At 54.8% G+C, this 230,686-nt stretch carries 222 protein-coding genes, 8 tRNA genes, 1 other RNA gene, 2 pseudogenes and 1 riboswitch (1 of these 234 cut by a window edge); of the genes and pseudogenes, 126 read left to right on the plus strand and 107 right to left on the minus strand.

What is annotated here, in order from left to right; translation table 11 throughout:
* Nucleotides 1-484, minus strand: partial view of a hypothetical protein gene (locus tag DEALK_RS07490; protein ID WP_058439617.1) — the 5' portion only. The gene continues 104 nt to the left of window position 1, outside the view; the window shows 484 of its 588 coding nt (coding positions 1-484); it begins with the start codon at nt 482-484; its stop codon lies beyond the left edge, outside the window.
* 126 nt (nt 485-610) lie between these two features.
* Here DEALK_RS07490 and DEALK_RS07495 point away from each other — a divergent pair, with 126 nt between their 5' ends.
* A complete protein-coding gene (locus DEALK_RS07495) occupies nt 611-1,264 on the plus strand; it encodes a SagB/ThcOx family dehydrogenase (protein WP_058439618.1) in 654 nt (217 codons plus the stop codon).
* Between the two features lie 10 nt (nt 1,265-1,274).
* Here DEALK_RS07495 and cimA read toward each other — a convergent pair whose 3' ends face one another.
* The 12 genes from cimA to DEALK_RS07555 form a co-directional block, all read right to left on the minus strand.
* Nucleotides 1,275-2,861: a citramalate synthase gene (gene cimA / locus DEALK_RS07500; protein ID WP_058439619.1), complete on the minus strand. Its 1,587-nt coding sequence runs from the start codon at nt 2,859-2,861 to the stop codon at nt 1,275-1,277.
* A gap of 3 nt (nt 2,862-2,864) precedes the next feature.
* On the minus strand, nt 2,865-3,953 hold the full coding sequence (gene leuB / locus DEALK_RS07505; RefSeq protein ID WP_058439620.1) for a 3-isopropylmalate dehydrogenase: 1,089 nt from the start codon (nt 3,951-3,953) through the stop codon (nt 2,865-2,867).
* 206 nt (nt 3,954-4,159) lie between these two features.
* Entirely contained in the window at nt 4,160-4,687 is a 528-nt protein-coding gene (leuD, locus tag DEALK_RS07510; protein ID WP_058439621.1) for a 3-isopropylmalate dehydratase small subunit, read from the minus strand.
* Between the two features lie 24 nt (nt 4,688-4,711).
* Nucleotides 4,712-5,968: a 3-isopropylmalate dehydratase large subunit gene (gene leuC / locus DEALK_RS07515; RefSeq protein ID WP_058439622.1), complete on the minus strand. Its 1,257-nt coding sequence runs from the start codon at nt 5,966-5,968 to the stop codon at nt 4,712-4,714.
* A complete protein-coding gene (locus DEALK_RS07520; protein WP_186007592.1) occupies nt 5,965-6,387 on the minus strand; it encodes an MgtC/SapB family protein in 423 nt (140 codons plus the stop codon). Before DEALK_RS07520 ends, leuC begins: the two co-directional genes overlap by 4 nt.
* Nucleotides 6,384-7,931 (minus strand): 2-isopropylmalate synthase, encoded by a 1,548-nt coding sequence (locus tag DEALK_RS07525; RefSeq protein ID WP_058439623.1) that lies wholly within the window; start codon nt 7,929-7,931, stop codon nt 6,384-6,386. The genes DEALK_RS07520 and DEALK_RS07525 overlap by 4 nt, the downstream gene beginning before the upstream one ends.
* A gap of 151 nt (nt 7,932-8,082) precedes the next feature.
* Nucleotides 8,083-9,084 (minus strand): ketol-acid reductoisomerase, encoded by a 1,002-nt coding sequence (ilvC, locus tag DEALK_RS07530; protein ID WP_058439624.1) that lies wholly within the window; start codon nt 9,082-9,084, stop codon nt 8,083-8,085.
* A 50-nt stretch (nt 9,085-9,134) separates the two neighbouring features.
* The gene (gene ilvN / locus DEALK_RS07535; protein ID WP_058439625.1) at nt 9,135-9,650 is read right to left on the minus strand and encodes an acetolactate synthase small subunit; all 516 of its coding nucleotides are present in this window, start codon (nt 9,648-9,650) and stop codon (nt 9,135-9,137) included.
* Entirely contained in the window at nt 9,650-11,338 is a 1,689-nt protein-coding gene (ilvB, locus tag DEALK_RS07540) for a biosynthetic-type acetolactate synthase large subunit (RefSeq protein WP_058439626.1), read from the minus strand. The genes ilvN and ilvB overlap by 1 nt, the downstream gene beginning before the upstream one ends.
* A 10-nt stretch (nt 11,339-11,348) precedes the next feature.
* Complete coding sequence (ilvD, locus tag DEALK_RS07545) at nt 11,349-13,016, minus strand: dihydroxy-acid dehydratase (protein WP_058439627.1); 1,668 nt, start codon at nt 13,014-13,016, stop codon at nt 11,349-11,351.
* 104 nt (nt 13,017-13,120) lie between these two features.
* Nucleotides 13,121-13,555, minus strand: a complete 435-nt coding sequence (rpiB, locus tag DEALK_RS07550; protein ID WP_058439628.1) for a ribose 5-phosphate isomerase B — start codon at nt 13,553-13,555, stop codon at nt 13,121-13,123.
* Between the two features lie 12 nt (nt 13,556-13,567).
* Complete coding sequence (locus DEALK_RS07555; RefSeq protein WP_058439629.1) at nt 13,568-14,191, minus strand: L-threonylcarbamoyladenylate synthase; 624 nt, start codon at nt 14,189-14,191, stop codon at nt 13,568-13,570.
* A 47-nt stretch (nt 14,192-14,238) separates the two neighbouring features.
* Here DEALK_RS07555 and guaA point away from each other — a divergent pair, with 47 nt between their 5' ends.
* The 6 genes from guaA (at nt 14,239) to DEALK_RS07585 (ending at nt 20,763) form a co-directional block, all read left to right on the plus strand.
* Nucleotides 14,239-15,942: a glutamine-hydrolyzing GMP synthase gene (gene guaA, locus DEALK_RS07560; RefSeq protein WP_186007593.1), complete on the plus strand. Its 1,704-nt coding sequence runs from the start codon at nt 14,239-14,241 to the stop codon at nt 15,940-15,942.
* Nucleotides 15,943-15,962: 20 nt separating this feature from the next.
* Complete coding sequence (locus DEALK_RS07565; protein WP_133240188.1) at nt 15,963-16,523, plus strand: hypothetical protein; 561 nt, start codon at nt 15,963-15,965, stop codon at nt 16,521-16,523.
* Nucleotides 16,524-16,571: 48 nt separating this feature from the next.
* Nucleotides 16,572-17,822, plus strand: coding sequence for a phosphoribosylamine--glycine ligase (gene purD, locus DEALK_RS07570; RefSeq protein WP_338032947.1), 1,251 nt, complete (start codon nt 16,572-16,574; stop codon nt 17,820-17,822).
* A 63-nt stretch (nt 17,823-17,885) separates the two neighbouring features.
* Nucleotides 17,886-18,344 (plus strand): 5-(carboxyamino)imidazole ribonucleotide mutase, encoded by a 459-nt coding sequence (gene purE, locus DEALK_RS07575; protein WP_058439633.1) that lies wholly within the window; start codon nt 17,886-17,888, stop codon nt 18,342-18,344.
* A gap of 72 nt (nt 18,345-18,416) precedes the next feature.
* Nucleotides 18,417-19,769, plus strand: a complete 1,353-nt coding sequence (purB, locus tag DEALK_RS07580) for an adenylosuccinate lyase (RefSeq protein ID WP_058439634.1) — start codon at nt 18,417-18,419, stop codon at nt 19,767-19,769.
* A 79-nt stretch (nt 19,770-19,848) separates the two neighbouring features.
* Nucleotides 19,849-20,763: a phosphoribosylaminoimidazolesuccinocarboxamide synthase gene (locus DEALK_RS07585; RefSeq protein WP_058439635.1), complete on the plus strand. Its 915-nt coding sequence runs from the start codon at nt 19,849-19,851 to the stop codon at nt 20,761-20,763.
* Nucleotides 20,764-20,835: 72 nt separating this feature from the next.
* On the opposite strand, the gene DEALK_RS07590 is transcribed toward DEALK_RS07585, so the two are convergent.
* From DEALK_RS07590 to DEALK_RS07615, 6 genes are all read right to left on the minus strand, one after another.
* Nucleotides 20,836-21,186: a DUF6717 family protein gene (locus DEALK_RS07590; RefSeq protein WP_058439636.1), complete on the minus strand. Its 351-nt coding sequence runs from the start codon at nt 21,184-21,186 to the stop codon at nt 20,836-20,838.
* Between the two features lie 2 nt (nt 21,187-21,188).
* Nucleotides 21,189-21,776, minus strand: coding sequence for an imidazoleglycerol-phosphate dehydratase HisB (gene hisB / locus DEALK_RS07595; RefSeq protein WP_058439637.1), 588 nt, complete (start codon nt 21,774-21,776; stop codon nt 21,189-21,191).
* A complete protein-coding gene (gene hisC / locus DEALK_RS07600; protein WP_058439638.1) occupies nt 21,773-22,858 on the minus strand; it encodes a histidinol-phosphate transaminase in 1,086 nt (361 codons plus the stop codon). Before hisC ends, hisB begins: the two co-directional genes overlap by 4 nt.
* Before the next feature lie 65 nt (nt 22,859-22,923).
* Nucleotides 22,924-24,240: a histidinol dehydrogenase gene (hisD, locus tag DEALK_RS07605; protein ID WP_058439639.1), complete on the minus strand. Its 1,317-nt coding sequence runs from the start codon at nt 24,238-24,240 to the stop codon at nt 22,924-22,926.
* Nucleotides 24,241-24,346: 106 nt separating this feature from the next.
* On the minus strand, nt 24,347-25,750 hold the full coding sequence (gene hisG, locus DEALK_RS07610; RefSeq protein ID WP_058439640.1) for an ATP phosphoribosyltransferase: 1,404 nt from the start codon (nt 25,748-25,750) through the stop codon (nt 24,347-24,349).
* Entirely contained in the window at nt 25,747-26,985 is a 1,239-nt protein-coding gene (locus DEALK_RS07615; protein ID WP_058439641.1) for an ATP phosphoribosyltransferase regulatory subunit, read from the minus strand. The genes hisG and DEALK_RS07615 overlap by 4 nt, the downstream gene beginning before the upstream one ends.
* A 675-nt stretch (nt 26,986-27,660) precedes the next feature.
* On the opposite strand from DEALK_RS07615, the gene DEALK_RS07620 reads away from it, so the two are divergent.
* Both DEALK_RS07620 and DEALK_RS07625 read left to right on the plus strand, forming a co-directional pair.
* The gene (locus DEALK_RS07620; protein WP_058439642.1) at nt 27,661-28,107 is read left to right on the plus strand and encodes an NfeD family protein; all 447 of its coding nucleotides are present in this window, start codon (nt 27,661-27,663) and stop codon (nt 28,105-28,107) included.
* A gap of 2 nt (nt 28,108-28,109) precedes the next feature.
* Nucleotides 28,110-28,883, plus strand: a complete 774-nt coding sequence (locus DEALK_RS07625; RefSeq protein ID WP_058439643.1) for a slipin family protein — start codon at nt 28,110-28,112, stop codon at nt 28,881-28,883.
* 168 nt (nt 28,884-29,051) lie between these two features.
* Here DEALK_RS07625 and DEALK_RS07630 read toward each other — a convergent pair whose 3' ends face one another.
* A complete protein-coding gene (locus tag DEALK_RS07630) occupies nt 29,052-29,819 on the minus strand; it encodes a biotin--[acetyl-CoA-carboxylase] ligase (protein ID WP_058439644.1) in 768 nt (255 codons plus the stop codon).
* An 81-nt stretch (nt 29,820-29,900) separates the two neighbouring features.
* Between DEALK_RS07630 and DEALK_RS07635 the strand changes: the two genes are divergently transcribed.
* The 9 genes from DEALK_RS07635 to DEALK_RS07675 all read left to right on the plus strand — a co-directional run bounded on the left by DEALK_RS07635 (nt 29,901) and on the right by DEALK_RS07675 (nt 38,379).
* Nucleotides 29,901-30,476 (plus strand): DNA polymerase ligase N-terminal domain-containing protein, encoded by a 576-nt coding sequence (locus DEALK_RS07635; RefSeq protein WP_058439645.1) that lies wholly within the window; start codon nt 29,901-29,903, stop codon nt 30,474-30,476.
* Between the two features lie 64 nt (nt 30,477-30,540).
* Nucleotides 30,541-32,064 (plus strand): R3H domain-containing nucleic acid-binding protein, encoded by a 1,524-nt coding sequence (locus DEALK_RS07640; RefSeq protein WP_058439646.1) that lies wholly within the window; start codon nt 30,541-30,543, stop codon nt 32,062-32,064.
* A 2-nt stretch (nt 32,065-32,066) separates the two neighbouring features.
* Complete coding sequence (gene tmk, locus DEALK_RS07645) at nt 32,067-32,693, plus strand: dTMP kinase (RefSeq protein ID WP_058439647.1); 627 nt, start codon at nt 32,067-32,069, stop codon at nt 32,691-32,693.
* Nucleotides 32,694-32,697: 4 nt separating this feature from the next.
* Nucleotides 32,698-33,732 carry a tRNA 2-thiouridine(34) synthase MnmA gene (gene mnmA / locus DEALK_RS07650; RefSeq protein WP_133240187.1) on the plus strand — a complete coding sequence of 345 codons (1,035 nt, stop codon included), beginning with the start codon at nt 32,698-32,700 and terminating at the stop codon, nt 33,730-33,732.
* Nucleotides 33,729-34,370 carry a ribonuclease HII gene (locus DEALK_RS07655; RefSeq protein ID WP_058439649.1) on the plus strand — a complete coding sequence of 214 codons (642 nt, stop codon included), beginning with the start codon at nt 33,729-33,731 and terminating at the stop codon, nt 34,368-34,370. The genes mnmA and DEALK_RS07655 overlap by 4 nt, the downstream gene beginning before the upstream one ends.
* Nucleotides 34,367-34,726 (plus strand): YraN family protein, encoded by a 360-nt coding sequence (locus DEALK_RS07660; protein WP_058439650.1) that lies wholly within the window; start codon nt 34,367-34,369, stop codon nt 34,724-34,726. The genes DEALK_RS07655 and DEALK_RS07660 overlap by 4 nt, the downstream gene beginning before the upstream one ends.
* An 80-nt stretch (nt 34,727-34,806) precedes the next feature.
* Entirely contained in the window at nt 34,807-35,655 is an 849-nt protein-coding gene (locus DEALK_RS07665) for a thiamine phosphate synthase (RefSeq protein ID WP_058439651.1), read from the plus strand.
* 12 nt (nt 35,656-35,667) lie between these two features.
* The gene (locus tag DEALK_RS07670) at nt 35,668-36,327 is read left to right on the plus strand and encodes a translin family protein (protein WP_058439652.1); all 660 of its coding nucleotides are present in this window, start codon (nt 35,668-35,670) and stop codon (nt 36,325-36,327) included.
* 6 nt (nt 36,328-36,333) lie between these two features.
* Nucleotides 36,334-38,379, plus strand: coding sequence for a sodium-translocating pyrophosphatase (locus DEALK_RS07675; protein WP_058439653.1), 2,046 nt, complete (start codon nt 36,334-36,336; stop codon nt 38,377-38,379).
* Here DEALK_RS07675 and DEALK_RS07680 read toward each other — a convergent pair.
* Nucleotides 38,376-39,017 (minus strand): MBL fold metallo-hydrolase, encoded by a 642-nt coding sequence (locus tag DEALK_RS07680; RefSeq protein WP_058439654.1) that lies wholly within the window; start codon nt 39,015-39,017, stop codon nt 38,376-38,378. The genes DEALK_RS07675 and DEALK_RS07680 overlap by 4 nt on opposite strands.
* 197 nt (nt 39,018-39,214) lie before the next feature.
* Here DEALK_RS07680 and DEALK_RS07685 point away from each other — a divergent pair, with 197 nt between their 5' ends.
* The 4 genes from DEALK_RS07685 to DEALK_RS07700 all read left to right on the plus strand — a co-directional run bounded on the left by DEALK_RS07685 (nt 39,215) and on the right by DEALK_RS07700 (nt 43,530).
* Complete coding sequence (locus DEALK_RS07685; protein WP_058439655.1) at nt 39,215-39,760, plus strand: RNA-binding protein; 546 nt, start codon at nt 39,215-39,217, stop codon at nt 39,758-39,760.
* Between the two features lie 89 nt (nt 39,761-39,849).
* Nucleotides 39,850-41,145: a glycine--tRNA ligase gene (locus DEALK_RS07690; protein WP_058440099.1), complete on the plus strand. Its 1,296-nt coding sequence runs from the start codon at nt 39,850-39,852 to the stop codon at nt 41,143-41,145.
* A gap of 172 nt (nt 41,146-41,317) precedes the next feature.
* Entirely contained in the window at nt 41,318-42,553 is a 1,236-nt protein-coding gene (locus DEALK_RS07695) for a metallophosphoesterase family protein (RefSeq protein WP_058439656.1), read from the plus strand.
* A gap of 179 nt (nt 42,554-42,732) precedes the next feature.
* On the plus strand, nt 42,733-43,530 hold the full coding sequence (locus DEALK_RS07700) for a pseudouridine synthase (protein ID WP_244881597.1): 798 nt from the start codon (nt 42,733-42,735) through the stop codon (nt 43,528-43,530).
* A gap of 7 nt (nt 43,531-43,537) precedes the next feature.
* On the opposite strand, the gene DEALK_RS07705 is transcribed toward DEALK_RS07700, so the two are convergent.
* The 3 genes from DEALK_RS07705 to hpt form a co-directional block, all read right to left on the minus strand.
* Nucleotides 43,538-44,224: a phosphoribosyltransferase gene (locus DEALK_RS07705; protein ID WP_058439657.1), complete on the minus strand. Its 687-nt coding sequence runs from the start codon at nt 44,222-44,224 to the stop codon at nt 43,538-43,540.
* A 70-nt stretch (nt 44,225-44,294) separates the two neighbouring features.
* On the minus strand, nt 44,295-45,983 hold the full coding sequence (ade, locus tag DEALK_RS07710; protein WP_058439658.1) for an adenine deaminase: 1,689 nt from the start codon (nt 45,981-45,983) through the stop codon (nt 44,295-44,297).
* Entirely contained in the window at nt 45,955-46,515 is a 561-nt protein-coding gene (hpt, locus tag DEALK_RS07715) for a hypoxanthine phosphoribosyltransferase (RefSeq protein ID WP_058439659.1), read from the minus strand. The genes ade and hpt overlap by 29 nt, the downstream gene beginning before the upstream one ends.
* Nucleotides 46,516-46,648: 133 nt before the next feature.
* Here hpt and DEALK_RS07720 point away from each other — a divergent pair, with 133 nt between their 5' ends.
* Nucleotides 46,649-47,566 carry an ABC transporter ATP-binding protein gene (locus tag DEALK_RS07720; RefSeq protein ID WP_058439660.1) on the plus strand — a complete coding sequence of 306 codons (918 nt, stop codon included), beginning with the start codon at nt 46,649-46,651 and terminating at the stop codon, nt 47,564-47,566.
* Nucleotides 47,563-48,645, plus strand: a complete 1,083-nt coding sequence (locus DEALK_RS07725; protein WP_058439661.1) for an ABC transporter permease — start codon at nt 47,563-47,565, stop codon at nt 48,643-48,645. Before DEALK_RS07720 ends, DEALK_RS07725 begins: the two co-directional genes overlap by 4 nt.
* Nucleotides 48,646-48,700: 55 nt before the next feature.
* Here the strand turns inward: DEALK_RS07725 and queA are convergent, their stop codons facing one another.
* The gene (gene queA, locus DEALK_RS07730; RefSeq protein ID WP_058440101.1) at nt 48,701-49,738 is read right to left on the minus strand and encodes a tRNA preQ1(34) S-adenosylmethionine ribosyltransferase-isomerase QueA; all 1,038 of its coding nucleotides are present in this window, start codon (nt 49,736-49,738) and stop codon (nt 48,701-48,703) included.
* Nucleotides 49,739-49,821: 83 nt separating this feature from the next.
* Here queA and surE point away from each other — a divergent pair, with 83 nt between their 5' ends.
* The 5 genes from surE to panC all read left to right on the plus strand — a co-directional run bounded on the left by surE (nt 49,822) and on the right by panC (nt 53,816).
* A complete protein-coding gene (gene surE / locus DEALK_RS07735; RefSeq protein ID WP_058439662.1) occupies nt 49,822-50,613 on the plus strand; it encodes a 5'/3'-nucleotidase SurE in 792 nt (263 codons plus the stop codon).
* 244 nt (nt 50,614-50,857) lie between these two features.
* Nucleotides 50,858-51,727: a Rossmann-like and DUF2520 domain-containing protein gene (locus DEALK_RS07740; protein ID WP_058439663.1), complete on the plus strand. Its 870-nt coding sequence runs from the start codon at nt 50,858-50,860 to the stop codon at nt 51,725-51,727.
* Nucleotides 51,724-52,101, plus strand: coding sequence for an aspartate 1-decarboxylase (gene panD, locus DEALK_RS07745; protein WP_058439664.1), 378 nt, complete (start codon nt 51,724-51,726; stop codon nt 52,099-52,101). The genes DEALK_RS07740 and panD overlap by 4 nt, the downstream gene beginning before the upstream one ends.
* A 49-nt stretch (nt 52,102-52,150) precedes the next feature.
* The gene (panB, locus tag DEALK_RS07750) at nt 52,151-52,996 is read left to right on the plus strand and encodes a 3-methyl-2-oxobutanoate hydroxymethyltransferase (protein ID WP_058439665.1); all 846 of its coding nucleotides are present in this window, start codon (nt 52,151-52,153) and stop codon (nt 52,994-52,996) included.
* On the plus strand, nt 52,983-53,816 hold the full coding sequence (panC, locus tag DEALK_RS07755) for a pantoate--beta-alanine ligase (RefSeq protein WP_058439666.1): 834 nt from the start codon (nt 52,983-52,985) through the stop codon (nt 53,814-53,816). Before panB ends, panC begins: the two co-directional genes overlap by 14 nt.
* Here the strand turns inward: panC and DEALK_RS07760 are convergent.
* From DEALK_RS07760 to DEALK_RS07785, 6 genes are all read right to left on the minus strand, one after another.
* Nucleotides 53,803-55,047, minus strand: coding sequence for an MFS transporter (locus DEALK_RS07760; protein WP_058440102.1), 1,245 nt, complete (start codon nt 55,045-55,047; stop codon nt 53,803-53,805). The two genes, panC and DEALK_RS07760, sit on opposite strands and share 14 nt — an antisense overlap.
* A gap of 48 nt (nt 55,048-55,095) precedes the next feature.
* Nucleotides 55,096-55,170, minus strand: a tRNA-Asn gene (locus DEALK_RS07765).
* A gap of 9 nt (nt 55,171-55,179) precedes the next feature.
* Nucleotides 55,180-55,253: transfer RNA gene (locus tag DEALK_RS07770), tRNA-Gln, on the minus strand.
* A gap of 22 nt (nt 55,254-55,275) precedes the next feature.
* Nucleotides 55,276-55,363 (minus strand) — tRNA-Leu (locus tag DEALK_RS07775).
* A 31-nt stretch (nt 55,364-55,394) separates the two neighbouring features.
* A tRNA-Phe gene (locus DEALK_RS07780) sits at nt 55,395-55,470 on the minus strand.
* Between the two features lie 61 nt (nt 55,471-55,531).
* The gene (locus DEALK_RS07785; RefSeq protein ID WP_058439667.1) at nt 55,532-56,119 is read right to left on the minus strand and encodes a hypothetical protein; all 588 of its coding nucleotides are present in this window, start codon (nt 56,117-56,119) and stop codon (nt 55,532-55,534) included.
* Nucleotides 56,120-56,237: 118 nt separating this feature from the next.
* On the opposite strand from DEALK_RS07785, the gene DEALK_RS07790 reads away from it, so the two are divergent.
* Complete coding sequence (locus DEALK_RS07790; protein WP_058439668.1) at nt 56,238-56,996, plus strand: ABC transporter ATP-binding protein; 759 nt, start codon at nt 56,238-56,240, stop codon at nt 56,994-56,996.
* Nucleotides 56,975-58,219: a SufB/SufD family protein gene (locus DEALK_RS07795; protein ID WP_058439669.1), complete on the plus strand. Its 1,245-nt coding sequence runs from the start codon at nt 56,975-56,977 to the stop codon at nt 58,217-58,219. The genes DEALK_RS07790 and DEALK_RS07795 overlap by 22 nt, the downstream gene beginning before the upstream one ends.
* A gap of 54 nt (nt 58,220-58,273) precedes the next feature.
* Here the strand turns inward: DEALK_RS07795 and DEALK_RS07800 are convergent, their stop codons facing one another.
* From DEALK_RS07800 to DEALK_RS07810, 3 genes are all read right to left on the minus strand, one after another.
* Nucleotides 58,274-58,462, minus strand: coding sequence for an FmdB family zinc ribbon protein (locus tag DEALK_RS07800; RefSeq protein WP_058439670.1), 189 nt, complete (start codon nt 58,460-58,462; stop codon nt 58,274-58,276).
* A gap of 57 nt (nt 58,463-58,519) precedes the next feature.
* Nucleotides 58,520-58,699 (minus strand): FmdB family zinc ribbon protein, encoded by a 180-nt coding sequence (locus DEALK_RS07805; protein WP_058439671.1) that lies wholly within the window; start codon nt 58,697-58,699, stop codon nt 58,520-58,522.
* A 110-nt stretch (nt 58,700-58,809) separates the two neighbouring features.
* Nucleotides 58,810-59,016: an FmdB family zinc ribbon protein gene (locus tag DEALK_RS07810; protein WP_058439672.1), complete on the minus strand. Its 207-nt coding sequence runs from the start codon at nt 59,014-59,016 to the stop codon at nt 58,810-58,812.
* A gap of 96 nt (nt 59,017-59,112) precedes the next feature.
* Between DEALK_RS07810 and DEALK_RS07815 the strand changes: the two genes are divergently transcribed.
* Together DEALK_RS07815 and DEALK_RS07820 are read left to right on the plus strand one after the other, a co-directional pair.
* Nucleotides 59,113-59,715 (plus strand): YkgJ family cysteine cluster protein, encoded by a 603-nt coding sequence (locus tag DEALK_RS07815; protein ID WP_058439673.1) that lies wholly within the window; start codon nt 59,113-59,115, stop codon nt 59,713-59,715.
* Nucleotides 59,716-59,728: 13 nt separating this feature from the next.
* Nucleotides 59,729-61,510: a YgiQ family radical SAM protein gene (locus tag DEALK_RS07820; RefSeq protein WP_058439674.1), complete on the plus strand. Its 1,782-nt coding sequence runs from the start codon at nt 59,729-59,731 to the stop codon at nt 61,508-61,510.
* 442 nt (nt 61,511-61,952) lie between these two features.
* Here the strand turns inward: DEALK_RS07820 and DEALK_RS10160 are convergent, their stop codons facing one another.
* Entirely contained in the window at nt 61,953-62,183 is a 231-nt protein-coding gene (locus tag DEALK_RS10160) for a hypothetical protein (RefSeq protein ID WP_058439676.1), read from the minus strand.
* 116 nt (nt 62,184-62,299) lie between these two features.
* Nucleotides 62,300-62,722: an REP-associated tyrosine transposase gene (locus DEALK_RS07835; RefSeq protein ID WP_058439677.1), complete on the minus strand. Its 423-nt coding sequence runs from the start codon at nt 62,720-62,722 to the stop codon at nt 62,300-62,302.
* On the opposite strand from DEALK_RS07835, the gene DEALK_RS07840 reads away from it, so the two are divergent.
* The 9 genes from DEALK_RS07840 to DEALK_RS07880 all read left to right on the plus strand — a co-directional run bounded on the left by DEALK_RS07840 (nt 62,721) and on the right by DEALK_RS07880 (nt 71,209).
* The gene (locus tag DEALK_RS07840; protein WP_058439678.1) at nt 62,721-63,902 is read left to right on the plus strand and encodes a M20 family metallopeptidase; all 1,182 of its coding nucleotides are present in this window, start codon (nt 62,721-62,723) and stop codon (nt 63,900-63,902) included. The genes DEALK_RS07835 and DEALK_RS07840 overlap by 2 nt on opposite strands.
* A gap of 23 nt (nt 63,903-63,925) precedes the next feature.
* Nucleotides 63,926-64,723 (plus strand): acyl-CoA dehydratase activase, encoded by a 798-nt coding sequence (locus DEALK_RS07845; RefSeq protein ID WP_058439679.1) that lies wholly within the window; start codon nt 63,926-63,928, stop codon nt 64,721-64,723.
* A gap of 45 nt (nt 64,724-64,768) precedes the next feature.
* Nucleotides 64,769-65,794 (plus strand): phosphate acyltransferase PlsX, encoded by a 1,026-nt coding sequence (gene plsX / locus DEALK_RS07850; protein ID WP_058439680.1) that lies wholly within the window; start codon nt 64,769-64,771, stop codon nt 65,792-65,794.
* Nucleotides 65,772-66,707 (plus strand): thioredoxin-disulfide reductase, encoded by a 936-nt coding sequence (gene trxB, locus DEALK_RS07855; protein WP_058439681.1) that lies wholly within the window; start codon nt 65,772-65,774, stop codon nt 66,705-66,707. The genes plsX and trxB overlap by 23 nt, the downstream gene beginning before the upstream one ends.
* A gap of 27 nt (nt 66,708-66,734) precedes the next feature.
* The gene (rplI, locus tag DEALK_RS07860) at nt 66,735-67,187 is read left to right on the plus strand and encodes a 50S ribosomal protein L9 (RefSeq protein WP_058439682.1); all 453 of its coding nucleotides are present in this window, start codon (nt 66,735-66,737) and stop codon (nt 67,185-67,187) included.
* A 5-nt stretch (nt 67,188-67,192) separates the two neighbouring features.
* A complete protein-coding gene (gene dnaB / locus DEALK_RS07865) occupies nt 67,193-68,554 on the plus strand; it encodes a replicative DNA helicase (RefSeq protein ID WP_058439683.1) in 1,362 nt (453 codons plus the stop codon).
* A 31-nt stretch (nt 68,555-68,585) separates the two neighbouring features.
* The gene (locus DEALK_RS07870) at nt 68,586-69,272 is read left to right on the plus strand and encodes a DnaD domain-containing protein (RefSeq protein ID WP_058439684.1); all 687 of its coding nucleotides are present in this window, start codon (nt 68,586-68,588) and stop codon (nt 69,270-69,272) included.
* Nucleotides 69,193-70,593 (plus strand): ATP-binding protein, encoded by a 1,401-nt coding sequence (locus DEALK_RS07875; RefSeq protein ID WP_058439685.1) that lies wholly within the window; start codon nt 69,193-69,195, stop codon nt 70,591-70,593. Before DEALK_RS07870 ends, DEALK_RS07875 begins: the two co-directional genes overlap by 80 nt.
* 109 nt (nt 70,594-70,702) lie before the next feature.
* A complete protein-coding gene (locus DEALK_RS07880; RefSeq protein WP_058439686.1) occupies nt 70,703-71,209 on the plus strand; it encodes an HNH endonuclease in 507 nt (168 codons plus the stop codon).
* Nucleotides 71,210-71,257: 48 nt separating this feature from the next.
* On the opposite strand, the gene DEALK_RS07885 is transcribed toward DEALK_RS07880, so the two are convergent.
* From DEALK_RS07885 to lysA, 3 genes are read right to left on the minus strand one after another with little or no spacing between them, the layout of a single operon-like run.
* Complete coding sequence (locus tag DEALK_RS07885; protein WP_083496413.1) at nt 71,258-72,103, minus strand: PSP1 domain-containing protein; 846 nt, start codon at nt 72,101-72,103, stop codon at nt 71,258-71,260.
* On the minus strand, nt 72,096-73,130 hold the full coding sequence (locus DEALK_RS07890; protein WP_065128858.1) for a DNA polymerase III subunit: 1,035 nt from the start codon (nt 73,128-73,130) through the stop codon (nt 72,096-72,098). The genes DEALK_RS07885 and DEALK_RS07890 overlap by 8 nt, the downstream gene beginning before the upstream one ends.
* 1 nt (nt 73,131) lies before the next feature.
* Nucleotides 73,132-74,439, minus strand: coding sequence for a diaminopimelate decarboxylase (gene lysA, locus DEALK_RS07895; protein WP_058440103.1), 1,308 nt, complete (start codon nt 74,437-74,439; stop codon nt 73,132-73,134).
* 120 nt (nt 74,440-74,559) lie between these two features.
* Here lysA and DEALK_RS07900 point away from each other — a divergent pair, with 120 nt between their 5' ends.
* Nucleotides 74,560-75,183 (plus strand): inorganic diphosphatase, encoded by a 624-nt coding sequence (locus tag DEALK_RS07900; RefSeq protein WP_058439689.1) that lies wholly within the window; start codon nt 74,560-74,562, stop codon nt 75,181-75,183.
* Here DEALK_RS07900 and DEALK_RS07905 read toward each other — a convergent pair.
* Nucleotides 75,180-75,770 (minus strand): glycosyltransferase, encoded by a 591-nt coding sequence (locus DEALK_RS07905; protein WP_083496414.1) that lies wholly within the window; start codon nt 75,768-75,770, stop codon nt 75,180-75,182. The genes DEALK_RS07900 and DEALK_RS07905 overlap by 4 nt on opposite strands.
* Before the next feature lie 75 nt (nt 75,771-75,845).
* Between DEALK_RS07905 and glmU the strand changes: the two genes are divergently transcribed.
* The 4 genes from glmU to DEALK_RS07925 are packed head-to-tail and all read left to right on the plus strand — an operon-like array spanning nt 75,846 to nt 80,522.
* On the plus strand, nt 75,846-77,063 hold the full coding sequence (glmU, locus tag DEALK_RS07910) for a bifunctional sugar-1-phosphate nucleotidylyltransferase/acetyltransferase (protein ID WP_065128859.1): 1,218 nt from the start codon (nt 75,846-75,848) through the stop codon (nt 77,061-77,063).
* Between the two features lie 16 nt (nt 77,064-77,079).
* Entirely contained in the window at nt 77,080-78,261 is a 1,182-nt protein-coding gene (locus tag DEALK_RS07915; RefSeq protein WP_058439691.1) for a sugar phosphate nucleotidyltransferase, read from the plus strand.
* A 1-nt stretch (nt 78,262) separates the two neighbouring features.
* Complete coding sequence (gene glmS, locus DEALK_RS07920) at nt 78,263-80,038, plus strand: glutamine--fructose-6-phosphate transaminase (isomerizing) (protein ID WP_058439692.1); 1,776 nt, start codon at nt 78,263-78,265, stop codon at nt 80,036-80,038.
* 34 nt (nt 80,039-80,072) lie between these two features.
* Nucleotides 80,073-80,522, plus strand: coding sequence for a universal stress protein (locus tag DEALK_RS07925; protein ID WP_058439693.1), 450 nt, complete (start codon nt 80,073-80,075; stop codon nt 80,520-80,522).
* Here DEALK_RS07925 and DEALK_RS07930 read toward each other — a convergent pair.
* Nucleotides 80,519-80,974, minus strand: coding sequence for a YbhB/YbcL family Raf kinase inhibitor-like protein (locus DEALK_RS07930; RefSeq protein WP_058439694.1), 456 nt, complete (start codon nt 80,972-80,974; stop codon nt 80,519-80,521). The genes DEALK_RS07925 and DEALK_RS07930 overlap by 4 nt on opposite strands.
* On the minus strand, nt 80,965-81,684 hold the full coding sequence (locus tag DEALK_RS07935) for an HAD family hydrolase (RefSeq protein ID WP_058439695.1): 720 nt from the start codon (nt 81,682-81,684) through the stop codon (nt 80,965-80,967). The genes DEALK_RS07930 and DEALK_RS07935 overlap by 10 nt, the downstream gene beginning before the upstream one ends.
* Nucleotides 81,685-81,895: 211 nt before the next feature.
* On the opposite strand from DEALK_RS07935, the gene ku reads away from it, so the two are divergent.
* Both ku and ligD read left to right on the plus strand, forming a co-directional pair.
* Nucleotides 81,896-82,687: a non-homologous end joining protein Ku gene (ku, locus tag DEALK_RS07940; protein WP_058439696.1), complete on the plus strand. Its 792-nt coding sequence runs from the start codon at nt 81,896-81,898 to the stop codon at nt 82,685-82,687.
* A 74-nt stretch (nt 82,688-82,761) separates the two neighbouring features.
* A complete protein-coding gene (gene ligD, locus DEALK_RS07945; protein ID WP_058439697.1) occupies nt 82,762-83,736 on the plus strand; it encodes a non-homologous end-joining DNA ligase in 975 nt (324 codons plus the stop codon).
* Between the two features lie 73 nt (nt 83,737-83,809).
* Here the strand turns inward: ligD and DEALK_RS07950 are convergent, their stop codons facing one another.
* Complete coding sequence (locus DEALK_RS07950) at nt 83,810-84,391, minus strand: cob(I)yrinic acid a,c-diamide adenosyltransferase (RefSeq protein WP_058439698.1); 582 nt, start codon at nt 84,389-84,391, stop codon at nt 83,810-83,812.
* A 115-nt stretch (nt 84,392-84,506) separates the two neighbouring features.
* Entirely contained in the window at nt 84,507-85,208 is a 702-nt protein-coding gene (locus tag DEALK_RS07955; RefSeq protein WP_058439699.1) for a cobalt-precorrin-7 (C(5))-methyltransferase, read from the minus strand.
* A 356-nt stretch (nt 85,209-85,564) separates the two neighbouring features.
* Here DEALK_RS07955 and DEALK_RS07960 point away from each other — a divergent pair, with 356 nt between their 5' ends.
* Nucleotides 85,565-86,929 carry a reductive dehalogenase gene (locus DEALK_RS07960; RefSeq protein WP_275477476.1) on the plus strand — a complete coding sequence of 455 codons (1,365 nt, stop codon included), beginning with the start codon at nt 85,565-85,567 and terminating at the stop codon, nt 86,927-86,929.
* 108 nt (nt 86,930-87,037) lie between these two features.
* On the opposite strand, the gene lepA is transcribed toward DEALK_RS07960, so the two are convergent.
* From lepA to DEALK_RS07995, 7 genes are all read right to left on the minus strand, one after another.
* Nucleotides 87,038-88,858 carry a translation elongation factor 4 gene (gene lepA, locus DEALK_RS07965; protein WP_058439701.1) on the minus strand — a complete coding sequence of 607 codons (1,821 nt, stop codon included), beginning with the start codon at nt 88,856-88,858 and terminating at the stop codon, nt 87,038-87,040.
* 104 nt (nt 88,859-88,962) lie between these two features.
* The gene (hemW, locus tag DEALK_RS07970; RefSeq protein ID WP_065128738.1) at nt 88,963-90,102 is read right to left on the minus strand and encodes a radical SAM family heme chaperone HemW; all 1,140 of its coding nucleotides are present in this window, start codon (nt 90,100-90,102) and stop codon (nt 88,963-88,965) included.
* A 127-nt stretch (nt 90,103-90,229) separates the two neighbouring features.
* Nucleotides 90,230-90,568, minus strand: coding sequence for a hypothetical protein (locus tag DEALK_RS07975; protein WP_133240185.1), 339 nt, complete (start codon nt 90,566-90,568; stop codon nt 90,230-90,232).
* Nucleotides 90,569-90,631: 63 nt separating this feature from the next.
* A complete protein-coding gene (ftsZ, locus tag DEALK_RS07980) occupies nt 90,632-91,756 on the minus strand; it encodes a cell division protein FtsZ (RefSeq protein ID WP_058439704.1) in 1,125 nt (374 codons plus the stop codon).
* Nucleotides 91,757-91,780: 24 nt separating this feature from the next.
* Nucleotides 91,781-92,980, minus strand: a complete 1,200-nt coding sequence (gene ftsA, locus DEALK_RS07985; protein WP_240608121.1) for a cell division protein FtsA — start codon at nt 92,978-92,980, stop codon at nt 91,781-91,783.
* A 22-nt stretch (nt 92,981-93,002) separates the two neighbouring features.
* Complete coding sequence (locus tag DEALK_RS07990) at nt 93,003-93,443, minus strand: cell division protein FtsA (RefSeq protein ID WP_133240184.1); 441 nt, start codon at nt 93,441-93,443, stop codon at nt 93,003-93,005.
* Nucleotides 93,444-93,470: 27 nt separating this feature from the next.
* The gene (locus tag DEALK_RS07995; protein WP_058439706.1) at nt 93,471-93,683 is read right to left on the minus strand and encodes a hypothetical protein; all 213 of its coding nucleotides are present in this window, start codon (nt 93,681-93,683) and stop codon (nt 93,471-93,473) included.
* Between the two features lie 188 nt (nt 93,684-93,871).
* Between DEALK_RS07995 and DEALK_RS08000 the strand changes: the two genes are divergently transcribed.
* The 4 genes from DEALK_RS08000 (at nt 93,872) to DEALK_RS08015 (ending at nt 98,346) form a co-directional block, all read left to right on the plus strand.
* Nucleotides 93,872-94,606, plus strand: coding sequence for a DUF5343 domain-containing protein (locus tag DEALK_RS08000; protein WP_058439707.1), 735 nt, complete (start codon nt 93,872-93,874; stop codon nt 94,604-94,606).
* A 184-nt stretch (nt 94,607-94,790) separates the two neighbouring features.
* Entirely contained in the window at nt 94,791-95,285 is a 495-nt protein-coding gene (locus DEALK_RS08005; RefSeq protein WP_058439708.1) for a ribonuclease H-like domain-containing protein, read from the plus strand.
* A gap of 71 nt (nt 95,286-95,356) precedes the next feature.
* Nucleotides 95,357-97,306 (plus strand): endonuclease/exonuclease/phosphatase family protein, encoded by a 1,950-nt coding sequence (locus DEALK_RS08010; RefSeq protein ID WP_058439709.1) that lies wholly within the window; start codon nt 95,357-95,359, stop codon nt 97,304-97,306.
* 161 nt (nt 97,307-97,467) lie between these two features.
* Nucleotides 97,468-98,346 carry a DMT family transporter gene (locus tag DEALK_RS08015; RefSeq protein WP_083496420.1) on the plus strand — a complete coding sequence of 293 codons (879 nt, stop codon included), beginning with the start codon at nt 97,468-97,470 and terminating at the stop codon, nt 98,344-98,346.
* Nucleotides 98,347-98,425: 79 nt separating this feature from the next.
* Here the strand turns inward: DEALK_RS08015 and DEALK_RS08020 are convergent, their stop codons facing one another.
* Nucleotides 98,426-99,232: a DOMON domain-containing protein gene (locus tag DEALK_RS08020; protein ID WP_058439710.1), complete on the minus strand. Its 807-nt coding sequence runs from the start codon at nt 99,230-99,232 to the stop codon at nt 98,426-98,428.
* Between the two features lie 238 nt (nt 99,233-99,470).
* On the opposite strand from DEALK_RS08020, the gene DEALK_RS08025 reads away from it, so the two are divergent.
* The gene (locus tag DEALK_RS08025; protein ID WP_058439711.1) at nt 99,471-100,427 is read left to right on the plus strand and encodes an ABC transporter ATP-binding protein; all 957 of its coding nucleotides are present in this window, start codon (nt 99,471-99,473) and stop codon (nt 100,425-100,427) included.
* Nucleotides 100,420-101,214, plus strand: coding sequence for an ABC transporter permease (locus DEALK_RS08030; protein ID WP_058439712.1), 795 nt, complete (start codon nt 100,420-100,422; stop codon nt 101,212-101,214). Before DEALK_RS08025 ends, DEALK_RS08030 begins: the two co-directional genes overlap by 8 nt.
* Before the next feature lie 127 nt (nt 101,215-101,341).
* Here DEALK_RS08030 and DEALK_RS08035 read toward each other — a convergent pair whose 3' ends face one another.
* The 3 genes from DEALK_RS08035 to DEALK_RS08045 all read right to left on the minus strand — a co-directional run bounded on the left by DEALK_RS08035 (nt 101,342) and on the right by DEALK_RS08045 (nt 104,037).
* Nucleotides 101,342-101,962: a hypothetical protein gene (locus tag DEALK_RS08035; protein ID WP_144437095.1), complete on the minus strand. Its 621-nt coding sequence runs from the start codon at nt 101,960-101,962 to the stop codon at nt 101,342-101,344.
* A gap of 147 nt (nt 101,963-102,109) precedes the next feature.
* Entirely contained in the window at nt 102,110-103,549 is a 1,440-nt protein-coding gene (locus tag DEALK_RS08040; protein WP_058439714.1) for an MFS transporter, read from the minus strand.
* Between the two features lie 50 nt (nt 103,550-103,599).
* Nucleotides 103,600-104,037, minus strand: coding sequence for a universal stress protein (locus tag DEALK_RS08045; protein WP_058439715.1), 438 nt, complete (start codon nt 104,035-104,037; stop codon nt 103,600-103,602).
* 459 nt (nt 104,038-104,496) lie between these two features.
* Here DEALK_RS08045 and DEALK_RS08050 point away from each other — a divergent pair, with 459 nt between their 5' ends.
* Complete coding sequence (locus DEALK_RS08050; protein ID WP_058439716.1) at nt 104,497-105,036, plus strand: hydrolase; 540 nt, start codon at nt 104,497-104,499, stop codon at nt 105,034-105,036.
* A gap of 30 nt (nt 105,037-105,066) precedes the next feature.
* Here the strand turns inward: DEALK_RS08050 and DEALK_RS08055 are convergent, their stop codons facing one another.
* The 7 genes from DEALK_RS08055 to DEALK_RS08085 all read right to left on the minus strand — a co-directional run bounded on the left by DEALK_RS08055 (nt 105,067) and on the right by DEALK_RS08085 (nt 113,063).
* Nucleotides 105,067-105,276 (minus strand): hypothetical protein, encoded by a 210-nt coding sequence (locus DEALK_RS08055; RefSeq protein WP_058439717.1) that lies wholly within the window; start codon nt 105,274-105,276, stop codon nt 105,067-105,069.
* Nucleotides 105,277-105,336: 60 nt separating this feature from the next.
* Entirely contained in the window at nt 105,337-106,692 is a 1,356-nt protein-coding gene (locus DEALK_RS08060) for a glycerate kinase type-2 family protein (RefSeq protein ID WP_058439718.1), read from the minus strand.
* Between the two features lie 71 nt (nt 106,693-106,763).
* Nucleotides 106,764-107,696: a substrate-binding domain-containing protein gene (locus DEALK_RS08065; RefSeq protein WP_058439719.1), complete on the minus strand. Its 933-nt coding sequence runs from the start codon at nt 107,694-107,696 to the stop codon at nt 106,764-106,766.
* The gene (locus DEALK_RS08070; RefSeq protein ID WP_058439720.1) at nt 107,696-109,096 is read right to left on the minus strand and encodes a reductive dehalogenase; all 1,401 of its coding nucleotides are present in this window, start codon (nt 109,094-109,096) and stop codon (nt 107,696-107,698) included. Before DEALK_RS08070 ends, DEALK_RS08065 begins: the two co-directional genes overlap by 1 nt.
* Before the next feature lie 212 nt (nt 109,097-109,308).
* Nucleotides 109,309-110,823: a reductive dehalogenase gene (locus DEALK_RS08075; RefSeq protein ID WP_058439721.1), complete on the minus strand. Its 1,515-nt coding sequence runs from the start codon at nt 110,821-110,823 to the stop codon at nt 109,309-109,311.
* Nucleotides 110,824-110,945: 122 nt separating this feature from the next.
* Nucleotides 110,946-111,524, minus strand: a complete 579-nt coding sequence (locus tag DEALK_RS08080; RefSeq protein WP_058439722.1) for a hypothetical protein — start codon at nt 111,522-111,524, stop codon at nt 110,946-110,948.
* A gap of 36 nt (nt 111,525-111,560) precedes the next feature.
* Nucleotides 111,561-113,063: a B12-binding domain-containing radical SAM protein gene (locus tag DEALK_RS08085; protein WP_058439723.1), complete on the minus strand. Its 1,503-nt coding sequence runs from the start codon at nt 113,061-113,063 to the stop codon at nt 111,561-111,563.
* A 257-nt stretch (nt 113,064-113,320) separates the two neighbouring features.
* Here DEALK_RS08085 and DEALK_RS08090 point away from each other — a divergent pair, with 257 nt between their 5' ends.
* Entirely contained in the window at nt 113,321-114,478 is a 1,158-nt protein-coding gene (locus DEALK_RS08090; protein ID WP_058439724.1) for a geranylgeranyl reductase family protein, read from the plus strand.
* A gap of 21 nt (nt 114,479-114,499) precedes the next feature.
* Here the strand turns inward: DEALK_RS08090 and tatA are convergent, their stop codons facing one another.
* Nucleotides 114,500-114,751 (minus strand): twin-arginine translocase TatA/TatE family subunit, encoded by a 252-nt coding sequence (tatA, locus tag DEALK_RS08095; protein ID WP_065128740.1) that lies wholly within the window; start codon nt 114,749-114,751, stop codon nt 114,500-114,502.
* A gap of 182 nt (nt 114,752-114,933) precedes the next feature.
* Between tatA and DEALK_RS08100 the strand changes: the two genes are divergently transcribed.
* Genes DEALK_RS08100 through DEALK_RS08110 form a run of 3 tightly spaced genes read left to right on the plus strand, consistent with a single transcriptional unit; the run spans nt 114,934 to nt 116,513 of the window.
* Nucleotides 114,934-115,311, plus strand: a complete 378-nt coding sequence (locus DEALK_RS08100) for a methionine-R-sulfoxide reductase (RefSeq protein WP_058439725.1) — start codon at nt 114,934-114,936, stop codon at nt 115,309-115,311.
* Nucleotides 115,311-115,823, plus strand: coding sequence for a peptide-methionine (S)-S-oxide reductase MsrA (gene msrA, locus DEALK_RS08105; RefSeq protein ID WP_058439726.1), 513 nt, complete (start codon nt 115,311-115,313; stop codon nt 115,821-115,823). The genes DEALK_RS08100 and msrA overlap by 1 nt, the downstream gene beginning before the upstream one ends.
* A 21-nt stretch (nt 115,824-115,844) precedes the next feature.
* Complete coding sequence (locus DEALK_RS08110) at nt 115,845-116,513, plus strand: phosphoribosyltransferase (RefSeq protein WP_244881598.1); 669 nt, start codon at nt 115,845-115,847, stop codon at nt 116,511-116,513.
* Between the two features lie 282 nt (nt 116,514-116,795).
* On the opposite strand, the gene DEALK_RS10165 is transcribed toward DEALK_RS08110, so the two are convergent.
* On the minus strand, nt 116,796-116,936 hold the full coding sequence (locus DEALK_RS10165; RefSeq protein ID WP_165802709.1) for a hypothetical protein: 141 nt from the start codon (nt 116,934-116,936) through the stop codon (nt 116,796-116,798).
* 206 nt (nt 116,937-117,142) lie between these two features.
* Here DEALK_RS10165 and DEALK_RS08115 point away from each other — a divergent pair, with 206 nt between their 5' ends.
* From DEALK_RS08115 to DEALK_RS08125, 3 genes are all read left to right on the plus strand, one after another.
* Nucleotides 117,143-117,829 carry a response regulator gene (locus tag DEALK_RS08115; protein ID WP_058439727.1) on the plus strand — a complete coding sequence of 229 codons (687 nt, stop codon included), beginning with the start codon at nt 117,143-117,145 and terminating at the stop codon, nt 117,827-117,829.
* Nucleotides 117,830-117,885: 56 nt separating this feature from the next.
* Entirely contained in the window at nt 117,886-119,079 is a 1,194-nt protein-coding gene (locus DEALK_RS08120; RefSeq protein ID WP_058439728.1) for a sensor histidine kinase, read from the plus strand.
* Between the two features lie 116 nt (nt 119,080-119,195).
* Nucleotides 119,196-119,618 (plus strand): response regulator, encoded by a 423-nt coding sequence (locus tag DEALK_RS08125; protein ID WP_058439729.1) that lies wholly within the window; start codon nt 119,196-119,198, stop codon nt 119,616-119,618.
* 7 nt (nt 119,619-119,625) lie between these two features.
* On the opposite strand, the gene DEALK_RS08130 is transcribed toward DEALK_RS08125, so the two are convergent.
* Nucleotides 119,626-120,294, minus strand: coding sequence for a dienelactone hydrolase family protein (locus DEALK_RS08130; protein ID WP_058440108.1), 669 nt, complete (start codon nt 120,292-120,294; stop codon nt 119,626-119,628).
* Between the two features lie 133 nt (nt 120,295-120,427).
* Between DEALK_RS08130 and DEALK_RS08135 the strand changes: the two genes are divergently transcribed.
* Nucleotides 120,428-121,312, plus strand: a complete 885-nt coding sequence (locus DEALK_RS08135) for a DMT family transporter (protein WP_058439730.1) — start codon at nt 120,428-120,430, stop codon at nt 121,310-121,312.
* 5 nt (nt 121,313-121,317) lie between these two features.
* Here the strand turns inward: DEALK_RS08135 and DEALK_RS08140 are convergent, their stop codons facing one another.
* Complete coding sequence (locus DEALK_RS08140) at nt 121,318-121,557, minus strand: hypothetical protein (protein WP_058439731.1); 240 nt, start codon at nt 121,555-121,557, stop codon at nt 121,318-121,320.
* A gap of 74 nt (nt 121,558-121,631) precedes the next feature.
* Nucleotides 121,632-122,282: a cyclase family protein gene (locus DEALK_RS08145; RefSeq protein ID WP_058439732.1), complete on the minus strand. Its 651-nt coding sequence runs from the start codon at nt 122,280-122,282 to the stop codon at nt 121,632-121,634.
* Nucleotides 122,283-122,392: 110 nt separating this feature from the next.
* Here DEALK_RS08145 and dnaX point away from each other — a divergent pair, with 110 nt between their 5' ends.
* The 11 genes and pseudogenes from dnaX (at nt 122,393) to serS (ending at nt 132,415) form a co-directional block, all read left to right on the plus strand.
* Nucleotides 122,393-124,147 carry a DNA polymerase III subunit gamma/tau gene (dnaX, locus tag DEALK_RS08150; RefSeq protein ID WP_058439733.1) on the plus strand — a complete coding sequence of 585 codons (1,755 nt, stop codon included), beginning with the start codon at nt 122,393-122,395 and terminating at the stop codon, nt 124,145-124,147.
* Nucleotides 124,129-124,428: a YbaB/EbfC family nucleoid-associated protein gene (locus DEALK_RS08155; protein WP_058439734.1), complete on the plus strand. Its 300-nt coding sequence runs from the start codon at nt 124,129-124,131 to the stop codon at nt 124,426-124,428. Before dnaX ends, DEALK_RS08155 begins: the two co-directional genes overlap by 19 nt.
* Before the next feature lie 66 nt (nt 124,429-124,494).
* Nucleotides 124,495-125,106: a recombination mediator RecR gene (gene recR, locus DEALK_RS08160; RefSeq protein ID WP_058439735.1), complete on the plus strand. Its 612-nt coding sequence runs from the start codon at nt 124,495-124,497 to the stop codon at nt 125,104-125,106.
* Between the two features lie 6 nt (nt 125,107-125,112).
* Nucleotides 125,113-126,171 carry a magnesium/cobalt transporter CorA gene (gene corA / locus DEALK_RS08165; RefSeq protein ID WP_058439736.1) on the plus strand — a complete coding sequence of 353 codons (1,059 nt, stop codon included), beginning with the start codon at nt 125,113-125,115 and terminating at the stop codon, nt 126,169-126,171.
* Between the two features lie 2 nt (nt 126,172-126,173).
* On the plus strand, nt 126,174-126,503 hold the full coding sequence (locus DEALK_RS08170) for a tRNA-binding protein (protein ID WP_083496468.1): 330 nt from the start codon (nt 126,174-126,176) through the stop codon (nt 126,501-126,503).
* A complete protein-coding gene (locus DEALK_RS08175) occupies nt 126,500-127,192 on the plus strand; it encodes a DNA alkylation repair protein (protein WP_083496423.1) in 693 nt (230 codons plus the stop codon). Before DEALK_RS08170 ends, DEALK_RS08175 begins: the two co-directional genes overlap by 4 nt.
* Nucleotides 127,192-127,980: a DNA repair protein RecO gene (gene recO / locus DEALK_RS08180; protein ID WP_058439738.1), complete on the plus strand. Its 789-nt coding sequence runs from the start codon at nt 127,192-127,194 to the stop codon at nt 127,978-127,980. Before DEALK_RS08175 ends, recO begins: the two co-directional genes overlap by 1 nt.
* 112 nt (nt 127,981-128,092) lie before the next feature.
* Entirely contained in the window at nt 128,093-129,286 is a 1,194-nt protein-coding gene (locus DEALK_RS08185) for a S1C family serine protease (protein WP_058439739.1), read from the plus strand.
* A gap of 108 nt (nt 129,287-129,394) precedes the next feature.
* A pseudogene (gene lysS / locus DEALK_RS08190) lies at nt 129,395-130,699 on the plus strand (lysine--tRNA ligase); the annotation flags it as partial.
* Nucleotides 130,700-130,741: 42 nt separating this feature from the next.
* The gene (locus DEALK_RS10450) at nt 130,742-131,164 is read left to right on the plus strand and encodes an amino acid--tRNA ligase-related protein (protein ID WP_425479163.1); all 423 of its coding nucleotides are present in this window, start codon (nt 130,742-130,744) and stop codon (nt 131,162-131,164) included.
* 3 nt (nt 131,165-131,167) lie between these two features.
* Entirely contained in the window at nt 131,168-132,415 is a 1,248-nt protein-coding gene (serS, locus tag DEALK_RS08195; protein WP_058439741.1) for a serine--tRNA ligase, read from the plus strand.
* A gap of 235 nt (nt 132,416-132,650) precedes the next feature.
* On the opposite strand, the gene DEALK_RS08200 is transcribed toward serS, so the two are convergent.
* The 4 genes from DEALK_RS08200 to rpsU form a co-directional block, all read right to left on the minus strand.
* Nucleotides 132,651-133,670, minus strand: coding sequence for an NAD(P)/FAD-dependent oxidoreductase (locus DEALK_RS08200; RefSeq protein ID WP_222101656.1), 1,020 nt, complete (start codon nt 133,668-133,670; stop codon nt 132,651-132,653).
* A 26-nt stretch (nt 133,671-133,696) separates the two neighbouring features.
* Complete coding sequence (locus tag DEALK_RS08205) at nt 133,697-134,305, minus strand: YkgJ family cysteine cluster protein (protein ID WP_222101657.1); 609 nt, start codon at nt 134,303-134,305, stop codon at nt 133,697-133,699.
* A 56-nt stretch (nt 134,306-134,361) separates the two neighbouring features.
* The gene (gene aroF / locus DEALK_RS08210) at nt 134,362-135,378 is read right to left on the minus strand and encodes a 3-deoxy-7-phosphoheptulonate synthase (RefSeq protein ID WP_058439744.1); all 1,017 of its coding nucleotides are present in this window, start codon (nt 135,376-135,378) and stop codon (nt 134,362-134,364) included.
* Nucleotides 135,379-135,503: 125 nt separating this feature from the next.
* On the minus strand, nt 135,504-135,707 hold the full coding sequence (gene rpsU, locus DEALK_RS08215) for a 30S ribosomal protein S21 (protein ID WP_058439745.1): 204 nt from the start codon (nt 135,705-135,707) through the stop codon (nt 135,504-135,506).
* Between the two features lie 237 nt (nt 135,708-135,944).
* On the opposite strand from rpsU, the gene DEALK_RS08220 reads away from it, so the two are divergent.
* From DEALK_RS08220 to ccsB, 4 genes are all read left to right on the plus strand, one after another.
* On the plus strand, nt 135,945-137,201 hold the full coding sequence (locus tag DEALK_RS08220; protein ID WP_058439746.1) for a M28 family metallopeptidase: 1,257 nt from the start codon (nt 135,945-135,947) through the stop codon (nt 137,199-137,201).
* Nucleotides 137,202-137,233: 32 nt separating this feature from the next.
* Nucleotides 137,234-137,869, plus strand: a complete 636-nt coding sequence (locus DEALK_RS08225) for a DUF4389 domain-containing protein (RefSeq protein ID WP_058439747.1) — start codon at nt 137,234-137,236, stop codon at nt 137,867-137,869.
* Nucleotides 137,870-138,029: 160 nt separating this feature from the next.
* Nucleotides 138,030-139,439 (plus strand): cytochrome c biogenesis ResB family protein, encoded by a 1,410-nt coding sequence (locus tag DEALK_RS08230; protein WP_058439748.1) that lies wholly within the window; start codon nt 138,030-138,032, stop codon nt 139,437-139,439.
* Nucleotides 139,439-140,281 (plus strand): c-type cytochrome biogenesis protein CcsB, encoded by an 843-nt coding sequence (gene ccsB, locus DEALK_RS08235; RefSeq protein ID WP_058439749.1) that lies wholly within the window; start codon nt 139,439-139,441, stop codon nt 140,279-140,281. The genes DEALK_RS08230 and ccsB overlap by 1 nt, the downstream gene beginning before the upstream one ends.
* Nucleotides 140,282-140,316: 35 nt before the next feature.
* Here the strand turns inward: ccsB and DEALK_RS08240 are convergent, their stop codons facing one another.
* The 4 genes from DEALK_RS08240 to rd all read right to left on the minus strand — a co-directional run bounded on the left by DEALK_RS08240 (nt 140,317) and on the right by rd (nt 143,621).
* A complete protein-coding gene (locus DEALK_RS08240) occupies nt 140,317-140,733 on the minus strand; it encodes a CoA-binding protein (RefSeq protein WP_058439750.1) in 417 nt (138 codons plus the stop codon).
* 57 nt (nt 140,734-140,790) lie between these two features.
* Complete coding sequence (locus tag DEALK_RS08245; RefSeq protein WP_058439751.1) at nt 140,791-141,663, minus strand: thiamine pyrophosphate-dependent enzyme; 873 nt, start codon at nt 141,661-141,663, stop codon at nt 140,791-140,793.
* Between the two features lies 1 nt (nt 141,664).
* Nucleotides 141,665-143,386: a 2-oxoacid:acceptor oxidoreductase subunit alpha gene (locus tag DEALK_RS08250; RefSeq protein ID WP_058439752.1), complete on the minus strand. Its 1,722-nt coding sequence runs from the start codon at nt 143,384-143,386 to the stop codon at nt 141,665-141,667.
* Between the two features lie 76 nt (nt 143,387-143,462).
* Entirely contained in the window at nt 143,463-143,621 is a 159-nt protein-coding gene (gene rd / locus DEALK_RS09645) for a rubredoxin (RefSeq protein ID WP_065128742.1), read from the minus strand.
* 285 nt (nt 143,622-143,906) lie between these two features.
* Here rd and DEALK_RS08255 point away from each other — a divergent pair, with 285 nt between their 5' ends.
* Nucleotides 143,907-144,302 (plus strand): hypothetical protein, encoded by a 396-nt coding sequence (locus DEALK_RS08255; protein ID WP_058439753.1) that lies wholly within the window; start codon nt 143,907-143,909, stop codon nt 144,300-144,302.
* A 70-nt stretch (nt 144,303-144,372) separates the two neighbouring features.
* On the opposite strand, the gene DEALK_RS08260 is transcribed toward DEALK_RS08255, so the two are convergent.
* Together DEALK_RS08260 and DEALK_RS08265 are read right to left on the minus strand one after the other, a co-directional pair.
* Nucleotides 144,373-146,442, minus strand: a complete 2,070-nt coding sequence (locus tag DEALK_RS08260; protein ID WP_058439754.1) for an acetate--CoA ligase family protein — start codon at nt 146,440-146,442, stop codon at nt 144,373-144,375.
* A 92-nt stretch (nt 146,443-146,534) separates the two neighbouring features.
* The gene (locus DEALK_RS08265) at nt 146,535-149,132 is read right to left on the minus strand and encodes an alpha-mannosidase (RefSeq protein WP_058439755.1); all 2,598 of its coding nucleotides are present in this window, start codon (nt 149,130-149,132) and stop codon (nt 146,535-146,537) included.
* A 149-nt stretch (nt 149,133-149,281) separates the two neighbouring features.
* On the opposite strand from DEALK_RS08265, the gene DEALK_RS08270 reads away from it, so the two are divergent.
* The 4 genes from DEALK_RS08270 (at nt 149,282) to DEALK_RS08285 (ending at nt 153,702) form a co-directional block, all read left to right on the plus strand.
* A complete protein-coding gene (locus DEALK_RS08270; RefSeq protein WP_165802708.1) occupies nt 149,282-151,765 on the plus strand; it encodes a PAS domain S-box protein in 2,484 nt (827 codons plus the stop codon).
* A 23-nt stretch (nt 151,766-151,788) separates the two neighbouring features.
* Nucleotides 151,789-152,463, plus strand: coding sequence for a response regulator transcription factor (locus DEALK_RS08275; RefSeq protein ID WP_058439757.1), 675 nt, complete (start codon nt 151,789-151,791; stop codon nt 152,461-152,463).
* Nucleotides 152,464-152,611: 148 nt separating this feature from the next.
* Nucleotides 152,612-153,190 carry a superoxide dismutase gene (locus DEALK_RS08280; protein ID WP_058439758.1) on the plus strand — a complete coding sequence of 193 codons (579 nt, stop codon included), beginning with the start codon at nt 152,612-152,614 and terminating at the stop codon, nt 153,188-153,190.
* 32 nt (nt 153,191-153,222) lie between these two features.
* Nucleotides 153,223-153,702, plus strand: a complete 480-nt coding sequence (locus tag DEALK_RS08285) for a ferritin-like domain-containing protein (RefSeq protein WP_058439759.1) — start codon at nt 153,223-153,225, stop codon at nt 153,700-153,702.
* A gap of 20 nt (nt 153,703-153,722) precedes the next feature.
* On the opposite strand, the gene DEALK_RS08290 is transcribed toward DEALK_RS08285, so the two are convergent.
* Entirely contained in the window at nt 153,723-154,739 is a 1,017-nt protein-coding gene (locus tag DEALK_RS08290) for a DUF128 domain-containing protein (RefSeq protein WP_058439760.1), read from the minus strand.
* Between the two features lie 117 nt (nt 154,740-154,856).
* Here DEALK_RS08290 and mtaB point away from each other — a divergent pair, with 117 nt between their 5' ends.
* Nucleotides 154,857-156,059, plus strand: coding sequence for a tRNA (N(6)-L-threonylcarbamoyladenosine(37)-C(2))-methylthiotransferase MtaB (gene mtaB, locus DEALK_RS08295; RefSeq protein ID WP_058439761.1), 1,203 nt, complete (start codon nt 154,857-154,859; stop codon nt 156,057-156,059).
* 61 nt (nt 156,060-156,120) lie between these two features.
* Here mtaB and DEALK_RS08300 read toward each other — a convergent pair whose 3' ends face one another.
* Nucleotides 156,121-156,438: a CxxC-x17-CxxC domain-containing protein gene (locus DEALK_RS08300; RefSeq protein ID WP_058439762.1), complete on the minus strand. Its 318-nt coding sequence runs from the start codon at nt 156,436-156,438 to the stop codon at nt 156,121-156,123.
* A gap of 257 nt (nt 156,439-156,695) precedes the next feature.
* The gene (locus tag DEALK_RS08305) at nt 156,696-157,490 is read right to left on the minus strand and encodes an SDR family NAD(P)-dependent oxidoreductase (RefSeq protein ID WP_058439763.1); all 795 of its coding nucleotides are present in this window, start codon (nt 157,488-157,490) and stop codon (nt 156,696-156,698) included.
* Between the two features lie 248 nt (nt 157,491-157,738).
* Here DEALK_RS08305 and DEALK_RS08310 point away from each other — a divergent pair, with 248 nt between their 5' ends.
* From DEALK_RS08310 to DEALK_RS08325, 4 genes are read left to right on the plus strand one after another with little or no spacing between them, the layout of a single operon-like run.
* On the plus strand, nt 157,739-159,442 hold the full coding sequence (locus DEALK_RS08310) for an ABC transporter substrate-binding protein (protein ID WP_058439764.1): 1,704 nt from the start codon (nt 157,739-157,741) through the stop codon (nt 159,440-159,442).
* A 1-nt stretch (nt 159,443) separates the two neighbouring features.
* On the plus strand, nt 159,444-160,424 hold the full coding sequence (locus DEALK_RS08315) for an ABC transporter permease (protein WP_058439765.1): 981 nt from the start codon (nt 159,444-159,446) through the stop codon (nt 160,422-160,424).
* Complete coding sequence (locus DEALK_RS08320) at nt 160,421-161,230, plus strand: ABC transporter permease (RefSeq protein WP_058439766.1); 810 nt, start codon at nt 160,421-160,423, stop codon at nt 161,228-161,230. Before DEALK_RS08315 ends, DEALK_RS08320 begins: the two co-directional genes overlap by 4 nt.
* Nucleotides 161,231-161,252: 22 nt before the next feature.
* Complete coding sequence (locus DEALK_RS08325; RefSeq protein WP_065128870.1) at nt 161,253-162,209, plus strand: ABC transporter ATP-binding protein; 957 nt, start codon at nt 161,253-161,255, stop codon at nt 162,207-162,209.
* Nucleotides 162,210-162,214: 5 nt separating this feature from the next.
* Here DEALK_RS08325 and DEALK_RS08330 read toward each other — a convergent pair.
* Nucleotides 162,215-162,290 (minus strand) — tRNA-Arg (locus DEALK_RS08330).
* A gap of 19 nt (nt 162,291-162,309) precedes the next feature.
* A tRNA-His gene (locus tag DEALK_RS08335) sits at nt 162,310-162,385 on the minus strand.
* A gap of 109 nt (nt 162,386-162,494) precedes the next feature.
* Here DEALK_RS08335 and prfA point away from each other — a divergent pair.
* The 7 genes from prfA to DEALK_RS08370 all read left to right on the plus strand — a co-directional run bounded on the left by prfA (nt 162,495) and on the right by DEALK_RS08370 (nt 169,395).
* On the plus strand, nt 162,495-163,565 hold the full coding sequence (gene prfA / locus DEALK_RS08340) for a peptide chain release factor 1 (RefSeq protein ID WP_058439768.1): 1,071 nt from the start codon (nt 162,495-162,497) through the stop codon (nt 163,563-163,565).
* On the plus strand, nt 163,562-164,401 hold the full coding sequence (gene prmC / locus DEALK_RS08345; RefSeq protein WP_058439769.1) for a peptide chain release factor N(5)-glutamine methyltransferase: 840 nt from the start codon (nt 163,562-163,564) through the stop codon (nt 164,399-164,401). The genes prfA and prmC overlap by 4 nt, the downstream gene beginning before the upstream one ends.
* Nucleotides 164,402-164,526: 125 nt before the next feature.
* The gene (locus tag DEALK_RS08350) at nt 164,527-165,315 is read left to right on the plus strand and encodes an electron transfer flavoprotein subunit beta/FixA family protein (protein ID WP_058439770.1); all 789 of its coding nucleotides are present in this window, start codon (nt 164,527-164,529) and stop codon (nt 165,313-165,315) included.
* Between the two features lie 54 nt (nt 165,316-165,369).
* Nucleotides 165,370-166,341 carry an electron transfer flavoprotein subunit alpha/FixB family protein gene (locus tag DEALK_RS08355; RefSeq protein ID WP_058439771.1) on the plus strand — a complete coding sequence of 324 codons (972 nt, stop codon included), beginning with the start codon at nt 165,370-165,372 and terminating at the stop codon, nt 166,339-166,341.
* 89 nt (nt 166,342-166,430) lie between these two features.
* Nucleotides 166,431-166,575, plus strand: a riboswitch (molybdenum cofactor riboswitch).
* Nucleotides 166,576-166,653: 78 nt separating this feature from the next.
* A complete protein-coding gene (locus DEALK_RS08360) occupies nt 166,654-167,580 on the plus strand; it encodes an ABC transporter substrate-binding protein (RefSeq protein ID WP_058439772.1) in 927 nt (308 codons plus the stop codon).
* A 4-nt stretch (nt 167,581-167,584) separates the two neighbouring features.
* Entirely contained in the window at nt 167,585-168,301 is a 717-nt protein-coding gene (locus tag DEALK_RS08365) for an ABC transporter permease (protein ID WP_058439773.1), read from the plus strand.
* Nucleotides 168,298-169,395 carry an ABC transporter ATP-binding protein gene (locus tag DEALK_RS08370; RefSeq protein WP_058439774.1) on the plus strand — a complete coding sequence of 366 codons (1,098 nt, stop codon included), beginning with the start codon at nt 168,298-168,300 and terminating at the stop codon, nt 169,393-169,395. The genes DEALK_RS08365 and DEALK_RS08370 overlap by 4 nt, the downstream gene beginning before the upstream one ends.
* Nucleotides 169,396-169,504: 109 nt before the next feature.
* On the opposite strand, the gene fusA is transcribed toward DEALK_RS08370, so the two are convergent.
* Complete coding sequence (gene fusA, locus DEALK_RS08375) at nt 169,505-171,574, minus strand: elongation factor G (RefSeq protein WP_058439775.1); 2,070 nt, start codon at nt 171,572-171,574, stop codon at nt 169,505-169,507.
* A gap of 468 nt (nt 171,575-172,042) precedes the next feature.
* Nucleotides 172,043-172,963 carry a site-specific tyrosine recombinase XerD gene (xerD, locus tag DEALK_RS08385; protein ID WP_058439777.1) on the minus strand — a complete coding sequence of 307 codons (921 nt, stop codon included), beginning with the start codon at nt 172,961-172,963 and terminating at the stop codon, nt 172,043-172,045.
* A gap of 136 nt (nt 172,964-173,099) precedes the next feature.
* Between xerD and uvrC the strand changes: the two genes are divergently transcribed.
* Both uvrC and DEALK_RS08395 read left to right on the plus strand, forming a co-directional pair.
* The gene (uvrC, locus tag DEALK_RS08390) at nt 173,100-174,947 is read left to right on the plus strand and encodes an excinuclease ABC subunit UvrC (RefSeq protein WP_058439778.1); all 1,848 of its coding nucleotides are present in this window, start codon (nt 173,100-173,102) and stop codon (nt 174,945-174,947) included.
* A 67-nt stretch (nt 174,948-175,014) separates the two neighbouring features.
* On the plus strand, nt 175,015-175,845 hold the full coding sequence (locus tag DEALK_RS08395; protein ID WP_058439779.1) for a DUF6544 family protein: 831 nt from the start codon (nt 175,015-175,017) through the stop codon (nt 175,843-175,845).
* Nucleotides 175,846-176,029: 184 nt separating this feature from the next.
* Here DEALK_RS08395 and DEALK_RS08400 read toward each other — a convergent pair whose 3' ends face one another.
* The 3 genes from DEALK_RS08400 to DEALK_RS08410 are packed head-to-tail and all read right to left on the minus strand — an operon-like array spanning nt 176,030 to nt 178,643.
* The gene (locus DEALK_RS08400) at nt 176,030-176,932 is read right to left on the minus strand and encodes a radical SAM protein (protein ID WP_058439780.1); all 903 of its coding nucleotides are present in this window, start codon (nt 176,930-176,932) and stop codon (nt 176,030-176,032) included.
* On the minus strand, nt 176,932-177,798 hold the full coding sequence (locus tag DEALK_RS08405) for a Cof-type HAD-IIB family hydrolase (protein ID WP_058439781.1): 867 nt from the start codon (nt 177,796-177,798) through the stop codon (nt 176,932-176,934). The genes DEALK_RS08400 and DEALK_RS08405 overlap by 1 nt, the downstream gene beginning before the upstream one ends.
* Nucleotides 177,795-178,643, minus strand: coding sequence for a glutaminyl-peptide cyclotransferase (locus tag DEALK_RS08410; protein ID WP_240608109.1), 849 nt, complete (start codon nt 178,641-178,643; stop codon nt 177,795-177,797). The genes DEALK_RS08405 and DEALK_RS08410 overlap by 4 nt, the downstream gene beginning before the upstream one ends.
* A gap of 104 nt (nt 178,644-178,747) precedes the next feature.
* On the opposite strand from DEALK_RS08410, the gene smpB reads away from it, so the two are divergent.
* The gene (gene smpB / locus DEALK_RS08415) at nt 178,748-179,206 is read left to right on the plus strand and encodes an SsrA-binding protein SmpB (RefSeq protein ID WP_058439782.1); all 459 of its coding nucleotides are present in this window, start codon (nt 178,748-178,750) and stop codon (nt 179,204-179,206) included.
* 3 nt (nt 179,207-179,209) lie between these two features.
* Nucleotides 179,210-179,562, plus strand: a transfer-messenger RNA (tmRNA) gene (gene ssrA, locus DEALK_RS09650).
* Nucleotides 179,563-180,061: 499 nt separating this feature from the next.
* On the opposite strand, the pseudogene DEALK_RS10285 reads toward ssrA, so the two are convergent.
* The 7 genes and pseudogenes from DEALK_RS10285 to DEALK_RS08460 form a co-directional block, all read right to left on the minus strand.
* Nucleotides 180,062-181,147, minus strand: a pseudogene (locus DEALK_RS10285) (recombinase family protein); the annotation flags it as partial.
* Nucleotides 181,148-181,325: 178 nt separating this feature from the next.
* Entirely contained in the window at nt 181,326-181,946 is a 621-nt protein-coding gene (locus DEALK_RS08430; RefSeq protein ID WP_058439785.1) for a recombinase family protein, read from the minus strand.
* Between the two features lie 4 nt (nt 181,947-181,950).
* On the minus strand, nt 181,951-182,361 hold the full coding sequence (locus DEALK_RS08435) for a hypothetical protein (protein WP_058439786.1): 411 nt from the start codon (nt 182,359-182,361) through the stop codon (nt 181,951-181,953).
* Nucleotides 182,362-182,605: 244 nt separating this feature from the next.
* Nucleotides 182,606-183,238 carry a ParB N-terminal domain-containing protein gene (locus DEALK_RS08445; RefSeq protein ID WP_058439787.1) on the minus strand — a complete coding sequence of 211 codons (633 nt, stop codon included), beginning with the start codon at nt 183,236-183,238 and terminating at the stop codon, nt 182,606-182,608.
* Complete coding sequence (locus tag DEALK_RS08450; protein WP_058439788.1) at nt 183,235-183,927, minus strand: Mom family adenine methylcarbamoylation protein; 693 nt, start codon at nt 183,925-183,927, stop codon at nt 183,235-183,237. The genes DEALK_RS08445 and DEALK_RS08450 overlap by 4 nt, the downstream gene beginning before the upstream one ends.
* Complete coding sequence (locus DEALK_RS08455; protein WP_058439789.1) at nt 183,924-186,089, minus strand: DUF3631 domain-containing protein; 2,166 nt, start codon at nt 186,087-186,089, stop codon at nt 183,924-183,926. Before DEALK_RS08455 ends, DEALK_RS08450 begins: the two co-directional genes overlap by 4 nt.
* A gap of 68 nt (nt 186,090-186,157) precedes the next feature.
* Entirely contained in the window at nt 186,158-187,213 is a 1,056-nt protein-coding gene (locus DEALK_RS08460; protein WP_058439790.1) for a hypothetical protein, read from the minus strand.
* A 280-nt stretch (nt 187,214-187,493) separates the two neighbouring features.
* On the opposite strand from DEALK_RS08460, the gene DEALK_RS08465 reads away from it, so the two are divergent.
* Nucleotides 187,494-188,393, plus strand: a complete 900-nt coding sequence (locus tag DEALK_RS08465; RefSeq protein ID WP_058439791.1) for a bile acid:sodium symporter — start codon at nt 187,494-187,496, stop codon at nt 188,391-188,393.
* Nucleotides 188,394-188,445: 52 nt separating this feature from the next.
* Here the strand turns inward: DEALK_RS08465 and DEALK_RS08470 are convergent, their stop codons facing one another.
* From DEALK_RS08470 to DEALK_RS08480, 3 genes are all read right to left on the minus strand, one after another.
* Complete coding sequence (locus DEALK_RS08470; RefSeq protein WP_058439792.1) at nt 188,446-188,715, minus strand: hypothetical protein; 270 nt, start codon at nt 188,713-188,715, stop codon at nt 188,446-188,448.
* Between the two features lie 26 nt (nt 188,716-188,741).
* Entirely contained in the window at nt 188,742-190,190 is a 1,449-nt protein-coding gene (locus DEALK_RS08475; protein ID WP_058439793.1) for a reductive dehalogenase domain-containing protein, read from the minus strand.
* Between the two features lie 211 nt (nt 190,191-190,401).
* Complete coding sequence (locus DEALK_RS08480) at nt 190,402-192,195, minus strand: adenosylcobalamin-dependent ribonucleoside-diphosphate reductase (protein WP_058439794.1); 1,794 nt, start codon at nt 192,193-192,195, stop codon at nt 190,402-190,404.
* Nucleotides 192,196-192,906: 711 nt separating this feature from the next.
* Here DEALK_RS08480 and DEALK_RS08485 point away from each other — a divergent pair.
* The 4 genes from DEALK_RS08485 to DEALK_RS08500 all read left to right on the plus strand — a co-directional run bounded on the left by DEALK_RS08485 (nt 192,907) and on the right by DEALK_RS08500 (nt 198,003).
* Entirely contained in the window at nt 192,907-193,491 is a 585-nt protein-coding gene (locus tag DEALK_RS08485; RefSeq protein WP_058439795.1) for a hypothetical protein, read from the plus strand.
* On the plus strand, nt 193,484-195,277 hold the full coding sequence (locus tag DEALK_RS08490; RefSeq protein WP_065128746.1) for a PAS domain-containing sensor histidine kinase: 1,794 nt from the start codon (nt 193,484-193,486) through the stop codon (nt 195,275-195,277). The genes DEALK_RS08485 and DEALK_RS08490 overlap by 8 nt, the downstream gene beginning before the upstream one ends.
* Nucleotides 195,252-195,944, plus strand: coding sequence for a response regulator transcription factor (locus tag DEALK_RS08495; RefSeq protein WP_058439797.1), 693 nt, complete (start codon nt 195,252-195,254; stop codon nt 195,942-195,944). Before DEALK_RS08490 ends, DEALK_RS08495 begins: the two co-directional genes overlap by 26 nt.
* 1,210 nt (nt 195,945-197,154) lie before the next feature.
* A complete protein-coding gene (locus DEALK_RS08500) occupies nt 197,155-198,003 on the plus strand; it encodes a reductive dehalogenase domain-containing protein (protein WP_058439798.1) in 849 nt (282 codons plus the stop codon).
* A 251-nt stretch (nt 198,004-198,254) separates the two neighbouring features.
* On the opposite strand, the gene DEALK_RS10475 is transcribed toward DEALK_RS08500, so the two are convergent.
* A complete protein-coding gene (locus DEALK_RS10475) occupies nt 198,255-198,599 on the minus strand; it encodes a hypothetical protein (RefSeq protein ID WP_244881599.1) in 345 nt (114 codons plus the stop codon).
* Nucleotides 198,600-198,751: 152 nt separating this feature from the next.
* Here DEALK_RS10475 and DEALK_RS09855 point away from each other — a divergent pair, with 152 nt between their 5' ends.
* The gene (locus DEALK_RS09855) at nt 198,752-200,206 is read left to right on the plus strand and encodes a reductive dehalogenase (protein ID WP_083496427.1); all 1,455 of its coding nucleotides are present in this window, start codon (nt 198,752-198,754) and stop codon (nt 200,204-200,206) included.
* 490 nt (nt 200,207-200,696) lie between these two features.
* Here DEALK_RS09855 and DEALK_RS08505 read toward each other — a convergent pair whose 3' ends face one another.
* Nucleotides 200,697-201,116 carry a pyridoxamine 5'-phosphate oxidase family protein gene (locus DEALK_RS08505; RefSeq protein ID WP_058439799.1) on the minus strand — a complete coding sequence of 140 codons (420 nt, stop codon included), beginning with the start codon at nt 201,114-201,116 and terminating at the stop codon, nt 200,697-200,699.
* Between the two features lie 310 nt (nt 201,117-201,426).
* Between DEALK_RS08505 and DEALK_RS08510 the strand changes: the two genes are divergently transcribed.
* From DEALK_RS08510 to DEALK_RS08520, 3 genes are all read left to right on the plus strand, one after another.
* A complete protein-coding gene (locus DEALK_RS08510; protein ID WP_058439800.1) occupies nt 201,427-202,131 on the plus strand; it encodes a Crp/Fnr family transcriptional regulator in 705 nt (234 codons plus the stop codon).
* A gap of 245 nt (nt 202,132-202,376) precedes the next feature.
* A complete protein-coding gene (locus DEALK_RS08515) occupies nt 202,377-202,988 on the plus strand; it encodes a hypothetical protein (protein WP_058439801.1) in 612 nt (203 codons plus the stop codon).
* 172 nt (nt 202,989-203,160) lie between these two features.
* Entirely contained in the window at nt 203,161-203,985 is an 825-nt protein-coding gene (locus DEALK_RS08520; protein WP_065128872.1) for a maleylpyruvate isomerase N-terminal domain-containing protein, read from the plus strand.
* A 159-nt stretch (nt 203,986-204,144) separates the two neighbouring features.
* Here the strand turns inward: DEALK_RS08520 and DEALK_RS08525 are convergent, their stop codons facing one another.
* The 4 genes from DEALK_RS08525 to DEALK_RS08540 form a co-directional block, all read right to left on the minus strand.
* Nucleotides 204,145-204,645, minus strand: a complete 501-nt coding sequence (locus DEALK_RS08525; RefSeq protein WP_058439803.1) for an arsenate reductase/protein-tyrosine-phosphatase family protein — start codon at nt 204,643-204,645, stop codon at nt 204,145-204,147.
* Between the two features lie 29 nt (nt 204,646-204,674).
* Nucleotides 204,675-205,148: a Rossmann-fold NAD(P)-binding domain-containing protein gene (locus DEALK_RS08530; RefSeq protein ID WP_058439804.1), complete on the minus strand. Its 474-nt coding sequence runs from the start codon at nt 205,146-205,148 to the stop codon at nt 204,675-204,677.
* Between the two features lie 61 nt (nt 205,149-205,209).
* Entirely contained in the window at nt 205,210-205,473 is a 264-nt protein-coding gene (locus DEALK_RS08535) for a hypothetical protein (RefSeq protein ID WP_144437098.1), read from the minus strand.
* A gap of 54 nt (nt 205,474-205,527) precedes the next feature.
* Entirely contained in the window at nt 205,528-206,886 is a 1,359-nt protein-coding gene (locus DEALK_RS08540) for an arsenate reductase/protein-tyrosine-phosphatase family protein (protein WP_058439806.1), read from the minus strand.
* A gap of 175 nt (nt 206,887-207,061) precedes the next feature.
* On the opposite strand from DEALK_RS08540, the gene DEALK_RS08545 reads away from it, so the two are divergent.
* The 9 genes from DEALK_RS08545 (at nt 207,062) to DEALK_RS09655 (ending at nt 218,795) form a co-directional block, all read left to right on the plus strand.
* Nucleotides 207,062-207,259 (plus strand): helix-turn-helix domain-containing protein, encoded by a 198-nt coding sequence (locus DEALK_RS08545; RefSeq protein ID WP_058439807.1) that lies wholly within the window; start codon nt 207,062-207,064, stop codon nt 207,257-207,259.
* A gap of 673 nt (nt 207,260-207,932) precedes the next feature.
* Nucleotides 207,933-208,970, plus strand: coding sequence for a sensor histidine kinase (locus DEALK_RS08550; protein WP_186007595.1), 1,038 nt, complete (start codon nt 207,933-207,935; stop codon nt 208,968-208,970).
* Nucleotides 208,967-209,641, plus strand: coding sequence for a response regulator transcription factor (locus DEALK_RS08555; RefSeq protein WP_058439809.1), 675 nt, complete (start codon nt 208,967-208,969; stop codon nt 209,639-209,641). The genes DEALK_RS08550 and DEALK_RS08555 overlap by 4 nt, the downstream gene beginning before the upstream one ends.
* A gap of 884 nt (nt 209,642-210,525) precedes the next feature.
* Nucleotides 210,526-211,341 (plus strand): radical SAM protein, encoded by an 816-nt coding sequence (locus DEALK_RS08560; RefSeq protein ID WP_058439810.1) that lies wholly within the window; start codon nt 210,526-210,528, stop codon nt 211,339-211,341.
* 15 nt (nt 211,342-211,356) lie between these two features.
* Complete coding sequence (locus DEALK_RS08565) at nt 211,357-212,859, plus strand: B12-binding domain-containing radical SAM protein (protein ID WP_065128748.1); 1,503 nt, start codon at nt 211,357-211,359, stop codon at nt 212,857-212,859.
* Nucleotides 212,859-214,337, plus strand: coding sequence for a B12-binding domain-containing radical SAM protein (locus DEALK_RS08570; protein WP_058439812.1), 1,479 nt, complete (start codon nt 212,859-212,861; stop codon nt 214,335-214,337). The genes DEALK_RS08565 and DEALK_RS08570 overlap by 1 nt, the downstream gene beginning before the upstream one ends.
* Nucleotides 214,338-214,370: 33 nt before the next feature.
* The gene (locus tag DEALK_RS08575) at nt 214,371-215,861 is read left to right on the plus strand and encodes a B12-binding domain-containing radical SAM protein (RefSeq protein WP_058439813.1); all 1,491 of its coding nucleotides are present in this window, start codon (nt 214,371-214,373) and stop codon (nt 215,859-215,861) included.
* Between the two features lie 198 nt (nt 215,862-216,059).
* Entirely contained in the window at nt 216,060-217,367 is a 1,308-nt protein-coding gene (locus DEALK_RS08580) for a radical SAM protein (protein WP_083496429.1), read from the plus strand.
* Nucleotides 217,368-217,406: 39 nt separating this feature from the next.
* On the plus strand, nt 217,407-218,795 hold the full coding sequence (locus DEALK_RS09655; protein WP_065128750.1) for a B12-binding domain-containing radical SAM protein: 1,389 nt from the start codon (nt 217,407-217,409) through the stop codon (nt 218,793-218,795).
* On the opposite strand, the gene DEALK_RS08595 is transcribed toward DEALK_RS09655, so the two are convergent.
* Nucleotides 218,787-218,859, minus strand: a tRNA-Gly gene (locus DEALK_RS08595). The two genes, DEALK_RS09655 and DEALK_RS08595, sit on opposite strands and share 9 nt — an antisense overlap.
* A gap of 993 nt (nt 218,860-219,852) precedes the next feature.
* Here DEALK_RS08595 and DEALK_RS10000 point away from each other — a divergent pair.
* The 3 genes from DEALK_RS10000 (at nt 219,853) to DEALK_RS10005 (ending at nt 222,247) form a co-directional block, all read left to right on the plus strand.
* Entirely contained in the window at nt 219,853-220,311 is a 459-nt protein-coding gene (locus DEALK_RS10000; RefSeq protein WP_144437099.1) for a hypothetical protein, read from the plus strand.
* 68 nt (nt 220,312-220,379) lie between these two features.
* Nucleotides 220,380-220,826 carry a hypothetical protein gene (locus tag DEALK_RS08605; RefSeq protein ID WP_058439818.1) on the plus strand — a complete coding sequence of 149 codons (447 nt, stop codon included), beginning with the start codon at nt 220,380-220,382 and terminating at the stop codon, nt 220,824-220,826.
* Nucleotides 220,827-220,849: 23 nt separating this feature from the next.
* Nucleotides 220,850-222,247, plus strand: a complete 1,398-nt coding sequence (locus DEALK_RS10005) for a fibronectin type III domain-containing protein (RefSeq protein WP_338032948.1) — start codon at nt 220,850-220,852, stop codon at nt 222,245-222,247.
* Nucleotides 222,248-222,327: 80 nt separating this feature from the next.
* On the opposite strand, the gene DEALK_RS08615 is transcribed toward DEALK_RS10005, so the two are convergent.
* A complete protein-coding gene (locus tag DEALK_RS08615) occupies nt 222,328-223,890 on the minus strand; it encodes a reductive dehalogenase (protein WP_058439820.1) in 1,563 nt (520 codons plus the stop codon).
* Nucleotides 223,891-224,126: 236 nt separating this feature from the next.
* A tRNA-Met gene (locus tag DEALK_RS08620) sits at nt 224,127-224,201 on the minus strand.
* Nucleotides 224,202-224,358: 157 nt separating this feature from the next.
* Between DEALK_RS08620 and nuoE the strand changes: the two genes are divergently transcribed.
* The 4 genes from nuoE to acpS are packed head-to-tail and all read left to right on the plus strand — an operon-like array spanning nt 224,359 to nt 229,735.
* Nucleotides 224,359-224,856 carry an NADH-quinone oxidoreductase subunit NuoE gene (gene nuoE / locus DEALK_RS08625; RefSeq protein WP_058439821.1) on the plus strand — a complete coding sequence of 166 codons (498 nt, stop codon included), beginning with the start codon at nt 224,359-224,361 and terminating at the stop codon, nt 224,854-224,856.
* The gene (nuoF, locus tag DEALK_RS08630; protein ID WP_058439822.1) at nt 224,844-226,712 is read left to right on the plus strand and encodes an NADH-quinone oxidoreductase subunit NuoF; all 1,869 of its coding nucleotides are present in this window, start codon (nt 224,844-224,846) and stop codon (nt 226,710-226,712) included. Before nuoE ends, nuoF begins: the two co-directional genes overlap by 13 nt.
* On the plus strand, nt 226,709-229,366 hold the full coding sequence (gene fdhF / locus DEALK_RS08635) for a formate dehydrogenase subunit alpha (RefSeq protein WP_058439823.1): 2,658 nt from the start codon (nt 226,709-226,711) through the stop codon (nt 229,364-229,366). Before nuoF ends, fdhF begins: the two co-directional genes overlap by 4 nt.
* Before the next feature lie 9 nt (nt 229,367-229,375).
* Nucleotides 229,376-229,735, plus strand: coding sequence for a holo-ACP synthase (acpS, locus tag DEALK_RS08640; RefSeq protein WP_058440111.1), 360 nt, complete (start codon nt 229,376-229,378; stop codon nt 229,733-229,735).
* 61 nt (nt 229,736-229,796) lie between these two features.
* Here acpS and DEALK_RS08645 read toward each other — a convergent pair whose 3' ends face one another.
* Complete coding sequence (locus DEALK_RS08645) at nt 229,797-230,642, minus strand: porin PorA family protein (RefSeq protein WP_058439824.1); 846 nt, start codon at nt 230,640-230,642, stop codon at nt 229,797-229,799.
* Between the last annotated feature and the right edge of the window lie 44 nt (nt 230,643-230,686).

The following is a 230,686-nucleotide window of genomic DNA, read 5'->3' on the forward strand; positions in this document are numbered from 1 at the left end:
ATTGCTCCACGTTGATCTGACCGGGAAGTTCTTTTCCCTGGGACCGCAACGCCTGTCGGAGGCTTTGCTCGAATTTGGTTTTGAGTCCTATTTTGGCCTGATTTCGCTGGCCTTCACCTATTTGAGCATAGTGATCGAAGATCCGTTGCAGCTGGCCGAGAGCCTCCGCCGTCGTCTCTTTGTCTTCTTTAATGGTTATTACGGCTCCCATGATCTTGGAGTTCCGCTTCTCGATGGTCTCGTTTCGCGGCAGATCGATGTTAGCTAAAAGCGTCTGAGTCAAACCTTTTATTACAAAAGGTAATTGCTTTTCATCAAAGGACATCAATTCTGCTTCATAATCGGCTCTTTCAAAGAGAAACCGCTGGCCGATCTTTTCACCGGCCGGCACAAACTTCCATCGCAACCGATCATCGTCGGTAATCTCCCCAATGTCCTTGAGGCGCTCAGCGGCGATTTCCTTAGCGGAGCGGATTTCACCCATATTCATAACTCCTACTCAAATTACTAATCGAATTATACAAAATCGGTGATGAGGCTTAAAGAGAATCCTGGGCGCTTCGCCCTCAGTCGTTGGAGAACATTGTTACTACTGGGATATAATCTGCACATGGATGCAAATCATATCGTTTCGGTACATGACGACAAGTCTGCGGTGATCGGTTTGCCGTCCCCGAAGACCACCGGGACGTTAAGCGTCGAGGAGGCCATTGCCAAGCGGCGGTCGGCGCGATCTTTCACCTCGCAACCGCTGGCGCTGGAAGAGCTGTCACAGCTTTTATGGTCTCTCCAGGGCATCACCGACTGTCGGTCGTTCAGGACCGCCCCAAGTGCCGGCGCTGTCTTTCCGCTGAAGATTGTGGTGGCTGTTGGCAGTGTGGGCTCGACAGTCCTGCCGCCTGGGCTTTATTTCTATATGCCGCAAGAACATGCCCTGCTTCCTCGCCGAATCGGCGACTGCCGGTCGGCTCTGACCGACGCCGCCATCGGCCAGGACTCGATCAGCACAGCACCGCTGTCGCTGGTCATCGCTGCGGACTATGAGCTTACCCGGAGTCGATATCGCATCCGGACCGAGCGGTATGTTCATATGGAAGCCGGGCATGCGGCTCAGAACCTCTACCTGCAGGCGGTCGCCATGGGATTGGGTACAGTGGCAATCGGTGCATTTGACGATGCCGCCGTCAGGGAAGCAGCTGCGCTGCCGGGGAACTTTCAACCGCTATATATCATGCCTGTCGGCTGCCCTTCCCGTGAACCTTAACCAAACGTTTTCACTTACGGTTGAGCAGAAAATACTCCAGGCTGTCGACCAGCGCCAGCCAGGATGCTTCGATAAGGTTGGCCGATGCCCCAACGGTATGCCATTCCTCGGCGCCGTTGGAGGATTCGATCAGGACCCGCACCAGCGACTCCGTACCGGTGCTTTCTTCCAGAACGCGCACCTTGAAATCTGTCAGTTTCACCGCGTCCAGCGCGGGGTAGTACGGCAGCAGGGCTTTGCGCAGGGCGAGATCCAACGCGTTTACTGGGCCGTTGCCTTCGGCGGCGGTATGCATCACCTCGCCGTTGACCCGCACTTTCACGATGGCCTCGCTCATCATCTCTTCTTCTTCACAGGCGATGGTCGGGCGGCGGCGGCGTTTCTCGATGACGACCATGAAATCGATTAATTCGAAAGGCGCCCGGTAGCCTGGACCGGCGCGGTGGACCAGCAGGTCGAATGAGGCCTCAGCGTTCTCATACTGGAAGCCCATGCTCTCCAGTTGTTTAACCCGCTCCAGCAGGCTTTGGGCTTCAGCGCTTCTAGGAGACAGCGCCACACCGATCTCCTGCGCCCGCTGGATGATATTAGCCCGGCCGGCCAACTCCGAGACCAGCGTCCGTGGCTTATTGCCGACAGCCGCCGGGTCAATATGCTGATAGGCAAATACCCAGCGCGACAGGCCGGAAACATGCAGCCCAGCTTTGTGGCTGAAGGCGGAATGGCCGACATAGGGCAGGAACGGGTCCGGCGCCAGATTGGCTGCCTCGGAGACGAAGTGGGACAGGTCAGCCAGACGGGACAACCGCTGGTCATCGATGACATCCAGACCTATCTTGAGCTTGAGGGCGGGAATGATGGAGCAAAGATTGGCGTTCCCGCATCTTTCGCCGTAGCCGTTAACCGTGCCCTGTACCTGGGTAGCCCCGGCGCGGACGGCGGCCAGGGTGTTGGCTACCGCCAGTTCGGCGTCGTTGTGGGCATGGATGCCTACCGGCACCCCAGCAACGGCGACGACGGCGCGGACAGCTTCACCAACTTCTTCAGGAAGGCTGCCGCCGTTGGTATCGCACAGCACCAGACAGTCGGCTCCCGCCTTTTCGGCCGCCGACAGCACCTTCAGCGAATAGTCTTTATCAGCTTTGAAGCCATCGAAAAAGTGCTCGGCATCCAGGAATACGGCGCGGCCTTTGGACTTTAGATAGCGGATGGAGTCGGCCACCATGGCGATGTTCTCTTCAAGGCTGGTGGCTAAAACCTTCTCCACCTGCGGCGCCGAACTCTTGCCTACCAATGTAACCACCGGCGCGCCGGACTCCAGCAGTGCCCGAATGTTGACATCGCTTTCAACGGCCACTCCGGCCTTGCGGGTGCTGCCGAAAGCCACCAGGCGGGCGTTCTTGAAGTGGTTCAACGCCGCTCGTTGGAAAAATTCGTTGTCCTTGGGGTTGGCGCCGGGCCAGCCGCCTTCGATGTAATCAACGCCGAATTCATCCAGCTTCTGCGCGATGTGCAGCTTGTCCAACACCGAGAAGGAGATGCCCTCCCGCTGGGCGCCGTCACGAAGAGTCGTATCGTAGATCTCTATTCTGGTCATTGGTTAGATTCTCGCGGCGATCAAATCCCCCATCTGGCGGGTGCCTACCCGGGTGCTCTCCGGGGCCATTATATCATCGGTGCGGTAGCCATGCTTGAGCACGCTCTCGGCCGCTTGTTCGACAGCGGCGGCCTCGGAATCGAGAGCCAGCGAATGGCGCAGCATCATGGCTACGGAGAGAATAGTGGCGATGGGATTGGCGATGTCCTTGCCAGCGATGGTCGGCGCGCTGCCGTGGATAGGCTCGTACAGGCCGAATGTTCGCTTGCCGGCCACCGGTATGCCGGAGAGCGAGGCCGACGGCAGCATGCCCATGGAGCCGGCCAGCTGCGCAGCCTCGTCAGACAGGATATCACCAAAAAGGTTCTCGGTGACGATGACATCAAACATGGCAGGCGTCCGGATAAGCTGCATGGCACAGGCGTCAACCAGGACGTGGGACAGGGCAACATCAGGGTAGTCACGGGATACCTCGACTGCTACCTGCCGCCACAGGCGGGATGATTTCAACACATTGGCCTTGTCCACCGACACCAGCCGTTTCTTGCGCGCCCGAGCCAGCTCGAAGCCGACACGGATAATGCGTTCGATTTCCTGCTCCGAGTAGGTCATGGAGTCAGTGGCCTTGCGCCCTCTTGAAGTTACCCATTCCTTCTTGGGTTTGGCAAAATAGACGCCGCCGGTGAGCTCTCGGACGAAGACGAAGTCGGTACCCTGCAAAACCTCCGGCTTGAGGGTGGAGGCATTGACCAGCTCATCAAAGACCCTGACCGGCCGCAGGTTGGCGAACAGTCCCAATCCTTTGCGCAGGGCGAGCAAACCGTCTTCAGGGTGCACCGGCAATTTCGGGTCATCGTAGCGAGGGTCGCCGACGGCAGCCAGCATCACCGCGTCGCTCCTCTTGCACATGGCCAGGGTCTCTTCGGGCAGCGCCGACTCGGTCTTGTCAATGGCTACGGCGCCGATTAGTTCATACTCCAGCTTAAAGCTGTGGCCGAATTTCCTGCCGACAGCCTGGAGAACCTTGACGCCCTCGGCCATGACATCCGGCCCGATGCCGTCGCCGGGCAGTACGGTGATGCGATATTTCAAATTGGCTGCTCCTGTTGCGCGTTAGTTTTTGATTCAGTGCTAATTATTGTGTTTTAGGAGGAACGAATCACCGGGTTCCACGTTCATCCTGAACGCAGGTTTCGTTCCTGAAAACGAGTCGAGTCCAAATGATTCAAACCTTAGCTCTCCCTGTGCCTGCGGCGTCCGATGAGCCAATATTATAGCACATTAGTTCATGTATAATGTCAAGCGTCTTTTGTCGTTTTTGCCGCTCCGGCTGAAATATTTTTTAACCTCTCTCGGGTGTATTCGATGAGGCCGCCAGCCCTGATGATACCGCTCATGAACACCGGGTAGGCTGACGCCCTGAATGTTTTGCCTTTGGTCAGATTGTTGATGGTGCCGGAATCGAGATCTATCTCCAGTTCGTCGCCGGCGTCGGCAGCCTCCACCGCTTCCGGGCTTTCCAGGAGCGGCAAGCCGATGTTGATGGCGTTTCTGAAAAAGATGCGGGCAAAACTCCCGGCGATGACGGCCGAGACGCCGGAGGCCTTGATGGCGATGGGCGCATGCTCCCGTGACGAGCCGCAGCCGAAGTTGGTCGTCGCCACGATGATATCGCCAGGCTTAGCTTTTTTTACGAAATCCAGATCGATGTCCTCCATGCAGTGGCGGGCCAGTTCGTACGGATCTGAGACATTGAGATAGCGCGCCGGGATGATGGCGTCGGTGTCCACGTTGGCGCCGTATTTATGAACGCGGCCTTTGAGCATAGAATTCTCCTGTTAAATTGCGAGTTAGGTTGCCAGGTCTCCGGGCGACACAATTTTACCGGCAATAGCCGATGCCGCAGCCACCGCCGGACCGGCCAGATAGACCTCAGACTTGGGACTGCCCATGCGGCCGATGAAGTTGCGGTTGGTGGTGGCCAGACATTTCTCACCGGTCGCTAAAATGCCCATATGGCCGCCCAGACACGGCCCGCAGGTGGGGGTGGACACGGCGCAGCCGGCCTCGATGAAGACCTCAATATAGCCCGAGCGCAGAGCATCCATATAGACCTGCTGAGAGCCGGGGATGATGATGCAGCGGACATTGCTGTTGACCTTTTTCTTGTTCAGGATATTGGCCGCGACCTGCAGGTCTTCAAAGCGGCCGTTGGTGCAGGAACCGATGACCACCTGGTCGATATAAACCCGGCCCACCTGGCTGACCGGTTTGACGTTGGACGGCAGGTGCGGCAGGGCTACCTGCGGCTCCATGCCGCTGACATCGTACTCGTGAACAGCCTCATATTTGGCATCGGCGTCGGGTTCGAAGACCACCGGCTGGCGCTTGCCGCGGCCTTTAGCGTAAGCAACCGCCTTTTTATCCGCGTAAAACAGCCCGGCCTTGGCGCCAGCCTCAATGGCCATGTTGGCCATGGTGAAGCGGCCTTCCATGGATAGCTTGTCGATGACTTCGCCGCCGAACTCCATGGCAGCGTAAAGAGCCCCGTCAACGCCGATCTTGCCGATGGTGTAAAGGATCAGATCCTTGCCGCCGACATGCTTGGGCAGCTTGCCCTTGTAGACAAACTTGATGGTCGGCGGAACTTTCATCCAGATGTCGCCGGTGGCCATGGCTGAGGCGACATCGGTCGAGCCCATGCCGGTGGCGAAAGCTCCCAGCGCGCCGTAGGTGCAGGTGTGGGAATCGGCACCGATAACCAGGTCGCCGGGCATGACCAAACCCTTTTCGTGCAGGATGACGTGCTCGATCCCCATCTGGCCGCACTCGAAGAAATTAACCCCCTGGGCGCGGGCGAATTCCCGCAGTATCTTAGCCTGCTCCGCCGACTGGATATCCTTATTCGGCACGAAATGGTCCGGGACCAGGACGATTTTCTTGGGATCGAAGACCTTCTCCAGCCCCAGCTTCCAGAACTCCCGGATGGCGATCGGCGCGGTGATATCGTTGGCTAAGACAACATCTACCCTGGCGGAAATAAATTCGCCGGGACTAACCCGTTCTTTGCCGGCATGGGCGGCCAGTATCTTTTCGGCTAGATTCACTTTTTCTTACTCCCTTGGTCTGAATGCACATGAGGCAGAAGCAACACCACCAGAACCAACCCGCCGGCGGCGGCGGCGATAAAATATCGCCCGGCGCCGGCGGCGACGCCGATAGCGGCGGCCACCCAGATGGTCGCCGCGGTAGTCAATCCCTCGACGATGCCTTCTTCCCGCCGCAATATGATGGTGCCGGCGCCCAGGAAACCGATGCCGGTGACGATATTGGCCGCCAGACGCGCCGGATCCGCGGTCTCAAAGGCAAAAATAGACAGGATGGTGAATAGCGACGACCCTAGAGCTATCAACGCCAAGGTGCGGACCCCGGCCGCTTTTCCGGCCTTTTCACGTTGAATGCCGATCACCGCTCCCAGCGTTCCGGCCAGAACTAACCGCAACAGCATGGTGACTTCGTCTGTCAATTTACTGTTCCCGAAGGAGTCTTCGCCTGCCCGTTCATCCTAACCGCCAGCAGGCGGTTTAAAGCGTTCATGTAGGCCTTAGCCGAAGAGACGATGACGTCGGTATCAGCGCCGCGGCCGGAATATGATACGCCCTCGCTCTCGATGCGGATAAAGACCTCGCCAATGGCGTCAATGCCGGCGGTGATCGAGGTGATCGAGAATTCAGTCAGCCTGTTAGGCACGCCGACCAGGCGATTGATGGCTTTGTAGACGGCATCCACCGGTCCGGTGCCCAGGGCCGCATCTTCAAGAACCTTGCCGCCAGGACCGATGAGTCTCACCGCCGCGGTGGGGATGCCCCGGTCGCCGCAGGTTACCTGCAGGCGGTCAAGGTGGTAAGCCTCGATGACCGTGCGCTGTTCTTCAGCGACCAGCGATTCGATGTCCCGGTCGGTGACCTCTTTTTTCTTATCGGCCAGTTCCTTGAAAGCGGCGAAAGCCCGATCGAAATCGCATTCCGACAGGTTGTAGCCCAGTTCTGCCAGGCGCTCTTTGAAGGCGTGGCGGCCTGACAACTTGCCCAGCACCAGCGACGAAGCCGGGACGCCGACCGTTTTGGGATCCATGATCTCATAGGTCTTGGGCATTTTGATGACACCATCCTGGTGGATGCCGGACTGGTGGCGGAAGGCGTTAGCTCCAACCACCGACTTGTTTGGCTGAACGGGGAAGCCGGTGCGCTGCGATACCAGGCGGGACGTGGGATAGATCAATTCGGTGTTAATAGAAGTCGTCACGTCGTACAGGTCAGGCCTGGTGCTGATGGCCATCACCACTTCCTCAAGGGCAGCGTTGCCGGCCCGTTCGCCGATACCGTTGACGGTGCATTCCACCTGGCGCGCGCCGCGCCTGACGGCTTCCAGTGAATTGGCGACCGACAGGCCCAAGTCATCATGGCAGTGGACGGAAATAACGGCTCTGTCAATGTTGGGAACATTGTTGAAGATACCCTCGATGAGGCCTCCGAACTCGAAAGGCATGGCGTAGCCTACAGTATCAGGTATGTTCAGCGTTGTCGCCCCGGCGTCGATGACCGCTTCCAGCAGCGCGTAGATAAACTGCGGGTCGGACCTCGAGGCATCCATAGGGGAGAACTCGATGTTGGAACAGTAGCCTTTGGCTCTGGCAACCATGTCGCGGGCCAGGCTGAGGACTTCCTCCCGGCTCTTCTTGAGCTGGTGCACCATGTGTACCTCGGAGGAAGAAATGAAAACGTGGATGCGCGGGTCGCGGGCTTTTTGCAGCGCCTCCCAGGCGCGGTCAATGTCTTTGGGATTGGCCCGCGCCAGGCCGCAGACGGTGCAGCCCCTGATTTCTGCGGCGATGCGCTTAACCGCTTCGAAATCTCCGGGCGAGGTTACCGGGAAGCCGGCTTCAATGATATCAACGCCCAGCGCTTCTAAAGCCCGGGCAATCTCCAGCTTCTCCTGAATATTGAGGGAGGCGCCGGCCGCCTGTTCGCCGTCGCGCAGGGTGGTGTCGAAGATTAGTAGCTTATTCATCTGTCCGGGAGACTCTCCTTATCGTTATTTTTAGATAACGCCTGCCCCTCCTCCTACCAGGAAGAGGGGTTAATAAGGATGAGAATGCTCCCGCCGATGAAATTCATGCGCTTATGTTACCTTATTTTGAGTTATCGTTTCAAACCCTGGATTACTTCTTCGGTTTTTTCAGCCAGCTCATCATGCCGCGCAACTCCTCCCCGACCAGTTCGATGGGATGGGTTGCCTCGATCCGCCGCAAGGCGTTGAAGTGCGGCTTGCCGGCCTGGTTCTCTAAAATCCACTCCCGGGCAAAGCTGCCGTCCTGGATCTCAGTCAGGATCCGCCACATCTCTTCTTTGGTTTCGTCGGTAACGATACGCGGGCCGCGGGAATAATCGCCGTACTCGGCGGTGTCGGAGATGGAATAGCGCATGTAGCGCAGGCCGCCCTGGTAGATAAGGTCGACGATCAGCTTGAGCTCGTGGAGGCACTCGAAGTAAGCCACCTCCGGCTGATAGCCTGCTTCGACCAGCGTCTCGAAGCCAGCCTTGATGAGGGCCGAAGCGCCGCCGCAGAGAACCGCCTGCTCGCCGAAGAGGTCAGTCTCGGTTTCCTCAGCGAAGGTCGTCTCCAGCACGCCGGCGCGGGCGGCGCCGATGCCGGCAGCATAAGCCAACGCGGTAGCTTTGGCGTTGCCGGTGGCGTCCTGGTGGACGGCGACCAGCGCCGGCACGCCGGCGCCCTCGGTGTACACCTGGCGTACCATGTGGCCGGGGCCTTTAGGCGCGATCATGGCCACGTCAACGTTGTCCGGGGGCAGTATCTGGCCGAAATGGATATTGAAGCCGTGAGCGAACATGAGCGTCATGCCCGGGCGCAGGTGCGGAGCGATATCCTCCCGGTAAACCCTAGCCTGCACCTGGTCCGGAGCCAGCATCATGATCAGGTCGGCTTTTTTGGCCATCTCCGCGGTGGCTACAACATCGAATTTTTCATCGGCGGCGCGGCAGCATGACGGTGAACCTGGCACGCCGCCGATGATCACTTTACAGCCGCTGTCGCGCAGGTTCTGGGCGTGGGCGTGACCCTGAGAGCCGTAGCCGACAATGCCGATGGTTTTACCGGAAAGCAGTTTAAGATTGCAGTCTTTTTCGTAATAAATGGTAGCCATCAACGCTCCTTAAATTTTTGTATTACCAGAATCGCAGTTTTGAATACGGGTCAGCCCTCGTTCTCATCTCGTCGGTTGCCCTGGTCGCCGCGGGCCATGGCGATGCGGCCGGTACGGGAGATCTCTTTAACGCCGAAAGGCTTTAAGAGGTTATATAGCGAATCCACTTTTTCCTCGTCGCCGGTGGCTTCGACCATCACCGAGTCGGCCGATACATCAACGATTTTCGCCCGGAAGATGTCCACGATCTGCATGATCTCGGAGCGGGTTTCCGGCGTCGATTTGACCTTGATGAGGGCCAGTTCCCGGGAGACGATGTTCAGGCCGGAGATGTCTTGAACCCGGATGACATCAACGATTTTCTCCACCTGTTTGCGGATCTGCTCCACCTGGGTGTCGGAACCCTCGGCGACAATGGTCATGCGCGAAAGGTGCGGCGTCTCCGAGTGGCCTACGGCGATGGAGTCAATGTTGAAACCTCGGCGGCGGAACAGGCTGGCCATACGGTTGAGGACACCGGGGCGGTCGGCCACCAGGGCGACGATAGTATGCTTGTTGCTGGCCATCAGGAGGCCTCCTTCCGCGGCTCGTGGAGTATCTGGTCGATGCCCGCGCCCGGCGGCACCATGGGATAGACGTTCTCCTCCGGCTCGACGACGAAGTTAATGATGTACGGCCCCTGGGCGGCCATGGCCCTGTTGATGGCCGGGACGACCTCGGTCTTTTTGGTGACGCATTCTGCCGGAATGCTGTAGGCTTCGGAGATACGGACGAAATCCGGGCACCACAGCGGCGTGGCCGAGTAGTTGCGCTCATAGAAGAGTTCCTGCCACTGGCGCACCATGCCCAGGTAGCCGTTGTTGATGACGGCGACCTTGACCGGGGCGTTCTCCTGGCGAATGGTGCCCAGCTCCTGGACGGTCATCTGGAAACTGCCGTCCCCGGCGATGCACCACACTGTCTGTCCCGGCAGTCCGGTCTGGGCGCCGAAGGCAGCCGGCAGCTCGAAGCCCATGGTACCCAGGCCGCCGGAGGTGATGAAGCTGTTGGGTTTGTCGTAAAAGAAGTGCTGGGCGGCGAACATCTGGTGCTGGCCGACTCCGGTCACCACCGTAGCGTCGCCTTTGGTCACCTCCCATATTTTGCGGATGACGTATTGCGGCAGGATACTGTCCGACTCCCGGATTTCGAAACCAGACGGATACTGCCGTTTCCAGTCCCGGATCTGCGCCAGCCATTCGTCGTGTCGCTTGGCGGATATTTCCTTGTTGAGTTCGACCAGCACCGTCTTGACATCGCCGACGATGGGAACGTCCACTTTGACGTTCTTGCCGATTTCAGCCGGGTCGATGTCAATATGGATGACTCTGGCATGCGGCGCGAAGGCGGCAATCTTGCCGGTGGCCCGGTCGTCAAAGCGCATGCCGACGGCGATGATCAGGTCGCAGCCGGTGATGGCCATGTTGGCGTAGGCCGAGCCGTGCATGCCCATCATGCCGAACGACAACTCATGGCTCTCCGGGAAAGCGGAGATGCCCAGCAGCGTGGTTATGACCGGAAGCTGCAGCGTCTCCGCCAGGTGTTTCAGTTCGTGGTAGGCGCCGGAGATGCGCACGCCGTGTCCGGCGATGAGTACCGGTTTTTTAGCCTCCGCCAGCAGTTTTGCCGCCTTCTTGACCTGCAGCGGGTTGCCCGCAAGCGTCGGCTTGTAGCCGGGCAGGTTGACCCGAGCCGGGTAGTGAAACTCGGTTGCCTCCTGCTGGATGTCGCGCGGCAGGTCAATGAGCACCGGGCCGGGGCGGCCGGTGCCGGCGATATAGAACGCTTCCTTGACCGTCCTGGCCAGATCGCCGATATCCATAACCAGGTAATTGTGCTTGGTGATAGGAATGGTGATGCCGGTGATGTCGGCTTCCTGGAAGGCGTCGCGGCCGATCATGGCCCGCGGCACCTGCCCGGTGACCGCCACCATGGGTACCGAATCAATATAGGCGTTGGCCAGTCCGGTGATGAGGTTGGTGGCACCGGGGCCGGAGGTAGCGAAACAAACGCCGACCCGTCCGGTAACGCGGGCGTAGGCGTCAGCGGCATGGACGGCTCCCTGTTCGTGGCGGACCAGGATGTGGCGCAGTTTGGGGTACTGGGTCAGGGTGTGATACAGCGGCAGCACCTGGCCGCCAGGGTAGCCGAAGATGGTGTCGACACCCTCTTTGAGCAGGCTTTCACACAATATCTGAGCGCCAGTCAGTTTCATGGGCTTTCTCCTAGTCGGCGAAGACGGCGCCGCGGGCGGCGGAAGACACCTGGGCGGCATAGCGTTTCAAATAGCCCGTTTTGATTTTCGGTTCAAAATGTGGAAGTGTTTTCAACCGCCGGGCGATCTCGTTGTCAGACAGCCTCACACTCAGGCGTTGGCCGGGAATGTTGATGTCGATAATGTCGCCTTCCTCGATGGCGGCGATAGGTCCGGACAGCGCCGCCTCCGGCGCAACATGGCCGATTGAGGCGCCCCGGGTGGCTCCGGAAAACCGACCGTCGGTGATGAGGGCTACCGATTTATCGAGTCCCATGCCGGCCAGCATCGAGGTCGGCGTCAGCATTTCTCTCATGCCCGGCCCGCCGCGGGGTCCTTCGTATCGGATGACCACCACGTCACCGGCTTGGATTTTACCGGCCATGATGCCTGCGGTTACCGCTTCTTCAGAATCGAAGACACGGGCCGGTCCGGAATGGACCATCATTTCTTGAGCAACGGCCGAACGCTTGACCACCGCTCCCTCCGGGGCCAGATTGCCGAAAAGGATAGCGATGCCGCCTTTTGTTGTGTAGGGGTTTGCCGCGTGCCGGATAACGGCGCCGTCGCCGAATGGGGCTTCTTCGATGACATCGCCGATCGAGCCGCCGCTGACGCTCCTCGCATCAAGATTCAACCGCGAGGACAATTCTTTCATTACCGCCGGAATGCCGCCGGCCAGATCAAGGTCTTCAATATGGTGCTCGCCGGCCGGCCGGATGCGGCAGAGGCAGGGCGTATGGTCTGAAATCTCATTGATCTTCTCTAAAGGGAACTCGATGCCTGCCTCGTGAGCGATAGCTTCTAAATGGAGCACCGAGTTGGAACTGCCGCCCAGGGCGACATCGACGACGAAGGCGTTGTGAATAGCCTTGGGCGTGATGACATCACGCGGCCGAAGATCCTCGGCAACCAGTCTTAGGATTGTCTCTCCGGCCCGGTGAGCTAGGGTATACCGCCGTTGATCGACGGCCGGGATGGTGCCGTTGCCCGGCAGACCCATACCCAGCGCCTCAGTGAGGCAGTTCATGGTGTTGGCGGTGAACAATCCGGAGCAGGAACCGCAACCGGGGCAGGCCGCACCCTCGATCTCTTCCAATTTCTCCGCAGAAATGCCGCCCTTAACAAATTGGCCTACTGCTTCGAAAACCGAGTTGAGGTCGACCGCTTTAACCTCGCCATCCACATTGAGGCGCCCGGCCAGCATCGGCCCGCCACTGATGAAGACGGCCGGGATATTGAGCCGCACCGCCGCCATGAGCATACCGGGAATGACCTTGTCGCAATTGGGGATAAAAACCAGTCCGTCGAAGGCATGGGCCTGGGCCATCACCTCCACGGTATCGGCTATCAGTTCCCGGGATGCCAGCGAGTATTTCATACCGCTATGATTCATCGCCAGGCCGTCGCAGATAGCGATAGTGTTGAATTCGAAAGGCACGCCGCCGGCCTGGCGGACTCCGGCTCTGACCGCTTCACCGATACCGCGCAGGTGCTGGTGACCAGGCACCACGTCAGTGAAACTGTTGACTACGCCGATGAAAGGTTTGTTGAAATCAGCAGGACTTACGCCCAGGGAGCGCAACAGAGCGCGGTGGGGGGCTCGTTCGGCGCCTTTTTTAATTGAATCACTTCTCATACGAACCTAACTAAAATCCGTCCGCAAAGGGACGGATGGGTAGTAGCGCCTAAACATAGCACAGGCGATGTATTAATTCAAGATTTCACGATTGGTAACCCGACTTAACAGCCACAGCCGGATATCTTTGCCACCCGCCTCTGGTGCCTGCCGCCTTCGAATTCTGTTTTCATGAAAACCTCTAGAACTTCCAGGTTAAGGTCATCGCCGTTTAATTCGCCCAGGCACAGGACATTGGCGTCGTTGTGCTTCCTAGTCAGAGCCGCAAACTCCGGCAGGTAAACCAGAGCGGCGCGGATCTCCGGCAATTTGTTGGCTGCCATACTCATACCGATACCGGTACCGCAGATAAGAATACCTCGTTGGGCATCCCCGCGGGCAACCGCTCCGGCGACCTTCATCGCATAGTCCGGGTAATCCGCCGATTGTTCGCCGTAAGCGCCGAAGTCCTCGACCTCGTGGTCATTATTTTTCAGCCAGTCAGCGATCTTGAGCTTCAATTTATAACCGCGGTGGTCGTTGCCGATTGCGATTTTCATTCACGGCCTCGTTTATTTAAAATAGTACGTTTCCAGCTCCGCCCGGGGCACGGCACCCTCTCTGACGATGACGGGATGCGGTCCGGTGAGGTCAACGATGGTGGACTCCACACCTCCGGGACACCTTCCACCATTCAGCACCATATCTACCCGGTCACCGATCTGGGCGCGTACTTCATCGGCGCTACAGACGCTGCCTCTCCCCGAGACGTTGGCGCTGGTGCCGGTCAGGGGCGCCCCTACCGCTTTGATGACATATAGAGTCAAGGTATGGCCAGGGATGCGTACGGCGACACTGTCTCGTCTGCCGGTGACGATGCTGGGAACAACTGGTTTTTTCGGCAGGATAAGGGTCAGGCCGCCGGGCATGAAACGGCGGGTCAGCAGCTCCGCCAGCGGGTTCATCTCCGCCACCTGCCGCATCTGGATTGAATCAGCCACCAGTACCGGCAGTGCCTTGGTCGTCGCCCGGCCTTTTATATCAAAAATGCGTCCTATAGCGTCAACGTGCTCCAGACTGGCAGCCAAGCAATAAACGGTATCGGTAGGCAAGGCGGCAACGCCGCCATTTCTGATCACATCTATGGCTTTGTCAAGGTCGCGGGAAGACGGCTGCGATGGGTCGGCGGAAGTCAAATTGTTATGTCTACTTAATCGGAAATTCTTGACGCTAGTATAGCAGAATGATAATCTGTAACACTACCGCAATGACCGAATCAAAAGAAAGCCCCACCTCATCCGAAACCCACCGCGTCGCTACATCCGGTGACATTGAGGTTGCTACTTATCTGGAAATCGCTAAGCAAGCTCTTGAAAAACCGGCAGCAGGTGAAGCGGTGTCCGGTGCCTCCCGCGAATCAATAGTCATTTTCGACTTCGGATCTCAGTACAGCTTGCTCATCGCCCGGCGCATCCGTGAACTCCACGTTTACTGCGAACTGGTGCCTCACGATACCCCATGGGATAAGATCGCCCACTTGAACCCCAAGGGGTTCATCCTGTCAGGCGGCCCGGCTTCGGTCTACGCTTCCGGTGCGCCGATGGCGCCGGCCTATATCTACGAGTCCAAGCTGCCCGTCCTGGGGATCTGCTACGGCATGCAGTTGATCACCCAGCAACTCGGCGGAACGGTCGCCCGGGGCCAGGCCAGGGAATACGGCCATGCCATACTTCATCTTTCTGATTTGACTTCCCCACTGTTCAAAGATATCCCTGAGTCTGCCGCCGCCTGGATGAGCCACGGCGACCGGGTGGAGCGGTTGCCCGCCGGCTTCCGCTCGCTGGCCTACACCGAGAATTCGCCGCTGGCGGTCATGGGCAACGACAAAAACGTCTTCGGTTTGCAGTTCCACCCTGAGGTTGCCCACACTCCCTACGGCAAGACGCTCCTCAAAAACTTTGTCCTTGGCATCTGCGGCTGCCAGGCCTCCTGGACGCCGGGGCACTTCATCACCGAGAGCATTGAGAGTATCCGCGCCCAGGTCGGCGGCGGCAAGGTCATCGCCGCGCTGTCCGGCGGAGTCGATTCAGCAATCGTGGCTACTCTGATCCACCGAGCTGTCGGCGACCAGCTTACCTGCATCTTCGTCAACAACGGCTTGCTTCGCCGCGAAGAAGCCGAACGCACCCTAAAGGTTTTCAAACAAAACCTGGGAATGAATATCATCTACATCGAGGCCACCGACCGTTTTCTGGACCGCCTGGCCGGAGTCACCGACCCGGAGCAGAAACGGAAGGCTATCGGCGTGGAGTTCATCCGGGTCTTCGAGGAAGAAGCTCTTAAACTGGGCAAAGTGGATTTCCTGGCCCAGGGCACTCTCTATCCCGATGTCATCGAAAGCATCTCCTCGGTTTCCTCGGCATCAGCCAAGATCAAGAGCCATCATAACGTCGGCGGCCTGCCGGCTAATATGGCCCTTAAACTGCTGGAACCGGTGCGCTATCTCTTCAAGGACGAGGTGCGGCAGGTGGGCATTGAACTTGGACTGCCCGAAGAGATGGTTTGGCGCCAGCCGTTCCCAGGCCCGGGACTGGCCATCCGCGTCATCGGCGAGGTGACCCGCGAGAAGCTGGAGATGCTCAGAGCCTCCGACTGGATCGTAATGCACGAGATAAAAAAGGCCGGGCTGTACCGCCAGTTATGGCAGAGTTTCGCCATCATCACCGACGTCAGAAGCGTCGGCGTCATGGGTGACTTCCGCACCTATGGCCACCTGGTGGCCATCCGTGCCGTTACTTCAGATGACGCTATGACCGCCGACTGGGCACGACTGCCATACGACCTGCTCGCCCGAATCAGCAACCGCATCGTCAACGAGGTCTCCGGCGTCAACCGGGTGGTCTATGACATCACCTCCAAACCGCCCGGCACCATCGAATGGGAATAAAGCTCCGGGAGGAGATTGAAATGGGATTTTTTAGCAAACGTAAGATTCAAGGCGACGAACTGCTGAACTACCTCGATTTTCTGGGAGAAGAATGGAAGTTCAGGGCCTTTCAAGAAAAGGAAGCCAGCGCATACACTGACGCTCTGACCCGGTTCGATCCTAAAGCCGCCGCTAAGAATGCCGATGCTTACGCTGAACTGGCGGGTGCTGCCAGCCGCCTGGCGCAGTCGGCGGCGGAGCTTATTCGCCGTAAAGACGCATTGAAGACAGTCCCGGACAAGGCGACTTCCTGTTATTTTGCCTGGCACGCCGCTTATACGGACTATCTGGCCTGGGCGCTCGCCCAAGCTGACACCATAGAAGACAAAATGGCCGGCAATCCCACCGATGCCGCAGCATTGAAGGATCTCCAGCAAAAAAGCGAACAGTCCCGCGCCGAGGCTGAAACCGAGGAGCAGAAACTGCTGAAGCAGCTGGACCTTTCCCAGGCGGATATCGAGCAGCTTCATGACCGCGCCACCCAGGCGGCAGCCCAAGACACCTGGCGTCCCCGCGTCATCACCCGCAAACCCAAGCGGTAATTTTTTACCCCACCTTCTTAAGATCTTAAGGAGACTGCGCTGAAAGTACTGGTCATCGGCAGCGGCGGGCGTGAACACGCCATAGTCTGGAAAATTAAGCAGAGCCCCAGAGTCGAAGCGGTTTTTGCCGCTCCCGGCAACGGCGGCACGGCGAATATCGTCGAGAATCTGGATATCAATCCTGCCGATGTCACCAAACTGCTAGATGCCGTCCACGCCTTGGGCATTGACCTGGTCGTCATCGGTCCGGAGGGACCGCTGGCTGCCGGCCTGGCCGACGAATTCCAGTCCCGGCTGATTCCGGTCTTCGGCCCGTCGCGGGCGGCGGCGCAACTGGAATCGTCAAAAACCTTTGCCCGCAGCCTGATGGAAAAATATGCCATCCCGTGCGCCAGGGGCAAGTCCTTCACCAACTTTCTAGAAGCCAGGGCTTATTTAAAGGCCCAGTCAGCCCCGCTGGTGGTTAAAGCCGACGGCTTGGCCGCCGGTAAAGGCGTCTCCGTTTGCACGACGCTGGCCGAAGCTGAATCCACGCTCCAGAAAATGATGGAGCAGAAGGTTTTCGGCGCCGCCGGCAACCGGGTGATCATCGAAGAATACCTGATCGGCCAGGAAATGAGCTACCTGGCTTTTACCGACGGCAAGACTATCGTTCCCATGCCTCCGGCCTGTGACTACAAACGCGTTTACGAAGGCAATACCGGTCCCAACACCGGCGGCATGGGCGCCTACTCACCGCCGCCCTTCTTCGATAACAGGATGGGAGCCAGACTCGACGCCACAGTTATGCAGCCCATCGTCCGGGCGCTGGCCGAAGAGGGTATCCGCTACCGCGGCGTCATTTATGCCGGGTTGATGTTGACTGATGACGGGCCTAAGGTACTTGAATTCAACGCCCGTTTCGGCGACCCGGAGACCCAGGTCATCCTTCCGCAACTCAAGACCGACCTGGTGGACATTATGCTGGCGGTTATTGAGGATTCACTGGATAAAATCATTGTTGAATGGGAGAAGAGAGCCTGCGTCACGGTGGTAATGGCTTCCGGTGGCTACCCGGAAGAATATAAAAAAGGATTACCCATTTCAGGTCTGGATGCCCTGGACGCCGGAGTGACGGTTTTTCATGCCGGAACACTGGCTGCCGACGAAAAAACAATCACCTCGGGCGGCCGTGTCCTCTCGGTAACCGCCTGCGGCGACGACTTCGCTCAAGCCCGAGACCTCGTCTATGATAATATTAGCCGCATATCCTTCGAAGGCGCCCACTTCAGGCATGATATTGCCCTGTTCGGAGAATAGTGGTTCAAGTACGGGCTTCAATCAATGAGAATGGCTTATGGTTGATTCAGCAGGAGGCTACACATGCCTAAAGCAGCCGTGATCATGGGATCTTCATCGGACATGGAAATCATGAAAAGCGCCGCCGATGTGTTGACTAACATGGGCATTGATCACAAGGTTTTTGTGATGTCAGCCCACCGCCAGCCGGAGAAGGTTCACGCATTCTGCACTGCAGCCCGTGCAGAGGGCTACGAAGTCATCATCGCCGGCGCCGGCGCCGCCGCCCACCTGCCCGGCGTCATCGCCTCATGGACGACGCTGCCGGTCATCGGCGTGCCGATACCTTCGAGCTCCCTGAACGGAGTTGATTCGCTTTACGCGATCGTCCAGATGCCGGCCGGGGTGCCGGTGGCCACCATGGCTATCGGTTCGGCCGGGGCCAAGAACGCCGCGTACTTCGCCGCCCAGATGCTCGGCCTGAAATACCCGGAGATCGCCAGCGCCTACGAACACTTCCGCGCCGGATTAAAGAGCGGTTAGCCGATTTTTTCTTCCCGCATATGCGGTGAATCTGAAAATTTATACTACTATTTCACAGGACAGGAAACGACCATGATCGAACGTTACAGCAGATCCCAGATGAAGAAAGTCTGGAACGACGAGAACAAGTTCGCCAAGTGGCTGGAGGTTGAGATCGCCGTTTGCGAAGCCTGGGCAAAAGAAGGCGTCGTCCCGCGGGAAGCCCTGCCCAAGATCAAGATGGCCCGCCTCAACCTTAAGCGCATGGAAGCCCTGCTTAAGGAAACCCACCACGATATGACCGCTTTCCTCGGCGCCGTGGCTGAGAGCCTTGGCGAGGAGTCCCGCTTCATTCACCTGGGACTGACTTCGTCGGATGTGATGGACACGGCCACCAGCCTTCAACTGGTAGAAGCCTCGGCGATACTGGCTGATGATGTGAAAGACCTCATCGCCGCGCTGGGCAAGCGCGCTCTGGAGCATAAGTACACCGTCATGGCCGGCCGCACCCACGGCGTCCACGCCGAGCCGATCACCTTCGGCCTTAAGCTGGCGCTTTGGATGGAAGAGATGCAGCGTAACCGCGCCCGGCTGGCCGAGGCGGCCAAGGTCATCGCCGTGGGCAAGATGTCCGGCGCCGTCGGCACCTACGCCACCGTGCCGCCGGAAGTCGAGGAATTCGCTTGCGAAAAGCTGGGCTTGATGCCGGCGCCGGTTTCCAACCAGGTCATTCAACGCGACCGCCACGCCCAGTTCATGACCACCCTGGCCATAATCGGCGGCTCACTGGAGAAGTTTGCCACCGAGATCCGCGCCCTGCAGAAGACCGAGGTGCGAGAGGCTGAAGAGCCCTTTGGCGCCGGCCAGACCGGTTCTTCAGCTATGCCCCACAAGCGCAACCCGGAACTGTGCGAGCGGGTCACGGGCATCGCCCGGCTGCTCCGCGGCTACGCGGTGACCTCATTGGAGAACATCGCCCTGTGGCACGAGCGGGACATCTCGCACTCGTCAACGGAACGGGTCATCCTGCCCGACGCCTGCCTGGTTCTCGACTACGCGCTCAATATCTTCACCTCGGTCATCAAGGGCATGACCGTCTTCCCGCAGCGCATGCGCCAGAACATGGACCTGACCCGCGGTCTGCTGTTCTCGCAGCGAGTGCTTTTGGCGCTTATCGACAAAGGATTGTCCCGCCAGGCTGCCTATAAACTGGTGCAGCGAAACGCTATGGCCGCCTGGACCGGCGAAGGCAACTTCATGGATCTTTTAAAAGCCGACGCCGAGGTCGCCGCGGCGCTGCCCCCGGTTGAACTGGAAAAGGTCTTCGATTACAAGTTCTACACCCGCCACGTCGACGACATTTTCAAGCGCTTGGGCTTGACCGCCGCCCAGTGGAAATCCCGCGCCGAGTCCGGTCCGGAAAAACTGTCGCCGCAGTCTTTATAAAACAAGATGTCTCATGCTGGACCAGAACAAAGAGACACGGCTTATCGTGCGCTCCCTGGAATACTGAAGAGGTAATTACATGACCGACAACCAGGTCGTTCTCAAGACCGACCTCCCCCTGAAACGTTTCATCTCCGGCAAAGTCCGCGATACTTACGACCTGGGGGAACACCTTCTCATCGTAGTCACCGACCGCGTGTCGGCTTTCGACGTCGTCTTGCCAGCCGGCATCCCGGACAAAGGCCGCGTCTTGAACCTCATCTCCGCCTTCTGGTTCGGCAAAACGAAAAACATCATTTCCAACCATGTCGTCGCTGTCATCGAGGACGTGAGGCAACTCGACGAGTTCATCCCGGAGGCGCAGCGCTTCGACTACCCCAAATACCTTGAGGGCCGGTCGATGGTGGTTAAGAAGGTCAAGCGGCTGCCGGTGGAGTGCGTCGTCCGCGGTTACCTGGCTGGTTCAGGCTGGTCGGAATACAAGAAGCGCCAGTCGGTCTGCGGCGTATCGCTTCCCGCCGGTCTGCGTCAGAGCGAAATGCTGCCGGAGCCGGTCTTCACCCCAACCACCAAAGGCGAGGATACCCATGACCTGCCGATGACTTACGAGGAAGTCGAAAATACCGTCGGCCGTGACCTGGCATTAAAGCTGAAGTCGATGAGCATCGTCCTCTACGCCTATGCTCGCGACTACGCCCGACATCATGGCATCATCATTGCCGACACCAAGTTCGAGTTCGGCCTGAATGGCGACAAGCTCATACTCATCGACGAAGCGCTGACCCCGGACTCATCCCGCTTCTGGGATGAAAAGCTCTACAAGGTTGGCGAGCCCCAGGACTCCTACGACAAGCAGCCCCTCCGAGACTGGCTGGAAAATTCCGGCTGGAACAAGGAGCCGCCGGCCCCGACGCTGCCGCCGGAAGTAACCGAATCAACACGGCGGCGGTATGTTCACGCCTTTGAGGTTTTGACGGGGAAGAGGCTGCCTTAAACTACTCCACTCACTCCTTGGTGCTCGGCGCCCAGTCCGCAATCCGCGGGTCGATGCGGTTTGGTTGAATGATTACCTCGCCTTCCCTTCCGCCCTGACGTAAATCCGCTTCGGTGCTTCATCGAAATATTTGAAAAGCGCCGGGCAAAGCCACCCCTCCTCGCTCCTCCCTACCTCCCGGTACCAGTTGCCGCCCGCGTCTTCTTTCACCCATTCCAAAACACTCTGATGTCCCAGGAACTGCGTTGCCGAAAAGAACAATTTGAATCCTTCTCTAGCGTTCAGGATGTTGTCCACTAACCGGTCTATCATCTCCGGAATCCCCGCGACAAACGGTTCTCGGACGAGCCCGGCCGCTGCGTCATCGAATACCCAGTTGCCATAGTAGAGATACGGGTAGATGATCATGATCGAGTTAGCCATTTCTACTCCACCCACTCCTTGGTGCTGGGGACGCGGTCCGCAATTCGGTGATCTATGCGAGTGGCCTTATCCAGCGCCCGGCCCAGAGCCTTGAACACCGCCTCCACCTTGTGGTGGTCATTGGTGCCGTAGGCCACACCAGCATGCAAATTCAGCCGCCCCTCCGCGGCAAAGCTCTCAAGGAAATGGCGAACCATGTCGGCAGGGAAGCCAGCCAGGTCGTTGTTCTCGAACTCCATATTCAGGACCGAATAGCCGCGTCCGCCCAGGTCAACGGCCACGGCGGCCAATGTCTCGTCCATAGGCACCGTGGCGTCAGCGATACGCACCAGTCCTTTTTTGTCTCCCAGCGCTTCATTGAACGCCTTGCCCAGAGCGATGCCGACATCCTCAACCAGGTGATGCACGTCATCGCCCGTGGCTGATACCTTTATGTCAAATACGCCGTGGCGAGCGATCTGTGACAGCATGTGGTCGAACAGCCTCACCCCGGTGCGCATTTCATCTTTACCGTTGCCGTCAATATCGACGAAGACTGAAATGGTCGTCTCCTTGGTTTCCCGTTTAACCGTGGCTTTGCGTTCTGTCATGTTATCTCCCCTATTTTTCGGAGTTGGGCAATCAACCGATCAGTATCCCCGGGCCGGCCGATGGAAAAGCGAAGGTAATTCTCCATCTGCGGCGAGTTGAAGTAGCGCACCAGTATCCCGCGGCGCTCAAGTACACGCTGGATCTCGGCCGCGTCTTTACCATTGATTTTACACAGGATGAAGTTGGCCGCCGAAGGGTAAGGCTTGAGGTACTCTATCCCCGCTAGCGCCTGGAACAACCGCTCCCGCTCTGAAACGATTAACCTCACATTGCTCATGAGGTAATCGATGTCCTTGAGCGATTCCCTGGCGGCGGCGACCGCGGCAGTATTTACGCAGTACGGGTCTTTGATGGCATCCAGACGCGTCACTACGTCTTCTGGAAATAACCCGTAGCCGACGCGCAACCCGGCCAGCCCGGCCCATTTGCTGAAAGTCCGCAACACCATCAGGTTGGGGTGTTTTCCGATTTCTGGCGCCATTGTCTGGCCGGTGAATTCGTAATAAGCCTCGTCGACGACTACTGGAAGACCGGTCTCAAGTATTTTCTCAATTGTCCTTTTGGAGACTTGAGTGCCGGTGGGGTTGTTGGGCATGGCGATAAAGACGAGTTTGGTCTTGTTCGAAACCGCACTTAACAGTTTTTCAGGGGTGAAGTTAAAGTCTTGGTCCCGGGGCACGCCAATGAATTTACCGGCAGACAGTTCGGTGAAAAATTTGTACATGGCAAAGGTCGGCGTGGCGGTCAGCACCTCGTCGCCGGGGCTGATAAACAGCCGTACCAGTAGATCGATGAGCTGGTCGGAACCCGATCCTGCGACGATTCTATCGGCAGGAACGCCGGTATAACCAGCCAGCGCCTTCCGCAGCTCCGTCTGGCAGGAATCCGGATAAATATGGGCGTCATTGAAAGACGCAAAGGCAGATCTCACCCGAGGCGACGGACCGTAAACGTTTTCATTGGCATCTAGCTTGCAGATGCCCAGCGCCCGCGTCACGTCGTCCAGCGCCTCCGGTGACTTGCAGGCGGCGTATCCGGCAAACCTGTCCAGTTCCGGGCGCATAAACTTTTTCAGATCCATTTCCCCTCCGTCGTTACGAGGAGTCCTGCCGCAGAAGGACGACGAAGCAATTCTCCCGTTCGTACCTAGATCCGGTCCATCCGCAGTCTGAGCGCCCTCTCGTGGGCGGTCAGCCCCTCGGCCGCGGCAATAGTTGCCGCCGCCGGCCCCAGATTTTTCACCATCCCGTCATCCACCCGGACGACGTCGATTATCTTGATGAAATCGAGCACATTAAGTGGAGATGAGAATCGTGCCGTTCCCGAAGTCGGCAGCACGTGGCTCGGTCCGGCGATGTAGTCGCCGAAGGCCACCGTCGCCCGCGGCCCGGTAAAGACGCAGCCGGCACTCTCTATCTTCGATAATACTGCCTCCGAGTCCGCGGTCAGTAGAAGCAGGTGCTCCGGAGCGTACATATTGGACAATTCCACCGCCTCTTCCAAGCAGTCAACCACGGCGACGCAGGACATATTTGACAGGCTCTGGTGAATGACGAACTGGCGCGACATACTCTCGACGACACGATTCAGCTCGTCGGTTACGGCTTTAGCCACCCGCTCCGAGGTCGTCACCAGCACCGTCGTCGCCAACGGGTCGTGCTCCGCTTGAGCCATCATGTCCGCGGCGATATATTCCGGCTTGGCGGAATCGTCGGCGATGATAAGCACCTCGCTCGGCCCCTGCAGCCCGTCAAGGGCAACCATGCCGTAAAGCAACCGCTTGGCCACGGTCACAAAAATGCTGCCCGGTCCGCAGATTTTATCGACCTTGGGCACCGTTTTTGTACCCACCGCCAGCGCGGCGACGGCTTGCGCTCCGCCGATCCGGAAGACGCGGTCAACACCAGCCAATTTGGCCGCAGCCAGCGTCGGCGCCGGCACCCTGCCGTCTTTGCCTGGCGGTGTTACCAGACAGACTTCGGCAACGCCAGCCACCCGCGCCGGTATGGCCGTCATCAGGACACTCGAAGGATAGAAGGCGGTGCCGCCTGGAGCGTAGCAGCCGACGCGCTCCAGTGGACGGTAGATCTGCTCCATGGACATCTGGTTGAAACCGGAAAACAGAGCCTCGCGCTGACGCTGGTGAAAATCCTTGACCCGGCCGGCGGCCAATTCCAGGGCATCTAGAAGAGACTTGTCGACCGATGCCGCCGCAGCATTGATCTCTGCCGGGGGTACTTCAATAGCGCTAATCTCGGCTTTGTCATATTCTTTAGTGAGGCGCCTGAGGGCATCGTCGCCGTTCTCCCAGACATCATTTATGATGCCCTGGATCATCCCCTCAAGGTCATGTATCTGGTAGCGGAGCGACAGCGTACGACGTGTAGCCTCGGAGACGAATCCCCCGTGGACCCGGCGACGTAAAATCTTGGCTGCAGCTCTGAATCCTATTACCGTTTCCACGCGAAACTCCAGCGCCCCTGCTCATCGACAGGATAGCAACCGAGGATCATGGTGACGGGGCGGCAGTGGGATATATGAATGTCAGGATTGAAATTTGGCATTGGTGTTACTTAGCCTGGTCGAGCGCCTTCCCCAATCTTTCCACCAGAGCCTCCATCCTCTTCCGTTTTACCGGATTGTCTGCCGCCCGGGTATTGCCGATGACGCAAGCGGTGGACTCGAACAGCGTGTCTATGATGCGCAGGTTGTGCCGGGCAATGGTGCCGCCGGTTTCGGTATTTTCGATTAGAAGGTCGGCATCCTCCGGCAAATAGGCCTCGGTCGAACCCCAGGTAGGCGCGATGCGGTAGCGGCCGAAGTGATTGTTGCGGGCGTACTCATCGGCGATGTTGATATATTCTGAAGCGACCCGCAGATTGCGGTTCCGAAAATGCTCCTTAAGCTCTGCTGCGTTGGTCACCGGCACCTCGTTAGCCACAACGGCGACAATGCGCACCCAGCCATATTTGAGGTCAAGCAGGCGTTTGACCGGGGAGGCCGGGAACTGGTGCAAATGGTCGGTCAGCCAGTCCCAGCCGGTGATGGCCAGGTCAAAGTTGCCGTTAGCCACCTGGATGGGCATATCCTGCGGCCGAATCGTTTTGATGGCAAAACCCTCCAGGTCGCTTTTGGGCCGCCGGAAGCCGCGGTCGGATGGGTAGTCTTCGATCCCAATACCGGCGGCGTCGAGAATTTTCCTCACGTGCGGCTGCTGATGACCATCGGGCAATGCCAGCCGAACGACATCGGGGGCGTACTCGTGATAGGCTTCGAGGGCTGCCGCCGTTTTCGGCGGCGCATCTTCGTTAAGCTCTACGGCTGGCGGCAGGTTAGCCAGAATCGACGAGATAGCCGCCGAGAGGTCTTTGGAGGCCAGGCTTTCGCGGTTGGCTATCAGAACGGCCTTGAAGTCGAGGACTTTCGACAGGACTTTGAGGCCTTTTGATATGAGTTCGCCCGCGCTCTTGCGCGGCAGGATGACCACCTCGGCTGTCTCCGGCGGGTAAGCCTCCGCCGAGCCCCACAGCGGGTAGACGGCGTAATTTTTGAGGCGCAGCTGGATGGCCAATTGCTCGGCCAGGTTGGGGTATTCCGAGGCCAGGCGCACCTTGTCAGTGCGCCTGGACAGGTCGGCCAGCGAGGCGATGCCGTCGCCCGCCGCCGAAGCCGCGTAGAGGGCGCCGTGGCCATAGCCCAGAACCCTGACCTTGACCAGCGAAGAGAGACGATAGCGGGAGACAAGTTCCTCCACCCAGTCGGCGCCGCAGATACCAAGGTCGTAGTTGCCGATTGCCACCTGGATGGGGATGTCCTTTTCATGGAGCATCTTAGCCGACAGCTCCGGGTATTTGGCGCTGGTCAGCCGGTACAGCCGGGCTTTGGGCTGGTAGTCATTAAGCTGCCAGCCGGCACGGTCGAGGAGTGCCGCCGTATCCGAAAGCAGGCGGCCTTTGGGCAAGGCGACTCTCATTCTTCAGAGGCCTCCCCGCCCAGCATCTCTACCAGTTCTTCGACTGTCTCGAACTCGAACTCCTCGTCCGTTTCAGTATCGGACAACACCAGCAGGCCGTCTTCGGTGATGTTAAGAACCCAGTCATAGTCCATGACGTCGGGGTCGCCAAGTTTGATCTCGGCGGTGTAGTCGGCGTCTCGAAGATCAGTGGCCACGGCGAAAGCCCGCGCCTCGTCGCCGGGCTGGAAGCTGACCAAAAAGCGGTCTGGTTCTTCCATCTCATATTCGGCCATATCTATGAACTTCATCAGCTCGTCCAGGTACAGGGCGAAGCCGGCCGCCGCCCTGGCAGGGCCGCCCATCAGAGCGATGAGGTTGTCATAGCGGCCGCCGCCGCCGACGGTAACCCCATTGACCGAAAGGTGGAAGATGGCGCCGGTGTAGTATTCAAAGCCGCGGCCGGAGGCCAGGTCGATCTCATAGGGCACGCCGACGTCGTCGAGGGTATCGAGTGTGGCGGCGAAGTCTCCCGCCGCTGCCTCCAGCTCCGCGGAGTAGCCGAAGAGGGACCTGAGATTGGAGAGGTAATTGGATGAGGTCCCGGTTACGCCAAGGAGAGTTTTAAGGCCGGCTAGAAGTTCCGGATTGGACTCGGCCAGCCGGCTCATCACCGACTCGTTGCCGTCGAGGATATCATCGAACAATTTGTGACGGGCCTCCGGCGACGGTTCGAGCTGAGCCAATACCGCCTGAATGACCCCGGAATGGGAGATTTTTATGCGGCCCTCAAGACCGAGCAGTTCCAGCGTCTCAAGAGCCATACGGGCGAGTTCGGCATCGGCCAGGGGGCCGCTGCCGCCGATCAATTCCGCGCCGCATTGCCAGCGCTCCCGGCCGCTGCCCGGCTTCTCCTCAAAGAGGAAAGTATTTACCACATAGAAAAGACGGGCGACTTCACGGTCAGCCAGGGAATCGGTGTACAGGCGGGCGATGGGGATAGTGCCGTCCGGCCGCATGACCACGCGCTCGCCGCTCCAGCCGTCCCAATCCAGGAAAGAAAACACCTGCCCCAGCATGCCGGGGGTCAGCGTGCCGGTGGCGGTGAACAGGTGCAGGTACTCCAGCGTGGGAGTGCGCACCTCCTCGTAGCCCCACTTGAGCGCGGTATCAATGAAGACGGATTCCGCCAGGCGGAATTTCAGCATTTGTTCGGGGACCAGGTCGCGGCAGCCGCGACACCTCTCTTGAGTCATGATTTCTCCTATACTGCTTTTGTTGGACACGGAGATTGTACACCAGGGGCATATTACGTTCAAATGTGGCCATCGGACGGGGTTTGTTTTTGTTTGCCGGTGAAGTAACCACTTTTTCCGGAAACGATGCCGAAATCGCGCGATGGGCTGAAGGTGTGAAACGATTGTCGTCTGGTTTGGGAACAAATGCTGCTTTCACAGCGCCGAAGGCGTCGTGACCAACCGTTTCAGAACCGACCGGGTTCATGACCGGAACAAACAAAGCCGAAGGCAGCGGGGACGGATTAATAGAACAAGACGGCCTCCAGATTCAGAGTGGACAAACGTACTAATTTGGTTCATGCCGGGCATTATAGCACACCCGTTCCCAATGGCTGTCAAGCGAGTTTTGTCGTTTTTAGCGGGTGGGGAAAAATATACCTGTACAGACAGGATGATCAGCAGGCGCTCATGTGGCCGGGGGAAAGCGATCCCCGGGGTCGCCCTTAACAATCTCTCTTTGTCTTCCCCTTGGCGACAGGTCAGAACCGAAGGCGCATCCGGAGGCGGCAGGCCGCGTCGTTTCAGTTGAAGGCTTGGAGGCGGGCAGGCGCAGCGAGCAGGGCCATAATATTCTGAAGATAGCCTGTTGCGCCCCGTGCTATAATCAAAAGGCACCTGTCAAGGAGGCTACCGATGAATATCGCCGGCATCCTGCTGATCGCTCTGGCCATCGCTTTTTTTATCGTCGAATTCTTCACCTCCGGCTACGCCCTGTTCGCCGCGGCAGGACTGCTCTCCCTGATCCTCGGCCTGGTGCTTGTTTTTAATTTCGCCGTGCCGCCGTGGGTTACCGTTACCCTGCTGGCCCTGATCCTGGGACTTTCGGCAACCGCCGCCATCCTTATCTGGCGCCGCGTTGCCGAGGCGCAAAAACAGAAGATCGCCACCGGAAATGAGGAGCTTGTCGGCCAAACCGCCCGCGTTCATGCTCCGCTGCAGCCGGCCGGCAAAGTCTTTATCCAGGGCGAAATCTGGTCGGCGGAACTGGACGCCGGCAGGGCTGAAATCGGCGAGCAGGTTACCGTTACCGGTGTTCAAGGCTTAAAACTGTCCGTAAAGAAAAACGCGCGAGGAGGATAGATATGGAAGCCGCTCTCGAAGCACTCGTTCCCTGGCTCATTTTCTTGCTCTTCCTGGTGATCATTCTGGCTCTTTCGGTCAGGGTTGTCTCCGAATATGAACGGGGCGTCATCTTCCGGCTGGGCCGCCTGGTCGGCGCCAAAGGCCCGGGCATCTTCTTCCTTATTCCTTTCATTGACCGCATGGTCAAAATGGACCTGCGCGTCGTGACCATGGACGTGCCGGCTCAGGAGGTCATCACCCGGGACAATGTCACCGTGCGCGTTAACGCCGTTATCTACTTCCGGGTTGTCGATCCGCAGGCGGCGGTCGTCAAAGTCCTCGATCACATCCGGGCGACCTCCCAGATTTCGCAAACGACGCTCAGAAATGTTCTGGGTCAATCGGAACTCGACGAACTCCTGGCCAACCGCGAGAAGCTGAACGACGTGATCCAGGACATCATCGATAAACAAACCGATCCCTGGGGCATCAAAGTTTCGACGGTAGAGATAAAAGAAGTGGAACTGCCTGAGACGATGCGCCGGTCTATGGCCGCCCAGGCCGAAGCCGAGCGCGAGCGCCGGGCTAAAATAATCCACGCCCAGGGCGAGTTCGAAGCCTCAACCAAACTTGCCCAGGCGGCCGACATCATCGCCAAAGAACCGGTGACGCTTCAACTGCGGTATCTGCAGACGCTGACCGAGATCGCTTCCGAGCGCAATTCGACGGTGATTTTCCCCATCCCCATCGACCTCATCAGCATGTTCATGAAGGGATTTATCAAAGACAAGTAGAGACATAGCGCGTTATATCCCTGACGGTCGGGGTTCTCAGATAAGGGCAATTTTGCTGCTCAGAATTGAGAATAACAGCCCGCCTCGAGCCTGTCGAAGTGGTGGTCGTAAGATAGGCAGCCAATCCCCGTTCATGGTTCGACAGGCTCACCACCAGCGGATTTCAGGCTACGGCTTCAGAGTAACATCACCGGCGACGACGACATATTCGGCGCCGTCGTCTCCAAGGATGACCAGGGCGCCGTCGGCGGTCACTTCGGCGGCGACTCCCTCGACGACCGTTCCGCCGCCGCTGGCGGTCACCCGGCGCCCCAGGGTTACCAGGCGGGCGCGCCAGAGATCCCGAAGGGCCGCCGGGTCGAACGAGGTGTAAAAAGCGGCTATTTCATCGACAATCGCCCGCAGCAGCCGCGGCGTGTCGATTTTTCGGCCTGACTCGGCCGACAGGCTAGTGGCGATGCCGGCAAGATCGGGCCAACCGGCCATATCCATGTTAACGTTCACACCGATGCCGATAGCCGCATAGGTCTTGCCCCTGGCGGTGCCGCTCTCAACCAGAATCCCGGCGACTTTCCGGCCGCCGATGAGAATGTCATTGGGCCACTTCAGATCGGCTTTCAACGGCGCGGCTGCCTCTATGGCCTCGGCGGCCGCCAGCCCGGCCAGCATGGTGAGGTACGGCAACTGCTCTGACGACGGGTGAAGCAACAACGACAGCGACAGAGAGCCGACCGGCGACACCCAGGCGCGAGACAGCCGACCGCGGCCTTCGGTCTGTTCCGCAGCCACTACCAGGGTACCCTCCGGCGCCCCCTTGTGTGCCAGTTCTCTGGACCGGTCCATGGTGGAACCAATACGCTCATAGGTCAGTATATGCTTGCTCCAGCGACACCCGGAAAGCGCGTCTTCCACGCTGCGATAGTCTAGTTTGTTCATAGTTAAAATTATAGCATCGGCCGGAGCGGCGGGCTATCGCCTGCGGCCTCTGAGGCCTATAATTAGCCCGGGAGGTCGGAGATGAAAAATCAGGACAAACTCAGTGAATATCGGGCTAAGCGGGATTTTCAGAAGACCGCCGAGCCGCCGCCGGAAACCGCCGCGCCGTCTGAAAAGCCGGTATTCGTCGTTCAGAAACATGCCGCTTCCCGCCTGCACTACGATCTGCGCCTGGAGATCGACGGCGTGCTGAAAAGCTGGGCGGTGCCCAAGGGGCCGTCAATGGACCCGGAGGTCAAGCACCTGGCGGTGCCCACCGAGGACCACCCCATGGCCTACGGCGGTTTTGAAGGCACGATACCGGAGGGCGAATACGGCGCCGGTACGGTCATGGTCTGGGACACCGGCACCTACCGGAATATTAAAGCCGAGAAACCCAGGCCGGAGTCAATGGCGGAATCATTCGACGAGGGCAGAATCGAGGTGTTTCTCGAGGGCAAGAAACTGGCGGGGCGTTTCGCGCTGATCAAGACCGCCCGCGGCTGGCTGTTTTTCAAAATGAAAGATGAGTACGCCCGTGCCGGCGATATCACCGCCGAGGCGCCGGACTCGGCCATTTCCGGCCGAAATCTGGAACAAATCACCGCCGGGCGGTGAATCGTTTGCCCGTCTCCCCCGCGGATAGTAGAATAATGCCGGATACTGCTTCACGGAGGCGTTATTGCCGAACCAGATTACGGACGACCTGGGAACCCTGCTCGATATGCTGCCGCCGGAAATCCGGCGGCCGCTTGGCCAGCAAACCGATTTAGCCCAGCTGCTTGAAGTTGTCATGGATCTCGGAAGGGTGCCGGAGGCACGGTTCCCCGGCCGGGAAATCATCCTCCGGCCTGAAGAAATCTCCGAAGAGGACATTGATTACGTCACCGCCCGTGTCAGCGCCTTCGGCGGCGACAACCGCGCCGGCATCGAACGCACATTACACCGCATCTCGGCCATCAGAAACCGAAAAGGCAAAATCATCGGCCTCACCTGCCGCGTCGGGCGGGCGGTGTTCGGGACGATTAAGATCATCGAGGACCTGATTCAATCTGGCAGCAGCGTCCTGCTGCTGGGCAGGCCGGGCGTCGGCAAGACCACCATGCTGCGGGAAGTTGCCCGTGTCCTGGCCGATGACTTAAAAAAGCGCGTCGTCATCGTCGATACGTCCAACGAGATAGCCGGAGACGGCGATATTCCCCACCCGGCGATCGGCCGCGCCCGCCGCATGCAGGTGTCCGAACCCGACCGACAGCACGCGGTGATGATCGAAGCGGTTGAAAACCACATGCCGGAAGTCATCGTGATAGACGAGATCGGCACCGAACTTGAAGCTTTAGCCGCCAGGACCATCGCCGAACGCGGCGTGCAGCTGGTAGGCACCGCCCACGGCAACACCCTGGAAAACCTGATGCAGAACCCGACACTGGCGGATCTGATCGGCGGCATCCAGGCGGTAACCCTGGGCGACGAGGAAGCCAGGCGGCGCGGCACTCAAAAAACAGTCCTGGAGCGAAAGGCGCCGCCGACTTTTGATATCATCGTCGAAATTCAGGAAAGAGACCGGGTGGCGGTTCACGGCAACACCTCAGAAGCGGTTGACGCCATCCTGCGCGGTATCCCGGAAGCGACCGAGATCCGTTCCATCGATGACAACGGCCTGGTCACCACCACTTCAGCCCAGCCGGATACCGATCATCCCGAACGAGCCCACCGCCTGCCTTCGGCGGCGGCGGTGGACACACCCAGACTGTATCTCTTCGGGATCAATCGAAGCCGCCTGGAACAGGTCGCTGAAGAGATGCGGGTCAATCTCAACATCACCGAGCGCCTGGGCGATGCCGGGATGCTGGTCACCTCAAAGAATTATTTCCGCCGCCGGCCGCAGCGAATCCGGGACGCCGAGGCGCACAACCTGCCGGTCTACGTCCTTAAGAGCCATACCCCCGCCCAGTTCCGCCAGTTCCTCGGCATGCTGTCCCGCCGGGAGCCGGAGATAGCCCAGGAATCCGGCGCTTTGGATCAGGCGATAATGGAAGCTGAAGAAGCGGTACACCGGGTCAAAAGCGGCAACGACAAGGTTGAGTTATCGCCTCAGGGCGCCTACATCCGCCGGCTGCAGCACCTGGTTGCCGAACGCGCCAACCTGAAATCGGGCAGCGAAGGCCGCGAGCCCAACCGAAGGGTCAACATCTTCAAGGAGTGACGATGCCCCTGTTTATCACCTTTGAAGGCGGCGAGGGCTCCGGCAAGAGCACTCAGGCCGGATTATTGACCAGGCGCCTGGAGGCTCAAGGCGTCAGCGTCTTATTGACCTGCGAGCCGGGCGGCACCGAGTTAGGCGACCGTATCTCAAATCTGCTCAAATGGGGCGACGGTATCTCCATCAGCCCGATTGCCGAGCTGATGTTATTCAATGCTTCCCGGGCCGAACTGGTAAGCCGGGTGATCAAACCAGCCCTGGCCGCCGGTAAAACGGTGGTCAGCGACAGGTTCGCCGACTCATCGCTGGTATATCAGGGCTACGGCCGGGAGTTGTCTCTTGCCTCTGTCAGAGCTGCGTCATCAATCGCGGCTCAAGGGTTAATACCGGACATCACCTTCTTGCTGGATGTCCCGACCGAACATGGTTTCGCCCGGAAAGGGTCGGCCAAAACTGATCGTATCGAACGAGAGCACGCCGATTTCCACCGCCGGGTTCGCGACGGCTACCTGGCAGCGGCTCGGGCTGAACCCGACCGCTGGGTCATAATCAACGGAACGCTGCCTGAAGCAACCGTCGCCGGCCGCATATGGCAGGCCGTGCAGGCAAGACTTTCACAACGAACTGGATAGTTGAGTGATCAAACCCCAGGCAATAGCCGCGATGAGCGGCGGCGTGGACTCCTCCGTCAGCGCCATGCTCCTCAAACGAGCCGGTTTCTCCGTTCTCGGCCTGACGATGCGCCTCTTTGGCCAAACACAGGAAAAAGCCGCCGAGCGCGCCGCCGCGGTGGCTGAATACCTCGGCATCGAACACCGGGTCATTGATTTCACCGAGGAATTCCAATCCAGTGTTATCGAATATTTCTGCGCCGAATACGCCGGCGGGCGTACGCCGAATCCCTGTGTTGTCTGTAACCGGCAAATCAAATTTGGCGCCCTGCTGGAGGCGGCTGATTCACTCGGCATCAGGTACCTGGCGACCGGGCATTATGCCCGAATCGAGCCGTCTGCCTCGGGCTACCGCCTGCTCGAGGCCGCCGACGGCGCCAAAGACCAGTCATATTTCCTGTACAGTCTGAGCCAGCGGCAGCTCGGCCGGGCCCTTTTTCCACTCGGCTCTTTGTTGAAATCACAGGTGCGGGAGCTGGCTGAATCAGCCGGGCTGCCGTCATTCCCAAGCGAAAGCCAGGATATTTGCTTTCTCGGCGGTCAGGATTACGGCTCGTTTCTGTCGAGCCGCGTCGATGCCGCGCCGGGTGAAATCGTCGAACCGGGAGGCAAAGTGATCGGCAGGCACCGCGGGCTGATTCATTATACCGTGGGCCAGCGCCACGGCCTCGGCATATCTTCACCGGTGCCGAAATTCGTCCTCGGGGTTGAGCCAGCGGCCAACCGGGTGATTGTCGGTGAAGAAAAGGATCTTTATCGACAGAGGGCCAGGATTCAGGATGTCTCGTGGATCAACGGATCCCCCCCGCTGGACGCCTCCCGATTATCCGTCAGGATCCGCTACCGGATGCGGAAAGTACCGCTGGAGTCTTTCGAGGTGTTCCCCGACCGGACGGCGGCGCTCGGCTTTTCTGAGCCGGTGCGCGGCGTCACGCCGGGGCAGTCCGCGGTGATATACCGCGAGGGTGAAGTTCTGGGCGGGGGCATTATCTGCGGATGAAGACCGGCAGTGACAGATATCCGGAGTTCAGGGAGGAAAACCTGTTCCGCGCCCAGGGAATCAGCCTCATCGCGGGCGTGGATGAAGCCGGCCGCGGCTGCCTGGCGGGCCCGGTGGTCGCCGGCGCGGTCATCCTGGCCAAGCGGCGCCGCTGCGGGTGGCTGAAGGATGTCAGGGACAGCAAACTGCTGCCGCCGGAAGCAAGGGAGGAACTGTTCAAGGCAATTGTCACCGATTCTTTGAGCTTTGGCGCCGGCATCGTCTCCCATTGCTACATCGATGCCCGGGGTATTGTTTCAGCTACCAGGCTGGCGATGAAGCTGGCGGTTGAAAGCTTGTCGGTGCCGCCGCAGGCGCTGCTGATTGATTTTCTCACCCTGCCGGAAATCGCCTGCCCCCAAAAAGGGATCGTTGACGGCGACGCCAAATGCGTTTCAATAGCCTGCGCCTCAATTGTGGCCAAAGTGACCAGGGACAGGCTGATGACGCGCCTGGACCGCCGGTTTGGCGACTACGGTTTTTTGCGGCACAAGGGCTACGGTACGGCCGACCATTTTGAACGACTGGATGCCCTCGGGCCTTGTTCAATCCACCGGCGGAGTTTCGCGCCTGTCTCGGACTTGCGAAGGTTATTGTGAAACGGCAGCAAACCGGCCGGCTGGCGGAATCACTTGCCCGGGGTTTCCTGGAACAGGCCGGTTACCACATAATCGATACCAACTGGCGTTGCGTGGAAGGCGAAATCGACATCGTTTGCCGCGACGGCGATCAGACGGTCTTCGTCGAGGTCCGGGCAAAATCATCCGCTGAATTCGGCACCCCGGCCGAATCTATCGGTCACCGTAAACAGGCAAGGCTGATCGCTGCGGCCGAAACTTATTGTGCGGAGCATGCAATATCAGAAAACTGGCGGATTGATTTTATCGGCATCGAGTTCCGGTACGGCGGGCACCGGACCGAGCATATCAAATACGCCGTTTCCGGCCGAGAATGATGTGTTTTTGCCCGCAATTTGACGTCTGTGTTAGAATCATACGTTCAAATCCGCGCCGAACCAAATAATCCGGAGATATTTTGGCCACTTTTCCCCAGAAGACGCTCAGGATAATCGACGCCAACCTGGACCGCGCGACAGAGGGCCTGCGGGTGCTTGAAGACATCGCCCGGTTTGCGCTTGATTCTGAACCGATCTCCCAGGAGATGAAGGCACTGCGGCATTCACTCCATCAGGCGTTCGATGAAGTAAAATTCGAATTGATCTCGTCCCGCGACTCCCCCGGCGATGTGGGACAGGGCAGCGCGTATCCAAAAGAAGCGGCGGACAGCCTGGTTGACACCGTTATCGCCAACAGCCGGCGGGTGGCACAGTCTCTCAGGACGATCGAGGAAATTTTACGTTCAACGGATAAGAAAATCTGCGCATTGGACGTTGAGGGAGCGCGGTTCCGCGTCTATGCATTGGAAAAAGAACTGGTTTCAGAATTATGCCGTAAAACGAACCGGGCGCTGGTCGGCAGGCTGTATGCCAGCGCCGACAGCCGAGAAACTGTTTATAAAGCGGTAGAGATGGAGCCTTCAGCGATCCAGCTTAATCCCTCCGGTCAATCAAGAAGGGACTTCTGGGAACTGGCGGCCGGGTGCCGCGATATCTGCGCCGAGAAGAAAATCCTGTTCTTAATCGGGGAGAGGATCGACGTCGCGGCGGCGGTCAAAGCCGACGGGGTTGTCATCGGGCGCGACTCTCTGCCGGTGAAGGTGATCCGGGAACTGTTGGGCATAAAAAGCCTCATAGGTTTTATTGCGCATGATGCCGGTGAGGCGCTGACGGCTCGAGACGCCGGCGTAGACTTCTTGATCGACACCGGCGGAGGGGGCATATCCGAATTGGAGACTCCTGACCTTCCGGTCATCAAGGCTTGTTGAAAGGGTATCGAGGTGGAGAATTTAACACGGAGACTGGATGACATAGCCGAATCCATCAGAGCTTCGTTCAGGGAAAAGGATGCCGCCCGTGAGAAGGCGCTGCCCGGCTGCCGTGAAGCTATCCGTCATTGCTCGGAGTCCATCCGGGCGATCCACCGTCAAGAGTTCGACAACGCTCATGATTCGCTGAAAAAAGCCAAACTGCTCATCGATGAAGCAGAAATCACTATCGATGCCTGCGAAGAACTCTCCAATACCGCCTTCTTCCGGGATGCCCAGAAGGAATACGCCGAGGGCTCCATCACCCTGGCGATCATCACCGGTACCGAAATCCCAACCCCCGAAGACCTGAAGATCGATTCCGCTGCCTATTTAAACGGCATGGGCGAGGTGACGGGCGAACTCAGGCGGTACCTGCTGGACGGGCTGCGCCGCGGCGATATGTCAAGGGCGGAGGGGCTTTTATCAGTCATGGACGCCATTTATGAAGTACTGGTAACGATGGATTTTCCGGATGCCATCACCGGCAACCTGCGGCGGACTACCGACATGGTCCGGGGCATTCTGGAAAAAACCCGCTCCGACCTCACTCTGTCCCTGCAGCAGAAACGCCTGGAAGAAAAGCTGGGCGCTTTCCAGGATTCCATCGGAAAAAATAACACGGGGGGATAAGCACTTATGGATCCAGTACTAATCGCACTTGGATGCGGCGTGCTCGGGCTGGTGGTTGCCTATTTTCTGGCGAGGTTCGTTCTGAGTCAGGATGAGGGCAACGCCCGCGTCCGGGAAATCGCCGCGGCGATCAAAGAAGGCGCTCTGGCATTCCTAGGGCGCGAATATCGAGTCCTGGCTGTTTTTGTGGCCATCGTCACTCTGGTGCTGGTATTCGTTCCCGCCCTCGGCTGGAAAGTGGCGCTGGCTTTCGTTTTCGGGGCCATTTGCTCCGGCCTGGCGGGGTATGTGGGCATGACCATCGCCGTCAGAGCCAATTCGCGAACCGCCGCCGCCGCCGCAAAAAGCCTCAACCACGGATTGAAAGTGTCCTTCCGCGCCGGGTCGGTCATGGGCATGACGGTTGTCGCCATCGGGTTGCTGGGCTTATCGTTACTCTACTTTGCCTTCAGCGAAGACCCGTCGTTCCTCGCCATCATACCGGGTTATGGCTTCGGCGCGTCATCGGTAGCCATATTCGCCCGCGTCGGCGGCGGCATCTACACCAAGGGCGCCGACACCGGGGCCGACATCGTCGGCAAGGTCGAGCAGAGCATACCCGAGGACGACCCGCGCAACGCCGCGGTTATCGCCGACTTCGTGGGCGATAACGTCGGCGACGTGGCCGGCATGGGCGCCGATCTTTTCGAGTCCTACGTCGATTCCATCATCGCCACCATGGCTTTAAGCACCATCGCCATTTTTTCAACCCGGCTGGGCGAACCGCTGATTGTCGGAACGGACCCGGCCGCCGCTTTCTGGCTGCCGATGCTGGTGGCCGCCGGCGGCATCCTGGCTTCAATTGTCGGCATTTTTTCAGTCCGCGTCGGCGAGAAACTTGAAATGAAGGCCCTGCTCAACGCCTTGCGCCGGGGTACTTATATCGCCGCCGGGCTGTCCCTGGTGTTTTCGTTCATCGCCGTCAGCTTCCTGGCCGATATCCGGCTGTTCGTGGCCATCGTCGCCGGCCTGGCCGCCGGGCTGGCCATCGGTGAAAGCACCAATTATTTCACCTCTTACGTGTATAAACCGACTCTTAAAATCGCCGAGGCGTCCCAGACCGGCGCCGCCACCAACATCATTGCCGGGTTCGGCAACGGCCTCATGAGCACCGCCCCGCCGGTGCTCTTCATCGTCATCGCCGTGGTGGTAGCCTACAATTTCGGCGATATTTACGGAGTCGCTTTAGCCGGCGTCGGCATGCTGGCGACGCTCGGCATCCAGGACGCCACCGACGCCTACGGCCCGGTGGCTGACAACGCCGGCGGCATCGTCGAGATGGCCGGCATGCCTCATGAAATCCGCGAGCGCACCGACGCCCTGGATTCACTGGGCAACACCACCGCCGCCATCGGCAAGGGTTTCGCTATCGGTTCGGCCGGGCTGACCGCACTGGCGCTGCTGCTGTCCTATACCCTGGCCGTCGGCATCACCCCGTCGCAGATTTCCTTGCTGGACCCGCACGTGCTGGTCGGCCTGTTCCTGGGCGGTTTATTGCCCGCGGTTTTCTGCGCCATGACGCTCCAGGCGGTCGGCAAGACCGGCGCGTCTATCGTCAACGAGGTCAGGCGGCAGTTCCGGGAGATTCCCGGCCTGATGGAAGGCACCGGCAAGGCGGAATACGCCAAGTGCGTGGACATCTGCACCCGCGAGGCAATCCGCCAGATGATCCTGCCCGGGGTGGTTACCGTCCTGGCACCAATCACCGTCGCCTTTATCTTCGGCAAGGTGGCGCTGGGCGGCTTTCTCATCGGCGCCACCGTCACCGGCTTCATCCTGGCGGTGGCTTTCAGCAACGCCGGGGGCAGCTGGGACAACGCCAAAAAATGGGTGGAGACCGGCGCCTACGGCGGCAAAAAATCGCCGGCGCACAAAGCGACGGTCATCGGCGACACCGTTGGAGACCCGATGAAGGACACTTCCGGCCCGTCGCTGAACATCATGATCAAGCTGGTGTCCATCATCTCACTGGTACTGGCTCCGGTGATTGCCGACATGACCGGCATCTTCTAACGGCACTCCCGCCGCGGCGGGTTCACCAGGTAAGGGTTGCCCCGGCGTTCGGCTCCGATAGTGGTATCGGGGCCGTGGCCGGGGTAAACTTTTATGCAGTCGTCGAGGGCCAGCAGGCGGCAGTTCAGGCTGTCAATCAGAGTGCCGTAGTCGCCGCCGGGCAGATCGGTGCGGCCGATGCCCATTTCGAACAGGGAGTCGCCGGTGAAAACGACATCCTGGCCGTAGAGGGCGATGCCGCCGGGGGTATGACCCGGCAGGTGCAGCACGGTGAAACGGAGGCCGCCGACGGCGATGTCTTCCCAGCCCTTGAGCAGGACGTCCGGCGGCGGCACATTCTGATGCGCCAGTCCGGCCATGCGGGCTAAAAAGCCGTCGTTGAGGCTGGCGGCGTCGGCCTGGTGGATCATAAGTTTGGCGCCGGTGGCGGTTTTGACCGCGCCGGAGGCCGAGACGTGATCGAAGTGGCCATGGGTCAGGACGATGTATTTGACCTTCAGGCCCAGCTTCTCGACGCGTTTCAGGATTACGCCGGCGTCGGCGCCGGGGTCGATGACCATACCCTCTTTAGCGGACTCATCGGCGACGAGGTAGCAGTTGGCCTCGATGGGACCCACGACCAGGCGTTCGATGATCATGCGTTTTAACCTTCCTTAAACCTGATTTGTATATTGTAATTGATTCTCAATATAACGGTATATTTTCTGGCGGGCGAAACGTGCCGCGCCGCTACGCGCGCTTTGTCCCCCCGTCTGGATTCCCGCCTCCGCGGGAATGACAAACTGAAGGGGGCACTGCTTTTAACACCCGCCTGATTCAGGTAGAATAACCTGCGATGGAAAACCGCCAACAGAACGCAACCCCGGAGCCGCTCAAGTTCCGCCTGAAGTTTATCGGCCTGCCGCTGGCGGTATTGCTGCTGACGGCGGCGATGGCGGCTTTCTTCTACGGCGGGCTACCGGATGAGGTCTTTTACCGCTTCGATACCGCCGGCGAGCCGTCCGGCGACGCCATCGCCAAATCTTCGCTGGTAATGTTGATGATTGGCATCCAGGCCGTCCTGGTCATCGTCGCCTGGCTGGCCACCCGGTCGGTGGGCAATGTCCAGCTTTTCCGGGACAACGTGGGCAACTTCTGGTTCAGCCCGACGCGGCTCCTGACGCTGATGGGCAACATGCCGGCCATCATCCAGCTCATCCTGGCTTACGTTCTGGTCGACGCCGTGTACTACGCCGGCAACGCCGGCCACCTCATGCCGCTGTGGCTTTTCGCCCTGATCGTCCTGGTTGCCGGCGGCGTATTGATACTCATCTACGGGCTGCCGATCGTCATCCAGGCGTACAAGGGTTTCAGCACTATCGAGGAGAAGAAGAAGGAATAGAGTTACCCCTGCCGTTAATCCTCTGCCCGCAGGGGAGAGGAAACAAGAAAAGGAGCGTTCACTTGGCCGAGCAAACCAACCCCGTCGAAATGGATAAAATCATCAACCTGAGCCGCCGGCGCGGCTTCGTGTTCCAATCATCAGAGATCTACGGCGCGCCGGGCGGCTGCTGGGACTATGGGCCGCTGGGCGTCCTGCTCAAGAACAACGTCAAGCAGGCCTGGTGGCAGTCCATGGTCCAGGAGCGCGACGATGTGGTGGGCGTTGACGCTTCCATCCTGATGAACCCGAAGGTGTGGGAGGCATCCGGCCACGTCGGCGGCTTCTCCGACCCTATGCAGGACTGCCTGAGCTGCAAGATGCGCTGGCGGCCGGGTGACTTCGAGGGCGCGGTCTGCCCCTCCTGCGGCGGCAAGCTGACCGAGCCGCGGCAGTTCAATTTGATGTTCAAGACCTTCATGGGACCGGTGGAGGACTCCGCCGCCGTGGTCTACCTGCGGCCGGAGACAGCCCAGGGCATATTCGTCAACTTTGAGAACGTCTTAAACACCACCCGCAAGAAGCTGCCTTTCGGCATCGCCCAGATGGGTAAGAGCTTTAGAAACGAGATCACCACCGGCAACTTCATCTTCCGCAGCCGGGAGTTCGAGCAGATGGAACTGGAGTATTTCGTAAAGCCCGGCACCGACGAGGAATGGCACGCCCACTGGCTGAAGGCGCGCCTGGAGTGGTACACCAGCCTGGGCATGAAGAAGGAAAACCTGCAGATGCGAGCTCACTGCAAGGACGAGCTGGCGCACTACGCCAAGGCCTGCTCCGACATCCAGTACCTATTCCCGATGGGCTGGAGCGAGCTTGAGGGCATCGCCAACCGCCAGGACTTCGATCTGAAGCAGCACTCCCAGTACTCCGGCAAGAACCTGGAATACTTCGACGAGGAGACCAAGGAACATTTCACGCCCTACGTCATCGAGCCCTCAGCCGGAGTGGACCGGTCGGTGCTGGCCTTTCTGCTGGACGCCTACACCGAGGAGCCGGACAAGGATGAGACGCGCACCGTCCTGAAGCTGCACCCGCGCCTGGCGCCGTATAAGGCGGCAGTCCTTCCCCTGTCCAAGAAAGAGCCGCTGGCCAACCTGTCCAAGGAGATCTACGCCTCCCTGCGCAAAGCCTGGATGGTGACCTACGACGAAGCCCAGAGCATCGGCCGGCGCTACCGGCGGCAGGATGAGATAGGCACGCCGTACTGCATCACCGTGGACTTTGATTCCCACAACGACAGGATGGTCACGGTGCGCGAGCGCGACAGCATGAAGCAGGACCGGATTCCGATAGAGGAGATCAAAGCGTATTTGTTCCCGAGGTTGAAGGGGGAGGGGAAGTAGGTGCGGCAATCCGAAGCACGAATATCGAAATACGAAACAAGCACGAATGACCAAATTGCAAAATTCAAGATGAGCTGTCCTGAAGGGTGGAATTAAGGTTCTTCGCTTTGCTCAAAAAGACCCAATAGTATGGGTACCCGGATCCTCCGCTTTCGCGTAGGATGACAAAACGATGAGAATTATCCACTTCGCTGACCTGCACCTGGGGGTTGAGACCTACGGCCGCCCCGACGCGGCCACAGGCCTCGATACACGTTTGCTCGATTTTCTGATCGCCTTTGACAAGCTGGTGGACTACGCCATCGCCGAAAAGGTTGACCTGGTGCTCTTCTGCGGCGACGCGTTCAAGAGCCGCGACCCGTCGCAGACGCAGCAGCGGGAGTTTGCCCGCCGCATACGGAAACTGGCGGACGCCGGCATACCGGTGTTCCTGCTCACCGGCAACCACGACCTGCCGGCGACATCCGGCCGCGCCACCTCCACCGAGATCTACGACACGCTACGGATACCCAAGGTGACTGTCGCCAGCCAGGCGAAGGTCCACACCATCGAGACGGCCTCCGGGCTGCTGCAGGTGGCGGCGCTGCCATGGCCGAGAAAGAGTACACTCGAAGGCAAGGCGCAGGGCGAAGGGCAGAACCTTTCGTCCGAAGAGCTCAAGGCCAAAGTCGAGGCGGCGATGTCGGCCAGGATACGACAGATGGCGGACTCGCTCGACCCGATGCTGCCTTCGATCCTGGCGGCCCATATCTGGGTTGACGGCGCGGCGACGGCGTCGGAGCGCAAGTTCATCCTGGGGTCGGAACCTACTGTTATGTTAAGTAATATCGCCCTGCCCGCCTTCGATTACGTGGCTTTGGGACACCTGCACAAGCGCCAGGAGCTAACCCAGAACCCGCCAGTGATTTACAGCGGCAGCCTGGAGCGGCTGGATTTCGGCGAAGAGAGGGACGACAAGGGGTTCTACGTCATCGAGTTTACAAAGGACGGCGGGCGGAAGCATACCGACTACCATTTCCACAAACTCGACGGGCGGCGGTTCCTGACGCTGGAAAAAACCCTCTACGAAGGAGAACTTGATCCGACTTTATCGGTCTTGAAAATGTTAACCAACCGCAGCGACGATATTGCCGGGGCTGTTGTACAATTGAAGTTGAAGATGCCGGAGCCGGTCGCTCCCCTGCTGCGGGAAGCCGAGATCAAGAACGCTCTCAAGGACGCTTATTACTTCGGCATCGCCCGCGAGGTTGAGCGGCAGGCGCGCAACCGGCTGGGGGCGGAGCATGATGAATCTCTGACGCCGTTGCAGGCGCTGGATAAGTACCTGGCGATGAAAGGCGTATCGGAGGCGAGAAAGAAGGAATTGATGAGTAAAGCGGCGGAGTTGATGGCGGAGGTGGAGTCATAAAGCGCGAATCAGCCCCCAAAAGGCATATCGGGTTCCCCGCCGGCGCGGGGAGCGAAAAGAATAGCCAACCCCGGGGGCGGCAGCAGGCCGGCCCGATGCCGGCGCGAGACGGTTTAAGACCTGGCGCGGCAAGCCCAGGGCAAATTATTTCTCCTCTTCGGCGAGCTCCTCAAAGCAAAGTGGAGGCTTTCTCCCCGCAGCGGCGGGCGGGCGGGCGTTTATCCGGGCCGCGGCCGAAGCGGCCGGCGGGTAAAATCCCAGGATCCGCTTCAGGGCCGCCGACCCTGCTCAAAACGCTGCGGGACGCGGGGCTGGGATCCCGGCGGGACCTGGCGGAGGCGATCAAAGCGGGGCGGGTCAAGGTTAACGAGGCGATTGCCGAGAGCTACAGCCTGCCGCTCAAGGACAGCGACAGAATAGTCTTCGACGGCCGGGAAGTCCCCATTGCCAGGCTACATAAGATCTACCTGGCGCTTAACAAGCCCGCCGGCGTCATCACCACCACTGAAGACGAGCAGGGCCGCCAGACGGTGCTCGATTTGTTGCCTGAAGAGTATAAAAAATACCAGTTGTTTCCCGTCGGGCGGCTGGACGAGGATACCACCGGGCTGGTGCTTTTAACCAACGACGGCGCGCTGGCCTACCGGCTGACTCACCCGCGTTTTGAGGTGGAAAAGGAATACCTGGTGGCTATCGACAAAGCGCTTTCGGCCGAGCAGATCGAGCAGATCGAAGCCGGCATCGAACTCGATGACGGCCTGAGCGCGCCGGCCAGGGTTAAACCGGTCATCCACCCGCCCTACAACTACCGCATCATCATCCGCGAAGGCAAGAAGCGCATCGTGCGGCGGCTGTTCGCCGCGGTGGGGCAGCAGGTCAGGGAACTAAAGCGCATCCGCATCGGGCGGCTGAAGCTGGACAACCTGAAAGAGGGTTCGGTCAAGCGGCTGACGGGCGCGGTTGCCCACAAAATTTAGGAAAACGTTACCCCCTGGTTTTGAACCGCCTCATTTCCCATTCCTTCAGGCACTTCAGGCCTTCGTCGTCGGAGACGGTGTTCCAAAAGCGGTAGTAGTAGGAAACATAGAACTTGGGCACCAGCGCTGTTTCCACCGTCACAATCCGGTCAGCCACTTTCTCAACTTTGCGCACCGCCAATTCCGATGCCACCGGTACGGCAACGATAATCCGCGCCGGGCGGCGGCGGCGGACTGACTCCACCGCGGCCATCATGGTGTAGCCGGAAGCCAGGCCGTCATCGACGATGATGACCGTCTTGCCGGTAACGACCGACAGGGGCCGAGTTCCCCGATAGAAGATGCTGCGCTTCTGAATTTCGTTGCGGACGCCGGCCACCTGGTAGTTGATTTGCGACGGGGTCAATTTCAGGTCACGCACCAGATCATGGTTCAAAATAGTCGTCCCGTCATCAGCCACGGCGCCGAAGCCGCCTTCCGGCCGCAGCGGGATGGGAATTTTTCGGGAGATAACGACATCCAGTTCAGCGCCCAGGGCAAGGGCTACCTGCAGGCCTATCGGCAGGCCGCCGTTGGGAATGGCCAAAACGATCGTCGCTTCGTTTTTATAAGCGGAGAGCTTCTCGGCCAGCTGCCTGCCGGCGTCAAAGCGGTTTTCAAAGATTGGATCACGGTTGGCTTGTCTGTAGACCATGAGCGGAATCCTTCTTGAATACTAATTAAGACATCCGAGCTTTTTTCGCCGGGCTCCGGCTGACACTGGATCAGATCAGCTTGAAGGCAGCCACGTCTACCATGCCCTTATCGGTGATCTTGAGTTCCGGGATGACCGGCAAGGCTAAGAAAGACAGAGCGGCAAAGGGGGCGGTCAGCCTGGCGCCGATGTCCCGGGCGGCGGCCTCCACCGCTTCGAAGCCCTGGATGACTTTATCCAAAGGTTCCGAGGACATCAGGCCGGCAACGGGCAGCGGCAGCGACGCCAGGACTCTGCCTCCTTCGGCCACGGCCAACCCGCCGCCTATGCCAACGACCGCCTGGACGGCGGCGCAGATATCATCATCGGAGGCGCCGACGCAGACGATGTTATGAGAGTCGTGGGCTACCGAGGATGCCAGCGCGCCCCGCGACAGGCCGAAGCCGCTGACCAGGCCTTTGCCAATATTGCCGCTGGCGCGATGCCGCTCGACGACGACGATTTTAAGGATGTCACGCTCGAAGTCCGGCACTGATTTGACCGCTTCCCGAAGGTAGCGGGTGACAATCTGGCCGGGTATGACCCCGATAACCGGCACCGTCTCCGGCGACAGGTCCAGGGCGAGGTCGGTCGCCGCCAAGGGGGCGACGTTCATGCTCCGGCGCAGGCGCGACGGGGCCCGGCCCCGGGGCTTGAATAAAGCTTCGCCGTTCCGGGCGACGAGTTTGCCGCGAAAGTAAACGCGTTCGATATCGAAGGCTTTAAGGTCGCCGGCGACGACGAAGTTGGCCGCGTAGCCGGGAGCGATGGCCCCGGCCTGCCGCAAGCCGAAGTACTCCGCCGGGTTGATCGTCGCTAATTGAATGGCCCGCACCGGGTCCAGGCCCAGGGCGATGGCTTTGCGGACGACGGCGTCCAGATCGCCGTCACGTTTGAGATCGGAGCAGGAACGATCGTCAACGACAAACATGCAACGCTTGTAAGTCTTTTCGGTCACCAGCGGCAGCAGTTCAGCCAGGTTCTTCTCCGTCGAACCCTCCCGGATCATGATGCGCAAGCCGCGGGCCAGTTTCTCACGGGCTTCCGCCAAACGAGTGGATTCGTGGTCCGAGCCGATGCCCGCCGAGATGTAGGCGTTCAGGTCGCGGCCGGAAAGCCCCGGAGCGTGACCATCGATGATCTTACCTTCCGATGCCTTAAGCTTATCAAGGACTACCGCGTCGCCGAAGAGAACGCCGGGGAAATTCATCATCTCACCCAAGCCGATAATACCGCCGCGCTTCAGCAGACGGGTGATCTCTCTGGAGTCGACCGCCGCCCCCGAGGTCTCCAGGTGAGTGGCCGGGACGCAGGACGGCGCCATAACGTACATATCCAGCGGCAGCTTTGTGGCGGCTTTAAGGATATACTTGATGCCGTCCAGGCCGATAACATTGGTCAGTTCGTGCAGGTCGGTGACCACGCCGGTGGTGCCGCGGGCGACGACGGCCCGGGCATACTGGCCGACATCGAGCATCGAGGACTCGATATGGGTATGGCCGTCGATTAAACCGGGCAGCAGGTACCTGCCGCCGAGGTCGATGACCTCTCTGGCCCGGGAATAATCGCCGATACCGGCGATAACGCCGTCGCACACAGCGACCGCGGCTTTCTCGATCTCGCCGTTAAAGACATTGACGACCCTGGCGTTCTTCAACAGGAGGTCGGCCGGCTCCAGGCCGCGGGCAACGCTAATCGTTTGAGGCAAGCTGTCCTTCAACGGGCGCCTCCTCCAGGGTGTAGATTTGCGGCAGGTGGCGGTAGCGCTGGGCGAAGTCCAGACCGTAGCCCACCACGAACTTGTCCGGTATGGCGAATCCGGCATAGGCGATCTCGACCCCGACCCGATGCCGGGCGGGTTTAACCATCAGGGCGCACACCCTGACCGAGGCCGGGCTGCGGGCGGCGAGGAACTTCAACAGGGCGTCAAGACAAAGGCCGGTATCAACGATATCTTCAACAACCAGGACGTGGCGGCCCTCGATAGGCGCTGCCGGAAAGGCTGTCACCTCGACTTCGCCGCAGGAGGTTACTCCATCGCCGTAGGACGACAGTCCGATGAAGTCAATCTCCACCGGAATGGTCAGCTCCCGGATGAGGTCGGCCAGAAAAATGACCGCTCCTTTGAGCACCCCGACGACCAGCAGATCTTTCCCGGCGTAATCAGCGGCAATACGCTTCGCTAGCGCGCGCACCACGGCGGCGATATCCTCACGGGAATACAAAAGCCTGAGGTCAAAGCGGCCGGTCACGGCTCCAAATTATAGACATCAGACCAGTATATGTCTACCCAAAAGGCTATATTCCTCGATTAAATCGCGTGTTATAATAACCCCGTTTTGTATCCTGAACGCAAACGGCCGACCGACCTGCAAAGGAGCTAGCGTGGTTATCAAAGTTGAAAACCTGGTCAAGGTCTACGGCCCGATTCGGGCCGTGGACGGCATCAGTTTCGAGGTCCAGCGCGGTGAAGTTTTCGGCATGCTCGGCCCGAACGGCGCCGGCAAGACAACAACCGTGGAAATTATCGAAGGGCTTCGTAGGGCTGATTCCGGCACGGTGACCGTGCTGGGCATGGACTCGGAGCACGCTTCGATGGCGATCAAACAGCGGATAGGGGCGCAACTGCAGACGCCGTCCCTGATGCCATCACTCACGGTCGAGGAACTGCTGGATGTTTTTGCCGGCTTTTACGACCGTTCGCTGCCTATAGACGAACTCCTGTCAATGCTGTCATTGACCGAAAGCCGGAAAGTGGTGGTAAAAAACCTCTCAGGCGGCCAGCTGCAGCGCCTTTCGGTGGCCATGGCGCTGGTCAACGATCCGGAGATTGCCTTTCTGGATGAGCCGACGACAGGCCTCGACCCGCAGGTGAGGCGCGGCATGTGGCAGGTAATCGAAGATATGAGAGCCAAGGGGAAAACGATCTTTTTAACGACCCATTACATGGAAGAGGCAGAGCGGCTGTGCGACCGCATCGCCATCATTGATCATGGCAAGATCATCGCCCTGGACACGCCGCGGGGTTTGATCAACGCCAATTTCCGGGATAAAGCTGTTCAATTTGAACTCGAACCCAGACCGGAAACGGAGGAATTGCTGGCGTTTCCAGGAGCCACCAGCGTTGCTTCTGACCTGAACGAAATCGTCATCTATTCCGACGATATCCCGGCCACCATGTCCGCGACCCTCAAGTACGCCGAAAGCCGGGGCATCACCTCCTCACTCAAAGACCTCCGCGTGCGAGAGGCATCCCTGGAGGACGTATTCCTGAAACTCACCGGGAGGAAAATCAGAGAATGACCGCTTTCAACAAGCTCCTGGTAGCCAATTTCAAACAATTCATGCGGGACAAAACCGCGGTCTTCTTCACTTTCGCTTTCCCGCTGATTTTCATTTTCCTTTTCGGCATGGTTTTCGGCGGCGACAATATGGTCAACTACAACATCGGAGTGGTGCGGCAGGATGATTCAACCACCGCCGTTCACATCAGCGAAGCCCTGCACAACGTGCCTATTTTCACCATCACCGAAGGCGATTTGGAGACGACTCTGGATTCCCTGAAGAGCGGCGACCTGGCCGCGGTGGTGGTCATTCCAGCCGGATTGGATGCGACGATTGGTTCCGGCGCCGCCGCGGCGATCACCCTTTATCACGACCCGTCCCAGACCACGACAGGGCAAGTCATCATTCCGGTGCTCCGGCAGCTGGTGGATGAATTCAACCGCCAGATCACCCAGGCGCCGGTGGTATTAACCCTGACTGAAGAGTCCATCCTGGCAGCCAACCTCAGTTTCATCGATTTCTTCGTCCCCGGCATCCTGGCGATGTCCATCATGCAAAGCGGCCTGTTCGGTGTACTGCCCCTGGTGGAATGGCGCGAAAAGAAGGTGCTGAAACGACTTGGCGTGACGCCGCTGACCCGCGGCGTCGTCGTTGCCAGCCAGTTGATCTTCCGCCTGGGGATTGCCGTCATACAGGCGGCGATAATCATCGGCGTTGCCTATGCCGTCTTCGGCGTGCCGGTCCTGGGCAACTGGTTCTTGCTCATCGGGCTGGTCATGCTGGGGACTCTGCTGTTCATCGCTCTGGGTTACGTAGTCGGAGCCAGAGTCAAAACCGTCGAAGGCGCGACGCCTATCGTCAACCTGATTTCATTTCCGATGATGTTCCTGTCCGGCGTCTTCTGGCCGGTGGAAATGATGCCTGATTTTATCCGGCCGGTAATCACCGCCTTGCCGCTGACTTACCTCGGCGACGCTTTCAGGCAGGTGATGGTAAATTCGCCGCCGCTGTATTCTATGGGCATAGACATTGCCGTCATGGTTGCCTGGCTGGCGGCATGCATGTTCCTGACCGTCCGTTTTTTCAAGTGGGAATAATCTTCCAGCAGAAAAAAAGACCGACCTAAAAGGTCGGCCTTTTTTTGCCTGGCGGCTAAATAATCAGCATGCCGTCGCCGAAGCTGTAAAAACGGTACTTCCCGGCGACGGCGGTGTCGTAGGCTGCTTTCAAGCTGTCCCAGCCGGTGAAAGCCGCGGCCAGCATCAGCGGCGTACCCCGCGGCAGGTGGAAATTGGTCACCAGCCGGTCAACCACCCGGAACTCGAAACCGGGTAGGATGAACAGTTCCACCCAGCCCTCGAAAGGTTTCAGCGGCAGGCCGTTTTGTCCGGCCGCCCACTCCAAAGTCCGCACCGCGGAGGTGCCGACGCCGAAAACCCGCCCCCCGGAAGCCTTTACCTCAGTAATGGCGGCGGCCGTTTCCGGCGGCAATACGGCGTACTCCCTATGGATGGGGTGTTTCGAGGGGTCTTCTTCCTTGACAGGGCGGAAGGTATCCAGCCCGATGTGCAGGGTCACGAAAAGAAGTTTCACTCCTTTGGCCTCGATAGCGGCCAGGAGTGACGGCGTGAAATGCAGCCCGGCTGTCGGCGCGGCGACCGAACCCGCCACCCGGCTGTAGACAGTCTGATAACGCTCCGCCTCCGATCCGGATAACTGATGCCGGATATATGGCGGCAGCGCCAAGATGCCCAGTTCGTCCAGGCGGGTCTCATCGGATATCCGGACGGTCGCGGTGCCGTCCTCGGCTTTATCCAGCAGTTCCAGAGTGGCTCCGGCGGCAATGCCCGACCTGTCGTAAAGCTCAACCACGGCTCCGATACCCAGGCGTCTGGCCGGTTTGATGAGCGCCTGCCACTCTCCGGGGGCGCGGCGCAGGAGGAGCAGCGCCTCGACGCGGGCGCCGGTATCTTTTTTACGGCCGAACAGCCGGGCGGGAATCACCCGGGAGTCGTTGAAGACCAGGGCGTCGCCAGGTTGCAGGTAATCGATGATGTCCATAAACCGGCGGTGCTGGATAGCTCCGGAAAGGCGGTCGAGGACCAGCAGCCGCGAACTGTCGCGGGGCTCGGCCGGAGTCTGAGCAATAGATTCGGACGGCAGGTGGTAGTCGAAATCAGAGGTTCTCAAAGCGGTCAATTATAACGGTTCGGCGGCTTTCACCGCCACGGCATGGTTTACCCTTTGGTGCCGATGTGTTATCCTAACCTCCCGTGAAAATACTCATCTCCAACGACGACGGCATCCATTCCGCCGGGCTGTGGACGCTGGCCAGCCATCTCGACGCCATAGGCCAGGTTACCATTGTCGCGCCGGACCGGGAGCAAAGCGCCACCGGCACCTCGCTGACCCTGCGCCACCCGCTGCGCGTCGGTAAAGTGGCCTCGCATATCGGCGGCATCGAGTGCTGGGCCACCGAGGGACTTCCCGGCGACGCGGTGATCCTGGGACTGGAACGGGTAATGGAGAAGCCGGTCGGCCTGGTGGTCTCCGGCATCAATAACGGCCCAAATGTCGGCGACGACGTCCTGATATCAGGCACCGTCGGCGCGGCGCTGCAGGCGTATCTGAGAAACATCCCGGCCGTCGCCGTGTCCACCTTCAACATCGAGTCGAACAACCACGAGACCCCGGCCCGCCTGGCGGCCATCATCGCCGCCGACATTGCCGCCGGCCGCCTTTCCGGCGATATTTTCCTGAACGTCAATGCCCCGGACATACCGCTTGATCGGATCAAAGGCGTCAGGCTCTGTCACCTGGCCCACAAGACCCACATCGACACCGTCAAGGAAGGCCACGACGGCCGCCGCGAGTTCTACTGGCTGATGCGCCGCAAACTGGATTCCGAAGCCGCCGCCGGCACCGATATCAAAGCTATCGAAGATGACTGCGTCTCGGTCACCGAACTCCACGCCGACCTGTTCAGGAAATCGCCGATGCCCGGCCTCGAAGTTCTTTGCAACGAATGGTTCGGCAGGCTTACCAGTAGCTCAGTTTCCAGGTAGCAACTGGTGCATCCAGTCTCACATTCATCTTTCCACAAATGACCAGGTGTTGGCCGACCCGTCACGGTTCGACAAGCTAACCACGAACGGGCTTTTCTGCTCTCTGGTTTTACCTCGCAGGTACTCCTGGGATATAATAATAATATAAACAGTCCGCTTGTATCCTTCTTTTGAAGGAACGAGACGGCAATAGCCCGGGAGGAAATGCCTTCCCTGCTTTTGCCGGGGAGGCATCGGCGTTTTTATGACGGGCAGCGGTTTAAAGATCGGCATCATCGGCGCCGGAAAGGCGGGCACCGCCCTGGCCATGGGCCTGTCGCGGGCTGGCTACACTGTGGCCGCCGTCGCCAGCCGCAGTCCGGCTTCAGCCTACAAACTGGCTGACCGGCTGCCTTCAGCCATCGCCTTCGACAAGCCGCAAGGCATCTGCGAGGCGGCCGATGTGGTGTTCATCGCCGTTCCCGACGCGGCCATCGCCGGGACAGCCGCGGCGCTTACGGCCCGGCCCGGGATGATGGCCTGCCACGTCTCCGCGGCGACGCCGCTTGATGCCCTCGAGCCGCTAAGAGTGCAGGGAGCGATCACAGGCGTATTTCACCCGCTGCAGGCCATCGGCTCCCGCGCCGAGGCGGAGATTCTGCCCGGCATCACCTTCGCCATCGAAGCCGAGGAGCCGTTGAAGGCGCTGCTTCGTCAGATGGCTTCGCGGCTGGGCGGCCGCAGCGTGGAGCTTTCAGGCGCCGACCGGGTTTTGTACCATGCGTCGGCGGTCATGGCTTCCAACTACCTGGTGACTCTCGTCGCCCTGGCCTCCGGGCTGTGGCTGGGCTTCGCCAACCGGGAACAGGCCGCCAGAGCCCTGGTACCCCTCATCCGCGGCACGCTGGATAACATCGAGAATATCGGCATACCGGAATGCCTCACCGGGCCGATCGCCCGCGGCGACACGGCCACCATTAAACTTCACCTCGAGGCGCTCGTCGAAAATGCCCCGCAGACGTTGGATATTTATCGGGAACTCGGACTGGAAACCATACCCATCGCCGCCGCCAAAGGCGGCATAGATGAGGGACAAGCCACCGAACTCAGAGCATTGCTGGAGAAGAGACTATGAGAACGATGCTGAAGAGCAAGCTGCACCGGGCACGGGTCACCCGCTGCGACCTGGAATACGAGGGCAGCATCACCATCGACCGCGACCTCTTGAAAGCCGCCGATATCCTGCCGTTCGAGCAGGTGCAGGTGCTCAATTTGAACAACGGCGCCCGGTTCGCCACCTATGCTATCGAAGGCGAGGCGGGCTCAGGCGAGATAGGCCTCAACGGCGCCGCCGCCCGCTGCGCCTGTAAAGGGGATTTGGTCATCATTCTGACCTATGAACAGGTGGCTGAAGACCAGCTTCCCAGCCACATGCCGAAACTGGTCTACGTCGACGAAAAAAACCGGATTACCTCGGTAAAACAGGCTATCGGCGCGATTTCCTTTTAAGGTCCCCGATGGATTCCGGCTTTCGCGGGAAATGACGAAGGAGCCTCAGATGAGAACCACCGTCCAGCAGGTCAGGGACTACAAAGCCAGGGGCGAAAAGTTCGCCATGCTCACCGCCTACGACTATTCGACGGCGAAAATCGTCGACGCCGCCGGCATCCCGATCATACTGGTCGGGGACTCCCTGGGCACCGTGGTCCTCGGATATGAATCGACTATACCGGTGACCATGGACGATATGATCCATCACACCAAAGCCGTCGTCCGGGGCTCCAGTAAAGCCATGGTAGTGGGCGACATGCCGTTCATGACCTACCACATCACCATCGAAGAGACACTGCGCAACGCCGCCCGCTTCATCCAGGAGGCCGGAGCCCAGGCGGTCAAACTCGAAGGCGGCATCACCGTAGCCGACAAGGTTAAAAAACTGGTCGACTGCGGCATGCCGGTGATGGGTCATATCGGCCTCACTCCGCAGTCGGTCAACCAGCTCTCCGGCTACAAAGTACAAGGCCGGACGCCGGAGGCGGCCAGGAGGCTGCTGGCCGACGCCCGGGCTCTGGAAGCCGCCGGAGCCTTCGCCGTCGTCCTGGAAACGATGCCGTCCGAGCTTTCGGCCTATATCACTTCGAGAATCAATATACCCACCATCGGCATCGGCGCCGGGCCCGGCTGCGACGGCCAGGTGCAGGTCATCTCCGACCTGCTGGGCCTGTTCACCGACTTCGTACCCAAACACGCCGGCCGCTACGCCAGGCTGGCCGCCGACATCGCCGAAGCGGTGACGACCTACGCCAGCGACGTGAAGAGCGGGGTTTTTCCGGCCGCCGAACAGGGTTTCGACATGAATGAGGCGGTCATCGAAGACCTGCGGCGGGAAGATGAAAGTACTTAGGTCGATCGGCGCGATAAGGGATTACCGGAAACAATTGGCGGGGAGCGTCGGTCTGGTGCCGACCATGGGTTTCCTTCATGAGGGCCACCTGTCCCTGGTACGCCGGTCGAAGGCCGAGTGCGAGCATACTGTTGTCAGCATCTTTGTCAATCCCACCCAGTTTGGACCGGACGAAGATTTCGGCGCCTATCCCCGGGACACCGACCTGGATCTAAAGCTGCTTGAAAACAGCGGCGCCGACGCCGTTTTTTTACCCGGTGCCGGGGAAATGTATCCCCCCGGCACCGATATTTTCGTCGTGCCCGGAAAAATCGCCGACAGGCTGGAGGGTTCCGCGCGGCCCGGCCACTTCCGCGGAGTAGCCACCGTCGTCCTCAAACTGTTCAACTTGATCCAGCCGCAGCGAGCCTACTTCGGACAGAAGGACGCCCAGCAGACGGCGGTCATCAGGAAGATGGTCGCCGACCTTGACGTGCCGGTCGAAATCAAGGTCTTGCCCACGGTGAGGGAAAGCGACGGCCTGGCCATGAGCAGCCGCAATACCTATCTGAATCCGGCCGAGCGCAGCGCCGCCACGGTGCTCTACCGGTCATTGAAGCTGGCTCAGGAACTGATCAACGGCGGAGAGAAGGACGCCGAAATCGTCCGGCAACGGATGACAGAACTGATCTTGGCTGAACCGCTAGCCCGCGTCGATTATGTTTCGGTGGCCGACGCCCGAAGTCTCGAGGAACTGACCTTCGTCACCAGTCCGGTGCTCGTGTCGCTGGCTGTCCGTATCGGGCGGACGCGGTTAATCGACAACGTCATGCTGGCCTAGCCGGCTTGACCAGCACCCTCAATCCGAGCATCGCCAGGAACGCCAGCGCCGCGCCGAAGAAGAACGGGCTGGCGGGTGAAACCTCCTGCCACAAGAAACCGGCGATGAGGCTGGCAGGCAGCAGCAGCAGGCCCAGCACGCCGTGGTACAGACCGAAGGCGGTACCCCGCTTCTCCGGCGGCACCAGGTCGGCGACGAAAGCCTTAGCCACCCCCTCCACGATGCCGTAATAGACGCCAAAGACGGCGAACAGCAGCCAGATATGCCAGCTGGCGCCGGCGGCGGCGAATCCCAGATAGGCGGCGGCGTAGATGCCCCAGCCGATCATCATCAGGGTTCTGCGGCCCAGCCGGTCTGACAGAACGCCGGCCGGCGTCGCCGCCAGCATATAGGTGATGTTGAAGACAACCAGCATCAGGGTGACATCGAGGACGGAATTGCCGAGATTTTGCGCCCGGAGGATGGCGAAGAAGCTCGACGAATTGCCCAGGGTGAAGATGCCGAGCACCAGCAGGAACAGCTTGAAGTCCCGGCTCATGCCATTGACCGTATCGCGGAGGCCGGTCTTTTCGACCTCGACCCTTGCCGCCCGCTGAGGATCCTTGACCATGGCGGCCAAGATGACGACCGAGATGACGGCCGGGATGACGCCGATGACAACCAGCAGGCGGAAAGTGTCCTGGGTCAGATCGACACTGCCGCGCTGGGTCAGGTAGATGACCGTCGCGGCGATGAACAGGCCGAGGAAAGCCCCGGCCGAGTCCATGGCTTTATGAAGGCCGAAACTGCGCCCGCGTTCTTTTGGTTCGATCGAGACGGCGATGAGGGCGTCCCGCGGAGAGGTGCGCAACCCTTTGCCCAGCCGGTCTGCGAAGCGGATGCCCAGCACGGCGGTCCAGTGCCCGGCCAGGTACATGAACGGTTTGCCCAGCGTCGACAGCCCGTAGCCGGCTATCGACAGCGCCTTGTAGCGGCGCAGCCTGTCGGCCAGCCGGCCGGAATAAATCTTGACCAGGGCTTCGGTAGAATCCGACACGCCGCCGACCAGGCCGATTACGGACGGGGCCACGCCGAGGACGTTGGCCAGGAACAGCGGCACCAGGGTAAAGATCATCTCGGACGAGATGTCGGTGAAAAAACTGGTCAGGCCAAGATAGAAGACATTGGGGCGTACGCCGAGGATCTTTTTCGAGTCAGAGGCAGGTGGCACGGAGGCATCGAGATTCGGCATAGCCATATCTTAGCAGAGCCGAACCGGAGGCAAAATGGTGTAAAAAATTGGCTCCCGAGGAAGGATTCGAACCTTCGGCCAATCGGTTAACAGCCGACCGCTCTACCACTGAGCTACTCGGGAGTGTGGGTGTGGCTGCCGAGCCAGGATTCGAACCTGGGCAAAAGGATCCAAAGTCCTCTGTGCTACCACTACACAACTCGGCAAGGCTTTTCATCAGCTAAAAGCTGGTGCCGAAGGTCGGACTCGAACCGACACAGGAGTTGCCCCCTAGCAGTTTTTGAGACTGCCGCGTCTACCATTCCGCCACTCCGGCAAAAAGCCGAATGTTGTTAAAGATCAGGGGGTGGTGCCGAGGCCCAGACTTGAACTGGGGACACGCGGATTTTCAGTCCGCTGCTCTACCAACTGAGCTACCCCGGCGCGAACAACGCTTGTTATTGTATCGGTTTGGAATTGCCCGGTCAAGCGTTGACGCCTTACGTTAAATGCCGCCGTACCGGGTAAAAACGATGAGAACGATTAACGAAGACAGAGCGGAACCGACGGCCACCTGGGCGGCAGTATGCTGCCCGAGATGCACCCGGGCCCAACCCATCAAAGGGATGAGCGACAAAGAAGGAACCGCCCAAGCGCCGTAGAGAATATGCAACACCGTCACCAGTGCCGCAACCGTTGACGCGTGCACTGAAATTTTCCACCAAAGATTGATGAAAGCGAAACTTACTATGGATGCCAGACCGGCGATCAGGGCGGCGGTTAAGAGCTGCGGGGCATTCAACCAGGTCAGGATGAAGGTTCCCAGGACGTTGAAGAAAAGCCCGACGACGTAGATCCGGTGGCGCTGGTGCCGCCGGTTTGAGAACAGGGCGTCCATGCGTCCCGTTCTCACCAGATAAACGGCGATGAGCAGCGGCGGCATGAAGCACAGACCGGTCACCGCAATAAACCATTTCAATGCTTCAACCGCCGAACCAGCGGCCTCCGAAGCAACTAAACCGAGGATAATCAATCCCGCTGCCGGGGGATTGAGCCCGTCGGAAATCAAATTGGCGATTTTTGTTTTGGTCAATGCCGCCTCTAATCTGAAAACGCGCCATTATAGCATACCAGCCAGCCTGCGGCGGTTCTCTTATTTGACCCCCGCGGAATGGTAACCGATAATAGATATATCATCCGGGAGGTAGTCAATGGACAGCGATAAATTATTGGAAATTAAGAACCTCAAGGTAGCGGTCGAGGGCAAAGAAATCCTCCATGGCATCAGCCTGTCAATCAAAGCCGGCGAGACTCATGTTATCTACGGTCCCAACGGCAGCGGCAAGACTACCCTGCTCATGACCATCATGGGCTTCCCGAAATACAAAATTACCGGCGGCCAGATCATCTTTGAGGGGCAGGACGTAACCGATGCCACCCTGGACGAGCGGGCGCGCGTCGGCATAGGTCTTTCCTTCCAGCGGCCGCCGATTGTCCGCGGCGTCAAGACGCGGGATATGGTTACCGCCTGCTTCCGAGGCCGCGAGGACGGCGACACGCTGTCGCGCCTGGCGGAAAGGGCTAATATGACCGATTTCCTGGACCGGGACATCAACTACGGCTTTTCCGGCGGCGAGACCAAGCGTTCCGAACTGCTGCAACTCCTGGCTCAGAGCCCCGATCTGGTACTCCTGGACGAACCGGAGTCCGGGGTTGACCTGGAAAACATCGCGCTTATCGGCGACCTGATCAACGACCTGCTGGAAAAAACCCACCCGATGCGCAACCGCACCCGCAGCGGACTGATCATCTCCCATACCGGCCATATTCTTGAATATGTCAATGCCCGCACTGGTTATGTCATGTTCGAAGGCCGCATCATCTGCGAGGGCGACCCCCATGAAATTCTGGAGACCATCAAAATCAAAGGTTATGGAGAGTGCGCCTCATGTCAGATCTGCAAAAGGTAAAGGCTCCTGATTTCTCCGAACGCGCCCGGGCTGCCGCCGCTAAAAAAGCCGCCGCCGGGCCGGATATCGACCTAGACGGGTTCAAGGTGCCGGTCAGGGGCGAAAAAGATTACCTGGACAGCCCGGAGACCATCTCCGAACAAGATAAAAGCCGCATGCTGGAGTCCGGCATCATGCTTGACGACCGGACCGGCCGCTCCGGCACCTTCGTCCAGATGGACAACACGCCGGTGCACTTCCACGCCGCCCAGGAAGGCATCGAGGTCATGAGCATCTCCGCCGCCTGGGAGAAGTACGACTGGCTCAAAGACTATTGGTGGAAGGCGGTGGCGGTGGACGCCGACAAGTATACCGCCCATGTCGAACTCCACGGCGCCGACGGCTATTTTATCCGCGCTCTGCCGGGGGTGAAGACCGATTACCCCGTCCAGGCCTGCCTCTACCTGGAAGCCGGCAAAGCGGTCCAGGATGTTCACAACATCATCATCGCCGAGGAAGGCTCGGAGCTGCATATCATCACCGGCTGCGCCGTAGCCCACCGCCAGGAGATGGGTCTGCACCTGGGCGTCTCCGAGTTCTACATTAAAAAGGGCGCCAAGATAACGTTTTCCATGATTCACACCTGGTCGCCGGAGACCGAAGTGCGGCCGCGCACCGGAGCGATCATCGAAGAGGATGGGTTGTTCCTGTCCAACTACGTTATCATGAAGCCGGTGCACTCCATCCAGGCATCGCCGATCGCCCGATGCGTCGGCAAGAACGCCACGGTGCGCTTCAACTCCATCATGGTGGCCACTCCCGGCTCGCATATGGACCTGGGTTCCCGAGCCTTTCTCAACGCTCCGGGTGCCCGCACCGAGATGATCGCCCGGGCGATCACCGCCGGCGGCGAGATCGTTTCGCGCGGCTACATGGAGGGCAACGCGCCCGACATCAAGGGGCATCTGGAATGCCGCGGCCTGATTCTTAAAGATAACGGCTCTATCCACGCCATCCCGGAACTCAAGGCTACGGTACCCAACGTCGACCTGTCCCACGAGGCGGCGGTGGGTAAGATCGCCGAAGACGAGGTGGAATACCTGATGGCCCGCGGCTTGACCCGTGACGAAGCCACCGCAGCCATCATTCGCGGATTCTTGAAAGTGGATATTGAGGGCCTGCCGCCGATGCTTAACGCCGAACTGCGCAAAGCGGTGGAAGCCTCGGAAAAAGAGGCGTTATAAAAAGCAAAAAGCCTTCGAAAAACTCGAAGGCTTTTTCAACGGCATCGTGATTGGTTATCCCCGCTCAAAAGGCCAATGAGGATGGTGCTTGTGCTTATCACCGCCGGTGATGAAGGTTGCGGGTTTGCGGGTTACCTCAGTTGAGGCGCATTTCGGGCAGGCAACGGGACTGGAATCCGAAAACTTCCTAAGCATTTCAAATTTGTTTTTACATTTCTGGCAAACATAGTCGTAGAGCGGCACTGGAACCTCCTGAAAGAGGATTTATCAGACAGCAGAGCCTGTCGGGGCCTTATGCTGCTAGGATAACTCCCAGGGCATCTTGCGCGGCGCCTTCCCCGTAGTGACGAAGGTAGAAGCCTTCTTTTTAATTTCGGTGTCGCCGCAGTTGGGGCAGGTCACAGGTGACGTGTCAGTGACCTTACGAAGGAGTTCAAACTTCTTTTTACATTTTTCGCAGCGGTATTCGTATAGCGGCATTCGAGTCCCTTTTTTCCGCGTATTTTAACAAACCAGACCCGGACAGACAATCCTGTCCAGGCAAGAAGTTTTTCAGTTTTTCGGATCCGAACCGGACCCGGGAGCTACCCTCAAGATGAAACTCTTGGGGACGGTCCGCAACCGGCTCCGCCGTAACTGCCAGCACCGCCCCCGATGCCGCAACTGAAATTTGATATCTTACGTTCAACTTCATAGGAGCCGCATTTTGGGCAGGTTACCGCCGCGGTATCGGACAGGCGGCGGAGCAACTCAAATTTCTTGGCGCAAGACTTGCATGAATACTCGTAAATAGGCATCGTTCACTCCTGCATTGGATATTGTATTATACTACATGATGTACAGCATCAATGAAGTGACATTGGTTACACAGAATCGGGCTGCAAGGTTGAGAGATGCCGAATTATTTTGAAGCTTTGGGCGTGTCCGATGCCGATCTGGCTGTCGCCCGCGGTCTGGCGGCAGGACACTTCAGCGGCCAATTTGGGGAAAAATACAAAAAGTATGTTGCCCGGGTCGGCGCGGCGCTGCTCGAAATTTACCCGCCGGCTCACAAGCTGCAGCCTGAAGAAATTATCGACCTGATCAGCGTCATCGACATCATCGGGCCCGATTCCAGAGGCCTGATGAAGCGGCTCAAGGAGTCATGCACCGGCTGCGGCTGGTGTTGTTCTCAAACGAAGCGGATCGTTGTCGACGAGGAAGATACCCTGCGCATCAGCCGTAAACTTAAGCAGAAGCGCGAAGACCTGTTTACTTTTGATGGCAAAGAATGGTTGATCAAAAAGGCGCATCCCTGCGGCTGGTGGAATCCAAAAAACGGCCGCTGCGTCATTTACGCCGACCGCCCGAGCACTTGCCGCGTCTGGCCGCTTGGTGTAACGGAGGCCGGCCATAAAACAATTCAACCGATGGAACACTGCAATTACGCGGTGATGGTTACCGTCAATAAAGCGATCTGGACACTGGAGAGCGCCGCGAAACAGAGCGGCGCCTGAAGCACGGTCTCTGATGTTCCTGCCGACCACCAAACAAGAACTCGACGCCCTGGGTTGGGACAGGCTCGATGTCATTCTGGTCACCGGCGACAGCTATATCGACAGCCCGTTTATCGGTATCGCCGTCATCGGCAAGATGCTGGCCAGGGCCGGCTTTCGCGTCGGCGTCATCGCCCAGCCCGATACCCATTCAGCCGCGGACATCACCCGCCTAGGCGAGCCGCGGCTGTTCTGGGGCGTCTCCGGCGGCTGCATCGACAGCATGATCGCCAACTACACCTCGCTCAAGAAAAAACGGAGAAGCGACGACTACACCCCCGGCGGCCGGAACACCCGCCGCCCCGACCGCGCCGCCATCGTCTACACCAACCTCATCCGGCAGCATTTCAAGAACACCGCACCAATCGTCCTCGGCGGGCTGGAAGCCTCGCTGCGGCGGGTGGCTCATTACGACTACTGGGACGACCGGGTCCGCGGCTCGATCCTCTTCGATGCCAAAGCCGATTACCTGCTCTACGGCATGGCTGAAAAAGCGACGGTTGAACTAGCCCGAACCCTCAACCAAGTCGGCGATGTGCGGCAAATCCGCGGCCTGTGCTACATCGCCGGCGAGGCCGACACGGCAGCGGTGAGGAAGAACTACCTTGAACTGCCGCCACTTGACCTCGTCGAGGAGGACAAGGAAGCCTTCACCGAAATGTTCTACGCCTTTTACCAAAACAACGACCCCATCACCGCCCGCGGCCTGTACCAGAAACACGGCAACCGCTACCTGGTGCAGAACCCGCCGCAGCCCTCGATGAGCCAATTAGAACTCGACGCCGTCTTCGGCCTGGGTTTCGAGCGCGCCCAGCATCCCTATTACGAAACGCTGGGTAAAGTGAAAGCCCTGGAAACGATCAAGTTCTCGATTCTTTCCCACCGCGGCTGCTACGGCGAGTGTAACTTCTGCGCCATCGCCGTCCATGAAGGCCGCACTGTCCAGTGGCGTAGTGAGCAATCGATCCTGGCCGAAGCCCGGGAATTGACCAAATACCCGGACTTCACCGGCTTCATCCGGGACGTCGGCGGCCCCACGGCCAACATGTACGGCTTCGAGTGCGGTCAGAAACTGGAGCGCGGCGCCTGCCCCGCCAAGCGCTGCCTTTACCCGGAGGTCTGCCCGTCGCTGGAAGTGGATCATTCCAGGCAAGTGTCGCTGCTCAAAAAGCTGCGCAAGATTGAGGGCATCAAAAAGGTCTTCGTCGCTTCCGGCGTCCGGCCGGACCTGGTGCTGGCCGACCGCCAGCACGGCGAGCCATATTTGAAAGAGGTCGTCGGCCACCATATCTCCGGCCAGATGAAGGTGGCCCCAGAGCACTCCGAGGACAGCGTGTTAAGGCTCATGGGCAAGCCGCCCGCCGCTTCCACGCTCAAGTTCAAATCGTTTTTCGACAAACTCAGCGCCAATGCCGGCAAAAAGCAGTTTTTAACCTACTACCTGATCGCCGCCCATCCCGGCTGCACCGCCGCGGACATGAAGCACCTAAAGAGCTTTGCCGACAGAAACCTCCACCTGAACCCGGAGCAGGTCCAGATTTTCCTGCCGGCCCCCTCCACTTATTCCAGCCTGATGTATTACACCGGCATAAACCCTTTTACCGGCAAGCCGATATTCGTTGAGAAAGAACCGCAGCTGAAAAACCTCCAGAAGGACATCATTATTGAACCCGCTGAGGATAAAACTCTTGGTAAACGGACACAGCGCACCGAAACGAATAGAATGGTTGCCAAGCGACGCCCCCGTCGCCCGTAAGAAATACCTACTCACCCTGGCTGCACCGCCGCGGACATGCGCGAGTTGAAAACCTTTGTCGCCAAGAACCTCAAAGTGAACCAGGAGCAGGTCCAGGTCTTCCGGCTAGCACTCTCAACGTTTTTAAGCTTGATGTACTATACGAGTATGGACGCGTTTACGGGCAGGAACCTGTTTGTTGAGAAAGATTCTAATAACAAACAGTCCGAGAAGATAATTGTCACACAGAAATATATTTAGCGCTGTTTTTATTTCTTAAATAAAGGCGAATTCCATAGATAATGATCAAGATGCCGGAAACACAGCAAATATACAACCTTAATATGCAACGAAAATTCAGTTCCAACCATCAGATACTTCCACCGGCAATTAAGACGCCACACAGTATAAGTGCAGCCGAAATTTCTACGTCTTTATCCATAGGTTGCCTTGGGATCCGTATTTACGCCATTTTCTTAACCAATGCTGTTATTATCAAACCTGTAATCCCTATTAGGAGCAAAATAATGCTTCCCAAACCAAATCTGTCTCCAAATCCGATCCAGAGACCCGTCAAAGCGAAAACCCCGAAATAGATGAAGCTCACATCCAGATATTCACGCCATCGTTTGGCACGGAATAGGATTACGATTCCAATTGCGACAATCCCTATGAAAGCTGCAATTAAACCCATCTGATGTGCACCTCGTACATACCTTTAAAGAAACCCACATCAATTTTGTTAGCGTATTGGTCGGGCAGTCCCTGGAGGGTGGGTGGAGCGAAGCGAAACCCACCCTCATTCAAGGTTCACGTCCGGAAATTGTTTATCCATTGATTGTCACCATTCGGTGGATACAAACCGTTCTCAATGTATTTTATTATACCACTATCGCGCCAAAGTGTGGTGTAAGTTATTAAAACGTGTTTCACCGGGTTGCAGTGAATGTAATCGCAATGGCAGTTAACATCCGCCTGGTCACGGATAGCATGCTCCCAAACCGGCCTCTGCCCAATTCCTTTCTCCTCTTTACCTTCATTGACTTTGAATCTCATTGCGGCAACGATAGGAACGGCATACCGTCGGTTTAAGTTTGACTTGATCATCTTCCATCGGATCGAATAATCGGAATCGTTCTCCGGCAGGTTCCAGATCATGTGGAGATGGTCGGGTAATGTTACATACTCCAAATCATAGCCACCCGCCTCAGCTTGGGCTATAATCAGACCCATGAAAAACGACCTCGCCGCACTCAAACACAGCATTAAAGACTCCGTCGCCACCCAGGCCGCCGCCCTTAAAAAGATCGCCCTGGACATCCACGCCAACCCGGAACCGGGCTTCAAGGAGAAGCAGGCCGCCGCATGGCTTACCGGCCACCTCAAGCAGAACGGCTTTGCTGTCGAGATGGGCATCGCCGATCTGCCGACGGCCTGGAAAGCCACCTTCGGCAAAGGTTCGCCGGTCATCGCCTTCGTCGGCGAGTATGACGCCCTGCCGGAGGTCGGCCACGCCTGCGGCCATAACCTCATCGCCACCGCTTCGGTCGGCGCCGCCGTCGCCGCCAAAACCCTCGCCGACAAATTCGGCGGCACCGTGGTCATGATCGGCACCCCCGCCGAGGAGCTTTACGGCGGCAAGATCCCCATGGTCAAGAAGGGTATCTTCAACGGCCTGGACGCCGCCATGCTGGTGCACCCCGGCTCGGATTCGACGGCCATTACCCGGGCGCTTGCCGTAGTCACGCTTTATGTCGAGTTCTTCGGCCGGGAGTCTCACGCCGCCGCCCACCCGGAGCAAGGTATTAACGCCCTGGATGCCATGATCATCGGTTATAACGGAGTGACGGCTCTGCGGCAGCATATCGAGCCCTCCGCCCGCCTCCACGGCATCATCACCGACGGCGGCAAGGCAGCCAACGTGGTGCCGGGGCACGCCGCGGGCACCTTCCTAGTGCGTGCCATGACCATGAAGTACCTAGAGGAATTAAAGGAAAAGGTGTTAAACTGCTTCCGCGCCGGGGCGCTGGCGACCGGCGCCGAGCTTTCCTACCACTGGGACGAACACGCCTACGAACCGCTACTGCCCAACCTGACCCTGGCCGGTCTCTTTGTCGACAACATCAGAAGCCTCGGCCGCGACATTGAACTCGATGACAGCTCCCACGCCTTCGGCTCTACCGATATGGGCAATGTTTCCTGCGTCGCGCCGTCGCTCCACGGCTTCCTGGCCATCGCCCCCAGGGGCGTTTCCGGCCATACTCGGGAATTCGCCACTTACACCGCATCGGACGAGGGCATCAAAGGCATGCTGGACGCCGCCGCCGGCATGGCTATGACCGCCGCCGACCTCTTCTCCAACCCGGAGACGCTGGCCAAGGTCAGGTCCGAGTTTGAGAAGGCCCTCAAATAAACAATAGATCATATAGAAATTACATGGGTGTCTATCTGGGACTCGATGCCGGCTCCATCTCCACCAAAGCCACCGCCCTTTCGCCTGATGGTAAAATCTTCGCTTCGGCGTACAAACCCACGGCCGGCGACCCGCTGGCGGCTTCCGAGCTGGTCCTCGCCGAGGTGAAATCAAAGATCGAGGGCGAGATTTTCGGCCTAGGCGTCACCGGCAGCGCCCGCGAGTTGGTCGGCCAAATGCTGGACGCGACCACCATCAAGAACGAAATCACCTGCCAGGCTCTGGCCGCCGCCCACCTGGTGCCGGACGCCCGTACCATCATCGAGATCGGCGGCCAGGACTCCAAATTCATCGCCTTGAAAGATGGACTGGTGCAGGACTTTGCCATGAACACCGTCTGCGCCGCGGGCACCGGCAGCTTTTTGGAGCACCAGGCGCGGCGGTTGGGCCTGTCCATTGAAGAATTCGCCGCCAAAGCGCTGGAAAGCACGTCGCCGATCAAGGTTGCCGGCCGCTGCACCGTCTTCGCCGAGTCAGACCTGATTCACGCGCAGCAGACCGGAGCGCCGGTCCCCGATATCATCTACGGGCTGTGCCTGGCCCTGGCACGCAATTTCCTGGCCGATGCCGGTCGCAACCGGAATATCGAACCGCCTGTCATTTTTCAGGGGGGAGTGGCCAGGAACGCCGGCATGGTAAGGGCTTTTGGCGAACGGCTGGGCTGTGAAATCATCGTGCCGGGGGTGCCGGAGCTGTCCGGCGCGTTAGGAGCTGCCTTGCTCTTAAAGCGGCAGTTGGAGCATAATAAGAACCGGTCTTGAACAAGGCCGGCGACCCCACGAGTGTTGACAAGGGAAGGGAAGTGTATGCGGATAGCTGTAGATGCCTCCGGTGGTGATTTTGCCCCGTACGAAATAGTCAAAGGCGTCATCAAGGCTGCCCAGGAACTCAAAGATAAGGGTATAGAGATTATTCTGGTCGGCAAGCGCCCGGTATTGCATGTCCAGGCCGGGAGACACCTCAAGAAGTTGAATATTTCCATCGCGCATGCTCCTCAGACTATCGAGTTCAACGAGCATCCGGTTGAAGCCTTGAGGAACAAGCCCAAATCTTCCATCGCGGTGGGTACGATGATGGTTAAAGAGGGAAAGGCTGACGCTTTTGTTTCAGCCGGCTCCACCGGCGCGATGTTATGTGCCGCCTACTTGCTGCTCGGAAAGATCGAGGGTATCGAACGGCCCGCCCTGGCCAGCATCATCAAGCTGGTACCTCACGCCCCCGCACTGCTGCTGGACGCCGGCGCCAACTCAGACTGCCGCCCCCAGCATCTTGTAGAATTTGCCCGGCTGGGTAATATCTATGCCAAAAACGTCATCGGCATCGAATCCCCGCGCATTGCCCTGATGAGCGTCGGAGAGGAAGAAACCAAAGGCAACAAACTGGTCATCGAGACCCATCAGCTGCTGAAAACGACCCCGGGACTGAAATTCATCGGCAACGTTGAAGGTCACGACCTGGTGCACCACCGGGCCGATGTCATCGTCACCGACGGCTTCACCGGCAACGTCCTGATCAAAGCCTTCGAAGGTCTGGGCGATTCCATCATCAAGATACGCCAGGTCAGCCAGGCGGTAAACTCGGCTTCTCACCTTCGCGGCAGAGCCCTGCTGGCTGATGTCGGCATCGGTCACATGGTCAAAGGCATGGACTTCCGTGAGGTCGGCGGCGCCTGCCTGCTCGGAGTCAAAGGAACAATCATCGTTTCTCACGGCCGGTCACGGGCTAAGGCAATCAAGAACGCCATCCTGATGGCCAAAAGGACGGTGGAACAGCGTATACCCCAGCTTATCGCCGAGGAGGTCAAGGATAATGTCAGCGCCGTCACGGTATGACATCATTATTATCGGCGGCGGACCGGCCGGTCTTTCAGCCGGTCTCTACACCGCCAGGGCCAAACTCAAGACACTGATCATTGAGGGTTCAGCCATCGGCGGGCGCATGGCGGAAGCCTGGGAGATTGAAAACTATCCCGGTTTCACCGAGGCTGTCCACGGTTACGATCTGGGCCAGAAAATGTACGAGCAGGCCACCAAATTCGGCGCCGAGCACGCTCAAACCAGCGTCACCGGCATACGGGTTGACGGCGGAGAAAAGATCGTCACCACACCCATCAGGGATTACGCCGCCCCGGCCGTCATCATCGCCGGCGGCTCCGAGCGAAGAAAGCTGGGCGTCCCGGGGGAAACCGAGTTAACCGGCAGGGGTGTTTCCTTTTGCGCAACCTGCGACGGGCCGTTCTTCCGGGAGAAGGCTGTGGCGGTGGTCGGCGGCGGCAACGGCGCCCTGAATGAGGCGACCCATATATCCCATTTTGCCTCAAAGGTTTACGTCATTCACCGGCGGGACTCCATGCGCGCCACCAAGGTGCTCCAGGAAAAAGCCTTCTCCGATCCTAAAATCGAGTTTATCTGGAATACCGAAGTTACAGCCATCGAAGGGAAGGATTCGGTTGAACGGCTCAAACTGAAAAACGTCCAGACCGGAGCTGAATCAGCTCTGCCCGCCCAAGGCGTGTTCATCGCCGTCGGCCTGATTCCCAACACAGGTTACCTTCAGAACCTCATAAATATCGACCAGTACGGCGCTGTTCTCACCAATGATAAAATGGAGACGAACGTCCCCGGGATTTATGCCGCCGGCGACGTCAGAGCCAACTCCGTCCGCCAGGTGGTCACCGCAGCCGGCGACGGAGCGACGGCCGCCCTCTACGCCCAGAAATTTATCTCCGAAAACGCCAAACCCTGAAACGGAAACTCAACCGGAAGGATATCGATGAGAGTAGTTCTCCTTAAAGACGTGCCGAATATTGGGAAAACCGGTCAGATTAAAGATGTGCCGGACGGCTATGCCCGAAACTACCTGTTGAAAACCGGGTTGGCTGCCGCCGCCACCCACGAAGCCAGATCTTCGACTCAAGCCAAACTGGATGCTGAGCAGAAGAAACAGGCCAGGATTGAAGCCGAACTTGCCGCCGCCGCTAAACTGCTTGACGGGCTGCAGGTGGTCGTAGCCGGTAAAACCGGAGCCGGGGACAGGCTCTACGGATCGGTCACCTCGGCGGATATCGCCACAGCGGTACAACGGGCGGCCGGATATGAACTTGACAAGCGTAAGATTGAGTTGGCTGAGCCCATCCGCTCCCTGGGCGACTATAAGGTGACTGTGAAACTTTCCGGGGCGCTGACCCCGGTGCTCAAAGTTAAAGTTGTACCGCAAGGGAGTTAGCGCCCTTGGTTGAATCACGGTTGCCGCCTCACGACCTGGCCGCTGAAGAAGCCGTTAACGGTTCGCTTCTGATCGACGGGAAAGTCATTTATGAGCTTGCCGCTTTTCTTCGGCCGGCGGATTTTTACAGCGAAACGGGACGCTGCGTTTATGAAGCCGCCCTGGAGCTGTACCACCGCGGCGAAGCGATTGATCAGATCACCGTTGCCCGCGAACTGGACCGCCAACGCAATCTGGAGAAGGTCGGCGGGGCGGCCTACCTGGCGCATCTGCTCACCACGGTACCAACTTCGCTGGATGCGGAACACTACGGCCGCATCATCTATAACCTGTCCGTATCGCGCCTCCTGATCAGCGCCGGCATCAAGATCACCGAATTGGGTTACTCCGCCGACCCCAGCCCGGGCGCGGTGATCTCAAAGGCTGAGACCCTGCTTTACAATTTGCGCAACGAACGCGCCTCCGTCGATTTCATTCACATCAAAAGTATCCTCGACCGCTACCTGGAACCGCCTCAAACGGCGCAGCACCTTGAGAGCGTACCGACGGGCTTTTATGGTCTGAATGACTACATCGGCGGCTTGAAGCGGGGCGATCTGATCATTGTCGCCGGACGCCCGAGCATGGGCAAAACTTCATTGGGCTTGAACATCGCCCGCAATGCCGCGGTCGACCACCACGCTTGCGTCGCCGTCTTCTCTCTGGAGATGTCTTCTGATTCACTGGTACAAAGGCTGCTGTCCAGTGAAGCCGGAATCAATGTCAGGCACTTTACCCCGGGATTGTCCTCTCCCGATGACGAAAACCGGATCATGCACGCCATCGGGATTCTGTCCGAGGCGCCTATCTACATCGATGACTCGCCGCAATTGCGGATCGCCGACCTGCGCTCCAAAGCCCGACGCCTGCATTTTGAATACGGCATCGACCTGATAATCGTTGACTATCTCCAATTGCTGCAGGGAGACTCAGGCAGCGGCAAGGGTGACAACCGGGTCCAGGAGATCAGTTATATTTCCCGCGCCTTAAAGGGAATCGCCCGGGAACTCAACGTGCCGGTGGTGGCGCTTTCCCAACTGTCACGGGCTGTCGAATGGCGGTCGTCACACGAACCAAAGCTCTCGGACTTGCGTGAAAGCGGCTCAATCGAACAGGACGCCGATATCGTGATATTCATTTACCGCGAGGAGGTCTATTTCAAAGAGGAGGAGTGGGCCGCTACCTACCCCGACAAGGAGTATCCGCGGGAGATCGCCGACATCATCATCGCCAAACACCGCAACGGTCCCACCGGAACGATTAAAGTGCGTTTCCGGCACGCGCTGACCAAATTCGAAAATCTGCAGTCCATTGCTGAGATTGCCTGACCATGGTAACAAGCGACCTGTACAAATCAAAATGAAAACTTTCGAGGGCTTCCCCGATAAATTCGAATTCACCGCCGTGCCGAAACCCTTCCTGGCACAAGCGCTGCCGCTTATCAGCAGTCTCGAGGAACTCAAAGCCTCCCTGCTGTTCTTCAGGGTGCTTTATCAAAAAAAGGGCTTCCCGCCGTATGTCACCGCGGCCGAGATCGCTGATCTGAACTCCGGGTTGGATGAAGCCGCCGCGGACCAGGCATTAAGCGAGACGGCGGCCAGAGGTACCACCATCAAGCTGGCGGTGGTCGAAAAAGGTAAACCGGTAGCCCTGTATTTTTTGAATGACGGGCGGAACCGCGAAGCTGTCCAGGAGATTATTGCAGGCAGGATTAAACTCGGGAGCATCACGCCAAACGAACCTGTCAAGTTTGTGTCATCACCCGAACTGCCGGATATTTTCAGCTTGTATGAACAGAATATCGGCCTTCTGACACCCATCATTGCCGAAGAACTCAAGGAAGCGTTGAAACTCTACCCTGAATCCTGGGTGAAGGACGCAGTCAAAGAGGCCGCCAGTCTTAACAAGCGCAACTGGCGATACATCAGCAAAATACTGGAAAACTGGGCCGCAGGCGGCAGGAACGATGGAACATATTTCGGAAATCCTCAAAAAGACCCTGACAAATACACCAAAGGCAAATACGGGAAATTTGTCCGGCGCTGATTCCCACCCCGGTGAAACGCCCAGCGATTGCCCGGGGTGCCGCGGCGCGCGCTTCGTGTACGCCCGGAACGCGGATGGCAAACCGGATTATTCCCTCACCGTGCCCTGCCGGTGCGTTGACTCCGCCGCCGACGCCGAGAAAGTCAGGCGGCTGGCTGAGTATTCCCGCCTTGGAACCCTGCGGTCGCTGACTTTCGATAATCTGCTGCCGGAAGGCCGGCATGGTTCACCGCAAAACCGCGCCGGGTTCAAGTCAGCTTACCACGCGGCGCTGACTTTTGCTGAATCTCCTGTCGGATTTCTGGTCCTGACCGGACCATCCGGCGCCGGCAAGACCCATCTAGCGGCGGCGATCACCAACCGCCGCATCGACGCCGGTCACGCCGTACTCTACCGCTCGGCGCCCGATCTGCTGGACGACCTTAAGGCCGGCTTTGCCTCGAACGCCGATAATCCGTTTCCCGACACTTTTGAAATGATAAAAAACACACCTCTCCTGGTGATTGACGACCTGGGCGTCCAGTCCGACACCGCCTGGGCGCGCGAGAAAATGGATCAACTGATCACCTACCGTTTCAACCATGAACTGCCGACGGTCATCGCGACGGCACTGCCCATGGATAATTTGGACGACCGGCTGAAGAACCGTTTGTCGGATCCGCGCCTGGCTAAAGTGTTGAACCTGGCGACCGGCGGCGCCGACATGGATTGGCCTCCGGGGCTGGATTTACAGCGCACGATGAACTTTCTGTCTTTCGATCGGGACCGCCTTAATCTGCCTCCCGAAGATAGGGATAACCTTGCCCGCGCCTACCAGGTAGCCCATGATTTCGCCCGGGCGCCCGAAGGCTGGCTCATCCTTCAGGGCGTCACCGGCTGCGGAAAGACTCACCTGGCATCGGCAATCGTGAACTTCAGGTACCAGGGAGGGCAAACCGCTCTCTTTGTCGTCGTACCGGAATTCCTTGACCATTTACGGTCGGCTTTCAGTCCCGATGCCAAAGTTTCTTACGATGAGCTTTTTGATCGGGTCAAGACGACGCCTTTCCTGGTGCTTGATGACTTCGGCGAACAGGCGACTACGCCCTGGGCCCAGGAGAAGCTTTATCAGGTGATTTCCTATCGCTACAACGCCCGGCTGCCCACCGTGGTGACGACACGGGCGTCTCTCGACGAAATCGAACCGGCCATTTCTTCGCGCTTCATCGACCACCAGTTCAGCATGGTCTTCAACATCACCGCGCCCGATTACCGCGGCGACGCTTCCCACGCCAAAGCAAGAAGGCCGGCGCCACGGCCATCCCGCCAATTCAAAAAGTAAGGCTCGGGCGGTAAACAGGTGTAGCTGAGGGTAAATTGCCCTTTGCCGGGAAACTTGCGCCGTCCGCCTTTTATCTCTAAAATGGCACCACTAGGGAGATAAGGCTGAAATGCTCAATCACCCGGTGCTGGTGCTGAACCAGAATTACGAGCCCATCCACGTCTGCCAGGTTAGGCGCGCTATCCTCTTATGCTATCAGGGCAAAGCGGAAATGCTGGAAGACGGCCTCGGCCTGCTCCACACCGTCCGACTCTCCATTCCCATGCCTTCGGTCATCCGGCTGCAGCATCACGTGAGACGTCCGCGCCCCCGGCACAAACTCACGCGGTGGGAAATTTTCCACCGCGATGATTTTTCCTGCCAGTACTGCGGTAAAAAAGCCCAGCCTCTGACCATCGACCACGTCATCCCCCGTTTCCAGGGCGGGCGCCACTCGTGGGAAAATTTGGTAGCCGCCTGCGTGCCATGCAACCGCCACAAGGCTGGTCGAACCCCTGAGCAGGCAAACATGAAACTGCTTAAAAAACCCGGTATGCCGGAAGGCAGGCCGCTGGTTGTCGTCTCACACCGGTACCAGGAGCGGATGCACATTTGGCAGAAGTACCTGCCGGCTTAACTCTAAACCATATGATATAAAGAAGGACGCCGCGGCGTCCTTCAACGATTATCTGCGCCTTTTTCTCCGTCTGCGATGGGCTACTCCGGCCGCTTCCGCCTTTATTCCATCGGCCGGCGTCTGGTCATCGGCTTCGGTGATCGGCGCCACTGAAATCCTATCCGCCGGTTCCGGAGAAACAGGCCTGATAGATTGAAGCGCGGGTTCGACCGCTGCCGCTGCAGCGCAACAACGGGCGCGCTCTTCGTTTAGTTCCTTGTAGACTTCATATTCATGACCCAGGCAGCAGAGCAGCCGGCCGCAGACGCCGGAGATCTTGACCGGATTCAGCGGCAGGTTCTGTTCTTTGGCCATTTTAATTGATACCGGGGCAAAATCAGTCAAGAAACTGGCGCAGCACAACTCACGGCCGCAACGACCGTAACCTCCGAGCAGCTTTGTTTCGTCCCGCGGACCGACCTGGCGCAATTCGACTCGAACGTGGAGTTTTCGGCCGAGTTCGCGGACCAATTCCCTAAAATCAACACGGCCTTCCGAGCTGAAGAATACTGTCAGGTGACTCTCATCGAGATTGTATTCCGCCGCCAGGCATTTCATCGGCAAACCGAGCTTCGCTACCAACTCCTCGCAATCAGCAAGCGTCTGAGACTCGGCGAAACACGTCTTGTGACGGCGTTCAATATCTTCAGCAGTAGCTAACCTTATCACCGGTTTTAAAGGCGACTCGAGTTGATCGTCGGCCATTTCCCGGACCGGATTTACCACCCGCCCTATTTCCGGACCATGGGCGGTTTCGACAACCACATTAACCCCTGCTTGAAGGTCAAAATCCCCCGGGTCGAATTGATACAGCTTACCCGCCCGTTTTAAACGAATATCTACGACATTAGCCAATTCTATTGGTACTCCCTTTTATCACCGGCAAGTTCAGCATCAACACCTCAAGGGCAAGGCGGGGCGAGGCGTTTTGTTCCAGATGGCGCCGCGTGGCATTCAAGGACCCGATCAGACGCTGCGCCTCCGCGGCGGTGATCCGGCTTGCCAGTTCCGCAGTAATTATCTCATAATCAGTATTAATAACTTCTTCTTTTATGTCAAGTTTTACCAGCAGGATATCCCGGCAGAAGCTGAGCCATTGATCCAGGAGACGATATATTTCGGTACGAGTCTTACCGAAACGCTGGGACAGTTTATCTGCCAGTTCGAACCGGAAGTCGAATCCCGAGCCGAGAGCATCGGTAAGCTTCAGAAGATTGTCGCGCCTTTCCAATTGCAGTCCTTCGTCTCGGGCGGCGGTAATGGCCCAGCCTGCCCTGCCCTGGCTGAGGCGCGCCAGTAAATCGGCGCGTTCCGCCGGAAACCCCAGGCCATGCTCAAGAAACCGGACTATTTCCCGGCGCGGCGCCGCCGCCAGCCTGAGCTTCATACAACGTGACCGAATCGTCTCAGGCAGTTGATTCTCTCTGACAGTCGTCAGGATGAAAACCACCCCGGGCGGCGGTTCTTCCAGCGTTTTTAACAACGCATTAGCAGCCCCGGTGGACAAACGTTCGGCTTCATCAATAATAATCACCCGAAATTTGCCTTCAAAAGGCGGCAGTGAAACGGCATGATTTATCTCTCGAACCTGTTCGATGGATAATTCTACCCTGTTTTTACCGTCCTCGTCTGCGGCTTGAACACTGATCAACCGGACATCGGCGTGAATACCGGCGGTTATACGGCGGCAAGATTCGCAACCGCCGCACGGGGAGTTGTCCCCAGTGCAGTTAAGGGCTTGGGCCAGTTTCAAAGCCAGCGCAGTCTTGCCGGAATGCTCGGGAGCGGTAAGCAGATAAGCGTGGCACAGTACCCCTTTTTCGAGGCTTTTCGCCAAAAAGGCGGCTACATTCTTTTGCCCGATTATCTGCCAATCAGCCATTTCAGCCAAGATCGGTCCGCAGCAGGTCTTCGATCGACTCGCGCCGCCGGATTAACCGGTGTTGCCCTTCCTTGACCATGACCACTGCCGGGCGAAAAAAGGCGTTATAATTCGATGCCATGGGGATACAATATGCCCCGCAGACCGGCATGACCAGGGTATCTCCAGGGTCTGCTGCCGGCAGCTTTACGTCAGCGGCCAGGATATCGCCGGATTCGCAGAACCGACCGGCTACAGTATAAAGCTGGTTCGCTCTTTCCGTCATGCGATTAGCAAGGTACGGCTCGTAACAGGCGCCGTAAAGCGCCGGCCTGATATTGTCAGCCATGCCGCCATCGACGCACAAATAGCGCCTGATGCCTGGGATATCCTTGATGACGCCCACTGAATAAAGCGCCACCGCGGCCCGGGCAACGGTCGCCCGCCCCGGTTCCACCGTGAGCGACAGCGATGTTAAATCCAGGCGGCGGCATTCCTCTTTGAAAAAAGAGACGATAGCCTCCGCGTATTCACCCACTGAAGGGGGCGCTTGACCGGAAAGATACTGGACGGCAAAACCGCCGCCGGCATCCAGCTCATCAACAATGAGACCCCACCGCCCCCTGACCCCGGCAATAAATCCGAGGGCGGTGTGCATAGCGTCCAGGAAAGGTTGGATTTCAAATATCTGCGAACCGATATGATAATGAAAACCGACCAACTTCAAAGAGTTAGAGCTTAAAATCCGCCCAACTGCCGAATCGGCGTCTTCCAGCCCGAAACCAAATTTGGAGTCAATATTACCGGTCGTGATTTTGGCATGAGTATGCGGGTCAATGCCCGGCTTGATACGCAACATGACATCAGCCCGGCAGCTGCGGGCGCCGGCAATGCCATCCAACCGTGCCAGCTCCCAGGCGTTATCAATGACGATACGCCCGACCCCGGCTGCCAAGGCAAGTTCAAGTTCGGCATCGGACTTATTATTTCCGTGGAAATAGATGTTTTTCATCGGGAAGCCAGCCGATCGGGCAATCTCCAGTTCGCCGCCGGAAACAACATCAAGCCCCAGGCCTTCCTCGGCGATGATTTTAGCTACCGCCCGGTTAAGACAGGCTTTGCCGGCATAAACGACTCGAGATGAAGATAACCGCCCGGTAAACTCCCGCTTAAACTCACGAGCGCGAGCCCGGATGTCCTCTTCGGCGAAGACGTAGAGCGGCGTGCCGTATGTTTCAGCCAAGTCCATGGAGTCGCAGCCGCCGATCACCAGGTGCCCGTGATCGTTGATTGCCGAACCTAAAGGAAAAAATGGGGGTGTTTCTTTCATAGCGCCCATAATATCAATCCAGCGTTCCGGGGTCAAAGAGAAAAACCAGCCCTTACGGCAGCGGTGGTGACGCGGCCGGCCGGCTCTGATACAATGCAGGAAGGTTATTAAGGAGAAAGAATGTCATTGAAGGTACCGCAGGATAGAAACTCCAACGAAATCCGCATCTTCACCGGCTGTAACGAAGAAGACACTTGTCCAAAAGTCCGGCGGGAACGGCTGGCCGAAACTGAAGAAATGATTTTGACCATACTGATCGAAATTCCCAAGGGAAGCCGCAATAAATACGAGTACGACAAAGAGCGCAAGATAATCAAATTCGACCGCATGTTGTTTTCTGCGGTGCATTATCCGTCGGACTACGGCTTCATCATCGATACCCTAGCCGAAGACACCGATCCCCTGGATGCTCTGGTGCTGGTATCCGAACCAACCTTTCCCGGCTGCTTGATCGAAGCCAAACCGGTGGGTTTGTTCCGCATGCGGGACGAAAAAGGACCCGATGAAAAAATCCTGTGCGTCCCCATGGGGGATCCCCACTGGAACTTCATCCAGGAACTTTCAGACGTCCCGCCTCACCTGTTGAAGGAGATCGAGCACTTTTTCATCATCTACAAGGAACTGGAGAAAAAGAAGACCGGCGTCGAGGGCTGGGAAGATCGGGAATCAGCCATCAAGGCGGTACATGCCTCGCGCAAGCGTTACCAGGACAACCTGAAGCAGCTCGGCGCCAGCCGGATTTAGCCTTCGAAGCGGCCGATCAGCTCCGCGTATCGCTTTTCGAGTGACGCTGCCGCTACTTCAATCTCTTTTTCTGAACCAGCCCAATCAAGCCGCAGCATCCGGTTGGACGGTACCCCGAGTTCCTTCAGGCGAGCGGACACGGGTTCGGAAGAAAAGGTGACTATCTCGAACATCTTTAGCGCGTGCTCCGCCGACCATTTGACCATTCCCCGGCTGGCTTCAATCAGGACATCCGGGCCGGGTGCGGTTAACACCATGCGTTTGAAACGTAAAAATCTGCGATACACCGCAGCCAGGATTCCGAACCGCGTCAGATAATGAGCGTGAATAATATCCGATTTTACGGGATATATTATTGGTACGGCAGCAATAAAAGCCAGATATACCCATGGATAGCGGGTGCTTAGTGGCAACCGGTGAGCGGTAATCTTTAAGCTGCTGTTTATCAGGCGGTCTGACCCTGCCCTCCGGTACACCAGATGAACATTCCAGCCGAGATCGGCCAAACGCTCGAGCAGTTTCAAGTCCGGCGCCGAGGGCTGATCTATCAGGTGAATTACCGTTCGATTGGCCGTTTTTTTCAACACGAGTCAATATAACCGAAATTCCTCCCCGCGTAAACTTGGCCGTTGACACTCAAAATCGCCGGCCTTAGAATGCCGATGATGGGTAATACCTCTACGGTAGTGATTATGGCCGCCGGAGAAGGCGCGAGAATGCGCCCGCTTACCGGGACTCGCCCCAAGGTGATGCTGCCGGTGGCTGGAAAGCCGATCCTGGAACATTTGCTTACCGAATGCGCGGCCGCCGGCGCCGGCGATTTCATCCTGGTTGTCGGTTATCACGATGAAGCGGTCAGAAACTATTTTACCGATGGCAGCAAGTGGGGAGTAAATATCAGATATGTCATTCAGCGGCAGCCAGCTGGTACCGCTGACGCCTTGCGCCAGTCAAGTCATCTCCTGGGTACCGCCTTTGTTTTACTGAACGGCGACATCATGCTGAAATCAGTCGACATTGTCCCGCTGATTTCAGCGGAAACCAATCTGATTTCTATCGTTGAACTTCCAAATGTCGAGGGTAAGGGAGTGATCGAGACTCGGGGCGGGCAAGTCGTCCGGCTGTACGAGAAATGTACCAACCCGCCAACCCGACTGGCTAACGCCGGGGTATATCATTTTACGGGGGATATCCTGAAATTCGTACAGCAGACTCCGATATCGCCACGAGGCGAGTATGAAATAACCGATACGGTTCAGGCGCTTATCGACGCCGGAATTCCAGTCGGTTACCGGTTGGTCAGCACCTGGTCAGAACTGAGTTACCCGTGGGATTTGCTTCAGGCTAACGAATCGGCGCTGGCGAATTGCCCGCCGTCCGTCGAGGGCATGATCGAGCCTGGCGCCACCATTACCGGCTCTGTCGCCATCGGCGATGGAAGCTTGATCAAAGCCGGGTCTTACATCACAGGGCCGGTGAAAATTGGCAGAAATTGCGTTATCGGGCCAAACTGCCATATCCGCCCGGCAACGGATATCGGGGATGATTGTCATATCGGCTCCGGTGTAGAAATCAAGAATTCGATCATCATGACAGGCACCAGGATTCCTCACCTCTCTTATGTGGGTGACAGTATAATCGGGCAAAATTGCAACCTGGGGGCCGGAACTCAAATAGCCAACCTGCGGCTGGATAAAAAAACGATCGCGGTAAACGGAATCAACACCGGCAGGCAAAAACTGGGCGGTATCTTCGGAGACGGCGTCGTCACCGGTATCAATGCCTCGATCAATCCCGGGACCATGGTGGGGCACCGGGCGCGGATTGGACCGGGGGCGGCTGCCAAGGGCGTCCTTGCGCCCGGCGCGACGGTTTATTGATGTCTGGAGTAAATTGATGAGACAAGCCATTATCCTTGCCGCCGGCGAGGGGCAGCGCCTGCGGCCGTTGACCGCATCACGGCCTAAAGTCATGCTCAAGGCGGCCGGAAAGCCGATTATCGGATACGTTATTGAATCCCTGATCGCCTGCGGTATCCGCAATATAGTAATCGTCGCAGGTTACCGGCGCGACCAATTGTTTGACGCCCTGGGCGATGGGTCATCTTCAGGCGTGAATATCAGATATGTCATACAGGAACATCAAGCCGGCACCGGCCATGCCCTTAAGCAGGCTGAGTCACTGGCGGATAATGAATTCCTGCTGCTACCGGGCGACCACCTTATTGAGGCGGCAACGATTAGGGAAATCTGCATGCTTGACCCGCTGGCCTTGCTGGTAAAACGGATTCCAAATGACCAGACAGTTCGGTACGGGGCTGTTTCGATTAGCGGGGGCGAGGTGAAAGAGATTATTGAAAAGCCCGCCCAGCCATGCGACAAGCCGGTCAGTACGGGCATCTTCAAACTGGACAAAACGATATTTCAGCACCTCGGGCAAGTGTCGGATATCCCTGCGGCTATCAATACAATGGTCGCAAAGGGAGCTAGGATTCGGGCAGTCGAGGCTGACGGAACCTGGCTTGACGCAATCTATCCCTGGGACCTCCTGGAGCTTAACAATCATGCCCTGAAAACATTGCCTCCTGATATCCGCGGCACTTTAGAGAATGGGGTATTCACCTCCGGCGCCACCTCCATCGGAACGTCCAGCCGCATCCGGTCGGGGAGTTATCTCACCGGCCCGGCGCATATCGGCGGATTATGCAATATAGGCCCGGCGGCAGTTATCGGTCCGGGGGTATCAATCGGGGACAGTGTATCCGTTGGGGCGTTATGTGTGATTACTAACAGTATCATCGGCGACGACGTCGTTATCGGTCCGGGCGCTGTAATCGAGAATTCGATAATCGGCCCGGGGTGCAGCATCGGGGCTAACTTTTCATCCTGCAGCGGCGAGGCCGAGATAAAAGTCGACGGAGAATGGCTGGTGCGGAAGGCCGGCTCGATTATCGGCGAAAACTGCCGTCTTGAAGCATCTGTGGTTGCTTCGCCGGGAGTGGTCCTGGGCAACGAAAGTTCCGTCATGGCAATGAAAAATATCACCGGCAGATTTGCCGACGGCTCCAGGGTAGTATAGGGTGTGCGGCATCGTCGGCTACGTCGGCTCGCGCCAGGCTAAGACCGTTTTACTCGGCATGATGCTCCGACTGGAATACCGCGGCTACGATTCCTGTGGCCTGGCGACCGTTGAGACCGGGGTTAACCTTGTGAAAGCCGCGACGCGGGTCCAGGACCTTGCCGACCGGGGGATGGAAATGCCGGGGACTTACGGGATAGGCCATACCCGCTGGGCCAGCGTCGGCACGGTAACTCAGGAAAACGCGCATCCATTCATGGCTTGCGACCAGGCTGTAGTTATCGCCCACAATGGTAACATCAAGAACTTTGCCGAATTGAAAAAACGGCTGGAAAATTCCGGACATCAATTCTCATCGCAAACAGATTCCGAAGTGATTGCCCACCTGACCGAAGAATATTACCAGGGTGACTTAGTAGACGCGTTGGGAAAGGCAGTCAAAGAACTCGACGGTCCTTTCGCCGTCATCGCTCTGCATCCTGACAACCGGCGGCTGGTCGCTGCTGTAAATGGCTGCCCCATCGTCATAGGATTGGGCGAGGGAGAAAATTGGCTGGCGTCGGATGTGCCCGCTCTGCTGGAATACACCGGCCGGGTATTTCACCTGGAAGACGGCGACATCGCCGCCGTGGAAGCCGATTCCGTGAAGATATATGCAAAAGGAAGACTGGTCAGCCGGGCAAATCAAACAATCGGGTGGGCCCCGGAGGCTGTAGCCAGAGCCGGCTATCAACACCTGATGCTGAAAGAAATCCATGAACAGCCGCGGATTATTCGAAACATAATCCAGCGAAAACAGTCAGCCTGGCTGCCAGGCGATTCTTTCGGAGAGACCACTTGCGGTGTTCTCCTCATCGGCTGCGGCAGTTCCTACCATGCCTGTCTGGCGGGAAAAATCTTGATAGAAAGGCTCTCGGGAATTCAAGCCAACGCCGAGCTGGCGACAGAGTTATTCGACGTCACAGGCTCCACGCGGCGATACCGGGCAGTGATCGGCCTGTCGCAGTCAGGCGAGACCGCCGATACCTGCGCCGCCTTAGACAGACAGCGCCAGGCAGGCTTTTATACGGTCGCTGTTTCAAACGTGCCAGGGTCCAGGATCACGCGCCTGGCCGAACAGACGATTCTCACCGATGCCGGGCCGGAAATGTCGGTTGCCGCCACCAAAAGCTTCACCGCCCAACTGGTCACTTTGCTCAATATGGGCCTGGCCTTACCGTTAAAAGAGCCCAAGCGGGCGCTCGATTTAACGGGGGAACTTCGGGCTCTGCCGGCGAGGCTGCAAAGGATTCTCGACCGGGAAGACGCTCATGCCTCCGCCGCCCGGTGGCTGGCATCCTTCAAGAACATTATCTGTATCGGGCGAGGCATATTTCTGCCGATTGCTCTCGAGTGCGCTTTGAAGCTGAAGGAAATTACGTATATCCACGCCGAGGGATGTGCCGCTGGCGAACTCAAGCACGGCACTCTGGCCTTGCTTTCGCCGGTCACCCCGGTGATCGCCTTCATGGGTACCGACGAGACGCGAGCGCAAATGCTGACCGCGATACGCGAAGTCAAGGCGCGGGGGGTTCCCGTGCTGGCGATAGCGCCCGAAGGCGAAGAGGATTTGGAGGATCTTGCTGACAGGGTCATCCTTCTACCCCGTACCGACCCCCTGCTCCAACCGGTGCTTGCCGCGGCAGCCGCCCAGATGCTGGCTTACCACGCTGCGCTTTCCCTGAATCTGCCTATCGACAACCCCCGTAATTTGGCGAAGAGCGTTACTGTCGAGTAAACTCAAATATATAAAAGCCTGATTGGAGGACTCCGTGTACAGAAAATTGTTGGTGCCGCTTGATGGTTCTGAGCTTTCTGAAACCATCTTGCCGCAGGTTGCCGCTGTGGCTAAACCAGCTTCGGCTTCGGTAGTGCTCCTTAGAGTCAGGGAGTCCCTGGACCGCGGCGTGAGGCAGACCTTAGGCGACGATATTGCCGAAAAGCTGGACACGGTCAACCGGGAAGAGATTCAAAGCTATCTCGACCGGATCGCCGGTGACCTGATCCGCGACGGCATCGCTGCTGACATTGCTATTGCCGAAGGGAACCCGGCCGAGGCAATTATCAATTACGCCTCGACTCACGCCGTCGACCTTATCGTAATGGCTACCCACGGCCGGGGCGGCCTGACACGCTGGGCTTTTGGCTCCGTCGCTGATAAGGTCCTGCGCCAGTCTCCAGTGCCGGTGCTGTTGGGCCCGGTGACCGGCTCCAGGGCTTAGCGGCCGTATAACCCGGTGACCAGAACTTCAGCCAGGACGTGGCCGGAGACTGCCCTGTCGAATTGTTCCCGCCCGGCGCCGGGGTTCAACACCGGCACGGCGTCCAGGGCCATCAGGCGGTAACGATAATGATGGACAGGCCCGGGCGGCGGGCAGGAAGGGTAATAGCCGTAGGCGCCTCCTGAATTAACACCTTGCATTATCCCATTGGGAAGCTCCGCCTTACGGGCTGTGCCCGCCGGCAGCCTGAACGCCGATACCGGGATATTCCAGATTATCCAATGGGTAAAAAGGCCGCGCGGTGCGTCAGGATCGTCCATCAATAAGGCGAGACTTTTAGCCCCGGCGGGGATGCCCCTCCAGGAGATCTCCGGGGAAAGTCCCGGACCGTCGCAGGTATTGCGCCTGGGGATGAACTCCCCATCCTTGAACCCGTCAATGATCATTTCCATCCGGCGGTCTCCTGGTCTACCAGGGCGCTCAACTGGTAAAGATTCTTGACCCTGACACATTCAGACGGCGCTTCCGAGAATCCGCCGCGGTCAAGCAGAACAGCACGCATACCTACCGCCGAGGCGCCGAGGACATCTATTTGGTACTGGTCGCCGATAAAGATGACCTCATCGGCCGGTAAATCGGCTTGCCGCAGCGCTTCAAGGAAAATCTCCGGGTGGGGCTTGGTGAAACCTGTTTCCTGCGAGGTGACGACGATGCTGAGGAATGGGGTTAAATCCAGTTCATCCATGAGCGGCTTAATATCCCTATCGACGTTGGAGATGACGCCCAGTTTAAGCTCACGGCGCTTGAGCTCAGTCATCGCCGGGATGACATCGTCGAAAAGGGTCTGTTTGAGTTTGGTGTCGCGCCACCGGAGGAGCATTTGGCGAACCAGATCCGGCTCGGGCTGGATGCCGCCTTCCCTGAGTACGATCGACTGGTGTTTGAAATAGACCTCAGTGACCTCCTCCTTAGTCCGCCTGCTCAGCGGGCGTTTGGCGTTTTCGGTGTAAAAATACTCGTCGGCGGCGGTGAAAGCCCTGGCGAAAGCTGACGGCGGCACTTTGATGCCCAGGCCATCAAGCATCTTGGATTCCCACTCTTCACGGGGCGGTGTATAGCCCACCAGAGTCTGGTAGAGGTCAAAAAAGACAGCTTTGATCACGTGTTCTCCTAAAGATATGCTTGGCCCCAATTCTAGCCGAGGCAGCGGCGCGACGCAAAATGTTGCCGGCATCGTCGGGTACCGGCACTTTGATTCTGCTGCCAAAGGCTGCCGAATTGGTAAAATGTTCCGCCCCTGTTTTCTGTCCCCCCACGGTAGCCCTAAACCGGCCGATGCGATATAGTGGAGAAAACAGGTCCGGGAGGATAATATGCCCAAGGCATTCTGGAAAGGCGCCATCAGCTTTGGCCTGGTGGTTATACCGGTATCTATGTCGGTGGCGGTGCGGGAACGGCCGCTGCGTTTCAGTTATCTCCATAACAAGGACCTGATAAAGCCTAATCAGGTGCTGCACTGCCCGGAGGACGGCGAGTATTTCAGCATCAAGGATACCGTCCGCGGGTACGAGTATGCCAAAGGCCACTACATTGTCATCACCGAGGACGATTTCGAGGCGGTCCCGTTGCGGACAACGCGAAGCATCGATATCCAATCCTTCGTCGATGCCGGGGAGATTGATCCGATCTACTTTTTCGACAGCCACTATCTGGAACCGCAGCAACTGGGTGAAAAACCCTTCCGGCTGCTGCGGCTGGCGATGCTGGAGACGGGCAAAGTGGCGGTGGCTAAGGTAGCTTTTGCCCGCAAGGAGCATCTGGCTTGCCTCCGGCCTTACGGTGAGACCCTGGTTCTCCACACTATGCGCTACCCCGGTGAAATCACCGAGGCGCCGGAGGTTGCTGAGAGTAAAGCCGCGCCGTCAAAGGCAGAGATCAATATGGCCGTCTCGCTCATCCGGAGCATGGAGGAACCGTTCAAACCGGGACAGTACCGCGACGAATACCGGGCAGCGTTGGAAAAAATCATCGCCGCCAAGCTCAAGGGCAAGAAGATCGAGGCGCCAAAAGTAACTCCAGAGAAAGAAACCGAGGATCTCATGGCCGCTCTCGAAGCGAGTTTGGCTAAAGCCAAACCGAAGATTATGGCGGTAAAAGAGAAATAGACCGGGATTTTAAAGCGATAGAAAAGAAACTTTCATTCGATTCCGGTTCTGTGCCGGGCGCTGCCAGGTCAGAGATGCCCGAAAAGGTGGCGCCGATGCTGGCGACGCTGACCGGCGGGCCGTTCACCGACCCTGAGTGGTACTTCGAGCCGAAACTCGACGGCTACCGCATCATCGCCCTGGTAAAACGCGGCAGGGCCAAACTTCAGTCCCGCAATTTCCAGGACTATACAGACAACTTCCCGGGCATCGCCACCGAGATGGGCACACAGCCGGTAGCGGAGGCTGTTTTCGACGGCGAACTGGTCGCTCTAGATGAACGCGGGAAGCCGTGCTTCCAGTGCCTGCAGCAGCACGTTAAACAGGGCAGCGGCGGACAGGAGAGCCCGTACGCTTTCATCTACTATGTATTCGATCTTATTCACCTGAATGGGTACAACCTGACCGGCGCCGTCCAAACCGACCGGGTAAAAATCCTTGACGACGTGTTGCGAGCTGGGAAATCAGTGAAACGGGTGTCACGGCTTGAGGGCGACGGCGACGAAATCTTCGCCGCGGCAGTTGAAGCGGGTATGGAGGGAGTCATCGGTAAACGCCGCGACGCCAAATACTACCCGGGTAAACGATCCGCCGACTGGCTCAAGATCAAGGCCACGCAGGCCGACGAGTTCATCATCGCCGGCTACACCGCGGGACAGGGCAGCCGGGCGGGAGCGTTCGGCTCGCTGGTGCTCGGCCAATACGGCGAAGGCGGCCGGTTTAACTACGTTTCTAACGTCGGCACCGGCTTCAATGAAGCCCTACTCCAGGAGATGATTAAAAGTATGAGACAGCTGGTTGTCGAGAAATCACCGTTCGATCACAAACTGCCACTGGAGTCCGCCATCACCTGGCTTAAGCCAGTACTTGTCGCCGAGGTGAAATTCGCCGAACGCACCCGTGACGGCGGCCTGCGGGCGCCGGTATTTTTGAGGCTGAGAGAGGACAAGCCCGCCCGAGACGTGCGAAGCCAGCGATACGCAAAACCGCCGGGGAAACCGAGAAAGTAGAAGCATTGCCGGTCACTAAACCAGCGTCGTTCTCAAACCGGATTACCGAGGTCCTTCATCTGAAGGTCCTCTTTCAATACTCGATGCCGCGGCGGGCGGGGATGCCCCGGTCATAGGGATGTTTAATCTTGACCATTTCGGTCACCAGGTCGGCGGAGTCGATGACCACTTGAGGCGCCAGGCGCCCGGTCAAGACCAACTCAACATTCTCCGGCCGGTCCTTGATGAGGCGAACTACGTCGGCGGCATCCAGCCAACCCCAGCCGGTGACGATATTCACCTCGTCTAAAATTATAACGTCCCAGTCACCCGAAAGCATGGCGCGCCGCGCCTCGGCCAGGGCTTGACCGGCCTTTTCCCTGACTTCCGGTGAAGGCGACTCTGGATGGCGCACGAGGCCGGGGCCGAAAGCCGCCCACTTGACCCCCGGCAGACGGTGAAGCACTTCCTGTTCGCCGGAGTCATAGGCTCGGTTCATAAAATATACAATATAGACCCGGTAGCCGCGGCCGGAAGCCCGCACGGCAGTACCGATGCCGGCCGAAGTCTTGCCCTTACCGCCGCCGGTGAAAACCTGCGTCAGACCGCGTTTCAGCGGCTCGTAGGTCAGGGCGGCGGAGGGGGAATAGTCCGGGGCGCGGTGTGAATCTTCCATGCTATTCTCGCTTGTATTCGTCGCCTGGCATTTATGACCGGACATCCGATTAAGGGCAGTTTTTGGCTCACTCCCTCTTATCAGACCCCAGTAACGGCGCAAAAGTGGAGGTATTTTAAGTGCGTGGCAGCGCGCCGCCTGGGTTTTTAACCACCATGACCGACGTCAGTCGGTATTCCGTGTCCCGAACAGCCCCGAGGGTGGTGGGGTAGAGTTTTTCGTCTTCCATAGTCATGTATTCGCAGATAAGTACCGGGGTATCTGCCGGCAGGCCGTGATCCAACAGGTAAGCCGCCGTCTGGCGGGGAACCTGGGTCTCGTTGGTCAAAGCCACCAGGTGGCGGCCGATACCAAAGGCATCCACCATGAATTTCAGTTTCCGCTCTTTGATATCCTCGCGGCCGTCATGAAAGGAAATCAGCACTGATTCGTCAAGGCAGATCTGGGCGCGGGCGGCAGCGAACTGGGCGGCGCCGGCCAAGGGTACAATACGGACATCGAAATCAAAAAAGACACCCAGCACCTGCGACAGAGAGGATGAGACGCACGGGTCGCCGACGCGCAGGACGGCAACCGTTTCGCCGGTCTGCCGGGCGCGCTCGGCTGCCTCTTTTTCTTTCTGCAGATAATTCTTGGTCTCTTGAAAGAACAGCGTTTTGCCGGCTACCAGATCCTTGACCGGACGCAGCGACCAATCCCAGGCCAGGATAATATCGGATGATTTAATGGCCTCCTCAGCGGCATGGGTCAGCCATTTGGGCGAACCGCCGGGACCGATGCCGACGATGAAACATACTGGTTTCTTCCCTTGAGTCATCCGATTTCTCCTCAGAATACAGTGTCCAGAATAGTAACATATGGGGCGCCGCGGCACAAAACCTGGAACTGCGGTTGGGTTCAAATTAATCATGCTACCGGTTACAAACTATTAACTAAGGACAACTATATATTAAAGGTTCAGTAATCTTAGTCTCATTAAATATAGGCATGATGGCGGATATACCAAAGCCAGGTTACGAAATACAATCTATACCAAGTCAATCAACTTACTTAGAGAATGTGAAATCGAAAGCGAGGGTTTAAGTATCGGATGATAAAGTGAATTGCACTGAAGTGGTAGCAACAATTACAACAGAAGGAAAAGGGGGAAATATGAAACAGTATCATTCTACGATGAGTCGGCGAGATTTCATGAAAGCGATAGGAGTGGCCGGCGCCGGGATCGCCGCCGCGGGCGCGGCAGCCCCGGTGTTCCATGACCTGGATGAAATGGCTGCTGCCGGTAGCGGCTACAGACGCCCCTGGTGGGCCAAAACAACGGAAACCCCTACCACCGAGATCGATTGGCAGAACATGAAGAAGTTCTCGGAAGGCAATACCATGCGCGGCAAAGGAACGGAATATCTTTTGACTTACATCGACAAAGCTGAACAGGACCGCCGGGCTGCCGCCAAAACCGAGGCGGTCAAAGCGCATAAAGCCGCCAAAGACCCCGGATATACTGCCCGGGATTACGCCTTCAGCGGCAATGCCTCCCGCGGTCTCACCAGCAATGGTTTTGAGAACTGGAAAACGGCATCCACTCCCGAAAAACTCGGGCTCCCGAAGTGGGAAGGGACGCCAGAAGAAAATGCCTCGGTCGTACGCAGTTTTTTACGGTTCAACGGCATGCTGTCCATCGGCTTCACGCGGTTGGAAACGGACACAACCATGAAACTGATGTATGAATACGGGCCGAACAACAAGGAAAAATACACCTTTGCCGATGTCGACGCTCCATCATACGTTTCCGGTAAGGAGCAGGTATATCCGAACAAATGCAAATGGGTGATTACCGTGGTCAATCAGGAATCCCAGGAGTTGTGGAAGCGGAATCCGTATCCACTGCAGGTCCAGATCCGCTATCCGCGGGCTCAATGGATTCAGGAGCAATTTCAGGGCTTTATGACTTCCCTGGGATACTACGCTCTCTCCGAGGGCGGCAACGGCACCGGCATCGCTCCGGCTTTCGGCGTTATGTCCGGTCTGGGTGAAATGGGGCGGATGAACCGGATGATCACTCCCGAGTGGGGGCCCACAGTAGGTATTTTCCGGTATGTGACCGACCTGCCTCTGCCCGACGACAAACCCATAGATGCCGGTTTTCTTGAGTTCTGCAAAACATGCAAGAAATGCGCTGAAGCATGCATTGAGGGCGCCCATTCGTTTGACAAAGAACCCAGCTGGGAAGTTTCCGGCCCGTGGAATAACCCCGGCCACAAAGCCTGGTTTGAGGATTCCCGCAAGTGCCGAGCGTACCAGTCCTTGCCGGACAGCTGCAATGCCGGAACCTGCCTGGCGGTCTGCACTTTTACCAAATACGAAAAGGCCGGCATCCACAATGTGGTAAAAAGCGTCGCCAGCACGACCCCGATGTTCAACGCCTTTTTCCGCCAGATGGATGACTTCATGGGCTACGGGTTGAAGGATCCGGCCAGCTTCTGGGACATTTGCCCGCCCATCTATGGCGTTGAAAACACAGTCGGTTACGATTACTAGATAACCAGCAATCCGGACCGCGTGTAACCTTAAGGGCACGGGTGGAATATTCCACCCGTGCCCTGTTCTTAAGACTCCGTTATAGGTGGCTGATCTAACTGCCGATTATTAAAGCTCAGTCTTCAGGACGCTGAAGAAGGCTTCCTTGGGCACCTCCACCTGGCCGATGGACTTCATCTTTTTCTTGCCCTCTTTCTGCTTCTCCAGCAACTTCCGTTTGCGAGTGATGTCGCCGCCGTAACACTTGGCTAAAACGTCCTTGCGCTTGGCCGGGATGTCTGCCCTGGCGACGATGCGGCCGCCCTCCGCAGCCTGAATTGGGATGGCGAAGAGCTGGCGCGGAATGACCTCCTTGAGCTTATGCACCAGCGCCTTGCCGACATCATGGGACTGATCCGGCGGCACGATTCGACTGAAAGCGTCGACGAGAGTGTTATTGACCAGGATGTCAATCTTGACCAGCCGGGCGTCGCGGTAGCCGTCGAACTCGTAGTCCAGGGAGGCGTAGCCGTTGGACCGGCTCTTGAGCTGGTCGTAGAAGGTGGTCAGCATCGATCTTAGCGGCATGTCATAGTCCAGCTGTACCCGCTGAGTACCCTCAGCGCCGGTGGCTGATCCCAGGAACTCGGTGTGGCGGTGCATACCGCCGCAGGTGCGCTCCAGTTCCATGATGGGCCCGATGTATTTCGACGGCGTAAGAATACGCACCTTGACCCAGGGCTCTTCCATACGGGCTACCTCGGTGGGCGGCGGCAGCTCGGACGGATTGACCACCGAGATGATTTCGCCGTTGGTCTTGGTGATAGCGTAATTCACGCCCGGAGCGGTGACCACCAGCGACAGGCCGAACTCACGTTCCAACCGCTCGTAGACGATGTCCATATGCAGCAGCCCCAGAAAGCCGCACCGGAAGCCATGGCCCAGCAGGGGCGAGTTCTCCATCTCGTAGGACAGCGAGGCGTCGTTGAGCTTGAGCTTCTCCATGGCCTCTCGCAGTTCGTGGTAATCCGAGGCGGTAGTGGGATAGATGCCGGCGAAAACCATCGGCTTGGCCGGCCGGTAGGAGGCCAGCGGCTCTACGGCCGGGCCAACAACAGACGTCACAGTGTCACCGACGGAGCAGTCGCCGACGGTCTTGAGGCCGGTAGCAATGTAACCCACCTCGCCAGACGACAGGCTTTCCACGGGATGCTCGGCCGGGTCGAAATAGCCGACCTCCAGCACCTCCAAGATAGTCCCTTGTGCCATCAACTTGAGCTTGTCGCCCCGGTTAATGGCGCCGTCAACGACGCGCAAATAGGCAATGACGCCTTTGTAGGGATCGTAGTGCGAATCAAAAATTAAAGCCCGGAGAGGGCTGTCCGGGCTCCCGGACGGCGGCGGCATACGGGCAACGACAGCTTCCAGCAGCTCCGGCACGCCCAATCCGGTCTTGCCGGAGATTTTCAGGGTCTCAGCTTCACCGTAGCCAAGCACGCTCCTGACTTCAGACATTACCCGCTCAGGCTCGCCGGAAGGCAAGTCGATCTTATTTAGCGCCGGCACCACCTCCAGGTCATGCTCCATCGCCAGGTAGACATTGGCCAGGGTCTGGGCCTGAATGCCCTGGGTGACGTCGATGACCAACACCGCCCCTTCACAAGCGGCCAGGGTGCGCGAGACCTCATAGGAAAAGTCTACATGACCGGGGGTGTCGATCAGGTTCAACAGGTACTGCTGGCCGGAGGCCGCGGTGTAGCTTAACCGGATGGCCTTAGCCTTGATGGTGATGCCGCGCTCCCGCTCCAGTTCCATGCGGTCCATGACTTGCTCGCTCATCTCCTCGCGGCGCATGGTACCGGTGCTCTCGATAAGGCGGTCGGCTAGCGTTGACTTGCCGTGGTCGATGTGGGCGATGATGCAAAAATTACGTATGAAACACTGTTCCATCTAAATCCTAAATCCAAAGTGCGAAATTCGAAATCCGAAACAAATCCCAGTGGCTTAGTCCAAGAGCACCACACACGATGCCATTACGCAACCGGGCACTAACCCTATTCATCCGGCAGGAAACGGATGAAGACTTCATTGCCCAGCAGCCTGCCTCTCGGCGTCAACTGCAGCCGGCCGCCGGAAACCTCGACCAGACCAAAGCCCGACAACTCTCCGATCACGGCGGCGTATCGGCTATATAAGTCTATCTTATATTGCCGCCCTATGTCATCCAGCGAGATGCCATCGGCCAAGCGCAGGCCCAGAATAACTGATTCCGACAGGGCGCCCGCCTGGCCGATAATTTCGATTTCATGCGGCGGCAGGTTGCCGGATGCCAGGGCGCCAACATAGCCATCGAGGCTGTCGGTATTGGCGATACGTCTTTCATCGATGAGAGAGTGGGCGGCGACCCCCAGCCCACGGTACTCCCCGCGCCGCCAGTAGACCAGGTTATGGCGGCTCTCAAAGCCGACTTTGGACCAGTTAGAGATTTCATAGTTCTGATACCCCGCCGCCGAAAGCCTTGCCGAGGCCAATTCGTACTCCGAAGCCGCCCTGTCGGGATCGACGGCCGGGAGCTCGCCGCGGGCGGCAGCCTCGCCGAGTTTGGTACCGGGCTCGAGCGTCAGACCATAGAGCGAAAGATGGTCGGCGCCCAGCGCGATGATGCCGTCCAGCATCGAGTCCCAATCGGTGAGGCAACGCGAAGGCAATCCATAGATGAAGTCCAGGCTAAGATTAGTGAAGCCGGCGGCTCGGGCTTTCTCGACTGTCCGCTTAGCGTCAACCGCTGTATGCAGGCGCCCCAGAAAGATGAGTTCGCCGTCGTCCAGGCTCTGAACGCCCAGACTTAGGCGATTTACACCCACCTGCCGCAGCCTCCGGAGGTAGTCCTCGTCGACGGTACCGGGATTAGCCTCCAGGGTTATCTCGACTCTCGAGTCGACATGGTAGTACTGACGCACGGCATCAAGAATTCGCCCAACATCGCCGGCTGACAGCAAGCTGGGCGTGCCGCCGCCGAAATAGATAGTTCGAACGACAGCACCGGGACGTCGAGTTAGCCGCAGTTCTATTATAAGCGCTTCAACATAATCCACGACCTGACCCTCCCGTCCTGCATAGGAGATAAACGAACAATAGCTGCATTTACGCCGGCAGAACGGGATATGGAAATACAGGGAGAGTTCAGATGTCATTTTATGTCAATTTTAACAGAAATGTGCCTTACCCAACCACTTCGGCACCGGCTGAAATAGAATAGACCGCCGGGGGAGGAGGAGCCCGGCGGTCTATTCTATTATGAATGAGGCGGAAAAAACGTAGTTAGATCAGGCGCCCCTCTAGCATCGCCAATTGGCGGAAGTCGAGTGCGGCTGTCTTGGTGATCAGCCGGCGCCACGATTCATTATCTGTCAGCGCATAAAGCGCGGTTTCTTTTCCTTCGACGGTGCAAAGGAGACCCTTAGCTTTCAAACGGGAGATCGTCCGGTCGATATCCCTGGGTTTCATATCCAGACTCTCAGCCAGGGCTGACCGGGAAAACCGGGTGTAAGGATGACGGCCCAGAAGCCGCAGCAGACGCAGCATCTCCTGACTTTCGAGGTCATCGGCAAACTCCCGCATGAATTCCTGGATTTCGTTTTCTGTTATACGGCAGTTCATATTCAGCTCCAGGGGGGTGGCGGTAACCAACCGCCACCCCATGTCTAAGGGAATAACCGGGTCTTACCACCGTTTGGTGCTATATGAAGCGGGCGCAGTCGGGCGGGCCGGTTCTGGCCGGCGGGCGCCGACGAGACCGCGCTGCCGCAGGAAAGCCGGGATCTCCAGTTCTTTTTCTGTCTTGATATTGCGGAGAAGGCGGGTAATTTCCTTATCGCGGGAGTTGACCGAAGTCGACTTGTCGGCAAACCCGGTAGCGATCAGGGTCAAGCGGACTTCATCTTTCATCGAGTCATCGGTGTTGACGCCGAAGATAACGTTGGCTTCCGGGTCAACGGCCTGACGGATGACTTCAGCCGCTTCGTTGACTTCGAACAGAGTCAGGTTATCGGGCCCGACGACGTTGAAGATACAACCTTTGGAACCGTCAACGGAGACATCAAGCAGCGGGCTGGTGAGCGCCTCTTTGGCGGCCAGAACGGCACGGTTGTTGCCCTTGCCGCGACCAATGCTCATCCAGGCCGGGCCGGCATCTTTCATCACGGCGCGGACATCGGCATAGTCCAGGTTGATGATGCCGGGGACGGTGATGACCTCAGCGATAGCCTGAACGCCGTGATGCAGGACCTCATCAGCCATGCGGAAAGCGCCATCGACGCCGGTCTTGTTGTCGCAAATCTGGAACAGGCGGTCATTGGGAATAAGGATCATGGTATCGACATTGGGCATCAGTTCTTCGATGCCCTCTTCGGCAACCTTCATGCGGTGGGAGCCTTCAAATCCGAAGGGCTTGGTGACCACAGCGATGGTAAGAGCGCCAGTCGCCTTGGCCGCGGCTGCAACCACAGCCGCCGAACCGGTGCCGGTGCCGCCGCCCATGCCGGCGGTGACGAATACCATGTCGGAACCCTCGACAACCTTCAGGATATCCTCGCGGCTTTCTTCGGCCGCTTTACGGCCCATTTTGTTATCACCACCGGCGCCGAGGCCGCGGGTGCATTTTTCACCCAGCTGGATCCGCATCGGGGATTCTGTGATAGCCAGAGCCTGGGCGTCGGTGTTCATGGCAACAAATTCAACACCGCGAATCTGCTCCCGGACCATGCGGGTGATGGCGTTGCAGCCGGCACCGCCGCAACCGATGACCTTGATTCTAGCGCCGCTGGGGACATAGATCGTTTTAGCCATATTCTTTTTCTCCTCGATTATTTTTTATTTTCGTTTAAACAGGCCGAAGAATCCGCCGCCGCTCTCGGATGAGCCGGAAATTGGTTTGACCGGGATCTCGGTGCGGCTTTTAGCTCGCCACATGATCAGGCCTACCGAGGTAGTGAACGCTGGATCGGTCAGGCGTTCGGAGACCCCGTACATGGCCGGCGGGGCGCCGATGCGAACCGGCAGGCGAGCAACTTCCTGTCCCATCTCAGCCAAGCCGGGGAGATTGGCCGAACCGCCGGTGAGTACCATGCCGCCGCGCAGCAGGTTCTGGTAGTCCTCACCAGGAACCTCCAGCAGGGCTAAACGAACCATTTCCTCCACCCGAGAACGAATAATCTCGGAGACCTGGGACTGTGGGAAAGAATGGCCGCCCTCTGACAACATCTGGTCATTGCCTTCATCACCGACCGGCATGACACTGCCGTAACGTAGTTTGATTTCCTCAGCCAGCTCCCAGCTGACGCCGAGACCGACTGAAATATCGTGCGTAATCTGATAGCCGGCAACAGGCAGAACCGACGTGTGGATGGGTTTGCCGTCTTTGAATACCGCAATGTCGGTCGTGCCGCCGCCGATATCGGCAAGAATAATACCGTCCATCATCTCATCGGCCGAGATGACCGCTTCGGCGCAAGCCAGGGGGGAAAAGATCATCTCATCGATCTCGACGCCCGCGCCTTTTATGCACTTGGACAGGTTCTCCACTGCGGTGGCTGAAGCCGTAACCATGTGGGTCTCGACTTCCAGTTTGAAGCCGTGCATACCGACCGGACTCTTGACACCTTCCTGCCCGTCAACGGTGTAGGATAAAGGAAGCAGGTGCAGCAAGCGGCGATCAGCAGGGATAGCGGTGTTCCGGGCAACTTCCAGAGCCCGATTGACATCCGCCTGCTTGACAACCTCGTCTTTGCGCGAGATGGCGATCACGCCCCGATTGTTGGCCGAATGGATATGACGACCGGTGATGTTGACGATTGCCGATGCCATTTTAAATCCGGCGGTCTGCTCGGCCATGCTAACCGCTTTGCGAATTGATTCTCTGGCTTCGTTGAGATTGACCACCATGCCTTTTTGCAGACCGCGCGATGACACCACGCCGACACCGAGAATCCGGACCCCGGCTTCATCAGCATCAGCCATAATGGCACACACCTTGGTGGTGCCTACATCAATTGCTGAAAGTCGTTTTTTCAATTTCTCCTCCTCTTTGAGCCCGCTACCTGGCGCCGGCGACCTCGCGCAGGCGTTCGGTTAGCCTGACTCCCAAGTTTTCAATATGCTGCTGGTGGACGTTTTGAGGAACCCTCTTTATCTCCGTGATGAACCCCTTGGGCAGCTGCCCGGCGCTCTGATTCTCCGGCTCGCGCAGCCCCGGCAGGATTTCCTTTATAAGAGCGATGACACCACGGTGCTGATGATTGCCGGTGATGCTGATCACCGCCGAGTCAATTCGATGCCCGGAAGATCTTTCCGCCAGTGCCAGTGAACTCCGGATGGACTGGCGAGCTTCATCCAGATTGACCACCATACCTTTTTGGAGACCCCTGGAGGGTGCGACCCCGATGCCGAGGACGGATACTCCCAGTTGGCTGGCCTCAGCAACCACTGTACATATCCTATCGGCACCGATATCTATCGCCGACACTCGTTCCTTCACATACCCTCCAGAGTCAGACATGGAAGACTATTTACCGCCTTCGCGGTAGCGGACATTCCATTTAGCGCACAGGCTCTCTACGAAAGCCCTGGTGCTGGCGTCGGGCGAGCGACGAAGCTCAGCCAGAAAACCGTGAAGCAGTTCGCCGCCACTCATGCCGGGGGTAGGTTCCTGCGGACCTGGCAGGTTGATGGTGACGATCTCGGTCATTACCTTTTGATAATCGATTGCCGTTCCCATTGATAAACTCCTCCTGTTCTAAAATTTGCGACTATCTTATGCGCTGCCAAACGCAAGCGTCAATTTGTGTCCAATTTTGTCCAGGCTGTTTCCAAAAGAGTGTTGATTTTGTCCTCCAACTTATTGTTTCCAAGTATAAAATTCTTGTCATTTTTGTCCTTGTGGCCTAAAATAAGGGCGACTCAGCTATGAATATGCCAGTTTCCAAGACGCTGCCGCCTTATGTTTCTTACCGCACGTTTTGGAATTTTCTGGACGGACTAAAATCCGCCGTACCGGCGCGGATCGATAGAAGTTTTTGGGGCGACAAACTGTCGGGCTCAACCGGCGGTCAGCTAATTGCGGCTTTGAAATATTTGAAGCTGATAGATGCCGGCGGCGTACCGACTTTGCGTTTGCGGCAGATAGTGTTCGCAAAAGGCCCCCAGCGTTCTGATCTGCTGCGCCAGTTGGCTATGGAAGCCTATCCCTTCTTCCTTACATCTCTCGATCCAGCCTCGGCTACCTACTCTCAACTCGAAGAAAAACTGCGCGAGAATTTTCAGATAACTTCCGATGTCGGCCGCAAGTGCATCAAATTCTACATCGGGCTAGCGGGAGATGCCGCGATCAACCTGGCGCCGTTTGTCACTAAAAAATCCAAGTCTAACTACTCATCAGGCGCGGGACGCAAGAACAGGAGAACGGCGGCAAAACCCGCTGATTCTCTGGAAATACAGCCCACGCCGACAGCCGCGCTGCCTCACAGCAACATCGTTGTTAACGAAGCGACCGCGCCTCTTTTTCTGCCGTCCCCGTCAATAAGTCAGATGCTGCTGGCCAAATTCCCCGATTTCGATCCCGCCTGGTCTGACGAAGTGAAATTGCGCTGGTTCCAAGCTTTCGACGAGTTGCTCCAAAAAGTCCCCGGCGCCAAACGGTAGGCTGGGATCCTAAAGGGTCTCATAAGCAGGTTTCCAACCATTTTCCGCCGGAACTTCAGTCCGAGCAGTGGCTTAACTTCCTGAATAAACCCCTAAGTGGTTCGCAATATTATTATTTCAATCGTATCCATTATTTTTTATGTTAATTATAAGCGCCTGGCAGTGGTTGGTATAATGGAGCCTGATGACCATAGCTTGCGAGGCTTACCTGGATATCGAAACCACCGGTTTCTCCCCGGATGATTGTCCCATTACCGTCATCGGCATCCATATTTGCCGCGGCCAAGATGAAGAATTCGTTCAGTTGGTCGGTGACCATATCACCCCCGAAGCCCTGCTCGAAGCGTTACGCGGAGTTGAAGTCCTCTACACCTTCAACGGAGAGCGGTTCGACCTTCCTTATATCCGGCGGCGCCTGGGTGTTGACCTGATGGCTGAGGGTATCCGCCACTGCGATCTGATGCACCATTGCCACCGCCAGGGCTTGCGCGGCGGGCTTAAAAAAGTTGAAGTAAGCCTGGGAATCCGCCGCCGCCTTCCGAACATTAACGGTTACCAGGCGGTCAGGCTTTGGTGGCGTTATCTCAATGATTATGATGACCAAGCCCTGGAGACCCTGTTAGAATATAATAAGGAAGATACCCAAAACCTGAAGATACTCCGCCGACGCCTCGAATAAGATGAGGCAGGACGAACCTCCCCCGACCGCCGGTTTTTTCCTGGTCTCAGGGACGTGGTAATATTAGAACCGTGCGCCGCGACGAAATTCTGGCCAAACTAAACGTCCGGCTGCCCGAAGCGGTTTCGGCTATTGCCCTACCCGCCCTGGCAGTAGCGCTGGGGCTGCAATGCATCAGGGTTCTGATATCCGGGTTGACCTGGGTGCTGGGCGACAGGTTCCAGCTGGGTGCTTTCCAACTCGGCGCCATCGCTTTTGCCGTTTTCGGAGTTGCCTTCCTGGCAAGCTTGCTGCGGCGTAAACTGGGATATCGCCGGGTCATTGCGGCGAGCCTGATCAGCCTTTCAGCCTCAGCCATTTTCGTCCAGATATGGCCGGGCGACCCGATTTTCGGCCTGATAGCCGCCGGCGCGGGCACTGCCGCCTTTACTTTGTTCCTGCCGGTCTATCTCGATGAAGTCCGCCGCCAGGAAGATGCCGCCATTCCGCTTTTTGCCGCCGGGTTTCTCTGCGGGCTGGTAGTTGACAGCCTTCTGAGCGGAGCCTGGGGGACATACGATCCAATATGGCAGCAATCCGCGGTGCCGGTACTGCTGACCGCCTCCCAGGTGGCAGCGCTAATGTTTGCCACCGTCAAAGTATGGGGGGAAATCCCAGTTTCGCCGCCCGGGCCGATCAGGAGTCGATCCGGGGCCTGGATAATCGTCGGTCCCTTCCTTTTTCTCCAACTCCTGATCCTCCAAAACATCCCTTCCCAGTCCACTCTCACCGGACTAAACACCGCAACCACCTATTTATGGCTCATCGGGGCGGAACTTGCCGGTGTAATCGGCGCTTTCTTTCTACACACCCGGCATGCCGACGCGACCTATCTGGCGACACTTTTCAGTTCCGGCCTGCTGGTGACCTTCGCCTTTTTCCCCTTCTCCACCGGAGTGATGGGACTGGCGCTCCTGTTATTAGCCCAGGTGTCTGCCTGTTATCTGTTCTTTACAGTAGTTCTTGGTATGAACAACACGCAGCGCGGCCACACAATGAACCTTTCCACCGCCAACGGGGTGGGCATGCTGCTTTTAGCCATCCTGATCCTGGCTTACTACGCGGTATATCAAATCGCGCTGCCATATGAAAATTCGATGCTGGTGATGGTTTCAGCGGTGCTGGTTTCTGGCGGAGCGCTGACCTCACTGCGGTATTCTAAAACCCGGCTAAGGGTAAATCGGAAACAGTGGGCGGTGGCACTGCTGGCTTGCGCCGTCGCCTTAGTGCCCCCGGCGGTCCACGCCTCGACCGAAACCCAACCAGCTGTCCCCAGTGATGAAGGATTCCCGGTTAAAGTACTCTCATACAACCTGCATAACGGTTTCAATTACATTGGAAAATTGGAACTGGAAGCGCTGGCACTGGAGATCGAGCGGAGCGGCGCCGATATCGTCGCTCTCCAGGAAATCTCTCGCGGCTGGCTGGTCAACGGTCGAGTCGATATGCTGACCTGGTTGGCGGAAAGACTCCAAATGGACTATTTTTTTGGCCCGACCACCGGGCCTTTCTGGGGTAACGCTCTTTTCTCCCGGTACCCGATCATCTCCGCCCAGAACCATCAGTTACCGTCAGATGGCCTGCCGCTTCAGCGAGGTTTTATCTCCGCCAAGATTAGAGTTGGCGGTGAGAACTTGCAGGTAATTGCAACCCACCTTCACCATGTCGAGGAAGATACAGAGACCAGAATCGGACAATTATTAGCGTTGATGGCTTTTTTTAACCCGGCAGAGCGTACCATTATCATGGGTGATCTGAACGCCGAACCTTCAAGCACCGAAATCGGTTTGCTGCGGGGTTTAGGTATAAAAGACGTTATCGCAACCATCGAACCGCCGCCGGCATATACTTTTAGCGCGAAGGACCCGTTTCAGCGAATTGATTACATTTGGGTCACGCCTGACATCACCTTCTCCGAACCGGCGATTCTGACCAGCACTGCATCCGACCATTTCGGGGTGATGGTCACCATAACCAAGTAGCTAAACCAGTCGGTATTTGTACCCCCGCCGGTTTTTGTGCCAGAATTACCGCCATTGCCGCGAACATCGGCATCACATCAAAGCGATGGTCCCGCCTTTCGCATCCAGATGTGGAAAAATGAACCAGGCGCAGTCAACCTTAAATTAATGCAGGAGTATGATTGAGTACCGGCAGCGGAGTTGACCGGCGCGCCCTTATAGGGATCGCTATTACCATGTTATTCTGGGCGTCCTCGTTTGCCGGCATCCGGGCTGGTTTGGAGAGCTTTTCACCGGGCGCGTTAGTGCTGTTCAGATTCCTCATCGGCTCTGCTACACTGGCTGCCTGGGTAGTGTTCAGAGAGAGCATCCGCCTGCCGCGGCTGTCCGACATGCCCCTTGTCCTGGCTGGCGGGCTTATTGGCATAACCGTTTACCATATCTGCCTGGCTTACGGCGAGCAGACCGTCACCGCCGCTTCGGCTTCTTTCATCATCGGGGCAGTGCCAATCTTCACTGGATTACTGGCGGTAGTGACTCTAAATGAGCGGCTCGGGCTGCGCCAGTGGCTGGGCATCGTCACCAGCTTCACCGGCATCGGCTTGATTGCTCTGGGAGAAGGCGGCCACCTTGAACTGGAAAAAGGCGCGCTGGCCATTCTCCTTGCCGCGGTATGCACCTCCGTATACTTCGTAATCCAGAAGCGGCTGTTACGGACTTATACCCCCCTGGAGGTGACCTGCTATGCCTTCTGGGTTGGAACGGCTCTGATGCTATTCTTCCTGCCGCAGTTAGCGGCCGAATTACCGGAGGCGGCGCTCGGCCCTGCACTGGCGGTGGTATATTTAGGCATCTTTCCCGCGGCCATGGCATACGTCATCTGGAATTACGTGTTCAGCCGCACCACGGCTTCGGTGGCAACCAGTTTCATGTATCTGAATCCAATTGCCGCAACCATAATCGCCTGGATATGGCTGGGTGAAACACCTTCACCTCTGGCGGGTTTGGGCGGATTGCTGGCACTCGGCGGCGTCATTCTGACCGCCAGAAGTATCCGTTAATCCCGTTTTAATCTGGGAACGAAAACGGCGGCGGCGGTTATGGTAACCGCCGCCGCCGTTTCACATGCACCGAGTTCAATTAAGGGAGTTCCAATACACCATAACCGCGGTAAGTAGGAGTCGCCCGGACATCTTCGTTATTGCCGTAAGCCCAAACGAACAGGTTCGGTCCGGAGAGCAGCGGCAGGTCGAAAGCGTCTCCTGTGGTGAACCGGCGGCGGAACTCAAGAACGGTATAGGGCGGGCTTTCACTCTCGTCGCTGGCAGCCGGGATCTCTTCCAGCGCCGCTCTCTCAAGCAGGCTCATCTGACCTCCGGTATCCGGGTCGCTGATCACCGACCAGTTGGGATAATGGGAATTTGACCACATATCATAGACATTGCCCGCGGCAACTCCGGCACCGCCGTATCCGGCGATCATATCCATCGGCCCGCTTCTTAAACTGTCGATGAACCCGATCCCAATCCATCCAGTGGTCGGCGCGCTAATGGCCATATAAATAAACTGAGTGTCAGTTTTCCAGTACACCTGGAAGTTGGCGCCAACGACCAGGCTGCCTTCGTATTCGCCAATCTCAATTTTACCGTCAGCCTTCCAGTCAACCGGCCCTGTCGACGCCGGCGGCCCGCCGCCACCGGGGGGGTTATTGGAGGAGAAAAGGTCATCAGGAGACGAAATTATGCTGATTACCGAATAACTGACGGACAGGAAAAGACCTATCGAAGATAAGACGACTCCGGCAATGGGCAAGCCTTTCTTGGCTGGCCGCCGCCTGAGGATGATGATGCCCCAGACAAGGCCGATAATGGGAATAGGTAAACCGAAAAATGGGATCAGCCAGGTGAACAATGCGAGAATGCCAAGAACGAATACTTCACCGCCCATATTGCCTCCTGAAGCTTGCCGGCGCTGTAGACAATGAAAACTTGGGTTATTATACACCCAAGTAAATAAAGTCAGCCAACCGGAATCCGATGTTATATTATCCAATTATGATGAAAAAGTGAAATATTTTTACATCACGGTTGTCTTACGATTGTTACCATCTTGACAATTAAGCGTGTTCACTTTAGAGTAAATCCATTCTTTCACCGGTCATTAATTACCGCCGGAGAACAGTTATATGCCTGAAGCAGTAGTCGTCACCACCGACGGGCTGACCAAAATATTCGACGAAAAAGTCACGGCGGTTAATAACCTGAACATTACTGTCCGTGAAAATGCCATCATCGGCTTCCTGGGTCCCAACGGCGCCGGCAAGACCACCACCATCAAGCTCCTTCTGGGTCTGCAAAAACCTACCTCCGGCAGTGCCACGGTTTTCGGCATGGACATCAGCAAGGATAGTCTCGACATCAGAAAGCGAGTCGGCTACCTTGCCCAGGACCCACGTTTCTACGAGTATATGTCCGCCCGCCAGACGCTGCGTTTTGTCTGCCGCTTCTTTTATCAGGGTCCTGTTGAATTGGTCGAGAAACGGATAAACGAGACACTGGATATAGTGGGATTGACCCGTGTCGCCGACCGCCCAATAAAAGGTTTTTCGGTCGGCGAACGCCAGCGGCTGGGAATTGCCCAGGCCTATATCCACGCCCCGGACCTACTTATCCTCGACGAACCGGCAGCCTCGCTTGATCCGATGGGCCGGAGAGACGTGTTGGAGCTGCTGCTTCAATTGCGCGAAAAAACAACGATCTTATATTCGACCCACATCCTGTCCGATGTTCAAAGAGTAAGTGACGAAGTCATCATCATCAACAAAGGGGAACTGGTCACCCAGTCGGGTATCGACAGGCTTCTGGCAGGGAAGAATTCGACATATTCGATGATCACACGGGGAGACGTCGCTGGACTTCACGATTCGCTGATGTCGCAGCCATGGGTCGAAAGTATCTCCCGGAAAGCCCACAGCGGACACGTGGATTGGGAAATCGCCGTTAAAAGCATCGAATTAGCCGAAGGCAATCTGCTGCGGATAGCGCTGGCCGCTGAAGGTATCTTTGTTGTTGACTTCGGCCGCAGAAAACACCAACTGGAAGAAGTATTCATGAACCTGGTGGAGGGGGAAAAAGTTGGCTGAGATTACCGTTTTTCATGACGCCGCTGACTTGATTCCGGTCAAAGCCAAGGGCTGGCAGGTTGGTTTCCCGAATATGTTCAAACGCGAACTGGAACGGGTATGGAATCCCAGGGCATTCTCCATTCAGACTTTAGCCTGGCTGGTGCTGCTTAATTTCGTCCTGGCAATGTTCATTCAGATGGACCCGGGGCCGTTCACCATTACCATTTTCATGTATGTTTCCGGAGTACTCGTTCCCATGGGCGCCGCAGTGATCGCCTCTGGTTCAATCATCGGCGAGAAAAACTCCGGCACCGCGGCCTGGGTCCTGTCTAAACCAGCTTCCCGCACCGGATTCGTCATGGCTAAATTCCTGGCCATTTCCTCCGGATTTCTTACCTCTGCGGTGGTGATTCAAGGGATTGTCGCCTACGCGCAACTCTCACTGGCGACCAAATCTTTTGTGCCGGCTGGTCCATTTATCGGCGGCATGCTGCTTCTTTCGCTGGCGGTCCTGTTTTACCTGTCAATGACCTTGATGCTCGGCACGATGTTTGAGAGCCGCATGCCGGTGATGGGCATTCCGGTAGCTCTGGTCATGGGTCAAATATTCCTGTCCCTGCCGCTGTCCGATCTGGCCGACTGGTTGCCTTATTTATTGCCGGGAAACTTACTCCAACTCGGGGCCACGGTCACCGGCGGCACCGATGAAAACGGCCCGTGGATAGTCACAGTGCTGATCTCACTGGTCTTTACCGGCCTGTTTCTGTTCCTGGCTCTGCAGCGCATTCACCAGGACGAGTTATAAGCAGCTAACGCCTCCGCCCTCCAGATATCCGATCCGGCACACTATTGCCAGAGGTTTCGAACGTCCTTAACAATAGCCGAACGGGCTTTGGACGGGATCGTCAATCCTATCGGATGCCGGGAGTGTATTAAAAACCAGCGACAGAACTTTCCGCCACCGGGCACCTCTTATTGATTTCGGCGATCATGCGATCGGGTTCGTCGGCGTGGAAGTAAATGAATGTCACCCTCTGCGTGGTCTGGCCCCACAGGGTCATTTCCACTGGTTGACTCAGTTCAAGTTTCATACTGGTGGCGCTGCCGATACTGAAACAGGCAGTATTCTCAGCTAATCCAAATTTCAACCCGTCGCCGGTTTGGCCTAACCATTCTCGGCTGATGGCAGCCGATTTGATAAAGCTGCAGGGTATCTCTCCGGAGGCAATAGCGCCATATCTGAGGATGAGACGATCCTGGGTCAACTCGTGGGGCAAAGCTATCATCGAAGAATAAAGCCCGGCGGTATATACTAGGGCATATCCGAGGATAACAGCCAGAACCCAGGTCAGAATTGGCCATGGCAATATAAGAGCAGTCAGAAAAACACCCGCCGGGGCGATGAAAACCATCATGAAGGTGAGTGGCATAGCAGCCGAACGCCGATGATACGAAAAACGGCTATTTCCCTCTTTGTAACCGCCGAAAAGCAATCGCAGCAAGTAGACGAGCATGCGGATTTGAATTAGTATCCTGCCTAGTAAGGTTGACATCGTAAAGACGTCCTTTCATTTGCGGCACCGCATCTTTTCTAGAAACAGTTAACTGGCACTATCATATCCAAGACCACGGGTTGAGGCAATAATAAAAGCGTGGGGCATTGCTACCCCACGCTTTTAAAAGCTGAAACTGAATCCAGGTTATTCTTTTACCGGTGAACCACCAAGAGCTGCTTTAGCTTTTTCGCCGGCTACCTGACCCATCATGGAGATCGAGGTTGAAGCATCGGTGATGTCAACATCCTTGGTCTCTTTAACGAACAGCATGCCGACGACAAAGCAGATCGAAGCCACGCCCATCGGCCACCAGAGGCCGGCGAAGTTGTTGCCGGTGGAGTTGATCAAGGCCAGACCGAAAATCGGTACCAGTCCGCCGAAAACGCCGTTGCCGATATGGTAAGGCAGCGACATCGAGGTATAGCGGATTTTAGTCGGGAATAACTCTACCAGGAAGGCAGCGATAGGTCCGTAAACCATCGTCACGTAAATGACCTGAATGAATATCAAAGCCATCAGAGCAGGCATATTGTAACCAATGTAGTCGAACATGAAATGCTGGCCGGGGTCGGTTGGAGCAAAGGCAGCCATCGCACCATAGATCGGATAGTAAGTCACAACCGCCAGGAACATACCTGCCATCATGATCTTCTTACGGCCGATCTTGTCGGACAGCCACCCGAAGAAAATGAAGAACGGGGTAGCAAACAACAACGCGACGCCAATTATAACGTTGGAGTCCACCAGCGTCACTCCGAAGATTTTCTGAAGGTAGAACAGCGCGTAAAACTGGCCGGTGTACCAAACGACACCCTGACCCATGGTAGCACCGAACAACGCCAGAGCAACCCATTTCAGGTTATACGGATTGGCAAAGCTTTCTTTCAAGGGGTTCTTGGAAACGGTCTTGGTATCCTTGAGTTTCTGAAACAGCGGGGATTCCCTCAGGGACAACCGGATCCAGATGGATAAAGCGATAAGGAAGATGGAGACCAGGAACGGTACGCGCCAGCCCCATTCGCCAAAAGCTTCGGTGCCGACGATAAGGCGGGTAGACAGAATGACACCCAGGGATAAGAACAGACCCAGTGTAGCCGTGGTCTGAATGAAGCTGGTGTAAAAGCCGCGCTTGCCGGGCGGAGTGTGTTCAGCGATATAGGTCGCGGCGCCGCCATATTCGCCACCGAGAGCCAGGCCTTGCAGAATACGAAGTGTGATAAGAATGATGCCGGCAAAATCGCCAAGGGTTTCACGCGTTGGCAGCAGGCCGACAGCGAAGGTCGCCAAACCCATTATGGACATGGTGACGAGGAAGGTAAATTTCCGGCCGATCAGGTCTCCGATACGTCCGAAGAACACAGCGCCGAACGGGCGGACGATGAAACCGATGGCGAAAGTAGCGAGCCAGGCGATGATGTCGCCGACTTCGGTGCCGGTGTGATAGAACTTGCCGGAGATAGTAGTGGCCAACGAGCCGAAAATGTAAAAGTCGTACCATTCGATCATGGTACCTGAGGACGAGGCAAAGATGACTTTCTTCAAGCTTTGAGCGCCGTTTTTAGCGGTATCAACTATGCTTGCCATGAAACCTCCCTTCTCCTAATTCAAAACTGATTGGTGCCGGGTATTCATGATTATTCACTCGCCCGGATCATCATCACCGGGATCTTGGAATGACGGACCACGCGTTCAGCCACGCTGCCGATCAGCCAGCTAGCCGGCCAACCGCGCCCATGAGTTGACATGGCGATGACATCGGCTTTGAGTTCTTCAGCCATTTTAAGAATGGTGGTGGCGGGTCCGCCTTCCCGCAGATGACAGGTAACCTTAAACCCGGCGGCTTTGAGTTCATCGCAGACTTTGGTCATGTATTTGTTGGCGCTTTTTTCGCCCTCGGCGACGGTGTAGCCGGCGATTGCCGGGTCCTCGAAGGCAAACTCTTGAGCGGGATTTGCCGCAACATTCAGTAAGGCGATTTCAGCTCCTTCGGCATAAGCAAGCGCTTTTGCATGAGGCAGCACGCCTTCAGCGGTCTTGGATCCGTCGAGCGGAACCAAAATTCTTTTGTACATCCTTCCCCACCTTTCGGTTTTTATTACTGGATTATGGGTCAAAGTTTTCTCAAGTTCGAGAGAGGTGAGATGCCATTTCTGGCTGGAATATCCCAATTTGTCGACCTTTGAAGGTTCATAACCCTCTGCAAACTGGAATGCGGATATCATACATGGTACTAGTACCTAATTGCAAGGTCATTATCAAGAGATATTTTCTTTATTACCGTTTTTTATCCTTCTTTTCTATTCTTTGTTGTATATTATATTGTACTCACCATCATTTCGCCCATATACCCATACTTTTCACCTCTGCAGGCATTGAATATCTGCTTTGTCTCAGGGCAAGAGAAATGAATATTTTTTTACGTAAAGTAACTTTGCCGGTATTGGTCGGTGGGCGACAAGTTCCAGGTGAGGTATTTACCAGAACCCGTGGTTTCGGGTAACATGAAATGAATACAAATTCAGGGGAAAAGCGTGCTTAAATTAGAAAATTCGCTGCTGCTAATTATAGATGTGCAGGAAAAACTGTTTTCGGTCATCCATGAAAGGGAGATCCTACTCTCAAATCTTTTGAAACTCGTTAAAGGAATCAATATTCTCAACGTACCGATTATTTTCACCGAACAGAACCCAGCCGGCCTCGGTAAAACACTGTCAGAAATAACAGAACTCATCTCTAGCGCGGGGGCACCAGTGAAGTTCAGCTTCAGCTGCTGCGGTGAAACCGAAATAATAAACCAGATCAGGACCTCGAAGCGTAACCAAATACTGGTTTGCGGTATTGAAGCCCATATCTGTGTTTATCAGACTTCTCTCGATCTACTGTCTGGGGGGTACGAGGTGCATCTCGTTAGTGATTGCGTTTCCTCGCGCTCAGCCCAAAACCGCGAGCTGGCGCTGCGGAGACTTGAACGGGAGGGCGTCAAAGTGAGCGGGGTTGAAATGGCGCTGTTTGAACTGCTTCAGACAGCAAAAGCACCGCAATTCAAGGCTATCAGCGCTTTAGTAAAATGAACAATCCCCAATACGACTTATAGATAGTATTTATATTCGGGATTCTTTGGTGGGTGTGGTCGAGGGGCCGGGCACGGATTCTTTTTCCGCGGTGAACGGGGAATATCCGGTACCCAGCGGTTTGCCATCCCGGGTGATTTGGAGGCCGGTGCCGCAGCGGGCGCACGACTGATGGCGCGGGAACTGAAGTCCCCAGCCGACGCATTCATAACCGCAGTTTGGGCATTTGCCTTGAAGCATGACCTAATGATACACCAATAGTACGGGGAATAACAGGTTTTTTTGAAAATAACGCGGTAATTAAACTTTGGTACTATTCTCGAGCAGGTACAAAACAAAGTCGCCGACATTGGTCCCGGTATCACCTGTCACCACCAACGAATTCCCGATGCTCTTAAATGCGGAATTACTATCAAAGTTATCGGTGAATTCCGTTAGATTGAGCCCGAGGCGATTTGCCTTCTCCAGCGTGGCGCGATCAGCCATGGCACCGGCGACATCCGGTATGAAGTCAGAATCGTCGGTGCCGACAGATGCCACCAGCCACTCCCCGGGCATGGTTCTCAATTCCTGGAGGGCGACTAGGGCGTAGTGCTGGTTCCGGCCGCCGGCACCGGCAGTTGACGGTACCACGGGGGCTGTTTCGCCGCCGAAAATGACGGTATCAAACTCATTATACTTGCCACCAATAATATCGGCCGCGGCCAGGCAAGCGGCGGAGGCAGTTTCCCCGGAAATATATGAAGGCGAAATCCAAACACGGCGCCCAAGATCTTTAGCGCGGGTCTGCATCGCCGTCAGAGCCAGCTGATTATCGGCAATTGTAAAATTATGGCAATTAGGAAGGGATTTGGGAGTATCTGGCACACTTCCATCCCTACCCTTCATGAGGTGGTTCATCACCTTCGGCGGTAACCGCGCAGCCAATTTATACCGGTAGATTACGCCCAGAGCATCATCGAAAGTGGACGTATCCGCCGCCGTCAAACCGGAGGCGATGACGGACGGATCGTTGCCTGAAACGTCGGAAATTATCAGCGATATCACTTGGGCGGGGGAAAAATGCCGCCCCAGGTTGCCGCCTTTGATTTTTGACAGGTGCTTTCTCACGACATTGATTTCAGTGATGTTCGCCCCGGACTTTATCAGAATATCGACAGCTTGTTGTTTATCAGACAGGCTTATTCCTGAAGCTGGGCTGGACAGCAAAGCCGAACCGCCGCCTGAAATCAGGCAAACCACCAGATCTTCGCCGGTGATGTCGAACATGTTCTTGAAGCCTAGAATACGTTCAGCAGCCTGAACGCTGCGTTCATCGGGTATCGGATGCCCGGTATTGACGACTTCAACGCGACGGGTCTGGTAGTTACCGCCTTTGCCGGCAACCAGACCCGCGCAAATATGATCAGGAGCGATAATTTTTTCCAGAGAGACTGCCAAAGCGCCGGAAGCTTTACCGCCGCCGACAATAAATAGCCGGCAAGGGATCTGGAATCGGTGGCCGGGAATATCGAGCGTCCGGCTTGATGGATTGAAACTGAGCACTGAAGGGATGACCCGGTCCGGCTGAACGCTCTGGATGCCGGCTTCAATCAAGTCAATAGCAAGCCGCCGCAGAGGAGACAAACCCAGTTCTTCGCCGTTTTTGATTATCATCGGTTTCGCCCCAGGCAGGATTATAATCAAAGGGCTGGAGCTTTGACACCTTGTTAGATTGGATGGGGATTTTACTGGTCCAGGTTGGGGAAAAATAGTCTCAGATACCCGCCGAGCATAACCATGTCCTGCCCCGGCTCGGACAGGCAGAAATCAATGAATTCCTGCACTATGCCACCCGGCTGGCCGTCCGTATAGTAATACAGGGGGCGGTAGATGGGGAAGATTCCGGCCGAAGTGGTTTCCAAACAGGCTTTTGAGGGCTCTTCACCGGCGGTGTGGGCGATCCAGGTCGGCGTCACTTCCTGGGTGACGATGTTGACCGGCGTGAAAAAGACGGCGAACGGGTTTTCGGCCACCAGGTCGTTGCCTTCTTCGGCCGACCTGACGAAGATTACATTTGACCCGAACTCGATGGTTTCATCCGCAGAAGGCAAACCGTACAGCCGCAATACCTTCGCCTTAAAGAAATCATAAGCCGGGGTGCCAGGCGGCATGGCGTAAACGGCTATTGGTTCGTCCGGCCCGCCAAGTTCTTTCCAGTTGACGATCCGGCCGCTGTAAATGCCGGATACCTGCTCCAGCGTCATCAGTTCCACCGGATTCCACGGCCAGCGGATGACAGATAACGCGTCCGAAGCAATTCGGATGCGATTTGTTTCTATCCCGGGCGCCGTTTCGGCATCGGCCGGTCCCAGCCGCGGCATTGACTGGTATATCGCAGCGCCGCGGGACAAAGCGTCAATACCGGAGAACGCATCCTCAACGACCGTTATAACCACCCCGGGATGCAGCTTCATGAATTCGGCCGCCCAAACCCGGGACAACGGCGCCACCAGCGGGTCACCGCTAATGGTAAAGGAGCCGGTAAGGTCACTGGATCGATCAATATCTGTAGTATCACCGGCGCCGGAATTATTGGAAGGGAGAAACGCCAGGATCATCAATGCCGCGGCCGGTATTACCAGCGGCAGCAAATTATTTTTGGTACTGAACTGCTTCATCACCAGTCTTTGACCCCAAACCCTTTCAGCTCGTCATAAGGCCATTTGGAAAGATCACGCTGCCACCAGTCTTCACGTTCCGCATCACTTTTCTGCCGCCCGTAGCCGAACGCGCGGTCCATACCGGCAAAGAAACCATTCAGCGCCGGCGTCACGGCCGAGGCCGCTCTGACCATGTTATGAATAGAGGCATCCGGAGGATGGTTGAAGGGGCAGGTCATCTGGCAGTTAGAACAGTCATGCGGCCCGCCCCACTCGGCACACTTCTGCCAGTGCTGGTGGAAGCCTTTAAAGCCGCCGCGGTTCCATTGCCCGGCAACTTCCCACGAGGTGTCATCGTCCAGCGACAGGGCGCCCGGCGGGCATATCTCGGCGCAACGCTTGCAGGACTTGCAGAATTCAGTCACCCCGGCATCAATCGGCCGGGTCGGCTGAAGCGGTAGATCGGTTATCGCCCAATCAACGTAACGGATGGACAGGCCGTAATCCGGCGAGCAGCAGTAAGCGGTACGCCCCTGCTCCGCCAGTCCGGAGAACAAACCGAAAGGCACATTGGCCCGGACTTCCGGCTGCAGCGCCAGGTACCCGAGACCGTGCAGAAAACCGGTGACATTCCAGCGTATCTGAGGAGCATGCGAATAAGAGGCGTTGCGAGAAGCCTGACCGAGTTCGAAGGTTTTATTGCGGTCAGGTCCAGTATCATCCGTTCTCAAGGCATACAATGACTGGGGATAATTCTGCTTGGTAAGCCAGGTGAGAATCCAGCGGCAGCGGCTGGGAATATGGTACACACCGGCTGCATCGATATAAGCAGCCGGGATATCTTCCCAGATGGTCGTGCCGAGGTCGAACAGGCGCTTCGTATGCTCATTCACCTCGATAGCCCCGACCCGGGGTGCGCCGTAAAAATGAGCCGCGGCTCTCATCATCTGCAGATTGTCTTCAGGAGCCCCCTGCCAGGCCGGCAGACCGCGGTCGGCCGGAGACGCGGTGCGGATGTTGCCCTGCCAGCCGAGATGCTGCATATTAAAGTTGTCATAAGTGGCCTCGTCCAGGGCGATGTCCCGGAGCGTGCCACCGGGAGTATTGTCGGCAACGTCCCGGACATGCCGGGCGTTGCGTTCATCAGCCTGCCTTTTCACCAGCGAAAGCGGCAGCATGTATAGCTTACGGGTATCATACGGCCTGAACATATCCCAATCGATCGGCGTGGTCAGGTCTTCGAAATCCCGCTCTTTCTGCCACCACTTGCGGTAATGGTGGGTGTCTGCCCCAGCGGCGAGTTCATCCAGGTCATGAAACAGCGGACCGCCGGCCGCGGCCAGCGACATGCCGGCTCCGGTCAGGCCGAGACCTTTCATGAAATCACGCCTTGAGATGTTTGAATGGAATTTGCTCATTGGATAACCGTTTTTACGCTGCCGATACTAACTCATTAAAGACTCTGCACTAACATTATGTAATATAAACGTCCGGCGGTCAATCCGCCATCATGCTTAGTTTACGTTAGGGAAAGATTACCTTCCAAGTGAACTCCGTTTGAAGAATAGAGGCGGGCTCGCGCCCGCCTCTATTCTTGTTTTCCGGGCTGGATGCTCCAGCTTGGAAAAGCTTATTTCTTGTAGCCGCCGTCGAATGAGGTGACGGTGGAGTCCATGCCGAAGACCGGGAAGGAGCGATCCCACCATTCCTCAGCCTTGGGGGAACCACCCTCATGGGTACCGGCACCATATTCGAATACCTCGCCCATGCGGAAGAAGAAGTTGTTGAGCGGGCCAATCTGTATATTGGATATGGTGCCTCGGATGAGTTCGTGCACCATGGCGCCCTTGTTGGTGGTGAAGGTGCAGTTGCCCCAGCAGACATTGCAGCCGTCAAGCTCGGTGCGGACCATGCGGCAGGCGGCGCCGTCAGACCAGAACTCTTTGGTGCCCCTGTTGTGCATCAGGTTGGGCTTGCCGTTGATGTCCGGGATCTCCCAGGTCGGCTCTTTGGCCAGCGAGATGCACTCGGCCGGGCAGGCGCGGGCGCACTTGCCGCAGTCGGCGCAGAACTTGAACATGCCGGCATCGATGGGATGGGTCGCGGCTACCGGCATATCGGTGATGTAGGAGTGAATGCGGCCGATGGGGCCCAGTTCAGGGGTCAGGCTGTAAACGTTGTTGCGGGAGGATTCAGCCACGCCGGTGAGGTTGGCCACAGCGGCTTCAATGAACGGATAGTTGGAGTCTCCGCCGTCGCCGATCATCTGGTAGCCCATGTAGCGCAGGAAGTTGTAGACCGAGGGTTTGAGCGCGGTGGCCACGAAGTCCGAGCCGTTGAAGCGGCCGCCCATGGCCGGTGCGGCGCGGGACATTTCGTGGGACATGTGCTCCCAGTGAACCAGGTGATACATCTGATTCTTGGCCGGTACCGCCAGAGCGGTGGAGTTTTCGTAGGCGGTATCGGCGGTATCGTCAATGATGAACTTCTTGGCGGCGTTGTGCTTAACGTTAGTGCACAGCAGTTTCTCGCGGTCCAGCGAAGAGAATTCGCCGTAGCCGGAGATGGCGGCGCCGACGTACTTCTGGTAGGCGTTCAGCATGTGGCTGTTCTCTTCCGGGGTGCCGTTCCACTTGGGCTCGCCGCGGTCGGCGGGGGTGGCAACACCCTTGTAGGTGGCGCCGCCGCCCTTGGTCCAGGTGCCGTTGGTGGAAGCGCCGGCCCAGGACTTGCTGACGTAAGCGGACCAGGAGGTGGTCACCGCGGTCTTCAGGGCCTGGCCGCGGTAGGTGTAACCGGGAGCTTGAGCCGCGATCTTGGCTTTGGCGTACTCGGCGCCCTTAGCGGAGGCGGCATCGGCACGGGCCTGCCCGTGATAGTAAGCCCACATCTCGGTCTGCTGCCCGGTGTTCGTCGGGTTGGGGCGTTTAATGACATCCCAGTCAACTTCGGTGGTCGGGTTGTGGGCTTCGCGCTCCTTGACCCACCAGGGGCGCTTCTGCATGACAGCGCCGGCGGAAATGAGCTCATCGACATCATGGAAAGCCGGATTGACGGCCGCCATGGCGCCGACACCGCCGGTCACCATCGCCATGACTTTCATGAACTCTCTGCGGCTGACGGTACTGTGAAACTTGTTCGACACTATTTTCTCCTTGATTCTTTTTTGCGACTTTGTTTTTGCGACTTGTTTGCGACTTTGGATCCCATGTTTGAACTTGAATCTGTTCTCTTCTAGACAATCACCTCCTTAGAAACACGCAGCGGTTAATCAGTATTGCCCAGGCCGACGCCGGTGCCTTCTAGGCCGTTGGCGCCGGTAGCTACCGGGTCGCCGATGTTGGCCGAATGCAGCCGCGGGTAGCAGCTGAAGGTCACGTTCATGTGGGCGTTTTCAATGACCACCATGCCGCTTTCATCCAGCCCGGTGACGATACCTCTGGCTTCAACCGTATCGGTCACCGCCAGGTACTGGAAGAATTCATCGCCGTTAGCCAGTTCGACCTTGATCTTTTCAGCCAGCGCCACATACGGCGAGGCGATTTTAGCCGTTACTACCGTCCGGCGGACGAAGACTTCCTGACCCACATACTGCTGCCAATTGGCTATTAGTTCGGCGTCGGTGACATCCACCCAGGTGATTTCCTCGACAATGGGCGTATCGTTGCCGCCAAGTTTCCCCCCGGTGGCGCCCGAGCCCAGGTCGACGGTGAAACCGTCACAGCCGGTCAGGGCGACCAGCATGGCCAGCCCGGCGATGCCCGTAGCCAACAGCGCCGGCTTGCCGCGGCGGTGCGGTTTGGTGGCGTCAACGCTCACCAGTTCCGCCCCAAGATAGTTACACATTGTGTCTACAGTGCCCTCCTTTGATCGTTATTCCTTTTATCCCGTCCCGGCGGTCATTACCACCGGAGATTCAGGTCTCTTTAGGAGCCAGTTTCGTGATGATCGTTTTTTTTCCGGATTACGGCCGATGACCCGCTGGAATTTGACCAGCCAGGATTCGCGGCCGTTGGCGGAGTCGAACAGAGCGTTCAGGTAGTTCTTTATAAGATAGGAAAGCGAGCCGAAAAATTGCCCTGGTTCCCGTATCGCCGTAATGAAATAGGCCGGGTTATGCCGCAGCATGAAACGGAAGCGTCGGGTGGCAAATGTGGCGCGGAAACTGGCCAGGGCGTCATCCATCATCTTGACCGGGACCTGCGACAGGTTGGCAGCGGTGGCATGATGAAGCTGGAAAGTGGACCAGCCTGCAAGCCTGTCAGGGACGCTGACCAGTTTTTCTGCCACGCAGCGGTCAAATAGCACCGTCTTAGGATAGGGCACGAACTTCATGAACAGATACGGCGGGTTGTCCAGCCGTTTTATGAAATCGAGAGTCTCCTGAAAATCCGCGGCCGTTTCCGTCGGGAAGCCGTATTGAATGAAGAGCGTCGGGATAATCCGCTGGCGGACCAGATTCCAGAAGGTCTTCTCAAATTCCTGAACGTTGCCCTTGGTCAGTAGGTCAAGGATCTTCTGGCTGCCGCTCTCGGCGCCGAGGATAACGGCGGTGCAGCCCGCCCTGGCCATCAATTTGGCTGTCTCCTCATCAATCGTGCCTGAGATCTGGCAGTTCCACTTGAGTTTGAGTTTCTTGCCTATCATGATCCGGCAGAACTTGTGGAGCCGTTCCCGGTTGATACCGAAGTTATCGCCGGTATACATCAGATAGTTAACGCCGAATTCTTTATGTATCCGTTCCGATTGGGCGGCGATGCGCTCAGCGGAAAGGTCAGCGACGTTGCCTTTGTAGAAGCTGGCGTCGGCGCAGAAGGTGCAGGTATACGGGCAGCCGCGCGAGGTAATGATGGAGACATCCCAGTATTTTTTAGGATCGACGAGGTGCCAGGCCGGGTCGGGAAGCTCATCCAGAGCTTCAAGAAAGGGGCGGGGTTCATTAATAACGATATCTCGGCCGTTCTTCCAGGCCAGACCTTTAATTTTCGACACCTGGCCTTCGCCTTTTTCAAGATAGGCCGCCAGTTCAAGCAGGGTGTATTCCCCGGCGCCGATAACGACGTAATCGACGTATTCTTCCTGAAGTGTCTGTTCCGGCAGGGCCGACGGGTGTCGGAAGCCCCACACTGTTTTGATGTTGGGATATACCTTTTTGAACTCCAGGGCTTTCTTGATCGAGTCCGCGATACACCCCGTGGAAACGGAGAAACCCACCAGGTCGGGATTAAAATCAGCGAACGACTCCGCAGTCCGGTCACCCAGATTGGCGTCGTGCAGCATTACTTTGTGACCGCCCTTTTCCAAAACGGCGGCAATCGACAGCAGTTCATCGGGGAACTTGGTGTACATGCCGTCGCGCAAAGGAATGCTCAGCAGGATTCTCATGGCACCTCTCAAGAACGATAGGGTTCGCCGGATCCGGAAATTGTCCCGGTGTTAAGCTGGTATTAACCATCGTAATTCTAGTGTTGTCTTAGTTTAATCCTAATATCATGAAATAGGAATCCGCCAAGATACGTATTTTTAGTTATGATTTAATAACCTGAGAGGATTTTTTACTTTTTTATGGGCACGCGCGCAAATCAAACCGGCTTGAATGTTGCCCCGGGCAGCCTGTTTGGGCTAGATTACCCGGAGTGAGTTTGAATTTGGATAGTGATGTTATCGTCATAGGAGCCGGCCCGGCCGGTTCGAGAACGGCACAGCGCATAGCCGCGGCCGGCTACAGTGTGATCCTGATCGAACGCCGGGCAGAATTAGGAAACCCCGTCTGCTGCACCGGGATTATCAGCTGCGAGGCATTTACCCGTTTCGAGATCGACCCGGTGATCGCTATGCGGGAATTAAAAAGAGCCACAATATACGCTCCCAACGGAAGGTCGGTTCAAGCGCAGCGGGACTCACCCCAGGCGGTTATTGTCGACCGCGGATCCCTTGATGGTTTTTTAACCACCCGGGCGGTGGAATCAGGCGCCAAACTACTTCTAAATACCCGGGCGGAATCCATAAGAACCGACGATAACCGGGTGATTGTCAGCGTTGCTTCATGCGAAAGATCATACAATCTGACCGCCAGGGCGGCGGTAATCGCCTCCGGCTTTACCCCAGCGCTGCTTCGCAACTTAGGACTTGGAAGAATCAAGGACGCTGCGCTCGGTCTCCAGGTGGAAGTGGATACTCCCGAACCTGCTGAAGTCCAACTCTTTCTAGGCCGCCGGTTTGCGCCGGGATTTTTCGGATGGCTGGCACCGATTTCGGATAGAAAAGCGAAATTGGGTTTGTTGACGCGCACGAAGGCCGACAACAGCCTGGATGCGTTAGCGGACTTCCTAAGGTGCCGGGGGATGATCCACCAGGTAACAGACGACATCCAATGCCGCCCGATACCTTTCTCGACACTCCCGAAAACCTTCACCGACCGGATTATGGTGGTTGGAGATGCCGCGGGTCAGGTGAAATCCACCACCGGCGGCGGCTTGAGCTACGGCATGACCTGCGCCGATATCGCCGCCGACACCATGACGAAGGCGCTATCCAGGAACAAACTTGATGCGGCCGCCTTACAGAGCTACGAAAGGGCATGGAAGGCACGGTTAGGCTGGGATTTACGACTCGGGCGGTTGGCGATGCATGCCTTTCAACGGCTCAGCGATCGGCAGATTGACCGGCTGATTGAGAGATGCGCCGATAAAAGGGTGTTCGACCGGATGGCAGCCGATGAGCGGCTGACTTTTGACCGCCACGGCGCCGCATTGCTGTCAGCCGGCCGCAGTTTGTGGCCGGCATTACTTTCTCTCTAGTCTGGTACAACCAGGCCAGGATTATTCATCATCGTTGCTGACAGGGGGCGGCGGCGGGCAGGGTTCGTTGCCCGGCTCAGCCTTCTTTTCGGCCGGTTTTCCGTCGATCGATGATTTGATGGATTTAACTTCAGAATCAACTTCCTGAGTCGCCTTCTTAAAGGAACGGAGTCCCTCGCCCAGAGAGCGGCCGATATCCGGCAGCTTGCCGATTCCAAAGATAGCTATCACAATCACCAGAACGATGATAATTTCCATTGGTCCGATTCGCATGTCAGTCTCCGAGAAAAACGTTTTGCAGGCACCGAAACTACCAGCATTATAACATAAGAACGAAAACGGGTCATGGGACAACAGGCGAGTTTCCTATCCGTAAATAGGTAGAACTACTTATTGCCAACACCAGGCGGCAGTCTCATAATGGACTTAAGACATCAAAATATGGAGTTTCCCGTATGGAATTCAACAAGCTTAATGCACAGGAAGAACACGTCATGGTTCATAAAGGAACTGAACCGCCGGGTACCGGAAGGTTCAACAAGTTTTTTAAAGAGGGCACCTACCGATGCCGGCGGTGCAACGCACGACTGTTTAAATCCGATGCCAAATTTGATTCCGGTTCAGGGTGGCCAAGTTTCGACGAAGCGATACCGGGAGCGGTCAAGGAAACGGTTGACTCGGATGGAATAAGAACCGAAATCACCTGTGCGAAATGCGGCGCTCATCTGGGTCACGTTTTCCGGGGCGAACGTAAAACCCCAAAAAACACCCGTCACTGCGTTAACTCGCTGTCGCTCGATTTCACGCCGGGCGCGGGAGAGGGGGAGCGTTAATGGAGAGCGCTGTCTTTGGAGGGGGTTGTTTTTGGTGCCTTGAAGCGGTGTTCAGCCGCTTAAAAGGCGTTACGGGGGTCACTCCGGGTTACGCTGGAGGTACCGTAGAAAAACCCACCTATGAACAGGTGTGCTCCGGGCGGACCGGTCATGCCGAGGTGGTCAGGATTGAGTACGATGAATCAGTGATTACGTTCAGGGATTTGCTGGCAGTGTTCTTCCGAGCTCATGATCCGACGACGGCGAACCGTCAGGGCGCAGATATCGGCAGCCAGTACCGGTCAATAATTCTAACCGCCGACCAGTCTAAGGAGAACGAGGCACGGGCTTACATCGAAAAGCTTGAGACTGCCGGTGAATTTCAGGACCCGATTGTCACCGAGATTCAGAAACTGAACGTATTTTACCCTGCAGAAACCTACCATCACGATTATTACAGGCGCCATTCCGATCAGCCTTATTGCAGAGCAGTAATCGCTCCCAAACTGGCAAAGTTATTCAAGGACAAGTAGCTTTCTATTTAAGGAAGACCTGTGGGACAAATCCGCGTCATCAGCCGCAGCGCTGCACCGTTCGTTGACCGGCAAGAAGCCGGCCGCCTGTTAGCGGACTCGATGAGTCACCTGATGGATACTCATGCGGTAGTTCTGGGAATACCCCGCGGCGGCGTGGCAGTGGCGGCGGAACTTGCCCGCCGGTTGAGGGCAGAACTCGATATCGTACTTTCAAGAAAGTTGAGAGCGCCTGGTCAGCCCGAACTTGCGATGGGGGCGGTGTCGGAAGACGGCCATGTGCTTCTGAATAAGGATGTCGTTGAAGCTCTTGATATCAAACCAGATACGATCGAGCGGGAACGGACATTTCAACTCTCCGAAATCGAACGGCGCGGTCGTCTGTTCAGGGGAACCAGGAAACGTGTGCCGCTCAAAGGCAGGATTGTAATTGTCACAGATGACGGTGTGGCAACAGGGGCAACGTTCAGGTCGGCACTGGATGCCTGTCGCCACGAAAGTCCGTCAAGATTGATAGCCGCCTTGCCGGTGGCGCCGGAAGGCGCCATTCAAGATATTGCGGCCGCCGCCGACGAACTGATTTGTTTACGGGTGCCGCCGTTTTTTAATGCAGTAGGACAATTTTATGTCAGATTTGAACAACTTGAAGATGACGACGTTATCAAATTACTTCAACTTTCGACGCCCTGACCAAGCAAACATTAAATAAACAATCACGGAGGGCAATTACAACGCCATCCGTGATCTGCGTTCTCTCAAATTAACGGCGCCCTCGCCGATGCAACTGCTCCGCCCTTGCCTGTTCCAGTGTCAGGATTTTGCCGGGGTAACCTACGTACCCGCACTGGAAGCATTGGGCGAAGGTGCCATATTCATCAGAATCCTCAAAAAGGTCGCCTTTACCGCACCGGGGACAACTCTTAAAGTGATACACTGTCCTTACCTCCGGTTTTTATGTCAGAACCCAATGACCTACTCTTCGGTTGTTCCTGTCTTTACCTGGACCGAGGAAACCGCGGCTGGTCTTACTTCCCGATTGAATTCGGTCTCCAAGCCCCAGCCGCCCGCGATTATAGCACCCAGCAACAATCCCATGACCAGTATTAAATCCATTTCCCGCTCCGGACTCGTTGAATGCCCTCATTAAACACTAACTCAACCGGGCTTTGTATCCGTAAAACTACGTAGTTATTCTTGAAAATGCCCTGAATTTTCCTGAAATCAAATGCCGAATACTGTCTTGGGATTTCACCAGTATTGGTTTATACTTTTATTATGACTAATCGGATATTCTGGTTAGCGCCGCCACGGGAGGCGATATGACGATCAGCATTTTCCTTGCCGATGACCACCGGGTGGTGCGCGCAGGGATAAGGGCGTTGCTGGAAAGCCAGACGGACTTTGTCGTGGTAGGCGAAACCGAGGATGGGCTCGATGCCGTCAAACAGGTGGAACAGCTTCATCCGGATGTCTTGATCGTGGACCTGATGCTGCACGGCATTTCAGGCATCGAGGTCTGCCGCCAAGTCGTGAAGCACTCTAGCCGGACGGTAGTGGTGATACTTTCGATGTACGGTAATGAGACCTACGTCCAGGGAGCCCTGCGGGCCGGAGCTAAGGGCTACCTTCTAAAAGAGGCGACGGTTGATGAACTGGTTTCAGCCGTCCGCGAGGTTATGAAAGGCAGGCACTACCTGTCCGCCTCCCTGTCACAGAGGGCGATTGAAAATTACATCAAACAGCAGGAAACGGATACGATAACCGATCCTTACGAGCAACTGTCCACCCGCGAGCGGGAGGTGCTTCACCTGGTGGCTCGCGGCCATACCGGATCAGATATCGCCCGGCGCCTTTTTATCAGCCCACGGACCGTGGAGGCGCATCGGGCAAATTTGATGCGCAAGCTCGATATGCGCAACCACAGCCAGTTGCTTCGCTACGCCCTCCAGAAGGGAATTATTAGTGCGGAGAACGAAGGTCTGCCGGAAAACCATGATGGTGGCTAGGATGATCATTGTGTCTCCTGTCTCTTACCAGCGCCGAACGAACCGGGGAGGCTAACTTGGGAAACGAACCTGAAGGCAGCGCGGGTACGGACTATCTGCATTCTATCGTTGCCGCAGTAAATGAGTTAAAGACAGATAGCCTGCCGATCCCGATTGCGCTGCTGACCACCGGGTTCAAGGTGGCACAAACAAATTCCGCGTTCCTACAGGCTTTCAACCTTTCCGTGGACCCGGCCTCTAAAGGCGACCTGTTTTTGAACCTGTTTGAGGATGTTGACCTCGCCGATACCTGCCGGAGAGCAATGACTACCGGCCAACCGGGTAACCGCCGCGACAGTCCGTTACTCATCGCCGGGCAACCGGAGCGGGGTATTACTTATTGGGATTGGACGTTCGCCCCGGTTCGGGATAGCAAGGGTCGGTTTGAGGGACTGGTGTGCTCCGCGATCGAGACCACCCAACGGGTGAGGGCGGCCGATACCCTTCAGAAATCATCTGAAGGACTGGAAACGGCGGTGCGTCAGGGAACAGAATCTCTGCGTAGGGTCAACCTTGAGTTGGCCTCCGAAGTCAAGCAGCGGGCTGCCGCTGAAAGCGAACTCAGATCATTATCACGAAGGTTGATCCAGATTCAGGAGGATGAGAGGAGGCGCATTTCTCAAGAACTGCATGATGAGGTCGGCCAAAACCTGACCATGTTGAAAATGGTTCTTGATACCGCTGCCAGGCAGTTAGAGGGAATATCCGCGAGTAGCATTAAAGAAGCCTCAGCTCAAGTCAGCAGGATTATCGCCCAGGTCAGGGATATCTCTATGTTCCTTCACCCCTCGATACTTGAGGTGCTGGGGCTCGAACCAGCGCTCAGGGCTTTGTTTGAGAGACTCCGGGCACAGACCGGTCTCGTTGTGAGTTTCAATTCAGCCTTTGACGATACCCGGCTTAATGCTGACAGCCGGTTGTGCGCCTACCGCACGGTTCAGGAGGCTTTAACCAATATCCTGCGGTATGCCGGAGTAAAGACCGCCAGCGTTTCCCTTTCCGATGAGGGTAATGATGTGCTTCTTTCGATAGCCGACGATGGCATCGGCTTTGACCTGACCGTCCTGAGCGCCGGGCAGACCAACGGATTGACCGGAATGAGGGAACGTGTATCCGCTGTCGGCGGGAAGTTCAATATTACGACCCATCCCGGTGAAGGCACGTTAATCGAAATCGTTCTACCAAACAACGACTCCAATGCTGGTGAATAGCAATTCGTCTCATTTTTGAGCAAATTAACACGCCACTTTAAGTACTTTTACTAATATCACCCGGCGAGACCAGGTGGTATCCTATCTCCAGTTCAATCAATGAATTACCACAACCTATGATTAGAGTTCTACTGGCCGACGACCATGAAATTGTAAGACAAGGCGTCGCGGCTCTCCTGAATTTAGAACCGGACATCCAGGTGATCGGCGGCGCCTCCGGAGGCGAACAAGCGCTTGATATGGTTTACAAGTTGATGCCGGATGTACTGGTTACTGACATCGAAATGCCGGGGTACTCCGGAATTCGCCTCTGCCGAGAAATCCGCAGCCGCGGCCTGGCGACCAAGTGCATTGTTTTGTCGATGCACTCGGCCGAGGAATACGTTCATGGAGCATTCCGCGCCGGCGCCGGCGGGTACGTCACCAAAGAGCGTTCAGTGGAACAGCTTGCCGACGCCATCCGAACGGTGGCGCGTGGCAAGCGTTACCTCAGCCCCCACCTGCCGATCGTCTTTTCCAGCCTGCCCCAACCTTGCTGATACGGTTTCAACACCGGTTCGACGCGGCTGTCAGGTATTTTAAGAACCAGCTTGCCGCTAAACTGCGGACTTCATCCAGTTTTCCCGGTTCTTCAAAAAGGTGGGAAGCTCCCGCTACTATGACCAGCTCTTTAGCCGTGTTCAACCTTTCCAGTGCCAGGTTGTTCAGGGGAATAACATCCGTATCTTTACTGCCGACAATTAGCATTGTTGGGCATCTCACCGCCGGCAGGCAGCGCAGCGCCAGGTCCGGCCTGCCGCCTCGGGATACCACAGCCCTGACGGTATCGCTGCGCTGGCTGGCAGCGCACAGGGCGGCGGCGGCGCCGGTGGAAGCGCCGTAAAATCCGATCGGTAATTTGCAGTAATCCGGATGGGTTCTTACCCAATCGGTGGCTGACAGCAGGCGCCGTGTCAGCAATTCGATATTGAAGCGGAATTCGGCTGTAACCCGATCCACCGCTTCCTCTCCCGGTGTCAGCAGGTCGAAGAGCAGGGTCCCGAACCCGACGCTTCTCAGAGCGGCGGCAACCCACCGGTTGCGTGAACTTTTCCTTGATGAACCACTACCGTGGGCGAATATGACCATACCATCCGGTTTCGCCGGGAGGCACAGATCACCTGAAAGGTAACCACGGTCGGACGGTATATTTATCAGGCACTCGCCTTCATCCATAATGCCACTCATTCAGAACTATGAGAACGAATAATATGTTCCAACAGCGCCTTTCTTATACCATTTTATTCTGATTGGGGTTTTCCCGCCACAAACTGCTATAATCTGCCCTCGGTTTCTCAATGGGAGGCGAATGTTCAACAACTGGAGGAGTTCGACAAGATTGGCGGCGGTTGCCCTGGTCGCCGTGACGGCCGCCTGGGGCGCTACCTTTGTTGTCGTCCAGGACGCGGTCTCCAAAGTTCCGGTCATGGACTTCCTGGCCGTCAGGTTCTGCGTGGCTGCGGCTGCAATGCTGGCTCTTCGCCCTATGGCTTTGCGGAAAATGGGGAAGGAGGGCTACATAAGGTCGGTTTGGCTTGGCCTGGCGCTCGGTCTCGGCTACATTACCCAGACTTACGGCCTGCAGCATACATCCGCATCAGTTTCCGGTTTTATCACCGGTATGTTTGTGGTGCTGACTCCGGTTATTTCATGGTTAGTTCTTGGGCGTAAGACCGGCCCCAATGTATGGCGTGCAGTGCTGTTGGCGACCCTGGGTCTGGCCATTCTTTCGGTTCGGGGCGGTTCAGCCGGTATCGGCGAACTCCTGACTCTACTCTGCGCTGTGTTATTTGCCCTCCACATCGTCGGTTTGGGCGAATGGTCTTCGAAGCACGACATCTACGGCTTGGCACTGCTGCAAATTGCCTTCGTTGGAGGATTGTGCCTGGCGGCGGCTGTGCCCAACGGCTTGACCCTGCCGCCGGACGCCGGGGTTTGGGGCGCGGTGGCGCTGACGGCACTGGTGGCAACCGCCTTCGCCTTCATCATCCAAACCTGGGCCCAGTCATTGATGAGTCCAGCCAGAGCCGCGGTAATTATGACCATGGAACCGGTATTCGCTGGATTTTTTGCCGTGCTACTTGCCGGAGACCAATTGACTCTCCGCATAATCCTAGGCGGCATGCTAGTCCTGGCAGCCATGATTCTTACTGAAGTTAAACCCGGCACCAGTCTGAAACGCCTGGAAATCTGAGGAACCTACACAATCCAGATATCCTGAGGTTCCGCTTCAAAGGTATTTAGACAATCGCTGCAGCTGAATACGACGCGAGAAAGTCTTGAACCCCATCTTTCAAAACGGGAAATGTATGCCCGCCCGTTGTCTCTGGGGCAGTAAGCCATCATCGTATATCGGTATTTGGTGTCAGGATCAACCAGAGACACGTGACCGCTGGCGAAGAGCTTTTCAACTTTCACCGTATCTTTCACCGGTTCCATAGCGTTCGCCTCCCTAAGTATTCCGATAGATAATATATTCCTGCCCTGCAGTGACCGCAAGAGAACTATTGGCTCTACCGCCGCCGTAAAACAACCCTGGCCGGGGCCCCGTCACCGTCCCGGATTTTCATCGGCAGGCAGATCAGATCGTACATGCCCGGGGTAATCATGGATAGGTCAAGACCTTCTAAGATCCAGATGCCCGCATCAAGCAGACTGCGATGAACATCATAAGCATCAGGCTCGATGGGGCCGATTGACGGGCTGTCGATACCGACCAATCCGATCTCTTTTTCGACCAGATATTGCCCCGCTTCCGGGGTGATGTAGCGATAATCTCTATTGAACTTTCCCGCCGCCGGCAATCCCACGGTATTCGTCTTTAAGATCAGCCTTTTACATGCTCCTATCCGGCATTTCTGAAACATCAGGGGCGTAACCGGCTCTCCACCTGTTAACTCTATAACCTGAGCTGGCCCGATCAGCAGATCAAGAGGCGCCCGGTCAACTGACAAACCAGTTTCGATAAAATGCCGGGGGGCGTCCAGGTGAGTACCGGAATGAAGGCTCATTGAAATAGATGAAAGGTTATACGGCGCGCCGTTCCGGATCTGCCGGACAGGGGTGATCTCGACATTTGGATCGCCCGGCCAAACGCCCATCTCATGGTCCAGGATCATTGAAATATCAACCCATGACTCTGCTCTGTTAGATTGTACCGGCATAGCGTTCTCCAAGTTTATTTATATTGTATCAGACCCGGTGTCCGTTCGGCTGGGCGGGCTAAATCTGTATTATCTTAAACGGTGTCAGTTAAGGTATAATTACGCCGCTTATGTCTTGCCAGGTTTATTACCGAAAATGGCGCCCGCAGCGGCTTTCTGAAGTGGTCGGCCAGGAGCCGATAACCCGCACTCTGCTATCCGCTTTGAATCAACGCCGTTTGGCTCAGGCTTACCTTTTCTGCGGACCCCGGGGCACGGGTAAAACCTCCACCGGGCGCATCTTAGCCAAGGCGGTCAACTGCCTGAGCAATGAAGGCGCCGGCGAACCGTGCAACACCTGTTCCATGTGCCGGGCTATCACCGACGGCCGGGCCATGGATGTGATCGAGATCGATGCCGCGTCTAACACCGGCGTCGATGATATCCGCGAACTTAAAGAGCGCGTCAACTACGCCCCGGCCGAAGCCCGCTTCAAGGTCTATATCATCGACGAGGTCCATATGCTGTCGACGAGCGCGAGCAACGCGCTTCTGAAGACGTTGGAGGAGCCGCCGCCGCGAGTCATATTCATCCTCGCGACGACCGAACTGCATAAGATATTGCCTACTATCATGTCCCGCTGCCAGCGCTTCGATTTCCGCCGGCTTTCCGCCAAAGACATCGCCGGCAAACTCTCGGAAGTGGCTGCCGCCGAAGGCATCGACATCAGCGAATCCGCGGTAGCCATGCTGGCCCGGGCCGCCGGCGGCGCCCTGCGCGACGCTGAGAACCTGCTCCAGCAGGTTGCCACGGTCCGCGGCGGCCATATCGGTCTTAAAGATGTCCAGTCATCGCTGGGCCTCACCGGCGACGACCGGTCCGGAAAACTTCTGGCCGCTATTGCGACCGGTGACGCCGCCGCCGGGCTGCGCCTGTTGCACGGCGTAGCCGCCGACGGCGTCGACCTGAAGCAATTCAATCGAGAACTGGTCGAGCGATTACGCCAGTTGCTCATGGTCAAAGCCGGTTCCGCCGATGCCGCAGGGCTGAGTGACAATGAACTGGCCGAGACTAAAGCTCTAGCCGCTGCCACGACCATCGAACAGATATTGAAAGCATTGAAAGGCTTTTCCGCCCTATCCGCCGGAACCGATATGGGCACTCCGCTGGCCATGGAAATGGCTCTTGTTGACGCGACGATAAAACCATCGCCTGCCGAAAAAATCGTCGAAGTTAAGCCTGGTAGAGCCGAACCGGCGCAACTACCGGTCAGGAAAGTTGAGCCCGCCGCTAAACCTGCCGAAGTGACCTCGCCGTCACCACCAAAGGAAAGTGTTCGGCAATCTAAAGGGGAACCGGTTGCACCGATTCAACCCGCTGCCGCGGCCACACCTGTATCCGCCGACCTGCCGCTGGTTCCAGTCAGTCCTGTGGCCATCCAGCCGAAGGATTCCCAGCCTTCCCCTGGCGCTAAAGAACGAATGGTTGATGAAGTTCCGCCCCCGGTGAATGAGCCGAAACTGACCGGAGCGCCGGTAACGACGCTCGAAGAATTGCAAGATCAATGGCCCCAAATACTGACTCAAGCGCCGCCAAGGCTGCGTCGGTCGACGGCGCTGGCCATCCTGAGATCTGCGGGCATCGTCCAGCCTGTCAGCTTCAACAATGGCACGATCACCCTGTCCTTCAAATTCGCCGTCCATATGAACAAGATCAATGAACCCGAAAACAAGAAAATTACTGCGGAAATACTCTCGGCTTGCGTCGGGGCGCCGTGCCAGGTGGCTTGTGTTTTTGACCAGGTAAGCAACCATCTGGTCAAGGAGGCGCAGAAGAGGGGAGCCGAGATAATAAAAGTGGAGGATAAATGGATTTCTCAAAAGTAAAGCAAGCCATGGAACTGAAACAGCAGCTGGATAAGATCCAGAAAGAACTGGCCAAAATTATCGTCGAAGCTGAGCGGGGGCCGGTCAAAGTCACCGCCAACGGCCAACAGAAGCTAATTTCGATAACCATCAACCCGGAAGCGGTCATCCCGGCCAAAACCAAGCAACTGGAAGATAACATCCTGAAAACCATAAACGACGCCATGGAAAAGGCTAAAAAGGAATCGTCCAAACAAATGGCAGGAATGATGGGCGGAATGGGACTGCCGGGTCTGGGATAGCCGGAGGCGGATTATCATTTTTTCTGGTGTTATTGACACGCTTTTCACAGCCATTTAAGGATGAATATGAAGGAAGCGCCTAAGTCCACCGCCGCAGCTGTAAACCGCCTGACTGACGTGCTGTCCCGGCTACCGGGAATAGGACCGAAGAGTGCCCAGCGCCTGGCTTACCATCTGCTCAAAGCCTCCGAGGAACAGGTGAGGGAATTATCTGATGCGCTGGTAGCCGTGAAGCAGAAAACGCGGCGCTGCCGGGTATGCTGCAACATCGCCGACGGAGACCTCTGTCTCATCTGTGGCAACCCGGTGAGGGACAGGAGCCGAATCTGTGTGGTTGAGCAACCACAGGATATGCTGACCTTGGAGCACACCGGAGTCTATAAGGGCGTTTACCACGTGCTGCACGGCAACATCTCCCCGGCTGAAGGCGTGGGCAGCGATGATATCTGCATCAGAGAGCTTATGGCTCGCCTCGATGGAAGCGATGTGACGGAAATCATCCTGGCAACAAACGCCAATGTCGAGGGCGAGACCACAGCTATGTACCTGCAGCGTCTGATCAGCCCACTGGGAGTAAAAGTGACCAGGCTGGCGCGGGGCTTGCCCTTCGGCGGCGAGATCGAGTACGCCGACGATGTCACTCTGTCCCGCGCTATGGAGAACCGCCAGGAGTTTTGATCCAAGATGACCGGAACCCAAAAACGGTCGCTCAAGGCCGGCCTTGAGCCCGGGACGCTGATCCACATCGGCGAGCGGCGGGCGGAGAAGACCCGGCTCAGGCTGATTGACTACAATCAGAACCAGCTTTTTGAGCGCGAACTGGAATCAGTCGAGGAAGCCTTCCCTTTCCGGGATACCGCCTCTGTCACCTGGATCAACATCGACGGACTGCACGACACCTCTCTCATAAACCAGCTCGGCGGCCATTTCGGCCTTCACCCGCTGGTGCTGGAAGACATCGTCAACACCGAGCAGCGGCCCAAGATTGAGGACTTCGAGAGCTACCTTTTCATCGTCCTCAAGATGCTTTACCGGGACGAGGACGGAGAGATCGTAGCGGAGCAAGTCAGCCTGGTGCTGGGTCGGAACTACGTATTGTCCTTCCAGGAGGGCGGCGGCGATGCCTTCAATCCGGTGCGGGAAAGGCTGCGGCAGAACAAAGGCACGCTGCGCAAGCAAGGCGCCGACGCTCTGCTTTACGCTCTTGTCGACGCTATCGTCGACAACTACTTCGGTGTTCTGGAAAACTTTGGTGAGGTGTCGGAGAGGATCGAGGAAAACCTGATCGAGGAACAGACATCGGAGCTCCTGGGCGCGATCAAGCGCCTTAAAAGCGAACTGTTATTTTTACGCCGCTCAGCCTGGCCTTTGAGAGAAATGGTCTCCGGTTTGCAACACAGCGAATCCGGCCTCATCTCACCTAATACCCGGCTCTACCTTCGGGATGTCCACGACCATGCTGTGCAGGTCATGGACTCGGTGGAAAACCAGCGCGAGGTGCTCTCCGATATGGTAGATATCTACCTTTCCAACGCCTCCAACCGGATGAACGCTGTCATGAAGGTGCTGACAATTATTTCAACCATCTTTATCCCGCTAACTTTTATTGCCGGGATCTACGGAATGAACTTCGATAACATGCCGGAGTTACGCTGGCGCTGGGGTTATTTCGGCATCCTCGGTGTTATGGCTTTCCTTGGTCTGGCAATGGTCGCTTACTTCAAGCGCAAAAAGTGGTTTTAGTGATTATCGATTACACCGATTTCGAACGTGTCGACATCCGCGCCGGGCGAGTAATTGCCGCCGAGCCGTTCCCAGAAGCCCGCAAACCAGCGTACCGGCTTCATCTGGACTTTGGAGAGCTTGGTGTGAAGCAGTCCAGCGCCCAGATCACCCGGCGTTACGCCTGTGAAGAACTTGTCGGCCGGACATTGCTGGCGGTGGTCAATTTCCCGCCCAGGCGGATCGCCGGCTTTGTTTCCGAGGTGCTGGTGCTGGGCGTCGTTAGCGGAGATGGTGACGTTGTCTTAGTCGCGCCGGATTTCGACGTAGCGCCCGGAGCGCGCCTGCTGTGAGTCTTGCCGACGACATTATCGTCCATCTGAGATCGATGGCCAATCCGGCAAACGCGGCCGGAATGGCCCGTTACGGCATTAAGTCAGACAACACCCTGGGTGTATCCATGCCGGTGCTGCGTACGATGGCTAAGTCATACCGCCGAAACCACGAACTGGCTCTGGCGTTATGGGACTCCGGCATACACGAAGCCCGTATTCTAGCCAGCCTGGTCGACGATCCTAAAAAGGTCACGCCTGAGCAGATGGATCGTTGGACGGCAAGTTTCGACTCCTGGGATATCTGTGACCAGGTAGTGTCTAACCTTTGGGAGACGACGCCCTATGCGTTCGAGAAGGCTGTCGAATGGGTCCGCCGGGAAGAGGAGTTCGTCAAGCGCGCCGGATTCGTGCTGATGGCTCGGCTGGTGGTTGGTGCCAGGAACATCCCTGAAGGTGCCCGGATCGAAGTTTTCTTTGCCGAGATCGAACACGGCGCAGCCGACAGTCGTAACTACGTCAAGAAAGCGGTTAATTGGGCGCTGCGTCAGATAGGCAAACGGTCTTTTGAGTTAAACCGCCGAGCTATCGCGGTGGCCGAAAAGATCTCCAGGTCCCATAATCCCGCCGCCCGTTGGGTGGCATCCGATGCGCTGCGCGAACTCAGAAGCCCGGCCGTCCAAGCCAGGCTTCAGGCGAGGATTCGCTAATGAGCGCGCCGCATGAACTGAAAACCCCGGCTGTGGTTATCCGCCGGGCGCGGCTGAAAGAGGCAGATCGGGTGATCACCTTCTTCACTCGTGAGTTTGGCAAGGTTTCGGCGGTGGCAATAGGGGTCCGCAAGGGTAAAAGCAAACTGGCCGGGCACCTGGAAATTTTGACTTATACTGATCTCACTTTAGCCAGCGGTAAGAACCTGGACACGATAATCGGCAGCCAAACGTTATCGCCGTACCTCGGGATCAGAAACTCGCTCGAGCGAACGGCTTACGGACTGTATTTTGCTGAACTGGTCAGCCACTTCGCGCCGGAAGGGCAGGCCAACCAGGCTCTTTTTGCGCTGTTGGTCGAAACATTGGAAAATTTGAATTCAACCTCCAGCCCGGAGCCTTTGAGCCTTTATTTTGAATTGCACCTGTTGAAAACACTGGGATACCAGCCGGAACTCCGGCGCTGCGTCGGTTGTCGGTCAGAACTCAAAGAAACTACGAATTTCTTCGCGCCGGCCTCGGGCGGAATATTATGCCCTGACTGCGCGGTGGCCGCGCCGGCGTCTTATGCAGTATCGGTCAGCGGGTTGAAAGTGATGCGCTTTTTCCTGGAAAACCGCTACGAATCGGCTGCCAGACTCAGAATCGAACGGGCATTGAATATTGAAGTAACCGCAGTCACCCGCGCCTATATCCAGCATCTGTTGGAAAAAAGTTGCTTGAAAAGCGCCTCCTGGCTGGAACAAATCCGTTCTATTAGCCATCCAGCAAACCTTTCGGGAAAATGATACCCTGCCCGGCCATTCCGGTAAAAATAATACCCGATGGTACTCTTTTTTTTATGTAATCATGGTGCTATGATTCTTTTCATGCCTAAGGTGGCTTAAAGGAGGCCAGCCAGTGGAAAAGAAACAGGGTTTATCCACCATCATTCTGTCTGTCGCGGTGGTGATCGCTATTATCCTGGGCTCATTTTCAATAATTCAGGGCAATCAACACTCAGAAGATGCCCAGGCACAAATATCCAGTTTGTCGTCAGAGATCACCAGCCTTGAAAATACAATTACGGGACTCAACGGGCAAGTCACTGCTTTAAGCGCCCAGCTTTCGGCGCAATTCTCAAGCTTGAACCAGCAAGTCTCAGGTTTGATCCAGGCGTCAACCGCCGTTCCTAACGCCATCGCCAAAATCCTTCCCAGCGTCGTGTTCATCGAAGTCGCCTTCGGCAATCCCAGCGGCACCGGGGGGATTGGCTCTGGTTCAGGAATCATCATGGACAAGGCGGGATATATATTAACCAACAAACACGTGGTTAACGGGGCTTTCGCCGCCAGAGTCATTACCAGCGATCGGCGCATTTACGAGGTGGATGAGATCTGGGAGGATGACATCACTGACCTGGCAGTAGTGAAGGTCACCGCCCAAAACCTGACGCCCGCTGTCTTCGGAGATCCCGCCGGGATGAAAGTCGGCGATACGGTTATTGCTATAGGTTACCCGTTGGGGATGTCGCCCGCCGAAGGCGGCGCCAACGCCACCGCCGGGATCCTGTCCAACCTGAGCCGGTTTTTCTGGATCGACAACACACCGTATTATGACCTTATGGAGTTTGATGCCGCCATCAATCCGGGCAATTCGGGCGGCGCTTTGATCAACCTTAAAGGCGAACTTGTCGGCATCAACAGCGCCGGCCTGGATACCGCTCAAGGCATTAATTATGCCATCAACGTCGCAACCGCCAAACATGTATACAACGATCTGGTTCAAGGTGAGATTGGTCATCACCCGTACCTGGGGATAATGATTGATGACAATATCCAGGTGATTCCCGGTGAACCTTTCGCTGCCGCGTTGGTCGGTGCGGAGATTCTCGATCTGGATCTTCTAGGTCCAGCGGCTAAGTCAGGCTTGAGGCCGTTTGATGTGATTATCAAATTCAACGGGCAGACTGTTTCCTCTGCCTCAGACGTCATCCGTTTTCTCTGGCGGCTGGACGTGAACGAAAGAGTCACAATTGTGGTAAAAAGAGGAACAGGGGAGCTCACTTTTGAGTTCAACGCTCCTAAGAGGCCTTTTAGTTCCAGGTTCATTTAATTGGCACAAGACAGCAGGTGAATAAAGACAGAAAGCCTGGATTCGTGCTTCCTGCTTTGCCACAGCCGGGGTCATCACCTATAATTACCTCACGATAAGAGGTAACTGATGACTTCACGACTTGACTCTATTACTAGGGAACGCCTTGACAAGCTGTCCCGCCTTAAACAATTGGGCATCGAGGCTTACCCCAACACTTTCCGCCGCAGCCATTCCTGTCTGGAAGCCGTAAAAATCCTCGAGGCTTCAGAAAAAGCCGGATCTGATGCCCCGGAGGTGACCGTGGCCGGCCGCCTGGTGTCCCGCCGCGGCATGGGTAAGATAAATTTCCTGGATATCCGCGACGGTTCCGGTAAGATCCAAATCTTATGCGGCAAGGATCACGTCAAAGAAGGCTGGGACATACTTGCCGCTCTTGACATCGGTGATTTCATCGGAGTTACCGGTAAACTGCTGCGAACCCGGTCCGGTGAACCTACTGTTGGCGCCGTTAAACTGACCCTGCTTACCAAATCGTTACAACCGCTGCCTGAAAAATGGCACGGCCTGCAAGACACTGAGACCCGTTACCGCCAGCGCTACCTTGACCTCATCTCCAATCCAGATGTTCGGGAGACATTCCGCGCGCGCGCCCTAATCATCTCCGGTATCCGCCGCTATCTTGACAGCCATAACTTCCTCGAGGTCGAGACGCCGGTGCTCCAGCCTGCCGCTGGCGGCGCCGCGGCCCGCCCGTTCATCACCCACCATAACGCTCTCGACCGCGATTTCTACCTCCGAATCGCCCTTGAACTGCATCTTAAGCGCCTCATCGTCGGCGGCTTCGACGGCGTCTACGAGATCGGCCGTATTTTCCGTAATGAGGGCATCTCCTTCAAGCACAACCCGGAATTCACGATGCTGGAATGCTACCAGGCTTACGCAGACTACCGGGACGTCATGCAGACAGTTGAGAACATGGTCTCCGGCATCGTAAAAGATATCACGGGCGGCTATACCGTCAAGTTCGGCGAAAACACCCTCGACTTTAATCCGCCCTGGCCGAGGATTGATTTCCGCAGCGAACTGCTCAAGCGTTCGGGCGTCGACTTCCTGGCTTACGACGGCATTGAGCCACTGCGGCAAAAGATGCGTGAACTCGGCATCGCAGTTGACCCCAAGAAGGACAAGGGCAAGCTGCTCGATGAATTGCTATCTACTTTTGTCGAGCCGAACCTGACCCAACCGTGTTTCCTCGTTGATTATCCTATTGAGATGTCGCCGTTGGCTAAGACCAGGCCTGACGAGCCAAGGGTCGTCGAGCGCTTCGAGGCCTTCGCCGCTGGCATGGAGATCGCCAATGCCTTCTCCGAACTCAACGACCCACTGGAACAGGAACGGCGTTTCAAACTCCAAATACTCTACCGCAACACCCAAGCCCAGCTTGCGCTCCTGACCGCCGAGCTTATCGAAGAGATGCAAAACCAGGTGACCGGGTTGACCCACATCGACCCGGTAAAGGTAGCCGGCTTGGCTGCCCGCGCCGGCGCCCTGGGCACCGAAATCGAGACCCAGGCGACAGACAATCCATCTCTCAAGAAAATGATGAGCACCTTCCGAGAGCATATCCACGAGATCGAGCACAAGTCCGGATCACTGAGCGAAAAAAACGTTGCCGCCTTCGCTGAAAACCTGGCCGCAGACATGGACGAGATCCGCCGGGGCCGCGGCGACGAGGAGGAAGAAACCATCGACGAGGACTTCATCACCGCTCTTGAATATGGAATGCCGCCTACCGGCGGCCTGGGCATCGGCATCGATCGGCTTACCATGGTCATCACCAATAACCAGAGCATCCGCGAGGTCATTTTCTTCCCGGCTCTCAAAGACAAGGAGTAATCCATGATTGACCTTAAACTCATCCGCGACAATCCAGACCTGGTGCGCCGCGCCGTCGACAGCCGCCAGTCGAAGGCTCCTGTCGATGAGATTTTAGAGACCGACAAGCTGCGCCGGGAGAAGACGGCCGAACTTGACGAGTTGCGGCGCCAGCGTAAGGAGCAGTCCAAGCAGCGGCCACCGGACCCCGAAGCCGGCCGCGCCCTCCGGGAAAAGATCTCCGAATTGGAAGAGGTTTTAAGGACACTTGACGAACAGCTCCAGAGTTACCTCCTTCAGGTGCCCAACATCCCTCAAGCCAGCACGCCGTTAGGCACCAGCGAGGACGACAATATCGTACTGCGTCACTGCGGCAACATCCGGGAATTCGACTTCGAGGTCAAGCCCCATTGGGAACTGGGTGAAAGCCTGGGCATGATTGACTTCGACCGCGGCGTGAAACTTTCCGGCACCCGCTTCTATGTCCTCAAAGAACTCGGTGCCAGGCTGCAGCGGTCGCTCATTTCTCTCTTCCTGGACCTGCACACCCGGAAACACGGCTATAAGGAAATGTACCTGCCTTTCCTGGTAAAAAAGGAGGTATTATACGGCTCCGGCAACTTACCGAAGTTCGCCGACAATCTTTACCGTGACGCCGTAGACGATCTATGGCTGGTACCCACCGCCGAGGTGCCGCTGACCGGCCTGCACAGCGGGGAAATTTTGTCTAACGACCAGCTGCCTATCAACTACTGCGCCTATACCGCCTGCTTCCGGCGAGAAAAGATGAGCGCCGGCAAGGATACCCGCGGTATCAAGCGCGGGCACCAGTTTGATAAAGTGGAGCTCTACAAGTTCACCGAGCCCGAGAAGTCCAACGAGGAATTGGAAAAACTGTTAGACGACGCCGAGGACATCGCCCGGACGCTGGGTCTCCCCTACCGTATCAAGCAGCTTTGCACTGCCGACATCGGCTTTGCCTCATCCAGAAGCTACGACATTGAAATCTGGGCGCCGGGCATCAAAGAATGGCTGGAGGTATCATCCTGCTCCAACTGCTGGGACTTCCAGGCGCGGCGGGCTAACATCCGATATCGCCGGGCATCAGATGGCAAGGTGGACTATGTCCACACCTTGAATGGCTCCGGCCTGGCGTTGCCGCGGGTTCTTATCGCTGTCATGGAAAATTACCAGCAGGCCGACGGATCAATCATTATCCCCGAGGTGCTGCAATCGTATATGGGTGTCGATGTAATTCAGCAGCCCGGATAAACTTGAGGAGCCCCTTTCTGGATCTCCTCAAATACACGATCCCTATTTTACTTTCTTTTCCAGTTCATCAACCTTCTTTTTCATCTGCCAATCGATGAAAGAATGAACCACAGCCCATCCCACCAGGAAGACCACGACCCATTGCTCCCAAGAATCCATTTTTTACCTCCGAATTAATCGTTAGAAGGATTATAGGAGCGCCGTAAAACCCTGTCAAAGGATTCACGTTTCACCTCTACTGGGGGCTCTTGTCTTTTCCGGCTCGGTTATCGAGAAAGTCCTTCGCACCTTGAACGGCGAGCGCCATCAGTTCGAACAGATTCGGCTGCAGCCCAATGGTTTCCAGCGCTTGCTTCGGAAGAAAAATGTCTGATGACGACAGCAGATTGCCTGCCATCAGATGATTCAGTGCCGCAGCCTCTTTCATCATATAGCCGTATTTCTTTAAAACGGCTTTTGAGTAGTCATCCTCTGAGTCCCAGTTTTCGACCAACAGCTTAGCGGAGGTCATCGCCGGTATGATTCCAGCCGCAGTTACCGGGTCCACCAGGCCGATGGCCTCGCCAATTCCCCAAATTCTGCCTTGAACGAAGGGGTAAGCCGGCCCGTGACAACGTATTTCCCCCCGGCAACTGCAGACAGCGCGATCTTGAGCTATCCCCCCGGTGATGCATTTGAGTGCTTGCCTGGCAGCATCAAACCCGAATGGAGATAGCGACCCCGCATGAACTTCGCCGCTTCCGGCCGGAAACAACCATGAGTATCCGCCATGGGGATTCAGTACTGCGGTCGGTGTTTGAGGAGTTTTGGCCTTGAGTCTTATCTGGACGGCATAGACAACCGGGCACAACTCCACTGCGGGCAGGAAGGCGCGCTTGTATCCGGTGGCATCGATGACCCTGTCGAAATCACCGGGATTCATTGTTTCGGGCTCATGGAACGGGACACTGCCTGTCAAATCGCGGATAAAAGCTGGTTTATCGATGATCGCCAGATCCGCTTTGAGCCGTCGTCCGTTCACCAGAACATGGTGATACTTCCCGAGGAAGTATTTGTCAGCAGTCAAACCGACCCCACCGCAGAGCGCTTCAAATAATGGCCGGGACAGCCCCCAGGCGCAGCCCTTCAACCCGCATGCATTCGCTGAAGGCCAGTCAAAAAGTGTGACCTGGCTTTGCGGCCGCCGCTGCCTCAGTAACCGTAAAAGGTAGCTCCCGCCGCTGCCGCAACCCATAATAGCTATCCGTTCAGTCACAGAATTAGCCAGATTCTCATCGATCATCATGGTGCCGGCGACGAAGAGTCGCCCCTGGCTAATGCAAGAGTTCCGAGAACCTTGAAGACCATCACGCCTACCGAGTAGTGGCAGTCAGCAGCGGCTACCAGCGTATGTTTATGTTCAAGGTTTTCAGCCAGCGGCCAGTCGCGACAGGTACGAGGCCGGATGCTGTAGATTGAGCAGCGACCGGTGCGTTGATTCCACCAGCGGCAGGGGTTCGCTTGTTTCATGAACCATTGGCCAGCCCGAAGATCAAAAAGGTCTTCTTTCTTCAGTTTAAGTTTCCGGCTGATCCGATCAACGTCATCCGGGAAAACATGGATGCTCTTGGTCTGCGCGCAACACCAGCCGCATCCGAGACAGGCTGAAGCCAGGCGCTTCATTAACCCGTGAGATTCTACGCCGACAATGTCGACGATCGAGATGACGCGCCGGAGTTCATGGTCCGGAATATCGCCTACAACCGCATTATGTCGCGTCCGAAGCACTTCAAGAATCTGCGAGATATAAAAATCATAGCTCAGCCCCGTGCTGCGGCTCTTTATCCCTGCGAGCCGTTCCATAGCTTCGAGATCATCGGGCTTAAATACCTTCGATAAAAGTTCGATCATGGCTATTTGTTTTTCATATTCAACCGCGGAAACCGGACACATTGGAATCGCTTGATTTAAATCTCCCTGCCTACCGCTGCGGCAACCGCCCGCAGTTCCTCCATGAGGCGGCTGAAATCAGAAGGCGTCAAGGACTGCAATCCGTCTACTAACGCCTCCTTGGGGTTTGGGTGCACTTCTATCAACAAACCGTCGGCTCCAGCCGCCACCGCCGCCTTTGCCATCGCCGGCACCAGGGCATAGTGGCCAGCGGCATGGCTTGGATCTACAACGACGGGCAAGTGACTGAAGCGTTTGATAACTGGGATTGCGGAAATATCCAGGGAAAAACGAGTGCTGGTCTCATAAGTGCGGATGCCGCGTTCGCACAGAATGACCTGATCGTTGCCGCCGGCCAGCAGATAGTCCGCCGCCGTCAACCACTCATCAATGGTGGATGACAATCCGCGCTTGAGAAGCACCGGCTTTTTTTGCCTGCCGACAGCGGTAAGCAAGGCATAATTCTGCATATTTCTGGCACCGATCTGCAAGATATCGACGCTTTCAGAAATATTCTCAACATCCCGCGGATCGACTACCTCGGAGATCACCGGCATACCGAATTCGGTCTTAGCCTTGGCCAGCAGCTCCAGACCGGTCTTTTCCAGCCCCTGGAAACTGAAAGGCGAAGTCCGAGGCTTATAGGCGCCGCCGCGCAACACGGTTGCTCCGGCTTTCTTGACGATTCTGGCGGCCTCAAAAAGCTGGGCTTCGCTTTCGACGGCGCAAGGGCCAGCCATCACCACCAGCTTCCGACCGCCGATCTCGACGTTTGCGGATTTGACCACTGTCGGAAAAGGCTTGAATTCCCGGGCGGCCAATTTGTAAGGCTTCATAATCCGGGTGACTGACTCAACCTCAGGCAGAACGGCAAATAGGTCCGGCGACAATTGACCGGTATTACTGCCGAGAAGGGCAACCACTGTTTTATCGGTGCCAAGATTGAGTTGTACGCCTAACCCCAGCGATTTCGCCCTGGCTACAACCCCGTCAACCGATTCCCGGGCAGCGCCTTTCCTCATTTCGACAATCATTTCATTCTCCCGTTAGCGACCTATTTCGGCCTTGAAAAGCAAAAGGCCCCCGGCGATGGATGCTTCCGGAGGCCTTAATTCGATAAAGTATGTACGGCTCATTTTCGAGCCGGCAACCCGTAATGCTAGCGGCGGGTGGTGACGCGCCGGGCAGCCTTTATGGCCGCGCGGCGGGTTGCGGTTTCTTTCCGCTTGCGGCGGGTCAGCGGCTTTTCAAAACGGGAGCGGCGGCGGGCTTCGCGGATGACACCATCAAGCTGCACTTTGCGGTTAAAGCGCTTGAGCATCCCTTCGAAGCTTTCATTATACTCGGGTCTAACTTCTGTCAAGAAAATCACCCCTTCCCGTCTGGAATAACAGATGCGCGATTAGCTATTGTGGGCTATAGGAGATTTTGTGTCAAGTCCGTTTAACCGAGCCGCCGCAGCGAGATTCACACTTGCGTCGGAAATGAAAAAGTGTGACAACCTGCCCTTTCGGCCAGTACTAATCTCAACTCTTGGCTGTTAACTTATCACCTGGCCGATGTTATAGTCATGTGGATAAACAGGGAAAGAAGGATCCGGATGATCACAAGGTTCCCCGCGGACCTGGCGCGGTCTTATCTTGAGGCACTTTGCGCTGTGAAACCCAATCGCCGCACCGGGTCTCCCGGGAACAAGTCAGCCACCGACTTTGTAGCCTCCCTTTTCAAACAATGGGGATATGAAATAGATACTACGCCATTTGATTGCCTGGACTACGAAAGTGGGGCAGCGACGCTTACAAACGCTACCTCCTTTTTCCCGGTGACGATCAGCCCATTTTCTCCCGGCATCAACGTCATCGCGCCACTTGCCGTCGTTTCGACAGTGAAGGAACTGGCCGCGTGCGATTGTACCGGCAGACTGGTGCTCCTTAAAGGCGAGATCGCCGCCGAGCCCCTGATGCCTAAAAACTTCGCTTTTTACAATCCTGAGCAGCATCAGCAGATCTATGCCCTGCTCGAAGCTAAGCAACCGGCTGCAATCATCACCACTACAACCGGTTCCCTATCCACCGCTGGCGCCGTTTATCCATTCCCGATGATAGAGGATGGCGATTTTGATATCCCGTCAGTCTACTGTACCGAACCGATCGGCAATGCCATCGCCGCTTCAGGATCGCCGCTGCGTCTGGTCGTCGAAGCGCGGCGCATACCGGCGCAGGCTGCTAACGTCGTTGCCCGCAAGAACTCCCGCGCAGCCGGCAAAATAACCGTCTGCGCCCATCTCGACGCTAAAGAAGGAACTCCCGGAGCTTTGGATAATGCTTCGGGTATCGCCGTCATCCTGCTCCTCGGCGAGATGCTGGCGGATTATGAGGGAGGTTTCGGTATTGAATTTGTCGCCGTCAACGGTGAAGATTATTACTCCGCCGGGGGTGAGATGGACTATCTGCGCAGGTACGGCGATTCGATCCAAGAGGTCGCCCTAGCCGTAAATATCGACGGCGCCGGTTATCGACAGGGTAAAACAGCGTTTTCAGCCTATGGTCTTCCTCCTGATTTAGAAACAGAGGTCAGGTTGATCTTCAAACGGTTTGACGGGTTGATCGAAGGCCCGCCATGGTACCAGGGCGATCATATGATCTTCGTTCAGGCCGGACGGCCCGCGCTGGCCTTTACCTCGGAAAAAGCTACGGACCTGCTGTCGACAGTTACCCACTCCGCTGCCGACACACCGGATGAAGTGGATTGTTGTAAACTTGTCGAGATCGCCCAGTCGCTGGGAAGCCTGATCAGGCACTTATCGACGCGGCCGGAGACAATTAATTGTATTGAAATATCAGAAGTCCAGGAATAGACTATATTCGGATAGTTTAGGAGGTCAATACCATGGTCGAAAACCTAGCACAGTACCCTGCCAGCCTGCGCATCGATTATCCGGACAAACCCAGAGACAAGGCGAGTGTGGCTTTCCGTATCTTTATGGCGATACCCATCGCGATCATTCTGAGTATGATCAGCGGCGGGGTTAACCAGTACACAGTCGATAAAATCACTTATTCCTGGGGCGGTACCGGGGGTATCGTAGTCCTGGCCGTTGCCGCCATGGTCCTTTTCCGGCAGAAATACCCCAGGTGGTGGTATGACTGGAACCTGGCATTAACCCGGTTCAGTACCCGTGTGGGTGCTTATTTCGCGTTGCTGCGCGATGAATACCCCTCAACCGATGAAGAACAATCGGTTCACCTGGAGGTTGCTTACCCGGATGCGAAGAAAGACCTTGTTCGCTGGATGCCGTTGGTCAAATGGTTTCTGGCAATCCCGCATTACGTGGTGCTGGCCTTCCTCAGCATAGCCGCGGTTGTTTGTACCATCATCGCCTGGTTTGCCATCCTTTTTACGGGCAAGCACCCGAGGGGATTATTTGATTTCGTCGTAGGTGTCATGCGCTGGGGAGTTCGGGTGTCAGCCTATGCCGTGTTGCTCACCACCGACCGTTACCCTCCATTCAGTTTAGATTCGTAGAGACATCAGGAATCAGACGCGAGGGCGATGGTGAACATCGCCCTCGCGTCATGTTGCCGTGTTGTTAATCGTCGGAGGTTGACCTAATCCCAGCAATCAGTCACTATTAATAGGGTTAACCGTTTTTTAAGACATCGGTCCAGTTAATCAGGAAGGGCGAATGATTTTGAACGTAGTCCTGCGGTTTTTCAGTTCGGTCAGGGTCGCTCTATGGATCATTCTGCTCCTGGCAATCGTCAGCCTGTCCGGAACGCTATTACGTCAAATGCCCCCGGTAGTGGCGGCAGATCCGGAGTTGGTACAGTTATGGCTGGAACAGGTTGCCCGTCCTGCATACGGCGGTCTAACCGGTGTCTTCGATGTCCTAGGGTTATTCGATGTGTTCCATTCCCCGCTGTTCATCATTCTTGGCAGTCTGCTTATTGTCAGTATCACTGTATGCTCCCTGAAAAGGTGGCCCAGCCTGATCAAGATTTCCCGAGGCGTAGACAATGGAGACGCTCTCCGTTTGCTGGATAAAGGTCACGCCACCAGGGCTACCAGCCGCCTTTCAGCCGGAGACGGCGTTGCCGCCATTGAGCAGTTTTTCACCAAGAGAAACTATCGGCTGCGGCGCCAGTCAACCGGTGAGGTGGAACTGTTCCTGGCGGACAAAAACCGATTCGCCCCTTGGGGAACCTACGCCATCCATTTGAGCCTGATACTTTTGATTGCGGGTTATCTTGTCGGAAGTTATTCGGGATACTCCAACAATTCTTTCATCGTTGCCGAAGGAGAGACCCGGGACATCGGCGCCCCGTACGGCATCTCCGTTCACCTTGAATCCTTCGAGGATGAATACTACGCAACTGGAGCGCCCAAGGATTACAGGGCTCAGGTCCAGCTGCTGTCCGCTGGAGCTGTGATTAAGGAAGGATTGATCCGTGTCAATTATCCCATGGAATACGGCGGCCTCCGGATATACCAGTCATTCTTCGGGTCAGCGGTAAGGATCAAGGTCGCCAATTCTTCGTCGGGCGCTGAGGTTTTCAACGGCTCCATCGCATTGGCTGACGGCTTCACTGCGGAGGGGTATCAACGGTTTTCAGGTACCCTCGACCTCAATGCTCAAAACCTGTTTGTTTACCTGATTGCCCCCGCCGCCGGCGTCGACCCGGTGATTCCGGCTGACAGCATCCGCCTCGAGTTCTACGATGGGGAACAACCGGAAGGTCAGTTTATCGATTTTATAAATATCCCGATCGGCCAGAATTCTGAATTCCAGGGACTGGTTTTCTCCCCCGAAGAGATGACCCAGTTTTCGGGGTTCCAACTGCGGGAGGACCCAGGGTTAGGGCTGGTCTGGGCATCACTCGCCCTATTCATGCTCGGTCTGACCTCGGTATTCTATTTCCCCCACCGCCAGATAATTGTTTCCATACGGCCCGACACCAAGGGCAGCAAGATTAGTTTTACAACCCTGGGCAAGAAAAACCAGGCTGCCATCGAAGAAATGGAAGCCTTTGGCAGCGCTGTCGCGGCCACTGGGCAGATAGCACCGAAAAAACCAGGAAAGGAAAACATGAACTAATGCAGGCGATCTTCTTCTGGGGCAGTTTAGTGGCACTTAGTCTGATCTTCTTTTTACTGGTCGCCTATTTTCTAACCCTGCGCAGCAATAAGGGGATGGAAGCCGGCGTCACGCTGCGGCAAACGATGATGGGAATGCTGGTGCTTTCCTTCATCCTCCTGAGCGGCTTAATCATCACAAGGTGGATAGACACCGGGCACGGGCCATTTACCAGCATGTGGGAATTTGCCGTAGCTTTTGCCTGGGGAATTATAGGCCTTGGGCTGTTATACTGGATGCGCTATCGTCTGATGCTGGTCACCGGCGCGTCCGCGGTTGTTGCCCTCGCGCTAATCGGCTTTGGAGCCTACCTATTTGCCACCGGCGAGTTTGACCCATCAGCCCCTTCTGACCTGGTGCCGGCACTGCAGCAAAGCTTCCTTTTATCAACCCATGTGGCGGCTGCGGCCCTGTCCTACGGCGCTTTTGCTATCGGCTTTGTGGCTTCAATCATGTTCCTGTCCCAACGGAAACAGGCTAAACCCTGGATGCCGGCGCCTGAGACACTGGACCGCCTCAGTTATCATACGGTCATCGTCGGATTTCCCCTGCTTACCCTGGTTATCATTCTCGGCGCCATCTGGGCAGAGTATTCCTGGGGCCGCTATTGGTCATGGGATCCTAAAGAAACGGCGGCGCTGGTCACCTGGTTTTTTTACGCCGCCTACCTGCACACACGCGTGATCAAGGGCTGGCAGGGTGCGCGTTCGGCGTGGTTACTGGTCATCGCTTTCCTGGCGGTGATCTTTACGTTTTTCGGAAATTACTTTTTTGAAGGCTTGCATGCCTTTGAAGTGGTATAGCCTGAAGTCCTGTTTGGAAGCCGAGAACAGCTTGATCAGTGTTTCAACCGATTAATGGTCGCGTGCACCTTGGCGATGCAACGGTCCATAACCACCGGCAATCCGGCTTGCCGCGCTCTGGCGGCAGCCTCTTCATTGACCACGCCCTCCTGCAGCCACAGAGCTCCAGCCCCGGCCTTGATGGCTTCTTCGATGGTCGGCATAACTTTATCCGGAGCGCGAAAGACGTTGACAATGTCGATCTTATCCGGTACTGAATTCAAGTCAGGGTAGCTTTTTCGTCCCAGAACAGATTCGACAGTTGGATTGATGGGGATCACCCGGTAACCGCTGGCTATCAGGTAGCCCATAACCGCATTGGAATGGCGTTGTGGATCCGGTGATGCCCCGACGACGGCGATCGTCCGGGATTTGGCCAACAGTTCCTTTTCTATCCGCGGTATTCTGGACACTTTGTGTTCCTTTGCCTAGTAAAAATCGGTTTATGATACCGCCTGCAAGCGCTGACCTCAAGTAAAATCATCAAATAACTGGCCAACGGATGATGGGTCGATGGGTTGTTTCACCAGGAGTTCATGCCCGCTGATACCGACGTAATCCTCGAAAACCGGGCGTTCGTGACGGTAAATGACGCCGATAGGGATCCGGTCACCCCATTCCGAAGCCTTTTCAAATGCCGCCGCCCGGTTGCCCGGGTCATATTTCCCATCCTGGTCAACTTTATAGATGCGCTCCCGGTACCATTGAAAGGTATTCTTTTTGTTGAAACTTATACAGGGCTGCAGGATTTCAATCAGCGCGAATCCTTCATGTTTTACCGCCTGGGCTATCAGACCCGCAAGGTGATCAATATCCCCGGCAAAGCCCCGGCCAACAAACGAACAATCACAAGCCACTGCAAGTGCCAGCGGTCTCAACGCGGTCCAGGCGCCATCCGGATTGAGCTTCGTGGTGAAACCCAAATCAGTCGTTGGCGAAGCTTGCCCTTTGGTCAACCCATACACCTGATTGTTGTGAACCAGGTAGGTCAGATTGGAGTTCCGGTTCATAGCGTGGATGAAGTGATTGCCGCCCTCCCCGTACCCGTCACCGTCACCGGAAATGGCAATAACAGCTAATCCGCGGTTCGCCAGCTTGGCCGCCGTTGCGGCAGGCAGCGGGCGGCCGTGAAGCCCATTCAAAACATTGGCCCTGGTATAATGCGGAAGTTTACCGGCTTGACCTATCCCGGACACCAGCAGCACCTGGTGGGGCGGCATCTCCAAATCAACCAGCGCTTTATCCAGCGAGCGTAAAATACCAAAATTGCCGCATCCGGGACACCAGGCGCTGTTAGACGCGGAGGCATAATCATCAAGCTCGACTCTTGGTCCCGTTTTCACCCTAAGCCCCCCCTTCTAAAGCAGCAACGATTTCATTTGCAGTGAAGGGCCGTCCGTCGTACTTTCGAACATGGCCGTCAGCTGAAACACCGGTCTCGGCACGGATGAGATTTTCGAGCTGCCCGGTAAAATTCGCCTCGACGACGATGTTCTTGACCCCTCCGGCCAGAGTCCGGGCGAAAGCCCTGACAGGGAAAGGCCAGAGTTCTTTCAGGTGGGTTACTTGCGCCTTGATGCCCCGTTGTTCCAACAATCGAGCCGCCTCGGCGACCGCACCATAGGTTGACCCCCAGCAGATCAGGTTGTAAACAGGGTTCTGACGACGGATGACAGCCGGTCCGGCGATCCGGCGGGAAAGCCCGCCGTTTTTACGCATTCGTTTGTCCATCATCTTTCGGCGTGTCTTCCCGTCTTCGATAATGTGACCCTCTTCATTGTGTTCGTCGGAATCGGCTACCACCAAGGCTCTGCCCTGACCTGGAAAAGCCCGCGGCGAGATTCCGGTTCTGGTATAAGCGTAACGCCTATATTCAACCGCTTCGGCCGCCTCGGCGTCAGACAAGACCGTTCCCCGGTCGATGACCACCTTCGCCAGATCGGGTTTTTTCATTGTGTAATAAGAGTTGCCCAGATCATGGTCGGTCAGGATGATGACCGGCGTCTGAAACGCCTCGGCCAAATTAAACGCCTTGACCGCCGCCCAAAAAGCTTCTTCGGCATTGCCCGGAGCAAGTATGGCTCGGGGGAATTCGCCGTGACCGGCATGCAGGGCAAAAAGCAGGTCCCCCTGCTCGGTTCGAGTTGGCAGCCCGATAGCCGGACCCGAACGCTGCCCCAAAACAACGACCAGGGGTGTCTCAGTCATACCGGCTAATGACAGGGTTTCAGTCATCAGGCAAAAGCCGCCTCCGGAGGTTGCTGTCATCGACCTGACGCCAGCATAAGCCGCCCCGACTGCCATATTTGCCGCTGAAATCTCATCTTCAGCCTGGACAACATGGAGGCCAAATTCACGTCCCCTGTCGGCTAAAAACTCCAAAATTGAGGTAGTCGGCGTCATCGGGTACCCGGCAACGAATTTACAGCCCGCCGCCAGGACGCCGAGCGCCAGGGCTTCATGACCAGAAATTAGCATCTTTCCTGATGGCCCGCTTGGTTTGAGACGAAGCTTGAATCCTTTCGGGCGATGCTGTTGAGCAAAACCATAACCAGCTCGCCCGGCATCCACATTAGCCTGAACAACCTTTTCACCTTTGCGTCCGTATTCCCCTCGCAACACTGTTTCAAAAAGGCCGAAATCATAGTCCAATAAGCCCAAGATGCCGCCCGCGGCGACGGTATTGGTCATCAGGATATTGCCGGAGACACTGACTGCAATTTTTTCAAAAGGGATGTCAAGCATAGGCTGGGCAGAGTTCTCTGGAACACCGGTTTTCGAAATTTCACTGACAATAATACCCTGGTTGGGAACTTTTTTTTCATGGAGCTTGATGGTATCCTCGTTTAATGCCACCAGGATATCAATTGGAGCCAAGGCTGCCGCAACAGGCCGTCGGCTGACCCGTACGCGGGAAAAGGAATGTCCCCCGCGGATTCTGGACTCAAAATCCTGATCGGCAAAAATCTCGTACCCGCCGCGCAGCAGCGTTTTAGCCAACACACTGCCTACGGATTGGACGCCTTGACCGGCTTCCCCTCCAACCATGATATTCAAATCAACCACAGGTACGGCCTCCTGAAAAGATCAAGCTACGATCATTCGCGCCCAGATAACTGAAAGATCCTGTCAGCTAAAACATTCATAACTTAACGAACATGTCTTTGGTAGCTCCGCAAACCGGGCATACCCACGAGTCCGGCAAATCATCAAAAGGGGTGCCGGGCTTGACGCCGCCGTCAATATCGCCTTTCGCGGGATCGTAGATATAATTGCAGATGGTGCACCGGTATTTGGTCATTGTGTTTTCCTCCTCTTTTCAGAATAAAGCTCCGGAAAGCTTATGTCAAAACATCTGTGTACCGATAATATAAAAGACATTATTATCTTTCTTATTTATTTATATTGATTTTATCGAATTCGGAGTTCAATTGAAGAACCGAATGCGCCGTTTTTTAACATTCTTTAAAATATTCCAGGAAAATAGAATTAAAATACCAGATCGTAATACTACTGAATGCGCTTTACAATAGGTTAGATTATAGTTATACTGAAATATTAACGTAATAAAAGGAGATATTCTTAAGTGACTGAAGCCAGGGTTTTCATCGATCTCAAAGAAGGTGTTATTGAATTGGAAGGTCCGATTGCTTTTGTAGAAAAATATATTGCCAAATACGCTCCAGCCGCTGCGGCAGAAAGTGTCCCCGAAACTCCCCGCAAACGTGGGCGGCCAGCAAAAAAAGGTGCGGTACCGGTAACGAAGAAAAAGGTAAATGCCGACAAAATAATCAGCGCGATGATTGATAACGGATTCTTTTCTTCTCCCAAGGCTTTTGGAAGTATTAAAGCTGAGGCATTGAAAACAGCACCCGAACTCTCCGACGCCAAGATCAGGAAAGGCCTTAAAAACGCCGAGAACAAGCTTACCATCAGCGGTACCGGCCGTGGGACTAAATATATGTCCGTTAGTTCTGCCTAAATCAGTATCGTTGTCCATATAGAAACGCCCGGGTGCCAACCCGGGCGTTTCTATAACAACTTCACGGACTTCATTCTATTAGGATGCGCGCGTCAACAACCGTATAGCTCTTCCCCGCAGTGAATGCCCTGATGGGATTGAGATCGAGTTCCTTGATCCTGGGTAAATCCTCCGCCATGGCCGAAAGCCGCAGCAGCAGTTCCTCGACAGCCGGGACGTCGGCTGGCGGCTCGCCGCGGAAGCCCTCAAGCAGCTTGAATGCCCTGACCGAACGCACCATCTCCTGCGCGTCTTTATCGGTCAATGGTTGGATCCGGAGAGTACGGTCCTCGAATAACTCGGTATATATGCCGCCCAGGCCAAAGAGGATAAGCGGTCCGAAAGTCTCATCGCGAGTAATCCCGGCGATGAGTTCCACACCTTCGCCGGCCATTTTCTGGACGGTTACGCCTCGTACCTCGGCAGCGCGGCCGACGGCTGCCAGCCGGCCCAACATACGGTGATAGGCTGCCCTCAACTCTTCCGACGAGCCGATGTCTAAAGCCACCCCTCCGACCTCGGTTTTATGGACGATCGTCGCCGAGTCCAGTTTCAACGCTACCGGGTAGCCGATGTCCTCGGCCGCGCCGATGGCCGCATCAAGGTCTTCAGCGAACCGTAACGCCATTGACTTGATGCCGTAAGCTGTCAGTAAGGCAAACACGGATTTTGCCGGCAGCCAGCCATCTCCGGCTGATTCGACGATGCGCCTCGCTTTGCCGCGGTCGATACCTGGCAAATTAACCAACCTGCCAGCAGGTTGATTCCTTATCAGGCCATAGTCCCGCGCCCTGGCCAGGGCGTAGACTGCCGCCTCAGGGAAAGAAAAGGACGGCACGCCGGCCGCTCCAGGCGGCATAATAGTGCCTGGTACACAGCCGCGCTTACCCATGAAAGAGGCCAGGAGCGGCTTGCCGCGCCGCCGGAACTCAGGCTCCATCTCCCGGATGACCGCCGCCACGTCCTCCGGACAAGCGAAAACCGGCGGGATGAAAATAACAATGACAGCGTCGATATTGTTATCTGCAGCCAGCAGGCGCAAGGCGCCCTGATATTCCGGCGCGCCGACATCGGTGATATCGATCGGGTTGCCTAACGAGGCGCGTGCCGGTAAAAGCGCCTTAAGCCCTTGGAGTGTTTTTTCGGCAAGAGAGGGCAGTTCCAGGCCAGCTGCGGCGCAGGCATCGGCGGTTAACGCGCCTGGACCTCCGCCGTTAGTCAATACCGCTACTCTGGAGCCTCGGGGTATCGGCTGCCGGGACAGGATATCGGCGACGTCGAAAAGACGCTCCAGGTTGTCAACTCTCAGAATCCCCCCCTGGGCGAACAGCGCGTCGACGGCCACATCAACCGTGGCCAAAGCGCCGGTATGAGAGGCAGCGGCCCGGGAGCCGGCTGATGAGCGACCGGATTTCAATGCGATTATTGGTTTGTTCGGCGAGATCGACCGGGCAAGGCGGATAAAATTTTTTGGATTGCCGAAAGCTTCGAGATAGAGCATGATCGCCGACGTGCCGGGGTCATCACGCCAGTATTCAAGGAGATCGTTGGAAGAAACATCTGCCCGGTTGCCGACGCTGGCGAAGTTGGAAAGCCCGATGCCAAGATTGGACGCGTATTCCAATATTACTAAGCCCAGGGCGCCGCTGTCGGTTGCCATGGCGATTTTACCTTGAGGCGGGAAGACATGGCTGAAGGTAGCGTTCAAATTCACCGATGGGTCGGTGTTCATCACGCCCATGCAATTAGGTCCGACCAGCTTCATCCCGTAATGCCGGCAGATTAAAGTGAGTTTCTCCTGGAGTTCGATGCCTTCGACGCCGCTCTCAGCAAAACCGGCGGAAATGACGATGACCGCTTTAACACCTTTTCGCCCGCACCCTTCTACCATCGGCAACACCGTCTCGGCCGGAACGACAATCACCGCCAGATCGACCGGCTCCGGTATGTCCAAGACCGAAGAATATGTCTTGACCCCAGAAATGGCATCAGCTTTGGGGTTGACAGGAATGACCGGTCCTCGGAACGAGGAGTCCAGCAAATTGGTAAAAATTTTATGCCCGATTGAGCCCTCTCTCCGAGAGGCGCCGATGACCGCCACTGACCTCGGTTTAAAGACCCCATCTAACGGATTCGTTGGTTTACTCGCTTTAACGGGGTTTGAATCCATAGTTCAAAAATACCTTCAATACCCTATTGAAAGACAACCTTTAATGTCAAAATCTCAAAGGGGGTGAAGGAAATCGTCACTGCCCCTTCGACGATGGCTACTTCTGATTCCTTTTCTTCGAGCAGGTTTACTTTCCAAACCTGACTCGGTTGAGGGAACAACCGTCCAGGTGGCTCGGCTCCGGCATTAACCTTATTGAAGAATTGAATCGCCGCTTCGGTCGCCTGACCTCTGGTCTCATACAGTCGGAGTACTATTCCGCTACCATCCTCGGCTCTTTTACATGCTGCCAGGATGATGCTGGAAGGTGCGATATTGATGAAAGAAAATGAATCGGAGAAGAGACTGCCATCTGCTTTTTCCGGGCGGATTTGAAAGGCTTGAAGGTTGCTGTTCACTTCAAATCCTTGCAGGTAGGATTGGGCGTCCCTCCAGTCTCCTTTGTGAGGGTAAAGGGAATACTCAAAAACGTGTTGTTTGAATTCCTGCGCGTCCGGTGTCGGTACCGCCGGCCCTGTCGCCCCATCGGAGGAAAGCATCAGAATACTCCGGAGTAAGGTGAGGTATATCGCCCCGTTTTTAATCTCATGGGACGGTAGACCCTGATTGATCAAAGTTATACCGTATTCCTTGTCGGAATAGTCTACCCAGTTAAGTGCCGGATAAATCCCGGATGGTTTCTCCACCCAGTCCCCTTCGGCTGGGGCAAGAGCCTGATCCGTAGGCCGGCTGAGAGCTCCGAACTGGATTTCCGAAGTATATTCAGGGGAACGGATATCTGTCGCAAACTTGAGCCTCAATTGAATTTGCGGGTGGCGGTTATCGACCCTGGTGACACAATCGATCCGCGGAAGATCGTGGTAGACCGTGATCGTCTTGGAAACAGAAAGGTAACTGTGGCGCCATAATACAGGCCGCAGCTTTTCCTGCAGTCTGTAGGGCCAAATCAGGGAATAGTAATCGCTTTCCAGCTTGATCACGCGGCGAAGCTTGGTCTTCTGAATCTCAAAATGCTTTAGTCTGAATTTACCGAAGGTGACGCCGGCTTCACTCTCCGTACGATATTCGCCCTGGAAATTCTGCCGGTGGTAGTACAGATCGCCTGTTTCTTCTTCTATTACCAGCTCATTGCCCCTCAGCAGATGCTTGCCATCAATGAACACATCAAGTAATCCGCTGCCGGGGTCAACTTCAAGACGGAAATATTTATTCTGAACGCAATTGCCCTTGGTGATCAAACGGTGGCCGTCGCTCGAAGCCGGCGTTGATCGCGGGCTGTGCCGGAGCAAACGATAGGTGCGAAAGCCGAAAGGCGGCACAGAGGCTATAAACCCGATTTTGACAGTGTGGAATGAATCATCGGAATAGCGCGTTGACTCGAGTATCTCAACCCCGATCTCATCGCTTCCGCTGCCGAGTCCGCCGATCCTCTTAACTTCTCCCGGATCAAAGCCCAACTCTGCCTCTACCCAATTGCGCACCTCCCATGAATGGGCATTGAGTACTAGAATATCGGCCGATTCAGCTAGATTCCCCTGGACCATTTCAATGAATCCAGATAGTATCTGCGCCAGATGACTCTGAAGGTAGCCGAAATTATGCTTGACTTCCTCATAAGCATCGTCCATCCCGGTGCCCGGCGCGACATCGTGGAACGCACCCCAAAGCACCTTTAACCAGTTGTCATTGAGTTCATCCGCGGGATAGGCCATGCCCAGCAGCCAGCCTAACGCCAGCCACTTCTCACACGCTAATATCATGTGCTCGTAATGCCGCAGGTTCTGTTTCAGCCATATCCGGGAGGAGGTGCAATGAGGAAAAACCCGGGAATATTTCCCCGAATAAAGCTCTCCTTGTCGGGTTTCCAATTGCAATGGAACGGACTTTTCAAGCGCGCGGAAAAAATCCACGGATTTCGCCACCACCATCCTGATTCCCTTATGGGAGCGGTTCCAGCGCCTGACCATGCGCATTGTTTCCGGTTGCGGCGGAATAGAGCCCGAACCCGACGGCATCAAGATATTCCCGGTCGCCGCCGCCGATTTCAATTTCGTGACGGCGTCATCAAGCTCATCCAGATAAAGCCCGGCGCGATACCCCAGAGGCATCCAATGAGTCAAAATCCGGCTGCCGTCCAAACCCTGCCACCAAAATTCAGATGGGCTTTCCCGGTCGGCACCTCTGCGGAAAGCAAAATACCGGTAGCCTGATTTCAAGTAGATCTGAGGCATCTGAGCGTTATAACCGAAGCTGTCGGCTCCCCAGGCGACAAGCGTTTTTGTGCCGAACTTGTCGCGGATAAAAGTTTTGCCAACCTGGATTTGCCTCACCAGGGTTTCGCCCAGCGGCAGCATCGTATCGGACATCAGGTGTTCACCCGGGGCGAACTCTATCTGTCCTTTTTGGGCAGCCCGCTTGATGTCTTCGAAGAGCGATGGGTTCCGCCGTTCAATTTCCTCAATAAGCGCAGTCTGTTCGATGAGGAAACGGTAGCCCGGATCCGCCATCATTTCAATCGCAGGTTTTAAAATCTTTTCGATATTAATGAAAAAGTAGTCTTCTTTGGTAAACGCCCATACCGCGTCGTAGTGACTGTGAGGCACGAGGTACACGGTGTCCATCTGGTCCTCCGGCGTATGATGGCCTATTATACCCGAAACACCTGCCCTGAAAGAACATTAAAATATTTTCGTAACATTGTGGTAATGTATTGTCATCTATTCGCTGAAGATATACAATTACGGCAATTAATTAAGAATCGGACTTGGATGTGGTAAAACCGGACTCCGCGCAACTTCTTTCGATCACTTATCGGTTCCTGGAGATTGCCAACCGGCATACCGCCGTATCGCCGATGCTGGATGAGTTCGTCGGAGAGTTGAAATATGTGACCGGGTGCGCCGCCGTAGGCATCAGGCTTCTCGACGACAGAGGCAACATTCCTTATGCATGCTATGACGGTTTCAGCCAAGGTTTTATGGATCAGGAGAACCTGCTATCGATTCGCCATGACCGGTGTATGTGCGTTAACGTCATTTCCGGCGTGTCGACTCAACAGAAACCGTTTTATTCGCCGAAAGGCTCGTTCTGGTTGAATGACACCCGTCAATTTCTGGATACCGTCTCAGAAAGCGAAAAAGGCGCTACCCGAAACGTCTGCGCAAATCACGGCTACCGGTCGGTGGCTCTTGTCCCCATCCGCGCGAGCGATCGTGTTCTAGGTTTGATCCATGTTGCCGACCCTAAACCGGACATGGTGCCCATCGAGCTGGTTCTACAGTTGGAACACACGGCGCTTGCCCTGGGAAATTCCATTGCCAGAGTGACATTGTCCCAGGCCCAACGTGACAGTGAAGTCAAGTTTCGTACCCTGTTCGACAACGCCGGCGATGCGATCATCCTATGGGAGAAAAATGACGCCGAATTCCAGATTATTGAAGTCAATCAATCCACCTGTGACCGGTATGGTTATACCCGGGCTGAAATGATTGGGATGTCCGGACGGCAGCTCAATACTGCCGAGAGCTATGCCGGAGCGGCGGCGTCAATTAAGACCTTGAACGAACACGGCCATGCAAGGTTCCAACTTGTGCATCTGACGAAATCAGGCAAAGAGATTCCGGTGGAGGTAACCGCCCATGTATTTACACTGGATTCCAAGCCGGTTATTTTGTCTGTCGTTCGCGATATTACCGACCGGCTAAAAAAAGAAGCAGAATTGCGGCAACTCGCCTCTTTCCCATTGTCAAATCCCAATCCAGTGCTGCGGCTCACGCCGCAGGGTAAAATAGTTTTTGCTAATCCTGCGGCTGATCTGCTTTTAAAATCATGGAAATTGGGCATCGGGGATGTAATCCCATCCCTCTGGCTTGAAAAAACCGTCGCCGCCTTTAACACCGGGGAAAAAACCGCAGCTGAGATTAAAAGCGGCGACGCATTTTTTGCGCTCACAACTTACCCGGATACAACTGGCGGGTACGTGAACCTTTATGCCATGGATATCACTGCACGGAAAGAGGCCGAGCAAGCCCTCCAAACAAGCCGCGACCACCTTGAAAAATTGAACAATTCTCTTCCGGATGTTATTTTCGTCACCCGAAGACCGAGCCGACTAATAGAATATGTCAATAACAGAGTGACTCAAATCTATGGCTATTCCCCGGAAGAATGCCTTGGCCGGACACCAGAGTTCCTTTTTGCCACCAGGGGAGCTTACTTAGCCCAAAGCCGGCGCATCTCAGACGTAATACGGCATAGCAATTCCGGCGATAGTATCCGCACTGAATTGATGCAAAAAAGGAAGAACGGGGAAGTGTTTCCATGCGAACTGATTCAGACATTCACTTCACACCCGGATGGATCTATTTCGATCATTTCCATCGCCCGCGACATTACCTCACAGCAGCAAACCCAAAAAGAAATTGAAAGCTATCACCAGCGGCTCGAAGAAATGGTGGCGGCGCGGACCGAGGCTCTGAATAGCGAGATAACCAACAGGAAACGAGCCGAGAACGAATTAAGGTCGCTTTATGAGCGTGAGCAGACACTATCCGCGGCTCTTCGCCAGCAGATCGAAGAGCGCTCCTTATTTACCCGGGCGCTGGTGCATGAACTCAAAACACCGCTCACGCCATTGTTGACGGCATCTGATTTTCTCGAAGCCACTTTGACGGACGAAACAGCCCGGGGATTCGCCCGCAATATTAAACTTGGGGCGCGCAACCTTGAAAAGAGAATCAACGAAATGTTGGATCTGGCCCGAGGCGAAGTCGGCGCGCTGCGGTTAACCTATCGTGATTTCGACCTGGTGGAACTCCTCACCGAAACAGTCACCTACGTCCAGCCGGAAACAACGCGCCGAGGCCAAATTCTAGAATTAAACTTGCCTCCAGCGCCGCTGGCTATCCAGGCTGATCCCGATCGACTCCGGCAAGTTGTTCTTAACCTCATAAACAATTCGTTGAAATTCACTAAAAAGGGTGGCCACATCAGGGTGACTGCCCGCAGCGAGCCGGGCGCGGCAGTGATTTCGGTTGAGGACACTGGTGCCGGCATCGCAACCTCGGATCTGCCATTTATCTTCCAACCCTACCACCGGGGGCAAAATTCCGATAAAAAGCGACTAGGCGGGTTGGGACTGGGGCTTGCTTTGGCAAAAATGATTGTAGAACTGCACGGCGGGCAAATATGGCTCAAGAGCGCCGTGGGGAAGGGCAGCACTTTTAATTTCAGGGTCCCTTTCAAGAAGGTATAGAGCAAATATTAAAGGGAGGCGATATGAAAATTTTAATCGTAGAAGATGACAGCGCCATCGTAGAACTGGTCAGTCTTTGTCTCAGGGTAAGCTGGCCTGACGCCAGGATTCTGTTTACCAGCCTGGCGGAGGAAGGCATCGAAATTGCGGAACGGGAAAACCCGGACCTGGTAATTCTGGACCTGGGACTGCCGGATAGAAGCGGACTGGAAGTATTGAAAGAAGTCCGTCACAACTCAAATGTTCCTATCATTATCTTGACCGTCAGGGACGAAGAAGCTGATGTCGTCCGCGGGTTGGAATTGGGAGCCGATGACTATATCACCAAACCATTTCGGCAAATGGAGTTCGTCTCCAGGGCTAAAGCGTTATTACGTCGGCAGCACGCCGCGGATTCCAGCGGGCCGACGACAATTGGGCAGTTCCATTTTTCCGCCTCCCGCCGCCAGGTGAGTTGCGCCGGGAAAACCTTGAAGCTGACCACAACTGAAGGAAAAATCTTGCATAATTTAGCTCAGAACGCAGGTAAGCCGGTATCTCATGGTGACCTTTCACTGGCCATTTGGGGTGAGATGCCCCCGGATGCCGCCAACTCAATCCGGGTCCACATGAGAAATCTCAGACAAAAACTCTCTGACACAGGGCTTGAAAACGTGATCATGACCAAATCCGGGGCAGGTTACTTTTTGAAGAAATAGCCCGCGATTTTTGGTCTTTAGTCTTTCCATCTTGCGAGTTTCGGCCAAGAGTTAATAGTCTCAAGCCTGAGACGTGATTCTCCGATGTTTGGATTACAGCTATTTTTCTATATAATGAACTTAGAGCGAATTTTGGGAAGGCGGGCCGATGGCATACGACACTCGGGATTATAAAAAACTCCTCGGTATGAACGGCTTTTCTGACAACCTGTTGAACAACCATTTCACCCTTTACCAGGGGTATGTTAAAAACCTCAACCGCCTTGTGGAAACGATTGATGCTCTATCTAAAGCAGGAAAATCCGATACACCGGAGTACGCGGAGTTGCAGCGGCGTTTTGGGTTTGAATGGAACGGCATGCGGCTGCACGAATACTATTTTGACAACCTTGGTGGAACCGGTTTGGCCGTTTCCGGAGGCAAACTCGCACAGAACCTGGCTGCAACCTGGGGCAGCCGAGAGGCATGGGAAAAGGATTTCCGGGCAACCGGCGCGATGCGCGGCGTAGGTTGGGTCGTACTTTACCAGGACATCCAGAACGGTCGATTGTTTAATACCTGGATTAACTTGCATGAATCCGGCCATCTTACCGGATGCCAGCCCGTCCTGGTGATGGATGTCTGGGAGCATGCCTTCATGATAGACTACGGATTGAAGCGCGCAGAATATATCGAGGCGTTTTTTAGAAATATCGACTGGTCAGTTTGCGAGCTCCGCATAAAATAACCCTGTGATAAAATACCGCTGGAGGTACTAAAATGTCCTTAGCCTTCTCTCCTGCTGAACTCTACAACATTGCCATTGCCGTCGAGCGGCGCGGCGCGGCATTTTATGACACCCTGGCTCGTTCGTGCCAGACCGCCGAGGTACAGAAAGCATTTTTAGCACTGGCTGCTGTCGAGCATCAACATATTCAGACTTTCCAAAAACTACTGGCCGCGGCGCCCAAAACGGCGGGCGAGGGGGCTGATTCGGAAGAGTATGCGGGTTATTTCAAAGCTCTGGTGGATTCCTCGGTATTCAACGATGATCTTGCAACCAGCGAACTGGTCACCCAGGTAGACTCCGATGCCCAAGCGCTGGAAGTCGGAATCGGGGCTGAAAAAGATTCGATCCTTTTTTACGAACAACTGAGAGATATCATCGCCGGCGATGCCAGCGACGATATCAACCGGATCATTAGTGAAGAAAAAGCGCACCTGCGGACGCTGGTCGAGATAAAAAATCGGATCAAATAAACGCTTGAGCCTGAGGTATTTCAGGATAACTGCTTCGTGACATCCCAGAAGCTGTGAAGAGATCGGAACTCCATCAACCCGCTCATCGCCCGGTTGCGAATTGCGATCCCGGCTTCGGCAGCGGCGGCCACCGGATTCAGGCCGCCCGTTAGCACAAGGCCGGCTTTATTGAGACCCACCGGCACCTCGCAAACCGGTTTACCGCTTTCCCCTACGGCAACTATACCCCGAATCGAAGCCTTTTCCAGCCGTTTGATGAGATCACGCACCAGCGGCAGGCTCATCGCGGGCACTTCCCTGAAATTTGCTAAAATTTTACCAGCGCCTCGCCGGGCTGTATCGGCAACTGTCGTCATCCGGCTGGCAATAAAGATTTCCGATGGGTCAAGCGATGACCCTGAATAGTGAATCAAATCGCAGAATCTCCAGGGTCGGTTCTGACGGTACTGAAGCGTGCCGCCGAATCGTGAATCCATCGGTATTCCTGCCTTGAGCAGGGTACCGTTAATCACAATGCTGCACACTGTGGCTAATCCAATGTAACCATCAGGCACCTGCAGCCCTCCCAAAGTGCCGCCTGATTCTGCGATGGCGATTCTATCCGAAACACAGATTCCGGCTTTATAAACCGGGGCCATGGCTTTCAAAGCGTCGGTGAACTGGCTTGATTTAAAAAAGGAAATATTCACCGGAATCAACCCTGCCTGCCGATCAACATCGAAGGTGCTTTGGTAAGCCAGCAGCTCTATCTTGTCGGAAACAAAACCAACCTTGTCGGTCACGAGGGCGTTTGATAACTCATCAAGTCCGGCCGCCGTGATCGACCTGCCGCTGCGGCGGGAAACCTTGCTGGTCAGTCCTTGTTCATCGAGCAGGCCGAGGTGATAACGCACCGCCCGTTCGCATAATTCAACACCGTATTCATCGCGTAGCCTCCGTGAGATCACCTGGCTGCCGAGGCAGTTGGAGGCACTGCCTAAGACTCGGAGAATCGCCAGTTTTTCCCGTTCAACTTCCCGGCTGTCTATCCTGGCCATTTTATCTAATCAAAATACGGCAAATTAACATATTTATTTTGCCATTATACTGCCCCGGTGATTTGAATTCAATAAACGACACACTGCCGCTCAATGAGGTCTGGTATAATTAGTTGAATGACGCGGGTATTAATCGAAACTTTTGGCTGCAAACTGAACCAGGCCGAATCAGAGGACCTGGTGCGGCAGCTTGCGGCTGAAGGGTTTGAGGTCGTCCTTTCAGCGTCTGAGGCAGAAGTAATGATCTTCAACACATGCGCGGTGACTCATATTGCCGAACGTAAGATCAGGCAAGCGATCCGGTCGGCAGTTAAGGTCAACCCCGGTCTCGATGTAGTCGTCACCGGCTGCTACGCTGATCGCGATCGCTCAGATCTGGTACATCTGCCAAACGTTACGGCGGTCATCGGCAATAACTCCAAAAGTGAAATACCAGCTTTGCTCGCCGGCCTTGGCCATTCCCCCGGTAGCATAATCCCCCGTTCGTTTATGCCGATGCGCACCAGATCATTCATCAAAATCCAGGACGGTTGTGATCACCGATGCACATATTGTATCGTGCCCTTTGTAAGGCCGGTGAAACACTCAAGGGATCCGGTAAGTATTATCGCTGCCATTAAGTTACGCCAGGCTGAAGGGACCAAGGAAATTGTCCTGACCGGGACCGAAATCGGAGAGTACCAGAGTGACGGCCTTGGACTCAAGGAATTATTGGATAGGATCCTCGACGAAACAACTATAGAACGAATCCGCGTTTCATCGCTGCAGCCCCAGGAACTGACGCCTTCACTCATCGGTTTATGGGCTGATGAAAGATTGTGTCCCCATTTTCATCTATCGCTCCAAAGCGGTTCAGATTCAGTACTGGGTAGAATGAGACGGCGGTATTCGACTGATATGTACCGAAAAGCGGTCGAACTGGTGCGGAGTGTCGTGCCGGATGCAGGTATTTCAACAGATATCATCGCAGGATTCCCCGGCGAAACCGACGCGGAATTTGATAATTCCGCAGCCTTTATCGAGGCCATGAATTTTTCCCGTTTGCACGTATTTCCTTTCTCGCCGCGGCCGGGTACCCAGGCTGCCGAAATGCCGCACATGGTTGAGGCCAAGTTAGTACAGCGGCGGGTAGAAAAGCTTCTTTCCATCGGTCAAGAATGCCTAAATACGTTTGAAAAACAATTAATTGGAACGAAGCAGAAAATTCTGGTCGAAGGCAAATCAGGTAATAAATGGGTGGGATTCACGGGAAACTATATTCGAGCTAAAATATCTGGTAATCAGAACCTTTCTAATCAGGTTGTCGAAGTGGTTCTTTAGCCGTAATAAAACTCAAGCGCCTCCATACGGAGGCGCTTGAGTTTTTTCAATTCACTTCAGACTACCGGGTGGGCGGTCTGACCTTGCGGAAACAATCGCTGCAATAAACAGGCTTGTCGCCGCGGGGTTGGAACGGAACCTGGGTGTTCTGACCGCAAGCAGCGCAGACAGCCGGGTACATCTGTGCCCGCTGGCCGCCGCCAAAACCACCGCCCATGCTTGACGAGCCACCGCGCTCGACTTTGCGAGCGGAGCGGCAAGGCGCGCAGCGCTTGGGTTCATTGGTGTAACCCTTGGACCGGAAAAATTCCTGGTCCTCAGCGCTGAAGGTGAAGGTGGTTCCGCAATCGGAACACTGGATTTGCTTGTCCTGAGCCATCGAATGACCTCCTCTCTAAAAACTCGTTGTGAGAGTTGCGGTCACTATACGTAGGCTCTTGGGCGCGGTACTAATGACACGAACTGACAACTATTATGTAGCATATATCAGGCAGGAACAGTTGTCAAGAATGTTCCAAATTGGTTCAAAGTAGGTACCTGCCCGAATCGGTTTACTAAAACCATCTCTCGATAAGACAAGGGAACGGTTCGTTTCAGATCCGTTCCCTTGTGCTGAGCCGGTTGTTTCCAGGTTATCTACCCGACCAGATACCCGCCATCCGCGACAATGGTGGTGCCCGTGATATAGTCCGCCGCTTCAGATGCCAGGAAGAGAGCAACCCGGCCGATATCATCCGGTTCGCCCTGGCGGCCGAGGGGAATCGTTGCGATGAACGCCTTGGTCAAAGCTTCAATCTGTTCCTTGCTGATCCCGGTAAGGCCGCTTGCCGCGCCGGGGGTGGCGATAGCGCCTGGGGCGATCGCATTAACGTTGATATGTTTTGGCGCCAAGTCTTTTGCGATGGCTTTCGTCATCATTACCACTCCGCCCTTTGAGGCATCATATGAAATTAGGTTGCCGGTTGGATGGAAACCATCAACAGAGGCTATATTGATGATCTTGCCGCCGTGGCCTTTCTCGACCATGGCCTTGGTCGCCGCCTGGGTAAAAAACATCACGCCCTTTAAGTTTACGTTCAGGGTCTTATCCCATATCCGTTCGGACATCTCCAGTGTCGAAGCAAAGGGATAAATCCCGGCGTTGTTAACCAGAATATGAAGGTCTCCGAATGCCGCCAGCGCCAGTTGGACTGTTTTTTCCGCATCGGACACCTGGCTGGTATCGGCTTGGGCTTCCTTAACTTTGTACCCTTTAGCCCTCATTTCGGCAACAGTCTGCATAGCTGCATCTAAATTAAGATCCGCAATAACCACGCTGGCGCCCGCTTCCGCCAGGCGTAAGGCGATGCCTTTACCGATTCCCATGGCGCCGCCGGTAACGATAGCTACTTTCCCGGAAAGGTCAAACAGTTCTCCGATGGTTTTAGTCACTTTTCCCTCCTTTTTAGCGCGGCATTAGATCAACGTGTCAGGACTAATACTACCATACCTTTTTGCATAATGACATGGCTAAAAGTCCGAATATTTTCATAGAAATCGACAAGTTATCGTACTATTATTCAAAGTCAGCACTCATATCTGCCAAATTAATTCACTTCATGATTCGACTCTCAACCGTGACCTTGATTTTGTAACCTCTTCATCGAAATAGTACAATCCCAATCGCCGTGAATAGACCAGTGCCTGCCGCCATCCACGTTAGATCCTCCCAGCCTGACATCAGCCGCCGCGGTTTTGTAAAGGGACTGGCAGCCATTGCCGCTGTTATCGCCGTCAGCGAAGGATGCAATGGCCTGAATCCGATTGTCGTTGATGACGATAAAAAGAATATCCTCGTTTTAGCTAACCGCGGCGATCCGCCGGCCCATTTCAGCACGTTGCGCACCTCGAGCATCTCCCTTCACCATTCTGCCGGAGCTATCTTCGGGCCCGGCAATCTGGTCATGAGAAACCGGGGTAACATGTATTTGGTCGCTCCTTATTTAGCCCGACGATGGGTCTCCAGCCCTGACTTCACCGAGTGGACTTTCATCCTACGGCGTGACGTTTTCTGGCATGATGGCACCCAATTCGGGCCGGATGATGTAAAATTCTGGTTGGATCTGGCCGCCTTCGGTCTAAAGCAAGGGGATCAAGTCCGGGCACCGGCCTATTACACAGGCGAATTGGCTATTAAGCAGGTGGAGGTTATCCCGCCGGATCAGGTGAAGATAACCTTGAACGGGCCAAACCGATTCTTCCCTGATGTCCTGGCTGATCCGAGGATCAAGATCGACCATCCGCGCCACCTGATGGAAAAACAAATTAAAGACGGAGAGATCAACGTCTCACCTTCGGACGTGGGTATGATCGGCTTGGGACCTTTCAAATTTGACAGCTATGAAAATGGTTCCGTGATCCGTGTCAGGCGGTTCGATCAATACTTCGAGCAAGACTCTTCTGGAACGGCGCTGCCGTACCTCGATGGAATCGACTATATTATCACGCCTGACGCCCAATCGATGGATATCGCCTTCCGTACCGGGCGCCTGGATGGCACAGCCAGGGGATTTGGCCACTATTTGACCGAAACACGCCTGAAAGAATACGTTAAAGATCTGGGAGATAGTGTTGTCTTTCCTTTAATGGAAGGCGGGACCTTCCGGCTGGCGTTTAACGTCCTTAAGTCCGGGCCATGGCAAGATGCCAGAGTGAGAAGGGCGATTGCGTTGTGGATCGATAAAAAAGCCGCTGTCCCACTGGTTCTGGATGGTTTTGGCTGGACATCACCGGATGTCAGCCCCAACAACCCTGTCAAGGACAAAAACTTTGTGATCTGGCCGAGACTGGATTCTCAGGATTTGACAGCCAATCGTTTTGAGGCGCGTCGCTTGCTGAGTGAAGCGGGATTTTCCGCCGGATTCTCGATGGGGTATCTGTGCCGTGCTGAAAACGGGCTGCCCGGCGGTCAATTCCTCAAGGATCAATTGGCTGGGTTGGGGATTGAACTCCGGCTGCAGATCGTCGATGAAGCTGAATGGAACCGCGGCCGGGTTAGCCTGGATTATGATTCCCAATCCGGAGCCCTCTCCGTATTGCCTATTCCTGAAGGCACAGAAGGCGTTTACGGCCGTGCCAGTAAAGCCCCTGATGCCTACGCCAAGCATGAAGATTTGGAAATCGACCGTTTCTATCGCGAATTGAAAGATGCTTCGACCTATGACCGACGTTTAGACGTTTGGACGCAACTCCAGAAGTACCTGTTTGTGGATCAGACTTACGTCATCCCCATCGCCGAAATCACCTATATCCAGGCGTTCCGGGATTATGTCAAAGGTCTGGTCATTCCGCCAGAAGACGGCCACACCTTTACGGATTATGCCACGGTCAGCTTGGAGCGGTAAGGTGGATCGACTCCGGTCCGTTCTCATATCCCCGTGGGTCAGCCGGATAGCTTCCTTTCTTTTTACCTGCCTGATCGCTTCAATCATCATTTTCTTGATTTTGAGGCTTCTCCCTGGAGATGTCGCCGATTTGATTGCGGGTGACGTTATTTCCGCCCCGGAATTTAAAGAAGCGGTCAGGTCAGAACTTGGGCTGGATCAACCACTGTACGTGCAGTATGGGAACTGGTTGCTCAGTATTATCAGTGGAAATTTCGGAGGGAGTTCCCTTATATCCGGCCAGCCGATCGGGGAACTCCTGGCTAGACAAATCCCAGTCACCATCCTGCTGGCAACCGGCGTGGTCTTATTATCACTCGTGACCGGACTCCCCTTAGGCATCGCCGCAGCCATGAAAAAAGACCGGTGGCCGGACACTGTCATCCGCCTTATGGTAGTCCCTGGCCAATCATTGCCTGGATTCTGGTTGGCTATTATTTGCTTGTTAATGCTCGCCGCAGTTTTCAAATGGTCCCCGCCGCTGGTGTATTCTTTCCCCTGGCAAGATCCGTGGAACCATTTTCAAATGATTATTATTCCTCTGCTCCTGCTAACCTGGGAGTACGGATCCCATATTGTGAGGGTCACCCGTTCCGGTATTGCAGCCGCGATGCAGGAGGATCAAATTAGAGCCCTCAGAGCAAAAGGACTCACCGAAAGGCAAATCATTATCCATCACGCTCTCCGGGCGGCCGCGCCCTCGCTGATTGCCACCATGGCGCTCCAATTCGGCGTGCTCCTTGGCGGCGTCATGATCCTGGAGTCCATATTTGGCCTGCCCGGAGTCGGCCGCGGTTTGATAGGAGCCGCTCTGCAGCGAGATCTCCCTGTGATCCAGACATATGTACTGCTGATTGTGGCCGTCGTCTTGCTGGTCAATCTGGCGGCTGACCGCCTGCACCGGGCGGCTGACCCGAGACTACCGTCGGGCGCAGGACTATGAAGAGGCTGTCTACCGTACTGGGCGGGATCATAATTGTTGGGCTCATCGGCACCGCCGTATCAGCCGAATTGCTGCCGATCCGTGATCCCCTGCTCCAGGATGCATCCGCCCGCCTGCTGCCGCCCGGTGCGGAATATTTTTTCGGCACCGATAATTACGGCCGGGATGTTTTCAGTCGGGTAATCTTCGGGGCGCGATCGGCGCTCTATGTGGCCATAGCGTCGGTTTCGCTGGCTACTTTTGCCGGTGTCATCATCGGTGCCGTTACCGGTACCCGAGGCGGAGCGCTGGACGGTTTTACCCAGCGGGTGAACACCGCCATGCTTGGATTCCCCACCTTGGTTTTAGCTGTAGTTCTTATCACTGTCCTGGGCCCATCACCGAATGGGGTTCTAATTGGCATCGCAGTTGGAGTCTTCCCTCAGATGGTCAGGCTTTCCCACGCAATCACCGTTTCGGTTAAAACAGAGGAATATGTCCGATTTACCACGTCAATGGGACTGACGCCCTGGCGGATCGCGGTAAGACGCATTATGCCCAGAATAGCCTCCCCGGTACTGGCTTACGCTACCGGTTATATCGGTATCGCCCTGATTTTGGAATCAGCGTTAAGTTTTCTTGGTTTGGGCGTCCCGCCGCCAACTCCAAGTTGGGGCGGTATGCTTCTGGAAGGCCGGCTTTATATGGAAGCTGCTCCGTGGCTGGCCGTGGCGCCGGGGCTGACACTATGCGCCGCGGTTTTTGCTTTTGTTTTCGTGGGCGATTATGTTCGCGACCTGCTCGACCCCAGGAACCGCCGAAGGTAAAATCCGGTATACTGGCATTGAATTGACAGAATTTCTTAGAACTGCCGGCCTGACCGTGCACTACCGTACCCCCGGAGGGATTATCCGGGCCGTCGACGGGGTTTCGTTTGAAATCAGCCAGCCGGGGCAGGCTTTGGCGCTTATCGGCGAATCCGGATGCGGCAAGTCCAGCGCAGGTTTGGCTTTGCTGCGCCTGTTGCCTGGCAACACATCCGAATTCTCTGGATCGATACGTTTCGAGGGCTGCGATTTAACCACATTGAATAATGAGGATTTTCGGCGCAGTTACCGATGGAAAAAGATCGCCTGGGTGCCGCAAAACACTAAAAGTTCTCTGGATCCGTATTTTAGCATCGAAGCCCAGTTTAAGGAGCTTTTCGAGGCTCACGGCATCCGTAATGCCGCTGAAAAAATCAGCCGGTTGCTGGCAACCGTTGGTTTGTCCAAAGAGAAATGCGGTTCAATTCCGGACAGGCTGAGCGGCGGTGAAATTCAACGGGCTTGTATCGCCCTCGCCTTCGCCCTGGAGCCTGCTCTGGTGATTCTGGATGAACCAACATCCGCGCTTGACCCCAGCTTGAAAGGCCAGATAATATCCCTTCTCATTTCGTTGAAAAAAGAGTTATCCACCTCGTATTTGTTTATCACTCACGACATTGCCCAGGCAGCCGCCGTTTGTGACTATTTCATTGTCCTTTATGCTGGAAAAATCGTCGAAAAAGGTACCCGTGAACAAATACTAAAAACCCCGTTGCATCCCTACACCAGGAAACTCCTTGAATGCATAAGCCTGTCTCATCAAGGCGAAGGCGTAGCTTATATACCCGGCGAACCACCTGACCTGAAGGGGTCTAACTCCGGTTGCTCCTTTGCGCCGCGTTGTGATCAGTCAGAGGCGGCGTGCTTAAAAGGCGTCCCGGTTTTGGATGAAACGGAGGAGGGGCACTTTGTGGCCTGCCGGCTGGCGCGAAAGATTTGAACTGCTGGCGCGCCTGGAGGGATTCGAACCCGCGACCCTCGGTTCCGAAGACCGATGCTCTATCCGCTGAGCTACAGGCGCCTGTCGTCGGGAAAAAGTTTGGGGTGGGTAGTGGGATTCGAACCCACGGTCTTCAGGGCCACAACCTGACGCCTTAACCACTCGGCTATACCCACCGCGCAAAGTATGATTATAGCCAGAATGCCATGCCGATTTCAATTTGCGGCTTGAGAACTCGCCGTTGGAGATGAGCCGAGCCTGCCTCCCGTGATATAATCCAAACTTATGCTGGAACAACTTGAGAAAATCGAAAAGCGTTATACCGAGATAGAAGAGGCAATTGCCACACCCGAAGTCGCCGCCAATATCCCGGAGCTCACCCGTCTTGCCAAGGAGCGCGCCGCTCTGGAAGATATCGTCGGCCTTTACCGGAGATACCTGCGCACCGTGAAGGCTTTAGAGGACACCGAACACCTTTTAGACACCGAGCGGGACGAGGAGATGTTGGCACTGGCGCGGGAGGAACACCAAAGCCTCAAAGAGCAGCAGGAGTCCCTCTACGAGGGACTGAAAATCGCCCTGTTGCCTAAGGACCCCAATGCCGGCCGCAACATCATCATGGAAATCCGCGCCGGTACCGGCGGCGACGAGGCCAAGCTTTTTGCCGCCGATCTTTTCCATATGTACACCCGCTACGCCGAACTCAAGGGCTGGAAGGTAGATGTTATCGACCTGTCTGAATCCGCCGCCGGCGTTTTCAAGGAGGTTATCTTTGAGATCGACGGCGAGGAAGTATACAACCGCCTGAAGTTCGAGAGCGGCGTCCACCGTGTTCAGCGCGTCCCGGTGACTGAGGCCGCCGGACGCATCCATACATCGACAGCGACGGTAGCGGTGCTGCCGGTCGCCGAGGAGGTCGAGGTCGACATCAGCCCCGACGAGCTGCGGGTCGACATCTTCCATTCCGGCGGGGCGGGTGGCCAGAACGTCAACAAAGTGGCTACCGCGGTGCGCCTGACCCACCTGCCCACTGGTCTCGTCGTTGTTTGCCAGGACGAGCGTTCCCAGCTTCGGAACCGGCAGAAAGCCATGGACGTGTTGCGGGCACGCCTTCTGGCGATGGAACAGGAGAAGCAGCAGTCGGAGGTGACCGACGCTCGCCGCTCCCAGATCGGCACCGCCGAGCGCTCGGAGAAGATCCGCACCTACAACTTCCCCCAGGACCGCCTGACCGACCACCGCATCGGCCTGTCGGTCCACAACCTGCCGAAACTGCTGCAAGGCTATCTTGATGACGTCATTGACGCTCTGGCTACCGATGAGCAGGCGCGGTTGCTGCAATCCGCCGGCATATGACCGTCGCCGCCGCTATCCATCAGGCTTCCGCTCGCCTGTCAGGTCTTTCTGCCCGCCTCGACGCCGAGGTGCTGATGCGCCATGTTCTCGGTCTTTCTCGTATCGAGTTGTACCGGCGCCTTTTCGATGTTCTAACACCAGGCGATGAAGCCCTTTATTCGGTGTTGATCGATCGGCTGATCGCCGGCGAGCCGCTGCAGTACCTCACCGGGCACACCGAGTTCTATGCGCTTGAGTTTTATGTCAACCCAACCGTCCTTATTCCCCGTCCGGAGACTGAAATCCTTGTCGCACAAGCCCTCGATATCGCAAGGCTCAAGACGGGGGACAAGCATAACGCGCTGGTTATCGCCGATGTCGGCTGCGGCTCCGGCGCGGTAGCTGTAACCCTGGCAAAACATTTGCCTGAATCGGTAATCTTTGCCATCGATACCTCGCCAGAGGCTCTTAACCTGGCCCGCCGCAACGCCGCCAGCCACGCCGTTACGAACATCGAGTTCATCCATGGCGACCTCCTCGACGGCGTCGCTGACCGCCGCCTCGACATCGTCTGCGCTAACCTGCCCTACGTCCCTTCCGCCGAGGCCAGGGGCAACAGGTTTGAACCACAGCTTGCGCTGGACGGCGGGCCGGACGGTTTAGATATCATCCGCCGCCTGGTCAGCCAGACTGCTGCCCGCGATGATAAGCCCGGCTGGTTGCTCCTCGAGTTCGGTTCATGTCAGTCCGCTGCGGTCAAATCAATAATTAATCAGGCATTCCCCGGAAACCGTACCGAAATCATCCGGGATCTCATCCCCCTTGATCGTGTCTCGGTCACCAAACTTCCCCCGTAGCGGATAACATATGAACTTGATAACTCGCGTCGTAGGACCCGTGACGCAGTTGACCGGGACGCAGTGCGGGTGTTAAATTAAGCCAGTCGTTGACCAATCGTTCAATTACGTCGAGGAGGCTGCTCTTGGATATCATCGTTCTGATCAAGCAAATCCCCGACCCCGAAATTCCTCCAGCAAGTTTCAAGATTGATCCCTCCGGCACCAAGGTCGTACCTCCCGCCGGAGTCTCTCCGGTGATCGATCCCTACTCTGAGCACGCTCTGGAGGCTGGGCTGCGGCTCAAAGACACCAACACTGGCAGCACCTTGAAAGCGGTTTCTTTGGGAAGCGGCCTTAATAAAGAACTCCTTAAAAAAGCCCTCGCCCTCGGTGCCGATGAACTCATCCTGTTGGACGACCCGGCCTTCGCCGACCTGGACAGCGCCGCTGCCGCCGCCGTCCTTGCCGCCGCAGTTAAAAAGATCGGCAAGTTCGATGTTATCCTCGCCGGTCGCACCGCCGCGGATTGGGACGCCGGCCAGACCGGCCTGCTTCTGGCTGGTCACCTCGGCCTGCCTTCATTGTCCCGCGCCCGCAAGGTCGAGTTCACCGGCGGCAAACTTCGCGTCGAGCGCATCGTCAACGGCGGCTTTGAAGTCGTCGAGGCAGCCTTACCCGCTGTCGTCACCGTTTCTGGAGAACTCGGGAAACTCCGTCTGCCCAACATCAGGGGAGTACTCGCCGCCAAGAAAAAGGAGCCGCTCTTTTGGAAAGCTACCGACCTGGGCACCGTCGCCGTTAACCGTCTGGTGAAGCTGGTGAGGCTCTATCAACCGGTGCGGGAAGCGAAGTGCGAACTGATCCCCGGCGCCACCCCTGAAGAACAGGGCGCTAACCTGGCGCTGAAGCTTCGTGAACTAAAGCTGATCTAGCAGTTCCCAACTTTCCCTCCCGAGAGGAAAGACATAAAAGGAGCGGGTGAAAACATGCCAGATAATCAAAGCGTCCTAATCGTCGTCGAGGTCAAAGGCGGCACGCCGGCGCCTGCCGCCGCCGAGCTTTTCACCGCTGCGAAGGCAATCACCGCCGACGAATCCATTTTCGCCCTTGTTGTTGGCACCGGCGCCAGAGAGGCCGCCGTTGCCGTCGGTAGATTGGGTGCCGTGAAGGTCTTTGCCGCCGAAGTCGGCCAAGTTTCGAGTGATGCCGTCGCCCTGACGGTGATGCCGCTGGCCGCTAACTTGAACCCAAAAATCATCCTCCTGGCTGAAACCGATTTAGGCCGCGACCTGGCGCCGATGCTGGCCGCCCGGCTTTCGACCGCCGCTGTAACCGATGTTATCGCTATCCGTACTGAGGGCGGCAGCCGGATTTTTACCCGCCCCGTCTACGGCGGCAACGCGCTGGCGGATTTTACCATCGATACCGAACCCCAGGTCGTTTCCATCCGGCCCAAGACCTTCGCTCCGGCACCGGCCAACGATAAGCACACCGTTGAGATTTTGGAATTGCCGGCGGCTGAACCATTGACGGGTGTTCAAATCCTGGAGCGAGTAGCCGTGAAAGAGACTGGCCCAAAGATCGAAGAGGCAAAAATCGTCGTCGGCGGCGGCCGCGGCCTGGGTGGGCCCGAGGGTTTTGCCCAGCTCCAGGAACTCGCCGGCCTCCTCGACGGTGTCGTTGGTGCCTCCCGTCCGCCGTGTGACCAGGGTTGGTGGCCAGAATCTGGACAGATCGGAGTCACCGGCAAGATCATCGCCCCGGATTTATACATTGCCGTCGGTATCTCCGGCTCGTCACAGCACCTTTCTGGCGTCTCCGGCGCCAAAACACTCGTGGCCATCAACAAGGACGCCGAAGCAAACATTTTCAAAGCCGCCGCTTACGGCGTCACCGGCGATTGGAAGAAGGTTGTCCCGGCCCTCGTCGCCAAGGTCAAGGAGCTCACCGGCAGATAGCGTTACCATTCACTCCGGCGAACCATGATGGGAACCGTCATCGATTCCTGATTGACCGGTATTAGTACTCTGTGTTACCATGAGCTTAATTAAATATTGATCTCCGAAGTCTTGGAGCCTAACTCCTCGGTGATATGGCGACAAGACCGGCGGTCCTTCACAGAAGGACCCGAGGGTGATGCCGGAAACGGCGCCGCCTCCCGCGATTTGGAAAGGAGAGCATGCCATGACGAGGGTACTCCGTGGCCGCGCACCTCCTTAAAAGAGGTGCTTTTTGTTTGTACTATTCCAAATATTTGATAAGGGGTACAGATGAGAAAAACATGGTTAAAAGTTTCCGGCTTGTTGTTGTCGATGCTACTCGCGGCTTCATCGATCGCCGGCTGCAATGGATCTGATAATCCATCAACCACCGGTCCGACGGTATCGCCGACCACCGAACAGGGCAGCGGCATCCTCTCCCCGGCAAAACGCCTCAAGGTGGCTACAACCAGCTCCCTCTACGACACCGGCTTGTGGGCCCTCCTGGAGCCCATGTTCGAGAAAGAGTTCGGAGTGGAAGTCGATGTCCTGTATGCCAACACCGGTATTGCCCTGCAATACGGCCAACGCGGCGATGTTGACATTATCACCGTCCATGACAAGGCTCGGGAACTCCAGTTCATTGCCGACGGTTACGGTACAACCCGCAGCGCTTTCGCTTACAATTATTTCGTTATTGTAGGCCCTGCCTCCGATCCGCTCGGATTGAAAGGCCTTTCCGCCGAGGATGCCTTCAAGAAGTTGTTCGCTTCCAAGACCGCCAAGTTCGTCTCCCGTGGCGATGCCTCCGGGACCAATTCCAAGGAGCAGGCTATTTGGAAGGCTGCCGGCATCACTTACACCGATGTCCGCAGTTCAGGCGCTTGGTACGTCGAGTCCGGCCAGGGCATGGGACCAACTCTTCAGATGGCCGGGCAGCTTCAGGGTTACACCCTTTCCGATATTGGCACCTTTTTAGCTTTCAAAGGACAGACCGGCCTGACTTCTATCGTAGATAAAGGGTCGATTCTGCTGAATGTTTATGCCGCAGTCCCGGTCAATCCGGTAAAAGTTGCCGTGAGTAACAAGGACATGGCTCAAAAGATGGTCGAATGGCTGTTGTCCCCGGCCATCCAGAAGATCATCGGCGACTACGGCGTCAAGGACTACGGCGCGCCGCTATTTACCCCTTGCGCCGGAAACGAACCGGCGAATTAATTAAATGGAAGAGATCTGGCTTGGTCTGCAAAGGGCTATCGAACTAATCTTTTCGGCTGATCCCGACGTTATGGAAGCCACCTGGCGGTCGCTGAGTATCTCAGCGACCGCCAGCGTCATCGCCGCAGTCATCGCTCTGCCTTTAGGCTCTCTCATCTTCCATAACACCTTCCCCGGCAAGCGCTTCCTGATCAGCTTCATCCATACCCTGTTTTCCCTGCCGACGGTTTTGGTCGGCCTGTTTGTCTTCCTGCTGTTCTCGCGCTCCGGTCCGCTTGGGGAGTTCGGGCTGCTTTTCACCCCGACAATTATGGTTATTGGCCAGGCTGTGCTGGTGACACCGCTGATACTCGGCCTCGTTATTTCGGCGCTCTCCGGAATCGACCTCATGGCTAAAGAGACGGCAATTGCCTTGGGCGCCAGCCGCTGGCAAATGGGATTGCTGTTGATCAAAGAGGCCAGGTACGCTATCTTCACCGCCTTCATCCTCGGCTTTGGTCGTGCCATCTCCGAAGTCGGCCTGGCGCTCATGGTCGGCGGCAACATCCGCGGCTTCACCCGGGTGCTGACCACCGCCATCTCGCTCGAGACCAGTAAGGGCGACATCGAACTGTCGCTGGCCTTGGGAATAATCCTGCTGGGTATTGCCCTGCTAATCAATATGGCGCTCTCCTGGCTGCAGCAGCGCGGTACAGACGTCAGGCGGAGACCGGTGGAATGAATTTTTCGAACGCCAAACCGATTATCGAAGCCCGGGGGCTACGACAGCGTTATGGCGGCAACTTCAGCTTGAAAGATATAAACTTGACCGTCGCCGCCGGCGAGACAGTGGCGCTGATCGGTCCCTCCGGCGCCGGTAAAAGCACCGTCCTCAGGCTGCTGGATCTCCTGGAGCAACCGTCTGGGGGCGCCATAGTCATTGGCGGGCAGCAGGTGACCGGCAGCGCCTCCAGTCGACTGGAGTTGCGCCGTAAAATGGCTTTCGTTCATCAGAAGCCGCTCGTCTTTACTACCTCGGTATTTGACAACATCGCTCAGCCGCTGCGCTGGAGAGGTATGAAAGGCGAAGACATTAAACCCAGGGTAACGGCGGCGCTGGCCGAAGTTGGCCTGGCAGGCTTTGAAGGCCGTCAGGCCAAGACTCTATCCGGCGGCGAAACGCAGCGCGTCGCCCTGGCGCGGGCGCTGGTCACCAGTCCTGACATTCTCTTCCTTGATGAACCGACAGCCAACCTGGACCCCAATTCCACCGCTATGGTCGAGGAATTGGTCTCAAACATCATCGGTAAACGCCGCCTCACGGTGGTCATGGCAACCCACGATTTGGCGCAGGGTCAACGTCTGGCAAACCGAATCGGCGTCATGATGAAAGGTGAACTGCTACAACTCGGCACCAGTGACGAAATCTTCATGGCGCCAGCCTGCCGAGCCGTGGCTGAATTCATCGGCATTGAAACGATACTCGAAGGCTCAGTGATTGAGTCAATCGGCGGACTCATCACTGTCGACGTTGCCGGAAAATTGATACAGGCAACTGGTGAATTTATGCCCGGCGACCGGGTCAACCTGTTCCTCCGGCCGGACCATATCACCGTCAGTCTGAAATCTGAAATCGGTTCCAGCGCCCGTAATAGGCTTGAAGGCACCATAGTCAACATAGCCCTGGTCGGACCGCTGGTCAGGTTGGAAATAGACTGTGGGATCCACCTGCTGGCGGTCGTTACTCGCCAGTCCGCCGATGAACTGGGTTTGGCGATAGGCAAGCCGGTGGTTGCCTGTCTCAAGGCCGCCGCCATCCACGTCGTCAAGGTTTAGCTTTTGGTGAACGGCCACAAGGTTACGTAAGTTCGAAGACAAAACTAAAGAGGGGCTTTAGAGCCCCTCTTCGTTCTTTTTCTTTAAACGCACTAAAACCCGGCGCTTATCAATGCGTAGACTGCGCTGCCGCCAATTCCGCTGCCCGGTCGGCGACCAGTTTTTGCGTTAGGTTAGCCGGCACCTGCTGGTAATGATCGAACTTCATCGTAAACGAACCACGGCCTTGAGTCAGGCTTTTCAGGTTAACGGCATAACGTTGGACTTCAGCCAGCGGCGCCATCGCCTCAATAATTGTACGGTCCCCGTCAGGATTCATACCCTGGACATGAGCGCGCTTGGTATTAAGGTCGCCGATAATGTCACCCACGATCGAAGACGGGACATTTATCTGGAGACTGACGATCGGTTCCAGCAGCACCGGCCCGGCCTGCTCCATACCTTTCTTCAGCGCGCCTGCGCCGGCGATCTTGAAGCAGATCTCGGAGGAGTCCACCGGGTGGAAACTGCCGTCGCACAGGGTGGCGCGGAGGTCAACGATCGGAAAGCCCAGACTACCGCCTTCTTGCACTGCTTCTTTGATGCCCTTTTCCACCGCCGGTATATAGTTGCGGGGAACAGCGCCGCCGACCACCTTATCGACAAACTCGACCCCTGAGCCGGGCGGCAGGGCTTCGACATCAAGTACGACGTGACCGAATTGGCCGTGGCCGCCGGTCTGCTTTTTATGGCGGTACTCTGCCCTGGCTGAGCCGGTGATCGTCTCTTTGTAGGGAACCCTGGGGGCTTTAAGTTCTACTGCGACTGAATACTTTCGCGCCATTTTTTCCGCGGCTACGTCCAGTTGGGTATCGCCGAGACCCGCGAGTATGGTTTCCGAGGTGTCTGGGTCTCGGTGGCTTTCCAGAGTCGGATCTTCTTCGATAAGCTTGGCGATCGCCTGTCCCAGTTTGTCAATATCCGCTTTGGATTTGGGGTGAACCGCCACCGAGTATGTCGGTTTGGGGAAAGATATTGGAGTGACTATTACCGGGCTGTCCTGGGTCGCCAGCGTATCATTCGTCGCTGTGACGGCGCATTTAGCAACCGCGCCGATGTCTCCGGCGCCGATTTGTGTTGCCGGTTCCTGGTGTTTGCCTCTCATGACGTACAGCTGCCCAATCCGTTCGTCAGCTTTCCGGGTTGAATTCCAGACGTGGGTGTTGCTTTGAAGCATGCCGCGGTAAACACGAAAGAAAGTCAGCTTGCCAACAAAGGGGTCCGCGGTCGTTTTGAAAACCAGTGCGGCTAGCGGGCTTGACTCATCAGCGGTGAGGCTGTTTCCATCGTTGAGTTCGACTTTCCGCCCTTGAGGCGACGGCATGAATTCAACGACGAAATCCAACAATGAATCCACGCCGGTGTTGGTAAGCGCCGCCCCGGCCAGGATCGGTACAATTTCACCTGCCGCAATCGCCTTTTTCAAACCGCTGTGGATCTCCTCAGCCGACAGTTCTTCACCGCCGAGGAATTTTTCGATGAGATTGTCGTCCTGTTCGGCGACTGCCTCGATAAGCCGCTCTCTGGCGTCTTTTGCGGTCTGCGTCAATTGAGCTGGTACCTCGCCTTCAGCGGCGGGGTGGGCGCCGGTAAACGCCTTAAGGTTTAAGACATCAATAACGCCTTTAAAGTCTTTGAAAGAACCTATCGGAATCGTCATCGGCAAGCACTTGTGCCCAAATTTGGCCTGCAGCGCTGCTACCACATTGTCAAAATTCACATTTTCCCGATCCATCTTGTTGACGACCAGGCACCTGGGTAATTTTGCCTCTTCCGCAAGAGCCCAGGCAGTCTCGGTGCCCACTTCAACACCCGATGAAGCGGCGACCACAATAATTGCCGATTCGGCTACTTTAATTGCCGCTTTTGCCTCTCCGGCGAAATCGGCATAACCCGGCGCGTCCAGAAAATTTATTTTGGTTTTGCGCCATATAAAAGGTAAAAGCGAAAGACTTATAGAAATCTTTCGCTTCACTCCCTCGGGATCGAAATCTGATGCTGTCGTGCCGTCGTCAACTCTGCCCATTCGGCTGACGGCGCCGGCGCTGAAGAGCGCCGCCTCGGCCAGGGTGGTTTTTCCGGCGCCGCTGTGAGACAGCAGCGCCACATTCCGGATGCCGGCTATGCCATAATTCTCCATGAAACACCTGCCCTGTATTTAGTCATTAGGGGCTATTATATCCACCGACTTACACTGGGGCAAATTACCGGTAACGTTGAACTCTCAGCCGCCCCGGAACCGCCGGAGAAACGCATCGGCCAATTCGGCAGAAAATCTGCCCTGGTGTTTCTGCCGGCAAGGTCAGCCCAGCAAGAACGCGGCCAGGACCAGCGTGCCAACAATGACTAATCCAAGAATTGCGAACCGCCTGAGCTCACTGCCCAGGTTAGCGATGCGGACGTCAGCCTGTCCTGTCTCAGCCGGCCTCGCCGAAATACCAGCTGAGACCGCTGGTCTTTTCGGCTCCGCAGCGGCTGATTTTGCTCCGACGTTTCCGTACACGGCGGATGATGCCTGAACATTCGCAGGGGCTTGCTGCTTTTGCGTTTTTTCTTCTTCCCCGGCTTGTAAGAATACTTATCTGCCATCTTGTTCCTGCTTTTCAAATTATCGAGGATTTGATTTTGCCCGAGGATGGGCGCTGTCATAAGCCTTCCTGATATGTTCGGAAGTCAAATGAGTATATATCTGGGTGGTGGAAATATTGGCATGCCCCAGGAGTTCCTGTACGGAACGCAGGTCAGCCCCGCCGTTGAGCATATGGGTGGCAAAACTATGCCGCAGGGTGTGAGGCGTGACCATGTCGCTCAAGCCAGCCTGACGAGCGTATTCCTTCAGGATCTGCCAGAGACCCTGGCGGGTAAGACGTTCGCCGCGGCGGTTGAGAAAAAGGGCTTTCTCCGATTCATCCCTCAGAAGCCGGTGCCGGATTTCATTAATATATTCGCCTGCAGCCCTGGCTGCTTGAGGATAAATAGGCACGATCCGTTCTTTGCGCCCTTTGCCGAAACAACGGACCTGGGCTTCGTTACAGTCCAGATCTTCGATATCCAGATTGATCAGTTCACTGACGCGCATACCGCTGGCATAAAGCAGTTCCAGCATTGCCCGGTCGCGCTTGGCTTCGGGAGCACTGGTTTTTGTCGGCTGCTCCAGGAGTAATTTCACCTGGCTGACCGAAATTGCCCCGGGCAGCGGTTTGCCTACTTTGGGAGACTCGATGTTTTCGGTAGGATTTTGCCGGACTTTGTTCTCATCGACCTGGAATGAGAAAAAACTTTTTGCCGCAGCCAGTTTTCTTACCACGGTGGTGACCGCATATTTGCGTTCTTTGAGATCCAACAGATAGGACAACATGTCCTGACGGTTAAAATTGTCCCACAAATGCTGTGCGTTCCGGTTCGATAGGCATTTCTCGGCAAAATCGGCAAGTTGTGATAGGTCGTTGTGATAAGCTTCCCTGGTGTTCCCAGAGAAACCCTTCTCTACTACAAGATAGTTTAGAAAGTTGTCTATATCGGCTTTCATCACAGCGCTCACCGCCTGAAAAGTTTTATGTATTCTAACATAATCAGAGTCCGGGGCAAACCAGGTTTGTGCGCCGCAAACCGAGATTCCATACAGTTTGGGCAAGTTTAAGTTGCCTTTATGTTAAAATATTGCCATGGCAATCGCCCAGCTTCTTGAGGAACAAGTCCGCTGCTTGCCCGCAGCCCCCGGCGTCTATATCTATAAAGATGAAAAAGGCCGCATCATCTACGTCGGCAAGGCGGTCAATTTAAAAAACCGCGTCCGCAGTTATTTTCGCGGTACCGGCAGGCTCGACGAGAAGACCGAAATGCTGGTGGCTGAGGTGCGTGACCTGGAATACTTCGTGGTGCCTTCGGAGCAGGATGCCCTCATCCTGGAGCTAAACCTCATCAAGCGCCACCGGCCGGATTACAACATCCGCCTCAAGGATGACAAAGGCTTGCCCTACCTGCGGGTCACCCCGGGCGATTGGCCTAAGCTTGAGGTCACCCGCCGCTATGTTGAGGGCCAGGGCCGCTACTTCGGGCCGTTCACCGACTCCCGCTCCGTCCACGCCGTGGTCGATCTCCTACGGAAGATTTTTCCCTTTCGAAGTTGCAGCTTGGATCTGAAGAAAGTCAAGCGTCCATGCCTGGAATACGATATGCACCGTTGTCCGGCGCCCTGTACCGGCAGGGTCGCCGCCGAAGACTACAGGCGGAACATCAATCAGGCGGTGCTCTTCCTGGAAGGCCGGCTGGAGAAAGTGGTCAGGAACCTGAAATCGGAGATGGCCGCGGCTTCGGATAATATGGAGTTCGAGCGCGCCGCCGATTTACGGGACCGCATTCGCGACATTGAACAGGTCATCGCCGCCCAGCGTATCGCCACTAAGGTCAAGGGCGAACTCGACGCCGTCGCCTATGTCCAGAACGGTGACGAGAGCTTCGTTATGGTCTTTTTCGTTCGGGAGGGCAAGATCATTGGCAGGGAACACTTCTTCCTGCGGGGTACCTCCGGCCAGCCGCCGTCCCAGGTCATGTCCAGCTTTGTCGGCCAGTTCTACAGCAATTCGCCCCACCTGCCGCCGCTCATCCTCATCGAACACAATCCGGATGACAAAGAGGTTCTTGAAGCCTGGCTCTCGACCAAGCGGGGAACCAAGGTCGAGATTGTCGTGCCGCAAAGGGGACCTCGTGTGGAGCTTATGAAGTTAGTCACCGAAAATGCGCGTAAAGGACTGGAACAGCACAAGATCAAGCGGCTGCTCACCGGCGCCGAAGACTCGCGCGCCGGCCTCGAAGAACTGGCAAAAGTCCTCGGCTTAAGCAAGCCGCCCCATCGCATCGAGGGCTACGATATTTCGAACATTCAGGGTAAGCTGGCGGTGGGTTCGATGGTCGTCTTCACCGGCGGCCGGCCCGATTCAAAGAACTATCGCCGCTTCCGTATCAAGATGGTGCCCGGTGCCGATGACTTTGCCATGATGAAAGAGGTCATCGGCCGCCGGTTCGCCCATGCCAAGGCCCATAAAGATAAGCCCGACCTGGAAGGCGAAGCTGAAACCAAATGGGCTGCCCTGCCCGACCTGATTCTCATCGACGGCGGCAAGGGGCAAATTTCTGCGGCTGTCGGGGCGCTCAGAGAGAAAGGCGCCGAAAATATTCCCATTATCGGTTTGGCCAAGGAGCGTGAGGAGATATTCCTGCCGGAGCATTCGGCACCGATCATCCTCGAGGAGCGTTCCGCTGCACGACGGCTGCTGCAACGGATTCGGGACGAAGCCCACCGCTTCGCGCTTGGCTACCATACCAATTTGCGGCAAAAGTCCGCGATCGCTTCTCAACTTGAAGCCATCCCGGGCATCGGCCCGGCGCGCCGTCGCTCCCTTATTAAAAAATTCGGTTCCGTTCACGGCGTCCGCTCTGCAACGGCTGATCAAATCGTCGAGACTCAAGGCATCACTCCCCAGCTTGCTCGCCTCATTAAAGAGAGCTTATAATCGTTTTGCTTTTCTCACTCTGAGCTTGGCCAAAGGCAAAATATCGATCAGGAGAACCAAAAGACCGATGGAATGGCTGCTGGTCTTTTTCGCCGTCGATCTCGTTCTTGGCATCCTCATCGCCATTGCGCTCGGCCGGAGTATTAAAGGTTGGTCCCTCGACCGTAAAGCCGAGATCGAAAAACTGCTGTCGAAGGCAAAACCGATCGACAGGGTCTTCAACCAGGCAGACGTTAGCCGCCTGCCGCCGCCGGTGCAACGATACCTCCTTAAAGCTATTATACAGGGGACTCCTTACGTCAGCCGCCTGCACCTGAAACAGAGCGGCCGGATGCGATTCAACCAGAGGTGGATAAGCATCGAAGCCGACCAGTATTATTCGGCCGAACCGCTGTCCTTCACCTGGATTGCGAAGATGAAACTCGGTCCCGCCTGGGTTGCCGCCCGAGACCGCTACTCCAACGGCAAAGGCAACATGCTGATCAAAATACTCTCCGCCGTGCCTCTGTTCGACGTCCGCGGCCCGGAGATGGACCATGCCTCTTTACTGCGCTATCTGTCGGAGCTGCCCTGGCTGCCAACGGCTTTCCTATCTGATCACATCACCTGGCAAGCGATTGACGACCGCACCGCCGAGGCTACCATCACCGATGGCGGTATTTCGGCCACCGCCACCTTCCATTTCAACGGAGCCGATGAGATCAGTGAGTTCAAATCACTCGGCCGTTTCCGCAGTGAAACCGGTAAAATCACGCCATGGTCCGGAACGTGGTCGAACTACCAGGAATTCAACGGCTTCCGCATTCCAACCGAAGGTAACGCCGTTTGGAATGATCCTCAGGGCGATTTTGAGTATGTCAGGCTCAAGATTGAGACAGCAGAATACGACCGGCGTTAAATGATGCTGGGAGTCAACATCGCCCAGGCCTGTCCAGGTCAGGGCGGCCTGGGGTAGGTTCCCGTGACCTACTGACCAGTCGAAAAACCTGCTTGGGTCACTGTTGATAATCGCGGCGCTGACCTAGTTCACTTTTATCCTGCCACCCGGGGATGATGACACTAGGGGCTAGGTAACACCTTAATCAGCACGATTCCCCGTACACTGCCGCCGGTCCCAGGTACTCCGGAAACCTGCCCTTCAATTTCTTCCTGGCTTCGTAGCACAGGTGGCAGGCATCAACGTGTCCAGCCGCCAGTTCCAGCCCGTAGCGTGCCGCCAGGCCCGCCGGACCGCCCTCGATCAGCGGTCCGGCGATCTGGTGTGCCTTGCCTTTGAAGTTCTTGACCAGTTCGGAAAGTGGCGTCTGCCACATGTTGCCCATCAAGAGCCCCTGACACAGGTGGACATTGCCGAAGGCATCGACATGGACGCGCGACGGGTTTTTGAGGTCTTCATCGGGACATTCCCTGAAACTCTTCGAGTCCTTTCGCGGTAAATCGCCCAAAAGACATTCCGCCGCCCGCCCGCGGAACCTCACCCCGCCGCCGATGATCGGTTCGCCCTTCTTCCTGGCGCTGTCCGAAATCTTGACCGTGGGCTTCTCGATGCACATGGTATAGGCATTGAGCCCGAGTTTTTGCGCCGCCGCAACGGCGTGTTGCGCCGGGCTGGGTTTGCCCTCCGATGTATGGAAGGCGTCGTCAGAAAGTCCCAGATCAGACAGCCCGAGGTCTATGAGCGGCTTTAGCCAGAGCTCAGCCGACTCCGGATCGGTCGCCCAGTATGCGTTGGAGACGATACCCGCCGAGAGCTTCCGACCTTTAGCCAATTTCATTCCTTCGAGCAGGAGTGGATAATACAGAAACGGCTCGCCGCCCTCAAAATAGACATTTTCGATGGATTCAACCTCGGCGATTTGTTCGAACGCCGCCCTCAACTGGGCGACACTGAATGTGCCTTCAGCTTCCGGGCTCCCGAAGACGAAACAATGTTCGCACGCTGACGTACAACGGTAGGTCAGCAGAAAATGGATTCCGTTTAACATCACGTTTCTCCGTCCCGGGACAGAACAAAACGGGAAATAGCCAGTGCAACTCCCGACAAATCAACGCTTGAAGTGACAAAGTCGGCACAGGCTTTTAGCTCATCCGAAGCATTACCCATGGCCACAGCCAGACCCGCCGTTCCAAGCAAAGACAAATCGTTAATGCCATCGCCTATCGCCATGACCTGATCGAGATCAAGGTTCAGGTATGCCGCCAATTTCACCAGCGCAGTTCCTTTAGAAACCGCCGGATTTACGACATTGATAAACTTGACGTTTGGGTAGGCCGGTGTTCGGGCAACCGATCCGCGCAGCGAACCGGTAAAATGGTCCAGGAATAGCCTGGCCTTCAATTCCTCATCCTGATTATGAATCATCAATTCGCATTTGATGATAAGTTCACGGCCGATAATCTCGTCGAAATTCACATGCGTGCTTCTGAGTCCGAAAAATTCCCGATGAATCGCGTCTGCCCAGTTGATCTCCTCGACAAAATACCTGTCAAGCGCATAGAGTTCCAGGTAAATGCTGTTGGCGCGGGCAAAACGCACCGCGGCGGCAAGTAATCCCGGATCAATCGGTTGCAAGGCAATTGTTGTATTCTGAGTTGGGTTATAAATCAAAGCTCCGTCGAAGAAAATATGCGCTCCGTCCAGGCTAAGATCGGCTATGTATTGGCGGCAGGCGTCGACAACGCGGCCTGTGGATAAGGCTATTGCGATGCCACCAGACTTTGCGGCCGCGATCACTGTTTTATCGGCGCTGGAAATTTGCCCTCTGGAGTTTATCAGGGTCCCATCGAGGTCAACGACAACAAGCTTGATCTGGCGATTTGTTAACGGGGATCCTTGGGCTTTACAGCTCATCCGGCCACCAGCTGGATCTCAAATATTAATGGCCAAAGTTTGCCGGTGACAAACAATCGCTTCTGCGCCGCATCATAAGCAATTCCATTTAGAACATCTACATAAATGCCGGCTGCCTGGGCTGGTGTCAGAAGCCCGGTAAGGTCTATCCAACTTTCGACCCGGCCGCTGGCCGGATCAATGATAGCGATGCGGTCAGTCTGCCATACATTGGCATAGATTTTGCCGTCGATAAACTCCAATTCATTAAGCCTTACTACTGGCGTCGTCCCGTCTTTGACCTCTATCTGACTCGTCCGCTGTAAGGTAACCGGATCAAGGAAGTAAAGATTGGCTGTGCCATCGCTCATGATGATGCGGCTGCCGTCATTGGCCAGGCCCCAGCCCTCGGTGACGTAATTGAAATCACTCTCCAGATCAAACGTTTCACGGTCATAAACAAAGCCGATGCCTGATTGCCAGGTGAGCTGAATGAGAGTGTCCTGCCACATCGTCAGCCCCTCCCCAAAATACTGTTGGGGCAGCGTCTTTGATTGCATCACCATACCCGTCGCCAGCTCCACCTTACGAATTGATGACTGACCGTTCAGACCCGTGCTTTCGTAGAGGAATCCATTGAAGTAAACCAATCCCTGGGTGAAGGCGGTACGGTCATGGGGATAACTGTTAACGATGCGGTAAGTGTAATGGGTAGCCGTCTGGACGGCAGGCGTCGCTGTTGTCGTCGTGATGGTTTGCAATCCGTCGTTGTTGCAGGCTGCAGGCGCGATGGTAAATGAGATGATGAGGCACGCCGCGACCGTTAAACGCTTTACGTGTTGGGTTATCACTGTTCGATCTGTCACCGATTTATCGCCTATGCCTAATCATACCAGCGTTAAGGTAAAACCGGCGAATAAGACATCACTCGTCCACGGCCAGGTCTGACCTACTATGGTATAATATTTGCATGGGCGAGATTAAGGTCGTCGCTACCAACCAAAAGGCGTACCACAACTACTATATCAGCGACCCGATGGAAGCCGGGCTCGTCCTGACCGGTACGGAGATCAAATCACTCCGCGGCGGCCGAGTTAACTTGGGCGACGCCTATGTCAAGCCGGAAAACGGCGAGATGTGGCTCCTGAATGCCCATATTGCTCGTTATGAGGCTGGTTCCTACATGAGCCATGAACCGACGCGGAGCCGCAAGCTTCTGGTCCATAAGAAGGAGATGCGTACCATGCTCGGGCGCATCAAGGAAAAAGGCCTGACCCTGGTGCCGACCAAAATCTACATTAAAGGAAATGTCGCTAAAGTGGAAGTCGCGGTCGGCAAAGGTAAAAAGCTCTATGACAAACGCGAGGTCATCGAGAAAAGAGAGAGCGATCGCGAACTGGGCCGCATTCTGAAAAATCGGCTCGCATGACCTGGGGACGCGTGGTTTCGACAGTGGAGGTTAGTTACGGAATTGCAGGTTGAGCTTGCCGCTAAGCTCACTAATCCTGGTGGCAAAACACAATTGGCGAACGTGAACTCGTTCTCGCCGGCTAAATAAAGCCAGCGCATCCGCCGCTCCTTACCCCGACGGGAGCGAATCGGGTGCCGACAGTTGGGGTGCCGCTGACCTGACGCCGACATGGGAGGCGAAAGACTAATCGGCTTGCCCGGCGAGATTCCGCCGGTTGAAGCTCAAAGGGCAAGAACAAAGATCCGGCTAAACCTGTAGCACATTCCGGGCAGTCTCCATTGGACGGGGAGTTCGACTCTCCCCCGTCTCCACCAGAAACACAGCCGAGCCTTTGGGAGAAGCTCCCAGAGGCTCGTTTATTATGTGGATCTTAGAATCCTTCTTCGCTGAAGCTACCTGGAAGATAGGTCTGAAAGGTGGTTTAGGCATCACTGCGATCACCCTCTTCCCAGCTTTGGCGTCGATGTAGACTGCGTCCAGTATGGTGAGGAGTATCTTCCTTTGCTCAGAAAGCGTTGCCGAAGCCCATAACTTGGGAAGATCCAGGATAAGTTTACCGGCAGCTTCTGCGGCGTTGTAGTCAGGCACCACCAATGATTCAAGGCTGAGTTCAAGCAATCTCTTCTGCCGCTTGTACTCTTCTTCGGGCATGACGTTATCGACATATGCCCTGCCTAGTCGAAGGAGTCTTGCTTTGACCTCGTCGCGTTCCTTTTTGATCCGCTCAACATCATCTTTAAGACTGATTATTGACAGCACTTCTTCCAACCATTTCGGTCCGAGTTCGATAGCCGAAACTAACTCTCTCACCTGATTGTCAATAGTAGAACATGTTATGGCACCACCATGACCCCGACAATCCTCGATACTCCTGGTGGCTTTGTGCTCCCGATAATATGAATTGCCACTGGTGTAAGTCTGAGCCCACATCGGCATGCCGCAGTAAGCGCATCTCACCAGACCTTTGAGCAAGTATTCCCTTTCAGGATGAGACGAAAGCGTCTCGGACCTCCCTGAGTTCTTCTTGAGCAAATCTTGGACGGCAATAAAGACCTCTTTGCTGATCAGGGGCTGGTGAGCGCCGGGTAGAGCCTTACCCTGATACACGACTTGTCCGGTAAAGAAGGGATTGTGGAGGATTCCTCTGATGGATGCCGTTGTGAAGAGCCTGGGACCTGCTACAAGGTTGCCAATGGCGTCGGGTGAGGCCTTGGTGTTCCGGGTGCGGAAACCCTCAGCATTAAGCCACCCAGCAAGGCTGCTTAGGGTGCCGGTGCCTGAGGCGTAGCGCCTGAATAGTTCGGTTACTGCTGGTCCTTCGGTTGGGTGGATGTGAATACCGCCAGAATGCTCAGGATCACACTGTTTGACCTTCTCTCCCTTGGAACTATCCCAGCAGGACTGGTATCCGAAAGGGATTGCCCCGTGATGCTTGCCCTCGTAAATCCGCTGCTCCTGCCCTTTCTTCACATGCTTGGCTAGCGATGATGAGAAGAACTGATTGAAGGCTCCCAGCATGTGCATCGAAAGCATGCCTTCAGGCGTTGAATAGTCGATACTCTCGGTAATGGAGACGAGCCCGACGTGATGTTTGGCCAAAATCGATAAGGACTCGATGGTTACCTTCATATTCCGGGACCAGCGATCAAGAGTATGGATCACGATGACGTCAAATTGATGTTTTGAGGCATCTTCCAGCAGCTGCCTGAAGACCGGACGTTTGGCGATGGCGTCGACATGAGCGCTCTTGCCTTCTTCCCGGTAGACGCCGACCGGTTGCCAGCCCCTGTTCTGACAAAGTTCCCGGAAGAGCCTCTCTTGAGCAGTGAGTGAATGCCCCTGAACCTGGGACACATCCGATACCCGGATGTAGGTGACTGCTCGTTTAGCTTCAGTCATGGGAAACCTCTCTTATCGAGTTTCCTCTTGAAGCGACGGACAGAGCGACTTCAGCGATGGTGTTGAAGAAGTGCTGTAACATTATGTCGTCTAACTCTCCACCTTCAAAAGTGGCGGGGATTGTATAGCGAAGGGGTATACCCGTCAACGACTTATCGGGCATCTCCTTGGGATCCATCTAGTTGGTCTCCCTGCCCTTGTCAGCGTCGAGTAACCGCTTGAAAGTGGCATAACCGATGCGGAGCTCTCTCGCTGCCTGGCGTCTTGATAACTCTCCAGCTTTGAGGCGCTCCAAAACTGCTCCATAAGTCTGATTGAAACCTCGCCTGTCGGTTACCCTTGGTCGCCCTATCTGCATCCCCTGTTTCCGGGCACGGTCCATGCCGGCCTTAACCCTTTCTCTCAAGATCGACCTCTCCATTTGGGCATAAGCGACAGTGATGTAATAAAGGACTTCACCAAAAGGCGAGGTGGTGTCCAGCCAGGGCTCGGTGTAAGAACGAAGACCGACTCCCCAGGTCTTCAGCCTTTCGAGGGTAGTCGCGGCATCAAGCACTGACCGGAAAGCCCGGTCCATTCTCCAGACAAGGATCAAGTCAAAACGCCGCTTACTGGCGTCACTAAGAAGTTCGCGCCAGGAGGTCCTATGGACAATATCGGTGGCAGACACTTGATCTGAGTATTCATTGTAAGTCTGCCAACTCTGCGACTTTACGAACTCTCTTAAAGGCATGAGTTGGGTGGCAAGGTCTTGATCCTTGTCCGAGGTCGATACTCTGGCGTAAATCGCGACTCTCATGCTTTTATCCTTTGGACTGGATCTCCTGCTTCAGGGTATCGATAAGGGCATGCACCTTCGTATCGATCTTCCTGTAAGCTGCAATTGAGACTTCCAGCTTGTCGGCTTCTTCCTCACAATAAGCAGCGATGTTGTCACTCATGTCCTTTAACTGATCCGCTTCGAGGACAAACCTTGCCTTGCCATGGGTTGTCTTTGAAGATATCTCAAAGGCAGCGAAGACTTGACCGATATTAGTTGCAGGGATTTCGAGGCCGAACTCTTCAAGTATTCGGTCGGATATCTCTTTGGCGGTAGCCCGAGTTGTGCCTTCAGAGGCTAGAAGGTGGGCGGTAACCACGACTGCCAGACAGTTTTTAACTGAGATCAGGTGCGATGCCTTATGAACACACTCTTTGAGTTCATCGTAATTCATCTGGTTTCTCCTTCCCCTGTACTCTGTTTGGTACATATATCGGCGGTGGAGTCGCTACCCGTACCCTTCGTACCCGTACCCTTTTCCTCCAAAACCTTCTTGATGTAGTTCTGGTCGGAGATGAAAGCCCTGAAATGTCTGCCGTCTTTCGGACAAATCAGCATGATGAACGGTTTGTTCGATTCCCTTCCTTTAGCGGTCCTGATTGATAAAGGACTGCCACAGATCAGGCAATTCACAGTGTTCATTCTGGTTGATACCTCTCTAGAAAGAATTTACACAGCAGATACATTGCAGTGCCGCGGGTATTGGGATTGTCTTTGCTTGAGTCCTTTGCCACAGGAAGAATCCTCGCAAGAGCCTCCTGCACTGTTTCGAGTTGAGGCCGAGTGAATTGCAGCTGCATATGAGAAAGCCTGGCGGCTTGCGCCTGCTCCCAGGCCTCAAGATGCTCAGCTAGAGTGCCTTCACTGATGGTGGAAAGAGTCGAAAGGCTTTGTGAAGTTTCCGGAAGAACAGATAACACTTCACTTTCGGGAATGGACGAGAGAATCTCTTTAAGAAGAGCACCCTTCAGAGCAAGGTCGTCTTGGCCCCTAAGACCATTGAGTGCCTGTGCCAAAAGCATGGCTTCGGCATCTTTCAGGTCAACAACGACGCAAGGAACCAGCTCGATCCCGATGTCCTTGATCACCTTCAGCCGCTGATTTCCAGACAGGACTTCGTATAGGCTTTGTATTGGCCTCACCACCAGAGGCTCAACTAGACCGTATCGGGTGAGGCTGTTTTTCAGGCGTTCGAATCCAGCTTCGTCCATCTGATTCGGGTTCCAAGGTGCTTCCACCAAAACGGTCAGAGGCAGGGTGATGATTTTCATTTCGTCTCCTTTTTGGGGTAGGGTTGAGGGTTTACGGTCAGTTGGGTTTTCAAACTTGGATCTAGAAAATAGATATAGCGATGCTTTCGGGTTTGTGGCACTACCCTGACTTCGATGCCTTGCTCCTCAAGATACTTGATCGAGTGCGATCCCAGGGTGTGACTGAGGCTCCGGGAGTGCCTCACTCGTCCGTCACCCAGGTCAAACATCGGCATAGCCTCAGACAATCCGGTGTAGATCCACCCAGTCGCCTGGTAGATAGTTCCAAGATGACCCTGGCCTGGATCGGCGTAGCTAACAATGAATTTAGTTTTTGTGTGCTTCTTGAGAGCCCTCAGAGCAATACTGATCACTCGTGATTCCGAGTTGGAAGGCAGTTCATCCGAAAGCCATAAGCGAGAAAGGGTCATACAGTCTTCGGGATTCGCACCCTGGACCAGGCGATAAGCGTGTGCCGGTCCAGAACCAAATGTAATTGCCCCAAGAAGCCTGTTGCCTTGAAGCACGCCGAAAGCTAGCTGCGTGCCACCAGGCATCGAGTGAAGGTAGTGGTTTCTGACCAAGATCGACTTGGCAGCAACGAAGGGTATGGGCTTAACCAGAATGGATTGGAGCGCCGCCGTCGGGATCGGACCGCGTCTTTCATCCTGGCTGGATGACGTGCTGACCATTACACTCGCGGCGCTCATGAACCTAGCTCCTCATACTCTGGATCGTGGAGGACTTCCCTGAGCATCCACCGGGCATACCTTTCACGCCCTTTGTCGCCAGACGATATGCTGACCTTGAGAATCCGTCGCCACTCAGGGATGCTCAAATCCCTCCACTGATCCAATACTTCGGACTCATTTTGTGGCTCAATTTCACCCGGAACCCCTCTTAGGGGGTTTTGATCCGCAACATCCGCAACATTACGATTGGCGCAGCTTTGGACACAATCCGCAACATTTTCGGATTTTTGGGCTTCTGTTGCGGATCGAAAAGGCCCATTTTGGACGTTCGAGTCAAAGCTGGGTGTTGCGGATGTTGCGGATTGACGCACTGTATGAGGCAAATAACGCTTCCATGCATCATCAAAATCAGCCCGATAATACCCCTTCGGCGTCTGGTTTCCTTCCCTGATCGACTGGCTGCGGATCCCATAACTCTTTAAAAGCGAGGCCATTTTCTTACCATTTATCGGCTTGCCCCGCAGATCGTTCCATGGCGATTCATCCAGACTCAACAGACCTTCTATCATGTCAGCCGTGAACATGTAGGTTTGGGTACTGAAAATTTGTTTGAGATCTGTTAGGAGTTGCACGCCCATCGAATCGTTTTGGTAATTGTCTTTGACCATAAGAGCGATAGCGGCTTGTCGGGCTTTTTCAAAACAATCCCTGCCTGCCGCATCAGCTATGGCCAGAAGAGGTTCCCAGCAGTCAGCGGCTCGATCATTAAGTTCTTCAGGCAAAGCAGGGACTGTTACCTCAAGGCTGCTTGCTGCCGTGGCAATGCGCCCCTTGAGCGCTGTCGCTTCAGGTTCATGGGTACGGCGGCGGAATCGTTCGACTGTCTCATCGGGCATGCGCCTCTTCAGGATTATTAGAATGCTTCGGTCAGCTACGGTATCAGGCAAGTTACCAATCCCGGCGATGGCTTTCGGACAGTAGGTCGACAGGTCTTTATAACCGATATTGGCACCCTGTCCTGTGCAGATCGATGCCTTACCACCACGACGGTAACCGGTGTTCAGGATTCCGCGAAGCGTCTCTGAATATTCTTCGGGACCGCTGAAGGCAGCGTCCGATTCATCGAGCAGAAGCGTCGGAGATTCGGCATCGATCTTACGGGCTAATACCGCCGGTGTTACCCTCCCCGTGAACCAAGGCTTAGCCACCAGCAGTTCCAGGACTTCCAGTAACCTGGTCTTACCCGACCTCTTTTCTGGCGAGGTAATCGATAGATACGGGGTCGTGTCGAAATGATCGAAGGCATGACTATGGATTACCCAGAGCGAGATGGCAAGTAAATAATGTTCAGGCAAAACGACAAAACGCCTGATAAAACCTGAGACGTCGATGATCAGCTGGTTCAAGTCAACAGGTTTGGGTAGCTCCCATCGTGGCGAACTCTCCACCAGGGCTTCAAGCTCCGCCCGATTGTGGCCTGAACCGAGCCAGTCATAGACGTCTTCTTTGTGGCCAAGTCCCGGCAGGGCAACAACTTTGACCGATCGGGCAACGGTAATAAGTGACTTGGCTACCTGCTCGGCATGGGCTCTGCCAGGATCGTCGTTGTCGGGTAGTATGACGACGGCTCGATTCTTAAAGAAAGGTACAAATTCATCGCGCCATTTACCTGCCCCCATTGGCGAGCAGGTGGCAACAAACCCCTGACCGACCAGGGAAAGAACGCCCTTCTCTCCTTCGGCCACGTAAACCGTCGTTTCGAGAGGTGTTGAGATAAGTTCAGGGAGGCGGAAAAGTACCCGCCGGACGCCCTCCAAGTTATAGATCCAACCGCCCCTGCCATCAGGACGGCGCTGTCTGAAACCCTTCGGCTGATAACGGACGACCTGGAAAAGAACTTTGCCAGATTCATCTAGGTAATCGTAATTGGCAACTTCAACGGATTTCTCGGGATTTGAATCAATTTCAATCCCTAGCTTAGAAGCAAGCTTCTTTAGATTACCCTTTTCACTACAAGCCAGGCACTTGAAGCCTCGTTCATTGAAGCGAAGATTGGGGTGATTCCGATCATCGTGAAAAGGGCAGAGAGCTGTGTACCAACCGTTTTTATCGGGTTTGGATACTTTCTCCAACCGAGAAAGTATTTTAATTAAAATGTCGTTCTGATGAGTGACTGCCACGCCCTAAACGATAGGCGTATACAAGGAACTCAGCACGGCGATTTTCGATTTTTAGAAAAAGCCACCTATCACCGCATAACCCTGCCTGATCTGGGTAGAGTGATCGACAGGATTTTCGCAATTCTAGCCGTGTTTTCTTGCGCTGCTGATTCCCCAATTCCTTCTCTCTGGGCTGCTGCGATTACTGAGTCGCCAAGGAATATTCGATCAAAAAGGCAATCGAAAGTCGCCCGATCCCAGTGCATTGAGCGTCTATAACCCCACTGCGACATCGTTTCACAGAAATTCTTGTAATCATCTGCTCCCAATTTTTCACGGGTATCTTGACGTCGCATCGATGCAAGAAAATACTCGCGATAGACTCTTTTCTTTTCTCTAGGTACGCTCGAATCTGAATACAACCGTTTTATTTGTCCGCTGAACAACGTGCCAAGGACACCATCGATCGTTGCCCTTGGACGCTTAACGTTGGCAAACGGCCTAGATGCTTCGACCATATCCAGATTGATTTGAAATAGAGGTGCCCACCAGCATTTCAGACCTGCTCGATAATGCAAATGAATCGATTTCCTGAGGTAACGCAAGATCGATTCGACATGCGGTTGCACAATCTCGTAGAACCGATTTCTAACCTCAGGTACCAACGAGTCGTTAACGCTATCGGATAATCGCTTAAGCGGTAAAATGCTACCTAGAGCCTTTTGAGAGTACCTTTCGTTATACTTTTCACGGAACTCTTCGAATTTCTCGAAGACATCGATGACATCTTTGTCTTTGCAGAATTCTTCAGCTTCAGGCATGTAGGGCGCCGATGACACCGCCAGGTCATAAATATCGACAGGCGAGGCTACCGCAACAACATTTGAGAAGATTCGTGTTGATCGGCCTCTCGATACCCCAAACATATTCATGCGTAACGAGCGTCTCAGCGTTGAGGTTTTTTCGTAAATTTCGGTGAACACGGGTAAATACTCTTGCCTCAGTTCGATCCTCGAACTCCTGAAAACAAGAGCTTCAGGCCGTTCCTCGAACAATTCCTGTAATAAGGACATGGCAATGACAAAATCGAGTAAATCGTTTGACCATTCGAGTTTGTTTGCGTTTTCAAAGGTTAGGTGGTCCATGAAGCGAGATTATACGGAAAAACTCATCCCGCTCCAAAAAGGGGATGCCTTGCGGTGAAGCTAACCGGCTCTTATAATGAACCGAACCAAAAGGACTTCTTTCAGGTCCATTTTCAGGGAATCCAAGAGCCTTCATATTGATGAAAAATCGATACCTGGTAATTCTTTCAGGAGGATCTTAGAGAACGTTCTTTTGGCCAGTGAACGCTCTAACTAGATATAACTCACAATCATGATACTCAAGTCTATTTTAAAAATACTAGTTCACCAGCATAATTTTATGCTCATTTTTGCCATATTCGCTGGCCTCAATATGGCGCCGTTGGCTCAACTCACCGAAAGTTGGATCATCCCTTCACTCATCATTGCCATGTCTTTGTCTTTAAGTCATATCGATATAACTAAAGATCTGCTACTACCTAGAAAGATACTCAAAGCGACCAGTATGGGTTTGTTGCTCAATTTTATTCTGTTAGGTGGCCTCAATATCATATTGGGTCACCTATTTACGGATGATAAGTATTTAATTGCTGGTTTAGTCGTTTTAGCTGGTGCTCCCCCATCACTTTTAATCACACCTTGCACGTATAACATCAAGGGCGATGTATCCTTCTCATTTTTAAGTGCTATTGCGTGTTATTTCTTATCCATCTTGATCTTACCGTTATTAATATATGTTTTTCTTGGTAGCACCTATTGGGGAGTAGATCTATTCAATGTAATATTTCAAATTGTCGTTTTACCGCTCATATTGTCACGTATTATCAGAAATATAAAACAATCTAGACTTATACAACCATATAACGGCCATATCATAAATTGGTGTATTGCCATCGTTTGTTTTACCCTAGTAGGATTAAATCATGAATTACTTACTACGTACTCAAACAACCTTTTAATTGCGTTTATCGTTGCTGCGGCCACAATATTTCTTCTTGGGGAATTGATTTATCGTACTAGTAGGTTATTAATAATTCCAACGCCAACTGCCATCAGTTATATGCTTCTTGGTTCAATGAAAAAATGGGCTGGAGCGAGTACCATCGCATACGTAATATTGGGCCCAAAAGCTTCCGTACCTGCGATTGCTGCTTTAATCGTAGGTTTTCTTTACTATTTATTCCTTTCGATACGTTTTCATAAGAACATTGGGATTGAAACCAAGATTTTCGAAAAATAGATAAAGGTCCTCTGCGCCCTAATCGCAAGAGGACCTTTATCTTAGATGAAGCTTATGCTCTTTTGTTTTGTAGCAATGAACGCACAGTCGGAACTGCGATTATGGCAGCCCCTGCTCCAAAAATAAGACCTACAATCCATGCCCCTTGGGCTCTTTCAACTGCCAAATCAAACGTAATCACAACTCCAATCGCTGTTAATGCTGCTGCTATTGCAACGAGAATGTGATGCCACCAAAATACATGATATTTTCTATTTGCCAAAAGCATTAAACCTACCAGAACTGTAAAGACGATTCCCCCTAAAAATACTATCAGGCTCATATACTTTCCTTTCAATTTTTGTTTAACTAAGTTCGCCAGGGTGCCCAGTCCGCAGGTGTGTGCCAAGGTTGCCATTTGTCGGCATTTTCACCCCTAGGATACTTACCATAAGTAATATCTGCCACCTTGACCATCATCGGAGCAAGCATCGGTATACTAGCTAATACGCGACCAATATCGTGAGTTGGAGTGTTTGGTGAACTCCATGGACAGACACTGACACAGAATTGACAGCCGAATGCCGTTCTTTGTTTCATACATTGAAACCCATCATATTCCCACTTATAGGCACCGTTAATCAAAGATGGTTCTGGATCTTTTCCGATAACTTGTGATACGCAATTGGCTGAGCACCGACCGCATACTTTGCAAAATTCTCGCAAACCAAAATTTATCGGCTTGTCAGGGACGAGTGGTGCGTTCGTTGCAACAACTATAGTCCGTAATCCAGCACCCCAAGGTGCAATAGCTAGACCGGATCGCCCAGCCTCAGCTAACCCCGCTCTAATTGCAAAAGGAGTCTCACAACAATCCTCATCTGCAATGATCATGCCATAGGCGTCGTAACCCAAGCCTCGGATAGTAGACTCCATGTATTTGGAATAGACATCTTGATCACTGCAAGTTGTTGCTGTTGATGCATTGGCAAGGGGGCCCACCCCAGCACGGTGGGTTGGTAAACTTGTGAAAATGCCCATTACAATTGCATATTTGTAGGGATAGGGCCAAGCCACAGGTCTGCCAGGATCTATCCAACCTTTGGGACGGTAACCACGTAAGGTGCCTGAAGTTGCAGCAACTTTGTAAAGAAACGGTTTCATTTTATCGTCAATTGCACAGACACGAATTTGATCTACACCAAACCAGTGCGCCACACCTTTTAACTTCACAGTCATCTCTTCGGCAGAAATTTCAACCTTCGCCGCATTAATTGGGAGTTTAATCCAATTCTTCTCTGCGGTGTTAACATGCCAATGATCCGAGGCTTGGACTATCGCTGTCCCGAAACGGTAGTCTTGCAATTCCTCTGGTGTCATGTTGGCTATCCATTCATTACGAGAGGTAACCGCCTCCTGCGCAATTTTACCCCATTCCCCGGACCAGTCTTGATTCGTTGCAGCATTACCTACAGCCTGAAAACCGTCTTGTCGCCCGTCGGTAAAGGGTTGGTATTGACCGTTCACTTTTGTTGATCCCAAAGCAAGCTCATTAGGTACTATTTCAGTTGTACCCAGCGAATTCGCAGTGTCATCTATCTCTTTGACCCACCAAGGATATTCGGTTGGATACTGGGGCAAATAGGGATCTTTAAGACGGCTATTGAAGAGCATTCCTTCATTAGTTCCTGGCAGTTCTTTAATTGCAGCTACGGCAGCCAAGGAAGCGAAACCGATACCTGACCCACCCGTAATCTTCAAGAAGTCTCTACGACTATAACCTCTCTCTTTTTCATTCAATTTGTGTTTGACGAGCATAACATAATTCCTTTCAATACAATTTTTCGGTCTCTGTTGTCCATTTCTTATGACTTTCCGAAGATCAATTGTTTATCAAAAAACTCTTTCCTCCTTTCGCATAAGGAACACTTCAACCACCCATGTTTAAATAACTCCTACTTTTCGTTTGGTTGTAGTGTTATTTTATAAATGGTATCTTCAGTTTCGCTTTTGTGACTTCCATTTGATTTCACCTCTCGCTTGTTTGACTTTGGTTAAATAAGTCTTCTATTAAATACTTACCTATTTCGTTAATACATAGGGGTTGTGATTGACGGCTCCTGTCCCGATATACCGTAATTCCCTTCAGACCCCACTCCCAGGCCATCATAAAGACCCGGGCGATATCTTCACGGCTGGCACTCTTGGGGAAGTTCACCGTCTTACTTACGGCATTATCGATATGCCGCTGGAACGCCGCCTGGATACGGACATGCCATTCAGGCGAAACACGGTGGGCGGTAACAAAGATTTTCCGAACGTCTTCCGGCACTTCTTTCCGGCTGTGCAGGTGGTTAGAGGTCACTAGTTGCTCTATAAGCTCACGGGAGTAAAAGCCGCGCTCCCGGGCGATTCGTTCAAAATAAGGGTTGATCTCGAGGAGATTTTCGCCATCGAGGATGTTTCTCACAAAAACCGCGGCGAAGATAGGTTCGATGCCTGACGAGACCCCGGCGATAATGGAGATGGTTCCGGTCGGGGCGATGGTAGTGCAGGAGGCGTTCCTCATGGGGAGGCCGCGTTTTTCATAGATACTACCGGACCAGGCGGGGAAGACCCCCCTTTCGAGAGCGAGGTTGTAAGAGGCTTCCTTGGCGCGTTCGGAGATAAACTCCATTATTTCCTCAGCCATTGTGATAGCTTTGGTCGAGTTGTAAGATACACCCAGCTGGATGAGCATATCGGCAAAGCCCATGACGCCAAGGCCGATCTTCCTTGTTAGTCTGGTTGTGCGTTCGATCACCGGGACAGGGAACTTGTTGACGTCGATGACGTTATCCAAGAAGCGGACAGCGATCGGGATCAACCGCGCCAACTTATTAAAATCAATGGAGAGGGTGCCACCCTTCTCTTTAAGCATGGCGGCGAGATTGATGGAGCCGAGGTTGCAGGACTCGTAGGGGAGTAAAGCCTGCTCTCCACAGCCGGTGATTGTTTCTAACCGGCCCAAGCTGGGCGTGGGATTATCGCGGTTGATGCGGTCTATAAAGACGAGACCGGGGTCGCCGGTGCTCCAGGCCTGGTCGACGATACGCTTAAACACGGCAGAGGCATTGAGACTACCGACGGCTCGACCGGTGTTGGGGTCGATGAGGCAGTAATCGTCGCCGGATCTGACTTTATCCATGAAGTCATCGGTTACCGAAACAGAATTATAGAAATTGGTTAGAAGGCTCGGGTTGCTCTTGGCATTGATGAAATGGAGAATATCGGGATGGGATACGCTCATAACAACCGAGTTGCAGCCACGCCTGACTCCGCCTTGGCGGATGTAGTCCGCAGCTCCGGCAAAGACGTGGATTAGAGCCACCGGACCACCGGCGGCATCAAAGTGTTCACCGACGGCGCTGCCCGTGGGTCTAATATGCGACACGTTGAAGCCGATGCCCCCACCGCTTTTATGGATCATTGCAGTATATTTCACAGCATCGAAGGTCTCTTCCAAGGAATCTGGCACCGGGAGCACGAAGCACGATGAAAGCTGCCCAGTCTCGGTGCCGGCGTTAAGAAGGGTGGGGGAGTTGGGCAGGAATTCAAGAGAAGCCATAGCCCGGTAGAATTCATCGGCGATGGTATCGACTTCAACTTCCGGGCGATATTGTTTCTCGGCTTGGGCGACAAATCGGGCGACGCGGCGGAACATTTGCTCCGGTGTCTCAGTGATCCGGCCATTGCGATCACGCCTAAGATAACGTTTCTCCAGCACTCGGAGAGCGTTGGGGGTGAGGGCTGATTCAATTTCTCTGGTTATTTCAAGGACCATTTACTCTCCTTAAATGGGTTTTATATTGAGGCAAGCCCCACAGTGAACCCCGATTACACCCAGGGAGCCCACGGGAGGGGTTTCACAGCCTGTTAGGCCGGGCTGGTCGCAACAACCCGGCGGCCCTGGTTTCCCCCACCATGAGGCTTGCCAAAGAACGACTTCCTTGAAAGAGACGGCACCATCGCTACCCAACTGATGCATCAGAATTGTTGATAAGTTGCGCCCCAAAAGCGCAAACGACAAGAATGGCAGAAGTTATAATGAATTCGATCAATACACTGCCTCCTTTTATAACCACCTATTGTCTAGACAACACAATATTACATAGTGAATGTATTCCCGACGGTTACGTGCGATACCGGGATAGTAATTAGGGGTAATACATTAGTGTCTTAGAGTAAATTCGTTATACCCGAGTAGTATTGGTAATTGTGAATTGGAATGCTGTCCTTTATGTAGTACCTCTTAATGAATTGAATAAGTTAAGCGGTTAGTAGTGGTAACCATGGGCACCTTGTGATATTGTATTACCAGGGTTAGCGGCATATTCCAGATGTTGATCGCCTACTCAATCTGGATATAAACGGAGAATGCGTTTCGTCCTCCGAGATTGTCTTTTACCTTTGTATCCGATGGAAATTACCGATATTTACCTTATTGGTACATATTGGTACTGGGTTAATATCGTTAAGGTTGTAGAATGAATGTATGCTAGAGATTGCTCAGTCTAATACTCCATACAATAGACAATTCCAAGCCCTTCTTGAAGAGGTCCACTCGTATGATCGCACTGAGTTAATGTCGTTATTAGATAAGGCTCTGTCTGCATGGCAAAACGATGAGATGTTGCCATCTCAACTATTTTCAATAATGAATTCGATTGATAAAAGTGTAGATAAAGTTATCCAAACGTATCGCAATGCACAGCCAGTATTTATATGTTCTTTCTCGCCGATCATCACAATGGGGGCCTTGCTGAGTAAAGTATTTTTAAAAGTAAGACTGTTTGATGTTAGGCTGATTAATATCACCTCTCCAACCGATCTAGGCTTGTTGATCAAGACAATCTCCTCAAACGCCCCATTAGCTGTCATATTTAGTTTTTCGCTGTTTCATTTTATCGAAATGGTTAGTGCTGGCATAAAAGACTTACTATCACTTAAGACCACTTATTACGCCGGTGGAGTGGCATTTAACCTAAAACCGGAAATGAAGCACCTACTACCGGGAGTGGTGTTCCCATTAGATTTATTCAACTTAGTTGATTTATTGGAGATTCAAGTCAATGAATAATAAAATCGGTATCATATCTTGTTCATTCATACTTAAGCATGTTAAATCTGTGTTACTGAATAACGATGGATTCAAAATATACCCTTTAGTACCAGCCTGTCTGTTCAAGGTATCCCCAACTTTACTCCGACATGTCTTCGATCAAGCAGCTATCGAAAATCGGGTCTCGCTTGTGGCTTATGGATATTGCCACAAGGATTTACCTGCAATATTTGATGAATATAAAGATCATGTTGTTAAAATCCCAGGCGATAATTGTTGGGAAATGCTATTAGGTATTAATACTTTCCGAGAATATGTCAATGAGGGAAGTTGGCTTCTAAGGACTGCAGTTTGTAACGAATGGCGTGGCGAAACCTTTATTGCTTACGGATCTCTTAACCCAAGCTTCAACCTAGTAAAAGGCTGTAACACACAAAAAATTACAGCTTGTAGGTTTGAACCTGAGAAACCACGTGATTCTGAAGTTTACTCTTTCGCACAAGCCTTTGATACTCCTCCTCAAGTTGTTGAGTGTAACTTAACGCATTTTAAAGCTTTGATTCAGCAGGGAATCAATGATGCGCATAAATTAGCTCTTGACAGTTTTGTCGTAAAAACATCTCCCAAATCACAGAAAATAGACAAAACTATGCCAAGTGAAATATGCGATATTGGATTCCAATATGATATCTATTCTAAATATATTACTTTTATTAGTCCAAAAGTTACCCAACTATTGGGTTTTACCCCTTCGGAATTTATGAAATACTTTATCAATGATCCTGAACACTATTATTACTTCGATAGTGATACTCAAACACAACTTATCTCGCAAAGATACACATTCGTTTCTAATTGTATCTCCAAAGGCATGCAGTATCCACTATCGATTGAATACAGAGCAAAAAGAAAAGATGGAGAAATTATATGGATCAAAGAACATATATATCCCCGGTATAATGATGATGGCAGTGTCAGTAACCGTTTTGAAGGAAAGCTAGAAGATATTTCACACTGGAAAAGCGTGGAACTTAATTTAAAACACCTGTATGAACAGGAGGCTGCAGCAAAGTCAGCGTTACAGAATGAAATTGATAAGCGTGTAGAATTCACTCGGGCTTTGGTCCATGAATTGAAAACCCCTCTAACTCCAATATTACTGGCAAGCGATACACTTGCCAATAATATTTGCGAGAAACAATGGCTTCCGTTAATTGAGTGTATCAATAAAGGAGCCACCGATTTGAGTGGCAGGATTGATGAAATCCTTGATTTAGCTCGAGGTGAAGTCGGTATATTGAGGGTAGATTGTTCGCCTTTTAGTATAAATGATTTGATCTCAGAAATAGTGCACTCTTTTGCACTGCGGGCTAAGAATAATAACCAGCGTCTATTACAAAGACTAGATAAAACTATTCCCTTTGCAATGGCAGATAGCAAACGAATAAAACAGGTCTTGATGAATCTTATCGATAATGCCATCAAATATTCTGGTGAACGAACAACTATCACCTTGAGTACCAGTATGTTGAATGAAAAGTTGGCTGTAATGGTACAAGATGATGGACCAGGCATTCCTGAGGAAAGACAACCGGATCTTTTTATTCCATATAAATGTACAAATAAACTCAGTGGTCTCGGAATAGGACTCGCACTTTCTAAAAAGATTGTCGAGCTCCATGAGGGAAAGATTTGGGTGGTTAATAATCAAAGCGGTGGCTGTGCATTTTATTTTACCCTTCCAGTCATGGTTACACCCAATGCTCAAAAGGCTACGTGTGAAAGTATTAATTATCGAGGATGACCAGCAAATTATCGATACGGTCTCACTAGTATTAAGGTTAGTTTGGCCGGATGTCGCTTTATTTTCAACCCCTTATGGTAAAAAGGGGATTGAATTGGTTGAGAGACATATGCCTGATTCAATTCTTCTTGATCTTGGTCTCCCAGATATCGACGGATATGAGGTATTAAAACAAATACGTGCCTTTACGAGTATCCCGGTAATTGTAATTACAGTGCGAGATGAAGAGATATCATTGATTAAAGCTTTCGAGATGAATGCGGATGACTATCTCATCAAACCTTTTAGACAAATGGAATTGATAGCAAGACTAAAATCTGCGATGAAAAAACGTTCTTTTTTTGAAGAGGATCTCACGATATCATGCAACAATATCCACTATGGTTCTTCCATCAATGAGGTTTACATTGGGAATATCAAGCGGGAACTGACCTCTACGGAAGGTAGGTTGTTGTACCACCTGCTAAAAAAGGCGGGAAAGATCATAACCAAGGTTGAGCTTGCTGAAATGATTTGGGGTGAATTCATTCCAGGTTCCTCAGAAAATATTAAAAATTATATATGCCGTTTACGGAAAAAAATTGAAGATGATCCCAATAACCCCAAAATTATTGTCAGTCGCAGGGGCATAGGATACACTATCCCTCTATCACGTAATTTCACCTAATGTCCTTATACGACTTCGATAATCGCCAGTTATAAAAATTCTTTTATCGACACCCTTCTCTCTTCACCAGCCAAACATTTACCCTGCTCGAGTTTGGAATCGCGTAAGGGGTGGTGAAGTTCGGAGAAACTTAGCTCAGCACCGACCGGAATTTATTTGCAGATGCCTTTCGCTCCACGCATACTTGGAGCAGTCTTGGGTACTTCGTCAACCGGTACAATTTTCATCGAGTTGTCTCACTTCGAGAATTGTCTCAATTTTAGTTTTTGGCTAAGTTAAGTGCAATCTGCCATAAAAAATAGGGTGTTTTTCCGAGGTGGAAGGTAACAACAGATATAGAACGAGATACTCTCTGTCTGTTCTGTGAAGAGCCAAATTAGGATTTTTCGTGTTTCCGGGAGAGTCCGACTCTCTGAGGAGGACGAAGCTAACAACAGACCGGGAGCATTCTGCCCTCGGTCTTTTCGTTTCTTAACCACTCCAGGATATAACGTGTTTCAGGCAGAGTCTGACCGATTCATACTATATTAGAAAGGAGACAGCCTTTGGCTGTCTCCTTTCTTAACCTTGTTAGTTATCACTTTGATCAATAACGCCTGCCTCGGCGTCTCAACTGTTCAGCCTTAGCTACTTCTATCGAGATGGTTTTGCCGGAATAACCCATATAACCACACTGTATACAGGCTGAATAACAACCATACTCATCACTACCATCAAACAAGTCACCGGTACGACATCTAGGGCAGCTCTTGAGATTGATCATTAAATCACCTCACACGTGCATTTTTAAACACAATTCCATCCCGAGGTATGTCCGAGGGCAGTAACTCAAGTCACAGACTGACGTTTCATTAAACCCGTTCATCCCCTCTCACATTTAGCCACCCCAATCGGTTCCAGATGTCTAACTCTCCGATAAGCCCAGGATTTAATAACAGTCCCAAATGCTGTTAGCCTGTTACACTAAATAACCATCTAGTTGGTGTTATAAGTTCAAGTGAAAGATCAACCTCGATCTATTTATCCACAAGGGTATTGACAATATAGGATTCTTCCTATATTATATAGAACGTATGATGAATTCCCCCACATTGGGATTTATCGAAAGAGTCGCGAACGCACTTGGGGTTGAAATCAAAATCAGGATACAACCTGGCCATACTGATGACATATATGGAGGTTCCTAGTTTTAGCTCGCTAAGGGGTCAATATGGATAAATATCATTCTCCGATCAGTAACAAGGATCTCATGCAGAGCCTTTCTTCGTCCCAGAAAGGCCAAGGAGAGGCTAACGAATTTCGCGATTTAGATGAGATGTTGAATGCTTCGGAGTTAAATAAGCCATGGTTTGTTAAAGAAACTGACGTCCCTACTGTAGAAATTGATTTGAAACTACACAGCCCTTACCCTCAGTCAGCCAACGTATATGATATTAATGCGTTTTTCAGATATCTAGATAATCCCAAAATGGAAGCTGAGATCATCAGCAATAGCAAACTCCGTGAAAGAGATGGTATTGTACGCCAATTGCCAGGGAACTCTTTACGTGATATCTCTCTCGTTAAGACCCTAATCTCCGATTATTATTACGACCTGCCTTCTCCAGTCGGAGGATTTCGTTCAATCCCGTCTCCAAAAGATTATGGGGTACCACGTTGGGAAGGCACACCGGAAGATAATGCCAAGATGATCCGAACGGTGGCGAAAGCCACCGGCTGTTCTTACGTAGGGTTTCTCGACCTAAGTGACACCAGATTAGGTCCTGTGACAAACTTATTTTACTCCGAAATGGCTGTAAAATTTGAGGACGGAATCGAAGATTATAAGCTTCAAGGACTGAATACAATCTGCTACCCCCGTAACTGTAGATATTTGATCGTCCTTGTTCCACAAATGAAGAGTATCTATAAGAGATTCGGTAACTTCACTACACTGGCAACGGCTGGGCAAGATTCAACGGACAAGGTATTACATTTGGCAAAAATGATGAATTTCTTGCATGGAATTGGGTACCTGGGATTCGAAATAAGATCACCCCTTCCTCCTCTAGAAATATGAACCGGCATTGGAGAATATAACCGAACCCACGGACCACCTATCACACCGGCTTTTGGCAACGAATGTTTGTCTGGAACGTTTAGTATTCTCACGGACTTGCCTTTAGCGCCGAGCAAACCGATTGATATGGGGATCCTGAAATACTGTGAAAATTGCCTGAGATGCGCAGTCGCCTGCCCATCTGGCGCGATTGACAAAAACAAATTACCGAGTTGGGAAATTAACACAGGACCTTGGAACGCATCCAATGATCACAAAGGATACAAGAATAATTCTTTTAAATGCATGGAATTCATCGTCAACCATATTGCAACTGGATTCCGGCCAAGATTGATGGGGCATTGCATGAACTGCGTGTATTCTTGTCCATTTACAAAAGCCAAAATGCTTGATAACCGCCTCAAAGCGTTGCCTAACACCGTACCGTTGAGGATAGATCGAGAGAATACCCGACATTTTTGGGAAATTGACATGCCGGAATTTGGAATGATGTCGATCCTTAATCCACCGGAAATAGATAAACCATAACGTTGGGAAAGAGGAGGTGATTCAATACATTTCACAATAGAAATGATATAGAACAGCAATTCGCCCAAAACGGACTGACGGCTCCTGGCAGAGCCGTCAGTTAAGGAAGGAAAAGTACTGCGTCTTACAACAGTGTCTTGTCGCCTCCCTGTGTTCATTCTAGTAAACAAGGGTCACAGAGTCAAGGAACCAACAAAAATCAAAACATAAAAGAGGTAATATGAAATCGCATTCCACAATGAGTCGCCGAGATTTTATGAAATCTATAGGTTTAGGTTCTGCAGCCATAGCTAGCATGGGTGCAACCGCTCCACTTTTCCATGATCTAGACGAAATGACGGGCATAGGTGCTGCCGAAACTTTTAACTCCACTACATCCATGCAAAAACGTCCTTGGTGGGTTAAAGAGGTTGACATTCCTACAGTAGAAATCGACTTGAAACTGCGCACCCCTTACGCCGGGCCTAATCCGTGGTCTGGAGTATTAGATTCCATATATGTTACTAAAGAAGAGACTGCTGCCATCCTGGCTTCTCAACAGAACAATGCTATTGAAGGAGCTAAAAACAACCGGCCAGGTTTTACATTGCGTGATCAAATTGGAGCTTGGGCTTCACTGGATAGAGGACAAACAGGATATCTAAAATATCCACCTGAAGGTTTTCGAACAATAAAAGTTACTCATGAAACCTTAGGTGTACCGAAGTGGGAAGGCTCCGAAACGGAAAACGCATTCATGATTCGAACTTTCCTGCGGCAATTTGGTGCAGGGGCAATTGGCTATGCAAGAGTGGATGATAACAGCGTCGGACCGCGTAAACCCCTTTTTAATACTCATGTGAGATTGGAAAACAATTCAGATTATAAGTATGATACTAATGGAACATTTGTCATGCCCGAGAAGTGCAAATATGCCATCATAATTTATGATAGAAGTCCCCGAGATCCCAATAACTATCGTCGTACTGTCAATAGTCCTCAAGCCTTTGTATCAAACATGGAGAAATGCGAGTATGGTCATAAGCTCCAAAACTTCCTTTGGGGTTTAGGCTACCAGTCCTATTGGTTTGAAGATGAAACAACTAGCAAATTCACAGGGACTCCGACGAATGTTTGGGGTATCCTCTCAGGCATAGGCGAATACAACCGAATTCACAATGCGGTCTCGCAACCCGAAGGTGAGACCGGTAATTTTGCCAGTATTCTCTTCACAGATTTGCCTCTACCTACTACTAAACCGATAGACTTTGGAGCTTTAGAATTCTGTAAAACTTGTGGGATATGTGCCGACGTTTGCCCAGCCGGAGCAATTCCTACAGTAGAAGAGTATAGAGAGCCAACTTGGGATCGAGCAACTGGTCCCTGGAGTGCTTCCAATGACCATAAAGGATATCCTAATAAATCCATTGAATGCGTAAAGTGGTATTTTTCTAATGCAATTACAGGCTTCGCTCCTGCCTCTCGCCCGGTTGGAGTGTGTCGTCGATGTGCCAGTCACTGTGTCTTCAGCAAAGAGCATAAAGCCTGGATTCATGAAGTGGTTAAGGGTGTAGTCTCCACTACCTCCGTAATGAACCCCTTCTTTACAAAAATGGATAGGCTATCAGGTTACAGTGACATCATCTCAGATGAAGGCAGGGCTGAATATTGGCACCAGTACCTACCCGCTGTTTAGAAAGAGAGAGAATTAAATATGAAATTAAATATTGACTTCAAATGGTATCAATGGCTTTTTGGGGTAATTTCTCTGATTTTGGCATCTTTCTTGACTCATGAAATATTTGCTACCCTAGCAGAATCTCAGCCTGGCACTGTCAAGGTACTTTCCTTGCTTATAGGAATCCCATTGATTATCTTCCTGTATCTGACCTTTGGTTTAAGGTCAGCCCTAAAAAAATCCAAATCTAGTGTGACGGATTAGTAACAGATAACCTATGGCCAATGGAGGGGCTTCTTCAGCCTCTCCATTGGCTTATTGGACAAACAATCTAGGCGGGCCGAGTCCCCGGGGAATTCTGACTCCCAGTCCAAGTAACAACATCTGCCGTTGTGACCTGAACAATCTGTTAGAATGTTGAATTAATCTTTTTATTTGAAGGTAGCCCCTCAAAACAAGCAAGAGGGATCGGGGCCCTCTTGCATGACCAGTTGGCTCCTGCAAGTTCCTAAGCCATTAGCTTCCCCTTATCCTGCGGTGACTGGGAATATACGGCATCCACTTTAACCGTGCCGACTCCACTAATAGTCACCCCCATAGCTTCTTTGAGAGCCTTAGCGAATGTATCAAACACTGGCCCAGAAGTTAGGTATTTCTGAAAGGTGCCTTTAACCTGGTAAGTGGTGAATGGTTGAGCAACCGGCAATTTCATTGCCACAATCGCCACCTTTTTTGTTTCCTCGAGATTCTTGAATGTCCTTGTGGTGCGGCCGTACAAGTCGGCGAAAGCAAGCGTTTCGTCGTCAATTGCTGTCATACTCGTTTTGGGGGTGACATTGAGTTCACCAGCACGGCTTATCGTTGCCACCATCTTGGGGACTCCGGGATCTTGAAACAGTCCAATAACCTCTTTTGACATCTTGGCCATAACAATTCTCCTTCTTGATTAGTCCAATAATGAGATGATAGCGAGAGTCATCGCCGTGAGACCCAGCAATAGGTGCACCCAAAAAAGCTTGGCGGTAATGAAACCTTTCAACGGATTGTGAACTGTTTTGAGAGTAAAACCACAGATGCCAGCCGCCAAAATGAATATGAACGCCCAAGTCGCCATGAACGATCCCTCCTTTCGTGTTTTGGTCCATTTTGGCATCATAATGTGAGCGAAGTCGGTAAAATAGTTTACAAACTTGATGCTATGGCTTGCTGTAAAATAGGCGAGTTACGTGGAGGAATAGATGACGTACTTGAACTGTATGGCGGATATGTGGCTATTTGAATCTCTGGAAGAGCGAGAAAAGGGAGAAATCCGTAAACTTTTTCGACGGCCAGAATATCTTAAGGACGAATACCTGGTGACTAAAGGCAGGGTGAAACTGATAAAGACCTCGGAGTATGGTAAGGAAATTGTCCTTGGGTATTTGACCGCCAATCAATTGTTTGGGGAAGAAGTTCTCTTCGATGATTCGTTACGCACCTTTGGTGCCGTTGCCGAGGAGGACTCTCGGCTATGTTCCTGTTATAAGAGTGATTTTGAGGGATTCCTTACGCAGAATAGCCAACTATCGCTAAAAGTGATTAAAACCCTGGGAGACAAGATTAGGCGGATAACCGAGCAACTGGCCGACGTCGCTATTTATGACACCCGCTCCAGCCTTTGTCGCACATTAGCTCGGCTTGCCACGGAACACGGCCAGGAAACCCTAGATGGGATGAAACTGAACTTCAGGTTGACTCATGATGATCTTGGCGCCTTGGTTGGGGCCTCCCGGGTCATGGTTACAAACGTTATGAAGTCACTTAAACTTGCCGGCATTGTGAAGGACGATTTCGATCACAAGTTGGTGGTAAGTAAATGGTTTTTAAGTGAACCTTTGTCAAAAGAAACCCTCCCTATTAAGGGTCACACTGCGAGCTGCGATTGTTTCCAGAGGACTCAATAATTGGATGCTTTTGCATTAAAGGAATTTCAGGCGGAGTTAGACTCCTAGAGGACTATGCATTAACAACAAACCGAAGGTTGTAGACTCTCGGTCCGTTTCATTAACAGCCAACCCAGGACCTCCCGTGTTTCCGGTATAGTCCGACTCTCCTCCGTCTCCCCCTCCGATTGCACATTCCGTCATTTTGTGTCTTCGGCTTTTTGTCGCTTGATTGCGCATACTCAGGGGGCATAAAATCCAGATGAATGGAAACGGTGGATGGGAATACTGCGATGGAGAATCAAGAACGCACTTTCATTGAACCAACCTTAAAGAAGTTTTTCAGAGCATTCCAAGTCGTTTCTCCCTTGAACCTCGTCACATGGTTGGTCCGCCGTTTTAAGATAATTTGGTCTCCAACACGCCTTGTCGTTGAGGTCTACGTAACTTTTTGGTTGGTTTGTCTCCTGGTATTGGCTTGGGCTATAGGGATTGCCGGTTCTCTTCCGGCCTTATTACTACTAGTAATCATCTGGCGTTTATTAGATATCTCACAAGCTTGGTTCCACACATTCCTAAAACACAGGGTGAAAGCCTTATCGCCTGTTCGAAGCTTAGCACTTGCAACAATGAATTACTTCGAATTGTTTATTATATTCGGGATTTTGGCCTATCAATTTAGAACCGATAATTTTTATCCTTCATTCGTCACAATTACTGAAAGCCTCAGATATAGCATCGGGGTGATCACTGCGATGGGATCAAAGTTTGACCCAGCCTCGGTTTTGGGGGGATTGTTGTATTACGGTGAAATAGCTTTCGGATTGGGGTTTCTTGTAGTAATCGTTACCAGGATTCTTACCTTATTTAAGGAATGATTTCCGATTGGCAGTTGTGCAATCGCTTGAGTTGCGACCTCTACCTTGACTACTGAAACGGGTCCACAATTCAAGGTTTGATAGGGCCGAAATAAGATAGGATCAGGTCGTAAGACTTTAAATCGTTTGTCTAGAGTTGAGAACCTATTCTTATACCAATTAGAATATGCTTGTGAAACCAATTGGTCCGATCTACACAACCCAACTTTTTCTACCACTTAGCAAAGAACTGCTTGGAGTCCTCAAGTCCCTAACTCCAGAAGATTGGGTAAAACCGACCGTATGTTTGCCATGGACTGTGAAAGAAGTTGCCGCGCACCTGCTGGGCGGCAACTTCGGCCGACTCTGGAACCGAACCGAATCTTCTCCTGCTCCAATCTTGCTCTACGATGAATTGTTGGAACAAATAAATGAGGACAATGCTCTTTGGGTTAAAGCCTCAAGACGGATTAGTCCGCATATCATCATCGAATTGATTGAACTGACAGATCGTCTCCTCGCACGTCACTTTCAAAGCCTAGATCTACATGGATCGGCAGAAATCACGGTGGCATGGGCAAGTGATCAAATCCCACCAAATTGGTTTGACATCGCGCGCGAATACACAGAGAAATGGTTGCATCAGCAACATATTCGCCAGGCTGTTGGCCGCCCTTTGATGATGGAATCGGTTTGGCTGGCTCCGGTGTTGGATACATTCATCCGTGGCTTGCTACGAACTTTTGGTAACACGGACGCCATTCTTGGCACGAGCATTGGAGTCCAAATCGTTGGGGAAGCTGGCGGAGAGTGGGCGCTGGTTAGAGGAGAATCGGGTTGGGAATTGTTTGTCGGACACCCATTACACCCGGTCAGCCAGGTGAAGATTGATCAGAGTGTGGCTTGGCGCTTATTTACAAGAAGCTTGGATCCGAATACCGCTCGGCATCAAGTGGAAATCCTCGGGAACAAAACGCTTGGTTATAAGGTTCTTGAGACTGTGTCAATCATGGCATAGAAGCACTAACTTCCAATCCCTGCACATCGACTTGCATCCTCATATTCCTTAGGTAAAATGAGCAGTAACACATTCTCTGCTTTTGTGACCAACTCAGTGTGTCATATTGTTCGCCCAATGCCGGTGGCCGCGTCAAAACTGGGCACCGGCGATAAATGATCATCCAACCTGGTTTTCAAACAGTGTCAGACTGGTTGTCTCGATGTCATTGAGACGTTTAGCCACTAACCTGGTCATCGTATCCAGTTGTTCGGCGCATCGCCGGTAATCCGCATCAGTACCGCCAAGGGGATCAGACACCTGGTCTTCTGAACCGATAAATTCGCCGATGGTGAATACCTTATAGGCTTCCTCCGGCGAGAATCGTTTGACCGAGTGAGCTCTGCCGATGTCGGTGGTGAGCACAAGATCAGCCGATTCCAGTAATCGGGGACTCAAGGCTCGGGATCTATGATTATCCAGGCGAAGCGGGCGGCCAGAAGTGTCCTTGAATCTGGCAATCGCCTTGATCGATCCAGGACTGGCCGGATAGCCGTCCTCGGCGCCGGTTCCACAGGAAAAGACTTCATCCTGGCGTTCGCCCATGTTAGCTTTGTAGAGCGCCTCGGCCATCGGGCTGCGGCAGGTATTGCCATAGCAGACAAACAGAATCTTTTTCATTTCAACTCCTCCTTCTCCATCGATGTTGGTTACTCACCGGTTTCCCCACCGGCCCAAACGAAGAATTCTGCAAGGATAGCCCCGAGCTGCAACCCCGTTACCGTAACCTCCCATGATTTATCCTCATTCGGGTTCCATTCAACGTCGGGTGATTGCTGGACGCCCAGTTCAACGAAAAGTTCGTGAATCGTCTCGGATTGGTAAAAGAATTGGAATGGATTTTGCCATCTTTCCCTGAGCCAGGCATGTTCTAGTTCCAAAGTGTCAAGTCTAGTTTCACAGAATAATCCCCAGAGTCCCCGAAACTTTACTTCGTGGTCGCCAAACCAATTCCGAAGCTGAACGTACGAATCGTTCTCAGTAGGACTCGGTAGACGGCGCTCCGAGGCTGGTTTATCGGTGCGTAGAATGTTGATGAAAAGGTCCACCATGTGGCACCAATGCTCAGCCCATTCGCCGACAAAATCCGCATTGTTGACCTCAGTTCCATTTGCGTTTGTCATTCTCGGTTCCTCCTCGGACGAATGCGAGCTTGATCGTCGACCGGGTAGAGTAACCCATCGTTTACCGGCCGTATTTCTCTTTAAGGTATACCCCGTAGTCTTTCCAGAAAAGCCCGCACAAGCAGTGGCCTTTGCTTTCAACTTCCTCTATCGACTGGGGACACGGGCACGCGGGACGCATTTTATCGCACGGGCAGTGCCCGAACCGTTTCACGCCATTGAGGTAATACTCATACCCCATCGCGTGAATGATGAAACCGTGTTCGTGGGCGAATTTGATGATCGGGATTGCCTCGGCGTTTTTCACTTTTAGAGCGCTAGCCACGTTGCCCTCCGAGACGAAACGGATTTGGTTCCAACTGATAGGCTTAACCGGCGATCACAGGTGGTCGTGAGCGTATCTGACAAGTCCCTTGATGTATTCGTATAATTCTTCCGGGGTGTCTTTGCTGACTTCCACTATTTTGTCCCCAGATTTATTCTCTTGAACCAGATGCCGCGGATCGGCGTCACCGTACTCGCCCTTTCTCAGGATAATTTTAGATACCGTTTTTCCCCTCGGGATCCCAACCAAGACCGGGCTCCCTTCCGCCCCCAGGCGCTTGGAAGACATATTAAGATACCGTGTGCCGTCCTTGATAAGACTGGTTTCAAAGTTGTTCTTCACCCAGGCTGCCAGATTTTTCATCCGCTCATTCTGGACACCGTCGTCCCACGAACCAGCCTTGATCTTCTTCGCCGCGATCCTCGGGCTCATTCTTTCACCATGCACTTTCATTGCGCCTTCTCCTTTCCCGTTGAAAATGGCTTCCGGGTGATTAAGCCTGAACGCCAGCATCTCAGACGTGTACTCAAGCACTCCGGCCATGTTTCGGTACCAGCCAATGGATTTACCGATCGGGTCCTTGAAATCGAGGGACGGGTTGCCCATGAACTCACCGAGCGAAAATACCCGGCAATCGTTTTCAATGGGGAAACCGGCTTTAATCGATTCGGCGATAGACCTTTCGAGGGCGAGGATCAGATCGAAATCATGAAGATCGCCAATGGTGAGCGGCACCGATCGGTGATTCTTGAGGTTGACACCCTGTTCTGCCACAACCTGGACTGCTTCGGGGCTGGGCGGCCACCCTTTCGCGGTCGAAATGCCCCTTGAAGCAACGACATCCTTACGGCCGGCAAAGCGGGAGTAATGAGCATACAAAGCCGCAGCCATGGGACTCCGGCGGGTGTTTCCAAGGCAGACGAAGAGAATCTTCTGGGGAGTGTCAGGGGTTTTGGGATCATAAGCTGGCGCCAGCCAGCAAAGGCGCATCCATGCTTCAAGCAGCACGGCGGTAGCGGAATGCGCTCTGAAACGGTTTTCCCCATGGCTTTCATCTCCGGTCGGGTCAGCAACGTCCCAGAAAAGAAGTCTGGATTTGATATTGGGGAACCACTTAAGGAGATCGTCCCGGCTCTCAGGGTCCAGGACAATGACCTTATCCGCCCAATCGACGAGGTTTCGAGACACCTGTTTAGAATGGTGGGCTTGCACCCAGGAGGCGATATTGTCGTAAACCGAAAGCGCATCCGCCGCGTCATATGTCATTGGAGCGCCTTCGCCGTAATAGGCAGCCTTGGTACCGCACGATTTGGCTTCGTGCTCCAGCTTGTTTTCTCTGGCGAACTTCTTGAATAGCACCTCGGCCATGGCGCTGCGGCATTGATTGGCCCTGCAAACGAACAGATAATTCATGAAACCTCCTTTTTCTTTTGTGTTGGCTGCTTCAAAACCTCCTGTTGAAGAAAATTTGGGCCGGGCAAGATTCTAAAATTAATGTCCTAAATTTGTCAATTAATGTCAGTTCCGAACCTAGTAGTGCCAGCCACACCTAGACTAGTTAGTATCTTGGCAACGTAGGAGTTCGGAAATGCCGCGAGAGAAAGTCGATAAGAGCGACAAGGACATGGAGAGGGTATACCTGACCTTTTCCGAAGCCCAGCGATGTCTTGGCGTGTCTCATGACACGATGTACAAGCTCATCAAGCAAGGACTGCCTTCCCACAAGCTGGGACGGCGCCGGGTGTTCCTTAAAGAAGAGCTAGTTCAATGGATCAAGGAACATTAGCGCTTGGACAGATGTCCCAGCCTACTGGACACCTGTCCGCGCACCGAGACAGGGTTTGGACGGCAGCGGTATACGACCCAACCTTGGGATGGGTTTTCGATGACGAAGGGGATGACGAACCAGAGGACATCCCGCCAGGAATGCCCGTCTATCTTATGACCGGTAATAGACTAGATTAAACCAACCGCGTAGAATGTTCCGGGGCGAGGCTGAAAACCAGACTCACGGTTCTGTGTATTGACTGCGAGCGCCCACCATTGTGTTCAGTAGATAGAATTCTATCCTCTTCTCCTAACCTTGGACGTAAAAACACGGTGCATCTCAAAACCCTCTTTTGCCAGCCACCTTTATTCTTCACATACTGTTTAATGTAAGAATTCTGTAAATTTCGATATACCGACGGATTCTGCCGAATGCGTTAATACTAATGATAAGGCTCTAGCATTGTTATTGAGAGTTTGTAGCCTTGATTAGTGTATTTATTACACTCTCACCTGTCTACAATTCCGTTGATTTCCCCAGAATGGCACATTATAATAGTTAACGTTCAGCAACTCTATCATAATCTTTTAAAACTCTTGTCTTAACTTCAGCCGCTAGTTGAGTTGGTGCCATGGAGGGGAGTGAGGATTTGGTCCGCGAATACACCCGAACTGAATCTCTAGGCGGTGTTTTGGGTACCGGACTAAACCCTATTGATGGACTGGGCATATACGAAGAAAATCCTAATCCTGTAATCCGGGCTTCCAAGGATGGGGTTATCCTTTATTCCAATCCGGGAAGCCTCGAATTGTGCCGAAAGTGGGATTGCGCTTTCGGAGGACTAGTGCCCAAACCTTATAAACGTCTCATCGAAGACGCGATTCAGACGATGTCCACTCGATGGTCCCACGAGAAGGTTGACAATATTACCTATAGACTGCAAATTGTCCCGGTCCCTGGCCATGATTATGTTAATATTTTCGGATTTGCCACAGAAAGCCCCGATGTATCAGACGGAAACCGGCGGCAACGCCAGTCAAACCTCACTCGAGCCGCCGTCCATGAGTTAAAAAATCCCCTGACTCCGATTCTGGCGGCGAGCGAGATGCTGGTCAACCGTCTACCCGATGGGACTCCGGCCCGACTCGCAAAACAGATCAACCTCGGAGCCATAGAGTTGAATTCGCGGATCGGTGAGTTGTTCGAGTTGATACGCGGCGAAATGGGAACGCTGGTACTTGATTACCAGCAGGTAGAACTCAGCGAATTATGCCAGCAGGTAGTTGACTCTCTTCAGCCCGAGGCTGCAGACAAGGGAATAAACCTCCACGTCGAGTCGACGGACCGCAGTTATGAGGTGACCGGCGACCGGCGACGGCTGCGTGAAAGCATGGGACATCTTGTGAAATGCGCTATCAAACGAAGCAGCCTTGGAGCGGAGGTTAGGTTGACGCTTGGATTGTTAAACCAGGCAATGATAGTTCGTATTATCACTACCTGCCTTAACTTTCCTGACCGACTATCTGCGGTTATCTCAGCGCCTTATTCCGTATTGACGCTGGATCGGGATCATTTCAGTACTCTCGGGTTGGAATTAACCCTGTCCAAACTGCTTATCGAATTACATGGCGGCGATGTGAAGGTTACTGATAATTCCAGAGGCTGCTGCTTTGAGATCACTCTTCCAGTTGAGCCAGCTATATCCGCCAACTCGGAGCTTCAAACTTGAAAATACTGATAATCGAAGATGACCCAAATGTGCTTGAACTAGTAGAGCTTACCTTCGAACTCGGCTGGCCTGACATCAAACTCATTAAAGCGGTAACCGGGGAACAAGGTATGAATGCGCTTGAGAGCGAACCCCCGGATGCGGTCATTTTGGATATTGGTTTGCCCGATACCAATGGTTTTGAAATTGTTAAAGCCATAAGGCTGTTCTCTGACGTTCCCATTCTCATGTTGACAGTCCGAGTCGACGAACGCGACGTCGTGAAGGCTCTGACGCTTGGGGCTGATGACTATCTGACCAAGCCATTCCGGCAGATGGAACTTCTGGCAAGGATCAAGGCGATAACCCGTCGAAGCCACCAGGGGGATCAGGACCTTAAAGTCAGCCATGGACTGTGGCGTTTCGGGAAGACATTAACTGAACTATATCACGGCCAGCAGGTGTTCCATCTGACCCCTATACAGGGACAGATAATGCAGACCCTGATAAAACAAGCCGGCCAGTTTGTCAGCGCTGAAACATTGGCGGTAAAAATCTGGGGCGAACACCACGCCGCTACCGCAGACGATCTCAGAGTCCATATTCATCACATTCGAAAAAAGCTTGATCCAAGCGACTCAAAATTGATCGTCAACAAGCCCGGTCAGGGTTATATGTTTTCGCCTGATTAAATAGGTCCTTGAAATCCACACCAGGTTATTTCGGACCGCGACCATAGTATAATTATTTCTTAATATGGTACTAGTACCTATTGTACTTTAGTACAACATCTGCCTAAGCATTTATACTGATTTTTTGTTTGTTTTAGCTTTGGTCTGCCATCGTGTTAACCCATTTTAACTCATCTTAACTGATAATTAACGCTTTTCCATTGTAAAGTGTACCCGTGATTAAGAAACCGAAATGTGCTGGTGGATATCAAGAGGGGAAGGGGGATCGGACTTTCTTAAGACTGGCTAATAGACTCCCCAAAACCTTTCGGGTTGTTAACGAGCCTGCAATTGGATCAGCGGCCGCTTTAACCTGCAGGCTGGGCAGGGAACAAAAACCCCGGCGTGTCAGAGACAGCTTTTTGTTACCTCATCGGAGCAATGCTATTTGCCCCAAACCTGCTGTCAATCGCCGAACTCATAACCTTATCAGGCCGACCGAACCGAGGAGTCAGTTGTCATGAAAACAGTCCAACCATCCATTACCTCTGATCTCAATTCCAATACACCTATCGAGGTCGAGGGTCCGGAAAAGCCTTTCGTCATGCGGTTGCCGTTTGCCTATACCTCGCTAGACGAAGCTTGCATCATGCAGGCTGATCGGATCTGGACGACAAAATGCAGCCACAAGTCAGTATCTAATTACTATTCATTATCGTTTAATCGTGGGCTCTAAACAGCGAATGTATCGCGGCAAGCTCTGCGGTGGGGGAAACCAGGGAAAGCTGGTTGCGCGACTCAGCCGGCTTGGAAGGTACTGTGGAACCCCTCCCGTGGGCAACCCTGGGCGTAATCGGGGTTCACCGCCGGGCTTGCCGAACTTAATTAGTAGATAAGAGGGAACAATGCAAACAAACGTCTACAACATCGCTTTCGCTGAATCTACCAAGCAGGTCTACCTTCATTTTTGGGGATGCAATATCAAGTGCAAAGGTTGCGTCTGCCAGAAGGTGGTTTATGACTTCATGCTGGATCGGAATATGCACCTGCACCTGGCGGAACCCAGGGGTCTGGCGGCGGCCCCGGAACGGTTCATGGCATTTAACGACGTCATCGATACGCTGGTCGGTTTGGAGGCTAAGTGGGTCCTCTTTGAAGGCCAGGAGGCTTCGCTGGATCCCCAGATGCCGTTCATCGCTGAAGCGCTTCACCGGCATCTTGGAACTACCAACGTACTCCTGACCAATGCTTTTGTCATGCCCGATCTGAGACATTTTGATAAAGTCGCCGTCGGGCTGAAAGCTTTTAATGAAAACCTCCACCGTGAGTATACCGGCGAATCTAACAGAACTATCCTGGAAAACTTCCCCAGAATATTCCACTCCGGTGTTCCGATGATGGCTGAGACGGTGCTCATTCCAGGCTATATCGATTATCAGGAAATAGAACAAATCGCAAAATTCATCGCAAGTGTTGATAAGAATATCCGATACCAAATTGATGCTTATTTCAAAGCCGGAAATAATCCATGGCGAAGGCCGACGGCAGATGAGGTTGACCGGGCAGTGGAGGCAGCCTCGAAGCACCTGAATAATGTATACGCATACAAGGGTTCGGAGCCGCGGGAGTTCGGAGTGAAAAGCATTTTCCCGACCGAGGCTGAACTAGATGCCGCCGAGTTGGCGCCAGCAGTGGAATCACGCCACCTGGTGTATGCTTAACCTGAGTTAAAAACGATGAGGATCCTTCTTGTTATTCCATCCCGGTCTTACGGCACTGTTCCCGGATATACTAAGTTCCCTGATGAAATGCTGTCTATCGGGGGTATGCTTGAGAGCCGCGGCCATCAGGTCAAACTTGTCGACTGCAACCTCGATAAAAAGCGCCCGGTGGATTTTCTCGATTTTTGTCCCCAGTTGGTAGGTTTTTGCGTCGCCACAGGCCCAAATATCACCGATGCATTAACTCAATCATCTGAATTTAAAAACCTGTTCCCCGGGGTCAAGATCGCATGGGGCTTCCGTCACGCCAGCGCCTACCCTGCGGAAGTGCTACGGGAATCTTGCGCCGATTATGCCGTAATAGGACCTGGTGAATTCACCATCGCCGAACTTGCGGATCATCTGGAGAAAAACTCCACCGATTACTCTTCCATAAAAGGCTTGGCCTTTAAAAACAGCGACGGCATGATTATCATTAATGAACCACGACCCTTTATGGCCGATTTGGATAGCCTGCCGGATCCAGCCTGGCATCTTATTGATGTAAATAGATATTCCGATGTGACCTTAAATACCTCACGCGGCTGCCCTTTCAAATGCACCATCTGCTCTGATCCCACATTCTACGGCGGCAACATGTGCGACCTTTCGGCAGAACGGATCGTTGCCCAAATGGAGCTGCTTCACAAAAAGTACGGCATCCAGCATATCTATTTTTCCGGTGAACGTTTTGTTATTAACCGTGAAAGGCTGCATCAGTTTTGCCGGTTGGTGATCCATAAGAAATGGAAAATCACTTGGAATGCGCCGGTATCAGGCGCTCTTGATGAAGAAACCGTCCGGCTGATGAAAAAAGCCGGTTGCACCTCCGTGCTCTTTGAGATCGAGACCGGCAGCCAGAGAATGCTATCCTTCATCAACAAAGGTACTGTCTCAGAGATGGAATCCACCTTCTGGCTGCTGGCGAAGCATCATATCATTCCCACCCTTTTCATGATGTACGGGTACCCTACCGAGTCGGTTGAAGATTTCAACGAGAGCCTGACGTTCATGAAGCGCCTCGACTCCCCGCCATATCTGTATATGAAATTTGTGCCTTACCCGGGTACCGTCCTTTTTGATTACTGCCTCGAACACGGGCTATTGAAGACCCCCCGGACACTTCAAGAGTGGGCTGATTTCCCCATTCAGTGCGCCAACGAAATAAATTTATCCCAGGTACCTCAACAGAAGATGGATGAAGCGATGTCGGATTTCAGGCGCAGCTATGCTACACGCCGGGTCCGTTTCATGCTCCGTCATAATCCCGCCTTTTTCTTAGACGCTGTAAAGCGGCCGCGCGAATTTTTCCGGTCGGTCTGGGATCTCGGGAAATATTACATCGATATCATGCTTGATCCGACCAACGGTTCTCAGTCGTGGCTGTCCAAACTTATAAAGAAGAATAGACACAGCGGCGGGTCTGAAAGTCCCCGCCTGCAAACCAAACAAGTTACCCGAGGGGGAGAGGTATCCTGATGAAAGTCCTGCTTGTAACATCAGCGGATAAAGCATACCGCCATTATTATCAGGCATATACCAACCTGCCTAACGGCCTGTTGTATATCGCCTCATTCCTCGAACGCCACGGCCACCAGGTGCAGATTTATGATGGGTACGTCGACGACCGTGAACCGAAGGACTTCGTCGATTTCAATCCTGATGTCATAGGTTTTTCAGTCATCACGGGACCAAACCTGGCGGGATCACTGATCCAATCGCGTGAATTTAAATCATTGTTGCCGGAAACAAAGATTGTATGGGGTAACGTCCACCCATCGATCATGACAACCCAAACAATGCTTGAGGATTGCGTTGACTTTGTTGCCATCGGTGCCGGTGAATACACCATGCTCGAACTCCTGGAACATCTTAGAATCGGCACTCCGGCGCTCGATGAGATTAAAGGACTAGCTTTCCGGCGCGACGATGAAATAGTCGTCAACCAGAAACGTGAATTTATCCGGAACCTCGTGGACATGCCTGACCCGGCCTGGCATCTGGTGGACGTAAAGAAATACTCAGGTATAGGCTTAAACACCTCCCGCGGCTGTGCTCACCGCTGCGCTTTTTGCTACAACAAATCCTATAACAAAGATTATATCGGCTATTTGCCGGCAGAGCGCATCATCGAACAGATCCAGCACGTCCAGAGAGAATACGGGGCGAAACATGTCCGCTTCAATGAAGACAACTTCACATTTAACCGTAAACGTCTACGCGAGTTCTGCCGATTGATTATCGACCGAAAAATAAAAATCAGCTGGTCGTGCGACTCTCGCGCCGACCTGTCAGAATCGGATATCGCCCTTATGAAACGGGCGGGCTGTACTGCCGTCGGACTGGGATTGGAACACGGCAGTCAGCGAATGCTTGATTTTATCCAGAAGGACATCACCGTTCCCGAGATGGAGAGAACGTTTTGGACATTGGTCAAATACAAGATCCGAACATCAGTGTATATCATGTACGGCTTTCCAACCGAAACGCTCGAGGATTTTCAGGCCACCCATGAAATGCTTAAACGGCTTGACAATCCCTATTACATGTATAACCGTTTCGTTCCTTTTCCGGGTAGCGCTTTATTTGAACACTGTGTTAATCATGGTCTCGTAAATCTGCCGGAAAAAATCGAGGATTGGCCTCAATATTTGATGCGCTTCTCCAATCAGGTGAATATTTCAGAAGTGCCGGATGATATGATGGCGGAAGCAGCCGCCCGTTGGCGCGTTTCCTACGCGGCGCAGCGGTTCCGTTTCACCCTCAAACATAATCCATCTTATTTTTGGACAGCCATCACCGACCCGAAGAAATTTTTCCGTGAGCTCTGGGAGCTTGCCAAGTTCCACATCCAGGTGAACGGTTACTACAAGGTTGTTAAAAAGACTTTAGCGGCACCCGAGGCTCCCAAATCAGCAAACGAATATGCCAAATCGGCGGCGGCCGCCGCCCGTTGAGAATGCTTGCCAGTTATAGAAAGGCGAAATGAGATGAGAGTACTCCTGGTTAATGCTCCTGCCCTGGACTATATCAAGTATTATAATTCTAATGCCTACACAACTTTTGATTACGGCTTGTTGTCAATAGCAGCGGTGCTGGAACAGCATGGCCACAGCGTTCAAGTGTGGGATGGCTTCGTTGATTTCCGGAAGGCTAAAGACTTTGTAGCTTTTAATCCCCAGCTAATCGGTTTTTCAGTCATCGCCGGACCGAACATGGAAGGTTCCATTTCGTTGTCGAAAGAATTCAGGGCACTTTTGCCTGGGGTGAAGATCGTCTGGGGTGACGTCCATGCCAGCGTATTGCCAGAACAGACGGTAACGCCGGACTACATCGATTACGTCGCCGTCGGCGCCGGGGAGTTCACCATGCTGGAATTGGTGCAGCACCTAGAAACGGGAACGCCGGCCTTAACAGAGATCAAGGGCCTGGGCTTCAAAGTAAACGGTCAGCCGGTTATCAATGAGCGGCGGCCGTTCATCAAAGATCTGGAAGCGTTGCCCGATCCGGCCTGGCATCTGATCGATGTAAAAAAATATTCCACTCCGGGGCTTAACACCTCGCGTGGCTGCGTCAATCAATGCACTTTTTGTTATAACAAATCATATAATCAGGGCTACACCGGTTGGGTCTCCGCCCAAAAGATAATCAAACAGATAGACCACCTTCAGAATACTTATGGAATCAAATATCTCCGGTTTAATGAGGACAACTTCACCTTCAACCGGAAGCGCCTGCGCGAGATTTGCAATTTGTTGATCGCCCGCAAGCGCAAGATCAAATGGAGCTGCGACGCCCGGGCTGACCTCTCGGAGGCAGATATAGCATTAATGGCAAAAAGCGGTTGTGTGGATATCGGTTTAGGCATCGAAAGCGGCAGCCCCAGAATGCTGGAGTTCATAAAAAAAGATGTCACCGCAGAGCAGATGGCGGCAACTTTCTGGAATTTTATCAAATACAAAATCCGCACCTCGGTGTACATTCTTTACGGAATGCCGACCGAAACCGTAGAGGATTTCGAGACCACCCAAAGATTCCTAACTGAGAAATTAGACAGACCTTACTACATGTTCCATCGCTATGTACCATTTCCCGGGTCGGCGATGTATGACTACTGCGTCGAACACAATCTTATCAAAGTCCCCACCACGCTTGAAGAGTGGCCGGAGTACGTCAAATATTACGGTCACAAGGCTAACCTTTGCGAAGTGCCTCAGGAAATAATTGAAGCGGCGGTGCTCAAATGGTCGACGACCTATGCCATGCAGCGTTTCCGCTTCACACTGAAACACGATAAGTCGTATTTTTGGATTATCTTCAAGAATCCCTTGAAGTTTTTAAAGGAACTTCAGGGTTTGTGGAAATACCAGGCTCAGGTACACAACTACCATCGGACGGTAGTGAAAGAGCAGCGGCAGAAACTTGTCAATCCTGATGTCCTGTCGCTCTCCCGTTCGGGTAATTCAAAGACGGTAGTGTAACGCTGAACCCCGGTCGCCGCTTCTAAATTTGACAGACAGTGAAACCGTAAATGGATACCCGCGGGCGAATTCAAGGGAAGCGTTCGCCCGCGGGGAACAACCGCTTCGATAAAGCTGGTCCCGGTGATATCATATTCTTTATGTAAGGTTATTCGAGGCTTGAACATGTTTACCCTATGCCTCAGTTGGAGCCAATAAATGAATCTCGTCCTTATTCGTGAATGTTCCAACTCCTGTCCCTATTGCTTTGAGGCAGCTGAAAGGGAAGACCGAAAGCAGGGACTGATATCCATGGATAATGTCGGGCTGTTCGCCAAATGGGCTCGCGCTTCACGGCTTCCCTACCTGTCTCTACTGGGTGGCGAACCGTTCCTGCATCCCAAACTGCCAGACATTGTAAAATTATTCAGGCAACAGTGCCCCGGAACTTCTCTACGCATTTTAACAGGCGGTGTTTTCAACAAAGACATACTCGATGATTTATCCCCAGAGGACGCCGCTTTGGTATTCAATGTCAATGAGCCAGTTGATTACCGCAACCCCAAACATTTCACAAAAGTCATCAACAATGTCGAAAACGCGATGCGAAAAGGTTTCAAAGTATCAATCGGTTTTAATGTCTGGCGACTGGATTTCGACCCAACGTTTATTCCGGGCTTAACACATCGTCTAGGATTGGGACACTTTACCTGGACTGTGGCAAACCCGATCAAAAGCTGTGAATCCAGAATCGTCCCGGCAACGGATTTCGGCCTCCTGTCAGACCGTTGTTTCTCGATGCTCCAGGAAGCAGCCAGACTCGGTGTCGAAGCTACGCTTGACTGCCCACTGCCGTTATGTTTCTTCTCGGATACCCAGCTGGCCTGGGTAAGGCAGTTTCACCCCGAAACCGCTTCCGGCATGGGCCCATGCGACCCGGTCCTGGATGTCACTCCGGAGCTGGAGGTAATCCGCTGCTTCGCTCTGTCCAAAGCTTCCAGGATCAAACTAACAGATTATTCTTCAGAGGAGGCTCTCGAAGAATGGTTCCGAAAACACCTCGATCAGACAATGATGCATGGGGGCTGCTATTCTGCCTGTACCGAATGTGCCCATTTTATAAAGGGCCGATGCAACGGCGGCTGCCTGGCCTGGCATCCTGATCCGGGTGAAGAACAAAAAACGAGCCTTGAAGTCCGAATGTACCGGGCTATCGAAGCCGGGACGCCTCAGGCTGCGGTTGAGATGTTCAACTCCGCCGGCCTTCTGGAAAAAACCGACATGGCCGCGTTCGCTGCCGCTGTAGCAGCTTCGCAGTTGGGCGATTGGGATGCGGCATTCCGTTACGCCTACTTCGCCAATGTTCGGGCCCGCAATCCCGAGTTCATGCGCCGTGTCGGGGCTTTCATAGAAGGTATCCCGGTTAAAGTTCAAATCAGTCCGAGCCAGGCGACAGAAATTCTCTCCACCCGGTTTGTTGCCTGCTCAGCATTCGATCGAAGCGATACTCAATCAAACAATAGCTAGGGTAATGCTTATTTTAAGCAGGTATTCTGCGATCAACCGATGAGAATCGCTCTTATTATTCCATCCCGAGCTTACCATGGGACGCCCGGGTATGCTGATTTCCCCGATGAACTCCTTTCGGTTGCCGGAGTCTTAGAAAAAAGCGGTCACCATATCACATTCGCCGATTATAACGTCAACCTCAGCCCTGACCATGACAAAGTAGCCGCATTCAATCCTGGGCTCGCGGTTTTTTATGCCGGCACAGGGCCGGAAATAGCCGACGCCGCAGCCAGATCCCAATCGCTGAAAAAGGCCATCGCAAACGTCAAGATTGCCTGGATCGGCTGCCACCCTACTGTTTTCCCAAGCGAAACCCTGCGCGTGGAATATGTCGATTTTATCGTCATCGGATCCGCCGAAAAGCCGGTCAATGAACTCGCCTCGCGCATTGAACAAGGCAAGGATTTTTCAGCGATACGCGGATTGGGATTTAAAGACACTTCAGCCGCGATGGCGATCAACCCGCCCGATACCAAGCTCGACCCAGAGGTTTTGCCTGACCCGGCATGGCATTTAGCCGATGTCCGGCGCTATCCTGACGTCAACTTGAACACCGCCCGCGGCGGGCTATACGCCTGTACTTTTTTCAGCGACGCCGCCGCTGATACCGGCAAACCTGTCGCTCCATCCCGCCTCGCCCGTCAGATGCAGGATCTCGCCCGGAACCACAGGGTAAAAAGCGTCTATCTGTCCGGAATGGGCTTTATCGGAATCCCGGACAACCTGCGCAGGTTCTGCCAGGCGATGATCGGCCTTGGGGTGAAACTACCCTGGCGATTGCCTGTTTCCCGAGAACTTGATGACGAGACGACCAGATTGATGGCGAGAGCCGGCTGCGCCTCAGTGTTGCTGGATGTCGGCAGCGGCAGCTCAAGGCTCCGGGACTTCATCGGCAAGGGCGACATCGGCGCGGTGGAGCGGACATTTCATCGGCTTGTCCGCCGCCGAATCATTCCCACGCTATACATCAACTACGACTACCCCGGCGAGACGGAGCCTGATTTTCAAGCCACCCTCGAACTGATTCGCCGCCTGGATTATCCGCCCTGCCTGTTACTCAAGTTTATTCCCTACCCCGGAACCGATCTGTACGAGTATTGTCGCCGTGAATCTCTCATCCAAATACCGGATACCCTGGAAGGCTGGGCGGACTTTACGGCCGACTGCATGCGGCGGAGTTTCAGCCAGGTATCCCGCGAGTTGTTAAACACCACGCTGGCGGATTACCGCAAATCTTACGCCGCGCGCCGGGTGAGGTTTATGCTCCGGCATAATCCGCGGTATTTTGTCTCGGTGATCAGCAGGCCGCGGGAATTCTACCGCAGGATGAAGGAATTGGTCAGCTACTGGCTGGGGATTGTCTCAGAAAAAAGAAAAAGCGGGTGACGAGATTCGAACTCGCGACAACCTGCTTGGGAAGCAGGCACTCTGCCAGCTGAGTTACACCCGCGCATTTTCAATTTTAACTTGACGGAAGACAAGTTGTAAAGCCAACTGCGCAAGGGCAATTTCGGTAGAACGCTACAAATGAGTTTTTAAGGAACGAATTAGATAAGCCAGCTTTGAGACAAACGTAGTTTTCGTTTTTCAGGTCGAATCATTTCCATTGTCGTATTCCGGGCTCCAAGGGTCCCCAGGTGTGCCAGTTAACGCACCGATGTCTACACCTTGTTGCTGAAGCCTTAGACCCTCTTCGAAGCGCCCACAGTGGCGCCCTGCGATTCCACGCGGACACCAAGCCATCCATCTTAAGATCTTACTCACTTTTTCCGCTTTCCCTTCACCGGAATTGTTATCGGTTATTTTACGATCCTTCTCAAGACGGTTGATAAGATTGATGAGCCGGGCGATAAGGGCAACGTCAGGTTTAGCCGCTCTCAGCATTTCTGCCAGTTTACAACGTAAAAGAATGGTCTCCTGGGAAGTACCCCCCCAATTCTGAGGCTGATGCGAACAAGCGACGTTCACGGGCATTCATATGTTCAGCATAGAACCCGTGTTTACGAGCATTCTGGTTGCCAGGCTGTCCACCACGTTGCCGTGGTGGACAGCCTGATTCTTGTTCTGCCCCTGGTGATGGCGACGCTGGTTGCTTGGCAGCGCGGTCGCGTTGCCAAGCGGCTAATGTGTCAGGGGAGACCGGGGTATTAGCTAAAGGATCAAGGTTAGACGTGCTGCTGTTTTCATTCATGGTGCTATTGTAGCACACGTGTTCCCTCATTCTGTCAAGCGACTTTTGTCGTTTTTCCCGATATATTTTTTGTATTTCTAACCGATTAAGTATTGTAACCTATTGCCGGAAAGAGTATTATAATGCAAACCACACCCTAGAAATTGCGCCCCTGGGCAGTCTCTCCTCTTGCATGCCGGTCGGTCTGGGGCCCTGATAAACCACTTTACTTTGATAATAAATAGGTAACAGAAGTGCTGAGAAAGGATGGACATGAAAAAAATAATTTCGGTACTAAGTTTGATTTTAGTGTTAACCGCCGTAATTGCTTTCCCGATGACAACTTCGGCGGATACAACCACTGTGACTGGATCTACACTTTCGTCCTATACCATTCAAACAACGGCAGCTTTCGGTTCAATGGCACCAGGTAGCACCAAGACGTTAGCCAATCAAGTGACAGCTTCATATGCATCAAGTGTTGCTGTGTCAGTAGCCGACGCTAGTGCCAGTTATTACACTGGACGCCTGCTTAAACTTGAATATGTCCTGTCAGATGTAGCGCAGATTACCATCACAGCGCCATTGGCGGACGGTGCAGGTGCATATAGTGTCTCGGGTTCACCTGCAACTATGGCGGCAACCGATGTTTGGGGTCTGAAAGCGACCACAGGTACAGTCGCCGGTGCTTGGGATAACGTTGTAATCACACTGACAGTTACACCTACGTAATAATGCACTATTTGTGGGGTAGCCTTAACCTATAAGGCTACCCCACGTACAAATCAATCGGAAATAATGTGGTTAAAACGACAGCAATAACAATTGCTATTTTGGTATGTGTCTTGGTTATTGGGGGCGTTATTCCACTTACTGGATGTAAGTCCCCCTCTCAACCTGTAAGTCAGACCACGACTGTAAGTATTTCAGAGCAACCAAAACTATATCAACAGGATATTAAAGTAACGATTGGTGATAGCATTATACTAGGCAAAATTACCGACGAACTCGCTGATCTTGGCACAATTAATAAGGGCGACAAAGCTTCTTATACCATCACCATCCACAACGCCGCCGAACAAACCATAAAGATTAAAGTAAATACAAACGGTAATATTTCCCAGGTGGCAACATTTACCTATTCAGAAATAATAGCGCCAAAAGTAAACGGAGTGATAACAGTCGATGTTCGCGGAGAAACGGCAGGATTTTACTCTGGAACAATTACCGTGGAGCGAGTAGGTTGAAACGCAGTGGCATATTCACGCTGGTGTCATTAGTCTTATTTTTTACCTTACCTTGCATCCGGTTAGAAGCTCAGGATACAGTAGTCACGGGTGAAACTGCGCCATTAACAATAACTGACGTAACGGCGAATAATATTACCACCTCGGCTGCCACAATCACCTGGGAGACCAACAGTAACACCACATCACAAGTATTTTTTGATACCATATTGCACCCAGACGTCGCCGATTATAGATTTGCTACCACGCTCGACACTAACCACGTCACGATGCACACTGTGAGCTTAAACGGGCTCACTTCTAGCACTACTTACCATTATCGGGTAAAATCCGACCTTCCAGATACAACCCTATCTGTTATTTCAGACGATTATACCTTCACAACCACCCAGGCCTCAGGCGGCGGTGGAGGAGGCGGAGGCGGCGGCTTCGGATCTCAGCTCGTCGGCATCGGGCTTGCTGGCACCTCTCCGTGGATGGACGGCAACGGCAAGGCCATCACCGCCGGTACCGTGGCCACCCCGGACGGAACCCTCACCCTTAACATTCCCGTCGGCACCTTTGTCTGGAACGCCGCCGGCGCCGCCCAGCCGTTCCTATCGGCGGTACCGCTTGCCGATCCTCCGGCGAGCCCGGACAAGAACATACTGGTCTTTGCTTACGAAATGGGGCCGACCGGCGTCACCTTCAACCCGGCCATCTCGATGACCTTCAAGTACACCGATGCCCAGGTGCCGCCAGGGACCCGCGAAGTTGATCTGGTCATTGCCTGGTGGAACGGCTCCCAATGGGTGATGCTGACCGGCGTTGTCGATACCGAGGCCAACACCGTCACGGCAGCTGTCTCCCACTTCACAGCCTTCGCCCTGTTCGCTCCGGCGCCGCCGCCGCCCCCGCCGCCGACGCTTAAGATCAATACACCGGCGGCAGGCGCTTCCTTCGAGGCGGGAACCGTCAGCGTATCGATCAGCGCCGGCAACCTGAAACTCATCAGCGGCCAGAGCGCCAACATCCCCGGCGAAGGGCGGGCGATCTACTATCTCGATGTCAGCATACCGACAACACCGGGGCAGTCAGCGCTGACCGCGCCGGGGACTTACGTCGAGAGCGCCCTCACTTCCTACACCTGGAACAACCTGGCGCCCGGAACTCATACCATTGGCGTGCAACTGGTGCAGAACGACCGGACGCCGTTCAATCCGCCGGTCTATGCGTCAGTTTCGGTGACCATTGCCCAGCCGCCTCCTCCGACGACGACGGCGGCTATCCCGATTCCAACCGCTACCGTTGGACCAACACCGGAACCCGGATCCAACTTGATGCCCATCTTGATCGTTTCGGTCGTAGTGGCTCTAGCTCTCGGCGGGTTCCTGTACTGGAGACTGCGCCGGCCGGTGGGGTTGAAATACACTAACCGGTAATTACACGCCGTACCGCAAAAACAAGAGAGGGGGCTGATTGGTATCAGCCCCCTCTCACATATTGACTGTGATGGCAGGTCTTACTTGTATCCGCCGTGCTGGGCGCCGACAATGCTGTTGATGTTGTATGCCGGCAGCGACATATCCCACCACTTCTCTTTTTCCTCGCCTTCGACAACCCCGTATCCGAACGCCTCATGCATCGAGGCGAAGAAGCCGTTGAAAATGCCGATATTGGCCGAGGTGGCTTTCACGATGTCGTGCACCATCGCCCCTCGAGGGCTGTTGAAGACGCAGGACGGGAAGCAGCGCAGGCAGTTGTCAACCGTTCTCCGGTAGCCCCAGCAGGTGATCATGTCGGTCCAATAGGTCTTCCGGCCTGTTTTAAAGTAGTCTGACTCACCGGGTGTCGGCTTGTCCCATCCCAGGCCCGGCAGCGCTGGGTCCTTGGGAGTGATGGATGACGGGTAAGGTTCATAGGAAGGCTCCCGGTCGCCTTTATGCTCAATTGAGTTCGAGGGGCAGGCGTTGGCGCATTGGCCGCAGCTGTGGCAGAAGTTCCACATGCCGGCGTCAATGGGTTTGCTGGGCGCCAGCGGCAGATCGGTGATCAGGTGGAAGAAGCCGCACCAGGCGCCGAACTCCGGGCTGAGGGCCATGATGGTATGGCGCCCGTTCTCGGCCAGACCCTGAAGCACCGCGTCAGCGCCGGTGGGGATGGCGCGGTAGTTGGTGTCGCTGTAGCCGTGATAGCCGAGACCGCGCAGGAATTCCAGGGTGCAGTAGGTTACATGCTCATCCCGGCGATAGCGGCTGGTATTGGCGGCGCCCATAAGTTGAGAATGAGCCGTTTTAGCCATTTCCTGAGGCATGGGCATGGACCAGGTGACGATATAAAGGGGCACCTTGCTCGGCAGCACGTGCTTGCCGGTTTTTTCATCTACATAGCCGACAGGTACGTCTTCGAATACCTGGGGTTTGATAACGGTGTCCGGCGGGGGAAATTTCGGCGGGTAGAAAGCGGTCGAAACATTGTCGCCGTGGGTGCCGACCAGCTTCAGGTGATCGTCGTGGAGTTCGCCGAAAGACACATCGGAGGCACCGTAGGCGATCATCGCAGACCGAAGCATTTTGGCCGCCTCGTCGGCGGAGCCGGACCATTTTGGGACGCCAAGCTGCTCCGGCGTTGAGACACGCTGGTAACCCACGTAAGCTTTATTCGATGAGGGGCCGCCGGTAACCCGCCAGGAACCGAAACCGAATCCCAGCGGACCTTCCCAAACACCGGCCGCGGCGGAAAAAGCGACATCGCGGAGCTGGTATCCGGGCTCGTTATTCTTCAACCGCTCGGTCGTGCTGGGCAGGGTTTGAGCATTGTAATCCGACAAGCCGAAGTATCGGGCGACGATGGCGGCGGACTGGGTGCTGTGAAAGCCGTGATGCCGGGCCATCATCTGCCAGTCAATATCCACCGTTGGGTGATCCACTTCTTTTATCCACCAGGCTCGCTTCCGGGTGTTATTGGGGGCAGCGGATAGCTCATCTATGTCGTGAAACGCCGGAGCTACCGCTGAGGCGGCGCCGACAAGACCTAAACCTTTCATGAAATCCCTGCGGCTGAGTGTTGAATGAAACCTGCTCATTTTTCCCTCCTCTTATTGTTTTCCCAAGTCGTCATTGCATTACATTATTTATGACTTCGGCTTGAAAGCTACAGCATTTCCCGTTAACCGTAAATTCGTATTTCTACTGATTTATTTTTATTAATCCTCAAACCAATTCGTGTATTAATAATCATTAATATTGAAGAATTAACAAAGCCCAATATTGGGCTTAAAAAAGAAAAGCCCCTCAAATGAGGGGCTAATGATCAAGAGATTGGTAGCGGGGATAGGATTCGAACCTATGACCTTCGGGTTATGAGCCCGACGAGCTGCCACTGCTCCACCCCGCGCCGACCGAGATGGCTATTATCCCATTCCTAGCCTTCAGTGTCAATTCCGAAGGCCGGCGGCGCTGCCGCATTCGTTTGCCGAAAAATGGCCTGAAAGACTATAATTACCCGTCCCGCACATGAAATAGCAGGTTGGCCTGCCGCCCGGAAGGTAGAGATGGCCGCCGACTTAGGCTCCAGTTCAATTGAGATCCCGCGCCTGCTCGCTGGTTTCCGGCGTGACCGTTCGGCTTTAATTCCCTTGCTTCAGGCACTGCAGCAAGCCATCGGTTATTTGCCGGCGGAAGCTATCACTGCCGCCGCAGAACATCTCGGGCTGTCGGAAACAACGGTCTTCAGCGTGGCTTCTTTTTACACCCAATTCAAATTTCAGCCGCCAGGCCGGGACAAGATCAAGGTTTGCCGCGGCACCGCCTGCCATGTCGGCGGCGGCGAGAGGATCATAGCCGAGTTGCAGCGCGACCTCGGTATCAAGCCCGGGGAAACCACTCCCGGGGGGGAGTATTCGCTTGATACTGTCGCTTGTGTCGGCGCCTGCGCCCTGGCGCCGGTAGTCATCATCAACGACGAAATTTTCGGCCGCGCCTCCCCGAGGCAAATCATCGATGAACTGGCAAATCATAAACCGGGAGCCGGTTGCTCATGCCGGGATTAAACGCTTTCACCACGCTCCAGGCTGAAGCCAAGCGTTCCTGGCAGGAGCTGATAGAAAGCCGAACGCCTCATATCCTCATCGGCACAGCGACCTGCGGCAAAGTCTCCGGGGCAATGAGCGTCTACGAAGCGATAATCGCCACGCTCGAACGACTGGGCATTAAAGCCACGGTGACCCAGGTAGGCTGCTTCGGCATGTGCTATGCCGAACCTACTGTGGACATCGCCCTGCCGGGCCAACCGCGCATCAGCTACGGGTTCATGACGCCTGAAAAAGCCAGCCGTATCATCGAAGATTATATAATTCATCACAATCCGCGGCCTGACCTGGCTCTGTGTACAATAGGCGACGGCCGAATCGAAGGTATTACACCCTTCGATGACATGCCGATGCTCAAGGGGCAGCACCGTATCGCAATACGAAATTGCGGTCATATCAATCCGCTGCGCATCAATCATTATATCGCCCGCAACGGCTACGCCGGTTTGTCCCGCGCTCTTTCGACAATGACTCCCCAGTCGGTCATCGATGAGATTCTGAAATCCGGGCTGCGCGGGCGCGGTGGAGCCGGCTTTGCCACCGGTCAGAAATGGCAGTACTGCCGCGACGCTGCGGCCACGCCGAAATACGTGGTATGTAACGCCGATGAGGGCGATCCCGGCGCTTTCATGGACCGCTCCATCCTGGAAGGCGACCCTCATTCTGTTGTCGAAGGGCTGACGATCGCGGCCTACGCCATCGGCGCCGCCGAGGGTTTCATCTATGTCCGCGCTGAGTATCCCCTGGCGGTGACCACCATTAAACACGCCGTGGCGCAGGCTCGGGAGCACGGCTTGCTCGGACGGAATATCATGGGCTCAGGTTTCGATTTCGACATTCATATTAAAGAGGGCGCCGGCGCATTCGTCTGCGGCGAGGAAACGGCGCTGATGGCGAGTATTGAAGGCAAGCGGGGTCTGCCTCGTACCAGACCGCCTTTTCCTGCCAGTTCAGGGCTCTGGGGGAAACCCACCTGCATCAACAATGTCAAAACGCTGGCCATGGCAGCCTACATACTGGCCGAGGGCGCCGATAAGTTCGCCGCGATCGGAACAGAGAGAAGCAAAGGGACGTGCGTCTTCGCCCTGGCCGGGAACATCAATCACATGGGCCTGGTCGAGGTGCCGATGGGCACGCCGCTCTCAGAAGTCATCTACGGCATCGGCGGCGGCATCGCCGGGAGCAAACCGCTCAAGGCGGTACAGATCGGCGGCCCGTCGGGCGGCTGTCTGCCGGCGAATCTAATTTCAACCGGCCTTGATTACGAGTCTTTGGCAAAATCCGGCGCCATCATGGGCTCAGGCGGCTTGATCGTCATGGACGAAGGCAATTGCATGGTCGATGTCGCCCGATATTTTCTCTCGTTCGTTCAAGCCGAATCCTGCGGTAAATGCACACCCTGCCGGCTGGGAACCAGGCAGATGCTCGATATCCTGGAACGGATCACCCGGGGTGAAGGTCATCCGGCGGATATTGACAGGCTTCAAGAACTGGCCAAGCAGATAAAGATTTCATCATTATGCGCCCTCGGCGGGACGTCTCCCAATCCCGTCCTGACGACCCTAAAATATTTTCTCAGCGAATATGAAGCCCACATATTTGAAAGACGGTGTCCGGCCGGAGTCTGTAAAGCTCTGATCACCTATTCTATCGTGAGCGACAAATGCCCGGGCTGCCGCAAATGCGTCAAACCCTGCCCGGCCGGGGCGATAAGCTTCGTCGCCAAGGGGCAACCGGTGCTCCTGGACGAAAAACTGTGTAATCGGTGCGGGGTTTGCCGCGATGTGTGCAAATTGGGCGCGGTGGCCGTGTCATGATCAGGATAACCATTGATGCACGGGAGATCCGCGCTGCTGAAGGGCAAACCGTTTTAGAGGCGGCGCGTAAGGCCGGCATTTACGTCCCCACCCTGTGCTCCTCTCCAGATTTGAAACCCTACGGCGGCTGCCGCCTCTGCGTGGTTGAAATCGATCGAATGCGCGGCTTGCCCACTGCCTGCACCACACCGGTGGCTGAGGGGATGACCGTCCGCACCGACACCCCGGCGGTAAGAGACGCCCGCCTGGCAGTGCTGGACCTGATTCTGGCCGAGCATCCTTTAGACTGCCTGACCTGTGTCAAGAATCAGCGGTGTGAACTTCAACAGGTCACGGCGCGGCTCGGCTTTACCGAACGCCACCTGCCCCGCCGCAGCCGCGTCCAGGCGATCGATGATTCGAATCCTTTCTTCCGGCTTGACCGCAATTACTGCATCCTCTGCGCGCGGTGTACCCGCGCCTGCGATGAAATCTCAGGCAATAACGCTATCGAAATAACCGGCCGGGGTTACGATTCCAGGGTCGGCACCGCCGGCGACCGGCCAATTACCGAAACCAACTGCCGCAGTTGCGGCGAATGCGTCGTCCGCTGCCCCGTGGCGGCGCTGGCGCCCAGAATTGATACTATCCCGGATAATGAGCAAGCCACCATCTGCCCGTATTGCGGCGTCGGCTGCGGTTTGATCCTGAAAACCAGAGGCGCCAGGATTGTCAGCATTTCCGGCGACAGTTCGAATCCTGTCTCCAAAGGCCGGCTCTGCGTCAAAGGCCGTTACGGCGTTACGGGTTTTGTTCATCACCCGGACAGGCTTACAGGACCTCTGGTCAGGAAGAACGGCGTCTACACCCCGGTTCCCTGGGATGAAGCCCTGGAGACCGTCTGCTCACGGCTGGCGCAGTACAAACCTTCCGAGGTAGCGGTCATCTCGTCGGCCAAGGCCACCAACGAAGAGAATTACCTGATTCAAAAACTGGCCCGGGCGGTTCTGGAAACGAATTCAATCGACCACTGCGCCCGGCTTTGCCACGCGCCTACTGTAGCCGGGCTGGCCGCCGCTTTCGGCTCCGGGGCGATGACCAATTCCATCGGGGATTTGAAAAAAGCGGCGTGTTTTTTCATTATCGGCGCCAACACCTCGGAAAGCCACCCCATTATCGGCTTCGATCTGAAACAGGCAATTAAGAACGGAGCCCGGTTGATCGTCGCCAACCCGGCGCCAGTACCCCTGGCCAGCCGAGCCGACATCTACCTCCAGCACACTCCCGGCAGCGATGTCGTGCTCCTTTCTGCCATGTGCAAAGTGATCATCAGCGAAGGTTTGTTCGATCGTACGTTCATCGAGGAACGCACCGAGGGCTTTGAGGAACTTGCCGCCTCCCTGGCGGATTTCAGCCTGGACCAGGCCGCCGAGACATGCGGGGTGCCGCTAACGGATATCAAAGCGGCGGCCAGATTGTACGCCTCCAGCCAGCCGGCTGCCATTCTATATGCTATGGGAATTACCCAGCATTCTCACGGTACCGAAAATGTCCTGGCTGTTGCCAACCTGGCGATGCTGACAGGCAACATCGGCAAACCCGGCGGCGGGGTCAATCCCCTTCGCGGCCAGAACAACGTCCAGGGAGCCTGCGACATGGGAGCCCTGCCCGATGTCTATCCCGGTTACCAGAAGGTCGGCGATGCCGCCACCCGCCGCAAGTTCGAATCAGCCTGGGGGGTGAAATTGCCTTACCGGCGCGGTTTGACCGTGCCGGAGATACTGGATTCTATAGACCGGGGTAAAATCAAAGCTCTCTATATTGTCGGTGAAAACCTGATTCTATCCGAGCCGGATAGCGGGAGGGTACGGCAGGCGCTTTCAAAGCTCGAATTTCTGGCAATTCAGGATATCTTCATAACCGAAACCGCAGAACTGGCTCATGTAATACTGGCCGCGGCCAGCTTTGCTGAAAAAGAGGGAACCTTTACCAACACCGAACGGCGGGTACAGCGGCTCAGGCAAGCGATTCAGCCAGCCGGCGAATCCAGGCCGGACTGGTGGATTACCGCCGAATTGGGCAAACGTCTGGGCGGCAAGGGCTTTAATTACTCCGGGCCTGAACAGATTTTCAACGAGATGCGCGCCCTAACCCCGTCTTACAGCGGAATATCATATCACAGGCTGGAAAGCGGCGGCCTGCAGTGGCCCTGCCCGGATGAGGATCACCCCGGCACCCCGATCCTCCACGCGAAACAGTTCGCCCGCGGCAGGGGCATTTTTAAACCGGTCGGCTATCTTCCACCCGCTGAGCAGCCGGACGCTGATTTCCCTTTCATCCTGACCACCGGCCGCAGCCCGTATCACTTCCATACCGGGACGATGACCCGGCGGGTAACCGGCCTCAAGGCGCTTCAGCCGCGGGAAATTCTGGAGATCGCCTCGTCCGATGCCGCCCGTTTGGCAATATCCGCAGGCGATACGGTAAGGGTGACCTCCCGCAGGGGAGCGGTGACCGCCGAGGCGAGAATCAACCGCCGTTTGAAACCCGGAGTGGTGTTTATGAGCTTCCATTTCCCGGAGACAAACACCAATATCATAACCAGTCCGGCCTCAGATCCATCTTCCGGAACTCCGGAGTTGAAAGTGGCCGCGGTCCGCCTGGAAAAAGTGTAGAATGAATTGGTGAAACAGTATCTGGGCGTTGATATCATTGAAATTTCCCGCGTCGAAGAATCGGTCGCCCGCTGGGGAAACGGGTTCCTGGACCGCATTTTCACCCCGGTGGAAAAGGAACTCTATAATGATAAAATCGAATCTTTGGCGGCTCGCTTCGCGGCTAAAGAAGCCGTTGTCAAGGCGCTCGGCTGCCGGGAGATGATCTACCGGGATGTTGAAATCCTGTCTGAATCAGATGGCCGGCCGTCACTCAAGCTTCATGGCCGTGCTTTGACCATTGCGGGCAATCTCGGCATCACCGAATTCGCGGTCAGCCTGTCGCACGACCGCCAGAATGCCGTCGCCATCGTATCGGCCATCGTCTAAAAACAAAGGGGAGGCTCTACCGAGCCTCCCCGCTTTCAGCCGATTTTTCTAACGCTGAATTCTACTTTTTTACCAGGCCGATGACGAACAACACCGCGCCCAGTCCGACGGCCGCCCAAAAACCATAGACGCTGGCCCACAGGATGAGACTGCGGTTGGATTTGCCTTCCGCCACCGCTTCATCTACCGTTGCCTGGGTGAAGGTGCTTTCATTTATCAGCACCGGGATCAATGTAGCAGGCGCTACCTGCATCCGAACCGTGGTCTTGGTGGTGGTGTAAATAGGCGTTCCCGAGACCGGTTCAACTTTGATGGTGGTAGCTACGTCGACTTTCTGAGGAGCGCCGTTGGCCGCGTTAGGGTAAGCGTTGTCCTTGCTATCTATCTTGAATACGTATACCTTCAGTCCGTCGATTTCTTCTTCGCCGGCAAAGGCGGCGGGCAAGGCTGTGCCGGTGGTGGCTGACCAGAACTGATATGTTTCCTGTTTGGTATTGGCCGGGAAGGTGAATTGACCGGTGCGCGATTTGTCGCCGCCGGCTACGTTTTCCCGGGTTGTCCGGTCGATGGCATATGTTTCGGTTGAGTCAAGAGCGGCGAGTGCCGGATTGGCGGCGGAAAGCGGGGCGCCGTTAGCTGTCATGGTGAACTTGATGGTCTGCGCCACGATGAGAGCATCGGCATCATTGACATCGGTAGCCTTCAGAGTCCGGTCCATCTTCGTGCCGCCGGGTATAGCTACCAGCGAGCCGGTAGCTGGGTTCAATACCTGAACCGTACCCTCGAAATGATAGACCTTCTCGTAATCAGCCGGCAATTTTGCCATCCCGGGAAAGATAAGGTACAGCCAGACCAGTGCCAGGGCGATGACTGCGATTCCGGAAAACATCAGGCCGCGTTTTGCCATAGGTGCCCCTTTCATCCCTGAACAGGTTGAATATCTGTTCAAGA

The organism is Dehalogenimonas alkenigignens (assembly GCF_001466665.1).
In the GTDB taxonomy this organism is placed as follows: Bacteria; Chloroflexota; Dehalococcoidia; order Dehalococcoidales; family Dehalococcoidaceae; genus Dehalogenimonas; species Dehalogenimonas alkenigignens.

What these genes read in the sequence shown, in the direction of transcription:
- DEALK_RS07495 (WP_058439618.1), top strand. Translation starts at nt 611, where the DNA reads ATGGATGCAAATCATATCGTTTCGGTACATGACGACAAGTCTGCGGTG.
- cimA (WP_058439619.1), bottom strand. Translation starts at nt 2,861, where the DNA reads ATGACCAGAATAGAGATCTACGATACGACTCTTCGTGACGGCGCCCAG.
- leuD (WP_058439621.1), bottom strand. Translation starts at nt 4,687, where the DNA reads ATGCTCAAAGGCCGCGTTCATAAATACGGCGCCAACGTGGACACCGAC.
- DEALK_RS07525 (WP_058439623.1), bottom strand. Translation starts at nt 7,931, where the DNA reads ATGAATAAGCTACTAATCTTCGACACCACCCTGCGCGACGGCGAACAG.
- ilvC (WP_058439624.1), bottom strand. Translation starts at nt 9,084, where the DNA reads ATGGCTACCATTTATTACGAAAAAGACTGCAATCTTAAACTGCTTTCC.
- ilvN (WP_058439625.1), bottom strand. Translation starts at nt 9,650, where the DNA reads ATGGCCAGCAACAAGCATACTATCGTCGCCCTGGTGGCCGACCGCCCC.
- ilvB (WP_058439626.1), bottom strand. Translation starts at nt 11,338, where the DNA reads ATGAAACTGACTGGCGCTCAGATATTGTGTGAAAGCCTGCTCAAAGAG.
- ilvD (WP_058439627.1), bottom strand. Translation starts at nt 13,016, where the DNA reads ATGAGAAGTGATTCAATTAAAAAAGGCGCCGAACGAGCCCCCCACCGC.
- rpiB (WP_058439628.1), bottom strand. Translation starts at nt 13,555, where the DNA reads ATGAAAATCGCAATCGGCAACGACCACCGCGGTTATAAATTGAAGCTC.
- guaA (WP_186007593.1), top strand. Translation starts at nt 14,239, where the DNA reads ATGATAATCTGTAACACTACCGCAATGACCGAATCAAAAGAAAGCCCC.
- DEALK_RS07565 (WP_133240188.1), top strand. Translation starts at nt 15,963, where the DNA reads ATGGGATTTTTTAGCAAACGTAAGATTCAAGGCGACGAACTGCTGAAC.
- purE (WP_058439633.1), top strand. Translation starts at nt 17,886, where the DNA reads ATGCCTAAAGCAGCCGTGATCATGGGATCTTCATCGGACATGGAAATC.
- purB (WP_058439634.1), top strand. Translation starts at nt 18,417, where the DNA reads ATGATCGAACGTTACAGCAGATCCCAGATGAAGAAAGTCTGGAACGAC.
- DEALK_RS07585 (WP_058439635.1), top strand. Translation starts at nt 19,849, where the DNA reads ATGACCGACAACCAGGTCGTTCTCAAGACCGACCTCCCCCTGAAACGT.
- DEALK_RS07590 (WP_058439636.1), bottom strand. Translation starts at nt 21,186, where the DNA reads ATGGCTAACTCGATCATGATCATCTACCCGTATCTCTACTATGGCAAC.
- hisB (WP_058439637.1), bottom strand. Translation starts at nt 21,776, where the DNA reads ATGACAGAACGCAAAGCCACGGTTAAACGGGAAACCAAGGAGACGACC.
- hisC (WP_058439638.1), bottom strand. Translation starts at nt 22,858, where the DNA reads ATGGATCTGAAAAAGTTTATGCGCCCGGAACTGGACAGGTTTGCCGGA.
- hisG (WP_058439640.1), bottom strand. Translation starts at nt 25,750, where the DNA reads ATGAGAGTCGCCTTGCCCAAAGGCCGCCTGCTTTCGGATACGGCGGCA.
- DEALK_RS07615 (WP_058439641.1), bottom strand. Translation starts at nt 26,985, where the DNA reads ATGACTCAAGAGAGGTGTCGCGGCTGCCGCGACCTGGTCCCCGAACAA.
- DEALK_RS07620 (WP_058439642.1), top strand. Translation starts at nt 27,661, where the DNA reads ATGAATATCGCCGGCATCCTGCTGATCGCTCTGGCCATCGCTTTTTTT.
- DEALK_RS07625 (WP_058439643.1), top strand. Translation starts at nt 28,110, where the DNA reads ATGGAAGCCGCTCTCGAAGCACTCGTTCCCTGGCTCATTTTCTTGCTC.
- DEALK_RS07630 (WP_058439644.1), bottom strand. Translation starts at nt 29,819, where the DNA reads ATGAACAAACTAGACTATCGCAGCGTGGAAGACGCGCTTTCCGGGTGT.
- DEALK_RS07635 (WP_058439645.1), top strand. Translation starts at nt 29,901, where the DNA reads ATGAAAAATCAGGACAAACTCAGTGAATATCGGGCTAAGCGGGATTTT.
- tmk (WP_058439647.1), top strand. Translation starts at nt 32,067, where the DNA reads ATGCCCCTGTTTATCACCTTTGAAGGCGGCGAGGGCTCCGGCAAGAGC.
- DEALK_RS07655 (WP_058439649.1), top strand. Translation starts at nt 33,729, where the DNA reads ATGAAGACCGGCAGTGACAGATATCCGGAGTTCAGGGAGGAAAACCTG.
- DEALK_RS07675 (WP_058439653.1), top strand. Translation starts at nt 36,334, where the DNA reads ATGGATCCAGTACTAATCGCACTTGGATGCGGCGTGCTCGGGCTGGTG.
- DEALK_RS07680 (WP_058439654.1), bottom strand. Translation starts at nt 39,017, where the DNA reads ATGATCATCGAACGCCTGGTCGTGGGTCCCATCGAGGCCAACTGCTAC.
- DEALK_RS07685 (WP_058439655.1), top strand. Translation starts at nt 39,215, where the DNA reads ATGGAAAACCGCCAACAGAACGCAACCCCGGAGCCGCTCAAGTTCCGC.
- DEALK_RS07690 (WP_058440099.1), top strand. Translation starts at nt 39,850, where the DNA reads ATGGATAAAATCATCAACCTGAGCCGCCGGCGCGGCTTCGTGTTCCAA.
- DEALK_RS07695 (WP_058439656.1), top strand. Translation starts at nt 41,318, where the DNA reads ATGAGAATTATCCACTTCGCTGACCTGCACCTGGGGGTTGAGACCTAC.
- DEALK_RS07705 (WP_058439657.1), bottom strand. Translation starts at nt 44,224, where the DNA reads ATGGTCTACAGACAAGCCAACCGTGATCCAATCTTTGAAAACCGCTTT.
- DEALK_RS07725 (WP_058439661.1), top strand. Translation starts at nt 47,563, where the DNA reads ATGACCGCTTTCAACAAGCTCCTGGTAGCCAATTTCAAACAATTCATG.
- DEALK_RS07740 (WP_058439663.1), top strand. Translation starts at nt 50,858, where the DNA reads ATGACGGGCAGCGGTTTAAAGATCGGCATCATCGGCGCCGGAAAGGCG.
- panD (WP_058439664.1), top strand. Translation starts at nt 51,724, where the DNA reads ATGAGAACGATGCTGAAGAGCAAGCTGCACCGGGCACGGGTCACCCGC.
- panB (WP_058439665.1), top strand. Translation starts at nt 52,151, where the DNA reads ATGAGAACCACCGTCCAGCAGGTCAGGGACTACAAAGCCAGGGGCGAA.
- panC (WP_058439666.1), top strand. Translation starts at nt 52,983, where the DNA reads ATGAAAGTACTTAGGTCGATCGGCGCGATAAGGGATTACCGGAAACAA.
- DEALK_RS07760 (WP_058440102.1), bottom strand. Translation starts at nt 55,047, where the DNA reads ATGCCGAATCTCGATGCCTCCGTGCCACCTGCCTCTGACTCGAAAAAG.
- DEALK_RS07790 (WP_058439668.1), top strand. Translation starts at nt 56,238, where the DNA reads ATGGACAGCGATAAATTATTGGAAATTAAGAACCTCAAGGTAGCGGTC.
- DEALK_RS07795 (WP_058439669.1), top strand. Translation starts at nt 56,975, where the DNA reads ATGTCAGATCTGCAAAAGGTAAAGGCTCCTGATTTCTCCGAACGCGCC.
- DEALK_RS07805 (WP_058439671.1), bottom strand. Translation starts at nt 58,699, where the DNA reads ATGCCGCTATACGAATACCGCTGCGAAAAATGTAAAAAGAAGTTTGAA.
- DEALK_RS07810 (WP_058439672.1), bottom strand. Translation starts at nt 59,016, where the DNA reads ATGCCTATTTACGAGTATTCATGCAAGTCTTGCGCCAAGAAATTTGAG.
- DEALK_RS07815 (WP_058439673.1), top strand. Translation starts at nt 59,113, where the DNA reads ATGCCGAATTATTTTGAAGCTTTGGGCGTGTCCGATGCCGATCTGGCT.
- DEALK_RS07820 (WP_058439674.1), top strand. Translation starts at nt 59,729, where the DNA reads ATGTTCCTGCCGACCACCAAACAAGAACTCGACGCCCTGGGTTGGGAC.
- DEALK_RS10160 (WP_058439676.1), bottom strand. Translation starts at nt 62,183, where the DNA reads ATGGGTTTAATTGCAGCTTTCATAGGGATTGTCGCAATTGGAATCGTA.
- DEALK_RS07840 (WP_058439678.1), top strand. Translation starts at nt 62,721, where the DNA reads ATGAAAAACGACCTCGCCGCACTCAAACACAGCATTAAAGACTCCGTC.
- DEALK_RS07835 (WP_058439677.1), bottom strand. Translation starts at nt 62,722, where the DNA reads ATGGGTCTGATTATAGCCCAAGCTGAGGCGGGTGGCTATGATTTGGAG.
- DEALK_RS07845 (WP_058439679.1), top strand. Translation starts at nt 63,926, where the DNA reads ATGGGTGTCTATCTGGGACTCGATGCCGGCTCCATCTCCACCAAAGCC.
- plsX (WP_058439680.1), top strand. Translation starts at nt 64,769, where the DNA reads ATGCGGATAGCTGTAGATGCCTCCGGTGGTGATTTTGCCCCGTACGAA.
- trxB (WP_058439681.1), top strand. Translation starts at nt 65,772, where the DNA reads ATGTCAGCGCCGTCACGGTATGACATCATTATTATCGGCGGCGGACCG.
- rplI (WP_058439682.1), top strand. Translation starts at nt 66,735, where the DNA reads ATGAGAGTAGTTCTCCTTAAAGACGTGCCGAATATTGGGAAAACCGGT.
- DEALK_RS07870 (WP_058439684.1), top strand. Translation starts at nt 68,586, where the DNA reads ATGAAAACTTTCGAGGGCTTCCCCGATAAATTCGAATTCACCGCCGTG.
- DEALK_RS07875 (WP_058439685.1), top strand. Translation starts at nt 69,193, where the DNA reads ATGGAACATATTTCGGAAATCCTCAAAAAGACCCTGACAAATACACCA.
- DEALK_RS07880 (WP_058439686.1), top strand. Translation starts at nt 70,703, where the DNA reads ATGCTCAATCACCCGGTGCTGGTGCTGAACCAGAATTACGAGCCCATC.
- DEALK_RS07890 (WP_065128858.1), bottom strand. Translation starts at nt 73,130, where the DNA reads ATGGCTGATTGGCAGATAATCGGGCAAAAGAATGTAGCCGCCTTTTTG.
- lysA (WP_058440103.1), bottom strand. Translation starts at nt 74,439, where the DNA reads ATGAAAGAAACACCCCCATTTTTTCCTTTAGGTTCGGCAATCAACGAT.
- DEALK_RS07900 (WP_058439689.1), top strand. Translation starts at nt 74,560, where the DNA reads ATGTCATTGAAGGTACCGCAGGATAGAAACTCCAACGAAATCCGCATC.
- glmU (WP_065128859.1), top strand. Translation starts at nt 75,846, where the DNA reads ATGATGGGTAATACCTCTACGGTAGTGATTATGGCCGCCGGAGAAGGC.
- DEALK_RS07915 (WP_058439691.1), top strand. Translation starts at nt 77,080, where the DNA reads ATGAGACAAGCCATTATCCTTGCCGCCGGCGAGGGGCAGCGCCTGCGG.
- DEALK_RS07930 (WP_058439694.1), bottom strand. Translation starts at nt 80,974, where the DNA reads ATGGAAATGATCATTGACGGGTTCAAGGATGGGGAGTTCATCCCCAGG.
- ku (WP_058439696.1), top strand. Translation starts at nt 81,896, where the DNA reads ATGCCCAAGGCATTCTGGAAAGGCGCCATCAGCTTTGGCCTGGTGGTT.
- ligD (WP_058439697.1), top strand. Translation starts at nt 82,762, where the DNA reads ATGCCCGAAAAGGTGGCGCCGATGCTGGCGACGCTGACCGGCGGGCCG.
- DEALK_RS07950 (WP_058439698.1), bottom strand. Translation starts at nt 84,391, where the DNA reads ATGGAAGATTCACACCGCGCCCCGGACTATTCCCCCTCCGCCGCCCTG.
- DEALK_RS07955 (WP_058439699.1), bottom strand. Translation starts at nt 85,208, where the DNA reads ATGACTCAAGGGAAGAAACCAGTATGTTTCATCGTCGGCATCGGTCCC.
- DEALK_RS07960 (WP_275477476.1), top strand. Translation starts at nt 85,565, where the DNA reads ATGAGTCGGCGAGATTTCATGAAAGCGATAGGAGTGGCCGGCGCCGGG.
- lepA (WP_058439701.1), bottom strand. Translation starts at nt 88,858, where the DNA reads ATGGAACAGTGTTTCATACGTAATTTTTGCATCATCGCCCACATCGAC.
- hemW (WP_065128738.1), bottom strand. Translation starts at nt 90,102, where the DNA reads ATGACATCTGAACTCTCCCTGTATTTCCATATCCCGTTCTGCCGGCGT.
- DEALK_RS07975 (WP_133240185.1), bottom strand. Translation starts at nt 90,568, where the DNA reads ATGAACTGCCGTATAACAGAAAACGAAATCCAGGAATTCATGCGGGAG.
- ftsZ (WP_058439704.1), bottom strand. Translation starts at nt 91,756, where the DNA reads ATGGCTAAAACGATCTATGTCCCCAGCGGCGCTAGAATCAAGGTCATC.
- DEALK_RS07995 (WP_058439706.1), bottom strand. Translation starts at nt 93,683, where the DNA reads ATGGGAACGGCAATCGATTATCAAAAGGTAATGACCGAGATCGTCACC.
- DEALK_RS08000 (WP_058439707.1), top strand. Translation starts at nt 93,872, where the DNA reads ATGAATATGCCAGTTTCCAAGACGCTGCCGCCTTATGTTTCTTACCGC.
- DEALK_RS08005 (WP_058439708.1), top strand. Translation starts at nt 94,791, where the DNA reads ATGACCATAGCTTGCGAGGCTTACCTGGATATCGAAACCACCGGTTTC.
- DEALK_RS08020 (WP_058439710.1), bottom strand. Translation starts at nt 99,232, where the DNA reads ATGGGCGGTGAAGTATTCGTTCTTGGCATTCTCGCATTGTTCACCTGG.
- DEALK_RS08025 (WP_058439711.1), top strand. Translation starts at nt 99,471, where the DNA reads ATGCCTGAAGCAGTAGTCGTCACCACCGACGGGCTGACCAAAATATTC.
- DEALK_RS08035 (WP_144437095.1), bottom strand. Translation starts at nt 101,962, where the DNA reads ATGTCAACCTTACTAGGCAGGATACTAATTCAAATCCGCATGCTCGTC.
- DEALK_RS08040 (WP_058439714.1), bottom strand. Translation starts at nt 103,549, where the DNA reads ATGGCAAGCATAGTTGATACCGCTAAAAACGGCGCTCAAAGCTTGAAG.
- DEALK_RS08045 (WP_058439715.1), bottom strand. Translation starts at nt 104,037, where the DNA reads ATGTACAAAAGAATTTTGGTTCCGCTCGACGGATCCAAGACCGCTGAA.
- DEALK_RS08055 (WP_058439717.1), bottom strand. Translation starts at nt 105,276, where the DNA reads ATGCTTCAAGGCAAATGCCCAAACTGCGGTTATGAATGCGTCGGCTGG.
- DEALK_RS08060 (WP_058439718.1), bottom strand. Translation starts at nt 106,692, where the DNA reads ATGATAATCAAAAACGGCGAAGAACTGGGTTTGTCTCCTCTGCGGCGG.
- DEALK_RS08065 (WP_058439719.1), bottom strand. Translation starts at nt 107,696, where the DNA reads ATGAAGCAGTTCAGTACCAAAAATAATTTGCTGCCGCTGGTAATACCG.
- DEALK_RS08070 (WP_058439720.1), bottom strand. Translation starts at nt 109,096, where the DNA reads ATGAGCAAATTCCATTCAAACATCTCAAGGCGTGATTTCATGAAAGGT.
- DEALK_RS08080 (WP_058439722.1), bottom strand. Translation starts at nt 111,524, where the DNA reads ATGTGTAACTATCTTGGGGCGGAACTGGTGAGCGTTGACGCCACCAAA.
- DEALK_RS08085 (WP_058439723.1), bottom strand. Translation starts at nt 113,063, where the DNA reads ATGAGAATCCTGCTGAGCATTCCTTTGCGCGACGGCATGTACACCAAG.
- tatA (WP_065128740.1), bottom strand. Translation starts at nt 114,751, where the DNA reads ATGCGAATCGGACCAATGGAAATTATCATCGTTCTGGTGATTGTGATA.
- DEALK_RS08100 (WP_058439725.1), top strand. Translation starts at nt 114,934, where the DNA reads ATGGAATTCAACAAGCTTAATGCACAGGAAGAACACGTCATGGTTCAT.
- msrA (WP_058439726.1), top strand. Translation starts at nt 115,311, where the DNA reads ATGGAGAGCGCTGTCTTTGGAGGGGGTTGTTTTTGGTGCCTTGAAGCG.
- DEALK_RS10165 (WP_165802709.1), bottom strand. Translation starts at nt 116,936, where the DNA reads ATGGATTTAATACTGGTCATGGGATTGTTGCTGGGTGCTATAATCGCG.
- DEALK_RS08115 (WP_058439727.1), top strand. Translation starts at nt 117,143, where the DNA reads ATGACGATCAGCATTTTCCTTGCCGATGACCACCGGGTGGTGCGCGCA.
- DEALK_RS08125 (WP_058439729.1), top strand. Translation starts at nt 119,196, where the DNA reads ATGATTAGAGTTCTACTGGCCGACGACCATGAAATTGTAAGACAAGGC.
- DEALK_RS08130 (WP_058440108.1), bottom strand. Translation starts at nt 120,294, where the DNA reads ATGGATGAAGGCGAGTGCCTGATAAATATACCGTCCGACCGTGGTTAC.
- DEALK_RS08135 (WP_058439730.1), top strand. Translation starts at nt 120,428, where the DNA reads ATGTTCAACAACTGGAGGAGTTCGACAAGATTGGCGGCGGTTGCCCTG.
- DEALK_RS08140 (WP_058439731.1), bottom strand. Translation starts at nt 121,557, where the DNA reads ATGGAACCGGTGAAAGATACGGTGAAAGTTGAAAAGCTCTTCGCCAGC.
- DEALK_RS08145 (WP_058439732.1), bottom strand. Translation starts at nt 122,282, where the DNA reads ATGCCGGTACAATCTAACAGAGCAGAGTCATGGGTTGATATTTCAATG.
- dnaX (WP_058439733.1), top strand. Translation starts at nt 122,393, where the DNA reads ATGTCTTGCCAGGTTTATTACCGAAAATGGCGCCCGCAGCGGCTTTCT.
- DEALK_RS08155 (WP_058439734.1), top strand. Translation starts at nt 124,129, where the DNA reads ATGGATTTCTCAAAAGTAAAGCAAGCCATGGAACTGAAACAGCAGCTG.
- recR (WP_058439735.1), top strand. Translation starts at nt 124,495, where the DNA reads ATGAAGGAAGCGCCTAAGTCCACCGCCGCAGCTGTAAACCGCCTGACT.
- corA (WP_058439736.1), top strand. Translation starts at nt 125,113, where the DNA reads ATGACCGGAACCCAAAAACGGTCGCTCAAGGCCGGCCTTGAGCCCGGG.
- recO (WP_058439738.1), top strand. Translation starts at nt 127,192, where the DNA reads ATGAGCGCGCCGCATGAACTGAAAACCCCGGCTGTGGTTATCCGCCGG.
- DEALK_RS10450 (WP_425479163.1), top strand. Translation starts at nt 130,742, where the DNA reads ATGCAAAACCAGGTGACCGGGTTGACCCACATCGACCCGGTAAAGGTA.
- serS (WP_058439741.1), top strand. Translation starts at nt 131,168, where the DNA reads ATGATTGACCTTAAACTCATCCGCGACAATCCAGACCTGGTGCGCCGC.
- DEALK_RS08205 (WP_222101657.1), bottom strand. Translation starts at nt 134,305, where the DNA reads ATGATCGAACTTTTATCGAAGGTATTTAAGCCCGATGATCTCGAAGCT.
- aroF (WP_058439744.1), bottom strand. Translation starts at nt 135,378, where the DNA reads ATGATTGTCGAAATGAGGAAAGGCGCTGCCCGGGAATCGGTTGACGGG.
- DEALK_RS08220 (WP_058439746.1), top strand. Translation starts at nt 135,945, where the DNA reads ATGATCACAAGGTTCCCCGCGGACCTGGCGCGGTCTTATCTTGAGGCA.
- DEALK_RS08225 (WP_058439747.1), top strand. Translation starts at nt 137,234, where the DNA reads ATGGTCGAAAACCTAGCACAGTACCCTGCCAGCCTGCGCATCGATTAT.
- DEALK_RS08230 (WP_058439748.1), top strand. Translation starts at nt 138,030, where the DNA reads ATGATTTTGAACGTAGTCCTGCGGTTTTTCAGTTCGGTCAGGGTCGCT.
- ccsB (WP_058439749.1), top strand. Translation starts at nt 139,439, where the DNA reads ATGCAGGCGATCTTCTTCTGGGGCAGTTTAGTGGCACTTAGTCTGATC.
- rd (WP_065128742.1), bottom strand. Translation starts at nt 143,621, where the DNA reads ATGACCAAATACCGGTGCACCATCTGCAATTATATCTACGATCCCGCG.
- DEALK_RS08265 (WP_058439755.1), bottom strand. Translation starts at nt 149,132, where the DNA reads ATGGACACCGTGTACCTCGTGCCTCACAGTCACTACGACGCGGTATGG.
- DEALK_RS08275 (WP_058439757.1), top strand. Translation starts at nt 151,789, where the DNA reads ATGAAAATTTTAATCGTAGAAGATGACAGCGCCATCGTAGAACTGGTC.
- DEALK_RS08280 (WP_058439758.1), top strand. Translation starts at nt 152,612, where the DNA reads ATGGCATACGACACTCGGGATTATAAAAAACTCCTCGGTATGAACGGC.
- DEALK_RS08285 (WP_058439759.1), top strand. Translation starts at nt 153,223, where the DNA reads ATGTCCTTAGCCTTCTCTCCTGCTGAACTCTACAACATTGCCATTGCC.
- DEALK_RS08290 (WP_058439760.1), bottom strand. Translation starts at nt 154,739, where the DNA reads ATGGCCAGGATAGACAGCCGGGAAGTTGAACGGGAAAAACTGGCGATT.
- mtaB (WP_058439761.1), top strand. Translation starts at nt 154,857, where the DNA reads ATGACGCGGGTATTAATCGAAACTTTTGGCTGCAAACTGAACCAGGCC.
- DEALK_RS08300 (WP_058439762.1), bottom strand. Translation starts at nt 156,438, where the DNA reads ATGGCTCAGGACAAGCAAATCCAGTGTTCCGATTGCGGAACCACCTTC.
- DEALK_RS08320 (WP_058439766.1), top strand. Translation starts at nt 160,421, where the DNA reads ATGAAGAGGCTGTCTACCGTACTGGGCGGGATCATAATTGTTGGGCTC.
- prfA (WP_058439768.1), top strand. Translation starts at nt 162,495, where the DNA reads ATGCTGGAACAACTTGAGAAAATCGAAAAGCGTTATACCGAGATAGAA.
- prmC (WP_058439769.1), top strand. Translation starts at nt 163,562, where the DNA reads ATGACCGTCGCCGCCGCTATCCATCAGGCTTCCGCTCGCCTGTCAGGT.
- DEALK_RS08355 (WP_058439771.1), top strand. Translation starts at nt 165,370, where the DNA reads ATGCCAGATAATCAAAGCGTCCTAATCGTCGTCGAGGTCAAAGGCGGC.
- DEALK_RS08360 (WP_058439772.1), top strand. Translation starts at nt 166,654, where the DNA reads ATGAGAAAAACATGGTTAAAAGTTTCCGGCTTGTTGTTGTCGATGCTA.
- DEALK_RS08365 (WP_058439773.1), top strand. Translation starts at nt 167,585, where the DNA reads ATGGAAGAGATCTGGCTTGGTCTGCAAAGGGCTATCGAACTAATCTTT.
- DEALK_RS08370 (WP_058439774.1), top strand. Translation starts at nt 168,298, where the DNA reads ATGAATTTTTCGAACGCCAAACCGATTATCGAAGCCCGGGGGCTACGA.
- fusA (WP_058439775.1), bottom strand. Translation starts at nt 171,574, where the DNA reads ATGGAGAATTATGGCATAGCCGGCATCCGGAATGTGGCGCTGCTGTCT.
- xerD (WP_058439777.1), bottom strand. Translation starts at nt 172,963, where the DNA reads ATGAAAGCCGATATAGACAACTTTCTAAACTATCTTGTAGTAGAGAAG.
- uvrC (WP_058439778.1), top strand. Translation starts at nt 173,100, where the DNA reads ATGGCAATCGCCCAGCTTCTTGAGGAACAAGTCCGCTGCTTGCCCGCA.
- DEALK_RS08395 (WP_058439779.1), top strand. Translation starts at nt 175,015, where the DNA reads ATGGAATGGCTGCTGGTCTTTTTCGCCGTCGATCTCGTTCTTGGCATC.
- DEALK_RS08400 (WP_058439780.1), bottom strand. Translation starts at nt 176,932, where the DNA reads ATGTTAAACGGAATCCATTTTCTGCTGACCTACCGTTGTACGTCAGCG.
- DEALK_RS08405 (WP_058439781.1), bottom strand. Translation starts at nt 177,798, where the DNA reads ATGAGCTGTAAAGCCCAAGGATCCCCGTTAACAAATCGCCAGATCAAG.
- smpB (WP_058439782.1), top strand. Translation starts at nt 178,748, where the DNA reads ATGGGCGAGATTAAGGTCGTCGCTACCAACCAAAAGGCGTACCACAAC.
- DEALK_RS08430 (WP_058439785.1), bottom strand. Translation starts at nt 181,946, where the DNA reads ATGAGAGTCGCGATTTACGCCAGAGTATCGACCTCGGACAAGGATCAA.
- DEALK_RS08435 (WP_058439786.1), bottom strand. Translation starts at nt 182,361, where the DNA reads ATGAATTACGATGAACTCAAAGAGTGTGTTCATAAGGCATCGCACCTG.
- DEALK_RS08445 (WP_058439787.1), bottom strand. Translation starts at nt 183,238, where the DNA reads ATGAAAATCATCACCCTGCCTCTGACCGTTTTGGTGGAAGCACCTTGG.
- DEALK_RS08450 (WP_058439788.1), bottom strand. Translation starts at nt 183,927, where the DNA reads ATGAGCGCCGCGAGTGTAATGGTCAGCACGTCATCCAGCCAGGATGAA.
- DEALK_RS08460 (WP_058439790.1), bottom strand. Translation starts at nt 187,213, where the DNA reads ATGGACCACCTAACCTTTGAAAACGCAAACAAACTCGAATGGTCAAAC.
- DEALK_RS08465 (WP_058439791.1), top strand. Translation starts at nt 187,494, where the DNA reads ATGCTCATTTTTGCCATATTCGCTGGCCTCAATATGGCGCCGTTGGCT.
- DEALK_RS08470 (WP_058439792.1), bottom strand. Translation starts at nt 188,715, where the DNA reads ATGAGCCTGATAGTATTTTTAGGGGGAATCGTCTTTACAGTTCTGGTA.
- DEALK_RS08475 (WP_058439793.1), bottom strand. Translation starts at nt 190,190, where the DNA reads ATGCTCGTCAAACACAAATTGAATGAAAAAGAGAGAGGTTATAGTCGT.
- DEALK_RS08480 (WP_058439794.1), bottom strand. Translation starts at nt 192,195, where the DNA reads ATGGTCCTTGAAATAACCAGAGAAATTGAATCAGCCCTCACCCCCAAC.
- DEALK_RS08485 (WP_058439795.1), top strand. Translation starts at nt 192,907, where the DNA reads ATGCTAGAGATTGCTCAGTCTAATACTCCATACAATAGACAATTCCAA.
- DEALK_RS08490 (WP_065128746.1), top strand. Translation starts at nt 193,484, where the DNA reads ATGAATAATAAAATCGGTATCATATCTTGTTCATTCATACTTAAGCAT.
- DEALK_RS08500 (WP_058439798.1), top strand. Translation starts at nt 197,155, where the DNA reads ATGGATAAATATCATTCTCCGATCAGTAACAAGGATCTCATGCAGAGC.
- DEALK_RS09855 (WP_083496427.1), top strand. Translation starts at nt 198,752, where the DNA reads ATGAAATCGCATTCCACAATGAGTCGCCGAGATTTTATGAAATCTATA.
- DEALK_RS08505 (WP_058439799.1), bottom strand. Translation starts at nt 201,116, where the DNA reads ATGGCCAAGATGTCAAAAGAGGTTATTGGACTGTTTCAAGATCCCGGA.
- DEALK_RS08510 (WP_058439800.1), top strand. Translation starts at nt 201,427, where the DNA reads ATGACGTACTTGAACTGTATGGCGGATATGTGGCTATTTGAATCTCTG.
- DEALK_RS08515 (WP_058439801.1), top strand. Translation starts at nt 202,377, where the DNA reads ATGGAAACGGTGGATGGGAATACTGCGATGGAGAATCAAGAACGCACT.
- DEALK_RS08525 (WP_058439803.1), bottom strand. Translation starts at nt 204,645, where the DNA reads ATGAAAAAGATTCTGTTTGTCTGCTATGGCAATACCTGCCGCAGCCCG.
- DEALK_RS08530 (WP_058439804.1), bottom strand. Translation starts at nt 205,148, where the DNA reads ATGACAAACGCAAATGGAACTGAGGTCAACAATGCGGATTTTGTCGGC.
- DEALK_RS08540 (WP_058439806.1), bottom strand. Translation starts at nt 206,886, where the DNA reads ATGAATTATCTGTTCGTTTGCAGGGCCAATCAATGCCGCAGCGCCATG.
- DEALK_RS08545 (WP_058439807.1), top strand. Translation starts at nt 207,062, where the DNA reads ATGCCGCGAGAGAAAGTCGATAAGAGCGACAAGGACATGGAGAGGGTA.
- DEALK_RS08560 (WP_058439810.1), top strand. Translation starts at nt 210,526, where the DNA reads ATGCAAACAAACGTCTACAACATCGCTTTCGCTGAATCTACCAAGCAG.
- DEALK_RS08565 (WP_065128748.1), top strand. Translation starts at nt 211,357, where the DNA reads ATGAGGATCCTTCTTGTTATTCCATCCCGGTCTTACGGCACTGTTCCC.
- DEALK_RS08570 (WP_058439812.1), top strand. Translation starts at nt 212,859, where the DNA reads ATGAAAGTCCTGCTTGTAACATCAGCGGATAAAGCATACCGCCATTAT.
- DEALK_RS08575 (WP_058439813.1), top strand. Translation starts at nt 214,371, where the DNA reads ATGAGAGTACTCCTGGTTAATGCTCCTGCCCTGGACTATATCAAGTAT.
- DEALK_RS08580 (WP_083496429.1), top strand. Translation starts at nt 216,060, where the DNA reads ATGAATCTCGTCCTTATTCGTGAATGTTCCAACTCCTGTCCCTATTGC.
- DEALK_RS09655 (WP_065128750.1), top strand. Translation starts at nt 217,407, where the DNA reads ATGAGAATCGCTCTTATTATTCCATCCCGAGCTTACCATGGGACGCCC.
- DEALK_RS10000 (WP_144437099.1), top strand. Translation starts at nt 219,853, where the DNA reads ATGAAAAAAATAATTTCGGTACTAAGTTTGATTTTAGTGTTAACCGCC.
- DEALK_RS08615 (WP_058439820.1), bottom strand. Translation starts at nt 223,890, where the DNA reads ATGAGCAGGTTTCATTCAACACTCAGCCGCAGGGATTTCATGAAAGGT.
- nuoE (WP_058439821.1), top strand. Translation starts at nt 224,359, where the DNA reads ATGGCCGCCGACTTAGGCTCCAGTTCAATTGAGATCCCGCGCCTGCTC.
- nuoF (WP_058439822.1), top strand. Translation starts at nt 224,844, where the DNA reads ATGCCGGGATTAAACGCTTTCACCACGCTCCAGGCTGAAGCCAAGCGT.
- fdhF (WP_058439823.1), top strand. Translation starts at nt 226,709, where the DNA reads ATGATCAGGATAACCATTGATGCACGGGAGATCCGCGCTGCTGAAGGG.
- DEALK_RS08645 (WP_058439824.1), bottom strand. Translation starts at nt 230,642, where the DNA reads ATGGCAAAACGCGGCCTGATGTTTTCCGGAATCGCAGTCATCGCCCTG.